Origin of the sequence: Pseudarthrobacter defluvii (genome assembly GCF_030816725.1) — a bacterium.
In the GTDB taxonomy this organism is placed as follows: domain Bacteria; phylum Actinomycetota; class Actinomycetes; order Actinomycetales; family Micrococcaceae; genus Arthrobacter; species Arthrobacter defluvii_A.
In genome coordinates this window covers 3,826,140-4,051,193 of record NZ_JAUSYG010000001.1, presented here as the reverse complement: position 1 = coordinate 4,051,193, position 225,054 = coordinate 3,826,140, and the positions used below count along the sequence as shown (strand labels likewise).

210 protein-coding genes, 1 tRNA gene, 10 pseudogenes and 3 riboswitches (2 of these 224 running past the window's edge) are annotated in these 225,054 nt (G+C 66.3%); of the genes and pseudogenes, 122 read left to right on the top strand and 99 right to left on the bottom strand.

What is annotated here, in order from left to right:
* The 3 genes from QF031_RS18910 to QF031_RS18900 form a co-directional block, all read right to left on the bottom strand.
* Positions 1-1,246, bottom strand: partial view of a sensor histidine kinase gene (locus QF031_RS18910; RefSeq protein ID WP_307431778.1) — the 5' portion only. It extends 461 nt beyond the left edge of the window; the window shows 1,246 of its 1,707 coding nt (coding positions 1-1,246); the start codon lies at positions 1,244-1,246; the stop codon falls past the left edge of the window.
* Between the two features lie 123 nt (positions 1,247-1,369).
* Positions 1,370-2,743, bottom strand: a complete 1,374-nt coding sequence (radA, locus tag QF031_RS18905; protein WP_142131564.1) for a DNA repair protein RadA — start codon at positions 2,741-2,743, stop codon at positions 1,370-1,372.
* A 29-nt stretch (positions 2,744-2,772) separates the two neighbouring features.
* Positions 2,773-3,900, bottom strand: coding sequence for an FUSC family protein (locus QF031_RS18900; RefSeq protein WP_307431775.1), 1,128 nt, complete (start codon positions 3,898-3,900; stop codon positions 2,773-2,775).
* A gap of 248 nt (positions 3,901-4,148) precedes the next feature.
* On the opposite strand from QF031_RS18900, the gene pstS reads away from it, so the two are divergent.
* From pstS to pstB, 4 genes are all read left to right on the top strand, one after another.
* Positions 4,149-5,270, top strand: coding sequence for a phosphate ABC transporter substrate-binding protein PstS (gene pstS, locus QF031_RS18895; protein ID WP_307431774.1), 1,122 nt, complete (start codon positions 4,149-4,151; stop codon positions 5,268-5,270).
* A 103-nt stretch (positions 5,271-5,373) separates the two neighbouring features.
* Complete coding sequence (gene pstC / locus QF031_RS18890) at positions 5,374-6,306, top strand: phosphate ABC transporter permease subunit PstC (RefSeq protein ID WP_307431772.1); 933 nt, start codon at positions 5,374-5,376, stop codon at positions 6,304-6,306.
* Entirely contained in the window at positions 6,307-7,419 is a 1,113-nt protein-coding gene (gene pstA, locus QF031_RS18885) for a phosphate ABC transporter permease PstA (RefSeq protein WP_307431770.1), read from the top strand.
* 91 nt (positions 7,420-7,510) lie between these two features.
* Complete coding sequence (gene pstB, locus QF031_RS18880) at positions 7,511-8,290, top strand: phosphate ABC transporter ATP-binding protein PstB (protein WP_018763202.1); 780 nt, start codon at positions 7,511-7,513, stop codon at positions 8,288-8,290.
* A 452-nt stretch (positions 8,291-8,742) separates the two neighbouring features.
* On the opposite strand, the gene QF031_RS18875 is transcribed toward pstB, so the two are convergent.
* The 4 genes from QF031_RS18875 to QF031_RS18860 all read right to left on the bottom strand — a co-directional run bounded on the left by QF031_RS18875 (position 8,743) and on the right by QF031_RS18860 (position 11,934).
* Positions 8,743-9,150: a hypothetical protein gene (locus tag QF031_RS18875; protein WP_307431767.1), complete on the bottom strand. Its 408-nt coding sequence runs from the start codon at positions 9,148-9,150 to the stop codon at positions 8,743-8,745.
* A 168-nt stretch (positions 9,151-9,318) separates the two neighbouring features.
* Positions 9,319-10,329 carry an inorganic phosphate transporter gene (locus QF031_RS18870; RefSeq protein ID WP_307431765.1) on the bottom strand — a complete coding sequence of 337 codons (1,011 nt, stop codon included), beginning with the start codon at positions 10,327-10,329 and terminating at the stop codon, positions 9,319-9,321.
* A gap of 1 nt (position 10,330) precedes the next feature.
* A complete protein-coding gene (locus tag QF031_RS18865) occupies positions 10,331-10,948 on the bottom strand; it encodes a DUF47 domain-containing protein (RefSeq protein ID WP_307431763.1) in 618 nt (205 codons plus the stop codon).
* Between the two features lie 326 nt (positions 10,949-11,274).
* Positions 11,275-11,934: a hypothetical protein gene (locus QF031_RS18860; RefSeq protein WP_307431761.1), complete on the bottom strand. Its 660-nt coding sequence runs from the start codon at positions 11,932-11,934 to the stop codon at positions 11,275-11,277.
* 210 nt (positions 11,935-12,144) lie between these two features.
* Here QF031_RS18860 and QF031_RS18855 point away from each other — a divergent pair.
* Positions 12,145-12,217, top strand: a tRNA-Lys gene (locus tag QF031_RS18855).
* 233 nt (positions 12,218-12,450) lie between these two features.
* On the opposite strand, the gene QF031_RS18850 is transcribed toward QF031_RS18855, so the two are convergent.
* Positions 12,451-13,056 carry a M23 family metallopeptidase gene (locus QF031_RS18850; RefSeq protein WP_307431758.1) on the bottom strand — a complete coding sequence of 202 codons (606 nt, stop codon included), beginning with the start codon at positions 13,054-13,056 and terminating at the stop codon, positions 12,451-12,453.
* A gap of 32 nt (positions 13,057-13,088) precedes the next feature.
* Positions 13,089-13,430 (bottom strand): YciI family protein, encoded by a 342-nt coding sequence (locus QF031_RS18845; protein ID WP_307431755.1) that lies wholly within the window; start codon positions 13,428-13,430, stop codon positions 13,089-13,091.
* Between the two features lie 148 nt (positions 13,431-13,578).
* Here QF031_RS18845 and QF031_RS18840 point away from each other — a divergent pair, with 148 nt between their 5' ends.
* The 5 genes from QF031_RS18840 to QF031_RS18820 all read left to right on the top strand — a co-directional run bounded on the left by QF031_RS18840 (position 13,579) and on the right by QF031_RS18820 (position 17,960).
* The gene (locus QF031_RS18840) at positions 13,579-14,598 is read left to right on the top strand and encodes a LacI family DNA-binding transcriptional regulator (protein WP_307431752.1); all 1,020 of its coding nucleotides are present in this window, start codon (positions 13,579-13,581) and stop codon (positions 14,596-14,598) included.
* Between the two features lie 151 nt (positions 14,599-14,749).
* Positions 14,750-15,586 (top strand): DUF4397 domain-containing protein, encoded by an 837-nt coding sequence (locus tag QF031_RS18835; RefSeq protein ID WP_307431749.1) that lies wholly within the window; start codon positions 14,750-14,752, stop codon positions 15,584-15,586.
* A gap of 113 nt (positions 15,587-15,699) precedes the next feature.
* A complete protein-coding gene (locus tag QF031_RS18830) occupies positions 15,700-16,473 on the top strand; it encodes a class F sortase (RefSeq protein WP_307431748.1) in 774 nt (257 codons plus the stop codon).
* A gap of 46 nt (positions 16,474-16,519) precedes the next feature.
* On the top strand, positions 16,520-17,134 hold the full coding sequence (locus QF031_RS18825; protein ID WP_307433502.1) for an RNA polymerase sigma factor: 615 nt from the start codon (positions 16,520-16,522) through the stop codon (positions 17,132-17,134).
* Entirely contained in the window at positions 17,121-17,960 is an 840-nt protein-coding gene (locus QF031_RS18820; protein ID WP_307431744.1) for an anti-sigma factor, read from the top strand. The genes QF031_RS18825 and QF031_RS18820 overlap by 14 nt, the downstream gene beginning before the upstream one ends.
* On the opposite strand, the gene QF031_RS18815 is transcribed toward QF031_RS18820, so the two are convergent.
* Positions 17,950-18,423 (bottom strand): hypothetical protein, encoded by a 474-nt coding sequence (locus QF031_RS18815; protein WP_307431741.1) that lies wholly within the window; start codon positions 18,421-18,423, stop codon positions 17,950-17,952. The genes QF031_RS18820 and QF031_RS18815 overlap by 11 nt on opposite strands.
* Positions 18,424-18,515: 92 nt before the next feature.
* Positions 18,516-18,662: an ANTAR domain-containing protein gene (locus tag QF031_RS18810; protein ID WP_307431739.1), complete on the bottom strand. Its 147-nt coding sequence runs from the start codon at positions 18,660-18,662 to the stop codon at positions 18,516-18,518.
* Between the two features lie 1,109 nt (positions 18,663-19,771).
* On the opposite strand from QF031_RS18810, the gene arfA reads away from it, so the two are divergent.
* The 4 genes from arfA to QF031_RS18790 all read left to right on the top strand — a co-directional run bounded on the left by arfA (position 19,772) and on the right by QF031_RS18790 (position 23,610).
* On the top strand, positions 19,772-21,298 hold the full coding sequence (arfA, locus tag QF031_RS18805) for an arabinosylfuranosidase ArfA (protein ID WP_307431736.1): 1,527 nt from the start codon (positions 19,772-19,774) through the stop codon (positions 21,296-21,298).
* Between the two features lie 59 nt (positions 21,299-21,357).
* Positions 21,358-21,945 (top strand): HhH-GPD-type base excision DNA repair protein, encoded by a 588-nt coding sequence (locus QF031_RS18800; protein WP_307431734.1) that lies wholly within the window; start codon positions 21,358-21,360, stop codon positions 21,943-21,945.
* Positions 21,945-22,949: a LacI family DNA-binding transcriptional regulator gene (locus QF031_RS18795; RefSeq protein WP_307431733.1), complete on the top strand. Its 1,005-nt coding sequence runs from the start codon at positions 21,945-21,947 to the stop codon at positions 22,947-22,949. Before QF031_RS18800 ends, QF031_RS18795 begins: the two co-directional genes overlap by 1 nt.
* Positions 22,950-23,052: 103 nt before the next feature.
* A complete protein-coding gene (locus QF031_RS18790) occupies positions 23,053-23,610 on the top strand; it encodes a cysteine hydrolase family protein (RefSeq protein ID WP_307431731.1) in 558 nt (185 codons plus the stop codon).
* Positions 23,611-23,740: 130 nt separating this feature from the next.
* On the opposite strand, the gene QF031_RS18785 is transcribed toward QF031_RS18790, so the two are convergent.
* Positions 23,741-25,672, bottom strand: a complete 1,932-nt coding sequence (locus QF031_RS18785; RefSeq protein WP_307431729.1) for an adenylyl cyclase — start codon at positions 25,670-25,672, stop codon at positions 23,741-23,743.
* Between the two features lie 164 nt (positions 25,673-25,836).
* Between QF031_RS18785 and QF031_RS18780 the strand changes: the two genes are divergently transcribed.
* A complete protein-coding gene (locus QF031_RS18780) occupies positions 25,837-26,889 on the top strand; it encodes a LacI family DNA-binding transcriptional regulator (protein WP_307431726.1) in 1,053 nt (350 codons plus the stop codon).
* Between the two features lie 34 nt (positions 26,890-26,923).
* Here QF031_RS18780 and QF031_RS18775 read toward each other — a convergent pair whose 3' ends face one another.
* The 5 genes from QF031_RS18775 to QF031_RS18755 all read right to left on the bottom strand — a co-directional run bounded on the left by QF031_RS18775 (position 26,924) and on the right by QF031_RS18755 (position 31,561).
* Positions 26,924-27,373, bottom strand: coding sequence for a transferase (locus QF031_RS18775; RefSeq protein ID WP_307431723.1), 450 nt, complete (start codon positions 27,371-27,373; stop codon positions 26,924-26,926).
* A gap of 93 nt (positions 27,374-27,466) precedes the next feature.
* On the bottom strand, positions 27,467-28,126 hold the full coding sequence (locus tag QF031_RS18770) for a GntR family transcriptional regulator (protein ID WP_307433499.1): 660 nt from the start codon (positions 28,124-28,126) through the stop codon (positions 27,467-27,469).
* Between the two features lie 121 nt (positions 28,127-28,247).
* Positions 28,248-29,279 (bottom strand): transketolase family protein, encoded by a 1,032-nt coding sequence (locus QF031_RS18765; RefSeq protein WP_307431720.1) that lies wholly within the window; start codon positions 29,277-29,279, stop codon positions 28,248-28,250.
* Positions 29,276-30,187 carry a transketolase gene (locus QF031_RS18760; protein ID WP_307431716.1) on the bottom strand — a complete coding sequence of 304 codons (912 nt, stop codon included), beginning with the start codon at positions 30,185-30,187 and terminating at the stop codon, positions 29,276-29,278. Before QF031_RS18760 ends, QF031_RS18765 begins: the two co-directional genes overlap by 4 nt.
* Positions 30,188-30,223: 36 nt before the next feature.
* On the bottom strand, positions 30,224-31,561 hold the full coding sequence (locus tag QF031_RS18755) for an MFS transporter (protein ID WP_307431714.1): 1,338 nt from the start codon (positions 31,559-31,561) through the stop codon (positions 30,224-30,226).
* Between the two features lie 185 nt (positions 31,562-31,746).
* Between QF031_RS18755 and QF031_RS18750 the strand changes: the two genes are divergently transcribed.
* From QF031_RS18750 to QF031_RS18735, 4 genes are all read left to right on the top strand, one after another.
* Positions 31,747-32,571, top strand: coding sequence for a sugar phosphate isomerase/epimerase family protein (locus tag QF031_RS18750; RefSeq protein WP_307431711.1), 825 nt, complete (start codon positions 31,747-31,749; stop codon positions 32,569-32,571).
* Positions 32,572-32,731: 160 nt separating this feature from the next.
* Positions 32,732-33,505, top strand: coding sequence for an SDR family NAD(P)-dependent oxidoreductase (locus QF031_RS18745; RefSeq protein WP_307431709.1), 774 nt, complete (start codon positions 32,732-32,734; stop codon positions 33,503-33,505).
* A gap of 33 nt (positions 33,506-33,538) precedes the next feature.
* A complete protein-coding gene (locus tag QF031_RS18740) occupies positions 33,539-33,811 on the top strand; it encodes a hypothetical protein (RefSeq protein WP_307431706.1) in 273 nt (90 codons plus the stop codon).
* The gene (locus QF031_RS18735; RefSeq protein ID WP_307431704.1) at positions 33,808-34,248 is read left to right on the top strand and encodes an SRPBCC family protein; all 441 of its coding nucleotides are present in this window, start codon (positions 33,808-33,810) and stop codon (positions 34,246-34,248) included. The genes QF031_RS18740 and QF031_RS18735 overlap by 4 nt, the downstream gene beginning before the upstream one ends.
* On the opposite strand, the gene QF031_RS18730 is transcribed toward QF031_RS18735, so the two are convergent.
* A complete protein-coding gene (locus QF031_RS18730) occupies positions 34,226-35,782 on the bottom strand; it encodes a carboxylesterase/lipase family protein (protein WP_307431701.1) in 1,557 nt (518 codons plus the stop codon). The two genes, QF031_RS18735 and QF031_RS18730, sit on opposite strands and share 23 nt — an antisense overlap.
* Before the next feature lie 68 nt (positions 35,783-35,850).
* On the opposite strand from QF031_RS18730, the gene QF031_RS18725 reads away from it, so the two are divergent.
* Complete coding sequence (locus QF031_RS18725; protein WP_307431699.1) at positions 35,851-36,636, top strand: GAF and ANTAR domain-containing protein; 786 nt, start codon at positions 35,851-35,853, stop codon at positions 36,634-36,636.
* Here the strand turns inward: QF031_RS18725 and QF031_RS18720 are convergent.
* Positions 36,621-36,926 (bottom strand): hypothetical protein, encoded by a 306-nt coding sequence (locus tag QF031_RS18720; RefSeq protein ID WP_307431697.1) that lies wholly within the window; start codon positions 36,924-36,926, stop codon positions 36,621-36,623. The two genes, QF031_RS18725 and QF031_RS18720, sit on opposite strands and share 16 nt — an antisense overlap.
* Positions 36,927-37,115: 189 nt before the next feature.
* Between QF031_RS18720 and QF031_RS18715 the strand changes: the two genes are divergently transcribed.
* The 3 genes from QF031_RS18715 to QF031_RS18705 all read left to right on the top strand — a co-directional run bounded on the left by QF031_RS18715 (position 37,116) and on the right by QF031_RS18705 (position 38,776).
* Entirely contained in the window at positions 37,116-37,400 is a 285-nt protein-coding gene (locus QF031_RS18715; RefSeq protein ID WP_307431693.1) for a hypothetical protein, read from the top strand.
* 33 nt (positions 37,401-37,433) lie between these two features.
* The gene (locus QF031_RS18710; protein WP_307431691.1) at positions 37,434-37,871 is read left to right on the top strand and encodes a universal stress protein; all 438 of its coding nucleotides are present in this window, start codon (positions 37,434-37,436) and stop codon (positions 37,869-37,871) included.
* A 74-nt stretch (positions 37,872-37,945) separates the two neighbouring features.
* A complete protein-coding gene (locus tag QF031_RS18705) occupies positions 37,946-38,776 on the top strand; it encodes a nucleoside hydrolase (RefSeq protein ID WP_307431690.1) in 831 nt (276 codons plus the stop codon).
* Between the two features lie 64 nt (positions 38,777-38,840).
* On the opposite strand, the gene QF031_RS18700 is transcribed toward QF031_RS18705, so the two are convergent.
* On the bottom strand, positions 38,841-40,100 hold the full coding sequence (locus QF031_RS18700; protein ID WP_307431687.1) for a glycoside hydrolase family 1 protein: 1,260 nt from the start codon (positions 40,098-40,100) through the stop codon (positions 38,841-38,843).
* 219 nt (positions 40,101-40,319) lie between these two features.
* On the opposite strand from QF031_RS18700, the gene QF031_RS18695 reads away from it, so the two are divergent.
* From QF031_RS18695 to QF031_RS18665, 7 genes are all read left to right on the top strand, one after another.
* Positions 40,320-41,876, top strand: a complete 1,557-nt coding sequence (locus QF031_RS18695; RefSeq protein WP_307431685.1) for an ABC transporter substrate-binding protein — start codon at positions 40,320-40,322, stop codon at positions 41,874-41,876.
* 57 nt (positions 41,877-41,933) lie between these two features.
* Positions 41,934-42,887, top strand: a complete 954-nt coding sequence (locus tag QF031_RS18690; protein WP_307431682.1) for an ABC transporter permease — start codon at positions 41,934-41,936, stop codon at positions 42,885-42,887.
* Positions 42,884-44,980 carry a dipeptide/oligopeptide/nickel ABC transporter permease/ATP-binding protein gene (locus QF031_RS18685; RefSeq protein ID WP_307431679.1) on the top strand — a complete coding sequence of 699 codons (2,097 nt, stop codon included), beginning with the start codon at positions 42,884-42,886 and terminating at the stop codon, positions 44,978-44,980. The genes QF031_RS18690 and QF031_RS18685 overlap by 4 nt, the downstream gene beginning before the upstream one ends.
* Positions 44,977-45,984, top strand: a complete 1,008-nt coding sequence (locus tag QF031_RS18680) for an oligopeptide/dipeptide ABC transporter ATP-binding protein (protein WP_307431676.1) — start codon at positions 44,977-44,979, stop codon at positions 45,982-45,984. The genes QF031_RS18685 and QF031_RS18680 overlap by 4 nt, the downstream gene beginning before the upstream one ends.
* Positions 45,985-46,019: 35 nt before the next feature.
* On the top strand, positions 46,020-48,308 hold the full coding sequence (locus QF031_RS18675) for a family 78 glycoside hydrolase catalytic domain (RefSeq protein WP_307431673.1): 2,289 nt from the start codon (positions 46,020-46,022) through the stop codon (positions 48,306-48,308).
* 126 nt (positions 48,309-48,434) lie between these two features.
* Positions 48,435-49,013 (top strand): hemerythrin domain-containing protein, encoded by a 579-nt coding sequence (locus QF031_RS18670; RefSeq protein ID WP_307431670.1) that lies wholly within the window; start codon positions 48,435-48,437, stop codon positions 49,011-49,013.
* 70 nt (positions 49,014-49,083) lie between these two features.
* Entirely contained in the window at positions 49,084-49,548 is a 465-nt protein-coding gene (locus QF031_RS18665; RefSeq protein ID WP_307431668.1) for a phage tail protein, read from the top strand.
* A gap of 251 nt (positions 49,549-49,799) precedes the next feature.
* Here the strand turns inward: QF031_RS18665 and QF031_RS18660 are convergent, their stop codons facing one another.
* On the bottom strand, positions 49,800-50,129 hold the full coding sequence (locus QF031_RS18660; RefSeq protein ID WP_307431666.1) for a CBU_0592 family membrane protein: 330 nt from the start codon (positions 50,127-50,129) through the stop codon (positions 49,800-49,802).
* Between the two features lie 116 nt (positions 50,130-50,245).
* Between QF031_RS18660 and QF031_RS18655 the strand changes: the two genes are divergently transcribed.
* Positions 50,246-51,169: a LysR family transcriptional regulator gene (locus QF031_RS18655; protein ID WP_307431663.1), complete on the top strand. Its 924-nt coding sequence runs from the start codon at positions 50,246-50,248 to the stop codon at positions 51,167-51,169.
* Positions 51,170-51,217: 48 nt separating this feature from the next.
* On the opposite strand, the gene QF031_RS18650 is transcribed toward QF031_RS18655, so the two are convergent.
* Both QF031_RS18650 and QF031_RS18645 read right to left on the bottom strand, forming a co-directional pair.
* On the bottom strand, positions 51,218-51,976 hold the full coding sequence (locus QF031_RS18650) for an SDR family NAD(P)-dependent oxidoreductase (RefSeq protein ID WP_307431660.1): 759 nt from the start codon (positions 51,974-51,976) through the stop codon (positions 51,218-51,220).
* A 140-nt stretch (positions 51,977-52,116) separates the two neighbouring features.
* Positions 52,117-52,948: pseudogene (locus QF031_RS18645) on the bottom strand (IclR family transcriptional regulator).
* Positions 52,949-53,100: 152 nt separating this feature from the next.
* Here QF031_RS18645 and QF031_RS18640 point away from each other — a divergent pair.
* From QF031_RS18640 to QF031_RS18630, 3 genes are read left to right on the top strand one after another with little or no spacing between them, the layout of a single operon-like run.
* Positions 53,101-55,842: an alpha-L-rhamnosidase gene (locus tag QF031_RS18640; RefSeq protein ID WP_307431658.1), complete on the top strand. Its 2,742-nt coding sequence runs from the start codon at positions 53,101-53,103 to the stop codon at positions 55,840-55,842.
* Positions 55,839-56,828, top strand: coding sequence for an alpha/beta hydrolase (locus QF031_RS18635; protein WP_307431655.1), 990 nt, complete (start codon positions 55,839-55,841; stop codon positions 56,826-56,828). The genes QF031_RS18640 and QF031_RS18635 overlap by 4 nt, the downstream gene beginning before the upstream one ends.
* Positions 56,825-57,793: an alpha/beta hydrolase gene (locus QF031_RS18630; protein WP_307431653.1), complete on the top strand. Its 969-nt coding sequence runs from the start codon at positions 56,825-56,827 to the stop codon at positions 57,791-57,793. Before QF031_RS18635 ends, QF031_RS18630 begins: the two co-directional genes overlap by 4 nt.
* A 12-nt stretch (positions 57,794-57,805) precedes the next feature.
* On the opposite strand, the gene QF031_RS18625 is transcribed toward QF031_RS18630, so the two are convergent.
* Positions 57,806-58,552, bottom strand: a complete 747-nt coding sequence (locus QF031_RS18625) for a FadR/GntR family transcriptional regulator (RefSeq protein ID WP_307431650.1) — start codon at positions 58,550-58,552, stop codon at positions 57,806-57,808.
* 137 nt (positions 58,553-58,689) lie between these two features.
* Here QF031_RS18625 and QF031_RS18620 point away from each other — a divergent pair, with 137 nt between their 5' ends.
* From QF031_RS18620 to manD, 7 genes are all read left to right on the top strand, one after another.
* Positions 58,690-59,988, top strand: coding sequence for an ABC transporter substrate-binding protein (locus QF031_RS18620; RefSeq protein ID WP_307431647.1), 1,299 nt, complete (start codon positions 58,690-58,692; stop codon positions 59,986-59,988).
* A gap of 95 nt (positions 59,989-60,083) precedes the next feature.
* Positions 60,084-61,037: a carbohydrate ABC transporter permease gene (locus tag QF031_RS18615; RefSeq protein WP_307431644.1), complete on the top strand. Its 954-nt coding sequence runs from the start codon at positions 60,084-60,086 to the stop codon at positions 61,035-61,037.
* Positions 61,034-61,912, top strand: a complete 879-nt coding sequence (locus tag QF031_RS18610) for a carbohydrate ABC transporter permease (protein WP_307431641.1) — start codon at positions 61,034-61,036, stop codon at positions 61,910-61,912. Before QF031_RS18615 ends, QF031_RS18610 begins: the two co-directional genes overlap by 4 nt.
* Before the next feature lie 10 nt (positions 61,913-61,922).
* The gene (gene dgoD / locus QF031_RS18605; protein WP_307431638.1) at positions 61,923-63,071 is read left to right on the top strand and encodes a galactonate dehydratase; all 1,149 of its coding nucleotides are present in this window, start codon (positions 61,923-61,925) and stop codon (positions 63,069-63,071) included.
* A gap of 5 nt (positions 63,072-63,076) precedes the next feature.
* A complete protein-coding gene (locus QF031_RS18600; RefSeq protein WP_307431635.1) occupies positions 63,077-63,754 on the top strand; it encodes a bifunctional 4-hydroxy-2-oxoglutarate aldolase/2-dehydro-3-deoxy-phosphogluconate aldolase in 678 nt (225 codons plus the stop codon).
* Positions 63,751-64,803, top strand: a complete 1,053-nt coding sequence (locus QF031_RS18595) for a sugar kinase (protein WP_307431633.1) — start codon at positions 63,751-63,753, stop codon at positions 64,801-64,803. Before QF031_RS18600 ends, QF031_RS18595 begins: the two co-directional genes overlap by 4 nt.
* Before the next feature lie 51 nt (positions 64,804-64,854).
* Positions 64,855-66,084: a D-mannonate dehydratase ManD gene (gene manD / locus QF031_RS18590; protein WP_307431630.1), complete on the top strand. Its 1,230-nt coding sequence runs from the start codon at positions 64,855-64,857 to the stop codon at positions 66,082-66,084.
* 275 nt (positions 66,085-66,359) lie between these two features.
* On the opposite strand, the gene QF031_RS18585 is transcribed toward manD, so the two are convergent.
* The 5 genes from QF031_RS18585 to QF031_RS18570 all read right to left on the bottom strand — a co-directional run bounded on the left by QF031_RS18585 (position 66,360) and on the right by QF031_RS18570 (position 69,220).
* A complete protein-coding gene (locus QF031_RS18585) occupies positions 66,360-66,764 on the bottom strand; it encodes a hypothetical protein (RefSeq protein WP_307431627.1) in 405 nt (134 codons plus the stop codon).
* Between the two features lie 208 nt (positions 66,765-66,972).
* Positions 66,973-67,293 (bottom strand): GNAT family N-acetyltransferase, encoded by a 321-nt coding sequence (locus QF031_RS21505; protein WP_370874537.1) that lies wholly within the window; start codon positions 67,291-67,293, stop codon positions 66,973-66,975.
* A 181-nt stretch (positions 67,294-67,474) separates the two neighbouring features.
* A complete protein-coding gene (locus QF031_RS18580; RefSeq protein ID WP_307431625.1) occupies positions 67,475-67,951 on the bottom strand; it encodes an AAA family ATPase in 477 nt (158 codons plus the stop codon).
* A 110-nt stretch (positions 67,952-68,061) separates the two neighbouring features.
* A complete protein-coding gene (locus tag QF031_RS18575) occupies positions 68,062-68,436 on the bottom strand; it encodes a VOC family protein (protein ID WP_307431621.1) in 375 nt (124 codons plus the stop codon).
* A 43-nt stretch (positions 68,437-68,479) separates the two neighbouring features.
* Complete coding sequence (locus tag QF031_RS18570) at positions 68,480-69,220, bottom strand: helix-turn-helix transcriptional regulator (RefSeq protein ID WP_307431616.1); 741 nt, start codon at positions 69,218-69,220, stop codon at positions 68,480-68,482.
* Between the two features lie 111 nt (positions 69,221-69,331).
* On the opposite strand from QF031_RS18570, the gene QF031_RS18565 reads away from it, so the two are divergent.
* The 5 genes from QF031_RS18565 (at position 69,332) to QF031_RS18545 (ending at position 72,511) form a co-directional block, all read left to right on the top strand.
* Positions 69,332-69,604, top strand: a complete 273-nt coding sequence (locus QF031_RS18565) for a DNA gyrase subunit A (RefSeq protein ID WP_307431613.1) — start codon at positions 69,332-69,334, stop codon at positions 69,602-69,604.
* A gap of 453 nt (positions 69,605-70,057) precedes the next feature.
* Positions 70,058-70,693 carry an NAD(P)-dependent oxidoreductase gene (locus QF031_RS18560; protein WP_307431610.1) on the top strand — a complete coding sequence of 212 codons (636 nt, stop codon included), beginning with the start codon at positions 70,058-70,060 and terminating at the stop codon, positions 70,691-70,693.
* A gap of 145 nt (positions 70,694-70,838) precedes the next feature.
* The gene (locus tag QF031_RS18555; RefSeq protein ID WP_307431607.1) at positions 70,839-71,282 is read left to right on the top strand and encodes an SRPBCC family protein; all 444 of its coding nucleotides are present in this window, start codon (positions 70,839-70,841) and stop codon (positions 71,280-71,282) included.
* A gap of 90 nt (positions 71,283-71,372) precedes the next feature.
* Positions 71,373-72,044, top strand: a complete 672-nt coding sequence (locus tag QF031_RS18550) for a hypothetical protein (protein WP_307431604.1) — start codon at positions 71,373-71,375, stop codon at positions 72,042-72,044.
* Positions 72,045-72,346: 302 nt separating this feature from the next.
* Positions 72,347-72,511 (top strand): hypothetical protein, encoded by a 165-nt coding sequence (locus QF031_RS18545; protein WP_307433496.1) that lies wholly within the window; start codon positions 72,347-72,349, stop codon positions 72,509-72,511.
* Positions 72,512-72,520: 9 nt separating this feature from the next.
* Here the strand turns inward: QF031_RS18545 and QF031_RS18540 are convergent, their stop codons facing one another.
* Positions 72,521-73,417, bottom strand: coding sequence for an NAD-dependent epimerase/dehydratase family protein (locus tag QF031_RS18540; RefSeq protein WP_307431600.1), 897 nt, complete (start codon positions 73,415-73,417; stop codon positions 72,521-72,523).
* A gap of 1,736 nt (positions 73,418-75,153) precedes the next feature.
* Here QF031_RS18540 and QF031_RS18535 point away from each other — a divergent pair.
* Entirely contained in the window at positions 75,154-75,477 is a 324-nt protein-coding gene (locus QF031_RS18535) for a PASTA domain-containing protein (RefSeq protein WP_307431597.1), read from the top strand.
* A gap of 325 nt (positions 75,478-75,802) precedes the next feature.
* A complete protein-coding gene (locus QF031_RS18530; RefSeq protein ID WP_307431594.1) occupies positions 75,803-76,240 on the top strand; it encodes a HEAT repeat domain-containing protein in 438 nt (145 codons plus the stop codon).
* A 114-nt stretch (positions 76,241-76,354) separates the two neighbouring features.
* Here the strand turns inward: QF031_RS18530 and QF031_RS18525 are convergent, their stop codons facing one another.
* The 3 genes from QF031_RS18525 to QF031_RS18515 form a co-directional block, all read right to left on the bottom strand.
* Positions 76,355-76,822, bottom strand: coding sequence for a GNAT family N-acetyltransferase (locus tag QF031_RS18525; protein WP_307431590.1), 468 nt, complete (start codon positions 76,820-76,822; stop codon positions 76,355-76,357).
* A gap of 132 nt (positions 76,823-76,954) precedes the next feature.
* Positions 76,955-77,776, bottom strand: a complete 822-nt coding sequence (locus QF031_RS18520) for a hypothetical protein (RefSeq protein WP_307431587.1) — start codon at positions 77,774-77,776, stop codon at positions 76,955-76,957.
* Between the two features lie 440 nt (positions 77,777-78,216).
* Positions 78,217-79,068, bottom strand: a complete 852-nt coding sequence (locus tag QF031_RS18515) for an SAM-dependent methyltransferase (protein ID WP_307431584.1) — start codon at positions 79,066-79,068, stop codon at positions 78,217-78,219.
* Positions 79,069-79,301: 233 nt separating this feature from the next.
* Between QF031_RS18515 and QF031_RS18510 the strand changes: the two genes are divergently transcribed.
* Positions 79,302-79,640, top strand: coding sequence for a hypothetical protein (locus tag QF031_RS18510; protein ID WP_307427501.1), 339 nt, complete (start codon positions 79,302-79,304; stop codon positions 79,638-79,640).
* Positions 79,641-79,963: 323 nt separating this feature from the next.
* Here QF031_RS18510 and QF031_RS18505 read toward each other — a convergent pair whose 3' ends face one another.
* Positions 79,964-80,407, bottom strand: a complete 444-nt coding sequence (locus QF031_RS18505) for a TetR/AcrR family transcriptional regulator (RefSeq protein WP_307431581.1) — start codon at positions 80,405-80,407, stop codon at positions 79,964-79,966.
* Positions 80,408-80,649: 242 nt separating this feature from the next.
* On the opposite strand from QF031_RS18505, the gene QF031_RS18500 reads away from it, so the two are divergent.
* Both QF031_RS18500 and QF031_RS18495 read left to right on the top strand, forming a co-directional pair.
* The gene (locus QF031_RS18500) at positions 80,650-80,886 is read left to right on the top strand and encodes a hypothetical protein (protein ID WP_307431578.1); all 237 of its coding nucleotides are present in this window, start codon (positions 80,650-80,652) and stop codon (positions 80,884-80,886) included.
* A gap of 293 nt (positions 80,887-81,179) precedes the next feature.
* Complete coding sequence (locus QF031_RS18495) at positions 81,180-81,611, top strand: hypothetical protein (protein ID WP_307431576.1); 432 nt, start codon at positions 81,180-81,182, stop codon at positions 81,609-81,611.
* Between the two features lie 86 nt (positions 81,612-81,697).
* Here the strand turns inward: QF031_RS18495 and QF031_RS18490 are convergent, their stop codons facing one another.
* Entirely contained in the window at positions 81,698-82,165 is a 468-nt protein-coding gene (locus tag QF031_RS18490; RefSeq protein ID WP_307433493.1) for a MarR family winged helix-turn-helix transcriptional regulator, read from the bottom strand.
* 134 nt (positions 82,166-82,299) lie between these two features.
* On the opposite strand from QF031_RS18490, the gene QF031_RS18485 reads away from it, so the two are divergent.
* The 7 genes and pseudogenes from QF031_RS18485 (at position 82,300) to QF031_RS18455 (ending at position 89,989) form a co-directional block, all read left to right on the top strand.
* A complete protein-coding gene (locus QF031_RS18485) occupies positions 82,300-83,238 on the top strand; it encodes an SDR family NAD(P)-dependent oxidoreductase (RefSeq protein ID WP_307431573.1) in 939 nt (312 codons plus the stop codon).
* Between the two features lie 2 nt (positions 83,239-83,240).
* Positions 83,241-84,131, top strand: coding sequence for an amidohydrolase family protein (locus tag QF031_RS18480; protein WP_307431570.1), 891 nt, complete (start codon positions 83,241-83,243; stop codon positions 84,129-84,131).
* 1 nt (position 84,132) lies between these two features.
* Positions 84,133-85,362 (top strand): acyl-CoA dehydrogenase family protein, encoded by a 1,230-nt coding sequence (locus QF031_RS18475; protein ID WP_307431567.1) that lies wholly within the window; start codon positions 84,133-84,135, stop codon positions 85,360-85,362.
* A gap of 53 nt (positions 85,363-85,415) precedes the next feature.
* Entirely contained in the window at positions 85,416-85,871 is a 456-nt protein-coding gene (locus tag QF031_RS18470; RefSeq protein WP_307431564.1) for a MaoC family dehydratase, read from the top strand.
* Positions 85,872-85,978: 107 nt separating this feature from the next.
* Positions 85,979-87,304 carry an MFS transporter gene (locus tag QF031_RS18465; RefSeq protein ID WP_307431559.1) on the top strand — a complete coding sequence of 442 codons (1,326 nt, stop codon included), beginning with the start codon at positions 85,979-85,981 and terminating at the stop codon, positions 87,302-87,304.
* Between the two features lie 7 nt (positions 87,305-87,311).
* Positions 87,312-88,884 (top strand): annotated as a pseudogene (locus tag QF031_RS18460) (acyl-CoA synthetase).
* Positions 88,885-88,993: 109 nt separating this feature from the next.
* Complete coding sequence (locus QF031_RS18455) at positions 88,994-89,989, top strand: bile acid:sodium symporter family protein (protein ID WP_307431556.1); 996 nt, start codon at positions 88,994-88,996, stop codon at positions 89,987-89,989.
* Between the two features lie 48 nt (positions 89,990-90,037).
* Here QF031_RS18455 and QF031_RS18450 read toward each other — a convergent pair whose 3' ends face one another.
* Positions 90,038-90,415: a TipAS antibiotic-recognition domain-containing protein gene (locus QF031_RS18450; RefSeq protein ID WP_307431555.1), complete on the bottom strand. Its 378-nt coding sequence runs from the start codon at positions 90,413-90,415 to the stop codon at positions 90,038-90,040.
* Between the two features lie 162 nt (positions 90,416-90,577).
* On the opposite strand from QF031_RS18450, the gene QF031_RS18445 reads away from it, so the two are divergent.
* Genes QF031_RS18445 through QF031_RS18425 form a run of 5 tightly spaced genes read left to right on the top strand, consistent with a single transcriptional unit; the run spans position 90,578 to position 95,420 of the window.
* Entirely contained in the window at positions 90,578-91,480 is a 903-nt protein-coding gene (locus QF031_RS18445; RefSeq protein ID WP_307431552.1) for an alpha/beta hydrolase, read from the top strand.
* A 57-nt stretch (positions 91,481-91,537) separates the two neighbouring features.
* Entirely contained in the window at positions 91,538-92,419 is an 882-nt protein-coding gene (locus tag QF031_RS18440) for a fumarylacetoacetate hydrolase family protein (RefSeq protein WP_307431549.1), read from the top strand.
* A complete protein-coding gene (locus QF031_RS18435; RefSeq protein ID WP_307431545.1) occupies positions 92,419-94,206 on the top strand; it encodes an FAD-dependent monooxygenase in 1,788 nt (595 codons plus the stop codon). Before QF031_RS18440 ends, QF031_RS18435 begins: the two co-directional genes overlap by 1 nt.
* On the top strand, positions 94,184-94,729 hold the full coding sequence (locus tag QF031_RS18430) for a DUF3500 domain-containing protein (protein WP_307431542.1): 546 nt from the start codon (positions 94,184-94,186) through the stop codon (positions 94,727-94,729). The genes QF031_RS18435 and QF031_RS18430 overlap by 23 nt, the downstream gene beginning before the upstream one ends.
* Complete coding sequence (locus tag QF031_RS18425; protein ID WP_307431539.1) at positions 94,710-95,420, top strand: DUF3500 domain-containing protein; 711 nt, start codon at positions 94,710-94,712, stop codon at positions 95,418-95,420. The genes QF031_RS18430 and QF031_RS18425 overlap by 20 nt, the downstream gene beginning before the upstream one ends.
* A 151-nt stretch (positions 95,421-95,571) precedes the next feature.
* On the opposite strand, the gene QF031_RS18420 is transcribed toward QF031_RS18425, so the two are convergent.
* From QF031_RS18420 to QF031_RS18405, 5 genes and pseudogenes are all read right to left on the bottom strand, one after another.
* On the bottom strand, positions 95,572-96,642 hold the full coding sequence (locus QF031_RS18420) for a quercetin 2,3-dioxygenase (protein WP_307431536.1): 1,071 nt from the start codon (positions 96,640-96,642) through the stop codon (positions 95,572-95,574).
* A 126-nt stretch (positions 96,643-96,768) separates the two neighbouring features.
* Positions 96,769-97,068 (bottom strand): DUF4193 domain-containing protein, encoded by a 300-nt coding sequence (locus tag QF031_RS18415; RefSeq protein ID WP_141158469.1) that lies wholly within the window; start codon positions 97,066-97,068, stop codon positions 96,769-96,771.
* Between the two features lie 73 nt (positions 97,069-97,141).
* Positions 97,142-97,372 carry a glycoside hydrolase family 15 protein gene (locus QF031_RS21500; RefSeq protein ID WP_370874536.1) on the bottom strand — a complete coding sequence of 77 codons (231 nt, stop codon included), beginning with the start codon at positions 97,370-97,372 and terminating at the stop codon, positions 97,142-97,144.
* A gap of 8 nt (positions 97,373-97,380) precedes the next feature.
* Positions 97,381-98,910, bottom strand: a pseudogene (locus tag QF031_RS18410) (glycoside hydrolase family 15 protein); the annotation flags it as partial.
* Positions 98,911-99,032: 122 nt separating this feature from the next.
* Positions 99,033-99,509, bottom strand: a complete 477-nt coding sequence (locus QF031_RS18405; protein ID WP_307431530.1) for a hypothetical protein — start codon at positions 99,507-99,509, stop codon at positions 99,033-99,035.
* A 456-nt stretch (positions 99,510-99,965) separates the two neighbouring features.
* On the opposite strand from QF031_RS18405, the pseudogene QF031_RS18400 reads away from it, so the two are divergent.
* The 3 genes and pseudogenes from QF031_RS18400 to QF031_RS18390 form a co-directional block, all read left to right on the top strand.
* A pseudogene (locus tag QF031_RS18400) lies at positions 99,966-100,479 on the top strand (zinc-binding dehydrogenase); the annotation flags it as partial.
* 173 nt (positions 100,480-100,652) lie between these two features.
* Positions 100,653-101,273, top strand: coding sequence for a TetR/AcrR family transcriptional regulator (locus tag QF031_RS18395; protein WP_307431527.1), 621 nt, complete (start codon positions 100,653-100,655; stop codon positions 101,271-101,273).
* On the top strand, positions 101,270-102,382 hold the full coding sequence (locus QF031_RS18390; RefSeq protein ID WP_307431524.1) for a DMT family transporter: 1,113 nt from the start codon (positions 101,270-101,272) through the stop codon (positions 102,380-102,382). The genes QF031_RS18395 and QF031_RS18390 overlap by 4 nt, the downstream gene beginning before the upstream one ends.
* Here the strand turns inward: QF031_RS18390 and QF031_RS18385 are convergent.
* From QF031_RS18385 to QF031_RS18375, 3 genes and pseudogenes are all read right to left on the bottom strand, one after another.
* Positions 102,293-102,589, bottom strand: a complete 297-nt coding sequence (locus QF031_RS18385) for a DUF3040 domain-containing protein (RefSeq protein WP_307431521.1) — start codon at positions 102,587-102,589, stop codon at positions 102,293-102,295. The two genes, QF031_RS18390 and QF031_RS18385, sit on opposite strands and share 90 nt — an antisense overlap.
* An 81-nt stretch (positions 102,590-102,670) precedes the next feature.
* Positions 102,671-103,195: a DUF488 domain-containing protein gene (locus QF031_RS18380; RefSeq protein WP_307431517.1), complete on the bottom strand. Its 525-nt coding sequence runs from the start codon at positions 103,193-103,195 to the stop codon at positions 102,671-102,673.
* 137 nt (positions 103,196-103,332) lie between these two features.
* Positions 103,333-104,338, bottom strand: a pseudogene (locus QF031_RS18375) (aldo/keto reductase).
* A 491-nt stretch (positions 104,339-104,829) separates the two neighbouring features.
* Between QF031_RS18375 and malQ the strand changes: the two are divergent.
* Positions 104,830-107,046: a 4-alpha-glucanotransferase gene (malQ, locus tag QF031_RS18370; protein WP_307431513.1), complete on the top strand. Its 2,217-nt coding sequence runs from the start codon at positions 104,830-104,832 to the stop codon at positions 107,044-107,046.
* 78 nt (positions 107,047-107,124) lie between these two features.
* Here the strand turns inward: malQ and QF031_RS18365 are convergent, their stop codons facing one another.
* Both QF031_RS18365 and QF031_RS18360 read right to left on the bottom strand, forming a co-directional pair.
* Positions 107,125-110,310, bottom strand: coding sequence for an alpha-amylase family glycosyl hydrolase (locus QF031_RS18365; protein ID WP_307431510.1), 3,186 nt, complete (start codon positions 110,308-110,310; stop codon positions 107,125-107,127).
* Between the two features lie 241 nt (positions 110,311-110,551).
* Positions 110,552-111,613 carry a lactonase family protein gene (locus QF031_RS18360; protein WP_307431506.1) on the bottom strand — a complete coding sequence of 354 codons (1,062 nt, stop codon included), beginning with the start codon at positions 111,611-111,613 and terminating at the stop codon, positions 110,552-110,554.
* A 265-nt stretch (positions 111,614-111,878) separates the two neighbouring features.
* Between QF031_RS18360 and QF031_RS18355 the strand changes: the two genes are divergently transcribed.
* Positions 111,879-112,652 carry a putative protein N(5)-glutamine methyltransferase gene (locus QF031_RS18355; protein ID WP_370874574.1) on the top strand — a complete coding sequence of 258 codons (774 nt, stop codon included), beginning with the start codon at positions 111,879-111,881 and terminating at the stop codon, positions 112,650-112,652.
* A 362-nt stretch (positions 112,653-113,014) separates the two neighbouring features.
* Here QF031_RS18355 and QF031_RS18350 read toward each other — a convergent pair whose 3' ends face one another.
* The 15 genes and pseudogenes from QF031_RS18350 to QF031_RS18280 form a co-directional block, all read right to left on the bottom strand.
* On the bottom strand, positions 113,015-114,925 hold the full coding sequence (locus QF031_RS18350) for an HNH endonuclease signature motif containing protein (protein WP_307431499.1): 1,911 nt from the start codon (positions 114,923-114,925) through the stop codon (positions 113,015-113,017).
* A gap of 196 nt (positions 114,926-115,121) precedes the next feature.
* Positions 115,122-115,553 carry a YtxH domain-containing protein gene (locus tag QF031_RS18345; protein ID WP_307431496.1) on the bottom strand — a complete coding sequence of 144 codons (432 nt, stop codon included), beginning with the start codon at positions 115,551-115,553 and terminating at the stop codon, positions 115,122-115,124.
* Between the two features lie 124 nt (positions 115,554-115,677).
* On the bottom strand, positions 115,678-115,944 hold the full coding sequence (locus tag QF031_RS18340) for a GlsB/YeaQ/YmgE family stress response membrane protein (protein WP_142131436.1): 267 nt from the start codon (positions 115,942-115,944) through the stop codon (positions 115,678-115,680).
* A gap of 131 nt (positions 115,945-116,075) precedes the next feature.
* Entirely contained in the window at positions 116,076-116,909 is an 834-nt protein-coding gene (locus QF031_RS18335; RefSeq protein WP_307431492.1) for an aldo/keto reductase, read from the bottom strand.
* A 36-nt stretch (positions 116,910-116,945) separates the two neighbouring features.
* A pseudogene (locus QF031_RS18330) lies at positions 116,946-118,608 on the bottom strand (rhamnogalacturonan lyase family protein); the annotation flags it as partial.
* An 8-nt stretch (positions 118,609-118,616) separates the two neighbouring features.
* A complete protein-coding gene (locus tag QF031_RS18325; RefSeq protein WP_307425315.1) occupies positions 118,617-119,657 on the bottom strand; it encodes an IS3 family transposase in 1,041 nt (346 codons plus the stop codon).
* The gene (locus QF031_RS18320) at positions 119,621-120,067 is read right to left on the bottom strand and encodes a hypothetical protein (protein WP_285245506.1); all 447 of its coding nucleotides are present in this window, start codon (positions 120,065-120,067) and stop codon (positions 119,621-119,623) included. Before QF031_RS18320 ends, QF031_RS18325 begins: the two co-directional genes overlap by 37 nt.
* Positions 120,068-120,142: 75 nt before the next feature.
* Positions 120,143-121,030, bottom strand: a pseudogene (locus QF031_RS18315) (rhamnogalacturonan lyase family protein); the annotation flags it as partial.
* 247 nt (positions 121,031-121,277) lie between these two features.
* A complete protein-coding gene (locus tag QF031_RS18310) occupies positions 121,278-122,834 on the bottom strand; it encodes a long-chain-fatty-acid--CoA ligase (RefSeq protein ID WP_307433490.1) in 1,557 nt (518 codons plus the stop codon).
* 23 nt (positions 122,835-122,857) lie between these two features.
* Entirely contained in the window at positions 122,858-124,054 is a 1,197-nt protein-coding gene (locus tag QF031_RS18305) for an acetyl-CoA C-acetyltransferase (RefSeq protein ID WP_307431490.1), read from the bottom strand.
* A gap of 44 nt (positions 124,055-124,098) precedes the next feature.
* Positions 124,099-125,355, bottom strand: a complete 1,257-nt coding sequence (locus QF031_RS18300) for an acyl-CoA dehydrogenase family protein (RefSeq protein ID WP_307431487.1) — start codon at positions 125,353-125,355, stop codon at positions 124,099-124,101.
* Positions 125,356-125,480: 125 nt separating this feature from the next.
* Positions 125,481-126,206 carry a TetR/AcrR family transcriptional regulator gene (locus tag QF031_RS18295; protein ID WP_307431484.1) on the bottom strand — a complete coding sequence of 242 codons (726 nt, stop codon included), beginning with the start codon at positions 126,204-126,206 and terminating at the stop codon, positions 125,481-125,483.
* Positions 126,207-126,300: 94 nt separating this feature from the next.
* Complete coding sequence (locus QF031_RS18290) at positions 126,301-127,326, bottom strand: NAD-dependent epimerase/dehydratase family protein (RefSeq protein WP_307431482.1); 1,026 nt, start codon at positions 127,324-127,326, stop codon at positions 126,301-126,303.
* Positions 127,320-128,291 (bottom strand): aldo/keto reductase, encoded by a 972-nt coding sequence (locus tag QF031_RS18285; RefSeq protein WP_307431480.1) that lies wholly within the window; start codon positions 128,289-128,291, stop codon positions 127,320-127,322. The genes QF031_RS18290 and QF031_RS18285 overlap by 7 nt, the downstream gene beginning before the upstream one ends.
* A gap of 49 nt (positions 128,292-128,340) precedes the next feature.
* Complete coding sequence (locus QF031_RS18280) at positions 128,341-129,162, bottom strand: aldo/keto reductase (RefSeq protein ID WP_307431478.1); 822 nt, start codon at positions 129,160-129,162, stop codon at positions 128,341-128,343.
* A gap of 219 nt (positions 129,163-129,381) precedes the next feature.
* On the opposite strand from QF031_RS18280, the gene QF031_RS18275 reads away from it, so the two are divergent.
* The gene (locus QF031_RS18275; RefSeq protein WP_307431476.1) at positions 129,382-130,281 is read left to right on the top strand and encodes a helix-turn-helix domain-containing protein; all 900 of its coding nucleotides are present in this window, start codon (positions 129,382-129,384) and stop codon (positions 130,279-130,281) included.
* 149 nt (positions 130,282-130,430) lie between these two features.
* On the top strand, positions 130,431-130,637 hold the full coding sequence (locus QF031_RS18270; protein WP_043451888.1) for a hypothetical protein: 207 nt from the start codon (positions 130,431-130,433) through the stop codon (positions 130,635-130,637).
* Between the two features lie 70 nt (positions 130,638-130,707).
* On the opposite strand, the gene QF031_RS18265 is transcribed toward QF031_RS18270, so the two are convergent.
* Together QF031_RS18265 and QF031_RS18260 are read right to left on the bottom strand one after the other, a co-directional pair.
* Positions 130,708-130,920: a dodecin gene (locus tag QF031_RS18265; RefSeq protein WP_307431471.1), complete on the bottom strand. Its 213-nt coding sequence runs from the start codon at positions 130,918-130,920 to the stop codon at positions 130,708-130,710.
* A gap of 126 nt (positions 130,921-131,046) precedes the next feature.
* Positions 131,047-131,751 carry a FadR/GntR family transcriptional regulator gene (locus tag QF031_RS18260; protein WP_307431468.1) on the bottom strand — a complete coding sequence of 235 codons (705 nt, stop codon included), beginning with the start codon at positions 131,749-131,751 and terminating at the stop codon, positions 131,047-131,049.
* A gap of 171 nt (positions 131,752-131,922) precedes the next feature.
* Between QF031_RS18260 and QF031_RS18255 the strand changes: the two genes are divergently transcribed.
* The 7 genes from QF031_RS18255 (at position 131,923) to QF031_RS18225 (ending at position 139,796) form a co-directional block, all read left to right on the top strand.
* Positions 131,923-133,419: a four-carbon acid sugar kinase family protein gene (locus QF031_RS18255; RefSeq protein WP_307431465.1), complete on the top strand. Its 1,497-nt coding sequence runs from the start codon at positions 131,923-131,925 to the stop codon at positions 133,417-133,419.
* Between the two features lie 47 nt (positions 133,420-133,466).
* Positions 133,467-134,366 carry an NAD(P)-dependent oxidoreductase gene (locus QF031_RS18250; RefSeq protein ID WP_307431459.1) on the top strand — a complete coding sequence of 300 codons (900 nt, stop codon included), beginning with the start codon at positions 133,467-133,469 and terminating at the stop codon, positions 134,364-134,366.
* 186 nt (positions 134,367-134,552) lie between these two features.
* Positions 134,553-136,019 carry a GntP family transporter gene (locus QF031_RS18245; RefSeq protein WP_307431456.1) on the top strand — a complete coding sequence of 489 codons (1,467 nt, stop codon included), beginning with the start codon at positions 134,553-134,555 and terminating at the stop codon, positions 136,017-136,019.
* The gene (locus QF031_RS18240) at positions 136,019-136,882 is read left to right on the top strand and encodes a class II fructose-bisphosphate aldolase (RefSeq protein WP_307431453.1); all 864 of its coding nucleotides are present in this window, start codon (positions 136,019-136,021) and stop codon (positions 136,880-136,882) included. The genes QF031_RS18245 and QF031_RS18240 overlap by 1 nt, the downstream gene beginning before the upstream one ends.
* Before the next feature lie 224 nt (positions 136,883-137,106).
* Positions 137,107-138,414, top strand: a complete 1,308-nt coding sequence (locus tag QF031_RS18235; protein WP_307431449.1) for an acyltransferase family protein — start codon at positions 137,107-137,109, stop codon at positions 138,412-138,414.
* A 15-nt stretch (positions 138,415-138,429) separates the two neighbouring features.
* Complete coding sequence (locus QF031_RS18230) at positions 138,430-138,759, top strand: GNAT family N-acetyltransferase (RefSeq protein ID WP_307431446.1); 330 nt, start codon at positions 138,430-138,432, stop codon at positions 138,757-138,759.
* Between the two features lie 71 nt (positions 138,760-138,830).
* Positions 138,831-139,796, top strand: a complete 966-nt coding sequence (locus QF031_RS18225) for an NAD(P)/FAD-dependent oxidoreductase (protein ID WP_307431443.1) — start codon at positions 138,831-138,833, stop codon at positions 139,794-139,796.
* Between the two features lie 114 nt (positions 139,797-139,910).
* Here the strand turns inward: QF031_RS18225 and QF031_RS18220 are convergent, their stop codons facing one another.
* Positions 139,911-140,234, bottom strand: a complete 324-nt coding sequence (locus QF031_RS18220; RefSeq protein ID WP_307431440.1) for a hypothetical protein — start codon at positions 140,232-140,234, stop codon at positions 139,911-139,913.
* Between the two features lie 167 nt (positions 140,235-140,401).
* On the opposite strand from QF031_RS18220, the gene QF031_RS18215 reads away from it, so the two are divergent.
* The gene (locus QF031_RS18215) at positions 140,402-141,175 is read left to right on the top strand and encodes an SDR family NAD(P)-dependent oxidoreductase (RefSeq protein ID WP_307431438.1); all 774 of its coding nucleotides are present in this window, start codon (positions 140,402-140,404) and stop codon (positions 141,173-141,175) included.
* On the opposite strand, the gene QF031_RS18210 is transcribed toward QF031_RS18215, so the two are convergent.
* The gene (locus QF031_RS18210) at positions 141,143-142,279 is read right to left on the bottom strand and encodes an FUSC family protein (protein WP_307431435.1); all 1,137 of its coding nucleotides are present in this window, start codon (positions 142,277-142,279) and stop codon (positions 141,143-141,145) included. The genes QF031_RS18215 and QF031_RS18210 overlap by 33 nt on opposite strands.
* Positions 142,280-142,486: 207 nt before the next feature.
* Positions 142,487-144,076, bottom strand: a complete 1,590-nt coding sequence (locus QF031_RS18205) for an MFS transporter (RefSeq protein ID WP_307431431.1) — start codon at positions 144,074-144,076, stop codon at positions 142,487-142,489.
* A 435-nt stretch (positions 144,077-144,511) separates the two neighbouring features.
* Between QF031_RS18205 and QF031_RS18200 the strand changes: the two genes are divergently transcribed.
* Entirely contained in the window at positions 144,512-144,769 is a 258-nt protein-coding gene (locus QF031_RS18200; protein ID WP_307431429.1) for a hypothetical protein, read from the top strand.
* Between the two features lie 150 nt (positions 144,770-144,919).
* On the opposite strand, the gene QF031_RS18195 is transcribed toward QF031_RS18200, so the two are convergent.
* Entirely contained in the window at positions 144,920-147,451 is a 2,532-nt protein-coding gene (locus tag QF031_RS18195) for an ATP-dependent DNA ligase (protein ID WP_307431426.1), read from the bottom strand.
* Positions 147,452-147,491: 40 nt separating this feature from the next.
* Here QF031_RS18195 and ku point away from each other — a divergent pair, with 40 nt between their 5' ends.
* From ku to QF031_RS18180, 3 genes are all read left to right on the top strand, one after another.
* Positions 147,492-148,595 carry a non-homologous end joining protein Ku gene (gene ku, locus QF031_RS18190; RefSeq protein WP_307431422.1) on the top strand — a complete coding sequence of 368 codons (1,104 nt, stop codon included), beginning with the start codon at positions 147,492-147,494 and terminating at the stop codon, positions 148,593-148,595.
* Between the two features lie 163 nt (positions 148,596-148,758).
* A complete protein-coding gene (locus QF031_RS18185; RefSeq protein ID WP_307431418.1) occupies positions 148,759-149,601 on the top strand; it encodes a class I SAM-dependent methyltransferase in 843 nt (280 codons plus the stop codon).
* Positions 149,602-149,604: 3 nt separating this feature from the next.
* Positions 149,605-150,036 (top strand): SRPBCC domain-containing protein, encoded by a 432-nt coding sequence (locus QF031_RS18180; protein WP_307431414.1) that lies wholly within the window; start codon positions 149,605-149,607, stop codon positions 150,034-150,036.
* A gap of 118 nt (positions 150,037-150,154) precedes the next feature.
* Here QF031_RS18180 and QF031_RS18175 read toward each other — a convergent pair whose 3' ends face one another.
* From QF031_RS18175 to QF031_RS18155, 5 genes and pseudogenes are all read right to left on the bottom strand, one after another.
* Positions 150,155-150,433: an HPr family phosphocarrier protein gene (locus QF031_RS18175; protein WP_015935750.1), complete on the bottom strand. Its 279-nt coding sequence runs from the start codon at positions 150,431-150,433 to the stop codon at positions 150,155-150,157.
* Between the two features lie 65 nt (positions 150,434-150,498).
* Positions 150,499-152,584: pseudogene (locus tag QF031_RS18170) on the bottom strand (PTS fructose transporter subunit IIABC).
* Positions 152,585-152,586: 2 nt separating this feature from the next.
* A complete protein-coding gene (locus tag QF031_RS18165; RefSeq protein WP_307431410.1) occupies positions 152,587-153,609 on the bottom strand; it encodes a 1-phosphofructokinase family hexose kinase in 1,023 nt (340 codons plus the stop codon).
* Positions 153,606-154,412, bottom strand: a complete 807-nt coding sequence (locus tag QF031_RS18160; RefSeq protein ID WP_307431406.1) for a DeoR/GlpR family DNA-binding transcription regulator — start codon at positions 154,410-154,412, stop codon at positions 153,606-153,608. Before QF031_RS18160 ends, QF031_RS18165 begins: the two co-directional genes overlap by 4 nt.
* A 310-nt stretch (positions 154,413-154,722) precedes the next feature.
* Positions 154,723-154,980, bottom strand: coding sequence for a DUF6458 family protein (locus tag QF031_RS18155; RefSeq protein WP_307431403.1), 258 nt, complete (start codon positions 154,978-154,980; stop codon positions 154,723-154,725).
* Between the two features lie 172 nt (positions 154,981-155,152).
* Here QF031_RS18155 and QF031_RS18150 point away from each other — a divergent pair, with 172 nt between their 5' ends.
* The 3 genes from QF031_RS18150 to QF031_RS18140 all read left to right on the top strand — a co-directional run bounded on the left by QF031_RS18150 (position 155,153) and on the right by QF031_RS18140 (position 159,201).
* Positions 155,153-155,770 carry an alpha/beta hydrolase gene (locus QF031_RS18150; protein ID WP_307431400.1) on the top strand — a complete coding sequence of 206 codons (618 nt, stop codon included), beginning with the start codon at positions 155,153-155,155 and terminating at the stop codon, positions 155,768-155,770.
* A gap of 199 nt (positions 155,771-155,969) precedes the next feature.
* Positions 155,970-156,707 carry an HAD family hydrolase gene (locus tag QF031_RS18145; protein ID WP_307431397.1) on the top strand — a complete coding sequence of 246 codons (738 nt, stop codon included), beginning with the start codon at positions 155,970-155,972 and terminating at the stop codon, positions 156,705-156,707.
* A gap of 148 nt (positions 156,708-156,855) precedes the next feature.
* Positions 156,856-159,201 carry a glycoside hydrolase family 65 protein gene (locus QF031_RS18140; protein WP_307431394.1) on the top strand — a complete coding sequence of 782 codons (2,346 nt, stop codon included), beginning with the start codon at positions 156,856-156,858 and terminating at the stop codon, positions 159,199-159,201.
* A 10-nt stretch (positions 159,202-159,211) separates the two neighbouring features.
* Here the strand turns inward: QF031_RS18140 and lipA are convergent, their stop codons facing one another.
* The 6 genes from lipA to gcvP all read right to left on the bottom strand — a co-directional run bounded on the left by lipA (position 159,212) and on the right by gcvP (position 167,936).
* Positions 159,212-160,225 carry a lipoyl synthase gene (gene lipA, locus QF031_RS18135; protein ID WP_307431391.1) on the bottom strand — a complete coding sequence of 338 codons (1,014 nt, stop codon included), beginning with the start codon at positions 160,223-160,225 and terminating at the stop codon, positions 159,212-159,214.
* 43 nt (positions 160,226-160,268) lie between these two features.
* Positions 160,269-161,711: an L-serine ammonia-lyase gene (locus QF031_RS18130; protein ID WP_307431388.1), complete on the bottom strand. Its 1,443-nt coding sequence runs from the start codon at positions 161,709-161,711 to the stop codon at positions 160,269-160,271.
* A gap of 317 nt (positions 161,712-162,028) precedes the next feature.
* Positions 162,029-163,351, bottom strand: coding sequence for a serine hydroxymethyltransferase (gene glyA / locus QF031_RS18125; protein WP_307431386.1), 1,323 nt, complete (start codon positions 163,349-163,351; stop codon positions 162,029-162,031).
* Complete coding sequence (gcvH, locus tag QF031_RS18120) at positions 163,348-163,731, bottom strand: glycine cleavage system protein GcvH (protein WP_307431384.1); 384 nt, start codon at positions 163,729-163,731, stop codon at positions 163,348-163,350. Before gcvH ends, glyA begins: the two co-directional genes overlap by 4 nt.
* Positions 163,732-163,940: 209 nt before the next feature.
* The gene (gene gcvT, locus QF031_RS18115; RefSeq protein WP_307431382.1) at positions 163,941-165,074 is read right to left on the bottom strand and encodes a glycine cleavage system aminomethyltransferase GcvT; all 1,134 of its coding nucleotides are present in this window, start codon (positions 165,072-165,074) and stop codon (positions 163,941-163,943) included.
* A gap of 9 nt (positions 165,075-165,083) precedes the next feature.
* On the bottom strand, positions 165,084-167,936 hold the full coding sequence (gcvP, locus tag QF031_RS18110) for an aminomethyl-transferring glycine dehydrogenase (protein ID WP_307431379.1): 2,853 nt from the start codon (positions 167,934-167,936) through the stop codon (positions 165,084-165,086).
* A gap of 158 nt (positions 167,937-168,094) precedes the next feature.
* Positions 168,095-168,195: riboswitch (glycine riboswitch) on the bottom strand.
* 291 nt (positions 168,196-168,486) lie between these two features.
* A riboswitch (glycine riboswitch) is annotated at positions 168,487-168,584 on the top strand.
* A riboswitch (glycine riboswitch) is annotated at positions 168,585-168,679 on the top strand.
* 52 nt (positions 168,680-168,731) lie between these two features.
* On the opposite strand from gcvP, the gene cycA reads away from it, so the two are divergent.
* The 4 genes from cycA to QF031_RS18090 all read left to right on the top strand — a co-directional run bounded on the left by cycA (position 168,732) and on the right by QF031_RS18090 (position 172,900).
* Entirely contained in the window at positions 168,732-170,261 is a 1,530-nt protein-coding gene (gene cycA, locus QF031_RS18105; RefSeq protein ID WP_307431377.1) for a D-serine/D-alanine/glycine transporter, read from the top strand.
* Positions 170,258-171,184 carry a formyltetrahydrofolate deformylase gene (gene purU, locus QF031_RS18100; RefSeq protein WP_307431374.1) on the top strand — a complete coding sequence of 309 codons (927 nt, stop codon included), beginning with the start codon at positions 170,258-170,260 and terminating at the stop codon, positions 171,182-171,184. Before cycA ends, purU begins: the two co-directional genes overlap by 4 nt.
* Before the next feature lie 173 nt (positions 171,185-171,357).
* Entirely contained in the window at positions 171,358-172,167 is an 810-nt protein-coding gene (locus QF031_RS18095; RefSeq protein ID WP_307433487.1) for a hypothetical protein, read from the top strand.
* Positions 172,151-172,900, top strand: coding sequence for a LamB/YcsF family protein (locus QF031_RS18090; protein ID WP_307431372.1), 750 nt, complete (start codon positions 172,151-172,153; stop codon positions 172,898-172,900). Before QF031_RS18095 ends, QF031_RS18090 begins: the two co-directional genes overlap by 17 nt.
* A 182-nt stretch (positions 172,901-173,082) precedes the next feature.
* Here QF031_RS18090 and QF031_RS18085 read toward each other — a convergent pair whose 3' ends face one another.
* Together QF031_RS18085 and QF031_RS18080 are read right to left on the bottom strand one after the other, a co-directional pair.
* Positions 173,083-174,768 carry an HNH endonuclease signature motif containing protein gene (locus QF031_RS18085; protein WP_307431369.1) on the bottom strand — a complete coding sequence of 562 codons (1,686 nt, stop codon included), beginning with the start codon at positions 174,766-174,768 and terminating at the stop codon, positions 173,083-173,085.
* Positions 174,769-175,028: 260 nt separating this feature from the next.
* On the bottom strand, positions 175,029-176,390 hold the full coding sequence (locus tag QF031_RS18080; RefSeq protein ID WP_307431366.1) for a DUF445 domain-containing protein: 1,362 nt from the start codon (positions 176,388-176,390) through the stop codon (positions 175,029-175,031).
* Positions 176,391-176,439: 49 nt separating this feature from the next.
* On the opposite strand from QF031_RS18080, the gene QF031_RS18075 reads away from it, so the two are divergent.
* The 5 genes from QF031_RS18075 (at position 176,440) to QF031_RS18055 (ending at position 180,627) form a co-directional block, all read left to right on the top strand.
* Entirely contained in the window at positions 176,440-177,339 is a 900-nt protein-coding gene (locus tag QF031_RS18075) for a glycerophosphodiester phosphodiesterase (protein ID WP_307431362.1), read from the top strand.
* 8 nt (positions 177,340-177,347) lie between these two features.
* A complete protein-coding gene (locus tag QF031_RS18070; RefSeq protein ID WP_307431359.1) occupies positions 177,348-178,772 on the top strand; it encodes a CoA transferase in 1,425 nt (474 codons plus the stop codon).
* A gap of 213 nt (positions 178,773-178,985) precedes the next feature.
* Complete coding sequence (locus QF031_RS18065; protein WP_307433485.1) at positions 178,986-179,510, top strand: DoxX family protein; 525 nt, start codon at positions 178,986-178,988, stop codon at positions 179,508-179,510.
* Positions 179,507-180,319 carry an AzlC family ABC transporter permease gene (locus QF031_RS18060; protein WP_307431356.1) on the top strand — a complete coding sequence of 271 codons (813 nt, stop codon included), beginning with the start codon at positions 179,507-179,509 and terminating at the stop codon, positions 180,317-180,319. The genes QF031_RS18065 and QF031_RS18060 overlap by 4 nt, the downstream gene beginning before the upstream one ends.
* Positions 180,316-180,627 (top strand): AzlD domain-containing protein, encoded by a 312-nt coding sequence (locus QF031_RS18055; RefSeq protein ID WP_307431353.1) that lies wholly within the window; start codon positions 180,316-180,318, stop codon positions 180,625-180,627. The genes QF031_RS18060 and QF031_RS18055 overlap by 4 nt, the downstream gene beginning before the upstream one ends.
* 262 nt (positions 180,628-180,889) lie before the next feature.
* On the opposite strand, the gene QF031_RS18050 is transcribed toward QF031_RS18055, so the two are convergent.
* The 3 genes from QF031_RS18050 to QF031_RS18040 form a co-directional block, all read right to left on the bottom strand.
* The gene (locus QF031_RS18050; protein WP_307431351.1) at positions 180,890-181,549 is read right to left on the bottom strand and encodes a hypothetical protein; all 660 of its coding nucleotides are present in this window, start codon (positions 181,547-181,549) and stop codon (positions 180,890-180,892) included.
* Positions 181,550-181,710: 161 nt separating this feature from the next.
* Positions 181,711-181,935 (bottom strand): hypothetical protein, encoded by a 225-nt coding sequence (locus tag QF031_RS18045; RefSeq protein WP_307431348.1) that lies wholly within the window; start codon positions 181,933-181,935, stop codon positions 181,711-181,713.
* A 227-nt stretch (positions 181,936-182,162) separates the two neighbouring features.
* A complete protein-coding gene (locus tag QF031_RS18040) occupies positions 182,163-182,786 on the bottom strand; it encodes a TetR/AcrR family transcriptional regulator (RefSeq protein WP_307431345.1) in 624 nt (207 codons plus the stop codon).
* Between the two features lie 124 nt (positions 182,787-182,910).
* Between QF031_RS18040 and QF031_RS18035 the strand changes: the two genes are divergently transcribed.
* The 5 genes from QF031_RS18035 (at position 182,911) to QF031_RS18015 (ending at position 187,292) form a co-directional block, all read left to right on the top strand.
* Positions 182,911-183,234: a thiamine-binding protein gene (locus QF031_RS18035; RefSeq protein ID WP_307431341.1), complete on the top strand. Its 324-nt coding sequence runs from the start codon at positions 182,911-182,913 to the stop codon at positions 183,232-183,234.
* A 60-nt stretch (positions 183,235-183,294) separates the two neighbouring features.
* Positions 183,295-183,987, top strand: coding sequence for an O-methyltransferase (locus QF031_RS18030; protein WP_307431338.1), 693 nt, complete (start codon positions 183,295-183,297; stop codon positions 183,985-183,987).
* A gap of 79 nt (positions 183,988-184,066) precedes the next feature.
* Positions 184,067-185,128: a hypothetical protein gene (locus QF031_RS18025; RefSeq protein WP_370874573.1), complete on the top strand. Its 1,062-nt coding sequence runs from the start codon at positions 184,067-184,069 to the stop codon at positions 185,126-185,128.
* A complete protein-coding gene (locus QF031_RS18020) occupies positions 185,122-186,501 on the top strand; it encodes a PIG-L family deacetylase (RefSeq protein WP_307431332.1) in 1,380 nt (459 codons plus the stop codon). Before QF031_RS18025 ends, QF031_RS18020 begins: the two co-directional genes overlap by 7 nt.
* Complete coding sequence (locus QF031_RS18015; protein WP_307431329.1) at positions 186,498-187,292, top strand: glycosyltransferase; 795 nt, start codon at positions 186,498-186,500, stop codon at positions 187,290-187,292. Before QF031_RS18020 ends, QF031_RS18015 begins: the two co-directional genes overlap by 4 nt.
* A 159-nt stretch (positions 187,293-187,451) precedes the next feature.
* On the opposite strand, the gene QF031_RS18010 is transcribed toward QF031_RS18015, so the two are convergent.
* The 6 genes from QF031_RS18010 to QF031_RS17990 form a co-directional block, all read right to left on the bottom strand.
* Positions 187,452-187,709 carry a hypothetical protein gene (locus QF031_RS18010; protein ID WP_307431326.1) on the bottom strand — a complete coding sequence of 86 codons (258 nt, stop codon included), beginning with the start codon at positions 187,707-187,709 and terminating at the stop codon, positions 187,452-187,454.
* 320 nt (positions 187,710-188,029) lie between these two features.
* Positions 188,030-189,259: a YihY/virulence factor BrkB family protein gene (locus QF031_RS18005; protein WP_307431324.1), complete on the bottom strand. Its 1,230-nt coding sequence runs from the start codon at positions 189,257-189,259 to the stop codon at positions 188,030-188,032.
* Positions 189,260-189,363: 104 nt separating this feature from the next.
* On the bottom strand, positions 189,364-190,038 hold the full coding sequence (locus QF031_RS18000; protein ID WP_307431320.1) for a DUF3618 domain-containing protein: 675 nt from the start codon (positions 190,036-190,038) through the stop codon (positions 189,364-189,366).
* Positions 190,035-190,466: a phage holin family protein gene (locus tag QF031_RS17995; protein WP_307431317.1), complete on the bottom strand. Its 432-nt coding sequence runs from the start codon at positions 190,464-190,466 to the stop codon at positions 190,035-190,037. The genes QF031_RS18000 and QF031_RS17995 overlap by 4 nt, the downstream gene beginning before the upstream one ends.
* Positions 190,466-190,597: a hypothetical protein gene (locus QF031_RS21495; RefSeq protein WP_370874535.1), complete on the bottom strand. Its 132-nt coding sequence runs from the start codon at positions 190,595-190,597 to the stop codon at positions 190,466-190,468. Before QF031_RS21495 ends, QF031_RS17995 begins: the two co-directional genes overlap by 1 nt.
* Before the next feature lie 4 nt (positions 190,598-190,601).
* Positions 190,602-191,450, bottom strand: a complete 849-nt coding sequence (locus QF031_RS17990; protein WP_370874534.1) for a hypothetical protein — start codon at positions 191,448-191,450, stop codon at positions 190,602-190,604.
* A gap of 188 nt (positions 191,451-191,638) precedes the next feature.
* Between QF031_RS17990 and QF031_RS17985 the strand changes: the two genes are divergently transcribed.
* Positions 191,639-192,268 (top strand): hypothetical protein, encoded by a 630-nt coding sequence (locus tag QF031_RS17985; protein ID WP_307431314.1) that lies wholly within the window; start codon positions 191,639-191,641, stop codon positions 192,266-192,268.
* A gap of 34 nt (positions 192,269-192,302) precedes the next feature.
* Here the strand turns inward: QF031_RS17985 and QF031_RS17980 are convergent, their stop codons facing one another.
* Complete coding sequence (locus tag QF031_RS17980) at positions 192,303-193,343, bottom strand: NAD-dependent epimerase/dehydratase family protein (protein WP_307431312.1); 1,041 nt, start codon at positions 193,341-193,343, stop codon at positions 192,303-192,305.
* Positions 193,344-193,491: 148 nt separating this feature from the next.
* On the opposite strand from QF031_RS17980, the gene QF031_RS17975 reads away from it, so the two are divergent.
* From QF031_RS17975 to QF031_RS17925, 11 genes are all read left to right on the top strand, one after another.
* Positions 193,492-194,343, top strand: coding sequence for a sigma-70 family RNA polymerase sigma factor (locus QF031_RS17975; RefSeq protein ID WP_370874532.1), 852 nt, complete (start codon positions 193,492-193,494; stop codon positions 194,341-194,343).
* A 319-nt stretch (positions 194,344-194,662) separates the two neighbouring features.
* Complete coding sequence (locus tag QF031_RS17970) at positions 194,663-195,199, top strand: D-glycero-alpha-D-manno-heptose-1,7-bisphosphate 7-phosphatase (protein WP_307431309.1); 537 nt, start codon at positions 194,663-194,665, stop codon at positions 195,197-195,199.
* A complete protein-coding gene (locus QF031_RS17965; RefSeq protein ID WP_307431307.1) occupies positions 195,199-196,287 on the top strand; it encodes a glycosyltransferase family 9 protein in 1,089 nt (362 codons plus the stop codon). Before QF031_RS17970 ends, QF031_RS17965 begins: the two co-directional genes overlap by 1 nt.
* Positions 196,284-197,318 (top strand): glycosyltransferase, encoded by a 1,035-nt coding sequence (locus QF031_RS17960; RefSeq protein WP_307431304.1) that lies wholly within the window; start codon positions 196,284-196,286, stop codon positions 197,316-197,318. Before QF031_RS17965 ends, QF031_RS17960 begins: the two co-directional genes overlap by 4 nt.
* Positions 197,315-198,592 carry a glycosyltransferase gene (locus QF031_RS17955; RefSeq protein WP_307431301.1) on the top strand — a complete coding sequence of 426 codons (1,278 nt, stop codon included), beginning with the start codon at positions 197,315-197,317 and terminating at the stop codon, positions 198,590-198,592. The genes QF031_RS17960 and QF031_RS17955 overlap by 4 nt, the downstream gene beginning before the upstream one ends.
* The gene (locus tag QF031_RS17950) at positions 198,589-199,311 is read left to right on the top strand and encodes a D-sedoheptulose-7-phosphate isomerase (protein ID WP_307431298.1); all 723 of its coding nucleotides are present in this window, start codon (positions 198,589-198,591) and stop codon (positions 199,309-199,311) included. Before QF031_RS17955 ends, QF031_RS17950 begins: the two co-directional genes overlap by 4 nt.
* Positions 199,308-200,711: a PfkB family carbohydrate kinase gene (locus QF031_RS17945; protein WP_307431294.1), complete on the top strand. Its 1,404-nt coding sequence runs from the start codon at positions 199,308-199,310 to the stop codon at positions 200,709-200,711. Before QF031_RS17950 ends, QF031_RS17945 begins: the two co-directional genes overlap by 4 nt.
* A 44-nt stretch (positions 200,712-200,755) precedes the next feature.
* On the top strand, positions 200,756-201,472 hold the full coding sequence (locus tag QF031_RS17940; protein ID WP_307431292.1) for an SDR family oxidoreductase: 717 nt from the start codon (positions 200,756-200,758) through the stop codon (positions 201,470-201,472).
* 83 nt (positions 201,473-201,555) lie between these two features.
* The gene (locus tag QF031_RS17935) at positions 201,556-203,007 is read left to right on the top strand and encodes an aldehyde dehydrogenase family protein (RefSeq protein ID WP_307431289.1); all 1,452 of its coding nucleotides are present in this window, start codon (positions 201,556-201,558) and stop codon (positions 203,005-203,007) included.
* On the top strand, positions 203,004-204,539 hold the full coding sequence (gene rfaE2, locus QF031_RS17930) for a D-glycero-beta-D-manno-heptose 1-phosphate adenylyltransferase (RefSeq protein WP_307431286.1): 1,536 nt from the start codon (positions 203,004-203,006) through the stop codon (positions 204,537-204,539). Before QF031_RS17935 ends, rfaE2 begins: the two co-directional genes overlap by 4 nt.
* 47 nt (positions 204,540-204,586) lie before the next feature.
* Entirely contained in the window at positions 204,587-205,531 is a 945-nt protein-coding gene (locus QF031_RS17925) for a spermidine synthase (protein ID WP_307431284.1), read from the top strand.
* 49 nt (positions 205,532-205,580) lie between these two features.
* Here QF031_RS17925 and QF031_RS17920 read toward each other — a convergent pair whose 3' ends face one another.
* Entirely contained in the window at positions 205,581-206,477 is an 897-nt protein-coding gene (locus QF031_RS17920) for a LysR family transcriptional regulator (RefSeq protein ID WP_307431281.1), read from the bottom strand.
* A 127-nt stretch (positions 206,478-206,604) separates the two neighbouring features.
* Between QF031_RS17920 and QF031_RS17915 the strand changes: the two genes are divergently transcribed.
* Positions 206,605-207,984: an MFS transporter gene (locus QF031_RS17915; protein ID WP_307431277.1), complete on the top strand. Its 1,380-nt coding sequence runs from the start codon at positions 206,605-206,607 to the stop codon at positions 207,982-207,984.
* Between the two features lie 57 nt (positions 207,985-208,041).
* Positions 208,042-208,791 (top strand): 3-hydroxybutyrate dehydrogenase, encoded by a 750-nt coding sequence (locus tag QF031_RS17910; RefSeq protein ID WP_307431274.1) that lies wholly within the window; start codon positions 208,042-208,044, stop codon positions 208,789-208,791.
* A gap of 4 nt (positions 208,792-208,795) precedes the next feature.
* Here QF031_RS17910 and QF031_RS17905 read toward each other — a convergent pair whose 3' ends face one another.
* The gene (locus tag QF031_RS17905) at positions 208,796-209,059 is read right to left on the bottom strand and encodes a hypothetical protein (RefSeq protein WP_307431271.1); all 264 of its coding nucleotides are present in this window, start codon (positions 209,057-209,059) and stop codon (positions 208,796-208,798) included.
* Between the two features lie 192 nt (positions 209,060-209,251).
* Positions 209,252-209,464, bottom strand: a pseudogene (locus QF031_RS17900) (winged helix-turn-helix transcriptional regulator); the annotation flags it as partial.
* A gap of 70 nt (positions 209,465-209,534) precedes the next feature.
* On the opposite strand from QF031_RS17900, the gene QF031_RS17895 reads away from it, so the two are divergent.
* Positions 209,535-210,398, top strand: coding sequence for an SDR family oxidoreductase (locus QF031_RS17895; protein ID WP_307431268.1), 864 nt, complete (start codon positions 209,535-209,537; stop codon positions 210,396-210,398).
* Positions 210,399-210,476: 78 nt separating this feature from the next.
* On the opposite strand, the pseudogene QF031_RS17890 reads toward QF031_RS17895, so the two are convergent.
* Positions 210,477-211,966, bottom strand: a pseudogene (locus QF031_RS17890) (amino acid permease).
* A 240-nt stretch (positions 211,967-212,206) separates the two neighbouring features.
* Between QF031_RS17890 and QF031_RS17885 the strand changes: the two are divergent.
* The 5 genes from QF031_RS17885 to QF031_RS17865 all read left to right on the top strand — a co-directional run bounded on the left by QF031_RS17885 (position 212,207) and on the right by QF031_RS17865 (position 218,165).
* Positions 212,207-213,181, top strand: a complete 975-nt coding sequence (locus QF031_RS17885) for an NAD(P)-dependent alcohol dehydrogenase (protein ID WP_307431266.1) — start codon at positions 212,207-212,209, stop codon at positions 213,179-213,181.
* Positions 213,182-213,343: 162 nt separating this feature from the next.
* Positions 213,344-214,171, top strand: a complete 828-nt coding sequence (locus QF031_RS17880) for an IclR family transcriptional regulator (RefSeq protein WP_307431263.1) — start codon at positions 213,344-213,346, stop codon at positions 214,169-214,171.
* Between the two features lie 140 nt (positions 214,172-214,311).
* Positions 214,312-216,066, top strand: a complete 1,755-nt coding sequence (gene hutU / locus QF031_RS17875; protein ID WP_307431260.1) for a urocanate hydratase — start codon at positions 214,312-214,314, stop codon at positions 216,064-216,066.
* A gap of 98 nt (positions 216,067-216,164) precedes the next feature.
* A complete protein-coding gene (hutH, locus tag QF031_RS17870; RefSeq protein WP_307431257.1) occupies positions 216,165-217,757 on the top strand; it encodes a histidine ammonia-lyase in 1,593 nt (530 codons plus the stop codon).
* 162 nt (positions 217,758-217,919) lie between these two features.
* Positions 217,920-218,165, top strand: coding sequence for a hypothetical protein (locus tag QF031_RS17865; RefSeq protein ID WP_307431253.1), 246 nt, complete (start codon positions 217,920-217,922; stop codon positions 218,163-218,165).
* Positions 218,166-218,241: 76 nt separating this feature from the next.
* On the opposite strand, the gene QF031_RS17860 is transcribed toward QF031_RS17865, so the two are convergent.
* Positions 218,242-218,499 carry a hypothetical protein gene (locus QF031_RS17860; protein ID WP_307431250.1) on the bottom strand — a complete coding sequence of 86 codons (258 nt, stop codon included), beginning with the start codon at positions 218,497-218,499 and terminating at the stop codon, positions 218,242-218,244.
* Between the two features lie 204 nt (positions 218,500-218,703).
* Between QF031_RS17860 and QF031_RS17855 the strand changes: the two genes are divergently transcribed.
* Positions 218,704-219,585, top strand: coding sequence for a fumarylacetoacetate hydrolase family protein (locus tag QF031_RS17855; RefSeq protein ID WP_307431247.1), 882 nt, complete (start codon positions 218,704-218,706; stop codon positions 219,583-219,585).
* Here QF031_RS17855 and QF031_RS17850 read toward each other — a convergent pair.
* Genes QF031_RS17850 through QF031_RS17835 form a run of 4 tightly spaced genes read right to left on the bottom strand, consistent with a single transcriptional unit; the run spans position 219,582 to position 223,074 of the window.
* Positions 219,582-219,974 carry a universal stress protein gene (locus QF031_RS17850; protein WP_307431244.1) on the bottom strand — a complete coding sequence of 131 codons (393 nt, stop codon included), beginning with the start codon at positions 219,972-219,974 and terminating at the stop codon, positions 219,582-219,584. The two genes, QF031_RS17855 and QF031_RS17850, sit on opposite strands and share 4 nt — an antisense overlap.
* Before the next feature lie 50 nt (positions 219,975-220,024).
* The gene (locus tag QF031_RS17845; RefSeq protein WP_307431241.1) at positions 220,025-221,563 is read right to left on the bottom strand and encodes a tripartite tricarboxylate transporter permease; all 1,539 of its coding nucleotides are present in this window, start codon (positions 221,561-221,563) and stop codon (positions 220,025-220,027) included.
* Positions 221,564-222,067 carry a tripartite tricarboxylate transporter TctB family protein gene (locus QF031_RS17840; protein ID WP_307431238.1) on the bottom strand — a complete coding sequence of 168 codons (504 nt, stop codon included), beginning with the start codon at positions 222,065-222,067 and terminating at the stop codon, positions 221,564-221,566.
* Positions 222,064-223,074, bottom strand: coding sequence for a Bug family tripartite tricarboxylate transporter substrate binding protein (locus QF031_RS17835; protein ID WP_307431234.1), 1,011 nt, complete (start codon positions 223,072-223,074; stop codon positions 222,064-222,066). Before QF031_RS17835 ends, QF031_RS17840 begins: the two co-directional genes overlap by 4 nt.
* Before the next feature lie 308 nt (positions 223,075-223,382).
* Here QF031_RS17835 and QF031_RS17830 point away from each other — a divergent pair, with 308 nt between their 5' ends.
* Both QF031_RS17830 and QF031_RS17825 read left to right on the top strand, forming a co-directional pair.
* Positions 223,383-224,963: a sensor histidine kinase gene (locus QF031_RS17830; RefSeq protein ID WP_307433482.1), complete on the top strand. Its 1,581-nt coding sequence runs from the start codon at positions 223,383-223,385 to the stop codon at positions 224,961-224,963.
* Positions 224,960-225,054: the start of a response regulator gene (locus tag QF031_RS17825; protein WP_307431230.1), read on the top strand. 571 nt of this gene lie beyond the right edge of the window; 95 of the gene's 666 nt are visible here — the first part of the coding sequence; the start codon lies at positions 224,960-224,962; the stop codon falls past the right edge of the window. Before QF031_RS17830 ends, QF031_RS17825 begins: the two co-directional genes overlap by 4 nt.

Here is a 225,054-nt window from a genome sequence, read left to right as displayed (position 1 = left end):
GCTCCACCCGCTCGGAGGCCACGGCGATGAGGTCGTTGACCAGGTTCAGGAGGTGCTCTGCATTCCGGCGCACCACCAGGAGCTCTTCCTTGATCTCCTCGTGCCCGGGTTCGTCCAGGACCAGCTCCAGGTAGCCGAGGATGGATGTGAGCGGGGTCCGCAGTTCGTGCGAGACGGTGGCTACAAAGTTGTCTTTGGCGGCAAGGGCACCGATCAGGCTGGTTACGTCCACAAATGTGATGACGGCACCGCCCTCCTGCCCGCCGGCGGGAGGGAACGAGTGCGAACTTACGGAGTAGGCACGCTGGCGGTCAGCAGGACCTGCCCAGTACAGCTCATCCGTGAACGCTTCTCCTGCGGCGGCGCGGGCTGCAGGAAGCTGGCCTTGTGCCACAGGGGTGGAGCGGTCCGCCGCCGTTAGCAGCCCCGGGCCGCCGGCAGGATCGCTCACATTCGCTGGCTGGATGACGGGCCAGAGGATGGGGTCCGCCTGCATGGCCCTGTTTGCCAGCACGGTGTTCCCTTTGGCGTCCACCACCCAAACACCCACCCCCACGGCCTTGAGTACAGCGTCGAGGAGGCTCTGCCGGCGCAGGCTCTCGCCCAGGGTGCGGGCAAGGTCGTGTTCATTTTCTACCAGCCTGGTGCGGTGCAGGCGGATGGTGGTGGCAACCACGTGTGACGTCACCGCAATAACGGACATGACCAGGGGGAGGATGAGCGTACGGATCATCGACCCTCCTGCAGGGGGCGATCCCTGAACGGCGGAAGGAACCACGGCGCTGAGGATGGTTCCTGCAATGGCCAGGACGGGCATGTACGGACGCACCTGCGCCGAAAGCCAGATGACAGGGAACACCAGCATCATGCTCAGGACATTGAAGGATGGGCCTCCGGCCTCGCGGGTGAACCCGATGGCGACGCAGTCCAGCATCGGGATCACTGCGAACGCCGCCGCCGGGAGGCGGGCCCACGGTATGGCTGCGGAAGCGGCGGCGATGGCGAGGTGAAACAGCAGCGCGGCCTGGAACAGGTTGCTGGCCAGTGTTTCCGGGCTGAAGATGGCCGCGGCAATGACGACGAGCAAGATGGTCAGCGTGACCGGCAGCTGGCTTGCAGCAACACGCTTGCGCGCGCTGAGCCCTCCGAACAGCCCGTCGAGCCGGTCGGACACGACCGGATGCACCGGCGCCTTGCGTGCACGGGCTGTGTCCTCGGCGATTCCCTGCCGTTCCCGGATTACCAAGCTTCCCCCAGCGAAAAAATACCAACCTCCGTCTGCGAGAAGGTTCCGCAAACCACAGTACCCGCCAGGGGTCTCGGCTCCGGCCAGGCCCGGGCGACGGCGGCCCCACGATAGTGCTGGCCGTCAGCCAATCAAAAGGCTGAGTGCCTCCGTCAGGTGTTCCACTTCACGCACCGAGAATCCCGGGGGTACAGGGCCAGGCCCGGTGTGGCTGGCAGGAACCACGGCGTGGGTGAACCCCAGCCGGTGAGCCTCCTGGATGCGCTGGTTGATGCCCGGTACAGGCCGGACCTCACCGGCCAGGCCCACCTCGCCGAAGGCGATAAGCCGGATGGGCAGGGGCTTGCGGGCCTTGGCCGAAGCCACTGCAAGGGCAACAGCGAGGTCTGTTGCGGGCTCGCTGAGCTTCACGCCGCCAACGGTGGCGACGTACGAGTCGTCCTTGTGCAGCAACGTTCCGGCGCGCTGCTGCAGCACGGCCAGGAGCATGGACACCCGTGAACTGTCCAGACCGCTGGTGGCCCGGCGGGGCTGCGAGTTGGGGCTCTCGGCAAGCAGCGACTGCACCTCTGCCAGGAGGGGGCGGCGTCCCTCCATGGTGACAGTGATGCAGGTACCGGAGACCGGATCCTTGGTCCGGCTGACAAAAAGTCCGCTGGGATCGGCCAGGCCCTCGATGCCGTTCTCATTGAGGTCGAAGCAGCCCACGTCATCGGTGGGCCCGTACCGGTTCTTTACTGCCCGAAGCAGCCGCAGCCGTGAATGCCGCTCGCCCTCAAACTGGCACACGACGTCCACCAGGTGCTCCAGCAGCCGCGGCCCGGCAATGGAACCGTCCTTGGTCACGTGCCCCACCAGCAGGGTTGTCATATTGCGCCGCTTGGCTGCCGCGATAATGGACGCAGCCACTTCGCGCACCTGGGACACGCCTCCGGCGCTGCCGTCCACGTCTGCGCTGCTGAGGGTCTGCACGGAGTCCACGATCAGCAGCCGTGGCTCGATCTTCTCCACCTGCCCCAGCGCCTGGCCGAGGTCCGTTTCTGCTGACAGATACAGCGATTCGGCGACGGCGTCGATCCGCTCCGCGCGCAGCTTCACCTGCGCAGCCGATTCTTCCCCGGTGACGTAGAGGACGTCCTGGGCAGTCCGTGCGAACTTGGCGGCAACGTCCAGCAGCAGGGTGGACTTGCCCACCCCCGGCTCGCCGGCCAGCAGGATGACGGCGCCGGGAACCAGTCCGCCGCCCAGAACCCGGTCCAGCTCGTCCACCCCCGTTGGCAGGAACGCTGCCGTGGTGGCGTCGACGTCCGCAATCCGCCGCGCCGGCTCCACGACTGTTGTGGCCGCGGTGGTCCGTGCCACCGCGGTGCCGGTTTCTTCAACGGTGCCCCAAGCCTGGCACTCGCCGCAGCGTCCCACCCATTTCACCGTGGTCCAGCCGCATTCGGCGCACTTGTATGCGGGCGCCTTGGAGGCGCGGGAAGTCTTTGTTGCCATGGCTTCAACCCTAGTGGCGGCCACTGACACTACAGCGCGGGCAGGACGTCCCTGGCTTCGCGTGCGTCCATCCCGGTGGCTTCCAGCAGGTCCACCATCAGCGGCCGGTAGAGCATCACCACGGTTTCGCCTTCCAGCCGCTGCACCTCAAGCAGCTTCGGATGCAGGCGGAGGGCCACCTCGCTCAGGTCCCTGCGGGCCGTGCGCAGGTGGGCGCGGCGGACGCCGTCGTGCGTCTCCGCCAACCCCAGCGACAGCTCGTCAATCGCCGCAGCGGTCTCCTGCAGCACCTCCGCAATGCTGTCCGTCGCCTCGTCGGAGAGTGCCGCGTTGTTGATGGCACTGGTGAGCCGGCGCGCAAAAACCCGGCTGTTCCGCAGCGCCAGGTCGATGAAGTCGAGCGACTGTTTCAGCTGCTCCAGCTCGTCCCGGTGCCGTCGGTAAGCGGGCGCGAGGGTTGCCACCTCGCCGGACGCCCGCAGCGATTGGCGCATGGCGTCCACAAGCGGCTGGCAGTTCCGGCCCCGGATAAGGGCGTGCCACGCCTGGCTCGAATCGCTGTTAATCATCGCGCCGGCACATTCCCGCAGCACCTCGGCCAGTTCATGCAGCAGCTTCTGGACGTCCCTGCGCGGCTCCCGCCGGGGATCCTTGGGGATCAAAATAGTCACGAGCAGGGCGCAGACGCCGCCCACCACGGCGTCGATGCTGCGGGTGAACGGGCCGCCGGCCGGCGCCGGCAGCAGCACCACCAGCACCGACTGCAGCGCAAGCTGGGTGGTGAAGATGACGCCGCTGTCCAGGAAGCGGGCCAGCAGGATCGAGAAAAGAAGGACGACGCCGGCCTGCCAGATTCCGCTGCCCAGCCAGTGCAGGAGCATATCGCCAACGGCGATGCCGAGGGTGCAGCCGACCCCCACCTCCACCACCCGCCGCAAGCGCGGTTCCCGTGAGAAACCCAATGCGATCAGGGAAGACGTGGCGGCGAACAGCGGCCCGGTATGGCCCAGCACGTACTCGGCGAAGGCATAGGCGCCGACCGCGCACAGGGTCATTTGGACGGCGGGAACCAGTGAATTCCGGCTCCGGATCAGGCCGGTCCGGATGCGCCCGCGCAGGAAGCGCCTGCCTGCTGAGAGTCCTGCTGCGGGAGCCATGCCCTCCAGTCTATTTAGTGCGCCGCCCGATTGCCTGCGGCGCACTAGGAGCCCGCATGTGATCCGCGCAATGGTGACCCGGCAGTTGTCAGCCAATATCCCGCCGTCGTTAATCCTCCGTTCACTTTGGACAGCCCATCCCGTTACCTGCGGCCCATAACTTTTTTGAAGGTACACAACGTACGCATCGCGCAGCAGGGTCTCCGTCCCTGTCCCGCACCTGAATAACCCTGGAAGGGGTACATCTAGTGAAGGCACTCCGCTTCGGCCGCCACGCGGCTATCGCTGTTATCGCAGCCGGCGCACTCGCGCTCAGCGCCTGCGGTTCAGACAACGCCACTGGCACCGCTCCTGCCGGCAACCAGTCCGCCGGAGGAACCAAGGTCACCGGCACCCTGACCGGCATCGGCTCCTCGGCGCAGGGCGCCGCAATGGACGCCTGGAAGACCAACTTCGCTTCGGCCAACTCAGGCGCGAGCGTGCAGTACTCCCCGGACGGCTCCGGCGCAGGCCGCAAGGCACTCCTGGACGGCTCCGCCCAGTTCGCCGGCTCGGACGCCTACCTGAAGGATGACGAATACGCATCCTCCAAGTCCGTCTGCGGCCCCGACGGCGCCATCAACGTCCCGGTCTACATCTCCCCGATCGCCGTGGCCTTCAACGTTCCCGGCGTCACGGACCTGAAGCTGGATGCCGCCACCGTGGCCAAGATCTTCCGCGGCCAGATCGCCAAGTGGAATGATCCCGCCATCGCGGCTCTTAACGAAGGTGTCTCGCTGCCCGACCTGAAGGTCACCCCGGTGAACCGTTCCGATGACTCCGGAACCACGCAGAACTTCACCGATTACCTGGCCGCCGCGGCACCGGAGGTCTGGACCGACAAGGCCGCCGGCGTGTGGCCCGCCAGCCTCCAGGGTGAGAACGCCAAGGGCACTTCCGGCGTGGTCAAGACCGTCACGGACACCCCTGGGGCCGTGACCTACGCTGACGACTCCGCCGTGAGCGGCAAGCTCGGTGTGGCCCAGATCAAGGTGGGCGACTCCTTCACCAAGATTTCCGCCGACGCTGCCGCCAAGGCCGTTGACGCAGGCAAGCCGGTTGAAGGCCGCGCCGCCAACGATCTCTCCATCAAGCTGGACCGCAAGACCACCATCGCCGGCGCCTACCCGATCGTCCTGGTGTCCTTCCACGTCCTTTGCACCACCTACGACAAGCAGGAGACCGTTGACCTGGTCAAGGCCTTCGAGCACTACGTAGTTTCCGCAGAGGGCCAGAAGGCCGCAGCCGAGTCGGCAAAGTCGGCCCCGCTGTCCTCGGACCTCGCAGCCAAGGCCGCCAAGGCCATCGACTCGATCAAGGTCAAGTCCTAGCCAACGCTGCAAAACGGGGTTCCCCGCCTGCCGGAAGGCAGTGCGGGGAACTTGGCTTTGCATCCTGCTTCCTCAATCCAGCAACGAATCGAAGGGCCGTCGAATGACCGCCACCTCCCTGACCAGTACCCAAGGCGCCGGGCGCGCCGGAGACAAGGTCTTTTCCGGCGCCACGCTGGCAGCCGGGTGCCTGATCCTCGCCGTCCTTTTTGGCGTCGCGCTCTTCCTGGTAGTCCAGGCAATCCCCGCGTTGACCGCCCCCGCGGACAAGATCCAGGGCGGCCAGGGCTTCTTCGCCTACATCTGGCCCATCGTGATCGGCACCCTCATCGCCGCCGCCATCGCGCTGGTGATCGCCACCCCCATCGCCATCGGGGTGGCGCTGTTCATTTCCCACTTCGCGCCCCGCCGCCTGGCCTCCGGACTCGGCTACGTGGTGGACCTGCTGGCCGCCATCCCCTCCGTGGTCTACGGTGCCTGGGGCGCGGCCTTCCTGGCCAAGGAGATCTCGCCGGCCTACGGCTGGCTGGCGGCCAACATGGGCTGGCTCCCCATCTTCCAGGGCCCTGCCTCCACCACCGGCAAGACCATCCTCACCGCGGGCATCGTCCTGTCGGTCATGGTCCTGCCGATCATCACCTCGCTGTCCCGCGAGATCTTCCTGCAGACCCCCAAGCTGCATGAGGAGGCTGCGCTGGCCCTCGGCGCCACCCGCTGGGAAATGATCAAGATGGCCGTACTGCCGTTCGCCCGCCCGGGGATTATCAGCGCGGTCATGCTGGGCCTGGGCCGCGCACTGGGCGAGACCATGGCCGTTGCCCTGGTGCTCTCCTCCGGCGCCCTGACTGCCAGCCTGATCCAGTCCGGAAACCAGACCATCGCTGCCGAGATCGCCCTGAACTTCCCCGAAGCGAGCGGCATCAAGGTCAGCACCCTGATCGCTGCGGGCCTGGTGCTGTTCATCATCACCCTGGCCGTGAACATGATCGCGCGCTGGGTCATCACCCGGCACAAAGAATTCTCGGGAGCCAACTAAATGACCGCCACGCTTACCCCCGTCCGCAGCAAGCGGTCGGCGCTCACCAAGGGCCAACTGCCCAAGTACGCTCCCTATGCCGTGCTGGGTGGGGCCCTGATCGTCGGCGCCGCCATCCTGGCCCTGATCGGCTTCAACCCGTTCGGCTGGGCCCTGGTCTCCGCGGTCCTGTTCGCCATTGGCCTGGTCTCGTGGAGCGCTGCCGTGGAAGGCGCACGCAAGGCCAAGGACAAGCTGGCTACCTGCCTCGTGGTTGGCTCCTTCCTGGTGGCGCTGCTGCCCCTGGTTTCCGTGATTTGGACCGTCCTGGTCAACGGCATCCCCGGGCTCATCGACCCCGGGTTCCTCACCACCTCCATGAACGGCGTCACGGGCGCCTTCGACAACAAGGCCGTGGAAACAGGCGCCCCCGTGGTGGGCGGCATCTACCACGCCCTCCTGGGCACCGTGCAGATCACCCTGCTGGCCACCATCATCTCCGTTCCCGTGGGCCTGCTCACCGCCATTTACCTGGTGGAATACGGCAACGACGGCCGCCTCGCCAAGGCCATCACGTTCTTCGTGGACGTCATGACCGGAATCCCCTCCATCGTGGCCGGCCTGTTCGCCGCCGCGTTCTTCTTCGTGGTGGTGGGCCCGGGCACCAAGACCGGCGCGGTGGCCGCCGTCGCGCTTTCGGTGCTGATGATCCCGGTGGTGGTCCGCTCCAGCGAGGAAATGCTCAAGATCGTCCCCAACGAACTCCGCGAGGCGGCGTACGCCCTGGGCGTGCGCAAGTGGCGGACCATCCTCAAGGTGGTTATTCCGACGGCGATCTCCGGCATCGCGTCCGGCGTCACCTTGGCGATCGCCCGGGTCATCGGTGAGACGGCACCCATCCTGGTCACCGCCGGCTTTGCCACCAGCATCAACTCCAACGTGTTCGGCGGCTGGATGGCCTCGCTGCCCACGTTCATCTACACCCAGATCCTCAACCCCACCTCGCCCTCCAACCCGGACCCGTCCTCGCAGCGGGCGTGGGGTGCGGCGCTGGTGCTGATCATCCTGGTGATGGTCCTGAACCTGGCGGCACGCCTGATCGCCAGGATCTTCGCCCCCAAAGCAGGCCGGTAACCGGGGGGCCGGCAGCCTGTCCGGCCCCGCCTTCCGCCCCTCCACGGCGGATCCTAGACTTCAACCCAAACCCAGCAAGTGAAGGAACACCATGTCTAAGCGCATCGACGTCAAGGACCTGAACGTGTACTACGGCGACTTCCTCGCCGTGGAGGACGTCAGCATCAACATCGAGGCCAAGTCCGTCACCGCGTTCATCGGCCCCTCCGGCTGCGGAAAGTCGACCTTCCTCCGCACCCTGAACCGCATGCACGAAGTGATTCCCGGCGCCCGCGTCGAGGGTGAGGTCCTGCTCGACGGCGACAACCTGTACGGCCCCGGCGTGGACCCCGTGACCGTGCGCTCGCAGATCGGCATGGTCTTCCAGCGGCCCAACCCGTTCCCCACCATGTCCATCCGGGACAACGTTCTGGCGGGCGTGAAGCTGAACAACAAGAAGATTTCCAAGGGCGAGGCCGACGTCCTGGTGGAGCGCTCGCTCAAGGGCGCCAACCTGTGGAACGAGGTCAAGGACCGGCTGGAGAAGCCCGGCTCCGGCCTCTCCGGCGGCCAGCAGCAGCGGCTGTGCATTGCCCGCGCCATCGCCGTGGAGCCGCAGGTGATCCTTATGGACGAGCCCTGCTCCGCCCTGGACCCCATCTCCACCCTGGCCATCGAGGACCTCATCAACGAGCTCAAGGACCAGTACACCGTGGTGATCGTGACCCACAACATGCAGCAGGCGGCGCGCGTCTCGGACAAGACCGCCTTCTTCAACATCGCGGGCACCGGCAAGCCCGGCAAGCTGATTGAGTACGGCGACACCCACACCATCTTCAGCAACCCGGTGCAGAAGGCCACCGAGGACTACGTCTCCGGACGCTTCGGGTAAGCCGGTGCGGGACCCCTCGCGGCAGATCCGCTCGGCGGAGGCCCCCTGGCTCCGGAACTTGGCCCGGCCCTCGGACTCGCGGCGGCTGCGGGCCTGGAAGAAGGCGATGTCCTCTCAGAGGTCTGGCGCACCAGCTCGCACGCCGAAAGCATGCAGTGGGAACTGGACAACGCCCAGGAAGCCCTGCGGCAGGCTGTCCGCAACGCCTCCGCCGCCGGAATCGGGGCACAATGAGCTCCGCACGGCAGCGAACCTGACGCCGGACGAACTCACAGCCGTCCTGGTGGCCGCCCCTGGCACTCCCGCCGCCCTCCAGCTCTAGGCAACTTCAGAGCTGCCCGTGCCGCAGTGCACACCGATGGCCGGCTTCGGTGTGCACGGACTGTCCCTGTGCACCGAGGTTGCCCGTCACTGAGCAGGGTGGCCCGCCGGCCCATGCGGCGGAGTTACGGTCACTCCGGGACCTCCAACTGGAACCCGCAGTGGCACCGCAGGACCCGGGTGGGCAGGGAAACGGCATTGAGCCCGCTGCCAGTCCTGCTGCTGCGGTAGCACAGCCGTTCCACCTCGAGTTCGGCCTCCTCCATGGGAAAGCCGCAGTGGATGTAGTCGTCCCCGAAGAGGACAACCTTGGCCATCCACCGGACTTGGTTCAGCGCAGCCGCGACGTCAGTGGCGTAGGCGGTGTGTTCCTGGAACAGGTTGCAGTCGTCGCAGGTGTAGGAGACCGTGACCAGGTCCCCGCCCGCCGCGCCGATGGCCGTAATGGCATGGATGGTCAGCTGGTGCTCGGTTCCGCAGGACTCGCACTGGGGCTGCCGGGGCTGTGGCAGGGGGCGCCGGGAATTCGAGAAAGACATAACGCCTGCTCATTTCCGCATGGTGCATCCAGGCCGCCGTGTTGCTGCAGCGGTGCTCATCCGCAACCCTGCACACGGCGCGGACGCCGGTCCCCGGCACCATTGACCGGGGGCGCACTTCCGAATTTACTTCACGGCGGAATCCCTGTACAGGGGAGCTGAGCCCGCCTAAACGGAAATGGGCGAGAGTGCGAGCGCGAGCACGAAGGCCAGGGCGCAGGTGGCAAGGGGGGTCAGGGCCCAGAACCACAGGATCCGGATGACCAGCTTCCGGTTCGTCACGGAAAAGTGCTGGTTTTCCCCGGCTCCCAGCGCCCCGGCCGTCACCGTGTGGGTGGTGGACAGCGGCCAGTGCAGCCCGATGGCGCCCACAAAGAGCATCAGCGCGCTGAAGGTCTGCGCCACGGAGCCGCGCAGGGGATCGATCCTGGTGATCTTGTAGCCGATGGTGTGCGAGACCCGCCACCCGCCAAAGAGCGTACCGGCAGTCATCATGACGGCGGAGAGCGCTGCCACCCAGGTGGGGATCCCGCCGTCGGAATAGCCTCCCGCCAGGAGGGCCAGCAGGAGCACGGCGCTGACGCGCTGCCCGTCCTGCAGGCCGTGGCCGAACGCCACCGCACCCGCGGCGACGGCCTGGCCCCGGCGGAAGCGCTGGTTCACCACGTTGGGCTGCGTGTAGCGGGCCACCCAGGTGGCCGGATACACCAGGAGGAAGGAGCCGCTGTAGGCCACCAGCGGTGACAGCACCAGCGGCAGGACCACCTGGAACAGCAGCGACTGGTCCACACCGGCAACACCCGGGCCGCCGATGGCAAGGCTGGCAAGGCCCGCCCCGGCCAGTCCGCCCACCAGGGCGTGGGTGGACGACGCCGGAATGCCGCGCCACCACATCAGCAGCCCCCAGGCGCAGGCACTGGCCAGCCCGGCCGCCAGGATGGTGAGTCCGTCAGTGCCCGCCGGAAGGTTGATCCATGTCCGGCTCACGGCGACGGCGAGCAGGGCGCTGAGGAGGGCGCCGACAAAGTTGAAGAACGCGGCAAGGAGCACGCCGACGCTGGGGGTAAGCGCACGGTTCCGCACCGCCAGCGCCACGGAGGTGGAGGCGTCCCGGAACCCGTTCAGGAAGGCAAACGCCGCGGCCAGCAAAACCACCGCGCCGAAGATGACACCCGCCACTTCAGGACTCCTTGACGATGATGCTGCCTACCTGGGTGGCCACCCGCCGCATGTCCTTGGTGACCTCCACCAGCTGGTTGGCGATGTCCCGGTTGCGGGAGTACTGCGCCCACTTCATGTCCGCGATCATGTCCGCCACCCAGACGCGGTGGGTCCGCTCCGCCCGTTTGGCGAGGCGCAGGATTTCGATCCAGTAGTCCTCGAGGTCATCCAGGTCATTGAGCCTGCGCATCGCATCCACCGTCAGCTCGGCCTGCCGGCTGATGATCTCCAGCTGGTCGGCGGCACGCTTGGGCAAACGGTCCAGCTTGTACAGGGCCACCAGCTCCGCGGCGGCGTCCATCTTCTCCATGGCCTCGTTGAGGTACCGGGACAGTGCGTACATGTCTTCCCGGGGGAGGGGGTTCACAAAGCTGCTGCGCATGTGGGTCAGCAGCGCGAAGTGCAGTTCGGCGGACTTGGCCTCGATGTTGTGCATGTCCTCAACGAGCTTGCCGTGCTCGTCCGCAGGTACGCCGAGGATCTCGGCCAGGGTGGCGCTGGCCTGGACGATCTGTTGTGCCATCTGCGAGAGCAGCTTCAGCCCGGCGGGCTCCTGGGGAAAAAGGCGCAGCTTCACGTGTTTACCGGTCTCCGGGGAGTTATCAAGGCGGGGGTTGCTGCCGTGTGACTTGACCCCGGCGGGCAACTGTCCACTACTCTACCGGCCCGTAACTGCACCCCCAGAACCGGCCACATGGAGGAGGGCAGAAAAATGGTGCCGAACCGGATACGCCTCTCGGCGGTAGGCCGCTCTAGGCGGCTAATTGTTGAAGCCCGGGGGTTTCGCGGCTCGGCACCGGTTTCAGTCTTCTACTTACCCGGGCCCAAGTCAATCTTGACAGCAGGGACTTGCTTTGCCCCGGAGAGCGGGGGGACCAGCGGGGTGGGCAAACGAAAAGAGGGTTAGTCCAACTCGCCCAGGCGCCAGGCATTTGCAGCGTGTTCAAGGTCCTCGGCGGTCTTGACCAACTGGTGGGAGTTGCGGGTGAGCTTGCTGGCGTGTGCCTCGTTGGCGTGCTCCGCGCCGTCGGCGAGGGTGGCCTGGCCGAGTGCCACCACGCGGCAGAACGCGGCGGACCGTTCCAGCGCGACGTCGAAATCGCCGTCGAACGCGCCGGAGAGGATGGCGTCCGCCATGGCGCGCATTTCATCAGCACCCGGGGGCTCGGCCGCGCCGGCCACCACGTTGGAGACCTGGGCGGTGTCCCTGCCCGCGCGGAAGTAGACGGAGATGCGTTCGGGGTCCTGGACGGTGGCGGCGCGCAAGGCGTAAAGGCGCCACAGCGCCCCGGGAAGGGAGCGGGCCGGGCTCTCGGCCCACATCTCGGCGATGGCGTCCAGGCCCTGTTCGTCGGCGAGCTTCACCAAGCGTTCGGTAATCACAGGATCATCGCTGTCACGGCCGTGGCGGACCAGGGCCTGGGCGGCAAGGTGCGCGGCCTCGGACACGCGGGCAGGATCCGCACCGCCCGCGAAGGGCTCGAAATCCATCGGCGCGAAGGGCTTGGGCTTGTGGTGCCGGTTGCTGCCGCCGTACGGACTGGTTCCTGCTTGCTCGCTCATGCCCCCACGCTACTCCTGTGCCGCGGCGGAAATCGAGCGCCTTTGCGTTCGTCCCGGCCCGGCGGAAACGGTCCCCACCCTATGGAGAAAGCGGCCGACGGCGGCGTCCGGACCACGTGCCAAAGACGCCGGAACCATGGGTTAGAGTATTAACGTCCAGAAATGGATTGGGCCGGACAGGTGGACACAACGTGTTCGACTGGCCGGCAGGGGCCTTTAGCTCAGTTGGTAGAGCATCGGACTTTTAATCCGTGGGTCGTGGGTTCGAGCCCCACAGGGCCCACCCTTTCGCAGGTCAGACGCTTGTATCGTCTGGCCTGCTGCCGTTTCGGGGCGTGTCGGATTGGAAAAGTAGCATCTTATCTACTACTTTTAGGGAAGCACGAACGCACCTCCCCCAGAGTGCGCAGCAGCTAAAGAAAGACCCTCGCGGATCGAGTCAAGGACGTGAGGGCCTTTCGCTTTAACGCAGGAATCCTCCCGCGCCCCGCCTGCAACGGGCTTGCGGGCGCCCTGTCAGGCAGTCACAACTGTCCCGCTCCGCGGCAGTCCGCCTGGGAACGAGATGGGAACGGCGGAAGCCCGTTCGGGGTCCGCGGAGTCCATCGCCTGGATGTGCAGATGCGGTTCGGTGCTGTTGCCGGAGTTGCCGCACAGGCCTACAACATCGCCGGGGCGTACCAGCTGGCCCGGATGGACGCTGACGCTCCCGCGCTTGAGGTGGCACAGGGCGACGAACACGCCTTCGCTCCCGATGACCACGTGGTTGCCGGCCAGGCCCACCCAGCCTTCCCGTGCCCGCCCGGCCTGGGTGGCGGCATAGCCGATTGACGGGAAGCCGCGGAAAGCCGCATGGTCGGTCTCGCCGTCGTGGGCGACCTGGACCAGCCCGGACACCGGCGCCCTGACAGCCCTGCCGAACCCCGCGAAGTGTTCCGGCGGCTCGGGCCGGAACAGTGCGGCCAGGGTGATCCGGGCAGACCGCCCGTCTCCGTCCACCGGCGTGAAGTCGATCGCGTAGCTGCTGCCAAAAAGCCGCGTCCCGTGGCTGGGAACCCGGTCTGCGGGCGAGTTCTGAACCAGCCAGGGGCCCGTGAACGGGTACTCCAGCTGCACTGTCACTCCAGGTCCACCACGCGGGCCGGGTGCGGTGTTCAGCTGGCGGGGTCGTACTGGAAAGCCCGCACTTCCTGGGCGCAGCGGCAGGCCGCGGCGATTTTCGCGGCCCAGTGCAGCGCCGCATCGTAGCTGGGCAACTCCAGCACGGTGTAACCGCCTTCGATCTGCGCCGTCTGCGGGTAGGTTCCCTCCGTGACGGTTCCGCCGCCATCCACCATGACCGGCGGGACGCTCTCATCGATGCCGCCGCCGAAAACCCAGACGCCGGCGTCCTTTGCCTCCTGGACTACGGCATGCGCCGCATCGGCAACTTCCTGCAGGCCGCCGTCAGGGATGTCCATGACGCCGCTGGGAAACGAGATCAGGTACTTGGTCACTGGGCCGGCTCCTTCTGTGCAGACGCGGATCACCCTCATCCTTCCCACTGCGCCGGAGCCGCGCAAGCATCCATCCGCGATCGAACAGCAAAAATTTGCCCGCCGAAACACAGGCGGACGCAGGGGCCGCAACAGGCACAATAGGCACATGGCAAAAACCAGCAAGGGCCGGATGCCGCGCCTGGAAGACGTGGCCAAGGTGGCCGGCGTCTCCCACCAGACCGTCTCCCGGGTGGTGAACAACCACCCCAACGTCAGCAAGGCGACGCGGGAAAAAGTGGAGGCGGCCATCGCGGAACTGGGCTACCGCCGCAACACGGCGGCCCGGAGCCTGGTCACGCGGCGCTCGCAGACCATCGGCGTGCTGGCCAGCGAGCTCTCCCAGTACGGGCCGGCCAACACCCTGGTGGGGGTTGAACATGCCGCCCGCAACGCAGGCTATTTTGTTAGCATCGCCGCCCTGCGGGAAGTCAGCAGGGATGCCATCTCCGACGCCGTGGGCCACTTCATGGACCAGGCGGTGGACGGGATCGCGGTGCTGGTGCCGCATTCGGACACCCTCGCGGTGCTGGAACAGATGAATCTTCCCGTGCCCGTGGTGGCTGTGGGCTCCGCCGGCAGTGCTTCGGTGAGCGGGGCAATGGTGGACCAGCGCGCAGGGGCCAGGCTCGCCGTCGAACATCTCATCAGGGAAGGCCACCGGCAAATCGGGCACATAGCGGGCCCGCCGGACTGGACCGACGGCGCCGAACGTGCGGAGGGCTGGCGGGCTGCGCTCCGGGAGGCCGGGCTGGACGAGTCCCTGCTGGTGGAAGGGGACTGGAGCGCCGGCAGCGGCTACGCAATCGGACGGAAGCTGGCGGCCGGGCGCACCGCGACGGCCATCTTCGTGGGGAATGACCAGATGGCCCTTGGCCTGCTGCGTGCCTTCACGGAGGCGGGGGTGAAAGTGCCCGACGACGTCTCCGTGGTGGGTTTCGACGACCAGCCGGAGGCGGGGTACTTCACGCCCCCGCTGACCACCGTCCGCCAGGACTTCGAAGAGCTGGGCCGCCGCTGCATGGACATTATGCTCGAGGAAATCGAGTCGGGCGCCCCGGTGAGCTCCACCGTGGTTCCGCCGGAGCTCGTCCTGCGCGCCAGCACGGCCGCTCCGGCCTCCGCGTAAGGCCCCGGGCGGCCGCAAAAGGGCAGCCTGGAACTGCAGCAAAACCCGGATTAAAGAATCTCCATGAATCTGCATCCAAAACCCGGACTCCGCCGGTAGTAGGGGTGTCAGCAAAAAACGCCCGGCAACCGGGCCGTTCAAGGAGATGGACATGCGCAACACAATCTTCACCGCAGGTGCCGGTGCAGCAGCCATTGCAGCCGCAATCGCTCTGGCCGGTCCCGCCAACGCAGCAGACGGGGACGCCCAGCTTTCCGTGCTGCACGGGGTCCCCGGCCTGACCGTGGACGTCTGGGTCAACGGCGACCGCACACTTGACGATTTCACCCCGGGAACCCTTGCCGGTCCGCTGGCCCTTCCGGCCGGCACCTATGAGATTGCCATCACCGCAGCCGACGCCGCCGACGCGTCCGCCCCCGCCATTGGTCCCGTCAGCGTCAACCTGGCCGCCAACGGAAACTACACCGCCGCGGCCCACCTCGGCGCGGACGGCAAGCCCACGGCCAGCCTGTTCACCAACGACGTGTCCCAGATCCCGGCTGGCAAGGGCAAACTGACCGTCCGCCATGCCGCCGCCGCACCCGCCGTCGATGTCCTGGCCGGCGGTACCGCCGTCGTCACCAACCTGGCCAACCCGAACGAGCAGACCCTGACGCTCGATCCCGGGACCGTCCCGGCCGCAGTCGCCGCTGCCGGCACCACAACCCCCGTAATCGGCCCAGCCGATGTGGCGGTGGCCGAAGGGACCCACACCATCGTCTACGCCTGGGGCAGCCTGGCGGACCAGAACCTGAAGCTTGCCGTGCAGACCATCGAGGGCCTGCACTCGGCTCCGGCATCGGTGCCTGGCGCCCTCAACGGTTCCGCGGATGAAGACGGCGCGGGCTCCGCTGTTGTCACTGCCGGGCTTGGCCTGGCAGCCCTTGCCGTACTGGCCGGGGCGGTGGGTGTAACCCGCACGGTCCGCGCCCGCCGGGCAGAGCTTTAACGGTTCCGTCAGGACCGGCAAGCGCAGGGCCCGGCCGCGTACCCGCGGACGGGCCCCTGTGCCGGTTCCGTCAGTTGTTTGGTCCACGTAGGTTGCCAGGAAGGGCGGCGGGGATGAAGGCAAGCACGACGCCGGCAGGCGGGTACCGCCACCGGCATTCCTTGAGCGGCGCGGCGGCGCTGGTGGCCGGTGTGCTGGTTCTTTCCGGCTGCGGCTCCGCCAACCCCGCCGATTCCGGGCAGGCGACGGCTCCGGTCGGGGCCACCAGTTTGCCGGCTCCATCGAACGCCGCACCGCCGCAGGCCGCCACCCCGGCCGGAGCTGCCGCGTCCAGCCCAGCAAGCGTGTCACCGCCTGTTGCGTCGTCTGCTGGTGCCCCGTCTGCTGGTGCGCCGCCAGGGGCTGTCCCGGTTCGGCCGGCAACCCTGCCGCCCACTGCCGTGGCGCCGGCGCCCACCTCGCTCACCGTGGCCGGCACGGCCATCGACATGCCGGTGGTGCCCGGGGGAGTGTCGGCCGGGGGAGCGATGGAGATTCCTGATGCGTTCGACCGCGCCGCCTGGTACAAGTTCGGCCCGGCCCCCGGGGCAGCCGGAGGCACAGCCGTCATTGCGGGACACATCGACACTACATCGGACCGCGCGCCGTTCTCAGCGCTGAAGTCACTCGCGGCAGGGACTGTCATCCGCGTGGGACGCGAAGGTGCCCCTGCCCTCACCTACCGGGTGGTGGGTGTGGAACTGATGGCGAAGGACAAGTTCGACGGCACCTCGCTGTTCCGCCGGTCGGGACCGCACGAACTCAAGCTGGTCACGTGTGGAGGCAGATGGCTGGACGAGCGGATGGACTACAGCGACAATGTGATTGTCACCGCAGTCCCTGCGTGAGACCAGGTCCGGAATGAACCAGTTCCTGCAGGGCCGGTGGCCCGCCATGTATCTCGTCGCCGAAGCCGGGAGGGAGCCGCCTGTGACGCTTTCCGGGCACGCCTCCCACGGATGGGATGACCAGCTGACCGCGGCCTTCCAGTCCGGCGATGAGCATGCGCTGGCAGCGGCCTACCGCGAGTTCGCGCCCCTGGTGCACACATTGGCCCTCCGGTCCTTGGCGGACCGCGCTGCGGCGGACGACGTGACCCAGGAAGTCTTCATCCGGGTATGGCGCTCGCGGAGTACCTTCAACCCGCAGGTGGCCCGGCTCCCGGCATGGATCGTGGGGATCACCCGCAACGCCATTGCGGATGCCCAGCAGTCCTCGGCCCGTGAAGCGCGCAAGGCATATGCTGCTGCCGGAGCCGGCATGGCCGGGGATCCGGGGCCGGGAGCGGAGGCCGCGGAAACCCTGGCGGACCGACTGCTGCTGGACGGTGAACTGGAGAGGCTGGGCGAGCCCCAGGGTTCCATCATGAAGCTTGCCTTCTACGAGGACCTGACGCACGAACAGATCTCGCGGAAACTGGACCTGCCGCTTGGTACCGTCAAGAGCCACATCCGCCGCAGCCTGACCCACCTGAGAAGCAGATTGGAGGTAGACCATGCCGCATCTTGATCCGGAACAGTTGAGCCTCCTTGCCCTGTACGACGACTGGGAGGACCCGGCAGGCCGGGAACACCTCCTGGCCTGCCCCGAATGCGCCGCCGACTACGCTGCCCTGCGCCGCACGGTGGACGCGGTGAGGACAACGCCGGACACCAGCCGCCTGTCCGTCCCCGGGCCCCAGGTCTGGGCCGGAATCCATCGGGAACTTGGCCTGGCCGAGTCTGTGCGGGAGGACCCCCTCGCGTCGGAAGCGCCGAAGGAAGGCGCGGCCGGGGACGGCGCCTCAACTAAAGTCGCCGCAACTCCTGCGGCCACGCCGGCACCCGGGGACGTGCCGCCGTCGAACGTTGTCCCCCTGGGTGCGCCCAGGAACGGCGCCCGGACGAAGGGCGCCCGGCGCAAGGCCGTCTGGTGGCAGCACCCGGGGACGTGGCTGGCAACAGCGGCAGCCGCTGCCCTGGTGGTTTTCGGCGTTGTCTCAGTGATGGACCGCCCGCCCCAGCCGCAGGAACTGGCCGCGACGGAGCTGGCCCCGTTGCCGAAGCATTCAGCTGCGGGAACGGCCAAAGTGGTGGCGGCCGCGGATGGTTCCCGCAGCCTGGAGGTCAGCCTGGACAAGGATGAAGCCAAGGGCTACCAGGAGGTGTGGCTGATCGCCCCGGACCTTTCCAAGCTGGTCAGCCTCGGCGTCATGAACTCCACCTCGGGAACGTTCCAGGTGCCCGCCGGCCTGGACCTTTCCCAATACCCGGTGGTGGATGTGTCGGACGAGCCCATGGACGGCAATCCCGCCCATTCCAGCGTGAGCATCGCCAGGGGAACCTTTACGTCCTGATCCGTGCCCGGGCCCACGCGGAGATCCTGCCCGATTGAGCGACGGCGGCAGCGGCAACCAGAGCAGCACCGGCATGCAGGTACAGCATCAGGTGGAGGGAGTGCGCGGCAGGCGTACCGCCCGACGACGGCGCGTCCGGAGTGGTCCCGGCGCCATGGTCATGGCCCGGCAACGGGACGGCGGTGGCGGTTGAGAATGCGCTGAGGGCGAGGTGCAGGATTTGCTGCGCGACGGCGGAGGCCGCCAGGACAGCCCAGCCCGGCCGTTGCGGGGGTGCAAGCCGCTCCAGGAGTACGGCGCCAAGGCCCAGCAGCGCTGCCAGCGCAACCACGATGACGACGGCCGGCGACTGTCCTCCACCTGCAACATGCGCTGCCAGCCCCAGCAAGGTAGCGAATGGTCCTGCCAGCCAGGCAAGGGCACTGGTGCGGGTGCGCGGAACGGCTGACTGCGTGCTCTCCATCCGCCTGCCTCCCGCGCTCCTGGTCCTCATTGTTCCCTACCCATTCGGGGGCGGGTGAACCGAGCTGCGGGCTGGCTGGTGTTCGGGGGAGACTAGCGTCCGAAGTGCGAGTGCGGCGCGCCTTCCGGCAAGCGTTCCAAGATGTCTTCGGCCACCTTGCGCACCTTGATGTTCCGGTGGCTTGATGCCTTGGCGAGGATGGAAAACGCCTCCTGGTAGGAGCACCTGTTCTGGGCCATGATCACTCCGCAGGCCACATTGATGGAGGTGCGGGCGGCTGTCCAGCGCCGAGCGGAGGTCGGTGGCCAGCGAGCGGGCGGTGTGCAGGTTGATGGCCATCTGCAGGCTCTTGGTCGCCAAGGTGGCGAAGGTGCGTGCTTCGGCGATGACCTGGAGCGGGAAGGCCTTTGCGTCCTGCGCGAAGAAAGCAAGCGCCGCGCTTGACTGGCCAAGTTCCGTGTTGCCGGGGATCCCATCGTCTGCCGGGACGTCAGCGTCCATACGGAGCCGTACTGCAAGGGCGCTGCCGAACCCGGCTGACTGCAGCTGGCCAGAGTACTGGCGCCAGCGGAAATCCCCATTTCTCTGGAGCACCGCCACGGGGTGGCCGCCGGACATCACGTCGGTCACCGGCCCCTCGGCCGTGTCGAGTTCCCAGCCCAGCAGGCGGACCACTTCCCCTGAGGTTCCGGTGATGGCCGGGCTCCGCTTGGGCTGTCGCAGCACCAGGCCGCAGCCAACATCAAAGCCGGCGGTCCTGACCACGTGCGCGGCTGATGCTGCCACCAGCAGGTCCAGGGAATCGGCCAGGGTCTGTGCGCCGTTGACCAGGTCCAGCAAAAGGCCTGGATTCGTGGGGCTGGCATCGTGACCGGCACCCGGCAGGGGTGCGCGGCCCGTTCGGGCACCCGAAGGGGCAAGAGGGCCGGCGACGGCTGGGGGAGAGCCCTTGGTCTCGAAGGACTCCTCGTCGCCGGCCCCGCCTATTACCCGTGTCCTAGGGACCGGGAAGCCTGGGCCTGTGTGTCGTGCGCGCATTGCTGGTCCCACACCCCCCTAGTGAGCCAAGTACCGAGAACCAGAACAGGTCTTGTCTCTGGTAAAGAAACCTAATTGCCCGCCAGCCCCGGTGAACGCGTAGCTGGTACCTGTCTTTTCGATTAGGTAGTACTTGGAGGACCTGCGGCCGGACGTCATTCGATGGTTGCCGCAGGTCAAAAGGCCGTCCAGTCCCTGGCGCCCACCCGGAGGTATGCCAGTCGCTGCGGAAAAAACCCCTTGACTCGGGAAGGGTGACCCCCAAGAATATCTTCTATAACGTTGTAAAAACCAAACTGAGGATACCTTCGTGACCCAGCCAGAACCCGCTGCAGCAAAAATCACCATTGACCCCTCGTTCGCCGTGGGGCCCGTCCGCCGTCGTACGTTCGGAGCTTTCGTTGAGCACCTGGGCCGGTGCGTGTATACCGGCATCTTCGAGCCGGACCACCCGGACGCGGACGAGGACGGGTTCCGCAAGGACGTCCTGGCGCTGACCCGCGAACTGGGGGTCTCCACCGTCCGCTACCCGGGCGGCAACTTCGTCTCCGGCTACCGCTGGGAGGACGGGGTGGGCCCGGCGGACCAGCGGCCCGTGCGGCTGGACCTGGCCTGGCATTCCACCGACCCCAACAAGGTGGGCGTGGACGAGTTCGCCAAGTGGTCGGCCAAGGCCGGGGTGGAACCCATGATGGCCGTCAACCTGGGCACCCGCGGCGTCCAGGAGGCGCTGGACCTGCTGGAGTACTGCAACATCGACGGCGGCACCGCCCTTTCCGAGCAGCGCCGGGCCAACGGTGCGGCCGACGGCTACGGCATCAAGATGTGGTGCCTGGGCAACGAGATGGACGGTCCGTGGCAGATCGGCCACAAGAACGCCCTGGAGTACGGCCGGCTCGCCGCCGACACTGCCCGTGGCATGCGCATGGTGGAGCCGGACCTTGAGCTGGTGGCCTGCGGCAGCTCCGGGCCCACCATGTCCACGTTCGGTGAGTGGGAGCGCGTGGTCCTGTCCGAAACCTACGAATTGGTGGACCTGATCTCCGCGCACCAGTACTTCGAGGACTTCGGCGACCTGCAGGAACACCTTGCTGCCGGCCACAAGATGGAAGCCTTCATCCGCGACATCGTGAGCCACATCGACCACGTGAAGTCGGTGAAGAAGTCCACCAAGCAGGTGAACATCTCTTTCGATGAGTGGAACGTGTGGCACATGAGCCGGGACGAATCCAAGGTACCCACCGGCAAGGACTGGCCGGTGGCGCCGGTCCTGCTGGAGGACACCTACACGGTGGCGGACGCCGTGGTGGTGGGCGACCTCCTGGTCACGCTGCTCAGGAACACGGACCGCGTCCACTCGGCCAGCCTGGCGCAGCTGGTGAACGTCATCGCGCCCATCATGACTGAGCCCGGCGGGCGGTCCTGGAAGCAGACCACCTTCCACCCCTTCGCCCTGACCTCCCGGCATGCGTCCGGCACGGTGCTGCAGCTCGCCGTCGAGTCCCCGCTGGTCAGCGGCGGCAAGACCGAGGGCTTCGCTGCCCTGTCCGCCGTCGCCACGTATGACGCGGACAAGGGCGAGGCCGTGGTGTTTGCGGTCAACCGCTCGGCCGACTCGGCGCTTACCCTGGACGCCGCGGTGGCCGGCCTGGGCAGCGTCCGCGTGGTCGAGGCGGTGACCTACGCCAACAAGGACCCGTATTGGCAGGCCAGCGCGGACGATTCCACCTCCGTCCTCCCGTCGGAGAACGGAACAGTAAAGGTCGACGGCGGCCGGCTGACCGCCGAGCTTCCGGCAGTGTCCTGGTCCATGATCCGGCTGGCCGTCGAGGCCTGATCCAACCGGCTGGAAGGGCGGGGGCGACCTTGTGACGACGGCGGCCCGCAGATGGGAGGATGGACGGCATGGAACTGCACATCACGGGGGATCCCGCTGCGGACAAGTTGTTGAGTGAGGACGCCTTCGCCCTGCTGACCGGCATGTTGCTGGACCAGCAGGTCACCATGGAATCAGCCTTTGCCGGTCCGGAAAAGATCCGGACCAGGATCGGGTCGCTGGAGCCAGGAGCCATTGCCGCCCATGATCCCGCCGCGTTCGTGGAGATGTTCAAGGAGCGCCCCGCCGTCCACCGCTTCCCCGGTTCCATGGCCGCGCGCGTGCAGGCGCTCGCTGCCGCAGTCCAAAGCGAGTGGGACGGCGACGCTGCGGCCATCTGGACCAAAGGTTCGCCGGACGGCGCCGAGGTGCTGCGCAGGCTCAAGGCACTGCCCGGCTTCGGGGAACAGAAGGCCAGGATCTTCCTGGCCCTGCTCGGCAAGCAGCGCGGCCTCGAAGCGCCGGGGTGGCGCGAAGCCGCAGGCCACTACGGCGAGGACGGCAGCTACCTGTCGGTGGCGGACATCGTGGACCCGGAGTCCCTGGCCAAGGTCCGCGCCAGCAAGCAGGCCGCCAAGGCCGCGGCGAAGGCAGGAAAAGAACGTTAATGGCCGTCACCATGAATGACGTTGCGAGGGCTGCGGGTGTTTCCCTCAAGACGGTTTCCAACGTCCTGAATGACTACGAGTTCATCCGCCCGGCCACCAAGCAGCGCGTGCAGGATGCCATCGCGGAGCTGGGCTACGAGGCCAACCTCACCGCCCGCAGCCTCCGGTCCGGGAAGACCTCCATGCTGGGCCTGGTCCTGTCCGACCTCTCCGCGCCCTACTACGCAGAGCTGGCGTCCAAGCTGATGAAGGCCGCCTCCCGCCACGGCTACAGGGTGATGGTGGAACAGTCCGACGCTGAGGCTTCCGTTGAACTCGGCGCCCTGCAGGGGACCTTCCGCCAACTCACCGACGGTCTGCTGTTCACGCCCCTTGTGGTGGACGCGGACGCCATTGCCGAGCGCGCCGGCACGAAGCCCCTGGTGATGCTTGGCGAGCACATCATGGACCCGCGCTTCGACCTGGTCACCATGAAGAACGAGGAAGCAGCAGCCGCGCTCACCCGGCACCTGCTGGCGTCCGGCCGCCGTCGTATTGCCGTGGTCGGGGCGAACACCGGGGAGTCCGCCGGGACGGCAGGCCTGCGCCTGAACGGCTACCGGAAGGCGCTGGGCGAGGCAGGGGTTCCGTACGACGCCGCGCTGGTCGCCCCTGCCGAGTGGCGCCGCGACACAGGTGCTGCCGCCGTCGCCGGGCTCCTGGACGGGGGAGTGGAATTCGACGCGGTCTTCGGACTCAACGACGTCCTGGCGCTCGGTGCCATGCACGAACTGCTGATCCGCGGGGTGAAGGTTCCGCAGGACGTGGCGGTGGCCGGCTTTGATGACATTGACGAAGCCCGCTTCGCTTCACCGTCCCTGACCACCGTCTCGCCGGGGATGGACGAGATCGCGGAGCGGTCCATCAGCCTGCTGCTGGACCGGATCGCCGGCCGTGAGACGTCCGAACACGGCGTTCATGTTGAGGCCGGCTTCGAACTCGAAGTCCGGGAGTCCGCGCCCTAGCCGAGCTGCCGCTTTTTTTCGTCACCGGCCCCGGACCCGGGTTTCGCCCGCGCTGCCGGCGGGTACCTTTCAGAGAAACCGGCTCAACGAGGAAAGGTGCCACATGATTGCCCTCCTGGTCATCGACATGCAGAACGCATTCTTCGAGACACCCGAACTGGCAGCCCAGCAGGAACGGGTGGTCAGCGAATGCAACAGGCTGCTGGAAGGGTTCAAGGCAGCCGGACACAATGCCCTCCTGGTGGGCACTGAACACGAGCGGGACAAGTCCACCTGGACCCTCAGCATGCTCGATGACGACCAGGGCTTCATTTTCCGCGGCAGCGAGCAGGCCCAGTCGGTACCGGGCCTCATGACCGAGGACCTGCCCCAGTTGAACAAGACCAGGGACAGCGGCTTTGTGGGCACCAATTTGCTGGCCCGGCTGCGGAACTGGGGCGCCGACGAGGTGGTTCTCGCCGGCGTTTCCACCCACAACTGCATCGCCCAGACCGCTGCCGACGCTTTCGCGCATAACATCCGGGTCACCTACGCCAAGGACGCCATGGCCTCCGAATCCGACCAGGACGCCGCCGACATGCTTCGCATCCTCTCCGCCACCTACCGCCAGCCCATCCAGTCCAGCGACGAGATCCTCGCCCGCCTCAGCGAGGCAAAGTAGCCGCTGAGTCTCCCCTGCTTTAGGGAAGGACGACGGCGTGTCCCGGCCAATCGCCGTCGTGCCCCTGGGCGCGGTGCCAGCCCCGACGGCCGGCACCGCGCCTTCTGCTTTTGCTGGCTAATAACCAGGTTTAGCCGAAGTCAGCTACGTAACTCGGCACGCCGACGGCGTCCGTGGACACCGGTGCTCCGGTGTTGTTGACAACGTGGTCCAGTGTTCCGGCACCGAGGTTCACCGTCAGCAGGCTGTGCAGCTTCACGCCGGGCGTCACCGGGACCTCGAAGCCGCGGGTGGCGTGGATGGTGGGGTCCACGTTGTTGTACACATAGCTGCCGCCGCCCCAGAGTTCATGGGTTTTGACGGAGTCCGAGACCTTGTACCCGGCCCAGCCGAGGACCCCGTCGTGCTGCCACGCAGACTGGTTGGGGGCGTCGTAAGGCAGTTCGTTCTGGAAGAAGACGGTCTTGCCGTCTTCACCGTTCCAGATGACGTTGTACTCCTGGTAGTGCTCCACGAACAGGCCCGTGGCAGTGACGTTGTCGCCGTTGACGACCACGCCGTTCCTGCCGGTGTTGCTGGTCCAGCCCACGCCGTTGCCGTGGTCCGCGCGCCAGGCCCAGATGTGGTCCAGGAGGACATTGTCGCTGTTGACTTCCAGGCTGACCGAGGCCTTGCCTATGTGGGGCCCGCCGATGCGGAAGAAGACGTCATGGAGCGTGGTGGGGTTGGCCGGATCGCTGTGCACGGCCGAGTTGCCCGGCCCACCCCCTGCGCCCGGGATCGTCCTGCCGATCCGCATCAGGGCGGGAGAATTTACCTCGCCCGCGTCCATGGTGACGGCGGCGATGTCCACGCCGGGGACGTCCGCCACGGTCAGGGGAACTGATCCGTTGACGGCCGTCAGTGTTGCCATTCCAAGTCCAAGGACCACCGTTCCGGCCCGCTTGACCTCGATGCTCCGGTCAACGTCGTAGACCCCGGGGGTAAGGAGCAGGTTCTTTCCACGGGCCAGCTGGCTGTTGATGGTCTGCACTGAATCGCCGGGCCTTGCGATGTAGAAGTCGGCCAACGGTATGCTGCTGCCCGCAGTGGGACCGTTTTCCCACGTGGTGCCCGCAGAGTCCTGGCGGACGGCGGGTACGAACACGCTGTACCCGCCGGCCGGATCCACCGTCAGGTAGGGCTTCTCCCGGCTGATGGGAGTCTTGTCCAGGGTGGTGTACGGCGGGTCCGGGAAGGAGTCTGCGGGCGCACCGTCTACGCCGGAGAAGACCTGGTTCCACACTCCGTTGGACCAGCTTCCGATGCTGCTGTTTCGCACCAGGTACTGCTGCTGCGACCCATTGATGACGGCGCCCGTCTTGGAGTCCGCGATGAAGCCGCCGCTGGCGTATTGCGGGCCGGCGGTGCAGTAGTCCATCAGGGAGAGGTTGCCGCCGGTGATGTTGACCCTGCGCATCGGCGAGGCCTGGGAGGCCGCCCAGAAGTTGGCGGAGCTGCGGCAGCCTTCGAGACCCGTGACATTGATGGTGAGGTTGGACAGCGAGCGCCAGAAGTTGTTCAGGGCGATGCAGTTGTCCGCGGTGAGGCACCGGTTGTAGACGTCCACGTGCCCGTTGATGGTGACATCCGTGGGAGCAGCGCCTAACCCGGCCACCTCAGTGGAGTAGCCCACCTGGACGATGAGCGGCTCTTCGGGAGTGCCGTAAGTTCCCGGCTTGAACAGCAGTGAGTAACGCTTTGAACCCATTTCATCGTCCACCTGTTGGGCGGCGATCGCATCAACCGTGGCCTGGATCTGCGCCACCGGCATGCCGGGGTCGAAGACGTACGTATTGGGTCCGAACGGGTTCTGCGGTGTCTGTGCCGGGGGCGTTGGCGACGCCGGTGCCTGCTGTGCTGGTGCCGTGGACGGGGCTGACGGCGCGGCCTGTGCCGGAGCGGTCCCGCCGGCGGCGAAAAGTCCAACGAGAAGGGCGGTGGCGGCGGCAACGGTGCCTGGACGATGCCGGCGCTGGGCCGGGAATGGTCTGGGTGCGTCAGGGCGTAAGGCTAGCGGCATTGCTGGTCCTGTCATTCGATAATGGACGACTCCGTCAGCTGCGGTGGGCAACCATGGATCCGGTAGTGAGAGCGCTCCCACCGGTGAAGAGTAGCACCGCCCTTCAGCGCCAGCAAGGGTTGCGCAAGCGTCCGCATACCCATGGGTGTCGTAATGTCGGTGGAGTGAACCAGAAGATCACCCGGCCTGCGGCAGTCAGGGAGGGACGGCCGAATCCGACCCTGGAGGACCTCGCGTCAGCTGCCGGGGTGTCACGCTCCACGGCTTCCCGTGCTATCAACGGCGGATCGAAGGTGAGCGCGCAGGCCCAGGCCGCCGTCGACGCCGCCATTGTGGCACTGGGCTACACCCCCAACCGTGCTGCTCGGAGCCTGGTCACCCGGCGGACGGGATCAGTGGCCCTTGTCATCCCCGAACCCGACGCCCGGGTGATGATGGACCCGTACTTCGCGGCCGTCATCACGGGGGTGAACCAATCCCTCCGGGACACCGATCTGCAGCTGGTCCTCTTGATGTCCCGGGCGGGGGACGATTCTTCCCGGACGCTCCGCTACCTGCGCGGCGGCCACGTGGACGGCGCCATCGTCGTGTCCCATCACCGTGCCGATGACTGGGTGGAAAGCCTGGCTTCCACCGGGCTGCCTACCGTCTTCATCGGCAGGCCGTGGGACGGGAAGTCCGGGCTTCCGTTTGTGGACCTGGACAACTTCGAGGGCGGCAGGCTGGCGGCCCGCCACCTTGCCGGCATCGGCCGTACCCGCCTCGGAACTGTTGCCGGCCCCAGCGACATGACGGCCGCCGTCGACCGGCTGGAAGGCTGGATGCAGGGGCTCAAGGAGGCCGGCCTGCAGCCCGGGCCCGTCGTTTACGGGGACTTCACGACGGCGGGCGGCGCGGACGCAGCGAGGAGCCTTTTGGCCCGGGCGCCGGAGCTGGACGGAGTTTTCGCTGCCTCGGACCTCATGGCGCTCGGCGTGGTGGACCTGGTGCGGGGCATGAAGCGGCGTGTGCCGGAGGACGTTGCGGTTGTGGGCTTCGACAACCACGCCATCCTCAGTGCGGACGGACTCGGCCTTACAACGGTTGCCCACCCAGTAGCGGAAATGGCCGCAGCAGCAGGACGCCTTTTGGTCAACGCCATTGAAAATCAGGGGCAGCAACTGGAACCGGTCATTTATCCGGCGGAACTGGTGGTGCGCGGGAGCACCTCCGGTTGACTGCCAGGCTCCCCGGGTGCGTTCAGGGACGGAGTCAGGCGGCCATTCCGCCCTTCGTCTTCCGGTGTTGCCGGTGCCTTGCCGGGGCCAGCCGTGTATGCGCTCCGGCGAGGACCTCACTGCCATCGGGTACGGTGCTGTCGGAATCCAGGTGGACGCCATGCTCCACCAGGACGCTGGAGCCGATCCGCGAATGGCTGCCAATGTGCACGCGGTTGCCGATAACTGTGCCCCGTCCGATGCGCACGCCGTCGCCAATCACGGTGCGGTCGCCAATCACCGCGCCCCTGTCGATCCAGGTTCCGTGTCCAATCCGGCAGCCTGAGCCCACCTGTGCCCCGTGCTCCACATAGGTCATGGGGCCTATCCGGGCGCTGTCCGCCACGCTGGCCCCCGGAGCTATGAGGCCGCCGCCGTTGTCATGGCGGCTGTACCGGGTGACCTTCCCGGCGTCGTCCTCGACTGACACAAACTTTGCGGTCATTCCATCCCTCGATACCACCGCGGTTATTTACCGCGCAGTAGGTTAACGGCCGGAAGGGCGCCGGGATTCCCGAACAGGACCCAGAAAAGGAGGTTAAGCCACCAGGTTGGCGGCGGCGGAATCCATGTGTTCCAGGATGGTCTTTCGGGCCAATGTGGCGTCACCGGTGTCGATGGCGGCCACGATGTCCTTGTGGCGGTCCACGCTCATGTTGCTGACCCCCTTCTCCTGGCCGGCGAACATGATGGACATCCGGATGGAGCCCTCCAATGATTCCCAGGAGTGGAGGAGTGTCTCGTTTCCGGTGAGCCGGCAGAGCGTCCGGTGGAACTCAAGATCCGATTCAATGCGTTCCTTGAGGGTGCCCTTGGTGGTTTCGGTCATCGCGTCGATGGCGCTGTGCAGCGAGTCGGTGACGTGCTGCCGGTCAGGAAGTTCGCAGAGGGTCCGCGCGGCCAGTGATTCCAGGGCGGCCCGGACGGCGAAGATGTCCCGGATTTCCTTTTCGTCCAGATGGCGGACGGAGAGCCGGCCGCGGGGTCCGGCGGACAGGAGGCCTTCCTGCTCCAGCTGGCGGAGGGCCTCGCGGAGGGTGCCGCGGCTGATCTGCAGCATCTCGGACAGTTCGGTTTCCACCAGGTGCCGGCCGGGTTCCAGCTCACCGCTGGTGATGGCGGTCCTCAGCGCCGAGAGCGCCTGCTCGCGCAGGCTTTTCTTTTCCAGTCCCAGCAGCGGGGCGGTCAGTCCGGCCATGGCTTCTGTCCTCAATGTCATAAGTCGACTGTTTACAGTCGGTAGTGGTTTCGATAGTACGACAGAAAGCGCGGCACTGGCCGGGACCGGTGCCGCGCTTTCCGGATTTGTCCTGCTGCCCTTAACCGAGTTCGGCGAGGACCTTGGCCACGATGCGGTCCACCGAAAGGCCGTAGCGGTCGTGCAGGGTGGGAAGTGCGCCGGCGTCGAGGAACTGGTCCGGCAGTCCGATGGGCACCACGCGCTTGCCTACTCCGGCGGTGACGACGGCGGAGGCAACAGTTTCGAACAGGCCGCCCACCATGGAGTGGTTCTCCAGGGTGACGGCCAACCGGTCGGTGTTGACCTCCTTGAGGACGGTCCCGGCGTCGAACGGCTTGATGGTAGGGGTGTGCACGACGGCGACGTCCACGTTGTGTGCAGCCAGGGCCTTGGCTGCCTGCAGGGCGCGCATGGTCATCAGGCCGGAGGAAATGAACACCACGTCGTTGCCGCCGCGAAGCACCTTTGCCTTGCCGAGCTCGAAGGTGTAGTCGTACTCGTCCAAAACCGTGGGCACGTTGCCGCGCAGCAGCCGCAGGTAGGTGGGACCTTCGGAGGCTGCGAGCTGCGGGACGGCCTGCTCGATGTCCACTGAGTCGCAGGGGTCCACGATGGTCAGGTTGGGCATGCCGCGGAAGATCGCCATGTCCTCGGTGGCCTGGTGGCTGGGACCGTACCCGGTGGTAAGGCCGGGCAGGCCGCCCACGATGTTGACGTTCAGGTTCGGTTCCGCAGCGTCGAGGCACAGGAAGTCATAGGCGCGGCGGGCCGCGAACACGGAGTAGGTGGACGCGAACGGAACCAGGCCGGACTCGGCCAGGCCGGCGGCGGCGCCGAACAGCAGCTGCTCCGCCATGCCCATCTGGAAGAACCGCTCCGGGAAGGCCTTGGCGAAGATGTGCATGTCCGTGTACTTGCCCAGGTCCGCGGTCAGGCCCACGATCTTGTCGTTCTCCTGTGCGGCCTTGACCAGGGCATGCCCGAACGGTGCGTTGGCGGTCTTCTGGCCCGGGTCGGCGAAGGAGGCGATCATCGCCGAGGTCTTCAGCTTCGGCTTGGCGGCTGCGGTGGTGGCTGCAGGTGCCGAAGCGGCCTTGGTGGTGGTGCTCATGCTGAAGCCTTTCCTTGGTAACCGGCGGTGAGCTGTTCGCGGCAGATCTGCCATTCGTGTTCTTCGATGCGCATGAAGTGCGCCTTTTCGCGGTTTTCCAGCAGCGGCACGCCGCGGCCCACCTTCGTGTCGCACAGGATCACGGAGGGACGCCCGACGGCGCCGGCCTGGGCAGCTGCGTTGTCGAACGCTTCGAGCAGCGCGCCGACGTCGTTGCCGTCCACCCGCTGGGTGTACCAGCCGAAGGATTCCCACTTCTCCGTGACCGGCTCGGTGCGCAGGACCGTTTCCGTCTTGCCGTCGGCCTGGAGGGCGTTGATGTCCACCATGGCCGTCAGGTTGCCCAGCTGGTGGTGGTGTGCACCCATGGCGGCTTCCCAGGTGGAGCCTTCGTCCAGCTCGCCGTCGGAGAGGAAGTTGAACACCCGGGCGGAAGAGCCCTGGTAGCGCAGGCCCAGGGCCATGCCGACGGCGATGGTCAAACCGTGCCCCAGGGAGCCGCCGGAGATTTCCATCCCCGGGGTGTACGTTGACATCCCGGACATCGGCAGCCGGGAATCGTCCGAGCCGTAGGTCTCCAGTTCCTCCACCGGGACGATGCCGGCTTCGGCGAGGGCCGCGTAGTGGCCGATGGCGTAGTGGCCGGTGGAGAGCAGGAACCGGTCGCGGGCTTCCCAGTGCGGGTCCTCGGCGCGGAAGCGGAGCTGGTCACCGTAGACCGTGGCGAGCATGTCCGCAGCGCCCAGGGCCTGGCCCACGTAGCCCTGGCCCTGCACCTCACCCATGTTCAGGGCGTGGTGCCGGATCCGGTACGCGGCGGCGCTGATCTGGTCCACCCGCTCCGGGGTCACTGCGGTCTGCAGTGTTTGTCCCTGCGGGGCGGCGTCCTGGACGGTATCTGTAGGCATTGCTTGCTCCGTGGTCGTTTCGTGCGTGGTGGTCATTCAGGCGTTGACGGTGTTGGGGGTGCTTTTGGTGGCTTCCTCAGCCAGTTCGCGTTCGCGCTTGCCCCAGGTTTCCCGGGTGGCGACGGCGGCCCAGAGACCGATCAGGGCATAGCCGCCGAAGAGCAGTGCCGGGCCCATCCAGCCGAAGCTGACGAACAGCAGGGTGGTGATGAACGGGGTGAAGCCGGACACCATGGCCGAGATTTGGTACGCCAGGCTGGCGCCGGAGGCGCGGGTCTTGGCCTGGAAGAGTTCCGGGAACCAGGCGCCCTGGGCACCGGCCAGGGAGTTCTGGCATACCGCGTAGGAGATCACGATGGTGAGGATGATGGCGATGAACAGGCCGGTGTTGACCAGCAGGAACATCGGAATGGCGAACAGTGCGGCGAAAGCGGTGGACCAGACGTACAGCGGGCGGCGGCCGATGCGGTCCGTCAGTGCGGCCCAGGCCTGGGTGGCGAAGATGCCGATGGCCGAAGCGATGCAGAGGGCGATCAGGGTCTGGCTCTTGTCCGCCAGGTGCTGGCTGTTGAGGTAGGAAATCATGTAGGTGATGGACACTGCGTAGCCTGCGGTCTCGGCGATGCGGAGGCCGATGCCCTTGACGATGTTGCGCCAGTCGGTCTTGATGACCTCAACGATGGGGGCCTTGACGATGGCGCCGCTGTCCTTTACCTCATCGAACACCGGGGACTCGGGGACCTTGGAGCGGATGACCAGGCCCACGATGACCAGCAGGATGCTTGCCAGGAACGGGATGCGCCAGGCCAGTTCGTTGCCGAGCTGGACGCTGAACAGGAAGGTCAGGTTGGCCAGCAGCAGGCCCACGGGGAAGCCGGCCTGGACGATGCCGGTGTACTTGCCCTTGGCCTTCCAGGGTGCGTGCTCATAGCTCATCAGGATCGCGCCTCCCCATTCCGCGCCGAAGGCAAGGCCCTGGACGATGCGGACAAACACGAGGAGTGCGGGAGCGAGTAGGCCGACCGCAGCGTACGTGGGGAGCAGGCCGATGGCGAAGGTGGCCAGACCCATCAGGATGAGAGAGGCGACAAGGACGGGCTTGCGGCCCACCTTGTCACCGAGGTGGCCGCCGATGATGCCGCCCAGCGGGCGGGCTGCGAAGCCAACGCCAAGGGTGGCGAAGGAAGCGAGCGTGCCGGTGACGGGATCTGTTCCGGGGAAGAATGCTGTGCCGAAATACAGTGCGGCAGCGGTGCCGAAGCCGATGAAGTCATACGTCTCGATTACGGCCCCCACGCCGGATCCGATGGCAACTCGCCTTGCGTCCTTGGTGCCGTGGACCGGACCGCGCATGGTCAGAGCATCTTTGCTCATGGTGGTTCCCTTTCGAAAAGCGGCTGGAGGAGATCCGCCGCTGTCGACTGTTAACAATTAATGGCTCCAGTGTGACCCACATCATCCCCACTGTCAACAGTCAACTGTGAGAGTTGACTGTTGACAGTTAACGCCGCTACTGTGGTGCCCATCACTAAAGCTCGGCACGAACCAGAGGATCAACGATGTTCCATTCCAGACTCGGGTGTTCATCCATCAGCTTCCGGCACGAGGACCTGGGCGGGGCCCTGCACACCATGAAGGAACTGGGCTTCGAAGAGATAGATCTGGGGGCCCTCCCCGGCGTTTGCGATCACGTTCCCTATGAACTCGACACGGCCGCGGTGGAGGCTGTCTCCGCCGAGGTCAACGCGTCCGGACTGCGGGTCCGCTCGGTCAACGGCGACGTCGGGGACCTCAATAAAGTGCTCGACGCCGACGGGCACGCAGCGCGGGAGCGCCACCTTGACGCGCTGCTCAGCCTCACCGCCAACATCGGCGCGAAGGCCCTCGTCCTTCCCTGCGGCGCACTGGACCACACCCCGGTCCGGAGCGTCGAAGAGGATCTGGACCTCGTTGCCGCCCAGCTCATTGGTGCCGGACAGCGGGCGGCGGAGTTCGGCGTCGAACTCTGGACAGAATCCCTGCACTTCTTGCGGTTCTGCTGGAACCTGGAACGCGCGGGACTCCTGGCCGACCGCCTTGCCGGTTCCGGCGTCGGGATCGTCATGGACTTCAGCCACATTGTGGCTGCCGGGGAGGATATCCAGGCCTACCTGGACCGGCACACCGGCCGGATCAGCCACGTCCACCTGCGCGATGCCGTGCCGGGGAACATCAACCTCAGCGTCGGCAACGGGGACGCCGACTTCGCCGGCGGCCTCAAGCGGCTCGCCGCAGACGGCTACACCGGCCACTTCTCGCTCGAACTGGAAACCCGGGACGTCACCAACGACGAACGCCCGGCCGCCGCCGCCAAGGCAGCAAGCTTCATCACCGACCTCATCTGAGCCCCACCTGCGTAGATGCCGTTGGGGACCCCATAACGACAACTACGTGGGCCCCTGCCGGCGAGGGCCCCGACCTGAGCTTGCGAAGGTTGGGAGCCGGTAGGGAGCAATCGATCCACCCAAACAAGCGATCCACCAAAACAATTCAAGGAGCACCACCATGACCACCATCCAGCGCACCGCCGTCCTAACCGGAGCAACCTCCGAGCGGGGCATCGGCATCACCGCCGCCCGCCGCTACGCACGTGAAGGGTGGGGCATCGTCATCCTGGACCTCGACGGCGAGAAGTCCGCCAAGGTCGCTGCCGAGATTGGCAACGAATTCAACGTCCCCGCCTTCGGCCACGAGATCGACGTTGCCAACGAAGCCTCAGTCACGGCAACCCAGGCCGCCGTCGCCGCCGAAGTTGCCGCCGGCAACCTGCCGCCCGTTGGCGCCCTGGCCAACATCGCCGGCATCACCTCGCCCATCCCGTTCCTGGAGACCACGCTCGAGCTGTGGCACAAGGTCATGGACGTCAACGCCACCGGCACCTATCTGGTGACCAAGGCCTTCCTGCCGGACATGATCGAAAACGGCTGGGGCCGGATCGTGAACATGTCCTCCGTCTCGGCGCAGCGTGGCGGCGGCGTCTTCGGCAAGGTCCCCTACTCCGCGGCGAAGGCGGCAATCCTTGGCTTCACCAAGGCGCTGGCCCGCGAACTGGGCGCCACGGGTGTCACCGTCAACGCCATCACCCCCGGCGCCGTGGACACCAACATCCGCGTGGGCAGCACCGAGGAGCAGGAAGCGGCCATCAACGCGGGCATCCCGCTGGGCCGCAACGCCACTACTGAGGAAGTGGCTTCCGTGATCACCTTCCTGTCCTCGGAAGACTCGGCCTACCTCACCGGCACCACCATCGACATCAACGGTGGCAGCCACATCCACTGACAGCTCCGCGAACCCGGAGCACCAGGGAGTGCCATGAAGCCTTATCCTCACTATGCCTGGGCCCAGCTGATTGGCGTGCCGGTAGAAATCAGGCGTGATTCTGACGTTGTACGCTCCGGCGTGGTGGATGACGCCATGCCGGAGCCCGCCGCCTTGTGGCTCGCGGCTGACTCCGGCGGCGGCCGGGAACTGTTCACCGCCGCCGAGGGGTACCAGGTGTGGATCCTGCCGCAGCCACTGGATGGCAGGCTCTGCTACAAGATGGCAGCCGACCAGTTGCAGGGTGCTCCTACACTGGGACGATGATCACAGTCACCGGAAGTGTGGAAACCAACCTGCCCGCGGAGAAGGCCTTTGCCTTCATGAGTGAGTTTGAGAACACCAGCAAGTGGGACCCCAACACCCCCGTCATGGACAAGCTCACCCCGGGGCCGGTGGCTGTGGGGCACAAGTACCATGCCGAGTCCGAGTTCCGGGGAAAGCGCCAGACCCTGGTTTATGAGGTCATCGAGCTGACCGCCAACCACATCAAGCTGCGCGGCGAGAACAAGACGGTCACGGCCTTCGACTCAATCGACGTCAGCCCCAACGGGACGGGCTCGGTGGTGAAGTACACGGCCGAGTTCAGCATCAACGGGCCGGCCAAGATCATCCAGCCGCTCCTGAAGCCTGCCTTCAACTCCCTGCGGGACCCGGCGCTCAACGGGATCCGGGACACGCTTAACTCGCTGGCAGCATCCTGACCCCTTCAAAGAACTCCCTGATCCCATGCCGGGGGTCGGCCTCAAGGCGGGGCCCGTCGTCGAGCACCATGGTGGTGCCCTCCTGCCCGTACCCGGCCCAGGAAAGCCCCTCCGCGCCTGGATTTCCCGTGCGCGCGAAGGACGCCCAGGCTCCGCTCATGGCGTCGCTGAGTGGCTTGGGCGCTTTGCCGCGGGTGAGGAAGGCTGCTTCGGGAATGTCCAGGTGCCTGAAGACGAAAGGGATATCCAGGGCGTGGCAGGCGCCGAGCCTGCCGCCCATAGCGGGGCTGCGCCACGTGAACAGGTAGGCGAACGTGCTACCCGCCACGCCGTTGCGTTCAGCCAGCCGGCGCAAAGCCAGGAGCCTGTTGCTGGGTTGGCGGTAGACGGAATCGGCAATGGCGGACTCCAGCAGTTCCTTGCCTGACGGCGGGCGGTTCAATACCTGGGCAAGGGCCTCCGCATAACCCGGTGCCGCGGCAGCCGGAATCCCCGCCCCGGCCAGCACGGCGGCCGCGCGGTCCGGGTAGTCCGGATCATTTGCTGCAGGCGGGCGCATCTCGACGGCGAAGGAGCCCTCGTTGAGGTTGGTGCCGACCAGCAGGTCTACCCCTCTGCTGAGCCCGTTGCGGATACTGTCCAGTGGCGGCTCCGGCAGCGACGGCGTGCCCACCGTGGGCTGGAACGGCAGGGGAACCGCAAAGGATTCGGCAGCAACGCGCCGCTCCACGGCGGCCTGGGCCTCGAGCAGCCGCTCCACCGGGAGGGCCGGCAGCGCCTGGGCGGAGGAGGCGTCGAGGCCGCACAGCTCCAGGAACAGTGAACTGATGCGGGCGGACTCCTCCGGCCGGCGGTACCGTTCCGCGGTGCCGCTTTGCATGATGGCGCGACGGAACAGCCCTTCCGACGCCGGCATGCCCAGCAGGGTTCCGATCGCTGCGGCGCCTGCGGACTCGCCAAAGACGGTGACGTTTGCGGGGTCGCCGCCGAAGGAGCCGATGTTCCGGCGGATCCAGCGGAGCGCCTCCAGTTGGTCCAGCAGGGCAACGTTGGACGAGTCCTCGTACCCGGTACCCAGCAGGTCGGCCAGGTGGAGGAAGCCCAGGGCGCCCAAGCGGTAGTTGATGGACACCAGCACCACGCCCCCCGCGGCGGCCAGCCGGGCGCCGTCGTACATCGCGTCACTGTTGGCGCCCAGAAGGTAGGCGCCGCCGTGGATCCAAACCATTACCGGCCTGGCCGGGCCATCCGTCCCCGGTGTCCAGATGTTCAGGTTGAGGCAGCCGTCCTCGTCCCAGCTGCGCGGCTTGGCCTCCGGGGGCGCGGCGGACTCAGGGTTCTGGGGTGCAGCGGCGCCGGGTACGGTGCAGTCCAGCACTCCCTGCCACGGCTCCACCGGGACCGGCGGCCGGAAGCGGTTGGCACCCGACGGCGGCCCGGCATACGGGATGCCAAGGAACCGGTGGATAGGGGTCCCGTCAATGTCCAGGGCGGTGCCCCGGACGGATCCGACGGGGGTGGAGAGGCGCGTCATGGTTGACAGGTTACGGCGTCGGCGCAGGTAGGCTGGCATCACCGTCCGGCAGTGGGCGGCCACGAACTGTGGCTATAACTACTGTCCGGGAGGTAAAACCCGTGCTCAATGCCGGCGTCCCTGAAGGTGAGAACTTCGCAGACGTTGCACTGCATCTCCAGGAGTCGTTCCTGCAAAACCCCGAAGTTGAGGCATTCCTTCGGAACCTGGCGGAATATGCCGCATCCAGGCTCGGCTCTCCGGATCACGAATGCACCTGCGAAATTATGATACTGCGGCCCAAGAAACCCGTGGCCAGTGCCAGCAGCAACGCCGGCGCACCACTGATTACCCTGCTGGAGTCCGAGCAGGGCGACGGCCCGGGGCTGGCGGCCATGCGGACTGGCGGTACTGTGCTGGTGGCAGACCTGCGGCGGGAGCAGCGGTGGCCCGGGTACGTCCGGGCGGTCCGGAGGCAGGGATTCCTTTCGGTACTGAGCATTCCGGCAGCGCTGGAGGAGGACGCCCGGGGCGTTGTGACCTTCTACTGCTCCCAGCCGCTTGAAGCGGCCCATGACGGGATTCATGCTGCCGAGGCCTTTGTGCGGCGGGCATCCAAGGGCCTGAAACTCGCCCTGCGCATGCTCAAGCTGGAGGAGACCAAGGAGGGCATGAGCGCTGCCATGCAGACCCGCACCGTAGTCGACCTGGCCACGGGGGCCATCATGGCGCAGAACCGCTGCAGCCAGGCCGCCGCCTTCAAGCTGCTGCGGAACGCATCCAGCACCAGGAACATGAAACTCCGGGAAGTTGCCGCCGCTGTAATCACGTCAGTGGCAGGGGCCGCGGATACCTTCACCTACTTCGACGAGTAGGGGTCCTTCCGTTCCGGATCATGCCGCTCCGGCCGCAGCAGGAACAGGGCGGAGCCACTGAACGGAGCCCGCAGCGGCAGGCCCTCGGCAACGCAGTGCTCGTTCACTGCCTGCGCCAGCGCGTCGCGCTCCTTGGGGGAAAGGGTGGCCTCGCCTGCACAGTATTCCCTGATGAGCTGCTCGGAGGCATCCCCGCCCAGTCCAACAAACTCCAGCCACAGTTGCGCCAGATCCAGCCGGTGCTCCTTGATGACGGCACCTGTCAGCGCCTGTTGGTCCTCCGCTTCCATTGTCCCGTCCTAGCCTTTGGTTACACTTCTACGATTGGACTTCGGAACCGGCAGGCGGGCGGATGGGCGAATCAGGAAATATTTTGGCGCCACCGCCGCCCGCCGTGGGACTTTTGCCCCTAGGCAGTCATTCGCGAAAGCAGTCAACTTGAGTGTCTGGAGCAGGGACGACAACAGGAGGCAAGGACCATGGGCGCATGTGATGTCTGCGGCGGCAGCGAAGGCCGTATGTTCACCGTCAGCATGGGAAACCAGACCGGGACGTTCGACAGTTTCGAATGCGCCATCCACCTGATGGCTCCCGCCTGCGAGCACTGCGGCTGCCGGATCCTGGGCCACCCCGTTGAGAGCGAAGCCGGCATCTACTGCTGCCTCCACTGCGCCAGGGAAGCGGGAAATCCGCACCAGGCCGCCAAACCTGAGCATTCCACTGTGGCCGTCCCGGCGCAGGGTACGACGACGGACCAGGGTTAGCCCCGACGGCCCCAGGTGAGGTAAAGGAGAGTCGTGGCCGGTAACGGAAGCTTTCGAATCGTCGTGGGGGTGGACGGCTCCGACCAATCCAGGGCGGCGATGGACTGGGCCATCGAGGAGTCCAAGCTGCGCAAGGGGGAGGTGCAAGCGGTGACCGCCCGGAGCTTTCCCTACGTCAGCGACGCCATGGGCACCGCCTGGGACTACGAAATCTTCCAGAAGGACGCCCAGGCCATCCTCGAAGCCGAACTGGAACGCGTCAAGGACCAAGGGGTGACTGTCACCGGTCGCATTGTGGAAGGTAACCCCGCGTCTGCTCTCATCGATGCTTCCAAGGACGCCGACCTCGTGGCCCTCGGTTCACGCGGCCACGGCGGGTTCACTGGAATGCTGCTCGGCTCCGTGTCCCATCAAACCATCCACCACGCGCACTGCCCGGTGCTGGTGATCCGCGAACCTGCCACGGATTAGCCGCCGGCGCTCCTTCCCTTTCGGTCATTGGAAGTGCCGTCCTGCGGTTCTGCCGGTGCTGGGATGCTTGCCGGATGGACATGATTCGCATTGATCCGCGCTGCCGCGTTGTGATCGACAACGACTGGGCGGGCGACCCGGACGGGCTGGTTGCCCTGGCGCACCACGCGCTGTCGCCCGCCAACACGATCGTGGCGGTCACGAGCTCGCTGACCAACCCGATGTTCGGGCCGCCGGAGGGCATGGCACAACGAGGGGCAGAGTTGGCCGGCGAACTGCTGGGCGTCCTCAAGCTTCCGGAGTTGGCGGTGGTCCACGCCGGCCCCAACGCTCCCTTCACGGGTCAACCCCGGGGCAATCCTGCTGCGCGGGCGATTGTTGACGCAGCTGCCGCCGGGGGAGACCTTCCCCTGATCCTTGTATGCGCCGGCCCGCTCACCAACGTGGCCGACGCACTCCTGCTGGATCCCGACGTCGCTCGCTCCCTCACCCTGGCCTGGGTGGGCGGAGCCGCCCAGAACGAGGAGGAGTACAACTACTTCACGGATCCCGCCGCAGCGGACTTTGTGCTGGGCAACCGGGACCTTGCCGTGTGGCAGTTCCCGGCGGAGGCGTACCGGCGGGTTGTTGCCCCGGTGGCCGAACTTGACCACACGTTCAGGAACGCAGGCCCGGCCGGAACGTGGCTCTGGGAGCATTTCAACAACCTGGACGTGCCGGATTTCGTGAAGTTCGGGCCGCTGTGGTGCCTGGGCGACAGCGCACCCCTGGTGGTCACCGGCCTCGACGATGTCACGTCCACCTACGTCGAAACATCCGCAGAGCCCCAGCGGCGCACGTACACGTCGGTGGACACCAGGCTCATCATGGCCGACTTCGCCGCGAAGCTTCGCCTGCTTCAGTAGGCAACAACAATGGCCCGGACCGTCAAAGCTGGTCCGGGCCATTCACTGGGTGGTCGGCTGGGGGTCAGGCGGGCTGCGGGGCCCCGGCCTCGCTGTGCTGCCGGGCGAAGCTGCCCAGCCAGCGCGCGCTCTCCTTCGGCGTCCGCTCCTGGGTGGAACGGTCGACGGCGATCAGCCCGAACTTGGGCCGGTAACCGAAGATCCACTCGAAGTTGTCGAACGCGGACCAGGCGATGTAACCCCGCACGTCGATGCCGTCGGCAAGGCAGGAGGCAACGCCGTCGACCGCCGTCTTCAAGTAGTCAAGCCGCTGCTTGTCATCCTCGGTGGCCAGGCCGTTCTCGGTGACGATCACCGGGATACCGGCAACGCGCCACGCTTCGCGGATAGTTGCCTCCAGGCCCTGGGGGTAGATCTCCTCGCCCATCTGGTTGGTGGGCGCCCCCTCCGGGGCAGGCGCGTGGCCGTCCGGGCCGTACACGGTGCGGCCGTACGTCTGGATGCCCACGAAGTCGTCACCGCGGGAAGCCTCCAGGAACCGCTCGTTGACGTTGCGGCGCACGCGGTCGGCCGTCTCCTCGCCGCCGGGGATGGCCTGGATATCCGAGTTCGCCAGGGTCCAGCCCACCTGCAGGTCCGGCCGGTGTGCCTTGATCGCCGCCGTGCCGGCGCGGTGTGCGGCCAGCTTGACGTTGAACCCCGCCTCGGTGGAGCAGAACTGGAACGGCGCCACGGTGCTGGCGTCAACGCCGAGGCGCTCGGCAGCTGCGGCCCACATGGGGACTTTGCCCCGGTTTTCCGGTGCTTCGCCGCCGATGCCGAAGGATTCCAGCAGCCACGGAAGGTTGGGCTCGTTCAGGGTGCACGCGGCGCCGATGAGGCCGCCCAGGTGTGCCATCACGCGGTCGCAGTACCGGGCGAAGAGCTCGGGCGTGCGGCCGCTTTCCCAGCCGCCTGAGCGCAGCAGCCAGAGCGGTGATGCGAAGTGGTGGAAGGTGACCATCGGCGTCAGGCCGTGCTCCAGGCAGGTTTCCAGCACCCGCTTGTAGTGGTCCAGCTCAGCCACCGAGAAGTGGCCCTCTTCCGGCTCGATCCGTGCCCACTCCAGGGAGAAGCGGTACGTGCTGAAACCGAGCCCGGCGATCAGCGTGATGTCCTCCCGGTACCGGTGGTAGTGGTCCACGGCGTCCCCTGAGGGCTCGGCGAAGATGGTGCCGGGAAGATGTTCCAGGAACCAGATATCGCTGTTGACGTTGTTGCCTTCCACCTGGTGGCCTGCGGTGGCCACGCCCCAAAGGAAGTCCTGCGGAAACGGGTTGGTCATAGGGGTTCCTTTCATGATGGACGCGCACAACGCGTCCCAGACCTCGCTGCCTGCATCCATCCTGACGAGGTCCATGACCGCCGCCACAATACTTTTTCAATGAATGACATTGTCATGTTTGGTAGCGCTGCTCCCCACGGATTCTTGAAGGGAGCCGGACAGCTCCGGTCCCTCAAATTTCCTCCGTTTGTCACCGTCAAGAATGCGAAGGCGCACCAGATGAAACTTATGACCACCACCGGGCGCGGCAGCGCTGCCGTCCTGACCGGTGCCCTGCTGATCGGTTCCCTTGCTGCCTGCGGCGGCGGGTCCAGCCAGGCCGCAGCCAAGGCCGATACCAGCAGCCTTACGTTGGCAATCGACAGCGACTCGGCCTCCTTCGGCTATGATCCCCTGCGTGTTTCTGCGGCACAGCGGCAGTTCTTCGAAGGCCTCTACGACAGCCTCATGACGCTTCAGCCGGACGGTTCCACAGGCCCCGGCCTGGCCAAGGAGTTCAGCTATAACGCCGACAACACCGTCCTGACGCTGACCCTCAAGGACGATGTCACGTTCACCGACGGGTCCAAACTCGACGCCGCCCTGGTCAAAACCAACCTGGACCGCCGCTCCGATCCCGCCCTGAGCGCCTACTCCGCCGTAGCCAAGGGCGGCGCACAGGAAATCACCTCCGTGGATGTGGTCAGCCCCACCCAGGTGGCCCTGACCTTCGCCAAGCCGCAGCCCGGGTTCGAGAAGAACCTGGCCTCCACCACGGGCATGATCGTGGGCAAGAACGGTGTCACGGACACGGCCAGCCTCGGGGCAACCCCGGACGGTTCCGGCCCCTACACCCTGGACCCCTCCACCGTGAAGGGCAACAAGTACGTCCTGGTGAAGAACGACAAGAGCGCGGACGCCTCCGAATACGCCTACAAGAAGGTGGTCTTCAGCGTTGTCATGGACCCCCAGGCCCGGGCCAACGCCCTGGTCTCCGGCCAGGCGGACGTCGCCATGCTGACCTCGAACACTGTTGACTTCGCCAAGTCCAAGGGCGTCGGGGTCACCCAGATCGGCGGCACCGTCAACACCATGATCTCCTTCGACAAGACCGGCAAGACCGCCCCGGCGTTCGGCCAGGAAAAGGTCCGCCAGGCCATCCAGTACGCCATCAACCGCCAGGCCCTGGTGGACGCGCTGCACAAGGGCGACATCCCCGCGTGGAACGCCCTGCCCAAGGATTCGGCCGGCTTCACCAAGGACCTTGAGACCAAATTCGCGTACAACCCGGACAAGGCCAAGGCCCTGCTGGCAGAGGCGGGCTACCCCAACGGCTTCGAGTTCACCATCATCGCCGGCGCCCAGACCCAGACGGACCTGCAGGCCGTCCAGAAGGACCTCGCCGCCGTCGGCATCACCATGAACGTCAAGATGGCTGCCTCCACCGACGAAGCCTTCGCCGCCGTCGCCACCACGCCGCTGGGCTACGCACCGCTGAACTGGGACAACCCGGTCGGCGTCATGTATGGCGCCATCCTCAACGGCTTTACCAATGTCCAGAAAGCCACCGATGACCAGCTGAGCGCAGCGACCGGCGAGCTGGCCGCAGCGAAGGACGACGCCGCCGTCAAGGCAGCCGCCACCAAGCTGAACACCCGGCTGGTGGAGTCCGGCTGGATGATCCCGCTGTACGAGGCGCTCACCAACCAGGGCTACAACACCAAGAAGGTGTCCCCGGTGAAATTCGCCGGCACCAACGCCTACCCGCTTCTCTCGTCTTACACCCCGGCCAGCTAAAACGCGCACCTTCCCGGCAGGGTTCCAGGAATGGGCCCGCCGGGAAGGGCCTGACCGATGGAGGTCACTATGGCACTATTCATCACCAAGCGCCTGCTGATGGCGCTGGCCACCGTGCTGGTGGTTGCGGTGCTGGCATTCCTGCTGGTCCACGCAATGCCGGGAAGCCCCGGGGCCGTGTCCCTCGGCGCTGGCGCCTCCCAGGACGCGATCGACGAGGTCAACCAGCGGCTGGGCTGGAACGACCCCCTGTTCACCCAGTTCTTCACCTGGCTCGGTTCCGCCGTCCATGGCGACCTGGGCGTTTCGCTGATCGACGGCCGCTCGGTCAGCGCCGACCTTGCCAGCCGCCTGCCTGTCACCGCCTCGCTCGCTGCCGGAGCCACCATCCTCAGCGCGGTCCTTGGCATTGCCCTCGGGGTCACCGCGGCCGTCCGCGGCGGCGTGCTGGACCAGCTCATCGGCGGTTTCGTCGGCCTGCTGGTGGCCCTGCCCGCCTTCTGGGTGGGCATCATCTTCGTGTACCTCTTCGCCGTCCAGTCCTCGGTCTTCCCCGCCACCGGCTACGTGCCGTTCGAGGTTTCACCGCAGGACTGGGCATTGTCCCTGGCGCTGCCGGTGATCACCCTGGCCGTTGGCGGCGCAGCCTTCATCGCCCGCCAGACCAGGGCATCCATGCTGGAAGCGCTGCAGCAGGAGCACATCCGCACGCTGCGCGCCACGGCCACCCCTACCTGGAAAATCCTCTACGTCCACGCCCTGCGCTACGCCAGCCTGCCGATCGTGGCCGGGATCGCCCTGCAGTTCATTGGCCTGTTCGGCGGCTCGGTCATCGCGGAGCAGCTGTTCGCCATGCCCGGCCTGGGGCAGGCCGTCCAGTCCTCCGTCAGCACCCACGATGCCCCCGCCGTGCAGGGCGTGGTGGTGATCGCCACCGTGGTGGTGGTCGCCGTCAACCTGGTGCTGGAACTCGCCACCAAGTTCCTCGACCCGAAGTTGCGTGCCTCATGATCCCCACAGTCGCCCCGGCCCCCGCGGACGCGGACCAGACAGGAAGTACGACGGCGGGAGGAGCCCCCGTGCCCAGCGCCGGCAAGGCGGCACTCGCCAGGTTTTCCAAGCACCGTCTCTTCGCGTCACCGGGAGCCGTAGCAGGCCTCGTGTGGCTGGCGGCGCTTGTCATTGCGTCCCTGACGGCTCCGCTCTGGCTGCCGTTCAAGACCGAGGACCAGGACTTCACCGCCGTCCTCTCCGGTCCCACCGCCGCCCACTGGCTGGGCACGGATGAACTGGGCCGGGACATCCTCAGCCGCATCTTCGCCGCCGCGGCCGGCACCCTGGGAACGTCCCTGCTTACGGTGGTTGTCGGCGTCGGACTCGGCACCATCCTGGCCATGCTCGCCGCCGGCGCGGGCGAACGGACGGAAGGCGTCATCAGCAGGGTCACCGAGATCATGATGTCCCTGCCGGGAACCGTTATCATCCTGGCAGTCATTGGTGCCGTGGGAACCAACATCCCGGTGGTCATGGCCATCCTGGGCATCCTGATGTCCGCCGGGATCTACCGCGTGATCCTGGGCCAGGCCAAATCCCTGCAGTCCCAGCTCTACGTGGACGCGGCCAAAGTGGACGGCATCAGCCCGCTGGGCATCAGCCTCCGCCACGTCCTGCCCGGCCTTGCCAACACCATCGTGGTCCAGGCCGCGCTGATCTTCGCCGTGGGCATGCTCATCCAGGCGGGCCTGGCGTTCATCGGCTTCGGCCCGCCCATCCCGCAGCCGAGCTGGGGCGGCATGATCCAGGGAGCGTCCCAGCACGTCTACGACGCCCCGTGGATGATGGTGCCCACCGGCGCTGTGCTGGCCCTGACGGTCCTTTCGGCCAATGCCATTGGTAACGCCCTGGGCAAGGCGCCCAACGCTGCCGCCCCGCACCTGCCGTCGGCGGCAGCCCGCCGGCAGCGCGCCAAAGCCGTTGCTGCCATCGCAGCCGCTGCTCCCGCCCGCCCGGAGGAGGCGCCGGAACAGGGGATGCTCAGTGTCCGGAACCTCTCGGTCGGCGTCGACAGTGCGGGTACAGGCAACGGCGTCCGGCTGGTCACCGACGTGTCCTTCGACGTCCGGCCCGGCACCGTTCTGGGCCTGGTGGGGGAGTCCGGTTGCGGCAAGACCATGACGGCGCTGTCCCTCCTGGGACTGCTGCCCTCCGGGGTTTCGGTCCCGGGCGGGCAGATCCTCTGGAACGGCAGGAACCTCGCCGCCACCACGGAGAAAGACATGGAAGCTGTCCGGGGCCGGGAGATCGCGCTGATCAGCCAGGAACCCATGCGCGCCCTGGACCCGATGTTCACCATTGGCTACCAGCTCACCGCCACCATCCGCCGGCTCCGGGGCATGGGCAGGGCCGAGGCCGGCGCCGAAGCGCGGAGCCTGCTGGAGAAGGTAGGGATCGTTGATGCTGCGCGGATCCTGAAGACCTACCCGCACCAGATCAGCGGCGGCATGGCCCAGCGCGTGGCCATCGCCCTGGCACTTTCCGGCCAGCCGAGGCTGCTGGTGGCGGATGAACCCACCACCGCACTTGACGTCACAGTGCAGGCCGAAATCCTCTCCCTGCTCCGGACCCTGGTGAAGGACACCGGAATGTCCGTCGTCATGGTCACACACGACCTCGGCGTGGTGGCGGACATCTGCGACCAGGTAGCCGTGATGTACGCCGGGCAGGTGGTGGAGAACGGCAGGACCGCGGCCATCCTGGACAACCCCCGTCACCCTTACACACTTGCTCTGCTGGCAGCGGACCCGCACGCCAACCACGCGGACAGCATGCCCGAACGCCTGGCCACCATCAGCGGCCAGGTGCCGCAGCCCAAGGACTGGCCCACGGGGTGCCGGTTTGCCGCCCGCTGCCAGTTCGCCGGCTCCGCCTGCCTGGAGCCGGTTCCGCTGCTGGCTTCCGGTACGGGCGAGGGCCTGGTTCGCTGCGTCAAGGCGGACCAGCTCGCCGTCGAAGGGATGGACTGGCTGCCCACGGACGTCCCCGCCGCACGGCGGCTGGAAGTCACCCGCACGCAAGACCACATCGTTGAAAAGGATTTGGCATGAGCACCGCTGTCACGGAACGCAGCGACCCCACGTCGCAGCCCGCCGCCACTCCCATGCTCGAGGTCACGGACCTGGTGGTCCGCTACGGCCGGGGGCGCAAGGCAGCCGCCGCACCGGCCGCCGTCGACCATGTCAGCTTCAGCATCGCCCCCGGAGAGACTGTTGGACTGGTGGGGGAGTCCGGCTCCGGAAAATCCACCATCGGCAAGGCCATCCTGGGCCTGCAGAAGGTCTCCGCCGGCGCCATCTCCTACCGGGGCAAGGACATCACCTCCGCTACCGCGGCCCAGCGCAGGGACCTTGGCGGGGAGCTGCGGGCAGTCTTCCAGGATCCCAATTCATCGCTGAACCCGCGGAACACCATAGGCACCTCCCTGGCCGAACCGCTCCGACTGCGCGGCGCCTCCCCGGCCGAGGCCCGGGCCAAGGCAGAGGACATGCTGGAACGCGTCGGCCTGCCCCGTGAGGCCGTGGACCGGTACCCCAGCCAGTTCTCCGGCGGCCAGCGGCAGCGCATCTCGGTGGCACGCGCCCTGATCTGCGACCCCCAACTGGTGGTCTGCGACGAAGCCGTCAGCGCCCTGGACCTGTCCACCCAGGCCCAGGTGCTCAACCTCCTGGCCGACCTCCGCGACGAACGCGGCCTGAGCTACCTGTTCATCGCCCACGACATCGCCGTGGTCCAGTTCCTGGCCCAGCGCGTGGTGGTCCTCTACCGCGGGCAGGTGATGGAAACCGGCCCCGCTGCCGCCGTCACGGAGAATCCGCAGCACCCGTTCACCCAGGCCCTCGTGGCCGCATCACCCGTGCCCCGCCCCGCGGAACAGGCCGCCCGGCGGGAGGCCCGTGAGTCGCTGGGTGTCCGCACCGGCGCAGCCGCCGTCCCCGGGCCCGGCGGCTGCCCGTTCCGGCTCCGCTGCCCGCTGGCCACCGAGCTGTGCGCCACCGAACGGCCCGCGCTGCGACGGGTGGGCACCGCTGACGTTGCCTGCCATTACGCCTAGATACCTTTCACCTCTTCACAAAGGACCACTGACCCATGACTTCGACTCCCTGGCACGCCGCCATGATCACCCCCGAACAGGACTTTGGCGGCGCCCCGCTGCTCAGGAAGGAGTTCATCCTTGAGGAGGGCCACGGGGCAGTGGTGGACGCGGTCCTCAGGGCCACCGCGTTGGGTGTCTACGAGGCGTTCATCAACGGCATCCCCGTAGGCCCGGACGTGCTGAGCCCGGGCTGGAGCTCCTACGAGTGGCGGCTCCGCTACCGCAGCTACGACGTCACCCACCTGGTGGGCCCGTCCACGGTGATCGGAGTAGAGCTCGGCAACGGCTGGTACCGCGGGCGGCTGGCCTGGCACGGCATGTCCAACCTGTACGGCGACGAGCTGGGGTTCTTCGGGCAGCTGGACATCGAGTTCGACGACGGCCACATCCAGACCGTCGCCTCGGACACCTCCTGGCAGTCCGGCCCATCCGCCACCACCTTCAACGACCTCTATGACGGGCAGAACATCGACGCCCGCCGCCTCCAGCCGGGCTGGGCGGAGCCCGGCTTTGCGCCGGGCGCTGACTGGACCGGTGTCCGCGAGCTGGCGTTCGACGCCGACCGGCTGGCTGAGCCGGTGGGCCCACCCGTGGTGCGTGCCGGCGTCGTGCCTCCTGTGGAGATACTTACCTCGCCGGCCGGAAAGACACTGGTGGACTTCGGCCAGAACCTGGTGGGCTGGCTGCGGTTCACGGTGCAGGGCGAGGCGGGGCAGGTGATCACCGTGCGGCACGCCGAGGTGCTGGAGGACGGCGAACTCGGCGTCCGGCCGCTGCGGTCGGCCAAGGCCACCGACACCTTCATCCTCTCCGGCGGGCAGGACGTCTTCGAGCCCACCAAGACCTTCCACGGCTTCCGCTACGCCGAGATTACGGGCTGGCCAGGGACGCTCACGCCTAGTGACCTTGAGGCCGTCGTGGTGCATTCGGACCTGGAGCGCACCGGCACCTTCGAATGCTCCAACGAGCTCGTGAACCAGCTGCACCGCAACATCGTCTGGGGCCTGCGCGGCAACTTCCTGGACCTGCCCACCGACTGCCCGCAGCGGGACGAACGGCTCGGATGGACCGGCGACATTGCCGTGTTCGCCCCCACCGCCGCCTACCTGTACGACGTCAAGGGGTTCCTGCAGGACTGGCTGCTGGACCTCGCGGCGGAGCAGAAGGCACAGGACGGGCTGGTGCCTATCACCGTGCCGGATGCGCTGAAGTACTGCCCGCAGCCGGCGGAATTTCCGTCGCCTGAGTCCTCGGCGCTGTGGAGCGAGGCATCCGTGTGGGTGCCGTGGGCCTTGTGGGAGGCGTATGGGGACCTCAGGGTTTTGCGGAACCAGTACGAATCGATGGCCTCGCACACGCGCCGCGTGGAGGGCCTGCTCTCGCCCGCCGGGCTGTGGGACTCCGGGTTCCAGTTCGGCGACTGGCTGGACCCGGACGCCGCACCCGACCAGCCGTGGGCAGCGAAGGCGGACACCGCCGTCGTGGCCACCGCCTGCATGCACCGCACCGCCCGCCTCACCGCGCAGGCCGCCGGCCTCTTGGGAAAGCACGACGACGAAGCCCACTTCAACGCGCTCGCCGACCGGGTGCGGGACGCCTTCGCCGAGCACTACGTGGCTGCCGACGGCACCATCCGCAGCGACTGCACCACCGTCTACGCCCTGGCCATTGCGTTCGATGTGCTGCAGACCCCGGAGCTGCGCGAGTTCGCCGGGAACCGCCTCGCGGAGCTGGTCCGGGACAACGGCTACCGCGTGTCCACCGGGTTTGCCGGGACGCCGTTCATCACCCACGCGCTCACCGATACCGGCCATGCGGACGAGGCGTACCGGCTGCTGCTGGAGGAAGGCTGCCCGTCCTGGCTCTACCCGGTGACCATGGGCGCCACCACCGTCTGGGAGCGCTGGGACTCCATGCTCCCGGACGGCAGCATCAACCCCGGCGAGATGACCAGCTTCAACCACTACGCCCTGGGCGCCGTGGCGGACTGGATGCACAAGGCCATCGGCGGCATCCGCCCGCTGGAACCGGGCTACGCCCGCGTCCTCATCCAGCCGCGGCCGGGGGAGGGGATCGACTGGGCAAAGACGTCCCTGAAGACCCCGCTCGGCGAGATCCGCGCTGAATGGACGCTCGACGGCGGGGAGTTCCTGCTTGAGGCGACCGTCCCGGACGGGGTGACGGCCGACGTCGTCCTTCCGGACGGCGCACAGCGAACCGTTGGCGGCGGCACGCACTCCTTCAGGGCGCCCGTCACAGTGGCTGTCGCCACCGGCGCCTGAGTGCTTTGGCAGGCGTTCAAAGGGGGCCTTCTTTAGGGCTCTTTCCCATGGATCGCGCTCGGGACACGTGGTAGCTTGGCCGTCTCGCGTCGCTTACCCGAAGCGATGCAGGAGGAGGGCCAGCTCATGAGTGATACCAATTCCGCAGGAACCAACGTGGATGTCGTGGACATCCTGACCAGCGACCACCAGGACATGATTGCGCTGATCGGGCAGATCAAGGCCGCGCCCGGGGAAAGCGAGCGGAGGGATCTGGCGGACACCCTCATTGCGGAGGTCATGCGCCACGCGGTCGCCGAGGAAATGTACGTGTACCCGGCCGTTGAGGACCACGTGCCCGACGGCCATGACGAAGTGGAGCATGACAAGAAGGAGCACGCCGAGATCGTCAAGCTGATGAAGCGGCTGGAGAAATCGGATGCTTCGGACGCCGCCTTCCTGGAGCTGGTGCAGGAGCTTGAGGCACAGCTGAGCCACCATGCAAAGGATGAGGAGTCGGACCAGTTTCCCAAGCTCCGTCTTCACATCCCGCGGGAGAAACTCGTGGACCTCGGGGAGAAGGTGGAGAAGGCGAAGAAGCTGGCCCCCACCCGGCCGCACCCGAGCGCACCGCATGCGGAGCTGTTCCACAAGACCATTGGGCCGGGGGTGGGCATGGTGGACCGGATCCTGGACAAACTGACCGGCAGGCACACGGGCTCGTAGGGCGGCCGCTCGATCGGTTTGCGGCATGGGTCTGGAAGGATGGGCGGAAGAACATTCCCAGGGAGGACTCATGCCGTACACCGTGGATTTCAAAGACGTGTCCACCGTTGGGTTGGAATCGTCACCGGTTGCCGACGCGCTCGCCGGGCTGCGGGCCAACGAGGCGCGCTACTACAAGAACAAGTACGACCACGACTTCACAGTGGTCCCGGCCGACGAGGCGCCGGAAGTTCTCGAATACGTCAACAACATCCTGTCCACGGAGCGGAACCTGGTGATCGCCTCCAGGCCGCTGGAGGTCTCCTCCTTTGAAGTGGACGGGCTGCGGATGGCCTATGTTTTCTACGAGTCCGGGTTGTCCATCAACGTCATGTACGGCGTCGATGAAGGGGCCAAGCGGGCCGTGGGATTCAAGCTTTCGGACGGCATGGACGTGCCGGACGAACTGGCGTCCAGCTTCAAGTTCGCCCGGCAGAAGTCCAAGCTCGCCGGCACCATCCGCGGCTCCTACTTTGTGATCAAGGGCGAATACTGAAGCGATGGGAGTTCGGGCCATGGGCTCCGGTCATGGCCTGGTTCAGGAAGCCCCCAGGCCTGACCCGAGCCATTGGGGTGGCTCAGGTGGCCGGCATGCTGGCGGTATCCGCCAGCCTGTCCAAGGCCCCGGGTCCAGCCTGGAAGAAATGAATCCTGACCGTCGCCCGCTCCCAGGCAGGAAAAGATTGAGGGACCGGTCTGAGGTTACCCAACACTGCGCCCCTGCACCTGCAGACCGGGCTAAACGAGTCAGGCTGCCCGGGGCTGTTCGATGACGGCGAGCTGGCCGGTGTCGGCGACGCCGGGAAGCTGCACCGCTGCAGCCTCGGCAACCGCCGGGTTCCGCGCCGCCCACATGCGGAAGAGCGCAACGGCGGAAATAAGGAACCAGGCGATGTTGGAGACCACTGACGGCCAGGCTCCATGGAAGACGCCGTTGACAATGAAGGCGCAGGAGCCCAGGAGGTTTGCGGTCTGGAATGCACTGCCGGCCTTCAGCCACCCCGTTGAAACGGTCAGGAAAGCACTAAGAATCGCAACCGCACCGGCCCAGCCGGCAATTTCCCACAGCAGTTCCATGCTCTCCTTTCAACGTCGGTGCCACCCGCGTAAGCCGGGTTCACTCGCAATTATTGATCTCCCCTATCTTCAGTTCAATTGCATTCTTCTGAAGGTGTGGTTTAGAACTACTTAACATGGATCTCGACCCGCGCCGGTTGCTGGTGCTTCTAGCGGTAGCCCGGACGGGCGGCGTGCTCGCGGCCGCTGATGAGCTGCGGCTTACGCCGTCAGCTGTGTCCCAGCAGCTCACCAAGTTGGAGCATGAAACCGGCCAGGCCCTGGTTGTGCGGACGCCGAAGGGTTCGGTGCTGACGCCTGCGGGGCTCGCGATTGCGGAAGCCGGCGAAGAGATTGAACGCGCGCTCAGCGTGGCCCGGGCAAGGACGCAGGGCGGGGCGAATGTTGAAGGCCTCGTCCGGGTGGGCGGGTTCACGAGCTTTGTCCGGACCGTGGTGGTCCCGCGACTTCCCGAATGGCGGAACCAGTACCCGCAGCTGCAAATACGCATCGTGGAAGATGACTTTCCCGCCTTGATGCGGCTGTTGCGCCAGCGCCAGCTCGACGCCGTAGTGGTGGAGCTGGACTCGACGGCAGCCGAACAGCTTCCACTGAGCGCCGGGATGATCGAGGAACCGCTGCTGGACGAGCCATGGAAACTGGTGGTTCCTGCCGGGACCCTGCTCAGCACCGGGAACGTCGACCTCAGCCGCCTGCCCCTTCCGTGGCTGGGAGTGGACTCCTCTGCCGCGAACTCCGCCGTGCTCGGGCGGCTCCGTGAGTCGACGGGCGCCCGGATGGAGACTGTGCATCAGTACCAGGACACACTGACCGCCCTGGCGCTCGTCGCTGCCGGCGAAGGCGCAGCAATCCTGCCCACGCTTGCCCTGACCGGCGTGGTCGAGGACGGCGTGGAGGTCCTGGACGTTCCCGGGCTGGGTACGCGGCGCATTGTCCTGCGTCGGTTCGACGGGCGCCGGCGGACCAGTACGCCGGTGGACACAGTTGCGCGCCTTCTGCGTGAATCCGCAGCCGCGTTCGATACCCGGTCTGCGTCATGACCAGCCCCGTGAAGCGCCGATAGGCCTGGCACCCCGACTAGTTCAGCGTCAGACGCTGGTGTAGCCCCCGTCCACCAGGTAGTAGCCGCCGGTGGCGAACGATGCCTCGTCCGAGAGCAGGAAGCACACCATGTGCGCTACCTCCTCCGCGGTGCCCAGCCGGCCCAGGGGATGCTTGGCGATCAGGCCGTTCCGTGCTTCATCATTCAGATTCTTTTTCAGCAGCGGGGTGTCGATGTAGCCGGGGCCGACGGAGTTGATGCGCAGCCCCTGGACACCGTACTCGGCGGCGGCGTTCTTGGTTACGCCCACCACTCCGTGCTTCGCGGCGGTGTACGCACTGCTCAGCGGTGCGGCGACCGTGCCGTGAATGGACGCCATGTTGACGATGGCACTTTCCTGCGCCCCGGCGTCGAGCATTGCGGGAATCTGGTACCGCATGCCGTACAGCACCCCGTTCAGGTTGATGCCGATGACCTTGTCCCAGTCCTCCAGGTCCAACTCGCCGGCAGGAGCCAACTTGCCGCCGACGCCGGCGTTGTTCACGGCATAGTTCAGCTTGCCATACGTCTCCACGGCAAACCGGACAGCCTTTTCGTTGTCCTCCTTGACCGCCGTGTTGCCCTGCAGGGCCACTGCGGTCCCGCCGGCCTGGCCAATCTCGTCGGCCACGCGCCGGGCGGCCTCCAGATCCAGGTCAAGCACCACCACCTTGGCGCCCTTGGCCGCCAATTCCTTTGATGTTGCCTCGCCGATCCCCGAGCCGCCGCCGGTAACCAGCGCAACCCTGTCCGTGAACTGTGCCATGCCTGAATCCTCGATCCTGGGTCCGGCGGTTCCCGTCGGACTCGCTAGTGACTGCCAAGCCCGCGGCGGGCAGGTTTGCCTGCGCGGTCGGTTCCAACATACCGGCCCGGGACGCATCAATCACAGGTCGCCTGCGCAGCCTAGCCCTGCGAATGGGTCCGGATCCCGGGACTCGCCTGCGCCTGGAATCCGAGGTTCCTTGACACCGCCCTGGCTGCCGCCCGCCACTGCAGGTGCCAGAACGTTCGGGGGAGTGGAGCCGTCCGGAACCACGATGGACAGCGACGCCGCCACGGCGCCCTGGGCATCGAAGATCGGTGAGGCCACGGATACGGTCCGGGACGGCAGGCTGCGCCGGATCATCGCAATGCCGGTGCGTCGCACATCGGAAAGTGTCCGGCGCAGCTGCCCTTCCGGCATCGCGGAAACCCCGGGTTCGTTTTCCGGCGGCCGCTTCAGGATGGTCTCCTGGAACTGCTGGTCCGCCCCGGCCAGCAGCACCAGCCCGATGGCCGTGGACCGCAGCGGTGCGCGGCCGCCCACCCGGTAGGCCACCTCGGTGGCGTCCTTGGCGGACAACCGCTCGATCAGCACCGCCTCCTCGTTGTCCCGCACCGCCAGCAGGACGTGGTGCCGGGTGACCTCGAAGAGGTCCTCAAGGTAGGGGAGGGCGATCTCCCGCACGCCGTGCCCGCGCGGGGACAACGACGCCACTTCCCATAGCCGGACCCCCACGACGTACCGGCCGTCGTCGAGCCTCTCGAGAGCGCCCCAGGCCACCAGCCGGGCAATGAGCCGCAGCGCAGTGGGCGCGGGCATGTCCGCGTGACGGGCCAGCTCGGACAGGGTCAGGGCCCGGCGCCGGTCGGAGAAGACGGCAAGCAGGCTGAGGGCGCGGTCGATGACGGGTTCGCCCTGTTTGGGCCGCTTTCCGCGGGTGGGTGGGGTGTCCGTTTCCGGAGTGGCAGTCATGGCAGTGGTTCCTAGCGCCGTTGGCAGTTCTGTGGCTCCCAGTGAGCTGAACCACAATACTATTCCAACCATTGAAAGCTACCTGTGGAGGCAAAGCCCTGGAACGCGAAGCTGGAACTCCCAGCAACCGCGCCTTTCAGGAGTCCCGCCCCATGACCGCCTCCACCCGGCTTCGCGCCGAGCACCTGCCCGAGGCGATGGGCCTGACCATCACGGAGCCGCGTCTCAGCTGGACTCCTCCGGCGGGAACAGTGAGCCAGGCGGCGTACCAAATCAGAGCGACCAACGGCTGGGACACGGGAAAGGTGCCATCTTCCGCCTGCGCCATCCCGTACAGCGGCCCCGCGCTGGAAGCCCGCAGCAGGTTCGAGTGGCGCGTCCGCACCTGGGACACCACGCACGACGGCGCAGAAACAGCCAGCGACTGGTCCCTACCGATGATCATCGAGCTGGGCCTCCTCCGTGCCTCCGACTGGCAAGCACAGTGGATCGGCCCGGATGAGGCCGCGGTTCCGGCACCGGGGGAGCGGCTCGGCTACGCCCTTATTAAGACCTTCACGCTCCACGCCACCCCGGACAAGGCCCGCGCCTACGCCACCGCCCACGGCATCTACGAGCTATTCATCAACGGCCGCCGCGCCAGCGACCAGCAACTCACTCCCGGCTCCGCCAGCTACAACACCACCCTCCAAGTCCAGGCCTACGACATCACCGGCATGCTGCGCGAAGGCACCAACACCATCCGCGCCGTCCTCACCGACGGCTGGTACCGCGGCACCTTCGGATACACACGCGACGCCGACATGTATGGAATGCACACAGCCTTCCGTGCACAGCTCGAGGTGGAGTCCGAAGCGGGAACGCAGGTCATAGGCACCGATGGCACATGGCTGGTATCCGCCACGGAAATCCTCGGCGCCGACCTCATGGGCGGCCAGCGGGTGGACTTCCGGAGGCACGACGGCGGGAGGGCACCTTCTGCCGGCACCGCACCTGCGGCGCGTCCCGCCGTCGTCCGCCCGGGCAGCTTAACGCAGTTGGCTGGCCCCCTTGCCCCGCCCACCAGGGTGACGCAGGAGCTGGCGCCGGTGTCCATCACCCGCCTGCCCAACGGCCATCAGGTGGTGGACTTCGGCCAGAACATCCACGGCTGGGTCCGGCTGGAGAAGCTCGGTGTACCGGGAGAAACCGTCACGCTCGACTACGGCGAAGCACTGGGGCATGACGGAGACGTCACCCGGGACCACCTCCGCCCGCACGACTTCCGCACGCCCGGAGCCTTCCTGGATGCCGGACAGGTGGACACTGTCATCTCCTCAGGAACTCCCGGGGAAGTGTTCGAGCCCCGGCACACCACCCACGGCTTCCAGTATGTGTCCGTCCAGGGCCTTGCGGCGGACCTTCAGCCGGCGGACGTCACCGCGTGCCTGGTGCGGACTGATCTGGAACGGATCGGCAGCTTCAGCTGCAGCGACGACAGGCTCAACAAGCTGCACGGCATCGTGGAGTGGAGTTTCCTGGGCAACTCCTGTGAGGTCCCCACCGACTGCCCCCAGCGCGAAAAGGCGGGGTGGACCGGCGACTGGCAGCTGTTCGTCCCCACCGCCGCATACCTGTACGACGTCACCGGCTTTTCACGTAAGTGGCTGCGGGACGTCCGCGCCGACCAGTGGGACAACGGCGTCGTCGCCAACATCTCTCCGTCGCCCGGCCCCGCGGTAACCTCGGCCGAATTCATGGGCTTCACCAACGGGTCCGCCGGCTGGGGCGACGCGATCGTCATGGTGCCCTGGGAGCTGTATCTTGCCACCGGCGATATATCGATCCTGGCAGAGAACTGGGACGCGATGAAGCGGTGGATGGGCTTTGTCCGGGGTGCCGCGGAAACGCAGCGCCACGCGTCCCGGGCAGCAGCAGACCCCCAGCCGGCGCCGCACGAACAGTATCTGTGGGACACCGGTTTCCACTTCGGTGAGTGGATGGAACCAGGCGGGCCCGAACCGGACCTGTTCGCCGCCCGCACTGCGGACAAGGGCATCATCGCCACGGCCTTCTACCGGCACACCAGCGACTTGATGGCGCGTATTGCCGCGGTCCTGGGGCTGGAGGCGGAGGCTGCCGAACTCGCGGAACTCTCGGCGAACATCCGGAACGCCTGGGAAACGGAATACCTGGACGCCGCCGGGCACGTGACCCACGCCAGCCAGGCCAACTGCGTCCGCTCCCTGGCCTTTGACCTGGTCAGCCCCGAGCACCGCGCCGCCGTCACCGCCCAGCTCGTGGAACTGATCCGCGCCGCCGGCACGCACCTGGGCGCGGGGTTCCTGGCCACGCCCTACCTGCTCCCCGTTCTTGCCGACAACGGCCAACTGGGCCTGGCCTACGAACTGCTGATGCAGGACTCGGAACCGTCATGGCTCGCCATGGTGGACCGCGGCGCCACCACCGTCTGGGAACTCTGGGACGGCATCGACGCCGACGGCGTCCCGCACCAGTCGCTCAACCACTACAGCAAGGGCGCGGTGGTGTCCTTCCTGCACCGTTACACCGCCGGGCTGCGGCAGGCCCCCGGCAGCGCGGGCTGGGAGCGGATCGTCATCGAGCCGCGGCCCGGCGCCGGCCTCACCTCCGCGTCCACCTCCCACCAGGCGCCGCGCGGCCTGATCGAAGTGGCGTGGACATTTTCGGCGGGGACTGCACCTGAGGCGGCAGCGTCTGGGGGCATACCGGACGACGGCGGGCTGACGCTCACCGCCACGATCCCCGCCGGCGCCACCGCGGAGGTGCTGCTGCCGGGCCAGCCGGCCGCCGTCGTCGGGCCCGGACGCCATACTTTCCTTGCCGGAACCGGCGGGGACAGCACCCAACCTGAGCTGATGAGGAGCACACTATGACAGTGGACCGCGCTACCGACGTACTGGATGGTTCCCGCGATGTTTCCCGCCCGGGAGGCCGCGATGTTCCGCCGTTCCCGGTCTTTGACGCGCCCGGGACGCCGGAGCAGGCAGGCGGCGTTTCGGTGGTGCACCGCGAAGTGACGTACGCCCGGGCGATCGGCTTCCGGCCGCTGAAGATGGACATCTGGCTGCCGCGCACGGCATCCGGGCCCACGCCGCTGGTTCTCTGGGTCCACGGCGGCGCATTCCAGCTGGGCGACCGCCGGGAACTGCCGCCCACGTTCGCGCCGGACTCCGTGTTCAAGCTTCTGAATGAGGCCGGCATCGCGTGCGCCACGGCTGACTACCGGCATTCCCTGGAGGCGCCGTTCCCCGCGCAGCTCCATGACCTGAAGGCAGCTGTCCGCTACCTTCGGGAATTCGCCGTGGAGCTCAACATCGACCCGGAGCGGTTCGGGGCCTGGGGCGAATCCGCGGGCGGACACCTGGTGGCACTGCTGGGACTGACCGGGAACCGCCCGGATCTTGAGGGCGGACTTGGTGTGCAGGGGCAATCCAGTGGCGTCAGCGCCGTCGTCGACTTTTACGGCGTCTCCTCGCTGGCGGACCTCCCGCCCATGAAGCAGCTCGACGGCGTTCTTCCGCCCGCGCTGACAGCTGCAGTGCCGGCGGGCATGTCCCTGCAACCGGACCGCATGCTGGTGGGCGGTTCTGACGATCAGGACCTATTGGCTGCAGCCAGTCCCATCAGTTACGTGGGGGCCGACGCCGCGCCGTTCCTGCTGGTGCACGGCGACTCCGATGGCCTGGTCCCGCACTCGCAGACAGACCTGCTGGCCGCCGCGCTCGCCGACGCCGGCGTCGAGCATGACGTGGTGGCCATCGAGGGCGGCGACCACTGTTTCTTCGGGGCGGAGGACCAGATGGACACCATCCTGGCGGCCGCCGTCGGCTACTTCTCACGGAAGCTGGGCACACCATGACACCGATCAAACGTCCGGCCGCCGGCCCGGAGAGCCTCCACCCGGGGAACGGCGCAGAGGCGCTTGACGCAGGCTTCGCAGAATACCTGGCCAGGCCCGAAGGCCCGCAATTCCTCAACCCCGACGCCGTGCGCTCGCCTGGACCGGACGTGCCCATCCGCACGGTGAGAGCGGACGGGCGGCACGGGCCGGTGGGGATCCGGATCTACGGCGAACCCGCCCACGCCGGCAGCCCGGGCCTGGTGTGGCTGCACGGCGGCGGCTTCGTCAGCGGCAGCGTTGACATCCCCGAATCGGACTACCTGGCACGGGTGCTTGCCGCCCAGGGGATGCCGGTGCTGTCTGTGGACTACCGGCTGGCGCGGAACGGCGTCTCCTATCCTGTTCCGCATGATGACGCCCTGGCCGGCTGGTTCTGGGCCCGGAACAACGCTGCATCCATCGGCCTGGATCCGGAGCTGCTGTGCCTGGGCGGTGCCGGTGCCGGCGGCAACCTGGCCGTTGGTGCCGCGCTCTACCTGGTTGACGCCGGCAAGCCACTGCCCGCCAAACTCCTGCTGGCGTACCCCTTCCTGCACGCCGAACTCCCGCCGCCGGCCGGGGGATTGGACGACCAGGTGATGGCGGGGCTGCCGCGGCACCTGCGGTTCACGGTGGAGGACTGCATCCGGCAGGCGGAAAACTACGTGGGCGGCCCGGTGAGCATGGCCCCGTCGTACGCCATGCCCGGCTACGCCGACCCTGCAGGCCTTCCGCCCACCGCACTGCTCGCCTGCGAGTACGACGACGCCCGCGGCTCTGCCGAGCAGTTTGCCTCAGCGCTGGAGCGGGCAGGGGTTCCGGTTTCCTACTTCCTCGCCGAGGGCGGAGTGCACGGCCATTTGAACCACACGGCAGGGCTGCCGGAGGGGCGGCCGGCCCTGGACTTCCTGGCGGGCGAGCTGGCGGCGGCGCAAAGGCCTTAATCGCGGAGGCGGTCAGGGCTGTCCGGAACTTTCTTCCTGGTGGCTGCTGGACCAGATGTCGCCCATTTCCTCGGTGGACTGCTCCACGATCCTGCTCATGGCCGCGTGCGCCGCGGCCGCCTGGCCCCGCTGGATTGCGCTGGCCACGTCCACATGCATTTGCAGTGCTTCATGGTCCGGAAGGTGGGGCATCAGGCCGTGCTGGGTCCGGCCCGCCAGCACCTCCGCCACGAGTTTATGCAGCTGCGAAAACATGAGGTTGCCGGAGGCGTCGAGGACCGCTGCATGGAACTCGATATCCAGTCGCAGGAAATCGTCCTGGTCTCCCCGCTGCCCGGCGGCCCACAGCCTGGCAGCCATGGAGACAAGGTCGCTGGCCTGGTCCAGTGAGGCGCGTTCGGCGGCCAACCGGGCGGCCTGCGGCTCAATGGCGCCGCGCAGCTCGTTAAGGGCCTGCAACTGCTCCAGCCGCTTGGCCGACGCCAGCCGCCACCGGATCACTTGGGGGTCATAGAGGTTCCAGCTGGCCTCAGGCTGCACCACTGTCCCGAGCCGCCGCCGGGATTCGAGCATCCCCATGGAGGACAGGACGCGGGTGGCCTCTCGGATGACGGAGCGGGACACCTTGTGCTGCGCTTCCAGCTCATCCAGACGCAGGATCGTATTCGGTGCCAGTGTGCCTTCCGCGATGGCGAGGCCCAGGTTCTCGACCAGCGATGAATGCAGGTCCGGGGACAACGCCGCCTTTGGGATGGTCATGAATAAATCATATGGGGGCAGCGCAAGGTCTTGTATATGTCTGCGTTATTTGTTTATGCTCGCTAAACAGAGCAGACGTAAAGAGGCGTGTGCAACCCGGCCCGGTTAGTCCGCGGCCTTGAACAAAGGGAGTCGTAATGAAGCGGCGTTCAATTGTGAAGTACGCGGCAGTGGCCGCGGCAATGTCGCTGGGGCTGACGGCCTGCAGCGGCGGCGGAGGCGGCAGCGACCAGGCGAAGGAGTCCGGGATCGTCCGCGTCACCCTTGCCAACCACGTCTGGACCGAAGGCATCAAGGCCGCCATCCCCGAGTTTGAGAAGTCCAGCGGACTCAAGGTCGAACTCACCCAGTTGGGCGAGGACCAACTCTCCGACCAGTACAACGTCAAGCTCAACGCAGGCAGCGATGAGGTCGACGTCATGATGTACCGTCCGCTGCAGGAAGGCAAAGCCTTCGCCAAGAACGGCTACCTGGCGGACCTCACCAGCAAGGTGTCCTCCGACTCCAGCTGGGACTGGAAGGACTACCAGGAAGGCCCCGTCAAGGCCACCACTGCCGACGGCAAAGTGGTTGGCGTGCCGATCATCACCGAACGCGAAGTCCTCTACTACCGCAAGGACCTGCTGCAGGCCGCAGGGCTCCAGGTCCCCAAGACCATGGAAGAGCTTGAAGCCGCAGCCAAGGCCATCAAGGCTTCTTCGCCTGACACTGCAGGCTTCGTTGCCCGCACCGGCAAGTCCACGGCCGTCACGCAGTTCTCCAGCTTCCTGTACAGCTTCGGCGGTGACTTCATCGACTCCAGCGGCAAGGCCTCCATCAACACTGACGCAGCAAAGAAGGCCTACGCCTACTACGGCGGCCTGATCCGCAACTACGGACCGGCCAACGTCAGCACCGACATGAGCTGGCCGGAAGCCATGGCCATCTTCACCCAGGGCGGCGCCGCCTTCTACACCGAGGCTGACTCCCTCTACAAGAACGCCACAGACCCGGCAAAGTCCAAGGTCGCGGACAAGGTAGGTTTTGCGGCGTTGCCCGCCGGCCCCGCCGGAAGCAAGCCCTACAACATCCCCTCCTGGGCCCTGGGCGTCAACCAGAACTCCAGCAACCAGGACAACGCCTGGAAGTTCATCCAGTGGGCCACCAGCAAGGAACGCACCCTGGCAGCCCAGAAGGCGGGCGTCCCCGGACCCCGGGCCTCTGTCTGGTCCAACCCGGAAGGAACCTCCACTTACCCGAAGGACCTTGCTGACGCCATTGCCGCCAGCGCCAAGAACGGCGTCGGACACGACCGTCCCGAAGTGATTACGGTCGGCAAGGCCCGTGAAATCGTGGGCGGGCCCATTGTTGCCAGCATCACCGGCGCGGACACTGCCGCCGCGGCCAATGAGGCCCAGACTGCTTTCCAGACCTTCCTGGACAGCGAAAAGAAGTAACGCCTGCGGCGCCCCCCTGCCGCAACAGCCCGCCGGGACGGTCCCAACACCGTCCCGGCGCGGCCCCACTTCACCCCCAACTTTTTAGGTGAACCATGTCTGTACTGAACCCTCCCCGCAGCGCCGGCACGCGCAATGCCAGCGGCCGTAAGGGCACAGGCCGGAGCTTCTCCGCCTGGGCCAACCGGCACCGCAAATGGCTGTTCGCAGCACCGGCGATGGTCTTCGTCGGCGTCCTCATCGTCTTCCCGCTGGCCTGGACCCTCTACCTGAGCCTCACCGACTCCCAGGGCTCCGTCCGGGCAGCCACCGATTTCATCGGCCTCAAAAACTACCTCACCGTCCTGACGGACATGGAACGGTTCTGGCCCGCCGTGGGCCGCACGCTTGCCTTCACCGGCGTCGCGCTGGCCTTCGAAGTGGTCCTCGGCATGGGCATAGCGCTGCTCCTGTGGCGGCCCTTCCGGGGCGAAAAGTGGGTCCGGGTGGCCATCCTGCTGCCGCTGGTGGCCACGCCCGTAGCCGTCGGCATGATGTGGCGTCTCATCTTCGATCCCAACATCGGCTTCGCCAACCAGCTCCTGGGCGCGATCGGCATTCCGCCCCAGCCGTGGCTCTCCGGGCAGGACACCGCGCTGGGGACCACCATCTTCATGGACGTGTGGCAGTGGACCCCGATGGTGGTGCTGATCCTGCTCGCCGGACTGACCTCACTGTCCGACGAGCCGGACGAAGCTGCCCGTGTGGACGGCGCCAACGCCTTCCAGCGGTTCTTCTACATCACCCTGCCCCTCATGATGCCCACTGTAATCGTGGCGATCCTCCTGCGGGGCATCGACGCCCTGAAGACCTTCGACATCCTGTACGCCACCAAGGGCAAGGGCGGCGGTTCATTCCATGAAGTGGAGACGCTGAACGTGTACGCGTACGGGCTGAGCTTCGACTACAACCAGTACGGACTCTCCTCAGCCGTCCTGATCCTGTTCTTCATGATCATCATCGGCATCATGTGGCTGCTGACCATGCGCAAGAAAGCGGTAAGCAAATGACCGTCGTGACAGACTCCACCACTCCCGCCGCCGCCAAGCCGGCCCCGCGGCGGCGGAAGCCGCTTGCCACCCGCGCCTACAAGGTGTTCCGGGTTGTGGCCCTGATCGTTGTGGTGCTGTTCCTGCTGGCTCCGCTGTTCTGGATGCTGCTGGCGTCACTCAAGACCAACGTGGACATCTATGACACGGCCAAGGCAGTGGTGTTCTCGCCCACCTTCGAGAACTACGCCAACGTGCTCCAGCGCAACAACTACTTCGTGTTCATTTTCAACAGCTTCTGGGTGGCCTTTGTCTCCACGGCACTGTCGATCGTCCTCGGCGTCCCCGCGGCATACGCGATGAGCCGCTTCACCATGCACCGCTCCGCCCTCGTGGTCCTGATGGCACGCGTCATTCCGGGTGTGTCACTTCTGGTGCCCTGGTACTACGTCTTCTCCAACCTGCGGATGGTGGGCAGCTTCGAAGTGCTGATCCTCAGCCACATGTTCGTCGCCCTGCCCCTGATCGTCTACATCATGATGAGCTACTTCGACTCGCTGCCCCTCGAACTGGAGGAGTCGGCCGAGGTGGACGGGCTCACCCCCATTGGCGCGTTCCGCCGGATCACGCTGCCCTTGTCCGTGGCAGGCATCGCCACCGCCGGCATCCTGTCGTTCATTTTCTCGTGGAACAACTTCATGTTCGCGCTGGTGCTCTCCGGCGCCAAGACCAAGACCCTGCCGGTGGCCATCTTCGACTTCGTCTCCTACGCCAGCATCGACTGGGGCGGGCTGATGGCGGCTGCCACTGTCGTCACCATCCCCATCATGATCATTGCGCTCTTCACGCAGAAGTACATCGTCTCCGGCCTGACCGCCGGCGCCACCAAGGGTTAGGAACCACCGCGTGACCGTCATCAGCCGGATCGAAACCTTCCTCGTTCCACCCCGCTGGCTCTTCGTCCGGATCGAAACCGACAGCGGCATCGTTGGGTGGGGCGAGGCCACCTGCGAGGGCCGCAGCGAAACGGTGCGCACCGCCGTCGGGCAACTCTCGGAACTGCTCCTCGGCAGGGACGCCCTCCGGATCGAAGACCACTGGCAGGTGATGACCAAGGGGTCCTTCTACCGGGGCGGCCCCATCCTGGCCAGCGCCGTCTCCGGCCTGGACCAGGCATTGTGGGACATCGCCGGCAAGCACTTCAACACCCCCGTGCACCAGCTCCTGGGCGGCCACGTCCGGGACCGGATCCGGATGTATGGCTGGGTGGGCGGCGATGAGCCGAACGAGGTGGCGGACCAGATCAGCGCGCAGCTGGACGTGGGGCTCACCGCCGTCAAGATGAATGCCAGCGGGCGGATGAGCCCGGTGGCCTCGGTTGCAGAGATCGACGGCGTCATCCGCCGTGTCGCCGCGGCCCGCCAGGTTTTGGGCGACCAACGGGACGTCGCGGTCGACTTCCATGGCCGTTTCAGCCTGGCCAACGCCAAACGCGTGGCCCCGTTGCTGGAACCGTTTCGGCCCTTCTTCCTCGAAGAGCCCGTCGTCCCGGAAAACACCCACCTGCTCCGCGAATTCACCTCCTCCACCACCACCCCGGTGTCCACGGGGGAGCGGCTCTACAACCGGCAGGAATTCCTCCCGGCCCTGCAGGCAGGCATCGCGGTGGCGCAGCCGGACCTGTCGCACGCCGGCGGGATCACCGAGGTCCGCAAGATCGCTGCACTGGCCGAAGTCTATGAAGTCCAGCTGGCGCCGCACTGTCCGCTGGGACCCCTGGCGCTGGCCGCCTGCCTGCAGGTGGGTTTTGCCACGCCCAACTTCCTCATCCAGGAACAAAGCATCGGCATCCACTACAACCAGGGCGCCGAAGTGCTCGATTACGTGGTGGACAAGACGCCCTTCAAGTTCGTCAACGGCCACATTGAGCGGCTCACCGGGCCCGGGCTGGGCGTCGAAATCGACGAGGCCGTGGTACGGGCAGCCGACAAGCGCGGCCACGCCTGGCGCGGACCGGTGTGGCGCCACCCCGACGGATCCTTCGCAGAATGGTAAACCCTATGACCTCCGAAAATTCAGCAGTTACCTCCGCCGGCCTGCTGGCCGGTATCCGGCAGGCGCGGCTTGTCGGCATTGTCCGCGGGAACGACGGCGGTGCTGCCGCCAAGGCCGCGCTGGCCGCCATGGAGGAGGGCTTCCAGTACGTGGAGATCGCCCTCACCACGCCCAACGCCCTGGAGGCTATCCGTGAGGTCCGCGCGGCTGCACCGGCCGGCTGCTTTGTGGGGGCGGGCACCGTCCTCAGCCAGGCCGACGTCGAACACGTCAGCGCAGCCGGCGGCCAGTTCATCGTCACCCCCTCGCTGGCGCCCTCGATCAGCGAGGCGGCCGGCGCCGGAATTCCCGTCCTGGCCGGAGCCCTGACGCCCAGCGAAGCGTACGAAGCGATGGCACGCGGCGCCACTGCCATCAAGCTGTTCCCGGCCTCGATTGGGGGACCCCGCTACCTGAAGGCTGTCCGGGATCCCTTCCCGGACATTCCGTTCATCGCCGTGGGCGGGGTGGGACTCGGTGAGGCCACCGGTTACTGGGAAGCCGGCGCCATCGCCGTCGGACTGGGCGGCCCCCTGTTCGGCAGCGCGGCCTCCGGTGGCGACCTGGCGGAGATGCGGGAGCGTGCCCGCGGGTTCCGGGCCCTCGCCGCTGAGTTCGCAGCCCGGACCGGAACGCAGGCATGACCGTTGATACTGGGCCTGGTCCGGACGGGGACAACCCGGCCGCGCACCCGGTGGGCCTGCTGACCTTCGGCGAGTCGATGGTCTCCCTGCGCTCCACCGGCCCCTTGGCGAACGGCGGAATCTTGAACATGCAGGTGGCCGGGGCGGAATCGAACGTCGCCATCGGCGTCGCGCGCCTTGGCCATACTTCCGCTTGGGCAGGATCTGTGGGCGCGGATCCGCACGGCGAGTTCATCGTGAAGCAGTTGCGCGGCGAGGGCGTCCGGCTGCACCACAGCGTGCATCCGGAGCGGAGCACAGGCGTGATGTTCCTGGAGCAGCGCACCGCCGACCTTAGCCGGGCTTTCTATTACCGCGCCGGTTCGGCGGGGGCCACCATTTCACGTGACGACGTTGCCGCGGCTCTGGATGAAGGCGCCCGGATCCTGCACCTGAGCGGCATCACGCCTGCACTCAGTGCCGAAGCGCGGGAAGCGGTGGAGTATGCGGCGGCACGCGCGGCCAGTGAAGGCGTGGTGGTCTCCCTCGACGTGAACTACCGCAGCAAGCTCTGGTCCCGTGACGAGGCGAGGGAAGTGCTTGGCCCCCTGGCCCGGCACGCCACCATCGTCATTGCGTCCGACGACGAGCTGGACCTGATTGCCCCGCCCGGGGCTGGGAGCGGGGCAGCGGGGGAGTCAGACAGTGCCGCCGTGGGTGACGAAGCCTCGGCCGGCGGCGAGGCCTGTGCCGCGGCACGGCTGCTGGACGCCGGAGTCCGCGAAGTGGTGGTGAAGCGCGGCGCAGCAGGCGCGGCCGTCTACACCTCGGAAGGCGTTATGGAAGCCGCCGCCATCGCCGTCACTTGCGTCGACACCGTTGGGGCAGGAGATGCGTTCACCGCCGGCTACCTCTCGGCCCTGCTCGACGGCGCGGATATCGCCGCCCGCCTTCACCGCGGCATCCTGGCCGGCGCCTTCGCCGTCAGCACCCGCGGCGACTGGGAAGGCCTGCCCCGTCCCGACGAACTGGCCCTGCTCGACGCCGCCCGGGGCAGCACGCTGCGCTGACCCTCCGCCCTCAATCCTTTCCCTACCAACCAGCCGACCCGAAAGCCCGCCATGAAAATCATTGCCGCCGACGTTTTTGTCACCAGTCCGTCCCGGAACTTTGTGACGCTCCGTATTACTACGGAGGATGGTGTGACGGGTATTGGTGATGCGACGTTGAACGGTCGTGAGTTGGCGGTCGCGGCGTATTTGCGCGAGCATGTGGCGCAGTTGCTGATCGGGAAGGATCCGCAGCGGATTGAGGATACGTGGCAGTTCCTGTACCGGTCTTCTTATTGGCGGCGGGGTCCGGTGACGATGGCGGCGATCGCTGCGGTGGATATGGCGTTGTGGGATATTAAGGGCAAGCTGGCGGGGATGCCGGTCTACCAGTTGCTGGGGGGTGCGTCGCGGAACGGGTTGCGGGCGTACGGGCACGCTTCGGGTGCGGATATTCCGTCGTTGTTTGATTCGGTGCGTGAGCATCTGGAGCTTGGGTATAAGTCGATCCGGATCCAGACGGCGGTGCCGGGGATCAAGGCTGTTTATGGGGTGGCGGCGCAGGCGCAGGCGTCGGGGGAGCGGTATGACTACGAGCCGGCCGGGCGCGGTGCGTTCCCGGTGGAGGAGGACTGGGATACCCGGGCGTATCTGCGGCACTTGCCGGGGGTGTTTGAGGCGGTGCGGAATGAGTTCGGGCCGGAGATCCCGTTGCTGCATGACGGGCATCACCGGATGACGCCGATCCAGGCGGCGAAGCTGGGTAAGGCGCTGGAGCCGTATGACTTGTTTTGGTTGGAGGACTGCACGCCGGCGGAGAACCAGGAGGGGTTGCGGCTGGTGCGGCAGCACACCATGACGCCCCTGGCGATCGGTGAGGTGTTCAATACGGTGTGGGATTACCAGACGCTGATCAAGGAGCAGCTGATCGATTATGTCCGGGCCGCGTCCACGCATTTTGGCGGGATTTCCCCGTTGAAGAAGGTGATGGATTTCGCCGCGCAGTACCAGATCAAGTCCGGTTTCCATGGGCCGACGGATATTTCCCCGGTGGGGTTCGCGGCGCAGCTGCATGTGGGGTTGGCGATCCACAACTACGGGATCCAGGAGTACATGCAGCACTCGGTCAAGACCAACGAGGTCTTCGAGCAGTCCATGACCTTTGTGGACGGATACCTGCACCCGGGCGACAAGCCGGGCATCGGCGTCGAATTCAACGAAGAAGCCGCCGCAGCGTACCCGTACCAGCAGGCCTACCTGCCCTACAACCGCCTGGTCGACGGCACCGTCCACGACTGGTAAATACCCCACCACTGGCAACCAAGCCACCCCGGCCGATCTTGCTGCTGTTGACGAGTTCCATATCCGTGGGCGTAGGGCAACTCTGGAAATCATGGAGGCGCTCGCCCTCACTGCCGGCGCCCCTGTGCTTGACCTCGGCAGCGGATTGGGCGGGCCCGCACGGACGCTCGCCGAGGTGACCGGCTATCCGCTACTGGGAACGGCTCCGCTCGGCGGCCAGGCCGCCTGTAGATGGCTCCGACGTCGCCACCCACGCTAAAAGCTCAGGGCCGCCCTTAGACACTGGGCTGCCCGGAAACTCTTCCGCGGGTAGCAATCAAGTCAGCAACAAGGGCACCAATCAGGGCCAAAACCACGGGTGACTTCGCCCCTTCGACCGCAATATAAGTCATTAACGGATAGTGCTCATCAGGGTTGAGGCGCGGCCCGGATGCCATCGGGATGGCGAGCAGGACCACCAACACCAATGTGCCAAGTGTCGTGAGACGGGCGACGGTACCGCGCCCGGCCACCCGATAAACCAGAACTGCTGCCGCGACGAGAGCGACTAGAAGCACCGGCCACACGTACCGCAGCCAGTCACCCTCGACGCTGACGAACCTCTCGTTGAAACCCAAGTAGCCGTGGGCTTCTACCAACTGCAACTGCATGGTGATGTAACCGGCCAGGAGGACGACCACTACGGGCCCTGCAACAGCAATGAGGATGGATGCCGCCGATCGAGGACTGGATGCCCTGCTCGTTCTGTCCGGACTGGCTACTTGTCCATGATGAGTCCCAATTCTTCGTCCTCAGACTCTAGGCCTTAAGGCGAGGACCGGACAGGGACGGAGCCAAACCATTATCAGCCCTGGCCGCGCCGAAAGGGACTGCCCGTATAACGATCCCTTACCGGCACGCCTGAAAGAGGACCAATTCCGATCGCCCTTCGTCGGCCGTTACTCCCCGGATCTGCGCGAAGCGGCCAATGGCCTGAAAACCCAGTGTTTCGTGCATTCTGATGGACGCAGTGTTGTGTTCGTTCGCGAAGTAGTAGACGGTTGAAGACCGAGACCACATCCACTCCATCCGCACGCGGGTAAGAGCAGAACCGATACCCCGCCGGCGGAAATTCGGATTGATGATTACACCTCCTAGATAGTGACCCGCAGGGGGCTCCGCCCTCCGGTTCACTATGAAAATGTGTCTTAGCTGCGCCGACGATCTCATCTTGCGCGATTGCTACCAACACGATGCGAACGCTTGTTGGGGCAACCGTTTCCGGCGCCCACCGTGCTCGGCCGCTAACGTCACAGATCTCGTCAACATGCCGAAGGTCATCCAGGGTGGCCTCCCGTATCTGCATGCCTAGAGCATACTGACGAGCCCAGATGGGACTTAGAGTGCCCCTTTAGGGATCCCCTTCCGGGCGGGAAACCTGATCGGACTCCGTGATAAGACGCTCAACCCAATCCGCCAGTTCCGGGACAAGTCGTCGGCCATCGAGTTCGAGGGTCGCCCCGTTGCGAAGCAGCGGTTCGACGTCGAGGACGTATTTGCGGATCGCGGACTGATCGGCCTCTGAGCTGCCGTAGGTATTGTTCGTACGAACCGAGACTCGCTCGATGAGGACTTCTACCGGCGCGCTCAGGAGAACGACGGCGGAGAAGCGGTCATAGAAGCGACCTTGATTCTCAACAGTCCCCGAGTCAACTAGGGAGGAATGAGACGCGAGCAGTGTTGACATGCGCGGTTCATCCCAGGTTCCGTCAGGAAGCACCCAGCCGTCATAGTCGGTGTCGATGGTTCGGTAGCCCCGTCTGGACAACTCCTGCAACACAGTCGTCTTTCCCGACCCTGACATGCCGGTAATCAGAATTCGAGGCATGAGAGCCAGCGTATCCGGCGCCAAGATGTACGTAATGCCGATCCTCTACCGGGCAGGCGTTGTGATTTCGCAGCAGACTCGATCTGCAGAGGTCGAAGAGGTGATAGGGATCAGTTGGCCGGACGCGAAAACAGGTTGACGAGGTTTCCATCAGGATCGCGGAACAGCGTCGACCGGTTTCCCCACGGCATGGTGGTCGGTTCGAGCACGATGTCCTCGAGGGCAGGACGGAGTCGAGCAAAATCAGCGTCAACGTCCGTCACGAGGAACTCGATGATGAGACTGTCGTTGCTGCCGGGCCTAGGAGCGTGGTCGCCAAGCATCGTCACGGTCGCTGTGCTCCCGATCGCGATGACTGCCGTCCCGGTACGGATCTCTGCGAACACGGGTGCTGGCCTCGCGGCGGTCGTGCCCGTGACTGTCTCGTAGAAACGGGCGAGCCGCTCTACGTCGTGGGTGATGATGCGGATTGATGCGAAGTCCATGGTTGCTCCAGTCTGTCGGGCCATTTGCCTCGATCCGGCCAGTTTAAATTGACGTCCCGACACCGTAGTGTCGGTGTTTAGCGACTTCTCCGCCCGGGCTGATCGCGTGGAGAACCCCGTGGACGATGCCGAGGTCCTCTGGATGCAGTGGCCGCCTTGGAGGTTTTTCTCCGGTCGGTTCAGCCGTCGTGATGCGATCGCCACGGAACGCGCGAACGCCGTTTCGGAGGCGGCACCAGGCAATTAGGTACCAGTTGCGGCCCTTGCCGACGTAGGCCATAGGTTCGACGTCTCGTGAGGTCATGATGGTGTTCCGGTCGGCGTAGGCGATGCGAAGCACCTGCCCGGAGCGGAGCGCTTTCGCGAATTCGTCGGGCACTACTGCCGTGCGATCCTCGTCGAGGAGATGGATACGCGTCGCGAGTCCCGCAGTCTCTCTAAGACTTCGATCTTCCATGACGGCAGCGACCTTCCGCAGCGCGGAACTCGCCGCGTCCCCGAACGGAGACGTCGCCAGCATCCCGAGCGCGATCGTCACCGCGAGAGCTTCGTCGACGGTGAACCCGAGAGGCGCCAGGGTGTGCGCCTGATCTAGACAGTAGCCTCCGGAACGGCCAGGTTCTGCCCAAATAGGGACACCACTCTGTTGCAGCGCCGACAAGTCCCGCTCGATGGTGCGGGCGCTGACATCAAATTTCTCGGCAAGCCAACGGGCACTCCTTGGGCGCGGTGCCACAGCTCGCAGTTCCTCAACGAGTGCATAGAGCCGGTCTGTTCGCGTCACGTCTCGATCCTAATTCCCAGGATGCCGAACCTCCGGTTACAGCGTCCGGAAGACGATCCTCAAACTGGACGAAAAATCCTCCGAGCCTTTCTGGCATGCAAGAATCACGGCATGGATGAGGATGAGCGGCATACGAGGGACGAACTAGCAACACTTGAGGCTCTTTTGGGGGCAATGGATCGGCGCGATGAGGTGTTCCAGGTAGTTGACGATTCAGAGAACGTGGATGAAGCAATCCGTCGCGTGGGTGAGCTGTTGGGCATCGGATCCGTGAGCAGCCGGGCCGTCATCGACCTCCAGGTGAGAAGGTTCACCCAAGGCCAGCGTCGTGCCATGGCTTCCCGTGCAGGAGAACTTAGATCAATGTTGCTTGACGGGCGCTGAAATGCCCGGTGAAGGATCGGTTATCGGGCGCTGCTGACCGCCGTAGAGGTCATGGGGCCTGGGCGGTCACCGAAACTTGCCCAAGCCACAATTACTGCAACCACGATAATCACCAGCACTAGAGCAGCGATAGAGTTCCGCGAGGCTTCATACACGCAGACTAACCGGCGTTGCAGCATAGTGGGCGTGGTTTAGGCAGAATCCGGCAGCGTCCGGTGAAGGATCCTTACCGGACAGGGCGGCTTCCCTCAGTCGTTGCGTTGGCGATCGTCGGATTCCCCCGCGCAGGCCCGGCGCCAACCCGTCTACTCGGCTCCGCGAGCTTGATCTCACCGGTGCAAGGACTCCTTCCGCGGGGACTTTCGACACTTCTGAATGCCAGAGGCATCCGCCAGACTGAAACAGGACCGACGTCCTCTGCGAGGCGCACGTCGGAGCGTAAGGGGTAATGCCATGCAAATCACTGTCTTCGGTGCCACTGGAGCGACCGGTCGGTTGCTAGTACAGCAAGCCCTGGACGAAGGCGCGGACGTCGTCGTCTACTCCAGACACCCGGACCGGCTTCAATTGACCAATGACAAGCTGAGGGTGGTCGAAGGGGATCTCTCGGATGCGGGAGCAATCGAACGCGCCGTGGAGGGATCCGACGGCGTCGTGAGCCTGCTAAGACAGGGAGTGCCCGTAAAGGGCAAGCCTATTGCCGCCGGCACCCACAACATTCTCAACGCGATGCAGAAGGCCGGGGTGCACCGGATCGTGGCGGTCGCCACGGCAAGTGCCGCCGACCCCGCAGACAAGCCTCCGCTGCGCTCAAAGGCAGCCATCGGATTCGCCAGGTTGTTCATGCGCCCGGCCTACGATGACGTTGTCGCCACCGCCCAGGAGATTCGTAAGTCCGACCGAGACTGGACCATAGTGCGCCCGCCGCTCCTGCGCGACGGACGCAAGACAGGCCAAGTGGTGGCAGGCTACCTCGGAGACGGCGTTACCGGGAACTACCTCTCGCGTGCGAATGCGGCCGACTTCATGCTCAAACAGCTGCACGGCGATACATATCTCCGGAAGGCTCCGATCGTCGCCGACGCCTAGGTCATCCCGTGCAACCCAGCCGGTCCTTGTATCCCGACGGTGCGCAGATCATCCTGGCCGGCTCGGCACGCCGCCCGAGGGGGACCGAGCACCGACCGCTCCTTCACCCGGCGGCCCCAGAGAAATCGAGAACGCGGAGAACGGCATGACAACGATCACTGGCTCAATCCTCATCCGACGCCCGATCGAGCAGGTCTTCGACTTCGTCGCAGACGAGCGCAACGAGCCCGTCTACAACCCGCAGATGCACAGCGTCGAGAAGACCACCCCTGGCCCGATCCGCGTCGGCACCGTATGGCACGTCGTGATGGAATCGGGGAAGCGAAGCACCCCATTCGAGCTGGAGGTCACCGAGTACGTGCGGCCGAGGCGCCTCGGATCCATGACCCGCATGACCAGCGCAGACATCGACGGAGCCCTCACCTTCGTCCCCGACGCCAGCGGAACCTTGATGAGCTGGTCCTGGGACCTCCGGCCCAAGGGAATGCTGAGGCTCGCGGCCCCATTCTTCGCCCTAATCGGACGCAGGCAGGAGCAACGGAACTGGTCCAGCCTCAAGGCGCACCTTGAAACCCACCAAGCGCCATGACGCGCCCAAGCGCACCATAACCCCCTTGACGGGGGTTCCGAAGGTTCCGGAGGAACGTGCCGCCGGACGCGTGGACGAAGGGATCTCCTCATGAGCGCCACATCGGCGCAGCCGCCCGGCGAGGGCGCTGGAGGTGGGGCTGGACCTCGGCTGCTCCTGGACCAGTTCATGCCGGCATACGACCTCTCCATCGTGCACGCCGACATCTTCCGGGCACCCCCTGCCGAATGTTACGAGGCGGCCCTCGAGATGGACCTCTTCCAAGCCCCGCTGGCCCGGGCCTTGCTCGGCCTGCGGGCATTGCCGCAGCGTGCGGCAGGGACCCTGTGGGGACGCGCGAGAACGACCGTCCCCGCAGCATCCCGCGGCATGTTCCGGCTCAAGGAAATGGTCGGTCTGGGCTGGGTCCTGCTCGGCGAAACCCCGGGCGTCGAGATGGTTCTGGGCCAGGTGAGTCGACCCTGGAAATCGGGCGCTGCCTCCGCCGATGCACCAGCCACCCGCGGGCAGTTCACCGGCTTCGGCCAGCCGGGCTACGCCAAGATTGCCACCGGCCTGAGGATCGATCCCTACGGGACCGGCTCCTCGATCCTGACGATTAAGACGCGTGTCGCCATCACGGACGAGACGAGCCTGCGCCGGTTCCGCCGCTACTGGGCACTCATCGGCCCATTCAGCTTTTTCATACGCCGAATGGCGCTGCGCCAGCTCGCCGACGAACTCCGACGAGCCAACCGGCAAGACCACCGTGGAGCGGCATAGTGAGACCGCGCCATGCACCCCACTTAGGCGGCCACGACGAACCCGGGCCTGTGGGACTTTCGGAACTTCTGACGCCGAGGATGCTGGCCCACCCTTCTTGTGTGCCGGCGGGGACGGGTACCGGGCGAACGAGGTATTTGACGTGGAGAAAGAGCTTCCGATAAGAGGCAGGCTCGGCAGGCAACCATTGCCTCCCTGATCACTGCGGCCGTCATCGTGGCATCTGCCGCCGGGCTGGCGGCCGGGGCGGGCGGGCCGTGCGTCACCCACGGCGCTGCTGATGTGTTCCGGCGGCTTGTTCTATCTGGCCTACGCCTATTTCCCGTATCTGGCGGGGGCACCGTTCACCGGGGGAAATAGGCCCGTGGGCCAACTACGCGTTCGGCGAGAAGACGTATTTGGCGCTGAGTCTTGCGGCGAAATCTCTGCTGCCGTGGCAGGTCTTCCTGGTCTCGCTCATCGAATGAATAAGTGCACTAACGAAGGATTCGGGCTGAGAGAGACTCCGCCGCTGCGACAACGTGGTCAAGGTGGTCGTCGGAAATCAGCCAGGGGTTGGGGTCTATTGGTTGGGCGTGCCGATTGAATAGTGTCCCCGATCTGTCTTCCAAGGCGGGATGGACCAGGAGGGGCACAACTTTTTCGGCGTAGGCCTCCGCGCTCTGGAAGAGCACACCTACGAGGGTTTGCTGTGCTCGTAGTTTCAAGGTCGCTTGTCCGAGGGCACCGGCCATGATGTTGGTCTTGATGATGCCGGGATTCATACCGAACACGTTGATGTCCGGAAAACGAGCGGCAGCATGGTGGACCAGAGCCTCGTTGAACACGACGGTGTTGCCGTGGGCTGTCTGCCAGCGGTAGTTTCGGCTCGATTGAATATCTGTGAGATCCAGCGCGCGTTCGCCCCCGGGAAACCCCCAGACAAAAAGGCGCGGCTTTTGCCGACGCGAAGGCCTTCCCCCGCCCAGCCGTGGCGCCAGTTCCTTGGCAACGACCCACCGGCTCATAGCGCTCGTGGCCAGATCTTTCTCTACTCCTTCCGGTGTCACTTCGCGGGTCCGTCCCGCAAAGATCCCGTGGGTGAGCAGGACTGCGTCGAAGGTTTCGGCCGGCAAATTACGGGCCACCTGGCGGGAGCTGTTCAAGGACGACAGGTCTGCCGGGATAAATGACCTCCTGGGGTGAGGAGGGTCCTTGAGCGTCCTTCCCACGACGGTGACCTCGGCCCCTTTGCGCAGCAGGGACTGGGTGATGGCCCGGCCGAGACCGCCGGTACCGCCAAAAATCACTACGCGAAGACCCTCGTAATCGGTCTGGGCAGAAGACAGCGTTCCGGGTTTCCAGTCCTCTCGCACCGTTCCGAAAGAAGACATCTGTAACTCCATTCTTGGCCGAAAGATACGGCCTACGCCATCACTTCGAGGCCATCGGGCCACCGCCGTGCGGGCCGTAGCGGATTGGTGAGGCTGCCCCCGGAGCCGCCGTTACAGCGGCTTGAGCCAGTGTGGACAGACGGGGAGGACCGCGTGCTCCACATCATTTGCTCAGCTTCTCACGAACGTGCGGTTGAGGATCCCCTTACGGCTGAACTCATGCGACAAATAGCGTCGCCAGAACGCCGCTGTCATTTTCCGAAGTCGTTTGCACAAAATGTCCACAGTCGTCTGCACAGCCACTGCATGTCCGGAAGAGGATCCTTTACCGGACGGCGAACGCACTCCTTGATCCACAATCCAGCGGCCTTGATTAGCTCGAGAACAAGAGGCGGCACAGCGTCCGCGATCTATCTCGATATGCTCTTGCTTGAATCTGAACCACGAGCTTTTTGGGGGAAGCCATGGTTGCTATGGCGGGGACTGTCCGAAGAGGAGCACTTGCCGGCGCTGGAGTTGCAGCTGCGTCTCTTCTTAGCATGATGCTCTTAGGCGTCTACATGTCGAATTACTTGGGTCTCAACCTACTTCTTGCGCTGATACTCCTTTTTGTGGCAGCTTGCGGAGCGGCCGTTGGGGCATTCGTTGGCTGGGCAACCTGGCAGATCTATTCACGACCAATGAACTGGGCTGGGGGCCGCCCGGCTCTATTCGTTGTCACGCTGTGCGGTGTTTACGGACTGTGGAACTGGACCTATGGCCTTGCTCAGCTCAGCAACGTGCCGGGAATGGCAATGTGCTTCTTTTGGAGCGTTACAGCAGCGTCCCTGTCGTTCCTAGAGGGGCGCCGGATAGCCCGATCATCGCAGGCAAGAGCAAGTTGAAAAGTTGCTTTGGCGAAGCCAGTGTTTGGTAGTGCCCGGTAGAGGATCCTTCAACGGACGCCCTCTAAGTGGTGCTCTGTAAGCGACAGGGCGCGGCGCATAGCGCTGGTCTCGTTGGTGAAGCTATTCACCACAGTGAGATGCTGGTCCCGCGATCTCCGGACGTATGGACGGTCAATGATGCGCCCATCCGAGGACTCCGATGTTACGGTGGCGCTCTCGAACACTATTGGGGGAAATCATGTTTGCTGCTGGTCGAAATGGTGCAAAGGCATGAAGGTCTTTTTGTTGTCCGATTCTTGCACCACAGGCTGGCTTCACTGGGGCCATGGCGAACTCTGGCTAACTCCGTCGCACCTAGTACGGATTGGTAGGCCCGAACTGACTCGGCGCGCGGCAGGATGGGGCGGAACAAGAGGCAGCGCCCCGTCGGCATCCGGGGCGGCGGGGACAAATGCGCACGAGGCCCATGTGTGGTCCACCACTACCGCACGGCCCGGCCCAGGGGCGGAAGTTGAGGTCAGCTCAGAGCAGTGGGAGCAGGAGGTAACGGCTGAGCCAGGCCGTACCCTGGTGTTGAATCTTGAAGAAGTTGTGACGGTCCAGTTCAGACAAGGCATCACGGCCTCGCGTTTGGGAGTTGGAATGGCCGATGGCACCAGACACAAGCTGCTCTGGCTACCGAACCCTCACTCCAAGTCCGTGCTGGCGGAGACTCTCGGTTCAAGGCTTGCTTTCAGTTAGATCTCGGTCGTCCGTAAACCGATCCCTACCGGGACGCACCGAACACCGGCGCTAATCTGGTGAATAGACGGTTATGTTTGCCGTACCAGCTGTTCGGGCGCAAAGGAGATGCCGGGGGTGGTCGAACGTCAGATGCTAAATGTTCCGGATTTGGTCGGGCAGCCCGTACATATCGCACAAGAGATTGCGGCGAACCTTGGGTTCGGTCTCGCGGCTGGGGATCCTGATGGTCCAGGTCTGCGCTCGCGCACGTGGCCGGGGCTATTCTGGGTGACCTCCCAAGATCCTCCTGCAGGATCGGTCCTTGAGCGGGGGAGCCAAATTCAGATTACTTTCGTTCAGGACGGTCAAGCCCGAAGCGACGTGCCGGAGCAGACGGGCGGGCCGACCCCCTCATTGCCAACTCATGCGGAGGGCGCCACCGACTCGTGAGTTGTCCGGTGAGGGATCGGTCAGCGGGCGGTGGTGAACGCCGTGGAGCTCATGAGGCTTGGGCGGCCACCGAAACTTGCCCAAGCCACAATTATGGCAACCACGATTACTACCAGGACGAGAGCAGCAATGAGAATTCCGCGGGGTTTCATACCCGCAGCCTAAACGGCAATGCACCATATTGGGCGCGAGTCGCTTACGGCGTCCCGCAGGACCCTGACGCTTGTCCCGTAGGTCGATCGCTCAACGGACGCTCCGGTATGACCGCCTCTCGAGCGAAAGCTTGACATGATTTACTGTCGACCTCGACTGGTAACCTCTGCGCATGACGAGCAGATCTCAGTGGGGCATATCCCCGGGTGAGAGCGTGAAACGCGAATGCGCCGCCCGAGGAACTAAGGCAGTAATTGCCGGGTGCGTCGCGCTTCTTCGGGGTTCAGAGGCGGACGCGCAACTGATCTATGCCCTGGGTGGCCCGCCCGCTCGATGGGCGGTTACCGGCGGCGAGAGCGGGCCGGACTACTGGCTTCGGGTGTGGGCGGCACGCGGTTTGCTGTACGCATACGACGCCTCGGCGGAACCGGCGATCATAGAAGCGCTGGGCGACGAACAGTGGCGGGTGCGGGAGGCGGCAGCGAAGGTCTGCGCTCGTCACCGGATCGACTCAGCTCTCCCGCTGCTGGCAAATCTGGCCGGTGATTCCCAGCTAAGGGTGAGGCGCGCCGCAGAAAGAGCTGTAATTAGAATCACGGACGGCAACTGACCCGCGCACCGCCACATCAGACAAGACGAGGTCCGTAAAGGGATCCTCTACCGGGCGGATCGAGTCTCATCGGGCAGAATCCTGGGTTAGCTCCCGTGATCTCGGTCGCGCCCGTCAAAGAATGAGTTTCATCCGGGGAGCAGACGTCAAAACGAACCCCTCCTTGTCGTAGAGGCCCTGTCCCACCTCCGTTGAACTGAGGTCCACCCGATCTGCATCGATCGACCTGGCCCATTCGATTACGTCGCGGACCAGAAAGGTTCCGTACCCGCAGCCACGGTGCTCGGGAAGAGTGATTACATTCGCGAGCCGGACGGTTCGCCCGTGGACACACATGGGATTGGGAACGCCCAGTTCAAGTGTGCCGATTGCGGTTGCGACGAGTTCGCCACCGATGTCGACGACCGGGAACCGAGCAGTGCTGGAGTCGCCGACGTGGCGGGCGAACCACTCTTGAGCGTGGCTCCTCCACGGCTCGTCGGCGGCAGTCGCGGCCTCATCAAAGAGCAGCGCCCACAGCCGTAAGAGTTGTGGGCCGTCACGGGCGGTTGCGATTCGGAGGGAACGACGCGAACTGTTCATTGAAGAGAATTCTAAGTGCCCGACAGACGGGCTTGCCTATATCCGGTTCCGCCCCGATGAGTGCGCCCCCGCGTGTCATCAACGTGAAGGTGCACCTCTAGTCGCGCTCTATTGTGACGAACCGGTATAGCGTTACGACGCGAAGCGACGAGACTCGCAGGCCTCTGTGTTTGAGGTTGTTTCGACATTGGTCCGTTTAGCCATCGGCTTACGGACGAGGTTCCCTCTGGGGGGCGGCGTCAAGCTTGGTGTTGCTGTGTTTGGAATGGAACCGTTAGGTCCGGGGCGTGAATTGGACTTGGATGTGCTTGAGTCAGTGCGTGGAAGCACTGCGGTCACCACGCCGCGGCCTGCCAGTTGGGCTCCTATACCGTAGACGAACGGGTCCGTATCGATCTCTGCGCCGGGCACGTCGACTCCGTTGATGACGGTCCTGGCCTGGCTGTTGACCATCCGGCCGGTTACTGTGGGTGCGTGCTGGTCCCAGGGGTTGCTGCCCGGCCAGAGCTCTTGCCGATATTGGTTCATGAGGATGTGGTTGACATGGTCAGCCAGTAGGCTTCGAACCGAAGAACGCTCGGATGGATCGCGGTGCCAGGTGGTTCGCACGGCCTCCTCAAGTTGCGGGTAACGCAGTCGCTCCACGTACTTGATCAGCCAAGGGGGCCGAGGCCATGGCGGAACTTCCTCGATCGATCTGCGTGTCTTCTCGTCGAGGTCAGCAAGGTTTACCGGGTCTGAGCGGTCATCCGGGTTTCGCCAGAGCGTATAGGTGATGCTCGCCGTCATCTCGTTGTACCCACGATCATCTTGGCCATAGGTCACACCAACGCTGTCGGTGTCCTCCAACGATGGTTGAGGCGCGAGCCCCATCACCTGAATGGGCATCAGCTTCAGGCGCTCGGCCCATCCGGCCCGCGGGTCAGGAGCGTCTGAGGGGAGAATTCCGGCCACTCGCATACCTCGACTATGAACCACACGAGGGTGCCTGTAAATGCAATTGGGTTTCGGTCCCCAAATGTCCAGGCGAAGATTCCCTAAACGCGACGATGGGGAAACCGCCTGCTTGTGCTCCACCGCTTCGCTTTCAGGAATTTGCTTTGTCCGACGCCTGAGTTCGCCCCAGGCTCTGCTTGCGTGATAGGCGCAAAAGGTAGCGAGAACAAATCCACCTGTAGAACACACATCAAGTGCGACTTTTCGTGCAACCTGGTCAGCTCGAACGCGAGGTCGCGTAGTCGCAGTCCCTCCTAGACAGCGCCCGCTGACCGATCCCTCAGCGGGCGAATTTCGGTCGTCGTGACCGAATGTGCCCTTTGACCGGACGATCAATGGAGATTCGCCGCGCCCGTGCTTTCGACAGAGTTTTCCAGCGGGATCATCGGATCGGACCACTAGCCAGGCTTGCCGAATACGCCCTGGATGAACACCGTGCGCCCGGCGTCGATGTTGCGCCCGGAGTTACTCATCTTGACGGCTGCCTGTTCTCCCAGCACGAGATGCATTCCAAGCGGAGGAGGGGCGCCGGAGCCGTTCGCACCCGACGCTTGCGCCTTCGCCTGCTGTGCCTTGCGCGCCGCCACGACGTCGGCGGTAATGTCGCGCCAGGTGCGCTCGAGGAGACCTGCACCGCGGATCAACCCGCGGAGGGATTCCGCATCGGCCAGGTGGCTCTGGTTGGGGCGGCTCGCCCATGGGACCGGAAGCTCGATCGGCTCACCGTTCCCCGCGCAGATTTTCTGGCAGACGAACAGCCCGCCCGGCCTGAGTACCCGGGCGATTCCGGAATACAGGCGGCGCTTGTCCCGGATGTTCATCTGCATTTGTATCGTCCACACCACGTCGAAGCTGGACGCGGCGAACGGAAGCTCCAGGGCATCACCCGCCTGAAAGCGGGTGCGATCGGACAACCGCGTCATCCGAGAAAGGGCGCTGGCCACCCCGCAGAATTCAGGCGAGAGGTCGATGCCTGTCACGTCGCAACCCAAAGTTGCGGCGAGGTAACGCGCCGGGCCGCCCAACCCGCTGCCCACGTCGAGCACTCGCGATCCTGGCGGAATCTTTGCAAGCTCCACCAATGCGCGCGTGGCCGAACGTCCCGCGGAGTGAAACTCGTCGGCCGGCGCGAGATCTTCGTGCGTGACCGAGTCCAGGTCCTTGCCGAGAGCTTGCAACCCCGCCACGATTCGCGGCAGAAGTCCGCCCGGCTCGTAGTGGCGAAGCATTTCCTCGTGCGAGTCGCCCATGGACGCAATCTTGAGCGGATTTCGGGGAGCCGTCAAGTAAGCGCTTGCTCCCACCACCCCGTCACCTGCCCTCCTCCGGCAGGAGGGAGGGTCTGGCCTGTGCCCTCACGAGGTCTCCACTCGACGCAGAACGGCATCGCAGACCCCCTGACCAGCAAACGATGTCTGTCCTCCTAAACGACATCGGAAGGGTCGCGGTCGTGCAATTCTCCCTTCGTCCCAAGGGTCCGTGGGTGGCTGACAACCTGGATCAGCGGATAGCTCGCCTCCCCGCAATCGCTTACGGCTTCGTCGTCCGCTGGACCGTTCCCAAGGTGCGATCCATGGCGCAATTCCTACTGGTGCTGTCAGGCGTCTTGCTCGGCACCGCAGCAACGCTTCTTATCGAATTTCTCCTGCCCGGCCGTGCGGCAGAGAAGGCAGAAGCGGCGACGGATGCGTCGCGAGAAATTCAAGAGACGTCGCTAGAACTTCTTCGCGAGACTCAACTCCTGCTCGCCCACGCGCAGGCCGAGTTGCGTCAACGACCCGGGTGGCGACGGCGGCCGAAAGGTTCAAGGCAATACAAATAGGAACCTTATCTACCTCGACCCTGTCGTCTCGCGGAGGCCAACATCGCCGCTCAGCGATCACAGCGAGCCACCAGCGTTCGTAAGCCGGTCCTCTATCGGGACAACCCGGTGCTGACCTGCGCTTTAATGGAGCTGCAGTTCACGGTGTCCCGTATACCCCGCCCGAATTATTGCGCGGTGAAGGTGCCATATACGCTACGCGGAATGGTGACGGTAAAGGCGAGCTCAAACCTCAACGACTCGGAAGCTGGGACTTGAGAGATTTGGGAACTGGCCGGGGCACTTGGTTGCTTTCTACGTGGAGGTCCACCAGTAGATAGGGCTCACGGGGCGGTGGAGGCCGTGGTTGCTTCAACGATGGTCTTGGCCGTGGCATACCCGTCAGCGATCACCTTGTCAGGATCCGCTGCCCTGAGCATCATCCCCAGCACGCCGGTCAGGATCAGGGCCAGGCGTTCAGCCAGAGCGCGTGCCTCACCTGTACCGACAACGGGGATGGCGAGCTGGTGAAGACGCGTAATGAGCAGTTCCGTGTCACTGCGCAGAGCTTCATCGAGTAGCTGACTCGGGTGGGGCGACTCTGCCGCCACACTGAGGAAGGCGCACCAGCGGGGAGTTGCAGGCCCGGACCGATACCGGGCCAGGGCAGGGAAAACCGCGAGTAGTTTGTCCTCCGCTGTTGCGGCATTACTGACTTCCCGTTGCCAGTCTTGGTCCCAGCGCGTCAGGCGACGCCGCAAGGCCTCGACGATGAGACCTTCCTTCAATGAAACGCTCGTTACAGACCAGACGGTCAGCAGCCACGCTCATGTTCGCGGTGTCTGCCGTTGCGCTGATTGCCGCCACTTACGGTCTGGCCCGATTCGGGTACGGGCTCTTCCTTCCCTCCTTCTCTTAGTCCTTCGCGCTGACCTCGACCATCGCCGGTCTCCTCTCATCCGGCGCGTCGATCACGTACTGCGTCTCAGCTGCCCTCGGCTTCCGGTGCGCGCCCGGTCACCCCCGTTTCATGGTCATTCTCGCGGGCTCGACCGCAACCCTTGGAAGTGTCGGCATCGCCGCCGCTCAGGAAGCGATCTTCTTCGCGCTCGCTGTCCTGGTGGCAGGAATGGGGGCGGGATTCGCATCACCTGCGCTGGTGGAACTCGTCCAACGCAATACGGCAACGGCCAGGGGAGCCCAACTTCAGTCGATCGTGAATTCGGGCACCGGTTTCGGGGTCGTCGCCGCCGGCGGTCTGCCTTAGTGCTGGGCCCATGGTGGCGCGCAGCGTGGATCCTCATTGCCGTCCTCACTTTCACCGCCATGATTGGCGTCCTGCGCTCCGACACCTCGCACGCCAAAGGGCTTAGTAATACTGCGCTTCACAGCGAAAGGCCAGCAGGTACCGGAGTACGCAGTGCTCGGGGTCTGAGTTGGCCAATCGTTTCAGCTTTCGTCTTGGGGATCGGAAGCGCAGCCCTCTGGGCACATGGACGCTCACTCCTCCAAGACGACGGCGGAATACCAGTCGAAACATCCGCGACAGTATGGATGGCCTTGGGTGCCGGCAGCTCCGCCGCGCTCCTCCTGGCACCCTGGCTCGCCCAGCACTCCGTCAGGACCACCTGGTGCATAACCGTAGGTGCGACCTCGGCCGCAACAGTGGCATTCGCCCTGGTCCCGACCAGCCCGCCGATCAGCCTCGCTGCGGCAGGACTTTTCGGCCTCGCCTACACAGCAGCAACCTCAGTGCTCATTATCTGGGCCTCACTCGCGGCGGCGAACAGCGCTGCAGGGACCTCAATCCTCTTCATCAGCCTCGTTCTAGGCCAGGCCCTCGGATCAACGGTCATCGGTGCCCTCATTGAAACAACCAACTTCGTCGTCGCCTTCATCACCGCCGGAGCCCTCTGCCTCATCAGTGCTCTCGGAGCTGCAACCCAGCGGACAAGTCCGGTCGGCCGGCAGGAAGACATCCCGGTGCCCTGAGACACCCAAGGCGGGACTGAGGTGGTGCCGTTCGGGCTTGCTGGGAAGGCCGTTCCCCGGGTGCCAGTAGCCCGAAAGGCAGCCGCCTACTCCGCCGCGCCCCACAGCGCCTTGCGCAGCAGCCGCTTCAACTCCTGCGACTCCTCGTCGGAAAGGCCGGCCAGCTGCTCGATTTCAGCTACGTCCAGGGCCGCGCGGGCTTTGGTGTGCATCTTCCGCCCCTCGGCGGTGGACACGATGATCTTGGCTCGCCGGTCCTGCTTGCCCTGCGCCCGCTCCACCAGCCCGCGGTGCTCCAGGTCGTCCACCAGCGTGACTACCTGGCTAGGGTCCAGGCTGAGGAAATCCGCCAGTTCCCGCTGCGTGGGCTCCAGCCCGCTGCACGCCAGCGTCAGAACGGAGAAGGACCGCTCGCGGAGCCCGAAGTCGGCCAGTGCCTTGTTGTTCAGTACCGAGCCGGCGGCATGCAGCTTGGCGAGCAGCAGGCCCACATCGCTGCCGATCCGGGCTGCCGCAAGGCGGGGGGTCTGAACTTTGGTGCCCAAGGTGGCCATCACAACTCCGGTACTGGTAAAAAACAATCGTTGACTTTTTCAATGATTCGTAATTTCATTGATTCCAACAAGGATCTCACACCGCAGTGGGACCACCCCAACGGCTTCGGCCGGCGCATGCGAAGGAGCAGGCCATGAGCTTGAACGGCAAGGTTGCAATCGTCACCGGGAGCGGGCAGGGCCTCGGCCTCGCCTACGCAAGGGAACTGGCCCGCCAGGGTGCCGCCGTCGTCATTAACGACGTGAACGCCGACACCGCTGCGCAGGCTGTGGCACAGATCGAAAAGGACGGCGGCCGGGCCACCGCCGTGGTGGTTCCGGTGGGAAGCACGGACGCCGCCAAGGCCCTGGTGGCCGGAGCCGTAGACGCGTTCGGCCGGCTGGACATCCTGGTCACCAACGCGGGAATCCTGCGGGACAAGAGCATCCTAAAGATGACGGACGAGGACTTCGATGTGGTGATCAACGTCCACCTCAAGGGCACCTTCACCTGCGTCCGCGAGGCCTACGCCTACTTCAAGGAAAACAATGTCGCCGGCCGCATCATCACCATCGGCTCGCCCACGGGCCAGCGCGGCAACTTCGGCCAGACCAACTACGCCGCCGCCAAGGCCGGGATCGTGGGCATGGTCCGCACCTGGGCGCTGGAAATGAAAAAGGCCGGCGTGACGGTCAACAGCGTCATCCCGGTTGCCGCCACGGCCATGACCAAGACCGTGCCCTACTTCCAGAAGGCAGTGGAGGCGGAGGAGCGCGGTGAGGCCATGCCGTCCTTCTTCCGCCACGACCTGGGCTTTGGAACGGCCGACGACGTCTCCGGGCTGGTTGCCTTCCTCGCCTCCGACGAGGCAGCCAACATCACCGGCCAGGCCATCGGCGCCGGCGGTGACCGCCTGCAGGTCTGGACCCACCCGGAAGCTGCCACCACCGAGTACCGCGAGGGCGGCTGGAGTTATGAGGCGCTGCGGGACAAGGCCGGCCAGCTGTTCAACCAGGACACCCTTCAAAGCTACGGCGAACAATTCCTGCCCCTGCCCGCCGAACTGCAGCCCGAACCGGCGCAGGCCCGCTGATCATGCCTGACCGTTACGAACTGGGCATCGACCCCGCGAAACTCGACGCCGTCGACATGCACGTCCACCTCGAAGTGGACAGCTGCGGCCACGGCTCGCTGCCGGAGGAACTGACTGAGGCATCGGCCAAGTACTTCAAGGCCGAGGACCGCACCCCCTCCCTGGACCGCATCGCCGAGGTATACCGCGAACTGAACATGGCCGCCGTCGTCTTCACCGTGGACGCCCGCACCCAGCTCAAGCACGAACCCAACAGCATCCCGGAACTCATCGCCGGCGCCGCCCGGAACAATGACGTCCTGATCCCGTTCGGCAGCGTGGACCCGCGCACCGGTGAGGACGCCATCGCCGGCGCCAAGCACCAGGCCATCGAGCTCGGCGCGCGCGGCTTCAAGTTCCACCCGTCCCTGCAGGGCTTCGACCCCTCCAATGAGCGCTTCTACCCGCTCTGGGAAACCCTCCAGGAACTGGGCCTGCCGGCCATCTTCCACACCGGCCAGAACGGCATGGGCGCGGGTCTGCCCGGCGGGTACGGCATCAAGCTCGCCTACTCCAACCCGTTGCTGCTGGACGCGGTGGCCGCGGATTTCCCGGGCCTGCAGATCATCATGGCCCACCCTTCGGTGCCGTGGCAGGATGAGGCGAACTCGATCGCCACGCACAAGGCGAACGTCTTCATCGATCTCTCCGGCTGGTCGCCCAAGTACTTCCCGGAATCCCTGGTCAAGGCCTCCAACTCCTACCTCCAGGACAAGGTGTTGTTCGGCACCGACTTCCCGCTGATCACCCCGCAAAAGTGGCTCGGCGCCTTCGCGGACCTCCCGCTGAAGGACGAGGTCCGGCCCAAGATCCTCAAGGACAACGCGGTCCGCCTCCTCGGGCTGGGGGTTTGAGATGGGCACGTTGACGACGGCGGAGGCCGCCCTGGCTGCCCGGCTCTACGAGGCAGCGGACTGGTATGACGCCGAGTCCCTCCTCACGCCCGAAGAGCGCCAGGTCCTGTCCCGGCTGCGGTCCTTCCTCGATTCTGAAGCCAGGCCGCTTCTGGCCGAGTACTGGGAACGCGGCGAGTTTCCGGAGCAGCTCGCCCGGCCGCTGATCGACCTGGACCTCATGGAACCAGCCGAACTCACTGGCGCCGCGGGTGCAGAACGCAGCCCGGCCCGCGGCATCTACCAGGGCTTCCGGATCTTCGAGCTTGCCCGCACGGACGCGTCCCTGGCCACCTGGTACACCGCCCAAGCGGGCCTGTTCCGCACCGCCATCCGGGTGGGTGCCTCGCAGGAACAACAGGCCGAATGGATGCGCAAGGTTATCGACTTCTCGATGAAGGGCGTGTTCTCGCTGACCGAACCCGAGTCCGGATCGGACATCGCCGGCGGCCTGTCCACGACGGCCAGGCGGCAGCCCGACGGCAGCTGGATCCTGGACGGTGCCAAGCGCTGGATCGGCGGCGCCGCCACCGCTGACGTCCTGGCCGTGTTCGCCCGGGACACCGCGGACGGGCAGGTCAAGGCCTTCCTCGTGGACCGGACAGCCGACGGCGTCAGCCTGGAGAAAATCCACGGCAAGATCTCGCTGCGGATGATGCAGAACGCCCACATCACCCTCACCGGTGTCAGCGTCCCCGAGGCCATGCGCCTGCACAACGTGAACTCCTTCCGGGATGTGGCGGCAATGCTCCGGGCTATGCGCTCGGACGTGGCCTGGATCGCCACCGGCATCGCCGCCGGCGCCTTCGAGGCCGCCCTCGCCTATGTCAATGAACGCCGGCAGTTCGGCCGCACCCTGGGCTCCTTCCAGCTGGTCCAGGAGAAACTGGCCCGCATGCTGGGCAATGTCACCGCCAGCCTGTCCCTGGTGGTCAGGCTCACCGAACAGCAGGCAAAAGGCATCTACCGCGACCAGGACTCCGCCCTGGCCAAGATGCAAACGTCCCTGTTCATGCGCGACACCGTAGCCCTGGCCCGCGAAGTGGTGGGCGGCAACGGCATCACCCTGGCAACCGACGTGGCGCGTTTCCATGCCGACGCCGAGGCCGTGTACTCCTACGAAGGCACCCACGACATCAACGCCCTCATCATTGGCCGCGCCCTCACCGGCGAAAGCGCCTTCACCCGCTAAACCCCGCGACACCTACACAGCACCGCAACCACACACCAGCCCAGGAGGCAATGATGCCCAATCTCGTCGTCGATTTCGACACCCTGCTCGCCCTGTCCGGCAAGGACCTCGGCACCACCGACTACCGCCAGATCACCCAGGACCAGATCAACCAGTTCGCGGACGCCACGGACGACCAGCAGTGGATCCACACCGACCCCGAACGCGCCAAGGACGGTCCGTTCGGCGCACCCATCGCCCACGGTTTCCTCACCCTGTCCCTGATCATCCCGTTTTGGGGCGAACTGTTCGACGTCGAAGGCGTCACCACCAAGGTCAACTACGGCCTGGACAAGGTCCGCTTCACCTCTCCCGTGAAGGTGGGCTCCAAGGTCCGGATGCAGGCCACCATCGCCGACGTCACGGAAGTCAAGGGCGGCGCCCAGATCAAGGTCAACGCCACCATCGAGATCGAAGGGCAGGAGCGTCCGGCCGTCGTGGCCGAATTCCTCGCCCGCTTCTACAAGTAAGCCGCACCTAGAAGGAACAACAGTTCCAAACCCCAGGCGGCGCGCCCCGGCGCCGCCGCCTCAGGCAACCCCAAAAACCCCACATTCCTCCGTCCTTAGGAACAGCCATGTCCGGACACACCACGCTCGCACCTGCGGGCACGGCCGCCAAGCGCAAGGAAGCGCGCACGGTCATCCTGTCCAGCTATCTGGGCAGCACCATCGAGTTCTACGACTTCCTGCTCTACGCCACGGCCGCAGCAGTGGCCTTCCCCAAGGTCTTCTTCGCCGGCACGGATGAATGGGTGGGCGTCGTCGCCGCCTACGCCACCTTTGCCGCCGGATACGTGGCCAGGCCGCTGGGCGGCATCATCTTCGGCCACTTCGGTGACAAGCTGGGCCGCAAGGGGATGCTGATCATCTCCATGGCCATGATGGGCATCGCCTCCACCCTCATCGGCCTGGTTCCGGGCGCCGGCGTGATCGGTCCGTGGGGCGCCGTCATCCTGGTGCTCCTGCGGGTCTGCCAGGGCATCGCCGTCGGCGGTGAATGGGGCGGGGCCGCGCTCATGGCGCTGGAGCACTCGGACCCCAAGCGGCGCGGCTTCGCGGCATCGTTCGTCAACGCCGGTGCCCCCACCGGCGCAGTGCTGGGCACCCTGGTGATGGGCGCTTTCTCGGCCCTGCCGCAGGATGCCTTCCTGGCCTGGGGTTGGCGCGTGCCGTTCCTGCTGTCCTTCGTGCTCCTGATCGTGGGCATGTTCGTCCGCCTCCGGGTTTCCGAAAGCCCCATCTTCGCCGAGGCAGTGGCCAAGGAAGAGGCACAGGGTGCCAAGCGCAAAATCCCGCTGCTGGACGTACTCCGCCGGCCCAAGGCACTGATCATGATCATGTTCGCCGGGGCCGCCGGGTTCGGCCTGCAGGTGGTGCTGCCAACCTTCTCAGTGACCTACGCCGTGTCCAAGGGCGCACCCCAGCAGGGCGTGCTCTACGCGTTCGCTGGCGCCTCGGCCATCTCCATCGTCTTCGTTCTCCTGGGCGGCCGCCTGTCCGACCGGTTCGGCCGCCGCCCGGTGATGATCGCCGGCCTGGCACTGTTCATCGCCTACCTCTTCCCGATGTTCGGCATGCTCGGCTCGGGCAATGTTGCCATGGTGTTCGTGGCTTTCACGGTGGCGCTGATTTTGCACTCCTCCCTCTACGGGCCGCTGGCAGCGTTCGTGTCCGAACAATTCGGCACCACCTCCCGCTACACCGGTGCCGCCGTGGGCTACCAGCTGGCCACGCTCATCGGCGCCGGCTTCACCCCGGGCATCATCGCCGGCCTCTACAAGGACTCCGGCCAGAACATCCTCCCGGTGGTGGTGTTCCTGTCCGTCATGGCGTTGGTCTCGATTGTCTTCATCGCCCTGACGCGGGAATCTAAGAACAACGACCTCACCACGGTCCGTTAGGAGAACCATGGACAACAACGGAGTTGGCTCCTGGCTGCAGCGCCGCCGCCGGAAGTCGGGCACCAAGACGGCCCTGCTGTCAGCAGCGGGCACGCTGAGCTACGAAGAGCTCGCCGAACGGACCGACCGCCTGTCCAACGCGCTCCGCGAGCGGGGAGTGGCCAAGGGGGACCGGGTGGCCTATCTGGGGGAGAACCATCCCTCCTTCGTGGAGACGTTCTTCGCCTGCGGCCTCCTGGGCGCCATCTTCGTGCCGCTGAACACCCGGCTCGCCCCGCCCGAGCTGCAGTTCCAGCTTCAGGATTCCGGAGCCCGGCTCCTGGTCAACGCCAGAGTCCTGGAGGCCTCCGCCTCCGCCGCAGTGCAAGGCACCGGGGTGACGCACCGCCTGGTCATAGCGGCCGACGACGGGACGGAACCTTCCGCCCCCACGTCACCCGCCGCCGTCGGACGTTCCGCCCCCGGTAGCTGCATCGTGGAACCCTACGGGGAGGCGCTGCAGGCAGCAGCGCCGGACCACCTGGACGTGGCGGTGGGGCACGACGACGCCGCAATGATCCTGTACACGTCGGGGACCACGGGCAAGCCCAAGGGTGCCCTGCTGACCCACGGGAACATCACGTGGAACTGCATCAACACCATCGTGGACATGGACCTGAACCGCAACGACGTGGCGCTGATGATCTCGCCGCTGTTCCATGTCGCATCACTGGACATGGGGCTGCTGCCGATGCTGCTCAAGGGCGCCACCGTGGTGCTGGAGGCCAAATTCGATCCCGCCCGGGTCCTGGACCTGGTCCGGGAGCACAGCGTGACCACCCTCAACGGGGTGCCCACCACGTTCCAGCTGCTCTGCGAAGACCCAGGCTGGTCAACCGCGGACCTCAGCTCCCTGGACAAGCTCACCTGCGGGGGCTCCGCCATTCCGCGCCGGGTCCTGGACGCGTACGAGGACCGCGGCATCGGCTTCACCAGCTGCTACGGCATGACCGAAACGGCTCCCGGCGTCACCATGCTCCCCGTGGACCGGTCCAGGGAGAAAGCCGGTTCGGCGGGCCTGCCGCACTTCTTCACCGACGTCCGGATCGCCGATCCCATGGGTGGCGCGGTGGCTCCGGGCGAGGTGGGGGAAATCCAGATCTCCGGCCCCAACGTCATCAAGGAGTACTGGAACCGGCCGGAGGCGACAGCTGCCAGCTACGCGGACGGGTCCTGGTTCCGCTCGGGCGACATGGGCTACCGGGACCAGGAAGGCTTCCTGTTCGTCTCGGACCGGCTCAAGGACATGATCATCTCCGGCGGTGAAAACATCTACCCGGCGGAGGTGAGCGGTCATCTCCGAGCACGGCGCCGTGGGCAGCGTGGCCGTCATCGGCGTCCCGGATGACAAGTGGGGCGAGGTCCCCCAGGCGATTGTCACGCTGCGCGAGGGCGAATCATTGACCGCGGAGCAGCTGCGGAGCTTCCTTGACGGGCGGCTGGCCCGCTACAAGATCCCCAAGTCGCTGGTGGTGGTGGAGGACATGCCCCGAACTGCCAGCGGGAAAATCCGCAAGATGGAGCTCCGTAAGCAGCTCTGACGGAGGACTTCCCCACGGTCCAGCTTGCGGGGACCTGGGGGTTCTGCCGTTGTTACCGTTCACGGTCATCAATTGGCGGGATCCTATAGGACAGTGCCACCATGATTGGATGCTTGAGGCAACTAAACCCCAGAAGTCCCCGGACGGGACACCCGTCAACCCCGCGCTCGAGGCGGAAAGCAGGATTGCCCGCATCGCCGTGACGGTGTTCCCCATCCTGGTGGTCGTTGCCGGCATCCTCGGGTTCCTGCTTCCCGGAGCCTTCAAACCCATGGCCCCCAGCGTCCCCTACCTGCTGGGCATCATCATGTTCTGCATGGGCCTGACCCTGACCCCGCCGGACTTCGCCGCCGTGGCCAAACGGCCGTGGGCGGTGGCCCTGGGGATCGTTGCCCACTACATCATCATGCCCGGGGCCGGCTGGCTGATCGCGGGGGCCTTGAACCTCCCGCCGGAACTGGCTGTCGGCGTGATCCTGGTGGGCTGCGCACCCTCCGGCACGGCCTCCAACGTCATGGCCTTCCTGGCCAAGGGCGATGTTGCCCTCTCCGTGGCGGTGGCCTCAGTCTCCACCCTGATCGCCCCGATCGTCACCCCGCTGCTGGTCCTGTTCCTGGCCGGTTCGTACCTGCAGATCGACGCCGCCGGCATGGTCCTGGACATCGTCAAGACCGTGCTGCTGCCGGTGGTGGCCGGCCTCCTTGCCCGGCTGTTCCTCAAGAAGCTCGTCGCGAAGGTGCTGCCCGCGCTGCCGTGGGCGTCCGCCGTCGTGATTTCGCTGATCGTGGCCATCGTGGTGGCCGGCAGCGCCAACAAGATCATTGAGGCCGGGGCCATTGTGTTCCTCGCCGTGGTGCTGCACAACGGGTTCGGGCTGGGCCTTGGCTACCTTGCCGGCAAGCTGGGCCGCCTGGACGACAAAGCACGCCGCGCCCTCGCCTTCGAGGTAGGGATGCAGAACTCGGGCCTGGCCGCCACCCTGGCCACCGCCCATTTCACCCCGCTGGCCGCGCTCCCGTCCGCCGTCTTCTCCCTCTGGCACAACATTTCCGGCGCCATCGTGGCCGCGTGGCTGGCCCGGCGGCCCCTGCAGGACAAGCGCTAAACGTACGGCTGCCGGCTGAGAGGGAGCGCCTGCTGAGGGGAAACGGTCTCAGCCGGCGTTCCCTCCGGCCGGGGCGTCCTGGGCGGCGCCGCGGGCCTCCTGCAGGTGTGCCATCAGTGCCTGCAGCTGGTCAGCGGTCCAGGGCAGCGCCTGGCTCAGTTCGGCGCTGTTCTCGCTCCACAAGGTGCGGGCGGCCGCCTTGGTGCCCTCGCTGCTGTGGAAACGGGAGCCCAGCTCGTCCCAGCGGCGCATCAGGTCCCGCGCTTCCGGGCGGGCGGCGGGGACACCGCCGTCCACCTGGCGCAGGCCCTCCTCCACCAGGACCACCCACTCGTTCCGTGATTCCTCCATGGCCTCCTGTCCCAGCTGGGCACGCCGCGCATCGAGCTCCCGGCGCTGGTCCTCAGTGAAGTAGTTCTCAAACATAGGACAAAGTCCTCGCCGGAAGCTGTGCTCGCCGAACCAGTTTCATTCAGTGAAACCAGCAGCGCATCCGGTCCCGTCCATGACCCAAAGTTGAGTGCATGGACGCGGACCGCATGACGTGCCGCGCAGAGACCAGTACGGCAAAGAAACGGCGCGGCACACATGGAGTCAACGACGACGGCACTGCAGATCCTCCGGGGGGTCGAGTTCGCCAGGGTACAGAACGCGGAGCCACTGCTGCTGGACCTCTACCTTCCCGCGGAGGACGCCGAAGGTCCGGAGCAGGGGAGCAGGCCTGCCGTCATCCACTTCCATGGAGGCGGCTGGCGAACGGGGGAGAGGTCGTCCCTGGGACCCGTGGTGGACGGCTTCGGCCTCACCCCCATCGAGCGGCTTGTTCATGCCGGCTTTGTGGTGGCCTCCGCCGACTACCGGCTCACGGGCGTGGCCACCTTCCCGGCCCAACTGCTGGACGCCAAGGCAGCAGTCCGCTGGCTCCGGACCCACGCTGCCGACTACGGCGTGGACCCGCAGCGGATTTTCGCGTGGGGAGACTCAGCCGGCGGACACCTCGCCTCCCTCCTGGGCCTGACGGCTGGAGCAGCGGATTTTGCAGGCCCAGTCGGCGGTCAGGGCAGTGAGGTCGACGACCAGGTTGCCGGCGTCGTGGCCTGGTACCCGCCCACGGACCTGCTCCGCATGGGCGAACAGGCCCGGCCGGACGCCGTGGTGCGCGCAGATGATCCCGGTTCCCGCGAATCCCTGCTGATCGGCGCGCAGCCGGCGGACGCACCGGACAAGGCCAGGGCCGCGAGCCCCCTCACCTACGTACACGCGGACGCGCCGCCCTTCCTCCTCATCCACGGAACAGCGGACCGCTTCGTCCCCGTGGCCCAGTCCACCGGCCTCGCCGAAGCGCTGGAAGGCGCCGGAGCCGCCGTCGAACTTCTCCTGCTGGAGGACGCGGACCACATGTGGGCCACACCTGACGGCAGCAGCGCCGCCGCGGAGCAGGCAACCGCTGCCACCATCGACTTCTTCCGCCGCCAAGCGGATCAGCACTGATTTTCCACCACTTGTCCGGGACAACAGGCGCCCGGGAACAGACCTGAAAGGCCTTCCATGCAGTTCATCGGCATCACCCACAACGGCGAACCCTGGGCCGCGGCGCTCGCCGGCTCCCGCGTCCTCCCGCTCGCCTCCGTCACCGAATTCTGGGCTGACGCCGAAGGCTGGCAGGATAAGGCCGCAACGCTGGTTGCCGGCGCAGCGGAGCAGGAAGCGTTCGACGCCGGTGCCTGGCTGGAGCGGGGCAGCGTCACCGAGGTGCCGCTCGTCCCGGCTTCGGCGCGCGTCATTTGCGTGGGGCTGAACTACAAGGCGCACGTTGCCGAGGGCAGCTTCAAGGACCAGGAACTGCCGCCATACCCCACCCTGTTTGCCCGCTGGACGGCGTCGCTGTCCGTGGGCAACGTTCCCGTCCCGGTTCCGGAAGGCGAGGCCGGCCTGGACTGGGAAGGCGAGGTGGCCGCCTACATCGGCAGGCGGGTCGAATCGGTTGATGAGGACGGCGCTGCTGACACCATTTTTGGCTACTCCACCTTCAACGACCTCACCTCGCGGAAGGCCCAGAAACTCACCTCGCAGTGGACCCTGGGCAAGAACGGCGATTTCAGCGGCCCGCTGGGTCCTCTGGTCAGCCGCGATGAGGTGGGCGACCTCCGGGACGGGCTGCAGGTCCGCACTCGCGTGAACGGCATTGAAGCCCAGAACGGCAACACCCGCGACATGATTTTCTCCGTCCCGGCCATCATCGCGCTCATCAGCCAGACCTTTACGCTGCACCCGGGCGACGTCATCGCCACGGGCACCCCGGAAGGCGTGGGGTACGCCCGCACCCCGCAGTGGCTGCTGCAGCCCGGCGACACCGTTGAGGTGGAGATCGAGAAGCTCGGCATCCTGACTACACCCGTAGGTGATATTTCGCTCCGGAGCCGTGCCTGATGACCACGTTCCCTTCCACCACCGCCGCGGACATTCCTGAAAAGGCGCGGGTCCTGATTGCCGGGGGCGGCCCCAGCGGACTGTTCCTGGCCCTGGACCTGGCGTCCCGCGGCGTCCCCAGCACCGTCATCGAACCCCGGACCACCGTTGACCCCACCCGGCCGCGCGCGAAGACCACCAATGCCCGCACCATGACGCACCTGCGCCGCCTGGGCCTTGCCGACGCACTGCGTAAAGCCGCACCGCTCCCGGTCGGCTACGCGCAGGACGTCATCTTCTGCACGGGCCTCACCGGGCCGGCGGCGCACGAACTGCGCCGGTTCCGCAACGCCTTCCAGCTGGTACCGGGCCGCTACGGTCCGCAACCCGAGTGCGGCCAGCAGGTCCCCCAGCCCGTCCTCGAGGAGGTGCTCCGGGACGCTGTCGCGGCCAATCCGCTGGTGACCTTCGTGACCGGCTGGACCGCCACTGAGGTCGGTTGCACTGAAGGTGAGGCAGCCGCGGCGCCGTACGCCGTCGTCGTCGTTGATTCCTTCGGGGCCTCCCGCACCATCGCCGCGGAGTACGTCATCGGGGCCGACGGCGGGTCCTCCGCCGTGCGCCGCAGCCTGGGCCTGCGACTGGAGGGCGGGTCCGCGGCGCTGTCCAACATCAGCATCCTGTTCCGTTCGGAGTCTTTGGCGTCGGCTATCTCTTTGGACCCAGCGGTGCAGTACTGGGTGGTGGGTTCGGAGACGTCCGGCATGGTGGGGCCGATGGACCTTGACGGCACGTGGTGGGCGATCATCCAGGGCGTTGACCCCGCCGCCACTGTCACCCCTGACGATGCTGGTTTGATGGTCCGCTCGCTGATCGGCGCTACGGATGACCACGACGGTATTGACGTCAGCGTTGTGGCCACCGACCCCTGGACCGCGCGCATGCTGCTCGCCCCGGAATACAGCCGCGGCAACGTCTTCCTGGTGGGCGACGCCGCCCACCTCAACCCGCCGTGGGGCGGCCATGGCTTCAACACCTGCATCGGCGACGCCGCCAACCTGGCCTGGAAGCTCGCCGCCACCATCAACGGCTGGGCCGGGCCGGGACTCCTTGCGAGCTACGGGGCGGAACGCCGGCCGGTGGCAGCCCGCACCATCCGCGACGCCGCAGCGAACGGCAAGGCGCTTGCCTACCACTTCGCAGATCCGGACCTGGTGGCGGCCGGCCCTGCCGGGGAAGCCGCCCGGCAGACGGCACATGCGGCCCTGGCGGTGAAGCAGAGCGAGTTCGATTCCCTGGGCCTGGTGCTCGGCTACGCCTACGAAGGCTCGCCCGTGGTGGTGCCGGACGGGTTGCCGGTGCCGGACGAGGACCCCATCCTTTACGTTCCGTCCGCTGCCCCGGGTGCCCTGCTGCCGCACGCCTGGCTGGCAGACTCCTTCTCCCTGTACAGCGCCCTGGGGGCCGGCTTCAGCCTGCTGGTCGACGCCGGGTCGCTGGCAGGGGTGCCGGCCGGCGAGGCGTTCGCCCCGGTCCTCGCGGCAGCTGCCCGGCAGGGCATTCCGGTGACCGTCACCGCCGTCGGGCCAACCGAGGACGGGACACCCCTTTCGCAGCTATGGGGCGCCGGCGCCGTGCTGGTCCGCCCGGACCAGCACGTGGCCTGGCGGGGTGACTCGGCGACGGAGGCGGCAGCGGCCCTGTCCGTGGCTGTTGGTTGGGCGTCTGGCTTCCACACCGAAATTCCTGAAGAAACCGCACCTTCCATCGAGACCAGGAGCACCCGTGTCGACGCCGTCCTTCCGTGATTTCCTGTACGCCCCCGGCCACCCACGCGTGGCGGACATCCGGGGGCTCGATGCCCGGGAGTATGCCGAAGCAGCCAAGACTGACGCCTTTGCGGGGCCAATGATCGAGGGCTGGCGGAAGCTGTATCCGCAGCCGTTCACCGGCATCACGAACGACGGCGTCCGCCGGGAGGGCCTGTACAAGCTCGCACCGGCGCGGCCCGGGGAGGAAGCGCCCACGGCGGCGATGGCCGCCGCGGCCCGCAAGCTCCTGGGTGCTGTGGATGGCGGCCAGGCAAGGAAGCTTCGCTACCGCGTGGACGCACCGGAGTGGCAAAGCTGGGCCAACCCCGAGTTTCTGCAGCACGACACAGGCCTCCGCCTGGATGAACTGGAGCCGCCCGTCCGGGATGCAGTTCTGGGCGTGGTGGAGGCGTCGCTGAGCGCCGCCGGTTTTGAGCTGGTGCGGAACCTGATGCGGATCAACGGCTTCCTGGGCGACCTGGTGGAGCTGCCCGCTGCTCATGAACGAATTCAGCTATAACTTCGCGCTTTACGGCGACCCGTCCGAGACCGATCCGTGGGGGTGGCAGCTCTTTGGCCACCACGCGGCACTGAACTGCCTGGTGGCGGGCACGCAGCTGGTGATCTCACCGGTGTTCATGGGCGCCGAACCGGACATGATCGACGCCGGCCCGCACCGGGGCGTGAAGGTGTTCAAGGAGCGCATCGCCCTGGCGCGGCAGTTGATGGCGGCGCTGCCTGTTGACTTGGGGGCACGCGCTGTCGTGTTCGCGTCAATGGTGGATCCGGCGATGCCGGAAGGCCGGCTCCATCCCGGCGATGAGCGCCACTTGGGCGGCTGCTTCCAGGACAACAGGGTGATCCCGTACGAGGGCATCCGGGTGGCCGACTTGCCCGCCGGTGCCCGGGATCTGCTGGACGCGGTGGTGGACGACTTCATTGCCTACCTGCCCGACGGGCCACGTGCCGCCCGCCGCCGGGAAATCCAGGAGCACTATGAGGAAACCTTCATCAGCTGGATTGGTGGCTGGGAAGGGGAGGAAGCGTTCTATTTCCGGCTGCAGAGCCCCGTGGTCATCCTGGAACTGGACCACCACACCGGAGTGTTCCTCAGCAACGACCAGCCGGCCCCGTTCCACATGCACACCGTGGTCCGCACCCCCAATGGCAACGACTACGGCCGCGAACTCGTCAAGCAAGCCACCCCCTGACCCACCACCATCCATCCACCCACCATCGATTGCTGAGAAAACGCCGTTTTGGGGCGTCAGAACGACATTTACTCAGCACTCGATGGTCCTTGAACCACGGAAGGCCCGGATTTCCTTTCGGAAGTCCGGGCCTTCGTTGCGTGGGTGCCGGCTACGGGATGTCCAGCGCGGCGCGGCGCTGCGGCGGCGGGCCCACCACCGTGAGGTCCATCTCCGCCTGGGCGCGGCCGAAGCCTTCCATGTCCATGTAGGGCTCGCCGCCCTCGGTGTACATGTAGTCCTCCGTGGGTTCGTTGAAGTACTCGAAGAACCCGTTGAACACGGACGGGGTCAGGAACCCCACCATCTGGGTGTTGTGCGCATCCAGCGCGAAGGAGTGGATGGTCCCGGCGGGGGCGTGCACAAAGTCACCCTTGGTCAGGAGCATCTCGCGGCCATTGGCGTACAGCCACATCCGGCCCTCGGTGCACAAGAAGTTCTCCGTGTGCTCCGAATGGAAGTGCAGCGGGATGTAGGGGGTCTTGGCGCCCTTGGTGTGCACGGCGAAGTAGTTGGAGCCGGTGTTGGCGGGCCGGGACAGGTAGGTGAACATGGTCTGGTAGCTGACCATGCGCTCACCCTCGCCGGCACTCAGGAAGTACGGGCTTTGTGAAGGCGGCAGGCCGGCGTCGTGCTTGAATGAAGGCGCCACGCGCTCAAGGTCAGGGAAGGTGATGCCGAACTCGGCACCCACCTCGGCCTGCTCCCGCAGGCTGGCCACGTGCCCGGGGCGGACGGGCGGGACGTGCGAATCGATGGGCGTGCCCACCCGCTCGTAGTACTTTTCGCCGCCGCCGGGCGTCATCCAGTTCAGGAAGCGGGTGTAGTGGCTGGCCATGCGGTAGGCGTGCGGGGTGTTCGGCGGGATGACCACCGAGTCGCCCGGCGTGAGGATCCTGCTCTCGCCGGGAAGCCAGACGTGCAGGATCCCGTCGAAGACGTAGAGCGTCTTGTGCTCGATGCTGTGGCTGACAAAGGGGGATTCGGCCCCCATGCCGCCGGAAATATAGGCAGCGCTGAAGATGCCGCCCGTATCGGCGGCGCGGGCGATGACCGTGACTAACTGGCCGTTGATTTCGTAGCGTGCGCCTTCGCCCGACGCCATGTAATACGGGACTGCCTCTCCGGGCAGCGCGTTGGCCACCGGGAGCTGCTTGTTCATTTCCTCAACGCTGAGGGACATGGTTTCCTTCTTTCCAGTCGGCCGGCCCTTGCCGGAGCGTGACCTACATCATGGCCGTCCATTGCTCCGGCCACGAGCCCTGATTTCAATGGTTGAAACCGAACCTGGCCGGCCGTCGTCCCCCTGCTAGCCCTCACATTCCTTGCAGTACTTCTTGCCGTCCTTCTCACGCGCCAACTGGCTGCGGTGGTGGACCAGGAAGCAGGACATACAAGTGAATTCGTCTGCCTGCACCGGAACCACCTGGATGAGGAGTTCCTCGTTGGAGAGGTCCGCGCCGGGCAGTTCAAAGCTGTCCGCGAGGTCCGTCTCGTCCATGTCGGGAGCAGCCTCCCGGCGTCCGGACTTGTCGGACTTCAGCTCCTCCAGTGCGACGTTCGGCTCTTCCTCGGGAGCCACCCGCGGAGCGTCGTAGTCAACTGACATGTGGTGTGTTCTCCTGTCCAGCTGATGATGTCCAGATTGTTCTGAACAGATCGACAACGCAGGGCGGGGGCAACTAATTCCCGTGCCCGGTCGGTTTGCTGTCCCTCAAAGCGAGCGCGGCCTGGACCATTGCGGCATGGGTGAGGGCCTGGGGGTAGTTGCCGAGAAACGCACCGGTGGCCGGGTCCAGCTCCTCGCTGAAAAGCCCCAGCGGAGACGCGAGGTCCAGCAGCGAGCGGAATGTTTCCTCTGCTTTTGTGCCCCTGCCGTCAGGGCCAGCGCCTGTACCAACCAGAACGAGCACGGCAGGAAGGCACCTTCGCCGCCCTCCAGTCCGTCCTGCCCGGGCGGATACCTGTACAGGAGGGGCCCGCCCGCGCCCAGGTCGGTCCGGACCGCATCAACGGTCCGGCGGACAATCCCTGCCGCAGGGTCTTCCAGCCCAATCAGCGGAAGGACCAACAGGGCCGCGTCCAGGTCCGCCGACCCGTAGGTCCGGGTGTAGATTCCCCGCACAGGGTCGATGCCTCTGCTCCGGATTTCCGCCCTGAGGCGCTCAAGAGAGGACTCCCAACGGCGGCGCTGCCTGTGGCCCAGATGGTGGGTGGAGCCGATCCGGAGCGCCCTGTCCAGGGCCAGCCACGCCATGAGTTTGGAGTGGACGTGGTGGGCAGCGTCATCGCGGATCTCCCAGATCCCCGCGTCCGGTGCCGGCCAGGAGTCGGCCACCATGTCCGCAAACCCCCGCATGGCCCGCCACGTCTCCGAATACAGCCGGTGGCCGCCCTGCACCAGCACCCAGGCTGCGTCCAGCACCCAGCCGTAACCGTCGAGCTGATGCTGCCCTGCCGCACCGTTGCCGGTCCGCACCGGCGTGCTCCCCGAGTAGCCGGGCCAGCCCTGCAGCTCGCGCTCGCGGGGGACCGCCCGGCCGGACAGCGTGAGCAGCGCCGGAAGCCGGGGCCGCTGCAGCCGGCTCGCGTGCAGCAGCCAGCCAAAAAAGTTCAAGGCCACATCTGTCTTGCCCGCGTGCAGGAAGGCTGCCACACCGATACTGGCGTCCCGCGGCCAGGCGAACCGGTAGTCCCAGTTCCGGATCCCGCCCGGATTCTCCGGCAGCGACGTGGTGGGCGCGGCTACCGGTGCGCCCGACGGTGAGTAGGTAAGCAGCCGCAGGGTAAGCAGGCTCCGCAGGACCTGTTCACGGAACGGGATGCTGCTGTCCACCTCCTCTGACCAGGCTTCCCACTTTTGCTCGTCACCCAGGACCAGGTTCCAGGCCGCCTCGGGATCCACGTGGATCAGGGGCTCGCCGTAGGCAACGGCCAGGACCAGGGTCACCGGGTGCCCGGGTTTCACCACCAGCGTCTGTTCCTCGCCGTCGGGGAGCGGGCAGCCCTCGCTGGAGCCCAACGACACGGCTAGCGGACCCCATTCGCACACCAGGTCCCGTGCCCGCCTGCTGATCCGCGGCACCCGGTGGGTTTCACCCAGGCGGGGAGTAAAACGCACGACGGCGGCTACCGGGGCTGAGTGCGCGGTGAGCCGCCGCACCAGGAGCGTGGTGGGCAGCAGGGCACCCGATACTTCGGCCACCATCGCTTCGGTCAATGTCAGCAGGCCGCCGTCGGAGGACCAGGTTGTTTCCAGCGTTGCTGTGTGCCCGCGGTAACGGCGGCTCAGCAGTTGTGCGGCTCCGGCCGGCCCGGCAAGGAACTGCCCTGCCTCCCTTCCGCCCAGCAGGGCGCCGAACACAGGCTCGCCGTCGAACGCCGGAGCGCACATCCAGTCCAGCGACCCCTGTGAGGACACCAGCGCGGCCGTGCGGGTATCACCGATCATGCTGTAGTCGGCGATGGGGGAGGGTTGCCAGGGTGAGGCCGGGGAGGGCCCGACGGCGGGCTGCGGGTTTGCCGTATGTGCTGCGGTTGCCGCCGGCGGGCGCTTCCGCTCGAATGCAATGCTCATAGCGCCCTCAGCAAAAGTCCCAGGACAGCGCCGTACGCGACGTGCGCCACGATGGCCACGGCGGGCGTCTGAATCCCGTAGTTCAACCCGAGCAGCCCCGGCGGCTCAAGCACGGCCGTTGTGGCCAGGCCGGCGCGGGTGGAGGCCATCCTGGGGTGCAGGCCGGGCAGCAGCGGAAGGATGACCGTCAGCGCTACCGCCACGTGCAGCAGGCCCAGCAGTGCGCCGGTCCACCACGTCGCCCTGCCCAGAAGGGCGAACACCGCGGCGTATCCGAGGGCGAAGACCTGCCCCACGCCAAGGTGGATGAAGAAGCCGGCAACGCGGGCGCGGTCCGGATCGGGAGTCACCAGAGTGCCCAGCACCAGCGGCAGGTCCAGCCGCGTCAGCCCGGCCATCTGGGCCGCAATCATGATGATGGTCAGCACCGTGGTGGCCAGGAGCCCGAAAAGTCCCCATCCCTGCCAGTCCATCTCACGCCGCCCAACCTGTGGGCAGCAAGGCCAGGGTTATGTTCAAGGGGTAGTTGGAATACAGCATCGGAGCCTCGTTCTAAAAAAGTATATCTTGAATTTAGAAGCGAAAGGCGCGCGATGTCAAGAGTGCCGGCTGCTTGCCTCGGCTGGCTTGGTCACGACGGGCGTGGCCAGCTGCGGAGACGGCAGCCGCACATCCTGCGCCTCCGGATTCCGCTCTTGGCGGTTCCCTCCTCGCACCTTCCGTTCCGCGTCGGCAAGGATGGTTACGCCGCAATGCAGAACGTCCCAGCCTCGGAGTGATTGGTCCCTAAACTCTTGGGGATACGAGGCACTTGCCGAGGCGGCCCATCGGCGAAGCCCGTCCAGGGGGTCCGTTCTGATGAGGCCGGTAAGACTGAACAACGACGTAAGGGAAGCAGTCACGACATGACAGGGCTTTTTGATCTCACGGGCCGTGTTGCCCTGGTCATCGGCTCCGGCCCCATCGGGGCCCTCGCCGTCGCCGTCCTCAAGCGGGCAGGGGCCGCCAGGATCACCGCCGTCGACCTCCACCCCAAGCCGCTGGAAATCGCCAAGGCAGTCGGCGCTGACCAAGTCATCAACGCCGCCGACACTGAAGCCATCGCCGCCGTGGAGGCCGACGTGGTGATCAAATCCTCCGGCAGCCACCATGGTCTGGCCTCCGCCGTCCAGGGCGCCGGTGCGCGGCGGCACCATGGTGATGGTGGGGCTGCTGCCCATCGGCAAGCAACCGGTGCCCATCTCCCTGGCCATCACCCGCGAACTGGACCTCAAAGGCTCCTTCCGCTTCAACGACGAAATCGATCAGGTGATCACCGCCCTCGCCGATGGCTCCCTGCACATCGAGCCCGTCATCACCCACCAGTTCCCGCTGGCGGATGCCCTGCACGCCTTCGAAGTGGCCAAGGATTCCACCAGCTCCGGCAAGGTGCTCCTCAGCTTCGGCGAGGGGGCTGAAGGAACCGGAGCCGAACGAACCGCACGCTGGGAGGGACGTCTCCGAGCCGCTGGAGATCCTCGTGGAACCACAGGCCCGGCAGGTTGAGCAGCCGGGAACTTTTCCCGTCCCGTATTGGTAGGTAGACTGGTCTACCTACTACTACTTGGGGAGTGGCGATGTCCGCTGCAGGCGTTCCAGCAAGCGTTCCAATTGGTGTTTCCACGCCAGCCCGACGCCCTGCCCGCCAGCTGCTGCTTGAGGCGGCCGCGCGCCTTTTCTACGCCAACGGTGTCGCCGCCACCGGAATTGACACCATCACTGCTGAGGCGGGCGTGGCCAAGAAGAGCCTCTACAACAACTTCAGTTCCAAGGCCGAGCTGGTGGCTGCCTACCTGGAGGCCCGGCACGAGGAATGGCTTGGGCTCTACCGCAGGCGGTTGGAAAAGGCGGCTACCCCGCGCGAACGGGTTCTCGCAGTTTTCGACGCCTATCTGGACCATGCCAACTTTGCCTACCAGCACGGGTTCCGGGGCTGCGGGCTGCTGAACGCCGCCGCTGAGCTGCCAGCCGGCGATCCCGGAAGGGAGGCAGTGCGCCGCCACAAGGAAGAGGTGCAGCAACTTCTTGCCACCCACGTGGCCGCACTGCTGCCGCGGCAGGAGCAAAGGGCGCCACGAATTGCCGCGCACCTGTCGTTCCTGCTCGAAGGTGCCATGGCCAGGGCCGGCCTGGAGGGGAACGATGCCCCGCTGCAGGAGGCAAGGCTCATCGCCGGGCAACTGCTGGACGCCCTGTGAGCGGCGCGCAACACCACCCGGGCGCACAACACAACCCGAAGGCCCAATTCTGGGGTGCCCTTGCCGTGGTGGCGGCATCGATCCTTTGGGGAACCACCGGTACGGCTGCCACGTTCGCCCCTGCCGTGAGCCCGCTGGCCATCGGTGCGGTCGCAATGGGGCTGGGCGGCCTGCTGCAGGCCCTCTACGCAACCCGGCACATCGCGGTCCAGTCAGGCGCGCTGCTCCAACGGTGGCGGCTGGTGTCACTTGGCGCCGCGGCGGTAGCCGTCTACCCTTTGGCCTTCTACAGCTCGATGCATTTGTCCGGCGTGGCCGTGGGAACGGTTGTCTCCATCGGCTCGGCCCCGGTAGCGGCGGCCCTGATCGAACGCTTCGCTGACCGGAAGCCCTTGAGCCGGCAATGGATCCTTGGCGCACTGCTGGGTGTGGGCGGGGCGGCACTGTTGTCCCTTGCCGGCCACGCCCCGGCAGGAGCCGAGTCCGCAGGAACAGCCTCCACAGGAAGCATGGCGGCGGCTTCCGGGCCGGGCGCGGATCAATGGATGTCGACGGCGGGGATCCTCCTTGGGCTGCTGGCCGGCACCACCTATGCCCTGTATTCCTGGGCGGCGCACCGGCTGACCAGCAACGGACTCACCACCAGGGCCGCCATGGGTGCGGTGTTCGGGCTGGGCGGACTCCTCCTGATGCCGGTCCTTGCTGTGACCGGCGGCCCGCTGCTGGAATCCTGGGGCAACGCAGGCGTTGGGGCGTACATGGCAGCGGTCCCGATGTTCGCCGGGTATCTCCTGTTCGGCTGGGGCCTGGCCCGGGTCGGGGCGAGCACGGCAACGAGCATTTCCCTGCTGGAAACCGTGGTGGCTGCAGTCCTGGCGGTGCTCGTAGTGGGCGAGCGGCTCCCGGCACTTGGCTGGCTTGGCGCCGCCGTCGTCCTGGCCAGCCTGTTCATCCTCACGCCGCGGCCGAAAAGGCCCCGGCAGCGCCCGGAATCGAGGCTCCGCGCGACGTCGCAGCCCTTACCCGGTGGGCTGCCTCCCGGCGCTCCGGGCCAACACAGTGGAGCCCAGCAGCAGGCAGGCGCCCAGCCCCAGCAGCAGAACCCCTAGCACCACCGCGCCCGGCGCCGGAAGCCCCACGCCAGCAACAATGAGCACCACGCCGATCAGCGCCACTGCCATCCCCGGGAGCAGGCCTGCCGGGAAACGCCGGGCCGGATAACCGGACAGCAGCTCCATGGCCAGGTGGGGATCGTCCGCGATCAGTCCGAGTTCCAGCTCTTTGAGCAGGCGTCGTTCCTCATTGGACATTGGCATGGCAGGCCCCTGTTTTCCCTGGGCGGCGGTATCGGTATTGACCGTAGGAGCCTTCTACCGGTTAGTCAATAGCGCAGGCCGTCACTCGGCGGCGTCATAGCGCAGCTCATCGCCCAGCACCCGCACGCCCTTGGTGGGAGCGTGGGGAACCGCCTTGCCCGGTGGCATCAGGTGTTCGACGGGCAGGCCGGCCAGCAGGAGGCAATGGTCGGCGATGAGCCGGCGGTGGCAGCGCCACCAAACGGTTTCGCTGCACATGATCGCGGTCCGCGCCGCCTGGGAGCCGGCAACGAGCTCTGCAGCGGCGGCCAGGAACTCCTCGGTACGCATATAACCGGCATAGGCGCGGAACGAATCATTGCGGAGGGCCGTATCCGGAGAATCCGGAAGCAGCTTCCGGAACCCGCCCAGCCGTTTCTCCCAGCGGTAACCGATACCCGCGTCGGGCAGCCATTCCGCCATCAGGTCCTTGCCGAAATGCGGATGCTTGCGGCTGCCCGGCCCAATCCGGACGTCCACCAGCGACGTTACCCCCGCGTTCAGCAGCAGCGCCGCGAAGTCCTCCTGGGAGGCGGTGCCGTGACCTATCGTGAACAGGGTTTCCATCCCAGCCATCATAGGCAGGCGGATGAGGCGGGCTTAGGCAAGGTACGACGGCGGACCGCGGCTTCCTGGGGCCGGCCGCCTGGGCGCCGCCGCACCTTGGTGCCCCGCACTTTGGATCCGGCCCCCCGGAAAGCCGGCTACCGCCGTCGTAATTCCGCGAACTCGATGGACGGGACGATGGCGCCCGCGTCCCGTTCCACGAAGTTGGTGCCCGGCGGCACCAGATCGTCGATGGCATCCAGGACTGGCTCGCCCAGCCGGACGTCCGCCGCGCGCAGGTAGGCGTGGAGGTGTTCCTCGCTGCGCGGCCCAATGATCACGCTGCTGATGGCGGGGTGAGTCAGGGCAAAGCCCACGGCCAGGTCCACCAGTGACAACTCCAGCTTGTCGGCCAGCCGGGCCAACGGATCCGCGGCAAGCAGCTTCCGCTCGCTGGACGGCCCCGAGATGTCATACCGGCCCGGCAGGGGGTGGACGCGCGTGGGCGGTGTGCCTGATTCAAGGAGGAAGCTGCCCGACAGCCAGCCGCCTGCCAGGGGGCCGTACGCAAGCACTCCCAGGCCGTACTGCTGGGCGATGGGCAGGACGTCCCGCTCGTTGCCGCGGACCAGCATGGAGTACGGAACCTGGTTGCCCAGCGGCGGGATCAGGTGGTTGGTGGTGGCCAGCCACTGCGCCTCCACCAGCTGCGCCGGAGTGAACACCGAGGTGCCGTAGTACAGGATCTTGCCCTGGCAGATCAGGTCATTGAGCGTGGTGATGGTTTCCAGGACGTCGGTGTTGTAGTCAGGCCTGTGCGCCTGGTACAGGTCAATCCGGTCCGTCTGGAGCCGGCGGAGGCTGCCCTCCACGGCCTGTGTGATCCAGCGCCGGGAGTTGCCGGAGTGTGCCGGGTTGGGGCTCATCTGGCCGTGGAATTTGGCGGCCAGGAAGACGTCGTCCCGGCGGACGTGGAGGGCCCGGCCCACCACCTGCTCGGACTCGCGCCGTGATCCCGGCGTCCAGCGCGGCATGGATGATGCGGATGCTTTCATCCGCGCCGGTGGGGGCGCCGGTTCCTTCGCCGAAGTTCATGGTGCCAAGGGTGAGGGGACTGATGGGGGTTCCCGACCGTCCGAACACCCGCAGTTCGGTCAGGCTCATCTGCGGTCTCCTCCATCTGGTTGCCGTGTGCCTTGGATCGTCATGAGGTTACCCAGGTTCGGCAGGCCGCTCCGGATTTCCGCCTCAGTCCTTCGCTTTTCGTCGCATGGAGTAACCGGGGCCGCGCGAATGACGTTTTGTGGCGCCCAAAGAACGGCGAACAGCGCCCATATTGGGGCATGGCCACCTCTGCAAGTGGTGACGAGTTCGTCCAGCTGGTGTTTGCGCCAAGCGTGGCCCACCAACCGGAACCAGAAGCTGCGGGACCTGGCCGGGGAGATCCTCGGCCGCATCAGCGACGGCACAGTGACAACCCACTTCGATCCGTAAGCCTGTTGAGTCCTCCCGACCCGCCTGTCTGCCGTCCGGTTTCGCCTGCGCGCCGCCCTGCAATAATCTGAACCAACGGTTGTGCTTGGGGGTGTCAGCGCCCGGGTACAGCAACACCAGCACTGTATGTTCCGGGACCATCACAGACGAGGCGGACACCCATGACGGATTCAGACCAGCAGCAAGCACAACGGCCGGCTTTGCCCGCAGACCCTCCCGCTGCTGCCCCTGATCCCGTTGATCCGCACCTTCTGCAGCAGCTGGCTGATGCCCATGGCGTCGGTACGTCCTTCCAGGGTTGGGACGGCCTTCCGCACTCCGTCGCCGAATCAACACTGATCAAGGTGCTCGCAGCCCTCGGCATTGACGCCCACACCAACCAGCACATCGAAGCCGCCCTGGCGGAGGCGGAACTGGCTCCTTGGCGGCGGATGCTGCCGCCCGCCGTCGTCATCAAGCAGGGTGAACCCGCCCAGGTGCCCGTCCATGTCCGGGACGGCGCGACCGCGCGGCTGGCCATCACCCTCGAAGGGGGTGCCGGGTCACGGGATGCAGCCCAGCAGGATTTGTGGGTGCAGCCGCGGGAGGTCGACGGCGTCTCCAGGGGACGTGCCACATTCCTCCTTCCCGAGGACCTGCCGCTGGGCTGGCACACACTGCACGCGGAGTCCGAAGGTGCCACGGCAACCGCAACTTTGGTGGTGACCCCGCCGCGGCTGGCCACGGCACGGTCCCTGGAGGAGCGCCGGGGCTGGGGGCTCGCCACCCAGCTGTATTCGGTCCGCTCCAAGCGGTCGTGGGGCATCGGTGACTTTGCCGATTTGGCAGACCTGGCGGCCATCAGCGGTGACCGGGGCGCCGACTACGTCCTGGTCAACCCGCTCCATGCCGCGGAGCCGGTTCCGCCGGTCCAGCCCTCGCCCTACTCGCCCTCCACCCGCCGGTTCTTCAACCCGCTGTACATCCGCATTGAAGCCATTCCGGAGCTGGCATACCTGCGGCCGCGGAAACGTGCGGCGCTGGAAAAGCTCCACGAGGAGGCCGCCCGCCTGAACAAGGAAGGCGCGCGGCTGGACCGGGACGCTGTATTCGCGGCGAAGCTGCAGGCGCTGGAGATGCTCTACCACACGCGCCGTTCCCCCGCCCGTCAGGCCGCCTTCGATGAATTCTGCCGCCTGTCCGGGAAGGGTCTGGAGGACTTCGCCCTCTGGTCAGCCATCCGCGAGGACCTTGCACCGGGCGATCCGCTTTGGAAGGACCCGGCGTACGCCATTGGGACACCGGAGGCGGAGGCGCTCCGGGAGAAGCTGGCGGACCGGATCGGGTTCCACCGCTGGCTGCAATGGATCTGCGACGAGCAGCTGGAAAACGCCCAGCGCACAGCCCTGCGGTCCGGAATGCGGCTCGGCGTGGTGCACGACCTCGCCGTCGGCGTGGACCACAGCAGTGCCGACGCCTGGACACTTCGCGGCGTGCTGGCCCCCAACATCAGCGTGGGCGCCCCGCCGGACATGTACAACCAGCAGGGCCAGGACTGGGGCCAGCCGCCATGGCATCCCGCCCGGCTCGCAGAAGCCGGCTATCAGCCGTTCCGCAACATGCTGGCCAACGTGCTCCGGCACGCGGGCGGCATCCGGGTGGACCACATCCTGGGCCTGTTCCGGCTGTGGTGGATCCCTATGGGGAACGCTCCGGGGGACGGGGCCTACGTGCGCTACGACCACGAGGCCCTGATCGGCATCCTTGCCCTCGAGGCGCACCGGGCCGGCGCCGTGGTCATCGGTGAGGACCTGGGCACCTTCGAGCCGTGGGTGCGGGATTACCTCGCGGCGCGCGGCATCCTGGGCACGTCCATCCTCTGGTTTGAGTACGACGGTGATTCGCCCCTTGCGCCGGAAAAGTACCGTACGCAGGCGCTCGCCAGCGTGAACACCCACGACCTCCCGCCCACCGCCGGTTACCTTGCCGGGGACCACGTGGGGCTGCGGAGCAGGCTGGGGCTGCTGGAGCGGTCCGAGCAGGAAGAACGCGCCGAGCACAACGCATCCCTTGAGAAGATGTTTGCCCTGTTGCGGGAGCGCGGTTATCTGTCCGAGGGCGGTGCCGCGCCCGGGCAGGCAACTGAGGAACACACCATCGAGGCGCTGCACCTCCTGCTGGCCCAGGCGCCGTCGGTACTGCTCGGCGTGGCACTGGTGGACGCGGTGGGCGAGCGGCGGGTCCAGAACCAGCCCGGCACCACGGAGGAGCTGTATCCCAACTGGCAGGTTCCACTCGGCGGCCCCGACGGCAGGCCCGTCTACCTTGACGACCTTCCCGCCAACAAGCGGTTCAATTCCCTGCTCGCGGCGGTGGAGGGAGCCCTGCACCGCCAGTAAGCGCACGCAAACGCCAATGTGGCCCCCGCCGCTCCGGGGAGCGGCGGGGGCCACATGCTTTGGGCCGGTTGTTCAGGCCTAGCCGGCCATGATCACGTGCGTGAAGTGGTCGTACCGGAAGGTGGCCGGTCCGCCGTCGTGCTCGAAGACAATGTTGGCGCCCGGGGATGCCCCGCCGGCCCCGTAGCTCACATCCCATGACTTATTCAGCGCGGCCTTGAACTCGTAGCTTCCCGCCGGCAGGTCCGGAACGGTCAGCTTCCAGACGAGGTCCGCCGGGTCCAGCACCAGCTGCGCCTGGTCACACGCTGGCTCCCAGTCCGAGGCGCAGCCCAGTTCGCTGTCCATGCTGCCGGCGGCAGCCACGGCGGACGGTTGCTGGGACGCGTACCCGGCGCTGAGCAGGTGCGTGCTGTTGTCGTAGCGGAAGGTGACCCGGCCGCCGGGGTGGTCCAGCACGATGTTCTGCCCGTTGAACTGGCCGTCCGCGCCGTAGTTCTCGTCCCAGCCGCCGTTGAGCGCGGCCTTGTACTCATATTTCCCCGCAGGCAGGTCCACGGTCAGCCGCCAGACCCGGTCCGCCGGGTCCAGCACCATCTTTGCCTGCGGACAGGCCGGGTCCCACTGCGCGGTGCAGCCCATGGCCTGGTTCAGTGATCCGGCCACCGTGACCGAATCGGGCTGCGGCGCCTGGCCTACCGTGACGGTCCTGGTGCCGCTGGTGACGCTGAAGTCCGTGCCGGCCATGACGGCCCGGTACTGGACCTTGGTGCCGTCAGCCAGCGTGGAGACATCATCCGTTGCCGAGTACACCGGCGACGACGAGTCCCTGCCCACCGCCGTCCAGTCTCCGCCGTTCACGCTGCGTTCAAAGGACACCACGTAGCTGGCCTTCTCCGGATCAGCGGTGGCGCTAAGTTCCACCTTTCCTTCTACGCTGCTGCCTTCGGCCGGCTTCTGCAGGGTCAGGACGGGCGCCGGGACGCTGGCTTGACGGCTCTGGCTGGTGGCGGTGTGCCCGCCGTTGTCCAGTACGGTGGCGCGGTACTCCAGCGGCGTTCCGGCGTCCAGCGCCGCCACGTCGTGGAACACCTGGTACGGCGCGGTGTCGTCGGTGCCGATCGGCTGCCATTGCCCACCTGCGGTCCTTGCTTCGAAGGTGACCTCGTAGAACGAAGCACCGTCGACGTCAGCCGTCACGTTGATGCGCCCGTTGTCCGCAGGTGGCGCTGCGGGCTGCTGGAGGACGACGGCGGGAGCCGCCTTGGAGTGCGGGATGCGGCCTGAGGATTCATAGACGACGGCGGAGAGCGGCGGCACGGTCACCGTTAGCTTGGCGTCTCCCGACGTCTTCACCTCATCGGTGCCTTCGCCGTAGATGCGGGTGTAGCTGCGCTTGGCGATGTAGGTGGGAATTTCCGCCGTCTGGGGCTGCGCGCTGTTATTCAGGGCCACTACGTATTCGCGCTGGTCCTGGGCGTCGGTGCGGGAGAAGGCGTAGATGCCCGGACCATCCGACGCGTAGCGGTGCTGGTGGGCGCCGTTCCGCAGTGCCGGGTGCTCCTTGGTGAGGGCGGACAGCTCGCGGATTTTGGCGTATAGCGGGTGGTCCGGATTGAAGTTGTCCGTGGCGTGGGTGGCGTTGGTGCCCAGCAGGTCGTCGTCAAGGTATTCCGGCACCTCGCTGGCGAAGAGGGTCTGGCGTGCGTCCTGGTCACCGCCGGGGCCGGTGAAGCCCTGTTCGTCGCCGTAGTAGACCACGGGGTTGCCGCGGGAGAAGTACATCAGCTCGTGGGCCAGTTCGTCCCGGGCCACCTTCTCGGCGTCGCTTGCGGCGGGATTGTCCTGTGCGATGAAGCTGCCGATGCGGCCCATGTCGTGGTTGCCCAGGAAGGTGGGCAGCTCGTAGACGTTGGAGTCTGCGTCGGTGTACCAGTCGTCACCGGCGAAGAAGGTCTGCAGCGCCTTGGCGTCCTGGCTCTTGGAGGCGAAGTTGCGGGCGGCGTCCTGGAAGGGGAAGTCCAGGACTGCCTGCATTTTGTTGCGGGTGGTGAACTGCGAGGTGAAGCTCTTGGTGGTGTCGAAGACCTCGCCGAACATGAAGAACTCGTCCTTGCCGTGCTCCTTGGCATAGCTGAGGACGTTGGGGCCGAACTCCTGCCAGAACTCGTTGTTGACGTGCTTCATGGTGTCGATGCGGAAGCCGTCCACCCCGAAGTCGCCGATCCAGGACTTGTAGATGTCCTCCATGCCGTGCACTACTTTGGGGTTCTCGGTGAACAGGTCATCAAGGCCGAAGAAGTCCCCGTACATGGAGTCCTCGCCGGTAAAGGTGGTGTCGCCGCGGTTGTGGTACAGCGTGGGGTCGTTCAGCCAGGCCGGGACCTTCAGGTTTTCTTCGCCCGGTGCCAGGAGGGGTTTGTAGGGGAACGAGGTGTTCATGTCCAGCTTGGGGAAGGTTCCGGTACCGGCGTAGTCACGGTCGTCGAACGCCTCGCCGGAGGCCGTCTTGTAGGGGACGGCGTCCTTGGACACGTAGCCCTTGCGGTCGCCTTCCTGGTAGCCGATGACGTCCGCCGTGTGGTTGGTGATGATGTCGAAGTACACCTTCATGCCGCGGGCGTGGGCTTCGTCAATCAGGCCCTTGAGTTCGGCGTTGGTGCCAAGGTGTGGATCGATCTGGGTGAAGTCGGTGACCCAATAGCCGTGGTAGCCGGCAGACTTGTCCTCAGGCTGGACTGCTTTGTTCTTGAAGCTGGGGGTCAGCCAGATGGACGTGGTGCCCAGGCCCTGGATGTAGTCAATCTTGCTGCGCAGGCCGGCCAGGTCCCCGCCGTTGTAGAAGCCCTTCTTGGTGGGATCGAAGCCGGAAACCATCGGATCTGGGCCAAGCCCGCCCTGGTCGTTGGCGGTGCTGCCGTTGCTGAACCGGTCGGCCATGACGAAGTAGAAGTTCTCGTCAGTCACCGGGCCGCGGAGCGCATGAGGTGAGGTTACGGACTTATTGCCCGTGGAGCCGGGGGTGTTGGGCCCGGGGCCTTCCGAACCGGGCGCGCCATGGGCCGGGAGGACTGAAACGGAGAGGGCGACTGCGGCTGCCAGGAGGGCGGCCGCCGATCGGAAGGCGACGGCGCGGCCGGGGGCCGGCCGGAAGGCGACGGCGCGGCCGGGGGCCGGCCAGCCGGATGCGGGGTGCGTTCCTGCCGGCGGCATGGCTGGCAGGTGGGCGCGTGGGGGCGCGCCGGGAGGGGTGCGGAATAACAAGGGTGAGACCTTCCTGGGAAGCAGCGCTGCTGTACAGGCTTGCCGTTGACATGGGGATGCGGCAGGAGGGTTCGAAGAACAGCTAGCTGACCTGTGAACCAAGTCACAACTGTAAGCGCTTGCACTGGATTACTCCAGTGTTTAGGGAAGTGTCCGCGTTAGAGCTTGTTCGTGCCTGGGCGGAAGGGTCCGGTGGCTAAGGTGGCAGGCCCCGGTGGCTAGGGTGGCAGGCTCCGGTGGCTCAGGTGGCGGGCACCAGGGCGGTGGGTGACGGGGTGGTCAGGTTATGCAGCACCGGACCCGGCAGGCCGGTGACAGGGTCCAGATCAAAGGTGGCGATGTTGTCGGACCGTTCGTGGGCCACGTACAGCCAGTCTCCCCGGACCATATGGTGCCGAGGCCAGTTCCCACCGCTGTCAAAGTCCTTCACGGGAATCAGCTCGGTGCCGCCGCCCGCCACTTCCAGGACGCTGATGATGTTGGAGCCCCTGACGCCAGCGTAGGCAAAGTTCCCTTGGGGGCCCAGGCAGATTTCTGCGCCGGAGTCGCCCTCCTGGCTGCCGCCTGCGGTTGCGGGTCCCCGGAAGATCAGCTCGTACGTGCCGGCATCGGGGCGGACCACGAAGACCTCCACGGAGTACTCGGACACGATGAAGACGTTGCCGCTGGGGTGCTCCACCATGTGCCGGGGACCACTGCCATATGGGAGGACCACCTCGTGGTCCGCCACCAGGCCGGTGCCGGGCTCGTAGTTCCAGATGCGGAGGCTGTCGTGGCCCAGATCCGTGGTCATGACGCGGCCGTCAGCCAGCGTCAGGCTGGCGTGGGCACGGCTTTGCCGCGGGCTGCCAGGTGAAAGGCTGGCGTGCGGGTCAACCGACGGTGCGGCGGGGAACCGCCCGGCCATGCCGCCGTCGGCATCCAGCTCGTAAAGGAGGACCTGCCCGTCACCCCAGCAGGTTGCGGTGACAAAGCGGCCGCCCGGGTCGACGGCAACGTGGCAGGTGGCTTCGCCTGCCGGTTGGGCATCTCCTTGCACCTCCAGGCGAAACTCTCCCAAGCGCCGGTATGCCTGGACCTTCTTGCGCTGCTCGGCCGCCGCATACACCACCGGCAGCGTTGGGTGGACGGCCACGAACGACGGCGACTGTGCCTCGATTGCCGTGCCCAGCCAGTCGAGGCTTCCGTCCTGATGCGGGCGGACCGCGCCGATGCCTTCCGCCCGGCCCCCTCCGTCGGGAGTGTACGAACCAATCCAAATGATGCTGCTGGCTGCGTTGTTATTGGCTTCGCCCGTGGTCATGGTCCCATCCTGCCAACAGTTGGCCCTATTCCCGTATAGCAGGCCGCCGATTAGCATGGGATATCCGTCAATGGCAGAGCGAGGTGGGAGCCGTTATGGCTGTATCAGTTGCGACTGTTCGCTCACGCCGCCGTTCGGAGTGCTGGGCTTAGCCGGCGTGGAGGTACCCGTCGGCTACCCGGAAGGCGCTGCTCTGCCTGCCCCTGGAACATGGGCTGTTCATGGCCGGTCCCCGACGCCGGGCTACGACCAGATCGTCTCCCTGTTGCGGTCTGTAGGCTGTGTTTTCGCCGAAGAGGAAGCCGCGCTCTTACTTGCTGACGCCGCCAACACCCCGGACCTTTCCCGGAATATTCAGTGCCGCATGGAGGGGGTCCCTCTGGAACACATCCTGGGCTGGGCGGAGTTTGCAGGGGGCCGCGTTGTGGTTGAGCCGGGCGTTTTCGTGCCACGGCGCCGCACGGAGCTGTTGGTCAATGAGGCCCTGGTCCTGTTGCGGAACGATCCGCTGCCGGCGCCCTCGGTTGTGGTGGACCTCTGCTGCGGATCCGGTGCCGTGGGAGCCGCCATCCTTCGCCATGCCCCGCAGGTGGAACTGCATGCCGCCGATATCGAACCTTCAGCCGTCCGTTGTGCGCGGCGGAACCTCGAACCATTGGGCGGCCACGTGCATGCGGGCGACTTGTTCGAAGCTCTCCCGACCGTGCTGCGCGGACGGATCCAGGTGCTCGCCGTCAACGCTCCGTACGTGCCCACTGAAGCTATCCGCACTATGCCAGCGGAGGCGCGGGTGTATGAACCTGCCGTTTCGCTGGATGGCGGTTCCGATGGCCTGGACTTTCACCGGCGGATATCCGTTGAGGGCATCCAGTGGCTGGCTCCCGACGGTTATGTGATTATCGAGACCAGCCAGCGGCAGGCGGACAGCACCTCCGGGATTCTGGCCGCAGCCGGATTCGCCGTCCGGACGGTCCGCTCGGAGGAACTGGATGGGACTGTGGTCGTCGCGCGACTCGTGGCGGGGACCGTGGGCCGGTAGTACGTGGCGGGAGTGTTGCACGCGTCGGCGCCGGCCACAGATGCCATCCCCGGGGTTTGTCGGTAGCCGCGCCTGAAACGGTGCCTGTTGCCGCGCGTGAAGCGACGCGTGCTCTCTTTCCTGAACCGCGCTGCCTGCCGCGCCCGGAGCGACGCGTGCTGTCTTCCTGCTGCCGTGCCTGCTGTCAGGCGTGAAGGGACGCGTGCTGTTTTCCTGAAACCGCGCCTGCTGCCGCGCCCGGAGCCACGCCTGCTGCCATTCCTGAAACTGCCGCGTCAGCTAACCCTGCTTGACCACCAATGCACCTCAGCGGAAGGCCGAAGCAATTACCCAAAGCAAGGTTTGCTGCCAACCAGCCCTCATCACTCCCTCGGGTGGGGTGGTGGGGGTTGGTTGAAGTAGTGGTTTTGTTGGGGTGTTTGGGTTGGGTCGATGTGGGGTGGGGGTATGAAGGTGGGTGTGTTGTGGGTGGTGGTGATTTTCCATTGTTCTTTGTGGATGAGGTGGTGGTGGTGGCTGCAGAGCAGGACGCCGTTGTTGGTGGTGGTTGGTCCGCCGTGTGACCAGTAGGTGATGTGGTGGGCTTCGCACCAGGGGGCGGGGATGGTGCAGTTGGGGAAGGCGCAGCCTTGGTCGCGGGCGGTGAGGGCGGTGCGTTGGGCTGGGGTGAAGAGTCTGGTTTTGCGGCCGAGGTCGAGGATTTCGCCGTTTGTGCCGAGCAGGGCGGGGATGATGTCGGCGTCGCAGGCGATTTTGCGGATGGTGGTGGCGGCGACGGGCCCGGTGAAGGCGAAGGTCCCTGTCCCGGCCCGTGGCCCGGTCCCGGTGCCCGTGGGTGTCACTGTCCTGGTTTCCGCGGTGTGGTCTTGTCCTGTGGGTGTGGGGGTGTTGGTTGGGAAGAGGTCGTGGTAGTTGATGGTGGCGATGATTTGGGGTCGGTTGCCGCCGGTGGTGGGCAGGGTGTTGGTGGCGAGGGCGGTTTTGGCGGCGGTGATGATGCCGTCGAGTTGTTTTTGGGCGCGGGTGCGCCGGTCCAGGTCCGGCAGGGCGGTGTGCCCGGTCGCGCTGTGGTCTGTTGGCGTGTCCGCCGCGTGGTCCTCTGTTGTGTCGGCGGCTGTCCCTGCGCTCTCTCCCATGCCCGTGCCGGTGTTTGTGTTGGTGGTGGTGGTGCGGGGGTTGGTGGCGGTGTTCATGACGGTGAGGAGGTGTTCGTATTGGTCGGTGGTGGCGAAGATTTCGACGCGGTGCAGGCCGTGGCGGGGTTTGCGGATGAAGGCGCCTTGGGTGTGGCGGAGGGCTTCTTCGGTGGGTTCGGTGCCGTCGGCGTCGATGGTGTCGGTCCAGCGTTGGGCCAGGCGGGTGAGGAAGTCGGGGTCGGTGGTGGCGGCGGCCTTGGTGAGGTGGCGTTCGATGGTCTCGAGGGTGTCGGTGGTGGTGTGGTGTTGGAGCCGGTCCAGGGTGGCGGTGATGATGGTCGCGGCGTGCGAGGACACCGCAGGCCCCTGAACGGCCACGGCGGTGGGCCCTGGCTCGGTGCTCACCGCCTCGCCGGCTTCTGGCTCGGCGGTGCCCAGCTCGGTGCCGGGTTCGTTGGTGGGGGTGAGGGCGGTCGCCAGGTGTGGCCGGGGTGGTGGGAGTGGTTCGCCGGTGAGGCTGGTGGCGGGCAGGACCTGGTGGGCGAGGGTGAGGCGGCGGCGGGCTTCGCGGATGGGGATTTGCAGGCGCAGGCGGAGGAACTCTGCGGTGTTCCGGCATCCGTCATCGGCCGGGGACACCACGATGCTGCGACCGTGCCGGGAGGGTGGGCCGGGCCAGTTGGCGTCGGTCTCGCTGACTCCTGCCCCGGTGGTGTTCAGGGTTTCGACACCGTTGGCATCCCACCCGGTGACCCAGCCGGGGTTTCGCGCCGCTGCCAGGCTTGCACGGCCTGCCCGGGTCTTTGCCGCGGCGGCGTCGCTGATGGCCTGGGTGCGGGTCCGGTCCACGGCTCCCGCGCCCGCGAGTTGCAGGTATTCCACGCTTCGGGCCAGCCCCTCGGCCCGGGCGGCAAAATTGGCGGCCTCTTCATAGGTGGCCGTTGCAAGAATTCCCGGGGCGGCCAGGGCAGCGGCTGCCAGCTGTGAGGCCAGCCCGTCCAGTATGTCTTGCTGACCGGGTCCGGAGACTGGTGGTTGTGACGGGACCTCACTGGGGACGGGGTGAAGGTGGGCCGGGCGCGGCAGCCAGCTGCCGGCGTCGTACGCCTCCCCAAACTGCTCCCCGATGGCCTCCATAACCCAACTCTGCCAGCCACCACTGACATTAAAGAGCCCCGAAAACCCCTATGTGGAAAACCCGAAACAGCGGCTTAAAACACTGCCGGCCGCCGCGTCCCCCAAGGATCGCGACGGCCGGCAAGGCGATTCAGTTGTAGCACAAAGCCGAAAGACTCCCGTGTCACGCGGCACGGGCCGCGTAATGGACCAGGAATCAGGCCTTGGCGCCGTTCCCATCAGAAGTACCAAGGTTGGTGGTCTCCGGGTGGGTGCTGTGTGCGGGGATATGGTCCTCGCCCAGTCCACTGGCCGTTGCAGGGGTGCCGGCGCCGGCACCGGCAGAAGTTCCGGCAGACGTACCGGTGCTGGACGCGGAAGACTCTCCGCCACCGGAGCCACCCTCACGGTGAATTGCAGAACCAAGCACTGTCCCTGCCCTGCGAGCGGCTTCGCCAAGCTGGTCCGCCACTGAGGGCGCCTTTTCCTTGATGGCCTCCGTAGCTACGGAAACTTTGTCCTGGACCGGCTTGCTGTCCCAGACGCCGGCCGCGCGGGCCTTTAGCTTGTCGTAAGCAGCACGGCCTGACCGCGAGCCGAGGACATAGCCCACGGCAACGCCCACACCCAAAAGAAGCTTGTTTTTCACGATGAACTCCTGCTCTGCGAGAAGGTTGTCAGTGTCGGCGGGGGAGCGGAGTGCCCCCGCCGGAGAAAGTGAAAGCCGGCCTGGGGATGGTATCCCCAGGCCGGCTTCCTGGCGTGCACGGTTATTAGCCGCGCGCACCGCGCTTAGTGACCATGCCGTAGATCGCAAGAACGATCAGCGAGCCAACAATCGCCAGCAGCCAGGTCTGCAGTGAGAAGAACTCCTGCAGGCCGCCGCCGAACAGGGCGCCGCCGATCCAGCCACCGAGCAGAGCGCCTACGACGCCCAGCACCATGGTGATGATCCAGCCGCCACCCTGCCGTCCCGGGAGGATTGCCTTGGCAATCGCGCCGGCGATAAGTCCGAGAATCAGAAATGCAATAAATCCCATTTGTCGCTCTCTTCCTAAGTAAAGGAGGCCCCCATGTTCGGGAGGCACTTCGTCCTTCTGGCTCAATAGTAATCATGCTTACTATCTTTTTGCCAACCCCATTTTTTGAAAAAAGTGCTGTTCAGGCGAGTTTAGTGCCCCGTTAGGTCCGAGTTATTGCCTGCGCCGGGACCCTCGTCGAGGACCGAAAGTTCCGCTAGATCCTGCGGGTCCAGGGCGAAATCGAAGACGTCCAGGTTCTCGGCCATCCGCTCCGGGGAAGCGGTCTTGGGAATCGTTACCAATCCGTTTTGTATATGCCACCGGAGGACCAGTTGGCCCTGTGTTTTCCCGTGCTTTTCCGCCAGTTGGGAAAGGACGGGAGCGCCGAGCAGGCCAGCTCCGGAACCCCCAAGCGGACTGTAGGACTCGGTAACGATGCCGTGCCGGGTATGGAATTCCCGCTCCGCACTCCGGGTAATGGCGGGACTGAGCTGGACCTGGTTCACCGCCGGCACCACATCGGTCTCGGCCATCAGCCGCTCAAGATGCGCGGGCTTGAAGTTGGACACGCCGATCGACCGTACTTTCCCCTCGGCCTGCAGCCGTTCAAACGTCTGCCACGTAGAGACATACTGGTCCCTGCCCGGAAGCGGCCAGTGGATCAGCAACAGATCCACGTAGTCCAGCCCCAAGCGTTTCAGCGACCCCTCCAGGCCCGCCACGGCACGGTCGTGGCCCTGGAATTCGCCGTCCAGCTTTGTGGTGATGAACAACTCGCTGCGGTCCACGCCACTGGCACGGATGCCATTGCCGACCCCGCGTTCATTGCCGTACTTCACAGCGGTGTCAACGTGCCGGTACCCGGCTTCCAGGGCCTGAACGACGGCGTTGGCCACCTGTTCGTCGTCCAGCGGCCAGGTGCCAAGCCCCAGTTGTGGAATCCTGTTCCCGTCATTGAGTTCGATGAGCGGTGCAAGTGTCATGCCATCAGTCTCCCCTCTATCGGCCGATACGGCCCATCAGCGCCCGGCATTCGAGAAGGCCCGGAGGATTTTGCCGGCGTTGTATTCCAACGACACCCGGGCCGTACTTGATACCGTATCCGGCTTCTTCTGCTGAGCAAGGAAGTCCACGAACCGCTGCACCGCTTGGCCGGCCTTGGCCGGGTCGCCGTCGTGGACCGCTTTTGCCGCCTGCTGGAGGCTGGCGCCGAGCTGGCCCGCCACCGGACCCGAAACGTCCCCCGAGTCCACCAGGTCCGCGAGAATGTCCTGCAAGGCCTTGATGCTGCCCGGCAGCCACGCAGCGCGCAGCGGGACATTCCCGAATTCCATGTCGGAGGCAAAGTAGAAGTCCGTGTAGGCCGGCTGGTTGTAGGCGGTGTTCTGGCGCGCAACCTCGGCCCGGTACTGCGGATCGTGCATCAGGGTGTAGAGCTTGTGGTTGGTCACCTCGGTGCTCAGGTAGATCCGAAGGGCGGAGCTGTCTGCCGTGCGGACCACCATCTCCTCCCGCCAGTCGCCCATGATGTCTGCCACGAGACTGGGAGTGCCCTTGGTACCGTTGTTGGTCCGGGTGCCGTCAGCCGTCAGCAGCCGCCCGCGTTTCCAGTCATCGATGGCCGGAGCCGTTGATGAGCTGCGTGGTCATGTCCGCGGCCCATTTGATGCTCATGTTGGTACCCGGCGCGCTGCTGGACAGCTTCCGGCCGTCCGCCGACTGCATGCCGATGGCCCAGTTCTCAATCCCGGGGACGGACGGATCCACATCCCCGATCATGCCGCGGCCAGTGTCCTTGCCGGAGTAGGCGCCGAACAACACCTCTCCGGTGGCTGCGTCCCGCATGGCGTAGCCGTAGGGTGCGTATGCCGCTCCTTCATGGACGGTGAAGATTTCCTTGCCCGGCCGGTTGGGGTCGATGTCGGTGACATGCATGGCATCGCCGTGGCCCAGCCGCGCTTCTTCGCCGGGAGCCGCACTGCCCGTGGGCAGGGTGTCGACGGACGTGTACAAAACCGAGCCGTCGTCGTCGAGCGTTGCCGATCCGTAGACGATCTCCTGCTTCCCGTCGCCGTCCACGTCTGAGGCACTCAGCGAGTGGAAGCCCTGCGTGGTGAGCTTGCCGTACGTGGGGTCCGTGCCGTCGCGGCCATGCGGGGAGTCGTTGAACGGGTTGGTCATGGGCGTCCAGCCGGAGTCCACGTTCCAGACCGGCGAGAGGTTTGTCCCGTCCCAGGTGTAGGTGGCCAGGGTGGTGCGGGTGTAGTACCCACGGGCAAAGACGGCCGCCGGCTTCCTGCCGTCCAGGTAGGCGACGCCGGCCAGGAACCGGTCCACCCGGTTGCCCGGTTCAATGCGTGCCATGGCATAGTCGCCCCACATCAGGCCATCGTCCGTCCGGCCGGAGGTGTAGGCCACGGTCTTCAATTCCTTGCCCGTGGCGCCCTCAAACACCGTCAGGTACTCGGGCCCGGACACGATGAAGCCTTCAAACGCGCGCAGGTTGTTGCGGGCGCTGCGTGAGGGGGCGTAGACGTCCATGAAGTAGTCGGTGAGCTTTTCGGCGTCTGCCTGGGACAGCGGGTACTTGTACTGCGGTGCAATGCCGAAGGCTTCCTCCAGCGTGGCAGGCCAATGGCCCGCCTTGACCTCGGGGTACTCCGTCCAGCCCTGGAAGGTTTCGGTACATATCAAGCTGTCTGTGACAGCGGGGTGGTTTTGTGGTTGATGCCGGCCTGAGAGGGCACGGCTGGTGCGGCAGGTTTGTTGCGGTATCTCTGCGGATGGCGTGCATAGATCGCGTCGAGGGTGGCTTGCCGTTGTAGGCGTGCTTGGTTCCCGCGCCCTTTGTGGACGAGGTCCGGGGTGTAGTAGTTCAAACCGCTGTGGCGGTGGTTGGCGTTGTAGTTGGCGAAGAAAGCCGCCATGTAGTCCCGGGCGTGCTGGATGTCGCGGAAGCGGCGCGGAAAGTCCAGGTCGTATTTCACGGTCTTGAACAGTGATTCGGAGTAGGGATTGTCGTCCGAGACTCTTGGCCGGGAGTAGGACAGGGTGATGCCCAGGGACTGGGCCAGCTGAAGGGTACTGCCAGCCCTCATGGGTGCCCCGTTATCGGCATGAAGCACCTCGGGGCGCTGCCGGTTCACGGTGACCGCGTCGTTGATCAGTGCCGCGGCCAGGGACGCGGTTTCGGTGTGTTCGACCCGGTGCCCAACGACCTTGCGGGAGAATACGTCCAACATCGTGTAGAGCCGGTAGGTGTGTTTCCCCGGGCCGTGGAGCATCGTGATGTCCCAGCTCCACAGCTGGTTCGGGGCGGTGGCGTGCACGACCGGTTTGGCTCGTTTGGGACCGGTTGCCGTGCGTTGTTCGCGGCGGTCGCCGTTCTGTCCGTGCCGGGCCACGATGCGATGGGCGGCGGCGATGGAGAAGAAGCAGTGCCCGGCATCGAGCATCCGGTAGTAGGCCTGGGTAACGGAAAGGTTGGCGTATTCCCGGGAGTTCAACAGCTCCATGAACGCCTCGGCTTCGGCGTCGCTGATCCGGTTCGGGTAGGCCCGGTCGACATGGGGCACCAGGATCCCGGGCGGCCTGGGCGGGCTCAAGTGCCGGTACCAGGCCGTGCGGTGAATGCCCACCAGGGCGCAGGCCTTCACCGCTGACCAGCCGGCCGTGATCAGTTTCCCGGCAAAGGTCAGGGCGATGTCTTTCCAGATTTTGGCGTCAGCCACTCGGGCCGCTGCGGCTCCGGTTCTTCGAGTTTCGGATCCGTCGCCGCCGCGCTCTTGGCCATCGCGTCCAAGAGCGCCGAAGCTTTTCCCAGAATGTCCACGGCAGCCTCGGACCGTGCCAGTTTGGCCTTGAGGATTTCGTTTTCTTTCAAGACCCGTTTGAGCAACTGCTTATCGCCTGCGTTCAATCGCTGGTCCTCCTTTACCGTGTCGGATCTGGACCTCAGCTGACCGGCTTCCCTCTGCCGGCACCAGGTGTTGATGGTGCCTTCGGTGACGCCGGCCGCCCGGATGAATGCGGCCTTAGAGCCCCACTCCAAGCATTTGTCGTACTCATCCAGAATCGCGTGCTTCTGGTCGGTCGTGAAGTGCTTCCGATTCGTGACACGGACAGGCATAACGAAATCCATGATGGACCTTCCCCGTCCTGAGCGCCGGCCGCAACGACAGCGAAACTGTCACACAACAGCCTGACACACAGGGGTTTTGACCATGTGCTGGTAGTAGTCCGCGGAGCTCATGCGGTAATCATCGGCATTGGAGTAGCCGGCGTTGATGTCGGACTGGAGGAGTGAGATGAAGGAGCTGACCGCCACGCTGCCGTCCGCGTTGAAGCTGGTGCTCTTGGTGCCCGGGGCCGTCTTCATCATCATCTCAGCCCGGCCGTCGCCGTCGAAGTCGTTCATCAGAAGCTGCGTGTAATGGGCTCCGGAACGGATGTTGACGCCCAGATCGATGCGGCTGAGGAGGGTGCCGTCCGTCTTATAGGTGTCAACGTAGGTGTTGCCCGTGTAGCCAACCTGCGAGACGTCCTTGGAGTTGTTCGGATCCCATTTGACGATGAACTCGTACTGCCCGTCGCCGTCCACGTCCCCCACGGAGGTGTCATTGGCGGTGTAGGTGTAGGCCTGGCCCGCAGGGGTGACGCCGTCGGCCGGTTTCTTAAGCGGGATGTCCCTGAAGTTGCTGCCCCATGGGGTGGAGGAGGCGCTGTGGTCCACTTCAACGCCGTCGACGACGGCCCGCACCTGGTACGCCGACGCTGCGGTCCCCGAACGGTCCAGGAAGTTGGTGCTGTCCGTAACGGTGGCCAGTTTTTGGCCGTCCCGGTACACGTTGAAGTCCGTACCGGTGAGCCCGGTGGCGCTGGAACCGGTAGCCTCATGGCCCAGCAGGCGCCAGCTGAGGAACACGCCCTCGGAGGTGCCGGCGGCCACCAGGCCGCGGTCCAGATGGTCCAGCTGGATGCCCAGGTTCCCGGGTTTGGGGGAGGGGCCGACGGCGGAGGCCGGGGCGGCGAGGCAGCCAAGCGTGAGTGCCAGGCCTGCTGCGCCTACAGAGAGCAGGCGTACGGGAAGGGTGCGGGGATTCATCGGTGAATCCTTTCAAATTTGAGACCGGAAAACGCTTCCCCAGCAATCTAGCCGTGGGGGAGGGGGTAGGGGAAGCCTTGTTTTCCTGCCGTCGAAAGGGTATTTGGAACGTTGTAGAACTCGGAGGGCCTGCTGCAGGTGCAGCAGGCCCTCCGATCGGTTACCCAACTTCGGAATCCGCCCAATGTCCCTTAGGCAGTCCGCCAGGGGTGCGGTCCTATGCCCCGCGGGGATAGCACTAACCCGCCTAGGCCCGGTCCTCCGCCAATTTCCGCTTCAGGATCTTTCCGCTGGGCCCCAGCGGCAGCTCGGACAGGATCCGGACCACCCTGGGGTACTTGTAGGCCGCGAGCTGCGCGCTGGCGAACTCCACCAGCTCCGCTTCGGTCACGCTGGCTCCGGCGTCCAGCACGATGGCGGCCTCAATTTCCTGCCCGTGGACCTCATCCGGAATCCCGTACACGGCGGCACTGACGACGGCGGGGTGGGTCAGCAGGATTTCCTCCACTTCCCGCGGGTAGACGTTGTAGCCGTTGCGGATGATCATGTCTTTCTTGCGGTCCACGATGGTGAGGTAGCCGTCGTCGTCCTTTGTCCCGAGATCGCCGCTGCGGAACCAGCCGTCCACCACGGCCTCCGCCGTTGCCTCCGGCCGGTTCAGGTAACCCTTCATCAGCAGGTGGCCGCGGATGACAAGCTCGCCGAGCTCCCCGTTGGGCAGCAGTTCGATGCTCTCCATCACCTCGGGCCGGGCGATTTCAATATCCGCGCCCCAGATCGGAACGCCGATGGTGCCCGGCCGCGGCGCAGTCCCCACGTGGTTGAAGGCAGCAACGGGCGAGGTCTCCGTCAGTCCGTAGCCTTCGTGGATCTCCACACCGAACACGTCGCGGAACTTGTCCAGCACGGCCAGGGGAAGGGCCGCGCCGCCGGAGATGCCGTAGCGCAGGGCTGCCGGCCGGTCCGGGACGGTCTTGGCGGCCTCGAGAAGCGCCACGTACATGGTGGGCACCCCAAGGAAGATGTTGACGTTGTGCTCCGCAAGCAGCTTCAGGGCATCCGGGCCGGTGAAGCGCGGCATCAGGACAATGGTGGCGCCGGCGCGCAGCCCCGTGTTAAGGACCACAGTCTGGCCAAAGGTGTGGAAGAGCGGAAGTCCGCCGAACAGCACGTCTCCGGGCCGGAAGTCCATCACGCTGGTCAGCAGGACGCTGGTCTGCTCCACCAGGGCGAAGTGGGTGCCCAGTGCGCCTTTCGGTTTCCCGGTGGTGCCCGAGGTGTAAAGGATGGTGGCCGTGTCCGAGGGGCGGCACGGTTCGTACGTCCGGATGGGTTCCGCGCCTGCAGCTTCCGCTTCGAGCCGGGGGAACGCGCCGTCGTCGGGAGCCATCACCGTGAGCACGTCGACTTCGCTGGCCGTGGCACCTGCGGCGCCCTCCCCGAGCAGTGGAGCAGCGCAGATCAGCAGCCTGGCACCGCTGTCCTGTAGGACGTACTCGATTTCGCGGGCCTTGAGCAGGGCATGCACCGGAACAACAATGGCACCGAGCGACAGGATGGCGTAGTACGCCCGGGCGAAGTCCGGAACGTTGGGGATCAGGACGGCGACGGCGTCTCCCGGACCGATCCCGCGGGCCCGGAGCGCCCCGGCGTAGGCGCGGGTCTGGCGCCAGAGGTCGCCGTAGCTGACCCGGTCCTCCCCGACAACGAGGGCGATGCTGTCAGGAGTCCTTTTGGCTGATTCAGCCAGGATGGCTGCCACCGAGATAGTGGCAAAGCCGTCAGCGGGGTTGGTGTTGGTCATGGCCTGCTTCTTCGTTGGGATGGTCATGCTGTGAGGATCAGGGCGTCACCCTGGCCGCCGCCCCCGCAGAGGGCCACGACGCCGGTGCCTCCGCCGCGGCGTTTCAGGGCCAGCGCCTGGTGCAGCACCAGGCGTGCGCCCGAGGCGCCGACGGGGTGGCCCAGCGCGATGGCACCGCCTTCGGCGTTCACGGCGTCGGTCTCAATGCCGAGGTCGTTTGCGGACTGGATGAGGACGGACGCGAATGCTTCATTGATTTCCACCAGGTCCAGCTCCTGGATGGTGAGCCCCTGGACCTTGAGCGCACGCTCGATGGCCCGGGCCGGCTGGGAATGCAGCGATCCGTCGGGGCCGGCGGTCTGGCCGTGGGCGCCGATTTCGGCAATCCACTCCAGGCCTGCGGCTTCCGCTGCCGCCTTGTTGGCGATGACCAACGCGGCGGCGCCATCGGACAGGGGCGACGACGAACCCGCAGTGATGGTGGCCGTATCCGCCTTGGAAAACGCCGGGCGGAGCTGTGCCAGGGATTCCGCCGTGGTTTCCGGCCGGATGCCTTCGTCGTGCTCAAGGGTTACCGCAGGCCCTTTGCGCTGCGGCACCTGGATCGGCGCGATCTCCTCGGCCAGCACGCCGGAAGTCCGGGCTGCGTCGGCGCGCTGGTGGGAACGGGCTGCCACGGCGTCCTGCTCTTCACGGGTGATGCCGCGTTCGGTGTTGCCGGCGTCGGTGGCCTCACCCATCAGCTTGCCGCTTACCGGATCCTGCAGCCCGTCATGGTTCAGGGAGTCCAGCATGGGGGCGTCGCCAATGACGACGCCGGCGCGGAGTCCGGGCACCAAATGCGGGGCGTTGGTCATCGATTCCTGCCCCGCGGCGACGATGAAATCGGCTTCCCCGGTGCGGATCATCCGGGCAGCGTCGATGACGGCGGTGAGTCCGGACAGGCACAGCTTGTTGATGGTGATGGTGGGGACGTCCCAGCCGATGCCGGCGGCCAGGCTGGCCTGCCGCGCCGGTCCCTGGCCGGCCCCGGCCTGGATGACCTGCCCCACGATGACGGCGCCGATCTGCTCGGGTGCAACGCCGGTGCGTTCCAGGGCGGCACGGATGGCGTGGGCGCCGAGTTCACTGGAGGAGAAGGGCGACAGGCCGCCGCGGAACCTGCCGAATGGGGTGCGGGCGCCGCCCAGGATGACGGGGATGTTGGCGTTCTGGTTCACGAACGGTCCTTCCGGGAGGTGGTGGGGGAGTTTGGCGGCGGAGGCTAGGCGAAGGCGGAGATACCGGTGATGCCGCGGCCGATGATGAGGGCCTGCATGGTCTCGGTGCCTTCGTAGGTGTGGATGGCCTCGATGTCGGCCAGGTGCCGGGCAACGCGGTTTTCCAGCAGGATGCCGTTGCCGCCCAGCAGGTCCCTCGCATTGGAGGCGATGCCGCGTGCGGTGCGGGTGCAGGTGTACTTCACCAGCGAAGCCTGCTCCGGCGTGAGCATTCCGGCTTCATCCAATCGCGTCATCTGCACCACCATCAGCTGCATGGTGGCCAGTTCGCTGAGCATTCGCGCCAGCCGCTCCTGCACGATCTGGGAGGCGGCCAGGGGCCGGCCGAACTGCTTGCGCTGCTTGGCGTACTGGACCGCCGTTTCGTAGCAGGCGGTGGCGTGCCCGACGGCGGACCAGGCAACGCCCAGTCGGGTCGCCAGCAGGACACGGGCTGTGTCCTTGAAGGTGCGGGCGCCCGGCAGGACGTTCTCCGCCGGGACGAAGACGTCCTCCAGCCGGATGTGGGCCTGCCAGATGGCGCGGAGGGCCAGCTTGCCTTCGATTTTGGTGGCGGTGTAGCCGGGGGAATCCTGCGGAACCAGGTAGCCGTGGACCTGGCCGTCCCCGCCCCGGGCCCACACGATGCTGAGGCCGCCGACGGAGCCGTTGCCGATCCACTTCTTTTCGCCGTTGAGCAGGAAGCCGCCGTCCGTGGGGGTGGCCGTGGTTTCCAGGGCCACCGAGTCCGAGCCGTGGGTTGGCTCGGTGAGGGCGAAAGCCGCGTATTCCGTGCCGCTGGCGATTGCAGGCAGCCAGCGCTCCTTCTGTGCCTCGGATCCACACTCCGCCACGGACCGCAGGGCCAGGCCGCCCTGGACGGCGATCATGGTGGCGACGGAACCATCGCCCCTGCTGATCTCCATGTTCACCAGGCCGGCGGCCATGCTGCTCATGGGCGCGTAGCCCTCTACCGGAACGCCATCCCGCAGCAGGTCCAGTTCGCCCAGGCGCCGGAGCAGGTGCAGCGGGTACTCGCCGCGTTCCCAGTAGCCGTCAATGACCGGGAGGACCTCATCCTGCACGAAGCTGCGGGCCCGGTCCCAGTACGCACGGTCCTCGTCGCCGATGCCCGCCAGGACGGATGCAGGGTCCGTTCCCAGGGCCTCGGTGAGGAAGTAGTCCGGCTCCACAGTGCCGGCAGGAAAGCCGGGGGAGCTCTCGGTGCGCTGGGGCAGGCGGGCGGGGGACGTCGTCGTCATTATTCTGCATCCTCTTGAATCAGCGGCGGCAGGGCTGCCGGAACAGTGTGGCTCGCGCCACAGGAGTCAAGAATGCACTGAAACTGAGTTCCACGTCAAGAAACTGCGTTCCAAGAGGGATGTGCCTAGGGGAGGGCGTCCCTGACTGCCCGGGCGATGGCTTCCTTGTCGGCGGCACCGGGAAGGACAGTCACGACGACGGTCGGCGAGGGTTGGGCGGCGGCGGTGGCGCCGATGAGTGCAGGCCGGAACGTTTCCGACAGGGCCTGGAGTTCAGCGGCCAGGGCCTTAGCCCTCTTCCGGTCTGCTGCCTCGGCCTGCCCCGACGGGGGCGGGGTACGCAGCCACTGACGGAGGAAGGCGTTGTGCACGGCCACGACGGCTGCGGCGAAGGCGACAGCCTTGTACTCGTGCCGGCCGTTCCCGGGCAGCCTTTCATTCAGGAACTGCAGGAACGCCCGTTCGTACCGGTGGGAGGTGACCAGCTCCCGGTCACGGAGGGCCGGGACTGCCTGCAGCAGCGCGTGCCGGGCCCGGGACGTTGCTGGGTTTTGCAGGTGGTGGTCGAAGACCAGCATCGCGGCGTCCGCAACCGCAGCTAGCGGCTCGAGCCTGGATCCGGCGAGCCGGTCATTCACTTGGCGCAGGATCCGCTCGTGGTCCGCGAAGACAACGTCCTCCTTTGACCCGAATCTTCGGAAAAACGTGCTCCGGCTCATGCCTGATGCTTCAGCGAGTTCCTCGACCGACGTCGCATCGTAGCCCTGCTTCGCCAGGAGGCCGATGGCTGCCGCAACGGGTCCGTCCGCAGGATGCCCGTCGGCGGGCTGGTTGGAAGGCGGCGAAGTCATGGGCCGAAATGTAGCACAGCCGTCCACCACGAAATTGGCCTGCCGCCGGAGGGCGGCAGGCCAATTGGCGGCGGTGGCCAGGGCTGGCCGGGGCTCAGGCTCCCTGGCGGGCCCAGGCGGTGAGCTTGTCGGATAGCTGCATGTAGGCGTCGTTCACCTGCTGCAGTTCCGGGTGGCCGTCGTACCACTCGATAATCTCCCTGGCGCCGTCCGCGAACGGAATGGTGGCCGTGTAGTCCGGGACCAGGGATTTGATCTTGGTGTTGTCAAAGACCACCGAGTGGGACCGGTCGCCCAGGAGGTTGGAACCCAGTTCCTGGTCATGGGTGGCGATGGTTTCGGACGCCACATGAACCAGCTCGGGTTCCTTGACGCCCGCAGACCGGGCGAAGAGCCGGTAGATCTGGTTCCAGGGCAGGTATTCGTCCGAGGTGATGGTGTAGCTCTCGCCCACCGCCTGCGGCCTTCCCAGCAGTCCGACGAACGCCTTGGCGAAGTCCCTGCTGTGCGTCAGCGTCCACAGCGAGGTGCCGTCGCCGTGGACCATGACCGGCAGGCCATTGCGCATCCTGTGGATGTCCGTCCAGCCGCCCACCATCGCGATTTTGGTGCGGTCGTAGGTGTGCGACGGCCGGATCACCGTGAGGGGAAAATCGTCCTCCCGGTACGCCCGGAACAGCAACTCCTCGCAGGCGATCTTGTCCCTGGAGTACTGCCAGAAGGGGTTCTTCAACGGCGTGGACTCGCGGATGGGAAGCCTGGTGGGCGGCTTCTGGTAGGCGGAAGCGGAGCTGATGAAGACGTACTGCCCGGTCCGCTCCCGGAACAACTCCATGCTGGTTTGCGCCTGGTCCGGAGTGTAGGAGATAAAGTCTGCGACGGCGTCGAACTCCCTCCCGCCCAGCACCTCCCGGACGGCCGCCGCATCACGGACGTCGGCATGCAGCACTTCCGTGCCCTCCGGGACGGGCCGGGTGGACTGGCCCCGGTTAAGGATGGTCAGGCGGTGGCCCAGCGCGACGGCGCGTTCTGCCGCCGCCGCGCTGATGACACCGGTGCCGCCGATGAAAAGGATGCTCCTCGGCGCCACCGTATCCGCAGCCTCCAACGGGGTCACCACGCGTAGTCTTCCGGTGCAGTGCGGTGCCCCGGGAAGATGTCGTCCAGCCGCTTGAGCGCGTCCTCGTCGAGTGACACGTCCAGGGCCCGGATGGCGGCGTCCAGTTGTTCCTGTGTCCTGGGCCCGACGATCGGCGCGGTTACCGCGGGCTGGTGCAGGAGCCAGGCCAGGGCGACGTCGCCGGGTTCGTGCCCAAGCTCGTCCGCGAAGTCCTCGTACTGGCGGATCTGGTCCTGGTGCTTCTTCAGCGTTTCGGCGGCACGTCCTTCGGTGCGCCGCACGCCTTCGCGTTCCTTCTTCAGCACGCCGCCCAGCAGCCCGCCCTGCAGCGGCGACCAGGGGATGAGTCCCAGGCCGTACTGCTGCGCGGCCGGAATGACTTCCAGCTCCACCTGGCGCATGAACAGGTTGTAGATGGACTGCTCGCTGACCAGGCCCGTGTAGTTCCGCCGGCGCGCGGCCTCCTGGGCCTGCGCGATGTGCCAGCCGGCAAAGTTGCTGCTGCCCGAGTACAGGATCTTGCCCTGCTGCACGGCCACTTCGATGGCCTGCCAGATCTCGTCCCACGGGGTGTCGCGGTCGACGTGGTGGAACTGGTACACGTCGATGTAGTCCGTCTGGAGGCGCTTGAGGCTCGCATCCAGTGCCCGGCGGATGTTCAGTGCCGACAGCTTGGACTCGTTCGGCCGGTCCGTCATGGTGCCGTAGAGCTTGGTGGCCAGGACCGTGTGCTCCCGGCGCTCGCCGCCCTTGGCAAACCAGCGTCCAATGATTTCCTCGGTCCAGCCCCGGTGGTCCGCGCCGCCGTACACGTTGGCCGTATCGAAGAAGTTGATGCCGGCCTCGTGGGCGGAATCCATGATGCTGTGGGCATCCGACTCCTCCGTCTGCGGTCCAAAATTCATGGTGCCCAGGCAGAGGCGGGAGACTTTCAGGCCGGAGCGGCCCAGATGGGTGTACTGCATGGAAAATCCTTTCGGTGGTTGGCCTGCAGGCTGGGGAAGCCTGCGGACCCTACATCTGGGTAAAGGAGGCGACGGCAGGATCGGAACCGATGCGGGCGCCGGACTCGAGCGCCGTGATGGCGGCCAGCTCGTCCTGGGACAGCGTCAGGGACGAAGCCGCGAAGTTCTCGCGGATACGGCCCGGGTTCGCTGACTTGGGAATGACGATGTTTCCGTTGGCGAGGTGCCAGGCAAGCACTACCTGGGCGGTGGTGGCATTGTGCGCAGCGGCGATTTCGGTGACGGCGTTTCCGTTCAGGTCCCCGCCCTGGCCCAGCGGGCTGTAGGCCTCGACGGCAATGCCCAGGCCGCGGCACTTGGCCGCCAGGTCAGCCTGCTGGTAGCTGGGGTGCAGTTCGATCTGGTTGACGGCGGGCACGGTTTCCGCGGACTCCAGCAGGGTGTCCAGGTGGTCGGCGAGGAAGTTGGAGACGCCAATGGCGCGGATTTCCTTGTTCTCGTACAGCCGCTCCATCTCCTTCCACGCTTGCACGAAGAGCCCCTGCGAGGGAACGGGCCAGTGGATGAGGTAGAGGTCGATGTAGTCAAGGCCAAGGGCCTTGCGGCTGTTCTGGAATGCTTCCTGCGCCCGGCCTTGCTCACCGTTGCGGAGCTTGGTGGTGACAAAGATGTCCTCCCGTGCGATGCCGGTGGCGGCAAGTGCGGCTCCCACTCCTGCCTCGTTGCGGTAGGCGGCGGCGGTGTCGATGTGGCGGTAGCCCGCTTCCAGGGCGTCCTCCACGGTCCGCTGGGTTTCTTCCGGCGGGACCTGGAAAACGCCGAAGCCAAGCTGGGGGATGGTGACGCCATTGTTGAGTGTCAGCTCTGACATGGGTGTGCTCCTTCTCTGGGAGGTGTTGCGGGAAGATGAAGTGCTGGAAAGCGGTGCCGGCTGCTCGACAACTCAGAAAGCGGTTTCCACCGGCTCACTCCTGAGCCTATGCACTTTTACCCATCCAGTCAGCAGCCAAAGCTGTTTCTGTTTTTCCTAGGACTGCCAGTCCTACCTTCGTTGTAGAGCAGGGCACCCATCGCAGGCACAATGGTCTGCATGGGTCAAAGCGCCGAGTTCGGAAAATTCCTCAAAGCCATGCGGTCCCGGTTGAGTCCGGACGTGGCCGGCACCGGTCCCAGCACGGGCGCCCGCAGGGTTCCGGGTTTAAGGCGGGAGGAAGTCGCCCGGCTGGCCGGGGTCAGCACCGACTACTACGTCCGGTTGGAGCAAGGCCGCAACATCCATCCGTCCCGTACGGTGCTGGACGCCGTTGCCCGGGCACTGCGCCTGGACAGCAGCGAGCACGCGCACATGCTGGACCTGCTGGAGAACTGCGCCAGTGCTCCCCGTGAACCCGGTGCCGGCGCAGCACAGGGCGTCCGGCCCGCACTGCGCCAGCTGCTCGAGGCAGTCGGGGACGTGCCCGCGCTGGTGTTGGGCCGGCGCAATGACGTCCTGGCCGGCAACAGGATGGCATTCCTGCTGTTCGCCGACTTTCCGGCACTGCCGCCAGCGGAGCGAAACCTCACCAGGTGGACCATCCTGGACCCCGCAGCCCGGGAGCTGTTCAGGGATTGGAAGACGGTGGCTGCTGAAGCGGCAGGATCGCTCCGCCTGGACGTGGGCCGGCACCCGAATGATCCCCAGGCCAATCACCTGGTGGGTGAGCTGGCGGTCCACAGCGAACACTTCCGCCAGTGGTGGGCCGGGCACCGGGTGGCCACCCGCGCAGCCGGCACCGTCCGGCTTCACCACCCCGCGGTGGGGGACCTGGAACTGAACTTTGAAAACCTTGTCCTGCCGGAGGACCCCGACCAGACGCTGCGCGTGTATTCCGCCCGGCCGGGATCGCCGTCGTCGGACGCCCTGGCCCTGTTGGGCAGCCTGGGCGCGAGGCCTGCGGTTGACGCGGAGCGGGACGCAACCGCCGTGGCAGACGGTGGCCAACCGGGCTGACCTGCCGGCCGTGGTGTGAGCCACTGTACATTCGTCCAGCAGGAGGAGGGGAATCTGGCCAGCTGCCCATTGGTCCGGCGCCTTGCCTTTCCTAGGGTGGGAGTACCAGCTTCCCCGCCCGTTTTTGTCACCCCAGGATGGTCTCAACGATGAAACGCATCGCCCTACTGAAGGAACGCCAGGCTTCCGCCGGCACCGCCTCCACCGCCACCGGTTCGCACTGCCCTGCCTCCGGTCTTTGGAGCCCGGACCTGGATCCCCATACGGTCCTGTCCTTCTTCGAGGGCCATGTGTTCCCCGCGTTCGACGGCGTACCCACAGTCTGGCGGCGGCGGAGCCCGGGCACGGCGAACTAAGGCGCCTTCTTTAAGCAAAAGGGACCCGCAGCCAGCGCTAACGCGCCGGCTGCGGGTCCTGTTTTTTGGCTTACTGCTCTTCCAGGCGGAAACCGATTTTGATGGTGACCTGCCAGTCCGCGACCTTCCCGTCCTCAAGGTGGCCGCGGACTTCCTTGACCTCGAACCAGTCGAGGTTCCGAAGCGTCTGCGAGGCCTTGGCAATGCCGTTGCGGACGGCGTCATCCACGCCTTGGGTGGAGGTGCCGACAATTTCAGAAATGCTGTACGTGTGGTTGGACAACTTCGCTCCTCGTGATCGTCGATGCTCCCGATTGCGGGCCGTCCCTGAAGACTAGTAGGACTGCTGGAGCGTTGAACAGGGGCCATGGCAATTAGGGCCACCACCCGGCCCAAAAACCCGGGGGCGCTACTTCGCTTCCAGCACCAGGTGCCTGAGGTCGTCCAGGGTCTGCTGCATATGGGCGTCCATGGCCTCGCGGGACCGGACCGCGTCGCCGGACTGCAGCGCTTCGGCGATGTTCTGGTGGTGGCCGATGGCGTGCTCCTGGATGTCAGGAACGGCGGAGGTCTCGGTCCTGCGCTTCTCAAGGACCCGATGCAGCGGCTCGAACAGGACCGAAACGAAGACATTGCCGGAGGCGCCCAGGATGACGTCGTGGAAGGCGAGGTCCGCCTCCACAAAGGCCGCGACATCGTTGATGCTGTGGGCGGACTTCATCGCCGAGATGTAGTTGAACAGGGCGGTGATGTCCTCTTCGCTGATGCGCCCTGCGGCAAGCTCGCAGGCTCCCGTTTCAAGCATGCGGCGGAGTTCGATGAGCTGGATGGAGGCATCGGCGTCGTTCTTGCCCTCGGATGCTGCACGCAAGACTGCTTCCAGCGAGGCCCAGCGGCTGAGGGGGTTGACGAATGTTCCCCGGCCGCGCTCCACGCTCAGGATGCGCTGGGCCTGCAGCGTCTTCATCGCTTCGCGGACGGTCATGCGGCTGACCTCATGGCGGGCACTGAGTTCGTGCTCGCCGGGAACGGTTGAGCCGGGCGGAAACTCGCCTTCGATGATGCGGTCCAGCAGCTCGTCGGCCACCACGCCTACCAGCGACTTCCTTGCCATGTTGCCCCCGATTCCTGCTTCCGGCTTCCGCGGCGGATATGTCAGACAAGTGTACTTGCGCGTCCGTATGCCGTGTGCCACACTAGCACTCAGTTGAAAGATGTCAGACATCTTACAGTTACCTTTACATCTGGATCCGGGAACCTGGATCGCTACACAACGGAGTGCACTGTGACGCTTGAAGCAGACGTTCTGGCCGCCTACCCGGCAGACCTCGAGATCCCGGCCGGGCTGGTTGCCGACAAGCTGGCCGTTTCCAACGCGGAGGTTCCCCGCGTCCTGGTAGTGCTCGACGACGACCCCACCGGCACGCAGTCTGTGGCAGACCTGCCCGTACTCACCCGGTGGGAAGTCCAGGACCTCGCCTGGGCCTTTGCGCATATTGCACAGAGCGCAGCCAAGCCCGCCGTGTACGTCCTGACCAACACCCGCAGCCTTGACCCCGCAGAAGCGGCAGCACGCAATGAGGAAGTAGTCCGCAACGCGCTGGCCGCCGCGGCCGATGCAGGCATCCGCGTGGGCTTCGTCAGCCGCAGCGATTCGACCCTCCGTGGCCACTTCCCCCTGGAACCGGACGTCATCGCAGCCACGGTTGCCGAGGTTAGCGGGGAGAAGACCGATGGCGTTGTCCTGGTCCCCGCCTTCCCCGATGCCGGCAGGCTCACCATTGGCGGCATTCACTACATGCGCGGCACCGGTGACGCCAAGGGAACCCTGGTCCCCGTGTCCGACACCGAGTTCGCCAAGGACGCCTCCTTCGGCTTCAGCACCTCCGTCATGGCCGACTATGTCGCGGAAAAGTCGCAGGGCAGGTTCCCCGCAGACTCCGTCATCGTCCTGGACCTGAACATCATCCGCGCCGGCGCCTCCGCGCAGGACCCGGCCATCTCCGCCAAGGCCATCGCCGACGCCATCGAACCGGCCACCGACTCCACCCCCATCGTGGCCGACATCGTCTCCGAGAACGACTTCCGCGCCCTGGCCCTGGGCCTGGAAGAAGCCGAACGCCGCGGCAAGAAGCTCCTGTACCGCGTCGGCCCGCCGTTCGTCCGCGGCCGCATCGGCCAGGAAGTCCGCACCGCCCTGACCGCAGAAGAGGCCTACGCCGGGAACACCCCATCAGAGGCCGGCGGCCTCATCGTGGTGGGATCACACGTCGGCCTCACCACCCGCCAGCTCAATGTCCTCACCGCAGAGCACCGCTCCGCACGCATCATCGAGATCGACGTCGAAAAGCTCCTCGGTGCGGAAGCGGACGCCAAGGCGCACCTGGACCAGACCGTGGATGCCGTCGTTGAAGCGCTCCGCGCCGGGGACGTCATCGTCCACACCAGCCGGCTGCTCATCAAGACCGACGACCCCGCCGAAAGCCTGCGGATCGCGCGCACGGTCTCCGCCGCCGTCGTGGACGTGGTCAACCGCACCTTGAAGACCTTCCCGCCCCGGTTCGTCATCGCCAAGGGCGGCATCACGTCCTCGGACGTGGCGGCCCACGGCCTGGAGATCCGGCACGCGATCGTCCGCGGCCCCATGTTGCCGGGCATCGTCAGCCTCTGGGAACCGGTGGACGGCCCCGCCAAGGGGATCCCGTACATCGTCTTCGCCGGCAACGTGGGCGACGACGAGTCCCTGGCCCAGGTCACCCGCAAACTCAGCACCAAATTCTGAATCCCCGCCGGCTCCCAGCCCCCGCAAGAATTCAACGGAGAAACACCATGACCAGCAACTACACCGTCACCGTCCTGGGCCTCGGCGCCATGGGCCTGCCCATGGCCACCCGACTCGCCTCCCAGCTGACCGTCCACGGCTTCGACATCGCCGAGGCCCGCCTGGAGCTCGCCCGCGAAGCCGGCATCGCCACGTTCAGCTCGGCCCGGGAAGCCGCCAAGGGCGCCAACGCCGTGCTCCTGGCCGTCCGCAACGGTGAGCAGCTCAACGACGTCCTCTTCGGCGAAAACGGAGTGGCGTCCGTGCTGGAACCGGGTTCCGTCGTGATCCTCGGCAGCACCGTGGGCACCGACGCGATCCCCGCCACCGTGGCCAAGCTGGCCGAATACGGTGTGGACCTGGTGGACGCCCCTCTGTCCGGCGGCCCCAAGCGGGCCGGCGAAGGCGACCTGCTGATCGTCGTCGGCGCTTCCCCCGAGGCCCGCGAAAAGGCGGCCCCCGCCCTGGACCTGCTGGCCTCCACCCTCACCGTGGTGGGCGACAACCCCGGCGACGGCCAGGCCCTGAAAACCGTCAACCAGCTCCTGTGCGGCGTCCACATCGCGGCCGCCGCCGAGGCCCTGGCCCTCGCAGACGCGCTGGGCCTGGACCAGGCCAAGACCCTCGCCGCCCTGGAAGCAGGCGCCGCGGGTTCCTTCATGCTCTCCAACCGCGGCCCCCGCATCCTCGAGGCCTACAACGAGGAAGGTGCCGAGGTCCTGTCCCGCCTGGACATCTTCGTCAAGGACATGGGCATCGTGGGCAAGGCCGCCCGCGCAGCCGGCCTGGCAGCCCCCGTTGCCGCCGCCGCGGAGCAGCTCTACCTCCTGGGCCAGGCCCAGGGCCTCGCCGCCGCCGATGACTCCGCCGTCATCAAGGTGGTCGCGCCGGCAAAGCGCACCAGGTAGCCAAGCGCACCTGATAAGCCACCCTCCTGCCCTTGCGGCAAAAAGGTACGACGACGGCGGTCCCCCCTCCGCCGTCGTCGTACCCCCCCAGCGTTGCCGGCGCAGTCCCGCAACGTTTATCCCCACCCCGCCATTCCCTGATGCCGCCCTGCCCCGGAACCGGCATGCCAAAGGAGACACCTCCCCGTGAACCACCTGATTAACCCGCTGATACAGCGGGCGGCCGACGCCCCGGCCATCAAGCCCGCCGTTGAGCTGGGCACCCCGGTACTGCTCACCATCGCAGCGGTGGGCATCGCCATCCTGCTGGTGATGATCATCCGCTTCAAGATCCAGGCCTTCGTGGCCCTGCTCACCGTCAGCATCCTGGTGGCCGTGGCAGCCACCATCCCGCTGCAGGACATCTTCACCGTGGTCTCCAGCGGCGTGGGCAGCACCATGGGCAAGGTTGCCATCCTGATCGCCCTCGGCGCCGTGCTGGGCCGCATGATCGAGGTGTCCGGCGGCGTCCAGTCGCTCGCGGACCACTTCACCCGCAAGCTCGGGGCCCGCCGCGTGGCCGTCGCGCTCACCGCCGTCGGCTTCCTGGTGGCCATTCCCGTCTTCTTCGAGGTGGGCATCATCGTGCTGGTGCCCATCGTGTACGCCTTCGCCAAGATCGCGAAGGTCCACCCGGTGAAGTTCGGCCTGCCCATGGCCGGCATCATGCTTTCCATCCACGTGGCAGTCCCGCCGCACCCGGGCATCGTGGCCGGTGCGGGCGTGCTCGGTGCGGACATCGGACTCATCGCCCTCATCTCGCTGCTGATCTGCGTGCCGCTGGGCTTCCTGTCCTACTGGGTGGCGTCCATCATGAACCGCAAGGACTACGAGCTGCTGCCCGCCGTGAAGACGCAGGTGGAGGAGTTCGGCTCCAAGTCACTGGTCAAGGTGGGCCACGACGGCCCGGGTGCCGCCGCCATTGCACCGCCGCGGCCGGGCCTGATCATCTTCCTGATCGCTGCGCCCATCGTGCAGATCCTGCTCGGTACGGTCGGCACGCTCATCATCCCCAAGTCCGATCCGCTCTACGGCCTGGCCGCCTTTATCGGCAACCCGTTCCTGGCCCTGCTGGTGGCCGTGGCGCTGTCCTTCTTCCTGCTGGCGGTCCGCCGCGGCTGGTCCTTCAAGGAAACCGGCGAAATCTTCGAAGGCTCGCTGCCGCCCATCGCCTCCATCCTGATGGTGGTGGCCGCCGGCGGGGTGTTCGGCAACGTCCTTCAGGTCTCCGGCATCGGCGGCGCGCTCTCCAAGACCCTGGACACCCTGGGCGTGCCGCTGCTGCTGCTCGGCTTCATTATCTCGCTCGCCTTGCGCGCAGCCCAGGGCTCAGCCACCGTGGCCATCGTGACCACCACAGGCCTGCTGTCCGCAGCGGTCAGCGGCGGCGGCTACAGCCCCGCGCAGATCGCCGTGATCGTGATCGCCATCGGCTTCGGCGCCCTGGGCCTGTCCCATGTGACCGACGCCGGCTTCTGGGTGGTGGTGCGCTACTACGGCCTCACTGTGTCTGACGGACTGAAGACCTGGACCGTCCTGACCACCATCCTGGGTGTGGCCGGCTTCCTGCTGACCTTTGTCGCCTGGGTCCTGGTGGGAGGACTGGGCGCCTGATGCATACCCGACTGGACCACCTGGTCACCTCTGCCCTCCAGCAGGGCTCCGCCGTGCCGGCCTTAACCTGCTACGACTTCACCACGGCGCTGGCCGTGGTGGGCGCCGCGGAGGAATCCGGCAGGGGCGTGATCCTGCTGGTGGCGCCCAAGACCGCCGCCACCGCCAACGGGCTCCGGCTCATCACCGCGCTGCGCGGCCTGGCCGATGCCGCCGCCGTGCCGGTCGCGGTGCAGCTTGACCACGCCTCCGACCTCCAGGTGATGGCCGACGCCGTCGAGGCAGGGGCGGATTCCGTCCTCGCCGACGGTTCGTCCCTTCCTTACGAGGACAACATTGCGCTGGTCCAGGCAGCCCGTGCCCTGCTGGGCGCCGAGGTGGTCCTCGAAGCCGAACTCGGAGGCCTGGCAGGGGACGAGGACCGTGCCTTCTCAGCCGACCAGCCAACCAGCCAGTCCGGCGTCGACGTCGCCGGCCTGACGGACTCCGCACAGGTGGAGGACTTCGTGTCCCGCACCGGTGCGGAGCTGCTGGCCGTCGCAGTGGGCAACGTCCATGGCAAGTACAAGGGCGAGCCGAAGCTGCGCTGGGACGTGCTGCAGGACATCGCGGCGCGGATCCACATTCCGCTGGTGCTGCACGGCGCTTCCGGCATCCCCGCCGAAGAACTGGTCAAAGCCGCCGCCATGAATGTTGGCAAGGTCAACTTCAACACGGAGCTGCGGACCGGCGTGCTGGCAACCCTCCAGGACCAGCTTCCCGCGCACCGCGCGGACGGCGAGAACCTGCAGGGCCTGCTGGCTTTGTGGAACCAGTCGGCGAAGGGCTTCGCCGCCACCACGCTGTCCACCCTGGCGCGGTAGCGGCAATCCTCCATGGACGGAAGGCCAGGATCAAGCAGCCGGTCCTGGCCTCATTCCGTTAACGGCAGGCAGGGACCGCCGCGCTCCCACGCCGCCGCCCGCCGTCGTGCCCGTATTGCTGCCGGTCCTGCAAGAGCGGCAGAAGGGGCGTTAGGTCCTTAAGTCCGCGGCGGCAACGGGGGCACAATAGTGCCGTGGGCAGCGTCGAGTCGTTGTAGGTCCCCGTGCGCAGCGCCGGCAGCCGGGGATCAGGATCCGGGCCGGACACGGAGAACCGTGATCCGGCCATCGACCTTGTCCGTTTCATCTGCCTGGCTCTGGTGCTGGTGGGCCACGCCCTGATGGTAAGTCCGGTCCTGCACCCGGACGGTACCGTCACCACGGAGAACACCCTCGCCGAGCAGGACTGGTTCGAACCCATCATCTGGGTCTTCATGGTCATGCCCCTGTTCTTCGTCACCGGCGGCGTGACCGGTCTGCAGTCCTGGCGCCGGCTCAGGGCGGGCGGCGGCACGGCGGCGCAGTTCGTCCGCGCCCGGCTCCTGCGCCTGCTCCGCCCGGCCACCGCCCTGCTCGCATCCATGGTGACGGGCCTTTCCGTGGCCGCTGTGCTCGGCGTGGACCAGCAGGTGGTCCAGCTGATGGCTGCAGGGGCAGCCATGCCACTGTGGTTCCTGGCCGCCTACCTCGCGGCGCAACTGAACATTCCGGTCCTGGCGGCGCTGCATTCCCGGGCGCCCTGGCTGGCCCTTGGCCTGCTCACCGGACTGGTGGTTGCCGTGGATTGTCTTCGGGGTGCGCTGCCTGGCCTTGCCAACGCAAACCTGGTCTTCGTATGGTGCGCCGTCCAGCAGTTGGGATTCCTGGCCGCCGACGGCTACTTTTCCCGCCTCTCACGTTCCGGGCTGTTGGGCCTGGCTGTAGCGGCACACCTGCTGCTGGGACTCGTGACCGGGCTGGGGCTGTACCGGGGAAACATGCTGGTTAACCTCAACCCGCCCAACCTGACACTGGTGATCCTGGCCGTCCCGCAGTTGGCCGTGATGGAACTGGCGCGGCCGGTCCTGGCCCCACTGGCCGGGGTGCCGTGGATCGGCAGGCTGCTGATGCTGGCCGGGGCGAGGTCCCTGACGGTGTACCTGTGGCACCTGCCGCTGCTGGTGGCCATGTCCGGGCTGCTGCTCCTGGCGCCCATCCCCGATCCGGGCTCAGGCACCGCTGCATGGTGGTGGTCGCGTCCGCTGGTGGTCCTTGCGCTGGTCCTCCTGCTCCTGCCGGTGGCGGCAGCCTTTGGCCACCTGGAGGAACGGACGACGGCGATGCACGCCTTCCGCTGCCGGCCCGCCGCGGCGTGGGCCGCCGTCGTGGTGGTCTTCATCCCCGTTGCGGACGCCGCCCTGAACGGGCTGTCCCTGGGACTGCTGGCGGCCGGCACTGTCTGTTTCTTCGTGGCTACCCTTTTGCTGGGTGGGGTTCCGCCAAGTGTCGGGCGGAAGAGGGGGAGAAGGGGCATTGCCAGCGGGGTGAAGTAGTGCCAGTGTCGAACCATGACCGAGAACACCGCGTCGGCAGAGGACAAGTTCACCGCCAATGTCTCGCTGCGCCGCAACGATGGGCAGCACCGGTACGAACTCCTGGTGGATGGCAGGCTTGCGGTGCAGGCTTTCTTCAACGACCTTCCCGGGCACATCGATTTCACCCACACCGAGACCGAAGAGGACTTTGAAAGCCGGGGGCTGGGGAAAGTCCTGGCGCACTTTGCCTTGGACGATGTGGTGGCCACCGGAAAGCGCATCATCCCGCACTGCCCGTTCATTTCCGGCTACCTCCGGAAGCACGAAGGCTACGAGCAATTTGTCGACTGGCCGGAGGACTGAGGGCGCTCGCGCCGGGGCGTTTGGTTAGCGCCCTTCGTTATTCCCCGGGTTGCCCCGGGTACGCCTTCAAGATGGCGGAAAACCAGGGCGAAGTAGTGGATGTGGCAGTGATCGGCGGGGGACCGGCGGGGTTGAGCGCCGGGGTTGCCTTGGCGCGGGCACTTCGTTCGGTAGTGGTGATCGACGCCGGTGAACAGCGGAACCTTCGGGCGGACGGGGTCCACGGCTTCCTCAGCCGGGAGGGGATGAGCCCGCGGGACCTCCTTGCCGCCGGGCGGGAGGAGCTGGTGCGGTATGGCGGGACGACGGCCTCCGGCTTCGTCCGGTCCGCCAGCCGCGGCGAAGACGGGTTCATCGTAACCATGGAAGACGGTTCCACCCGGACTGCCCGCCGCCTCCTGATCGCCTCCGGCATCGTGGATGAGCTGCCGGATCTTCCCGGCGTCGCAGACCGCTGGGGCCGGGACGTGTTGTACTGCCCCTATTGCCACGGATGGGAAATCCGCAACCAAAGGATAGGTGTCCTGGCCGCCGACTCCCACTCCGTCCTGCAGGCCCTGACGTTCCGGCAGTGGAGTTCCGACGTGGCCATCCTGCTCAATGACGCCCTGGAACTTAGCGAAGGCCAGGAGGAACAGCTGGCAGCGCTTTCCGTCCAGGTGATGGAGGGAAAGGTCCGGGCACTTGATGTCCGCGACGACCGGCTGGTCGGCGCCACCCTGGAGTCGGGCGCCACCGTGGCCCTGGACGTACTGGCGGTCAGCCCCGCCACCATGAGCAAGGCCAACATGCTCCAGCGCCTGGGACTGGAGCCGGCCGCACTCCAGGAAGGACCAGGGACGCGCCTTGAGACGGATGAGAGTGGCCGGACGTCCTGCCCCGGCGTGTGGGCTGCGGGCAACGCCACCGATGTTTCCGCGCAGGTCATGACGGCGGCCGCCGCCGGCCTCCGCGCGGCAGAGGCCATCAATGCGGACCTGGTCCTGGCGGACGCGCGCCGCGCGGTGGAGGCAGCCCGGGTTCCTGCCGGGCAGTAGCTCCCGGGGTCTTGCCCAACTGGGGGATGGGTGACCGCGGGGCGTTGGCACAGCCGACGAGGCCCCCGCAGACTGTGCAGCCGGCGGGGGCCTCGAGGCCAAGCGGGGGAACGGTCAGCTGGCGAGAGCCTGGTCGCCGACCGTCATGGCAGCCTGGGGGTCGTCGATGGTGAAGCCGCAGGCGCAACGGTAGGTGACCACGCTCTCCGGCACGGACCCCGGCCGCAGGGCGACGACGGAGTTCCCGTCAACGTAAACGGGCTGCCGGACCGGCAGTTCCCCGTAGTCCACCCGCTGCATCGGCGTGCGGCAATGCATACGCGAGTTCAGGGTCAACAGCAGGCCTGCGTCCACAGGTACGGTGGAGGTCAAGACATTTCCAGCTGCTTCATTGCGCTCCCCAAGCGCCGACAGCTGGTCTTCCATTGCGATGGTCATTATGTTCTTCCTTGGGCTTCTTTCACGGAGCCGCCAACGTTGGCGACCCCGCCGCGAACTGCTTGCGGAGATTCATTTATCACCGTAAGCAAAGCATGCTTACTAAATGTTGCACAAGTTGCGCTTGGGAAAGTCCGGGTCAGCTTCGCCGGCGTTAGGCTTGCACGATGACGCCATCCAGCTCCCGAACAACAGCACTCGTCACCGGGGCCAGCGCAGGGCTCGGCCACGAATTCGCCATGCAGCTCGCCGCCCAGGGACACGATCTGGTCCTGGTGGCGCGCAACGCGTCCCGGCTTGCAGAAACAGCGGAGGACTTCCGGCGGCGGTACGGAATCACGGCTGAGGTGCTTCCCGCTGACCTGACGGTCGTCGACGACGTGGCCGCCGTCGTCGAACGCCTCGAGGACGCCACACGGCCGGTGGGGATCCTGGTGAACAACGCCGGGATCGGCCTGCTGCACAACTTTGAGGACAATGATGCGTCGGAGGAGAAGAAGCACCTGAAGCTGCACGTGGAGACGGCCATGCTGCTCACCCACGCAGCGTTGAAAGGAATGCTGGAGCGCGGGGAGGGGAGGATCATCAACGTGGCCAGCGTGGCCGCGTTCCTGCCCCGGGGCACGTATTCGGCGGCGAAGGCCTGGCTGGTGAGTTTCAGCCGGTGGGCTAACCTGGCCTACCGCAAGCGTGGCATCAAGGTCACGGCGGTCTGCCCCGGCTTCACCCACACCGAGTTCCATGACCGGATGGGGATGGACAAATCGGTGGCGCCGTCCTGGACGTGGCTTCGCGCCGGGAGGGTGGTCAGTGAAGGCCTGGCAGACAACGAGCGCGGCAGGGCGGTCTCCATCCCGTCCAAGCGCTACAAGGTGGTGGCCGCACTTGCCAAGGTGGCTCCGGCGCAGCTAATGGCCGGGCCGGCGCGGAAGCCGAAGTAGGGACGCAAAGCGGTCCGTAAGCCCGGCACGGGTACTCCGGGGCCGGGAGCCCGGCCGGCGCACCGTCACCACCACCAGGATCCCCAGCAGTGCGCCCACCAGTGTCTCAACAGCCCGCTCGGCGATCAGGACCTGCGGCTCGATGGGCGAGGCCAGCTGGGTCATCAGCAGTATGACCGGAGTGAACCAGACCATCGCCAGGCCGTAGTGCCGGGTCATGAACAACTCGGTGGCGAACTGCAGCAGGATTACCAGCAGGGCCAGCACAGCGGCATGATGTGCAGGCTGCTGGAGTGCGGGGTACAGGCCTGTGAGGGCCCAGGGCTCGGGCAGGAGGACGACGGCGGTGACCGCCAGTCCCAGGAACGTCCCCACGATGCGGTGGACGCCCCGCCGGACGCTGCTGGGCAGGTCTGCGCCGGCGAGCGGTACTGCCGCCGCGGCCATGGCCCAGTGCGGGTGGCCCGTGCCACTGAGGACGCCCACGGTCCCGGCAGCGCCAACCGCCAGGACATACCTCGCCGCATGGATGGCCAGCTCACGGCGCCTTGCCGCTGAGAGGCGCGGCACCTGCCTGGCAGCCCCCCGTTCCCAGGCCCGGTGGCGTACCCAGCCGCTGAAACCAATCGTGATGGAGAACGCTGATGATCCTGCCGCGATGAGCATGGCCACGTACCAGGGGACCACGGCGGGAACCGAAGCGCACGCGCCAAGGGCAAGGATTCCGAAGAAGGGTCCGTTCGGTTTCAGGCGTACGCGGTCCGAATAGACGGAGCCGACTCCTGCCAGTGTGGCTTCCACAGCAACCAGCCACCAGGAGTGGATGTGGTTGATGGACAGCGCTACTCCCACGGCCACCCCGCTCAGGAGCACCAGCGCGCCTTGTCCCTGGTGGCGGAGCCGCAGCTGGTGGGGTTCGGACCGGCCGTACATGCCGGTCAGCGCCCCGAACACGGCGTAGATCATAAGGTCCGTGCGGCCCGCCACGAGAAGGAGCAGCGAGGGCACGGCGACGCTGAGTGCTACGCGGAGGGCGGCAAGGTGGTCTCCGTTGGCGGGTTCGAGCCGGTGGAGTGCGCGCACCTGCTCCTTTACGCGCTTCATGGTTCGACCTGTCCTGTTTTTGGTGGTGTACTGCAGCCCGAAGGCCCTTGTGAACGTACCACCGCGCCGCGGGCACCGTCATATGTGGTCAGTCATAAGGGGACATCAGGCGGGCACGCAAAGGCCCGCCCCGCGTGGTTCCCCCAAGGAACCACGCGGGACGGGCCTGTGAGCGTGGGCTACAAGGTGCCCGGGCGGCCGGTGGGACTACGCTCCGGCCGGGACCCCGCGGTGTGCCTGGGGATCGCTGCCGTCGTGGGTGTCGAACGGCAGTTCGTCCAGGTTAATCAGCGGGTTCTCGTCCTGGGTTGCCACCAGTTCCTTTGCCTCCGCCTGCGAGTCAACGCTCGGCATTGATCCGGGGAGCGGACGGTTGGCCGATTCCTTCAGGAAGTAGATGGCAATGGCGCCCACCAGGGAGGTGGCCATCAGGTAGTAGGCAGGCATCATGTCATTGCCGGTTGCGCTGATCAGCGCGGCCACGATGAAGGGCGTGGTGCCGCCGAAGATGGCCACGGCGAAGTTGTACGCAATGCCCATGGCGCCGTAACGGCTGGACGTGGGGAACTGGGCCGGCAGGGCAGAGGCGAGGTTGGCCACGTAGAACGTCACGGGGAAGGCAACCAGGGCCAGCCCGGCGAGGGTGGACCAGATTTGTCCGATGCCGATCAGCATGAAGGCGGGGATAGCCAGGACGATGGTGCTCACGGCGCCGATCCAGAGCACGGGGCGGCGGCCGATCCGGTCGGACAGCTTGCCGGTGAGCGGGATGCAGAGGCTCATGATCACCAGCACGGGAATCGTCAGCAGGGTGCCGTGCACCTCGTCGTAGCCCTTGGATTCGGTCAGGTACGTGGGCATGTAGGACGTCAGTGCGTAACCGGCGGTGTTGGCGGCGGCCACCACAACCATGGCCACGATGATGGGACGCCAGTAGGCCTTGATGATCCCTACGGGTCCCTTGGCCTGGGAGGTTTCACCCTGGGACGCGTTCTTGGCGTGCTCCTCCTGGGCGTCAAGGGTGGCCTGGAACTGAGGCGATTCCTCGATCTTGCTCCGGAAGTAGACGGCGATGATGCCCAGCGGACCGGCAACCAGGAACGGGATGCGCCATCCCCAGTCCTCCATGGTGTCCTGGCCCAGGGTCAGCTGCAGGACGGAGACCAGGGCCGCGCCGATGGCGAAGCCCAGGTAGCTGCCCAGATCCAGGAAGCTGGCGAAGAAGCCGCGGCGCTTGTCGGCGGCGTATTCGCTGACGAACGTGGTGGCACCGGCGTACTCGCCGCCGGTGGAGAAGCCCTGGATGACCTTGAGGAGAACCAGCAGGGCAGCCGCCCACAGGCCGATCTGGGCGTACCCGGGCAGGAGGCCGACGGCGAACGTACTGGCCGCCATGATCATCAGCGTGGTGGCGAGAATCTTCTGCCGGCCCATCTTGTCGCCCAGCCAGCCAAAGATCACGCCGCCCAGCGGACGGGCGATGAAGGTGGCGGCAAAGGTTCCCAGCAGGAACAGCGTCTGCGTGGTGGGATCCGATTCGGGGAGGAACACCGGTCCCATGGTGGTGATGAGATAGCCGAAGACGCCTACGTCGTACCATTCCATGGTGTTGCCCACGATGGTGCCGCCGAGTGCTTTCTTGAGCATGGGCTGGTCAACCACGTTGACATCGGATACTTTGAGCCGGCGCCGTGGCAGCAGCCTGGTTTTCTTGGCAGCCGTGGGGGCTGCCGGGTCGGTTCCGCGGGCGTTTTGGGCGCCTGCTGAAGAGTCGGTCCTGCTTCGGTCTGTGGGCATTTGGGCAACTCCTGTGGAGGTCATTTGCTTGCGACTTGTAGCTGCCCCGCTCCGGGCAGGCCTTCAATTTTACGGGAAATCGGTACCGTTGGCTTGCCGGATGGCCTAGGATTCGCCCGTTTACAGCCTCGATCGGGCTCAATCGTGGAAATTTTTCCGCCGCTTTTCCCGCGTGATTACTGGGAAGCAGGCTGATGGTCCGGATTGTTACCGAACTTTTTTGTTTTTGGTTGCAGGTGGCCCCGTTTTGGGGGCTGTTTAGGCCTGGAAAGCAGCCACCGGCGCCGTCCGGGGAGGGGGTTCACAGGATCCTCAGACGTGCCTATGGTAGAGCGATGAACACACTTCTTTCCGGGCAGTAACCTGCGTGCGCCCGGGCGCTTTTTGATGGCGTTCCGTTTCAAGGAAGAACGAGGGAAGAAGGGAAGAATCAAAATGGGTGACGAGTCCAATCAGTTCCACATCAAGCCGGAGGTCGCGGACCATCTCGCTGCAGCAATGGATGCTCCTGTGGCACCCGGCCCCGCAGCAGCCGGCGGCCTCCCCCTGGCACAGCAAAGCGGGTGGCCGGACGGCTTGGGGAAGCGGCGGCACCCCAAGGACCAGGCTGCCGGTCACGGCCGCGCGGGCCATGAGGCAGCCGTGACGGCGGTCCACCGTACAGGCCGGCCGCAGATGCCGCACTCCTCATAGCCCAGGGAGATTGGTGCGCTCGACGGCGACCCGCGCCTCCGGCATCGACAGCGGGATTACTTGGCGCCCACCGAATTTGGTGGGCGCCAAGTACTCCGTGCGTCATTGGCGGGCTGGCGCGTCGAAACCGCAACGCCCGCTCAAACCGTGTCACCCTTCCCGAACCACGTCCGACGGGTCCTTGTCCACGCGCCATCCCCGCCACCGCGGATGCCGCAGCCTGCCGGGTCCCGTCCACTCGCTGTAGGTCACCTCGCCCACCAGTTCCGGCGCCACCCAGTGCGCGTCTGCAGCATCCGGGCGGGGGACTTCGTGGAACGGTGAGCTCTTCCGGCCGAGGCGTTCCACCGTCTGCCGCAGTTCCGTCAGTTCACGGGTGCTGAAGCCGGAGCCGACGCGGCCCACGTACTGCAGCTTGTCGCCGTCGGGAATCCCCACCAGCAGTGATCCCACGGTTTCCTGGCGGCCTCCCTTTCCTGGACGCCAGCCGCCCACCACCACTTCCTGGGTCTGCTCGGTCTTGAGCTTGATCCAGGTCCGTGTCCGCTGGCCGCTGACGTAGCGGCTGTCGGTCCGCTTGGCCATCACGCCTTCAAGGCCAAGCTCATGTGCGCTCTCCATGAGGAGTTCAACGGGCTCCTCCAGCACCATGGACAGGTCCACCGGGCAGTCGGACCGCTCAAAAAACCCCTCCAGCCGCTGCCGCCGTTTGCTCAACGGCAGCCGCCGGAGGTCCTTGCCGCCGTCGAAGAGAAGGTCGAACAGCATCAGCTGGACCGGGATCGCGGTCCGGGCTTTGGCGACGTCGCCGGCCCGGGTGAGCTTCATCCGGCCCTGGAGCAGGCCAAAGTCAGGCCGTCCCCCAGGGCCGACGGCGATGATTTCGCCGTCCGCTACGAACGGCTGCTCCGGCCAGCAACTCCGGTCCGTGAACTCGGGGTAGGTGCGGCTGACGTCATTGCCGTTGCGCGAGAAGATCCGGACCTTGTCCCTGTCCGCCACCAGGAGGGCACGGACGCCATCCCACTTGAGCTCGTATTGCCACGTGCTGCCCTGCAGGTCGGCGGTGGTCCCGGACGCCGCCATCATGGGCTGGTATTCCAAGGGGTCTGCCACGGTGCCGCTGGCAGGCTGTGCCGGCACTTGAGGCGTGGCCTCCTGCCCGGGCGTCCCACCGCCGTCGTCTTCTTCCTGCTCTTCCGGCTGCTCTGCTTGTGCCGCCGGAGCCCCATGCCGCCGTCGTCCGCCTGCATGTTCCTGGTCCATGAGGTGGATGAGCCACTGCCCTTCCGCGTCCTTGCCCTGGCCCCGGCCGGTGTGGATCAAGGCGATCTTCCTGGTGCCGCCCAGCCCGCCGCCCTCGGACCCGGTCAGGGTGACGATTACTTCCCTGCCGTTGATCCACTTGTGCAGTTCGTAGGTGCCGGTGTCCCAAATAGTCATGACACCCGCGCCGTACTGCCCCTTGGGGATGGTCCCGTGGAAGGTGAGGTAGTCCATGGGATGGTCCTCGGTCTGGACAGCCAGGTGGTTGTTGCCGCCGGACTCGGGGACGCCCTTGGGAAGCGCCCAGGACGCCAGTACCCCCTCGTGCTCCAGCCGGAGGTCCCAGTGCAGCCGGCTGGCGTGGTGTTCCTGGATGACGAAACTGTTGCCGCCGGAGGGAAGGCCGGCGAACGGCTCGGGCGTTGCCCCGGGGTCCCGCATGGCGCGGTACTTGCCGAGCCGGGCATCGCTGTCGTGCCCTTCGTCCTGGGCGGCGGCGTCTCCAGCGCCGGCTTGGCCGCCACCCGCAGCCTTGACGACGGCGGCGAACGGGTCCTTTCCGTCCCGCACCCTCTGCAGTACCTCCTGGTAGTCAAGGTGCTTCAGGTTGGGAGCCTCGATTTCCTGCCACGTCCGGGGCGCGGCCACGAGGGGCGTGGGCCGGCCGCGCAGCGAGTAAGGCACCACGGTGGTTTTCGCGGCGTTGTTCTGGCTCCAGTCCACCAGCACCTTGCCGCGGCGCAGCGACTTCTTCATGTCGCTGACCGCGAGGTCCGGGTGGTCGGCCTCAAGCGCCCGGGCCAGCTCCCGTGCGAAAGCGGAGATCTGCTCCGAGGTCTGGGTCCCGTCCAGTGCCGCGTAAAGGTGGATGCCCTTGCTGCCGCTGGTCACCGGGACCGGATCCAGGCCCACGTCCTGCAGGATGGCGCGGGCCAGGAGGGCCACTTCGCGGCATTCCGGCAGCCCGGCGCCGTCGCCCGGGTCCAGGTCAAGCACCAGCCGGTCCGGGTTCAATTGGTTGCCGTGCGAGTCCACCCGCCACTGCGGCACGTGGACTTCCAGCGAGTTGATCTGGCCGAACCACGTCAGGGTGGCGGCATCGTTGACCAGCGGGTAGTAGATGGTCCGGTCCTTGTGCGTAATCGCGGCCCGCGGCAGCCAGCCGGGAGCTGAGTCCTCCAGGTCCTTTTGGAAAAACACTTCACCCGGCTTCTCCACCGTGCCCACTCCGTTAACCCACCGCTTCCGGGTGGCCGGCCGGTTGGCCGCCGCCGGGATCAGGACGTGGGCCACCGCAGCGTAATAGGCAAGCACATCCGCCTTGGTGGTGCCCGTCTCCGGATAGATGATTTTCTCCAGGTTGGTGAGCGTCAATTCCCGCCCCGCAACCCGGACACGCTCCCTGCTACCTGCCACAGGGCTTCACCTCCGGCCCGCTCTGATGTTGACTGTAGGAATGAGAGCCATCTGGAAAGGTGCCATCGCGTTCGGCCTGGTCAACGTGCCCGTGAAGGTCTACAGCGCCACTGAGGATCATGACATCAGTCTGCACCAGGTTCACAATGCCGACGGCGGCAGGATCCGCTACCAGCGCCGGTGCGAGATCTGCGGCGAGGTGGTGGACTACTCGGACATCGAGAAGGCGTTCGATGAAGACGGCCGGACCGTGGTGCTGTCCAAGGATGAGCTCAAGTCCATTCCGGCGGAGAACAGCCACGAGATCGAGGTGGTGCAGTTCGTCCCGTCAGAGCAGCTTGAACCCATGATGTTCGAGAAGAGCTATTACCTGGAACCGGATTCCAAGTCGCCCAAGGCCTATGTCCTGCTGCGCCGGGCGCTGGAGGATACGGACCGGGTGGCCATCGTCCAGTTCGCGCTGCGGGAGAAGACCCGGCTGGGTGCGCTGCGGATCAAGGACGACGTGCTGGTGCTGCAGTCGCTCCTCTGGCCTGACGAAGTACGTGAGGCGAACTTCCCGTCCCTGGAGGCCGATGTCAGGATCTCCGCGCAGGAACGTGACATGTCAGCGGCATTGGTGGAGTCCATGGCGGCGGACTTCGAGCCCGAGTCCTTCACCGACGAGTACCAGGTGCAGCTGCGCCAGCTGATCGACGCCAAGCTGGAACAGGGCGAATCGCTGGACACGGAGGAGACGTTCGGCGTGGAGGCCGGCGAGGGCGGCAAGGGCGAAGTCATCGACCTCATGGAGGCCCTGAAGCGGAGCCTGGACAGGAAGCGCGGCGGCGGGGAGGCCGCCACGGCCAGCGGAGATTCCGACGACGAAGCGGACACCGGGGACGAGGAGGCCGAGCCTGCCAAACCCGCCCGCAAGTCCACTGGCGCCAGGTCGTCCAGCGCCGGGGCGGCCTCGAAGACCGCCGCGAAGACTGGTACGGACGATGCCAAGCCTGCTGCCAAATCCACTGCCTCCAAGACCACCGCAGCTAAATCGACCACCGCCAAATCCACTGCCTCCAAGACCACCGCATCCAAGTCCACCGGAACGAAGACCGCAGCCAAGCCGGCCGCCAAGACCACCAGGGCGCGCAAGCCGGCCTGACCAGCAGACAGGCCTCACCAGCGGGAGCCCTGCTGGAGTGTCCGCCTGCACTCCTGCCTTTACAGCGGCCTTCATCGCGTCCACAATGAGTCGCATCACAGCCTCCGCTGTGCCAACAGCGTGCTGTCAGCCATTTGGACCGGACACGTAGAGGGGCACGCGCATGAGCCAGCAGACCGATGCAGTGGAGGCGGACCGGGAGCTTAAAAAGAAGCACCGGGCCATGTGGGCGTCGGGGGACTACCCGGCCCTCGCGGACGAGATGCTCCTTGAGCTGGGCGCCGTCCTGGTGGAGGCCAGTGGCATCAGGCCGCGCCAACGGGTCCTCGATGTAGCGGCAGGAACCGGCAACGCCGCCATCCCGGCGGCCATGATGGGCGCCAAAGTGGTGGCCAGCGACCTTACCCCCGAGCTTTTCGAGGCCGGGCGGCGGGAAGCGGCGAACCGCGGCGTCACCCTTGACTGGCAGGAAGCCGACGCCGAGGCCCTGCCTTTCGGCGATGCCGAGTTTGACGCGGTGATGTCCTGCATCGGCGTGATGTTTGCGCCCCACCAACAGGCTGCTGCTGACGAGTTGCTCCGGGTATGCAAGCCGGGAGGCTCCATTGGGCTGCTGTGCTGGACGCCGGAAGGGTTCGTCGGCCAGATGTTTGCCGCAATGAAGCCTTTCGCTCCGCCGCCCCCGCCTGGCGCGCAGCCTTCGCCGCTGTGGGGGAGCGAGGACCACGTCCGCGGGCTGCTGGGGGACAGGATCACGGATGTCCGTGTCCGCAAGCAGAACCTTGCCGTCAAGAGCTTCCACCAGCCCGCGGACTTCGTCAGGTACTTCAAGTCGCACTACGGCCCCATGCTCTCCGTTTACAAGTCCCTCGCGCAGGACCAGGACAGGGCTAAAGCACTCGACAAGGCCCTCACCGACCTTGCTGACTCCTTCGGCGACGCCCACGGCGACGTCCCGTTCCAGATGGAGTGGGAGTACATGCTCTTTACGGCAAAGAAGGCCTGAACCATGACGAAAAACCACGTGGCAACTTCTGTGACCACCGTCGACGCTCCTCCCAAGCGCGTGTGGGAGGTGATTACCGACCCTGCCGCGGTGAAGGAGTTCATGTTTGGAACCACGCTGGACACCGACTGGAGCGTTGGCAGCCCCATCACCTGGCGGGGCGAGTGGGACGGGAAGGCGTACCAGGACAAGGGGCAAATCCTGGCGGTTGAACCGGGGCGGAAACTGGTGCACACGCATTTCAGTCCCCTCACGGGCCAGGAGGACAAACCGGAGAACTACCACACGCTCGAATGGACACTCGAGGACCAGGGCGGCACCACCCTGCTGTCGCTGGCCCAGGACAACAACCCCACCGAGGAAGCTGCCGCGCACTCGAAAGGCATGTGGGACAAGCTCCTGGCGGACGTGAAGGCACTCGCCGAGCGCGGCTGACTGCTGCGCGCCCTTCCGGGCCTACGGTTAAAACCAAACGGCCGCCGTCGGGCGTTCCCTCAGCTGAGGAAGGCCCGACGGCGGCCGCCGGCGTTATGCCTGTGAGGCAGCGTGGCTGCTACTCGGCGTCGTGGTCCGTTTCCAGGATCTGCACCAGGCGTTCCAGCGCGTCGTCCGCGCCGGCACCTTCGGCGCGGAGGACCACAACGTCACCGTGCGAAGCGCCCAGGCTCATCAGGGACAGGATGCTGGCAGCGTCCATCGCTTCGTCGGCCGGCTCGCCTTCACGGGCGATAGTGATGTCCAGGTCGAACTCTCCGGCTGCCTCGGCAAAGATAGCGGCGGGACGGGCGTGCAGGCCCACGCGGCTGGCAACGGTTGCGGTGCGTTCTGGCATTTTTGCTCCTTTGTCTTTCGGCGTGCTGACGGTTCAGCGCCGGGAAGGTCTGTGGCTAAACCGGGTCAGACGGTCACGGGAACCGGTTCAACCGTATCAACGGTCTTCTTGACTGCCCAGCGCTTCAGTGCGATGACCGCCAGTGCGCTGACGACGGCTCCGGCGATGATCGAGACGACGAACATCAACACGTTGCCGATGGCGAAGAACACGAAGATACCGCCGTGGGGCGCCTGGGAGGTCACGTTGAAGGCCATGGTGAGTGCGCCGGTGAGTGCGCCGCCCACCATGCTCGCGGGGATGACGCGCAGGGGATCAGCTGCTGCGAACGGAATGGCGCCTTCGGAGATGAAGGACGCGCCCAGCAGCCAGGCAGCCTTGCCGTTTTCGCGTTCTGCCAGGCTGAACAGCTTCTTGTCCAGGACCGTGGCCAGGGCCATGGCCAGCGGCGGGACCATGCCCGCTGCCATCACGGTGGCCATGATCTGCCACGGGGCCTGGTTGGTTGCGCTGCCGGCGCTGAGGCCGGCGACGGCGAAGGCGTACGCCACCTTGTTGACCGGGCCGCCGAGGTCGAAGCACATCATGAGGCCAAGGATGATTCCCAGGACGACGGCGGAAGCACCGGTCATGCCGGACAGCCAGCTGTTGAGCGCCGCGGTGAGTCCGGCGATGGGTCCGCCGAGGACCAGGAACATCAAGCCGGACGCAACGATCGAAGCGAGCAGCGGAATGATCACCACGGGCATCAGGCCACGCAGCCAGCGGGGCACCTGCCAGGTTCCGATCAGGTGGGCGATGTAACCGGCCAGCAGGCCACCCACGATGCCGCCGAGGAAGCCGGCACCCATGAATCCGGACACTGCACCGGCCACGAAGCCGGGGGCGATGCCGGGCCGGTCAGCGATGGCGTAGGCAATGTAGCCTGCCAGCGCAGGAACCAGGAAGCCCATGGACAGTGCGCCGATCTTGAACGCCACGGCACCCAGGTAGATGGCCAGACCGCCCTCGGGCAGGTTGCCGAAGTTGTTCTGCACCACCACCTTGTCAGCGACGCCGGTGATGTCGTAGCCGCCCAGGAGGAAGCCCAGCGCGATCAGCAGGCCGCCGCCGGCAACGAACGGAATCATGTAGCTGACACCGGTGAGCAGGGCCTTCTTGAGCTTCTGGCCGATGTGCTCACCCTTTTCCTCAGCCTCGTGCTCGGCCTGCTCCTCGGCCCCGAAGTGCGCCACGCGGTGGGCGTTGGGGTTGTCTGCCGCGGCAAGCGCCTCCTGCACCATCTTGGCGGGTTCGTCGATGCCCCGCTTGACGGGTGCGTTGATGACGGGCTTGCCGGCGAAGCGTTCCTTGCCGCGGACGTCCACGTCCACGGCGAAGATCACGGCGTCCGCTGCTGCGATAACGGCCGGGTCCAGCGGCTTGGCGCCGGAGGAGCCCTGGGTTTCCACCTGCAGGTCAACACCGGCTTCCTGGGCCGCAGCCACCAGCGAATCAGCTGCCATGTAGGTGTGTGCGATGCCCGTGGGGCACGCGGTGACGGCCACGAGGCGCTTGGGACGTGCGGCCGTTGAACCCGCAGCGGTGCCGCCGGCACTGGCGCCCGCGGAGACTGAAGAACCTGCGGCACCGGCTGCACCCACCCCGGCGCCGACCGGAACTGCATCAACCGGAGCCGCTGCGGCATGTGCGGCGGGCTTGTCCGCCAGGGCGCCGTCCACGAGCTCCACGATTTCGGCCTGGGAGGAGGCGTTGCGGAGGGGCTGCCGTGAAGTCCTTTTTGATCAGGGACCGTGCCAGCTTGGAGAGAAGCTTCAGGTGTTCCTGGTCGGCCCCGTCCGGAGCGGCGATGAAGAACACCAGGTCAGCCGGGCCGTCCTTGGCGCCGAAGTCCACCTTCGGGTCAAGGCGTGCCATGGCCAGAGTGGGTACCGTTACTGCGGCCGAGCGGCAGTGCGGGATGGCGATGCCGCCGGGAATGCCGGTGGCGGTCTTCTGCTCGCGGGCGAAGGCGTCCGCGAAGAGGCCTTCAACTTCTGATGCGCGTCCGGTGGCAGCTACCTTGCTTGCCAGATGCCGGATCACCGTCTCGGGGGCGTTGCCCAGGTTCTGGTCGAGCTCGACCAGGTCCGTGGTGATGAGCTGGGTCACTGTCAATCCTTTCGAAGGGCCGTGATGGTTACGGCATCCGGGGTGGTTTGGTTTACTGCCGGAACGGTGGAACCCGGCAGCGAGGCAGCGGCGGCGCCATGGGCCACCGCCTGACGAAGGCAGTCGGCAGGGGCGGCACCCCGGCCATGGGCAAGCAGGTAGCCGGCAAGTGCGGAGTCACCCGCACCCACCGTGCTGACCGCGGCGACCGGCGGGTGCGTGGCCAGCCACGCGCCGTCGGCCGTTACAAGGACAGCTCCCTTGGAACCGAGAGTTGCCAGCACAGCACCCACACCGGAACGCACGACGGCGGCTGCGGCAGCGGCAGCAGCCGCCGGATCCGCTTCCAGTTCGTCACCGGAGGCCGGGGTGAAACCGGCGGCTGCAGCCAGTTCCGCCAGTTCTTCGGCGTTGGGCTTGAGGAGGTCCGGTTTCCCGGAACCCGTGGTTGCTCCGCCGGTGCCTGTGCCGTCGTCGGATGTTCCGGCGTCGGTGAGGGCAGCGGCGAGGGGCGCCCCGGAGGAGTCGACGGCGACCAGCGGCGCAGTGCCGTTGCCCGCCTCCCGGATCCGCCGGGCCACCGCGGCGTAGAAGTTGTCCGGGAATCCGGGCGGCAGCGAACCGGCCAGGACCACCCAGCTGGCGCCCCGGGAGCTTTCCAGCAGCAGCTTGATGAGGGCTTCCTGCTGGTCTGCCGCGAGGACCGGACCGGGTTCGTTGATCTTGGTGGTCACGCCGCCGGGCTCGGTGAGCGCCACGTTGGTGCGCAGCGGTTCATCGATGGGGAGGGAGGTGAAGGGCACGCCGCTTTCACGCAGCCCCGCCAGGACGGGATCGCTGTCCGCACCTGGCAGGACGGCGAGGGATTCGAGCCCGGAGGCCACCAGGGCGCGGGAAACGTTGACGCCCTTGCCGCCGGATTCCTGGCGGACGGAGACGGCGCGCTGCACTTCGCCGCGGGCCAGGGGGCCGGGGAGGGCGACGGTGCGGTCCAGGCTGGGATTGGCCGTGAAGGTGACGATCATGCGATCACCACGTCGACGCCGGCCTCTTCAAGTGCGGCTGCGAGTTCAGGTCCGGGTTCACTGTCTGTGATCAAGGTGTCCAGATCTTTCAGGGAGGCGAACTGGACCAGGGTTTCCGTGTCCAGCTTGGAGGAGTCGGCCAGCACCACAATGCGGCGTGCCGACTGGACGAAGGCTGCCTTGACGGCCGCTTCTTCAGGATCGGGAGTGCTGACGCCAAAGGAGGCATGGATGCCGTTGGTGCCGATGAACGCGATGTCCGGTCGGATCCGGGCGGCCGCGTTCACCGTTGCCTGTCCCACGGCCACCTGGGTGAGTCCGCGGACCCGGCCGCCCAGGATCTGCAGGGCAACGCCGGGGACGTTGGAGAGCTTGCTGGCGATGGGCACGGCGTGGGTGATGACCACCAGTTCGTGCTGCGGTCCGGTTCCGTCGGAAGGTTCGACGGCGGTGCGCCGCGCCAGCAGGTCTGCCAGCACCTCGGTGGTGGTGCCGCCGTCCATGAGGACGCTGGCGGGAGAGTTCCGGGGGATCAGGGCCAGGGCGGCCTGGGCGATCCGGACCTTTTGGTCCGGCCGCTGGATGGCCCGTTCGGTGACGCTTTCCTCGGTGGTGCTGAAGCGGTCTGCCGCCACTGCGCCACCGTGGACCCGGCGGACGGTGCCGGCGTTCTCCAGGGCGGCGAGGTCGCGGCGGACTGTTTCCGTGGTGATGCTGAAGCGCTCAGCCAGCAGGGTCACACTGACCCGGCCGTTGCCGGCCACAAGCTCGGCAATCTTCTGCTGGCGCTCCTCGGCGAACACGTACCCTCCGTTGCGTAGGTTGCTGCGGTTGTTCTTCTCAGCTTTGCGTGACTGGCATCACATCAATGTTGAGTTACTTGACTTTATCTTTGCTTCTGTTGGTTTGTCAATGGAAACCAACATTAAACAAGGTTCTTTATCTGGGAAGGCTTGGAGTTTTTGGCCAGCCAGCGGGACCCTCTGGCCGTCCACGTCCTCGTGCCCTGCCCGGAAACCTTGGTAGCCGGGCGCGAAAAAGCCGGGCCGGACGTCTTGCGTCCAGCCCGGCTCTTCGGTTTCGTTGGGCGTTCCGAATGCCCGTTGCCGGTGCTTAGATCCCGCCGTCGCGGCTTTCGTGGCGGGTGATGCGCTCGCCGGCGTTGGGATCGATCACCGAGCGAGACTCGCTGACCCGCCGGCTTCGGCCTGGGTTTGCGAGGATGAGCGAGGCTATCAGCCCGATCACGCCCACGGCCATCAGGATGTAGCCCACCAACTGCTGGTCCACGAATGGAATCAGCCCGGGCGCCACTGCCCAGGCAAGGATGGCGCCGAGGGCGATGAGGAAGATTGACGAGCCGATTCTCATGACTTGCTCCTTTTGGCCGCGTCCTGCGCGGCCCTGGTAGGGCATTACGGAAGGGTGGTGCGTCACTGCCAAAAGCTAAGCCTGCTGTCATTCAAGCGTCACGCTACCTCCCGCTGATTCCGGATTCAACGACCCGGCCGTGGCGGCGTGCATGTCTCGTTAGGCTGTTCCGGTGGAAACAGTTGTGTGGTCCAAGCCCGAAGACCAGCGCGCCGGCACGCCGTTGCTGGTGATGATGCACGGTTACGGCACGGACGAGTCGCGGATGGTGCGCCTTTTTGACTACCTGCCCCAGGAGTTCACCTTCGCCGCGCTGCGGGCACCCATGCCCATCGGCGACCACTGGGGCTGGTTCCTGCTGGATTACTTCCTGGCAAATGATTTCGCCGACGTCCTTTCCGCCGCCAATTCGGTGCGGGCGTGGATCAGCTCGGTCCGGGATCAGCACAGCAGCGTCACCCTGATGGGCTATTCCCAGGGCATGGCCATGGCCACCACGCTCCTGCGGCTGCATCCTGACGACTACAAGGCCGTTGTGGGACTGTCCGGCTTCGTGCTCAAGAATGAACTCCTCTCGGTGATGGACTCCTTCGAGGCCAAACCGCCCTTTTTCTGGGGGCGGGACAAGGCGGATCTGGTCATCAATGAGGACGCCGTCGCCTACAGCGGTGAGTGGCTGGAAACGAACACGCTGTTGACGGCCCGGACCTACCCTGGGATGGGGCATGCCATGTCCAAGACCGAGATGGTGGACGTCACCGCTTTCCTGCGCCACTACGTTCTGGGCTGACTGTGTATCCGCTGGCGTGAAGGGTAAGAAAAAACAGTTGCCAGCGGAATTTGCAAGCGCTTACACTCATCTACGGCCATGATCGGTCCTGCAGTGGGCGGACAAGGATGAGATGCTGCGCGCCTATGCGGCAGCGGAACCTCCTTCAGGCTGCCCGGCGGGGCCGATGTCCGCAAACCGAGAGGACACCGCACTGCCGATGACACACGAAACTGCAGCTGATACTGCCGCCTGGACCGGCGCCGCAGCAATCCTGTTTGACCTGGACGGGGTGCTGACGCCTACAGCCACCGTGCATGAGCGGGCCTGGCAGGAACTGTTCGATGGTTACCTGGCCGCACAGCCCGGCGTCTCCCAATACAGCGAAAGCGACTATTTCGACCATATTGACGGCAAGCCGCGTTTCGACGGCGTCCGCGACTTCCTGGCCTCCCGCGGGATCACCCTGCCGGAAGGCCCGCTGGACGACGACCCCGCCCACGAAACCGTGCAGGGTCTCGGTAACCGGAAGAACGCGATCTTCAATGACATCGTGAGCGCCGGCGTCGAACCGTTCGAAGGCTCGGTCCGCTTCCTCCAAGCCGCGCTCGACCGCGGACTCAAGGTCGCCGTCGTCTCCTCCTCCCGCAACGCCCCCGCCGTACTGAAGGCCGCCGGACTCAACCGGCACTTCGCCGTCGTGGTGGACGGGGTGGTGGCTGCGGAGCAGGGCCTGCCCGGCAAGCCGAACCCGGCCACCTACGAGTACGCCGCCAAACTGCTGGACCTGTCCAGCTCCGAGTGCGTGGTGGTGGAGGACGCGGTGTCCGGGGTGCAGGCCGGGCAGGCGGGATCCTTTTATTCCGTTGTTGGCGTGGACCGTGGCGCCGGGCGGCAAACGCTCCTGGACGCCGGCGCCACCCTGGTAGTCAATGACCTTCAGGAACTTATCCCCTGACCCCCGGAACCTGTGTTGCCTTCCCCGGGCAACCCGGCTGCTTCCCTGCGACCCCCACGCTGCAGCACCAATCTGAATACCCAACTTCCCCCAAAATAACTTCGTGCCGGCCAGCCGGCGGCACAGCACGGCCAAAAGGACCCCGACCATGGCACTGATCACCGCGGACCGCGAGCGGTTCCCCGACACCCCTTGGCAGCTTGTTGAGACGCGCTATGAAACTGACGGCGCGGGAACGCTTGAGACCCTGTTTGCCTTGGGGAACGGGCACCTGGGCATCCGGGGTGCACACTGGGCAGCGGCGGACGCCGAGCTGCCGGGCAGCTTCATTAACGGGCTGCACGAAATCTGGGACATCAAGCATGCCGAGAACGCGTTCGGCTTCGCCCGCACCGGGCAGCGCATCCTCTACATTCCGGACGCGAACAACTTCACTGTGGTGGTGGACGGGGAAAGCCTCAGCCTGGCCGAATCCGAGGTCCTGGACTACCGGCGGAGCGTCGATTTCTGCACCGGAATCTACGAATGCCGGATCACCTGGCAGTGCCGGTCCGGGGCAACGGTGACCACCACGGAACGGCGGGCCGTGGGCTTCGCGTCGCGTGGCAGCCTTGGTATTTCGCTCGAGGTGGCCACGGACCGGCAGGTTTCCCTGGACGTCACCTCCTCGGTGATCAACCGCCAGGACCAGCCGGTGGAGGACCACTCCGTGCATGATCCCCGCCGTGCGGGCCGGCACGCCGGGCGGGTGCTGCTGCCCGTGCGGCTCGACGGCGGCGACGGCTCGCTGCGCCTGTCCTGGGAGGCGGCCGAATCCAAGCAGCGGGTGGGCATCGCGGTGGACCACTGGACCTCCCCGGGGCACCAGCCCTTCGAGACATTGGTGGACCAGGACGACAGCAGCGTCCGGTACGTCCTGGCAGTGGATGCCCATGAACCGTTCCGGCTGGAAAAAAGCGTCAGCTACGCGGCCGGCCGCACCATCCAGGACCCTGACGTGGACGCAGCCGCGGTGGCGGAAAAGGCGCTCCGGCCGGTGAGTGGCATCTTCGCCGAGAGCGAGGAACACTTCCGCAGCTACTGGGCCACCTCCGACATCGTGGTGGACGGCGGCCTGCCCGGGCTTCAGCAGGCCATCCGGTGGAACCTGTTCCAGCTGGCGCAGGCCACCGCTCGCGCCGATGTTGCCGGCATCCCCGCCAAGGGAGTGACGGGTTCGGGCTACGAGGGGCACTACTTCTGGGACCAGGAGGTGTACCTGCTGCCGTACCTTACCTACACCAATCCAGACGGCGCCCGGCAGGTCCTGGAGTTCCGGCACGGCATGCTCCCCGAGGCCAAGATCCGGGCCAAGGAGCTGAGCGTCGACGGTGCCCTGTTTCCGTGGCGCACCATCAACGGACTCGAGGCCAGCGCCTACTACGCCGCGGGCACCGCCCAGTTCCACATCGCTGCGGCGATTGCCTTCGCCACCAACAGGTACCTCTGGGCTACCGCCGATACCGGATTCCGGGACGGCATGGGCGCCGAGCTGCTGATCGAGACTGCCCGGATGTGGATGTCGCTGGGCTTTTTCGGCAAGGACGGGCAGTTCCATATCCACGGCGTCACCGGCCCTGACGAGTACACCGCTGTGGTGAACGACAACCTGTACACGAACGTGATGGCCCGCTTCAACCTCCGCGCGGCCGCAGCGCTTGCGCACGCCGAAATCACCCACGAGGAGCGCCAGCTGTGGGAGGCGGCGGCCAAGCGGATGCAGTTGCCGTTCGACGACCGGATGCAGGTGCATTCCCAGGACAACGACTTCATGACCCTGGAGGCCTGGGACTGGACCACCCCCCGGTCCAAGTACCCCCTTCTCCTGCACTTCCACCCACTGGTGATCTACCGGCACCAAGTCGTTAAGCAGGCGGACACGGTCCTGGCCATGTTCCTGCAGTGGCAGGACTTCACGGCCCAGGAAAAGCAGCGTGCCTTCGACTTTTATGATCCGCTCACCACCGGCGACTCCACCCTGTCCGCCTGTGTGCAGGGGATCATGGCTGCCGAGGTGGGCTACTCGAGGGAAGCACTGGAGCACTTCACCAACGCCGCGTTCATCGATTTGGACGACACCCACTGCAACACCATCGACGGCGTCCACATCGCCTCCGCCGGCGGAGTGTGGAGTTCGCTCGTGTGCGGGTTCGCGGGGATGCGGGACCAGGGCCCTGTGCCTTACTTCGATCCCCGGCTGCCGGCGGAGTGGGAGGCACTGGTCTTCCACCTGAAGATCCGTGGGCGCCTGCTGCTGGTCCGGCTTGCAGCAGGCTCCGTCACGCTGACCGTGCAGGAGGGCGCGCCACTGGAGGTGGACGTCCGGGGCCAGCTCATCACGGTGGGCGCCGAACCGGTGCAGGTGGCGCTGGAACCGGTCCCGGAGCCGGAGCCCACGGTGTTCCCGAGCGGACTGCCGACGGCGAGCATCCCGGTGGTGCGCGGCAACAGCTGACGTTGGGCTGCTAGCCCGCCAGGAGGGTGGCGGCTTCCTGGCGGGTGGTGCCGGAGTCCTGGATGCCTTCTGCGATGTGGGCGAGTTCGGCGGGGATGTCTCGGCCTTTTTTGCGCATGGCGGTGGCCCAGAGGCGGCCGGCGCGGTAGGAGGAGCGGACCAGGGGCCCGGACATGACGCCGAGGAACCCGATTTCTTCGGCTTCGTGCTGGAGGTCGACGAATTCCTGGGGTTTGACCCAGCGGTCCACGGGCAGGTGTCGCTCGGACGGGCGCAGGTATTGGGTGATGGTGATCAGGTCGCAGCCGGCCTGGTGGAGGTCGCGGAGGGCTTCGGAGATTTCGTCGCGGGTTTCGCCCATGCCCAGGATGAGGTTGGATTTGGTGACCATGCCGTGTTTGCGGCCCTGCGTGATGACGTCCAGGGAGCGGTCGTAGCGGAACGCGGGGCGGATCCTTTTGAAGATCCTTGGCACGGTTTCGACGTTGTGCGCGAAGACCTCGGGCTTGGAGTCGCAGATCGCGGCGATGTGGTCGGGGTTGCCGGAGAAGTCGGGGATGAGCAGTTCGACGCCGGTGCCGGGGTTCAGTTCGTGGATCTTGCGGACGGTTTCGGCGTAGAGCCAGACGCCTTCGTCTTCGAGGTCGTCGCGGGCCACACCGGTGACGGTGGCGTAGCGCAGCTGCATGGATTGGACGGAGCGGGCCACCTTGGTGGGTTCGAACCGGTCCAGGGGTGAGGGTTTACCGGTGTCGATCTGGCAGAAGTCGCAGCGGCGGGTGCATTCGGAGCCGCCGATCAGGAAGGTGGCTTCCTTGTCTTCCCAGCATTCGAAGATGTTCGGGCAGCCGGCCTCTTCACAGACGGTGTGCAGGCCTTCCTTTTTCACCAGGTTCTTCAGGCCCACGAACTCCGGGCCCATCTGGACCTTGGCCTTGATCCACTCCGGCTTGCGCTCCACCGGGACCGCAGCATTGCGCTGCTCGATCCGCAGCATCTTCCGGCCTTCAGGTGCCAATGTCATTGATGTTTCCTTTGTTCTTGTTCGGGAGTTCTGTTTGCCGGTGTCAGCATTCGACGACGTTGACGGCGAGGCCGCCCATGGCGGTTTCCTTGTACTTGTCACTCATGTCTTTGCCGGTTTCGCGCATGGTGATGATGACTTCGTCCAGGGAGACGCGGTGGGTGCCGTCGCCCCAGAGCGCCATTTTCGCGGCGTTGATCGCTTTCGCGGCGGCGATCGCGTTCCGTTCGATGCAAGGGACCTGGACCAGCCCGCCGATCGGGTCACAGGTCAGGCCCAGGTTGTGTTCCATCGCGATCTCGGCGGCGTTTTCCACCTGGGCGGGGGTGCCGCCCATGACCTCGGCGAGCCCGGCGGCGGCCATTGAGGACGCGGACCCCACCTCGCCCTGGCAGCCGACCTCGGCCCCGGAGATCGAGGCCTGTTCCTTGTAGAGCACCCCGACGGCGCCGGCGGCGAGCAGGAACCGCACCACCACGCCGTCCCGGTCGGCCTGGGTGGCCTGGTCCATGCCGGGGGCGAAATGCAGCGCGTAGAACAGCACCGCGGGGATGATCCCGGCCGCCCCGTTCGTCGGGGCGGTGACCACCCGCCCGCCGGAAGCGTTCTCCTCGTTCACCGCCAGCGCCACCAAATTAACCCACTCCTGCCAATACCGCGGGTCGTAAAAGTCCTGGCCACCGTCCTGGTCCTCGTTGTCCCGGTCCCCGGGCCGGGCGGTCTCCTTCTTCAGCCGCTCGTACCAGTCCGGGGCGCGGCGGCGGACCTTCAACCCGCCCGGCAGCACCCCCTCACGCTTGAGCGAGGCCTGCACGCAGTTCTCCATCACCGACCAGATGTGCAGCAGACCCTCCCGGATCCCCTCCTCGTCCCGGGAAGCCTTTTCGTTGACCAGCATCACGTCCGCGATGCCCAGCCCGGTGACCGCGCAGTGCTCCAGCAGTTCCGCCGCGGTCCGGAACGGCAGCGGCAGCTCCTGTTTGGAGGCGTCCAGTTCCTGCTGCGCGGCGTCCTCCTCACCCTCCCGGACGATGAACCCGCCACCGACCGAGAAGAACGTCGCCGCGTGCAGCACCGCCCCGTTGACGTCGGTGACCGTGAAGGTCATCCCGTTCGTATGCCGAGGCAGCACGGTCAACGGACGCAGCACCATGTCCTTCACCCCGTACGGCAGCGGCACAGCACCTGCCAGGTTCAGGACCCCGGTCTCCGCGATCGAGGCCAGCCGCTCCTCCACCTCCGCCGGCAGGATCAACTCCGGATGGAACCCCTCCAACCCCAACAACACCGCGGTCATCGTCCCATGCCCATGCCCCGTCGCCGCCAGAGACCCATACAAATCCACCCGCAACGAAGCCACCTCTGCCAGCTTCCCCGAGCCCTTCAACTCCTCCGCAAAAACAGCAGCAGCCCGCATCGGCCCCACCGTATGCGAACTCGAGGGACCAATCCCGATCGAAAACAGATCAAAAACGCCAACAGCCATGCGATTGGTTCCTAACTAAAACGGGTGGTTGGGGTGGAGCGGGCAGGACATCCTCTGCGTGCTCGGTCGCGTAGACGCCCGCTGAGCGGACGTGACGCTCCCTTAGACGCACGCTGCCGGATGCCCCGCCCACTCCGCGGGCACGTCACCAAGGCGACTTCCCCGTGAGGGGCCGGAGGAGCCGGACTTTTCGAAAGCCTGCTCCCCACCGTCTCCCTAGCCTCGCAAGCTCGGCCAGGGAACCCTGACGGCGTGGGCCCAAGCACGCGTGAAAATGTCCGGTCCGCCGGTCCCGAAGGTGACGACGGCCGAAAAACTCAGGCGAGGGGCGCGATGCCCGGGTAGAGGGGGTGAGCCTTTGCCAGGGCGTCGACGCGGTGACGCAGGCCGGAAAGGTCCGCGTCGGCGTCGGCAATTAATGCCTCGGCGATGATATCTGCAACCTCGCGGAAGGCGTCCTCGCCGAAGCCGCGGGTGGCCAGGGCAGGGGTGCCAATGCGCAGACCGGAGGTGACCATGGGCGGGCGGGGGTCGAAGGGCACGGCGTTGCGGTTGACGGTGATGTCAATCGCCGCGAGCCGGTCCTCGGCCTGCTGTCCGTCGAGTTCGCAGTTGCGCAGGTCAACGAGGACCAGGTGCACGTCGGTGCCGCCGGAGATCACGTTGATGCCCTTGGCGGTGACGTCCGGCTGGACCAGGCGCTCGGCCAGGATGCGGGAGCCAGCGAGGACGCGCTCCTGCCGTTCCTTGAACTCAGCCGAGGCGGCAATCTTGAATGCCACTGCCTTGCCGGCGATGACGTGTTCCAGCGGGCCGCCCTGCTGGCCTGGGAACACAGCCGAGTTGATCTTCTTGGCGATGTCGGCGTCGTTCGAGAGGATGATGCCGCCGCGCGGACCGGCGAGGGTCTTGTGCGTGGTGGAGGTGGTGACGTGTGCGTGCGGCACCGGGCTGGGGTGCAGGCCTGCCGCCACCAGTCCGGCGAAGTGCGCCATGTCCACCATCAGGTACGCCCCCACGGAATCGGCGATCCGGCGGAACTCCGCGAAGTCCAGCTGCCGCGCGTAGGCTGACCAGCCGGCAACGATCAGCTGCGGCTTCGTTTCCAGCGCCAGGCGCTCCACCTCTGCCATGTCGATGGTGTGGGTGTCTTCGCGGACCTGGTACGGGACCACGTTGTAAAGCTTGCCGGAGAAGTTGATCTTCATGCCGTGCGTCAGGTGCCCGCCGTGCGCGAGGTTGAGGCCCATGATGGTGTCGCCCGGTTTGATCAGCGCGTGCATCACCGAGGCGTTGGCCTGCGCACCGGAGTGGGGTTGTACGTTTGCGTACTCGGCGCCGAACAATGCCTTCACCCGGTCGATGGCCAGCTGCTCGACGACGTCCACGTGCTCGCAGCCACCGTAGTAGCGCTTGCCCGGGTAGCCCTCGGCGTACTTATTGGTCAGCACCGAGCCCTGGGCCTGCATGACGGCCACGGCGGTGTGGTTCTCCGATGCGATCATCTCCAGGCCGTCGCGCTGGCGGCCCAGTTCGTCGTCGATCTTTGCGGCGACCTCCGGGTCCAGGACCGAAAGGTCGGCGTCCAGGCTGGGGGAAACCACCTGCTGGAAGGCCACGGTGCCGGTTGCCGCGCTCACAGTTCGCCGCCGTTTGCTGCAGCGTATTCCTCGGCCGACATCAGGGGGCCTTCCTCGGTGACGGCCACCTTGAAGAGCCAGCCAGCGCCGTAGGGGTCGCTGTTGATCAGGGCGGGGTCGGTCACCACGCCGTCATTGATCTCGATGACCTCACCGGTGACCGGCGCATAAAGGTCGGATACTGACTTGGTGGACTCCACCTCGCCGCACGTCTCGCCGGCCGTAACGGTCGCACCAACCTCCGGCAGGTCCACGTACACAATGTCGCCGAGGGCATCGGCGGCCACAGCGGAAATCCCGATCCCCGCAGGGCCAGATCCGTCAACAGCGACCCACTCGTGCTCGGCGGAGTACTTCAGTTCAGCTACAACTTTGCTCATGATTTTCCTTAGGTTTTGATGATGAAAAGTGATGGCGCGTTGGCCCAAAATGTGCGAAAGGTGAGCGGGCGTTCGGCCCCTGCGGGACCGGCGTCCGGAAGTGGGCGTCCAAGGGAGCGTCACGTCCGCCCAGCGGGCGTCTTCGCGACCGAGCCCGCGGAGGATGCCGGTCCTGCTGGGCAGAAGCAACCACCGCGAGGCACCCGGAGCTACTTTTGCCGGCGGTAGAACGGGAGGGGTACTACTTCGAAGCGTTCGGGCTTGCCGCGGAGGTCTACGTCCAGGATTGTGCCGGGTTCGGCGAACTCGACGTCGACATAGGTCATGGCGACGGGGTATCCCAAGGTGGGGGAGGGCTGGCCGGAGGTCACTTCACCAACAAGGATGCCGTCTTTGAGGACGGGGTAGTGGCCCCGGGCTGCGCGGCGGCCCGTTCCCTTGAGGCCCACGAGCTTCTGGCCAATCGTGGAACCGACGCCGGCTGCCTTGAGGGCGGCCAGGGCTTCCTTGCCCACGAAGTCGCCTTCCTTGGACAGGGCGACGACGGGTCCCAGGCCCGCGGCGTAGGGGTTCCCCTGCCGGAAGAGTTCGTTGCCGTAGAGCGGCATTCCGGCCTCGAGGCGGAGCGAATCGCGGCAGGCGAGGCCGGCGGGGACGAGGCCTGAGCCTTCACCGGCGGCGAGTAGCGCTTCCCACAGGGCCGGAGCTTCCAGGTTGCCCACATAGATTTCGAAGCCGTCCTCGCCGGTGTAGCCGGTGCGGGCCACCAGCAGGTTCCGGATGGCTCCGCCGAAGCTGATGCCCACTTCCACGGCGGCGTAGTACTTCAGTTCAATCACCAGGGCGTGCTGTTCTGCGGGAACCAGCTGCAGCAGGATCGCCTCGGCTGCGGGGCCTTGGACCGCGATGAGGGAGGTCTCGGCGGAGGCGTCCTGCACGGTCATGTCAAAGTTCGCGGCGCGCTCCTGCAGGGCCTCGGCCACCACCTTGGCGTTGCCCGCGTTCGGGACCACCAGGAACGTGTCGTCAGCCCTGCGGTAGGTGATGAGGTCATCGATGATCCCGCCGTCGGCGTCGCAGATCAGTGAGTACTTGGCCTTTCCGACGGCCACCGTGGACAGCTTGCCGGCCAGGGCATAGTCGAGGAACGCCGCAGCGTCCGGCCCGGTGACCCACACTTCGCCCATGTGGGAGAGGTCGAACAGGCCTGCGGCCTTGCGCACGGCGTGGTGTTCGGCGAGCTCGGACTCGTACTTGAGCGGCATCTGCCAGCCGCCGAAGTCGGTGAACGAAGCCCCGGCTTTCTTGTGCTGCTCGTAGAGAGCGGTGTAGTTCTCAGTCATCGCGGGTCCTTAGTTTTCGAAGTCTTCGAGGGGAGGGCAGGAGCAGATCAGGTTGCGGTCGCCTGCTGCGCCGTCAATCCGCCCCACCGGAGGGAAGTACTTGTCCTGCCGAAGCGAGGCCACCGGGAAGACTGCCTGCTCGCGGGGGTAGGCGCGGTCCCAGTCGGAGCTGACGACGGCGGCGGCGGTGTGGGGTGCGTTGCGCACCGGGGATGCCTCCAGGGAGAAGTCCCCCGCTGCCACCTGCTGGATCTCGGAGTGGATGGTGATCATGGCTTCGATGAAGCGGTCGATCTCGGCCAGGTCCTCGGACTCGGTGGGCTCCACCATCAGCGTCCCCGCGACGGGGAAGGACAGGGTGGGGGCGTGGAAGCCGAAGTCGATCAACCGCTTGGCCACGTCCTCGGCCGTGACCCCCGTCTTGGCAGTCAGTTCACGCAGGTCCAGAATGCACTCGTGCGCCACCAGGCCGCTCTCACCCGTGTAGAGGACCGGGAAGAACTCATTCAGCCGGGAGGCCACGTAGTTGGCGGCCAGCAGGGCCGACTTGGTGGCTTCGGTCAGCCCCTCGCCGCCCATCAGCTTCACGTAGGCCCAGGAAATGGGCAGGACCCCGGCCGAACCGAAACGCGAGGCCGAGATGGCAACGCCGTGCCCGTCCTCGTGGGCTGCCTTGTTGGCGTCCCCGGGCATGAACGGTGCGAGGTGGGCCTTCGCTGCGACGGGTCCCACACCGGGTCCGCCGCCGCCGTGCGGGATGCAGAAGGTCTTGTGCAGGTTCAGGTGGGACACGTCGCCACCGAACTGGCCCGGCTGGGCAAGGCCGACGAGGGCGTTGAGGTTGGCGCCGTCCACGTACACCTGGCCGCCGGCCGCATGGATGGCGTCGCACACTTCGCGGACGTCGCCGTCGTACACGCCGTGGGTGGACGGGTAAGTGATCATGATGCAGGACAGGGCGTCCTTGTTGGCTTCGATCTTGGCTGTCAGGTCGCCGTGGTCGATGGTGCCGTCGGAGGCGGTGGCCACCACCACCACCTTCATGCCGGCCAGCACCGCTGAGGCGGCGTTCGTGCCGTGGGCCGAGGCCGGGATGAGGCAGACGTTGCGCTGCTGGTCGCCCCGGGAGTGGTGGTAGCCGCGGATCGCCAGCAAGCCGGCCAGCTCGCCCTGGGAGCCGGCGTTGGGCTGGATGGACACCTGGTCGTACCCGGTGATCGCGGTCAGGTCAGCCTCGAGGCCGGTGATGAGTTCACGCCAGCCTTCAGTCTGGGAGTCCGGGGCGAAGGGATGGATCGAGGCGAACTCCGGCCAGGAGATGGCCTCCATCTCGGCGGTGGCGTTCAGCTTCATGGTGCACGAGCCCAGCGGGATCATGGTGCGGTCCAGTGCCAGGTCCCGGTCGGAGAGCTTGCGGATGTAGCGCAGCAGCTGGGTTTCGGACCGGTGCGTGTTGAACACCGGGTGCTCCAGGTAGCCGGAGGTGCGCAGGACCGCTTCGGGCAGTTCGAAGCCCTTCGCGTCCCCCACGGGACCGGCGCCAAAGGCGACGGCGACGGCGGACAGCGTGGCCGCCGTCGTCGTCTCATCAATGGAGACACCCACACTGTCCTGGTCAATAAACCGCAGGTTGATGCCGCGGGCCTCCGCAGCATTGATGACCTTGGCGGCCTTGCCCGGGACGCGCACCGTCAGGGTGTCGAAGAAGGAGTCGGTGACCAGTTCGCGGCCCATGGATATGAGGGCGCTGGCCAGGACCCTGGCCTTGTTGTGGACGCCCTCCGCGATGGCCTTCAGTCCGTCCGGGCCGTGGTACACCGCGTAGAAGGAGGACACGATGGCCAGCAAGGCCTGGGCGGTGCAGATGTTGGACGTGGCCTTTTCACGGCGGATGTGCTGCTCGCGGGTCTGCAAAGCCAGACGGTAGGCGGGTGCGCCCGCGTTGTCCTTGGAAACGCCCACGATCCTGCCCGGGAGGGTGCGTTCCATGCCCTTCTGCACAGCCATGTAGGCGGCGTGAGGGCCGCCGAAGAACAGCGGCACGCCGAAGCGCTGGGTGGAACCGACGGCGATGTCGGCGCCCTGCTCGCCCGGAGGCGTGATGAGCGTGAGGGCCAGCAGGTCAGCCGCGACTGTCACCAGCGCGCCGCGCTCCTTGGCTGCGGCAATGACGCCGGACTGGTCCCAGACCCGGCCGGAAACACCTGGCTGCTGCAGGACAACACCGTTGATCGCACCCTCCGGGAGTCCCTTGGAGAGGTCGGCGACTTCCACCTCGAAGCCCAGGGCCTCGGCGCGGCCCTTGACGATGGCGATGGTCTGGGGAAGGCAGTCGGCGTCGAGGACAGTCCTGCCGTCCTTGGCACCTGCGTTCTTGTTCGCGCGGCGCATCAGCAGCACGGCCTCGGCCACAGCGGTGGCCTCGTCCAGCAGTGAAGCATTGACCACAGGAAGTGCCGTGAGGTCCTGCACCATGGTCTGGAAGTTCAGCAGCGCCTCGAGCCGGCCCTGCGAGATCTCCGGCTGGTACGGCGTGTAGGCGGTGTACCAGGCGGGGGACTCCAGGATGTTGCGGCGGATCACCGGCGGAGTCACGGTGTCGTAGTAGCCCTGGCCGATCATCTGGACAGCAGTCTTGTTCCGGCCTGCGATGCGGCGCAGCTCGGCGAGGACTTCAACCTCGCTCAGGGCGTCGGTCAATTTCAGTGCGGTTTCCTGCCGGATGGAGGCCGGGACGGCCACGTCCACCAGGCCGTCCACGCTGTCGTAGCCCACGGCCTTGAGCATGGTGTCGACGTCGGCTTGGCGGCGGGCGCCGATATGGCGGTCAACAAACGATGTTGGTAGCGATTGAATCGTCATGAGGAACTCCAGTTCTGGCCGGCCAAGAGTGGCACGGCGTGGGATGGGTTCCTCCCCGCTCTGTATTGGACCTGAGAGATTCCGCGTTGCCTGCTCTTGCAGGTGCCGCTTGCACCGTCGGTGAACCAAGCGCCTGCCCGGTTGCTTTCCAGAGTCGCCTCGCCGTGACGGTACATGGGCCTGAGAGATTCCTGGGGAGGATTTGCTCCTACGGCGCCTGCCCGGTGTTTCGCCGGGAGGACTCTCCCGTCACAGCTCGAAAGGCTTATTCAAATGTGGGTGATTCGGCTCACAAGGTATCGGGATAAACGGCGGGTGGCAAATCGGGGGCCTCCTGCCTGCGCCCGAATTGCGGAAGATGACGCCGTCCTGCCCCGCTTGTGTCAGGAAGGGTTTGACATTGGATCGTGACGGACACCACACTGAACCCCGGGATCGGCGCTCCCAGTGGCTGGCTCAGCGTATCCGGAGCGGTTCGACTGCCGGCGCCCTTCCCATTGCAAGACCGCTGTGGCCCTCAGGGGCTGCGGCTTCCAACTGAACATGCCTTCGACCTGCGGCGGGAGAGCCCTGCCGGTACATTTAGCAGGCGCCGTAGGAGCAAACCCTCCCCAGGAAACTCTCAGGCCCACGTACCGCCGCGGACAGGCAACTCTGGAAAGCAGTCAGGCACGTCCTGGCTCACCGACGGTGCAAGCGGCTTGGGCTGCGGAAACTCTCAGGTCCCTTACAGAGCGGGGAGGAACCAAATCTTTTGCGGCACCCAAAAATGCCGCTTTATCGATGGAGTTCCTCATGGCGATTCATCCCCCCACGTCCAACGGCGAACCCGCGCGCAACGGTGCGAGCGCGGCAGTACGCAGCGAGCCTCCCCACCTGGAGCGGCAGCTCACCAACCGCCACATCCAGCTCATTGCCATCGGCGGTGCGATTGGCACCGGCCTCTTCATGGGCTCCGGCAAGACCATTTCCGCGGCCGGCCCGTCAGTGATCTTCGTGTACATGATCATCGGGTTCATGCTCTTCTTCGTCATGCGCGCCATGGGCGAGTTGCTGTTGAGCAACCTGAACTACAAATCCTTCAGCGATTTCGCCGCCGACCTCCTGGGTCCGTGGGCGGGCTTCTTCACCGGCTGGACCTATTGGTTCTGCTGGGTGATCACCGGCATTGCGGATGTCATTGCCATCGCCGGCTACTCCAAGGAACTCTGGCCGGGACTGCCGCTCTGGATCCCCGGGCTTGCCACCGTGGCCATCCTGCTCCTGCTGAACCTCGCCACCGTCAAGGCCTTCGGTGAGACCGAATTCTGGTTTGCCCTCATCAAGATCGTCGCCATCGCTGCGCTGATCATCGTGGGCCTCTTCATGATCTTCACCGGCTTCCAGTCCGACGCCGGTACGGCCAGCTTCACCAACCTGTGGAGCCACGGCGGGTTCTTCCCCAATGAATTCATGGGCTTTGTGGCTGGATTCCAGATTGCCGTGTTCGCCTTCGTGGGCATCGAACTGGTGGGCACCACCGCCGCCGAAGCCAAGAACCCCGAGCGGACCCTGCCCAAGGCCATCAACGCCATTCCCGTCCGCGTGCTGCTCTTCTACGTCGGTGCGCTGGTCATCCTGATGGCAGTCACTCCGTGGACCCAGTTCGCGGCAGGCCACAGCCCCTTCATCGGCATGTTCTCCCTGGCCGGCCTCGGCGCTGCGGCCACCGTGGTCAACCTGGTGGTACTCACCTCGGCCATGTCCTCCGCCAACTCCGGCATCTACTCCACCTCGCGCATGGTGTTCGGCCTGGCCCAGGAGGGCGATGCCCCGGGTATCTTCAGCCGCCTGTCCACGAGGAAGGTGCCCAGCAACGCACTGTTCCTGTCCTGCGTCCTGCTGCTCTCCGGCGTCGTCCTCATGTACGCCGGCCAGGACGTTGGCAAGGCCTTTGAAATGGTGACCACCGTGTCCGCCGTCTGCTTCATCTTCGTCTGGTCGATAATCCTTGCCAGCTACATCTCCTTCCGGCGCCGCCGCCCGCAGTTGCACGAGGCGTCGAAGTTCAAGATGCCCGGCGGCATCCCCGTGGTGTGGGTGGTGTACGCGTTCTTCGCGTTCGTTCTCTGGGCCCTGACCACCCAGCCGGACACGTTGATCGCTTTGCTGGTGACGCCCCTCTGGTTCGTCGTCCTGGGCGTGGCGTGGGCCTTCCTGCGGCGCCGGCCCGCACACCTTGCCCGCTTCGAGGTCTTCCGTGCCGAGCTCCGCAATGACGCGGTGGCCGCCGGGCGAAGCACTGCGGAGGTGTCCGCCGAAGAGGTAGTGCAGGCCAGGAAATGACGGCCGGCGGGTCCGCAGCGGTCGCACCGGCCGGCCTGGCTGCCGGGCAGCGCACCCGTGGGGATGATGCCCTCGCCACGGAGTTCATCCTCACGTTCAAGTGCCGGGACTCGCTGGGCATTGTCCAGGCGGTGGCGGCGTTCCTGCTGGCGCAGGAGTGCTACATCGTGGACATCAAGCAGTTCGGCGACAAGGCATCGGGCGAGTTCTTCATGCGGGTGCATTTCACCTCGCAGGAAGAGTACGACGCCGGGTTGCTGCGTGAGCGGTTCGGTTCCGTCGCAGGGGAGTGGGGGATGCAGTGGCGGCTTGAGCCGCACGGCCGCCGGCAGCGGATCCTGGTGATGGTGTCCAAGTTCGACCACTGCCTGAATGATCTCCTGCTCCGCGCCCGTGACGGCGACCTTCCCGTGGAAATCGCCGCCGTTGTCTCCAACCATCCGGACGCAGCCGGGCTCGCCGCATGGCACGGTGTTCCGTTCCACCGGATCCCGGTCACGCCGGAAACAAAGGCCGAAGCCGAGGCCCGGCTGATGGACCTGGTGGACGGTTACGGTGTGGAGCTGGTGGTGCTGGCCCGCTACATCCAGGTGCTCAGCGACGACCTGACCCGGAAGCTGGACGGCCGGGCCATCAACATCCACCACTCGTTCCTGCCCAGCTTCAAGGGTGCCAAGCCGTACCACCAGGCCTATGCCCGCGGCGTGAAGACCGTGGGCGCCACCGCGCACTACGTCAACGCAGAACTGGACGAGGGGCCGATCATTTCCCAGCAGGTTATCGAGGTGGACCACACCTACGAGCCGGCGGACCTGGTGCGGGTTGGCAAGGACGCCGAGTGCCGGGCCCTCACCAATGCTGTGCGCTGGCACGCCGAAGGCAGGGTCATCCTGTCCGGCAGCCGCACCGTGGTCCTGCGCTGAACGCTTCTCTTCTGCTGTGGCGGAACCGGTGCGGTCCTGCCACAGCAGAAGAGGATCCGGGATTGGATCAACCACTGCCGCGCCGGAAGTTAAGCATGCTTAGTGTTTACCCGCATAGGATGGAGGGAGCACGGCAGCCTACCCGCTGCAGGTCGATTTGAATGAAGGTGACCATGGCCCGGCGCAGCAACCCCGCAGTACGCATCGCACAGGAAACCGCCCACAACGCAATGTTCGACGCCGACGGCAAGCCCAAGCCAGGCGTCCACAACATGCTCCTGAAGGCGGTGCAGATCCAGCGGCCCTTGGTGGTTGCCTACATTCGGCGGCTTCAAAAGAAGCACCCGCGCGCCACCGCCGCGCAGCTGGCGGATATCGCAGAGCGGGACTATCTGCGTGCTGTTGCCGGTGGGGGCGCCCTGGTGGGCGCTACCGCCGTCGTCCCTGGTGTTGGAACTGTGGCGTCGCTGGGGCTGTCCGCCGCCGCCACCGTGGGCTTCCTGGAAGCAACGGCGCTCTACGCGACATCGCTGGCTGAACTTCACGGCATCCGCCTGACCAACCCGGAAAAGGCCGGCACCATGGTCATGGCGATCATGCTCGGCGAGGAGGGCACCTCGCTGCTGGGAACGCTCAGCGGACAGGCGTCCGGCAGCGGCAACAGCCCCGCCAACACGTGGGGCAACGTCCTCTCCAAATCGATGGTGGGGCCGGGCTTCGGCAGTGTCCGCAAGCGGATCCAGCATGCCTTCCTCAAGAACCTGCTCAAGCGTCAGGGTACCGCCCTGTTCGGCAGGGCCCTCCCGTTCGGCATAGGGGCCGTGGTGGGTGGAGCCGGTAACCTCGTGATGGGCCGTGCGGTGGCCAAGAACGCCCGGGAGGCGTTCGGGCCGATGCCGGAGACCATTCCCGGGGAGCTGACCGCAGCTGCCGGGCCGGATAACCTGACGCTGGAAGGCAACATACTTGGATCTCAACGCTGACGTAGGCCAATCATTCGGCTCCTGGACGCCAGGAGGCGACCCGGCCATGCTCCAGCTGATCACCAGCGCCAACGTGGCCTGCGGCCTGCATGCGGGCGATCCCGTCACCATGCTCGACAGCTGCCGCGCAGCCTACGAGCTCGATGTCACGGTGGGGGCGCACATCGGCTACCGCGATCTGGCCGGTTACGGACAGCGCGCGCTTGGGATGAGCTTCGATGAGCTGTTCGGTGACGTGCTGTACCAGCTGGGGGCCCTCGACGGGGTTGCCCATGCGGTGGGTGCCTCGGTGGACTACGTGAGGCCCCATGGTGCGCTGTACGACGCGCTCATTCACGACGCCGAGCAGGCCTCGGCCGTTGTCGCGGCAGTCAATGCATACGATCCGGGCCTTCCCATCCTCGGCTTCCCCGGCTCTGAGCTCTTGAAGCAGGCCAAGGAGGCCGGGCACCCGGTGTTCATCGAGGGCTTTCCCGATCGTGCCTATTTCCGTGATGGCAGCCTCGTGCCGCTCACCGACGAGAATGCGTTTTTGCAGGACATGGACGCAGTGGTTGAACGCGCCGTCCGCCTGGCTACTCAAAGCGAAGTGGTGGCGGTGGATGGAACCGTGGTTCCTGTCCGGGCAGACTCCCTGCGTCTGCAGGGCGGCAGCCCCGGCGCAGTGGAGCTGGCGGCCCGGGTGCGTGCAGGCCTTGAGGCCGCCGGCGTGGAGTTGGCGGCCTTCGCATAGCCGGCGTGGGGTTGGCGGCCTTCGCATAAAGGGCTTGTTGCGGAACTGCCCCGCCTGTCCGAACCCTCCGTCGGTCGGGAGTCCCAAGAATTAAGCGGTAGTCCGGTCGGTGGGCGTGCCCTTTTCGTTCGGCGAAACCCTCCCGTTGGCCAGCGCCGTTCGACGGCTGCGCAGTGCCTACGTCATCCGGATGGTACGGGTATGGCCGGCATTGCTAGCAGTTCTACCCAGCGTGGATCTGACGCGCATGGTCCCGTCGGGTCGATCACGTACTCGCTGGTGGGTTCTTCCGGTGGTGGGTCGGGCCAGGCTGGCATGTCTGCGAGCAGTTGCTGCCACTGCCCGTCCTCATCCTCCGATTCCGTGGCCCTTAGGCGGGCCGCGGTACCGGATGGGCCGGCTGCGTTTGGTGGCACGCTGGCGTCAGGGGCAGTAGTACCCGGTGAAGCCGCCGCCTCATTGGCACCCGCAACAGGACCCACTGGAAGGATGCGTGGTGGCCAGTGGGTTGGTTCCGGGTCGGGTTGTTCGGGTTTGTAGTGGCGGCCGGTTGGTGAGGTCCAGCCGGGCGGGTCTTTCTGGGTGGCTGGGTCTGGTGTCCATTGGTTGTGGTGTTTGAGTCTGTGGTGCTTGGGGCACAGTTGCGCCAGGTTGCTGATCCCTGTGGTTCCTCCGTGTTCCCAGGCGGTGAGGTGGTCGGTTTCGTTGTCAGGGGTCTTGTTGGTGCAGCCGGGGAAGGTGCATTTGCCGTCACGCATCCTGATCCAGCGTTTGATGGTTTCGGTGAGCCGGTAGTTCTTCCGCCCGATTTCCAGTGGCGCCCCGTCCCGGGGATCAACAAGCACCCGGTAGAACGAGTCCGCCCCGTCCGCGACGAGTTTCCGGGCCATGGCCGCCGGGATCGGTCCGAAACCATCCAGGATCGCGGGCTCGTCGGTGACGCCGAAGAGGGCGAACACGGGAACCATCACCAGGACGTCGGCCCGCGGGGTGGGGACTTCGCCGAGTTCAGTGGAGCTGCCGGCGCCGAGGAGCAGGGATGCTGCGATGTCGGGGCGGAGTTGGGTGAGGGTGCGGGGCTCATCGGGTCCCTGCAGCCCGCGGGCGGTGGCGCGGTTCCAGATGGCGCACGCGGTATCGCCGGGAAGGTAGAGCGAGACCCAGGCCATGCCGTCCTTGTCCGGGGTGTATTCCATCCGCCGGTCCGCCACGCCCTTGGCATGCCGCTTCTCCAGGGTTTCCGGGTGGTGGCGTTCCCGCCAGGCACGGACCTTGGCCCGGAACCGGGACGGCACCAGCTCACCGGGTGCCGCACCCCGGGCCGGGCTGGGGGCGTCGGGGTCGAAGAAATGCGCCACCAACCCGGCCGCCCCCGCAGGGTCAAGGCCCTCGGACTCGTCCGCAACAACGCGGGCGTGCTGCCACGACATCGCCCCGGCGGACAGGGCCTCGAACACCCGCGGCAGGGAGCAGACCCGCCGGGACTGGTCCACGAAAGCCCCGGCCGCGGCGGAGCTGATGGTCAGGACCCCGGCGACCTCCTCAACGACGGACATTTCGGTGTAGGTGCGGTCCTGCACCGAGGCGTCCGGCGGGGTCATGGCCTGCTGGAACTGCAAGGCTTCGGTGACGTCCCGTGCCTTCACCGCCGCGAGCTGTGCCTCTAATCGGGAGATAACCTCCAGCCGTTCCAGCCGGATCTCGTACCGCCGCTCCAGCACATCAACACCGGAACCAACACCTGCCCCTGCAACGAGGAAGGAGTCCTCACGGTCCAGCGAGTCAAGGACAGCAAGGGCATCAAGGACAGCAACGCAGGCGTGAACACCCTCCGAAGCCACCACCCCAACACCGCTGCCGATTTCCATAAGAGAATCATCCAACGGGGGTCTGACAATCAAAGCCTGACTGGCGCCAGGGATACCAGGAACCCCGGCGCCAGGCGTAGCAGACCGGGTTCGCAGCCCTAGCCGCCCGCGAACGGAGGCAGCACGCCCAGCCAAGATGCCGCCGTCGTACGCATTGTCGCTGCGGAGGTTCCCTTTCGCACCCCTAATGTCCGGTGCGAAAAGGAACTTGCGCAGCGCCCGGACCGCATCCGCCCGCGAGAAAGACAGCCGCGGCAGGACTAGCCGAACAGCAGCTGCGCCACCGTGAAGATTGCAAGGCCGGCCAGGGACCCCACCACCGTGCCGTTGATGCGGATGAACTGCAGGTCCTTGCCCACCTGGAGTTCGATCTTCTGTGAGGTTTCCTCGGCATCCCAGCGAGCCACCGTGTCCGTAATGACCCCGGCGATGTCCGAGCGGTACGTCCGCACCAGGTAACCCGCCGCGTCACCAATCCAGGCGTTGACCTTCCCCGCCAGTTCGGGGTCGTCCACCAGGCGCGACCCGAAGTCACGCACCGCAGCCTTGAACTTGATGGTGAGCTCGCTGTCAGGATCGTCCACAGCGCCCAGCAGCGCGTTCTTCACGGTGCCCCAGGTCCGGGACGCGAGTTCGCGCACCTCGGGATCGCCCAGGACCTGCGCCTTGATGTCCTCTGCGCGTGCAATCATCGCGGGGTCATGCTGCAGGTCCTGCGCCAGGTCGTTGAGGTACTTGTCGATCGACTGCCGCACCTGGTGCCGGGGGTCGGCCTGCACGGCCCGGACAAACTTCAGGATCTCGAGATACACCTTGTCGCCCACCAGCCCGTCCACGAACTGCGGAACCCAGGTGGGGGAACGGTCGGACACCAGGTGGGTCACGGTGTCGTGGTTCTCGTCCACCCAGTCCGCCGCGCGGTCCACCAGCAGGTCCACCAGGGTGTGGTGGTGCCCGTCATGGAAGATCCGCTCTGCGAGCCGGCCGACGGGAGGTCCCCACGGCGGAGCCAGCAGGTGCTTGCGCACCATGCCCTCGATGACGGCCTGGACGTCGTCGTCGTTCAAAACCCTGAACGCGCCGCGGATCGCTGCTGCGCCCTCCTTCGCCACCCGGTCGGCACCGCCGGGCGCAGAAAGCCACTGCCCCGCCCGGCGGGCGATGTTGACGCTGGCCAGCTTGTCCTGGACCACCTGTTCGGACAGGAAGTTGGTTTCAACGAACTCGCCCAGGGAGGCGCCGATCTGGTCCTTTCGCCGGGGAATGATGGCGGTGTGCGGGATCTTGATGCCCATGGGGTACTTGAACAGGGCCGTCACCGCGAACCAGTCCGCCAGCGCACCCACCATTCCGCCTTCGGCTGCCGCACGCACGTACTGCAGCCACGGATAGTCCTTCTGCAGGGCGAACGCGAAGACAAAAATCACCGCCATGGCAATGAGCAGACTCAGTGCCAGCAGCTTCATCTTCCGCAGCGCTGCCGCTTTTTCGGCGTCCCCGGCATCAAGCTGGCTGCGTACGACGGCGCCTGCCGCCGGAGTGCCGGGCCCCACCTTCGGCGCTGCTTCGGCGGGTGCTTCCTGCGTGGTTGGCCCGGTAGTTGCCTCAGAGTTCACCTGCATGTGCCAAGCCTAGCCCCGAAGGCGGGGGCGGGTCGGCTACCGTGTGACCATGACAACTGACGAGTCCGTGCCGCAGCGGCCGCTGGTCTTTGCCCACCGCGGTTCAAGCGGCGCCTTTGCCGAACACACCCGCGCCGCCTACCTGCAGGCCTTGGCCGACGGGGCCGACGGGGTGGAGTGCGACGTCCACCTGACCCGGGACCAGCACCTGGTCCTGCTCCACGACGCCAACCTGGACCGCACGTCGGACGGGACAGGGCCGGTGGCGGAACGCACCCTGGAGGAGCTGCGCCAGCTGGACTTCTCGTCCTGGAAGGGAGTCCGCATCCCCGAAACGTACGGGGCGCGCTCGGAACAGCTCCTCACCCTTCCGGAACTGCTGGACATCCTCCGCGGAGCTGGGCGCCCCGTGAAACTCGCCATCGAGCTCAAGCATCCAAGCCCCTACCAGCTCAAACTCGAGGACCGGGTGCTGGAGGCGCTCCGCAACGAGGGCTGGGACCCGCAAAGTTCCACCGTGGACAACGTGGCCGTGACCTTCATGAGTTTCAGCCCGGATTCGATCCGCCACCTGCTTCTTTCCATCCCGCCGCAGTACATCTGCCAGCTGGTGGACGACCTCACCATCCACGAGATCCGGGGTGGACTGGGGGTTGGACCGCTCGCCGGCGGCGCCATCGCCAACCTGATGAAGGCAACGCAGCTGGAGGGCGAACGGATCCTGGACGACCGGGATGTGGGGATGGCCGGTCCCGGCATCGACTACGTCCGTGAACGTCCGGGCACCGTCCGCCGCTGGCTGGACTCGGGCCGCCGCTTCCGGGTGTGGACAGTGGACTCACCCGAGGACGTGGCGCTCTGCCAGGACCTGGGCATCCATGAGATCACCACCAACGTGCCGGCCCGTGTCCTTGACCAGCTCCGGCTTGCCTCGCCGCAGGGAAAGTAGGGCCTGACGTGGACGCCGCGGGCACCTATTCCCCGCGCCGCTGGTGGGCAGGACCGCTCGACGTCGAGGGGCTCGCGCTGCATTCGGTGGAAGCCGTGGCAGCTGCCCTGAACCTGTATGCCGGCACGCCTGGCCGTTTCACCACCACGGCTGCCCTCACCGCGGCCGCCTTCGACTCCTTCGGCCACCTGCGCATTGCGGGCCGCAAGCCGGAGGGCTTCGCGGCCCTCTCGGGCTTCCGCCGCACCCGCGACGGCTGGATCCGGCTCCACGCGAACTACCCCCACCATGAGCAGCGGCTGCTGCAGGCCCTGGATGCCACCTCCGCGGAAGGGGCGGAGCGGCAACTCCGCTCTATGGCTGCTCTGGAGGCCGAGACCGCCATCCAAAGCCTGGGAGGCATCGCCGCGGCAGTCAGGACACGCAGCCAGTGGCTCGATTCGGACATGGGACGGGCGGCGGAATCCGGTCCCTGGATCGCCTTCGACTTTGCCGACGGTGCCACGGCCGGTTTGGGGTTGGAGGAGTCTGCGGTGGCAACAGCTACGGCATATGGGACGGGAGTCAGGGAAGGCTTGCCCCTGGATCACCTGCCCCTCGGCGGACTGCGCATGCTGGACCTGACCCGGGTGATTGCAGGCCCCGTTGCCACCCGCTTGCTCGCGGCGCTTGGCGCAGACGTCCTGCGAATTGACCCGCCCGCCTTCCCCGAAATCGAAGACCAATTCGTGGACACGGCATTCGGCAAGCGAAGTGCCGAAGCGGACCTCGCGCTCCCAGGCAGCCAGCAGGAGTTGCGGCGGCTCCTGGCGGCCGCCGACGTGGTGGTCACTGGTTACCGTCACGGGGCCCTGGATCGCTTTGGGCTCAACCCCCGGGAACTGCTGGCCACGCACCCCGGACTGGCAGTGGTCACCCTCAACAGTTGGGGACGCTTGGGGCCGTGGAGCGCTCTGCGCGGGTTCGACAGCATCGTCCAGGCGGCATGCGGAATCGCGGACCTTTACGGCAAGGAGAACGACGACGGCGAATGGCGCCCGGGTGCCCTGCCTGTCCAAGCGCTGGACCACGCCACAGGCTACGGCGTCGCTGCCGCTGCCATCCGGATTCTGGCCCGACGCCGTGAGACGGGGACCGGGGGCGCGGCGTACCTGTCCCTCGCCCGAACCGCCGAGGAACTCTTCTCGCTGGGCAATAACACGGAACTGGTCAATAACACGGAAAAGGGTAATAACACCGAGAACAGCAGAGACACGGAGAGGGGCAAGGACACGGCGAGTCCTTCAGAGCTGCCCGGCCCCGGCTACCGGTTCATGGACAGCGCGTACGGCCTGCTCCGCTACGTTGGCCCTCCGCTGATGAATGCGGGCCAGCCTTTGGACTACCTCTCCCCGCCACCGCCGTACGGAGGCTCGCCGCTCGTCTGGGCGTGACAGCTGCATGGTGGGTTTTTGGTAGTCACAGCCCCGCGGCAGGCGCCGGTTTCTGGCCGCCGCATTGGCTGTGGTTGAGTGGGTTCCATGTCTTTTCCCTGGCCCGGACCCGCTGTTCAGGGCCTGTCTCTGCAGGGCCTGGCCATCCAGCGCCCGTCCGTCCATCGCCTGTGCGTTCAGCCTCCAGCCATCCGGAGCCTGTCCGCCGCTGCCATGGGAGCCCTCCTGCTGATAAGTGCAGGCAAGCATTTCCGGGATCCCGGCTTCTACCGGGACGTAGTTCCGGGCTATCTGTGCCGCCAGGATCCTTCGCCGGGCACCGATCAAAGTAACCGGGACCAGCCCAACACCGACCAACGCGGCACCGATCAGGGCAACGTGGACCGTAGCGGTATGGACCGTAGCAGTGTGGACCAAGGCGCCGCGGCCCAGCACCCGCTGGCCGTCCTGTCCCGGGACGAGTGGATTGCGGTGAGCGGCCTGCTGGAGTTGGCTGCCGCCGTCGGAATCCTGCTCCCGCCCACCCGGAAGCTGACGGCCACCGCCCTGACTGCCATGTTCACCGCGTTCCTGGCAGGACATGTGGACGCCCTGGTGCGCGCGTACGGCCCGGCCGGCTCATCCCGCCGCAGAAAGATCCACACCGTGCGGTTGCCGCTTCAGGTGCCCCTCATCCTGTGGGCCTGGAGCCTGCGGAAACCCGCCCTGCCTGCGAATCGACGCGGAGGGCGGGCGTGAAGCTGCTGGCCTCTCCGGCGGTCAGGGTGGGTATTTCCATCAGCATCGCCACCGGCCTGTACGGGATCTCCTTCGGAGCGCTCGCGGTGACGTCAGGGCTCAACTTCTGGCAGGCCATGGCCCTGAGCCTGCTCCTTTTCAGCGGCGGCTCGCAGTTTGCCTTCATCGGAGTTGTGGCCGGTGGCGGTTCGGGCATCGCGGCCATGGGCGCCGCGACCCTCCTGGGCATGCGCAACGGCATCTACGGGATGCAGTTGAACGCGCTGCTGCGGCCCACCGGCTGGCGAAAGTACGTCGGGGCGCAGCTGACCATCGATGAATCCACAGCCACCAGTACCGGCCAGACGGACCCTGCCGAGCAGCGCCGCGGTTTCTGGACAGCAGGAATCGGCGTCTACGTGCTGTGGAACCTCTTCACCGCTGTTGGTGCGCTCGCCGGCAGCGCGTTGGGCGATCCGAAACAGTGGGGGCTTGATGGTGCTGCCGTCGCAGCCTTCCTTGCGTTGCTCTGGCCACGGCTCAAGGGCCGGGAGCCGATCGCCATCGCGGCCGTGTGCGCCGTCGCTACAGTGGTGGCCGTTCCCTTTGTGCCGCCGGGCGTACCCATCCTCGTCGCGGCCGTGGTGGCGGCGCTCGTGGGGTGGTTCAGCCATGGCCGCCGTGACGAAGGCCTGGAGCCCGACGTCGAGCCCTACGGAACCCACCACCCCGGCGCTCACCACGAGGCAGCCAGCACTCATAACGACGCGGCCGGCGCCGGCCCGGGAATGCCGCCTCCGGAACGCACGGATCCGGAGGCGGGCGCATGAGCTTGTGGATTTGGCTCCTTATTGCCTGCCTGCTTGCCTACGCCTGGAAAATCGTAGGGTACTTCGTCCCCGCGAAATTCCTCGAGGATCCACGTACATCACGCATAGCAGGCACCATGACCATCGGACTGCTCGCGTCACTTACCGTGGTGAACGCGGTGGTGTCGGGCCAGGGCCTCGCCGCCGACGCGAGGCTGGGTGCGCTTGCCGTAGCCGCGATCGCCCTGGTGCTCCGGGCGCCGTTCCTGGTGGTGGTCATCGCCGGAGCCGGGACCGCCGCCCTTCTGCGGGTCCTGGGCTGGAGTTAGCGGGGCGCCAACCGCACATGATGGTGATGCAGATCACTTCCGTGGCGGGGTGCCGGTTGTACTATGGGATCGGCTTATGCAGTTGGCCATGGCATTCCAATGAACGGCGACCATGGAAAATCAGCTGCATCCTGCAGGCGGCATAGCGGGCAGACCCCGGCACAAGAATGCCCGACGGCGGGCCGGCCTGCCTGCCAGACGCTTCTTTAGGCGCTTTTCCAGCCTTTCGGACGTGCCGGAAGAGGACCTGGAACTGCTCGCCCTAAGCCTGCGCGACGCATTCGACCTGGATCCGGCGTCGTCCGTTCCGGCGCTGCGGGGCCTGGTGCATCAGGAAATCCGCAGGCGGGAAGAGGCGGGCAGCGCCTAGCGCCGACGCATTCCTGGTGCCATGTGTGGTGCACTGGAAGAGAGGCAGCCCACATCCAGGCGGCCACCAAGGAGGAATCGAGATGGACGAACAGTCACGGCCGGTTGAGCCGCAGGACGGCCAGGGCACCGAGGACACCAGCAGGAACGCCAGGGAAGACAGGAGCGCCAGGGAAGATCCTGGTGCAGGGGTTCCGGCGCGGCAGAGCAGACAGGAAAGCACCGCGCCGCCTACCTTGATCCCCATGGATCGGAGTCGACCCGGGAGTTGCGGGACACCGCAAGGCGGCGCCGGGATGCCGAAGAAAAGCTCCAACAGCACCTCATGGAAGCGAAGGACCACGTTCCCAACGAGTTCCACGAGCACCCCGGGCATGAACACGCCGGACATGAACATCCAGATCAGGAGCGCGCTGGCCAGGAGCGCGGCGGCCAGGAACCCGCTGGCCAGGAACGCGGCGGTCAGGAGCACACTCGGATGCATCGCCAGGGCGCCGGCCAGCCCGAAGACGGCAGGACCGTGGAAGGGGACGAGGGCAGGGGATAGCCCCAAGGGCGCTGCGGGCCGGGCACTGCGGCAAGGGCGCTGCGGGGCGGGCACTGCGGCAAGGGCGCTGCGGGGTGGCGGCCAGCACTGAAGACCAGCGGGGCGGGCCGGGGTTCGGCTGTGCGGGTCGACGCACGCCCGTGGGCAGGTGCGGATGCAGCAGTTCCCTAGGCCACCCCGTGTGCGGCGCCGTCAGGCGAGACGGCCCGGCGGCTGCTTTCCTCCACGCCCATCTCGTACCAAACCTGTGCGCCAAAGTCAGGATCACGGGTGTCAAGGTTCTGGTACAAGGCGTCGAGCAGTTCGACCAGTTCCCCGGTTGTCAGCTCAGGGAGGACTTCCTCCGGGCCGCGGGGATCAGTGAGGTAGTGGAGAAGCTCTGAACGGTTCATTGCAGCACAGCCGTCGTACGGCCAATAGGCACGAAGTGCATGGGTCGCTCCCGCTGGAAGTACCTGAGGCTGGCTGCCTAACCCCAACTGGAATTCTATTGCACCTTCTCCCTGCTAACAATGAAATCGGCAACAGCGGGGCCGTGCCTGCCTGGGGAAGTGCATGCCAGGGATTGGGCCACCGCGGACCCTGCCCACAGCGGAGTGGGCGCGCTAGGAAGTGGGCGCTAGGAAGCGGGCGCGGCGGCCGGGACCGGCACCAGCACGGGAAGCGGGCGCGACGGGCGGGCCGTGCGGATGGCGTCTTCGACAAGCGCCAGCGGCCGGCGCCAGGCGTCCGAGCCGGGCTCCATGGTGTCTACCACCCCGATCAGCATGGCGAGCAGCCGGAACATGTCCGTCATGGAGATATCCGTGCGCAGGCTGCCCTGACCCTGTCCGCGCACCAGCAGGACGCTCATGGACTCCATGAGTGAACCCGTGATTCCGGTGAGTAGCTCACGCCGCCCTGCCACAGCGCACAACAGGTTCGCATCGTCACTGGCGGCTGCCATGAGTGCTTCGAGGACGCGGAGCAACCCGGCGGCTGCATCAATGTCGGCCAGGGCTCCGTCCATGACCGGGTCTACGGTGAGGCGGAGTTGCCGGTTGAGCGCCGCAAGCACCAGCTCCTCCTTGTCCGCGAAGTTGCGGAACAGGGTAGCCGGGCCAACACCGGCCGTGGTGGCGATGGTCTGGAGCGGCACTTCCGGGCCAAACTCACGAAAGCACCGGCGCGCCGCCGTGATGATCTTGTCCACATTCCGCGCTGCGTCTGCGCGGAGGGGCTTGCGGGCGACTGCGAGGCTCATGCCCAAAAGGGTAGCAACGGAGCCTGCGGCCAACACGGTTACTCCGGGGTAGGCGCTTATGTGACGGGGAACATGTCCCCAGTCTCCCGCGCTGCTGCCCAAAACAGCGTGGGAGACTGGGGGCATGTTGCTTGCATTTTCTGTTGCTCCTTCAGGCATTCCCAGTGAAGGCTCCCGGCCTGGCGATGCCTCAGTGCACGACGCCGTCGCCGCCGCGGTGAAGATTGTCCGGGAGTCCGGGCTCCCCAACCAGACGGATTCCATGTTCACCACCATTGAGGGCGAGTGGGACGAAGTGTTCGACGTCGTAAAACGTGCCACCGAGGCAGTGGCACGCTACGGAAGCCGCGTCTCGCTGGTGATCAAGGCAGACATCAGGCCCGGATACAGCGGTGAGTTGACGGCGAAGGTGGACCGCCTGGAGCACGCCCTGGCACAGAAACCTTAAGACTGTCCGGAGGGGCCAAAGTATCTGGACCCCCGGGACGGTGCGTGCCAAAATGTGGCAATGTTCGAGCACAAACCCCGGCCGGAATGGATTGCCACTGAGGAGTTCCTGTCCAATACGGTGGTGCATCCGGACGCTGCGGTGCAGCAGGCCATCAGCGCTGCCGCGGAAGCTGGAATGCCGCCCATCGAAGTGGCGCCGAACTCCGGGAAGCTCCTGAAGCTCCTGGTCCAGCTGTCCGGTGCGCACCGGATCCTGGAGATCGGGACGCTCGCGGGCTACAGCACCATTTGGATGGGTCGGGGACTTCCGCGCAGCGGCACATTGGTCACTTGCGAGTACCTGCCCCAGCATGCGGAGGTGGCGTGGGCGAACATTGATGCCGCCGGGCTTGGTGAAAGGGTGGAAATCCGGCTCGGCCCTGCGCTGGATACCCTTGCTGCCCTCGAGGAAGAGGAGAGGGAGCCGTTCGACTTCATCTTCATCGACGCGGACAAGCAGAACAACAGCCGTTACCTTGATTGGGCGGTAAGACTTGGCAAGCCCGGTGCCGTCGTCGTCCTGGACAACACCATCTGGGAAGGAGCTGTCCTGGACCCGGACATCGACCCCGTTAACGCGCCCGGAATCATCGATGCCCTCAAGCTGCTTGGTGCCCATCCACGACTTGATGCCACCGTCATCCAGACCGTCGGCTCCAAAGGCTGGGACGGGTTCGCCCTGGCGCGCATCCTTCCGCAGAACAGTAAGTAAGCTGTGGAGATGCGTCCGGTGCCCCACCGGACATCTTCGATGGAGGACGTACTTGCACGCGGCACCTACTCCTGTGTTCATGGGCTCCACCCCTGCAGACCTCTCCCGATATGTTCCGCTCCTCGATTCGGTGGCTGCTTCAATCGGTGACGTTCCTGCCCTGCTGGCGCTTGCTGTCGAGGCAGGACAGACCTGGCCTCGGCCCGGTGAAGGAAGCACCGCTGTGCTGTGGGAGCTTCTGGCCTCTGTGGCGGCCACTGATGTGGCCGCAGCCCGGGTGCTGGAGCCGCACCTCGACGCCGTCGCCATTCTTGCCCAGTCCCGGCACGCATTTCCGGATGACCGGTCCATACCTGACGACGCCACGCAAGGTACGTGGGGCGTATTCGCCGCAGAGGCGCCGGGCGCCCGGCTTGAAGCGCGATCCGGGGATGCGGGCGCTGTACTCGACGGGTCCAAGCCATGGTGTTCCCTTGCCGGCCGCCTGGACTTCGCCATCGTCACCGCGCACACGGACGACGGCGGCAGGGCGGCTTTCGCGGTCAGCCTTCGCCAGGCAGGCGTGGCATGTGAGGAACCAGAGTGGATCGCGCGCGGGCTCCGGGAGATTCCCAGTGGAAGTGTCCGTTTCGACCAGGTTCCGGCCACTCCCGTGGGCGGGACCGGTTGGTACCACAGGCGGCAGGGCTTTGCCTGGGGCGGCATGGCCGTGGCGGCGTGCTGGCTGGGCGGCGCCGTGGGTGTGGCCAGGGATTTCCGCGCCGGGTTGCTTGCGGGAGCGGAGGGAGGACGGGAGCCGGACCAGGTGGCACTCGCCGCGCTCGGAGAGGTGGACCGGACCCTTACGGCAGCCCTGCAATTCCTGGCACGCACCGCGGCGGGCATTGACGACGGCACCCTCGGTGGCGGGGCAGGCCAAAGTACCTGGAGCGAGGCCAAGCGCGTCCGCGGAACTGTTGCAGCCGCCGTCGAACGCGTCCTTCATCTGGTGGCCTCCAACCGCGGTCCGGGGCCGCTCGCCTTCGACGAACCGTACGCCAAGAGGACGGCTGACCTGGCACTTTACGTCCGGCAGCATCATGGCGCACGCGATGATGCCCAACTGGGCCGGCTTGCGCTCAAGGGGGACTGCCCATGGTGACCTTTTCGCATACAGATCAGGGGACCGCCGAGGAAGCGTGGGCCGCAAGCGGACTGGCTGCGGCGCCGGAACTGCCGCTGGATCCGGCCGAACTGGCGGGCATGCGCTTCGTGGTCCTGGCAGCGCATCCTGACGACGAAACGCTGGGGGCCGGCGGGCTCATGGCCTCACTTGCGGCGCTGGGAGCGGCGGTCGAAGTCGTGCTCTGCACAGCGGGGGAAGGGTCGCACCCGGATTCGCCCACCACCAAGCCGGAACAGTTGGCCCATACCCGACTCACTGAGTTCGCAGCCGCCCTGGCCGCCTTGGGACTGGAGGGCCGCTGGACGTTCATCGGGCTGCCGGACCGCGGACTCGGAAGGCACACCGAAGCCATCGCCCGGGCTGTCCGCGAGGCCGCCCGGCGGCTTCCCGGCGATCCGGCGCGGCTTGCCATCGTGGCACCGTACCGCGGTGACGGGCACGGTGACCATGACGCGCTTGGCGCAGCAGCAGCCGACGTGGCGCGGCAGGACGGCCATGCACTGCTGGAATACCCCATCTGGTTTTGGCACTGGGCCACGCCCCGGAACCGGGAATGGCAGCGGTGGCTCCGTTTCCATTTGGATGAACCTGCCCGCGGAGCCAAGAAGCAGGCCATGGCGGAGCACGCAACACAGGTGCAGCCATTGTCTGCTCTTCCCGGCGACGAAGCACTGCTGAGCGGGCTGTTCCTGCAACACTTCTCACGCGGCTATGAGATGTTCGCCTGGACAGCCGCGCCCATTTCATCCGGGCGGCCGCACTCCAGCAGTGACGCCGAACTGGTCTTTGACGGCGTCCATGACGGTTCCGAGGATCCCTGGAATTACAGCAGAAGCTGGTACGAGCGGCGCAAACGCGCACTCACCCTTGCAGCCCTGCCGGCGGAATCCTATGAACGCGGCCTGGAAGTGGGCTGCTCCATCGGGACGTTGACGGCGGAACTGGCTACGCGGTGCCGCAACCTTCTGGCGGTGGACGCGAGCGGAACCGCCGTGCGGCGGGCCAGCCAACGGCTGGAGAACAGGGCCGGGGTCCAGGTGGAGCAGCGCGTCCTGCCGGGAGCCTGGCCCCAGGGAACCTTTGACCTGCTGGTGGTTTCCGAAGTGGGCTACTATTTCGCGGTTAAGGAGCTGGCGCAGTTATGGGACCGGGTGGAAACGTCCCTGGAACCCGGCGGAATCCTTCTCCTGTGCCATTGGCGGCATCCCATCAACGGGTGGGAGCTGGATGGGGACACTGTCCACGCGCTCGCCAGACAACGACTGGGGTGGCGGACCGCAGGGCTGTACCAGGAACGCGACTTCGTGCTGGAAGTCCTCATTGCCCCCGACAATGCGGTGACGATATGACGCCGACCGCTGTTGGGGGAGAGGCTCCGAGGCACCCGGCAACCCACGGCAACAACAGAATCCAGCAGATTGCCGTTGTCATTCCCGTATACAACGAGGAGCAGCACCTGGAACGTGCGCTCACCGCAGTCCAAAGTGCGGCCGACCGGGCGGAGCGGGAACTTCCCGGTGTGGCGGTGCAGGTGGTGGTGGTCCTGGATAGCTGCACCGACCGGTCCGCGGCGATAGCTGCGGCAGTCGCCGGGGAGGACGTGCGGTTTGTGGTCCTGCCGGCGAGCTTCCGAAGTGTGGGAAAGAGCAGGCAGGCCGGGGTCGGTACGGCCTTGGGGAACGTAAGAAGTTCTTCCACCGGCGACGGGTTGGCGGGCATGTCCCTGCGCGGGGTTTGGCTCGCCAACACAGATGCCGATTCCTGCGTGCCTCCACACTGGCTGGTGCGGCAACTGGAACTGGCTGCACTCGGTTTCGATGTTGTCCTTGGCACGGTGCAGCCGGACCCCCATGGCATGCACCACGAGCTGTTGGCCCGCTGGCATGCGCGGCACGCCGGCACCGAGGATCACTCCCATGTGTACGGCGCCAACCTTGGAGTCCGTGCCTCTTCCTACCTCGCTGCAGGTGGCTTCCCCGGCGTCGATTTCGATGAAGACCAGGCGCTGGTCAACAGGCTTCGAAGCAGCGGCGCGGGCATTGCGGCCACCGACACCACACGGGTCCTCACATCAGGACGGACTGTGGGGCGGGCGCCGCGGGGCTTCGCCGCATACCTCCTGGCGCTGGCCAGGCCATAGGCGCCGGGCACGGCCGGGCAGGACGAGGATGCAGGAAGGGCTGCTGCCTGCGGCAGCAGCCCTTCTTGCTGGAGGGATGCTTCTTTCCAACAGCCCTTCGGCCTTACGGGTTTTTGACTCCCTAGCAGGCTTGGTGCCTGCCGGCTGGCTAAGCGGTCTTTAGACCAAGTCCGGTGCGCTGGCCACTATGTAATCCGCCGCAGCCGGTCCGGTCATTGAAAGGTTGTTGTTGTCCGGATCGATTCCAGCATCCTGCATGGCCTCCCACAGGGCGGCCGGCGGCTGAAGCTTTGCCTTGTGCAGGAGGCACCAACTCGTGTAAAGGCCATACAGCTCGTCGCGTCCGAGGCCCAGTCCGGGCTCCCTGTCCGCGACAACTGCTTCGGCAAGAAAATTTTCAAAATGGGTAGCGGGCATGTCCACTCATAAGGGTTCGACCTTGATCCCGCCGTCTGCTTCAGCGGCCCCGCCGGTCCCGGAAGGATCCGGGCGAGGTATTCAAAAATTATTGCAGTTCAGCGCGCTTTGTCCAGTTACAGCCTGGACGCGGAAAGTTTGAGGGGGCCGACGGCGACTGGGGGGACTGGCCTCGGTCTCAGAAGAGGCCATCTCACCGCCGACCCCGCATTGCCCCGGATTCCATGCACCCGGGAAACCAAACAGGACCTACAAGATGAATTTTCCTCCATCTCGAAGGTCCTGCCTAGTCCCCCTGCGCGGCGGGTGTGCCTGCCTGGTTAAGCGCTCCCGCGGCTCCGGTTCCCGTCATCGGGTTCTCCGTTGCCGGCGCGGTGCTGCACTTTTTCACGGATCCGGTCGCGGTGGCTTTCCCCGGGGCGGGGTCCGTTCTGCCCGTCGCCGCTGTGCTGACCGTCCTGGTTGTCACCGGAACCGTCCTGGCCGCCTTCCGAACTGTACTTCTCCCGGAGTTCCCGGCCGTGCTTGATATCTTCGTCGATCTGCTTCTGCAGTTTTTCGCTCTTCTTGGTGTCCCGCGGCGGCAGCTGGATGGTTTCCTCGGCCTTGATGCCGGCCTGGAGTTCACGCGCACGCTCCACCTCAGCGTCGAACTCGGCGCCGAAAAGAAGCGACATGTTCAGGATCCAGAGCCACAGCAGCATGATGATCACACTGCCCAGCGCGCCGTAGGTCTTGTTGTAGTTGCCGAAGTTACCCACGTAGAAGCCGAAGCCCAGTGAAGCGATCAGGAACACGACCAAGGCGATCGCGGAACCCATGCTCATCCAGCGGAACTTGGGCTGCTTGACGTTGGGGGTGCCGTAGTAAAGGACGGCGATGATGGCGATGATCAGGATGACCATGACCGGCCATTTGGCGATGTTCCAGACCATGAGGAAGGGACCGCTCAGCCCGATAAGGCCTCCCACTGCCTCGGACACCGGCCCGCTGAGGACCAGCATGCCGGCCAGCAGTGCCACGATAACCACGGCAAGGAGGGTGATGGCGAGCATGGTGCTGCGCAACTTCACGAAGGCACGGCCCTCATCCACCTCATAGATCCGGTTCATAGCCCGGCCGAAACCGCCCACATAACCTGACGCTGACCACAGGGCGGTGAGGAGACCGATGACCAGGGTGAACCCGGCCGCCGGCGCGCTGGTCAGTTCCGATATGGGGCCGCTGATGGTGTTAACAGTTTCTGCGGGAGCGAAGCCACGCACGATCTCCAGCAAGGCATTGGTGGTCTTTTGCGGATCACCAAAAAGCCCAAGCAGTGAAACCAGGGCCAGCAGGGCGGGGAACAGCGAGAGAACCGCGTAATAGGTCAGGCCTGCTGCCAGGTCCGGGCACTGGTCCTTGCTGAACTCCCGGAGGGTCTTCTTGGCGATGTATTTCCAGGACGGTTTCTCCAAGTCCCTGGGGCTGTCAGGTTTCCGTGTGTCGTTCGGATCCGGAGCCTGGCCCGCCTTGGCGGTGCTGGTCTCGGAATCGTCGTGAGTGGCCATGGGGGTCCTCTCAATCAGGGGGCGAAGCCAACAGGCCGGACCGCGGGAGCGGTGCCGGCCTGTTGGACAGGGCTGTTGCCTTTGCGGTTCTCTGACCGGCCGGACTAGGTGTTTTGGACGTTGTCTTTGGCGTCGGTGGCGCGGTCTTTGACGTCGGTGGCGGCTTGTTGGCCTTCGGTCTTGACGTTTTGGGCGGCGTCGGTGGCGGTGGCCTTGACGTTTTCCACGGCTTCCTGGGCGGGTTCCTTGAGGTCCTGGGCCATGGTTTTGGCGGCATCGGTGACCTGGGTTGCCAGGGGCTGGGCGGCGGTTTTGAGTTGGTCCGCGGCTTCGCGTTCTTTGTCGCTGGCCGGGATCAGGGAGGAGATCAGCATGCCGGCGCCGAAGGCGATTAGCCCTGCGGCCAGCGGGTTGCCGGCGGTCTTGGCTTTGACCTGGTCCGGGGCGTGGGAGACGGCCTGGCCGGCGTCGGAGAGTTTCGCGGAGACGGTGTCTGATGCCTGGTGCAGGCTGTCCCCGGCGGTGTTCATGGCGTTGGTGGTGTGCCCGGCGCCGGTGGAGGTGGTGTCGTGGACTTTGGTGGTGGCGGTGTCTGCTGCTCCCATGATTTTCTCCTTCACCCCGGTCACGGCGTTCTTGACGGTGCCGGTGACTTTGTCGGTTTGGCGGTGGACGATGTTGGACGGGGTGACCTTGTCGGCCACGGCGTCCACGTTGGTGCCCAGGCGTGCCCGGGTGGCTTCTATGTCTGCGCGGATGACGTCAGGGTTGTCGCTCATCGGTTTACCTCACCTGGTTTTAGGGTTGGGGGTATTTCTGAGAGGGTTTCCCCGGTTTGGGGCAGGCCCTTGATCTGCTTGAGTTCCTTGCGGCCGATGGAGGCCAGGACGGCGGCGATGATCGCCCAGATCACGGCGACGATCAGCGCGGACCAGCCCAGCGGCATGATGGCGCCCAGGGCCCACATCAGGGCCAGGGACAGGAAGAGCAGGACGAAGTGTCCGCCCACCCCGGCGCCGGCGAGCATGCCGGCGCCCTTGCCTGCCCGGGAGGTGGACTGCTTGAGTTCGGCCTTGGCCAGCTCCACTTCCTGGCGCATCAGGGTGGACAGGTCCCGGGTCACGTCCCCGAGCAGCTCGCCCAGGGACGCGTTGTCCGCTTTCACATGCGCCGCGCTGGGCGGCGACTCCGGAATCTGGCTACTCATCACAGACCACCCGTCTGGCCGCCCCGGGTGCGGTCCTGGGTGAGGGGATCGTTTGCCATGGGATCGTCGGCGAGGGCGCGGTCACGGAGCGGGTCGTCCGAGAGATGGTTTCCTGACCAGGGCTCTTCCACGAGCTCAGGGCTGTCCAGGCCGCTGGCCGGACCTACTGCCTCCGGATAGCTGCTGCCCGGTGCGCCGCCGTCGTAGCCGGCCGTTGTGGTGGCCGGGGCGGGGCAGCTGGACCGGCGGGGGCGGAACCGTCCCGCCCGCAACGGGGTACGACTGGTTGTACTGGTCGCCGTAGGCGGCGCCGGAGTACTGGCCGGACACGCCCGCTGCACCGGTGCCGGCAGTGGATGTTTCGGGTGCGCCTGCGGTGAGGCCGCGGGTGAGGCGTCCTGCGAGGACGCCGGCGCCTGCGGCGAGGAGGAGGAATGTTCCGGGCCGGTTGCGGGCGAACCGCTGGACCTCGTTCAGGAGGTCACCCGGCTCCCGGTTTTCCAGCCAGGTGGCCATCGAGGAAGTGCGTTCTGCCGCCTGGCGGACCAAGTCGCCGGCCATGCCCTGCTGGTCCGGGGCGCTGGCCATGCTGTGCAGCTGGGTGGAGATGTTGCGGATGCCTTCCGCGGCCTTCTGCTGCTGGGTGCCTGCCTGGCTGGTAAGGCCGGACTTTGCCTGGTGCAGCAGGTCCTGCGCGTTGGCCTTCGCCTCATGCGCCACATTCGCGGCCTCGCTCTTGGCAGTCTCGGTCACATTCTGCGCCGATCCTTTCGCAGTGCGGGCTACGTCCGCGGCCTCTTCCTTGGCCGCATCCTTGCGTGATGAACCAGAGGAGTCACCGGCCTGGGCATAGCCGGACTGGCTGTCACCGGCGAGGGGAGCGGCGGTGGATGGGAAGGTGGCGGGCTCCCGCTCGCCCGGAATTCCTGTACTGGCCGGAGGAGCCGTGTAAGCGGGATCCTCGGACCATTGGTTCTCTGTCATCTTCGCTCTCTCTTTCCAAGAAGGCCGGTTGTTGATTAAGAACCAGCAATACTGGCCGTAAAATGATAAGCATGGTTACTAATAAAAGGTAAGTACCCTTGCTAAGCGAGTTATAACCGTTCCAAAAATGTCAGCCGGAATGGCGAGGGCCTGCCCGGTCACAACGAAGTGGAAAGTGGTGGGAAAAAATGGATACAGCTCCATGGGTGTGGGTGGTAGTTGCCGTTGTCGTAGTGGTGCTGATCGTGGTGCTGCTTCTGGCCGGGGGAAGGCGCCGGAAAGCGATGCAGCAGAAGCGCGACCAGGAACACCGGGAAAAGGCCGCCGAGATCCGGCGTGAAGCCGAGAACATGGAAATCGACGCCCGCGAACGGGAAGCCAAAGCCATCCGGGCGCGCGCAGATGCCGAGCAGGCCAAGGTTGATGCAGCACGGCTGCAAAAGGAAGCGGAACAGCGCAACCAGGAAGCAGAATCCCTGCGCGGCGACGTTGCCAGCCATGCACGCAAGGCGGATGAGATCGACCCCGACGCCGGACGGAACGGGGAGCGGCGCCATGACGCCCGTTCCGGGCACGACGCAGGGTACGCGGACGGTGGGCGCCTGGATGCCGGCCGTGCGGACACCGGGCACTCCGAGGCCGGATATTCCGACGCCGGGCACCCTGGCGCCGGGATTGGCCATGGCGCGCACCACGAGGCTTCCGCCGCCGGCGCCGATGTAGATCCTGAGGCCGGGTCAGGGCGGAGGCGCCAACCTGACAGCGGTGACAGCTCCACCGGGCACGGTGAACGGGGCGAGGGAAACCCGCGCATCTGAACCGGGCGGCCTGCGGAGAATCAGTCGCCGGCTTCTAGGGCCGGCGCGGCCTGAGGACGGGGGAAGGGTTGACTCCTTCCCCCGTTCCCATGCCTGCGAGGAGTTCCTTGACGGCGTCCACGGAGGACACGGTTGGCTCCCATCCCAGGATCCGCCGGGCGCGGCCGGTGTCCATGATGGGCGCGCCGGCAGCCATCTCAACCCACCCGGAGTCGGTCGGTTGGATTCTTGCCCTCCAGGTCAGGTCCACTACGGCGTGGAGCAGCCGCATGGGTATGGGCAGGATTCTTTTTGCGCCAAGAATGCGGGCCAGCTCCTGGGGATTCAGTACAGGCTCGGCGGCGATGTTGAAGGCGCCGCTGGCGCGCTGGTCCACCACCCGCCAATACGCGTCTGCAACGTCGTCTGCGTGGACTGCCTGGAAGATGAGGTTGTCTGGAACCGGCAGCAGCGGAATCCACGGTTTGCGGGGGACGAGCCGCGGAAAGGCATGACCCAGGAAGTACCGGCCGATCTCACTTCCGGCGTGGCCCTGGAAAATGAGCCCCGGCCGCAGCCTCGCCACCGCAATGCCTGGCTGGGCGGCAGCGAACTCATCAAGCAGCTTCTCCTGCTCTGCTTTGTGCCGGCTGTAGTGGGAGCCGGCCATTCCGGTTGCAGGCCAGGTCTCATCCCTGCGCCGGTCCTTGTCCGCTTTGGTGTAGGCGCCTACGGAAGAAGCGCAAACAACCTGCTTTACGCCCACCCCCGCGGCAGCTTGGAGCACATTCTTCGTGCCGGTGACATTCGTGCGGTGCAGGAGGTCCAGATTACGGTTCGGCTGGATCTGCCACGCCAGGTGGACTACCGCATCGACGCCTGTGAGGGCCTTCTCCAGCCGCGGCCCGTCCTGTTCCAGGCCAACGTCCAAGGTGTGCCACTGCACACCCACATAGGGCGCCACGGAAGTGTCGGGCAGCCTGCGGCTGATACCCACAAGCTCAAGGCTGCCGGGCTTCCGTGCCAACTGGTCCTGCAGCTTGCGCAGCAGTGCTGTTCCGGCGTTTCCGCTGGCTCCCGTAATGGCGATGCGCATGGCAAACACTCCTTGGCGGGTTGGTCCGATCTTTGCCTACAAGCCGAGCCTACAGCGGAGAAGGATTGTTTTATAAGCAACCTTATGATTTGCTGCTTCTAAGTCTTGCCGCAGGCTTTCGGAACCAGACCGAGGGAAACCAACACTCATGCCCGAATCCTTTGCCGCACTTGTCGCGGATGCTGCGCCTGTCCACCAACAACAGCCGGAACCGCCGCAACAACAAGCTCCTCCTGCCACCTCCGGACGGTTGCGGGAGGCGTTCGAAAACGACCTGGTCCTCCGGTACCTGGACCTCGCCGAAGCCCTTGCTGCCCGTTTTGAAGCGCGGGGAAGGGAGCGGGCGGACTTGAACCAGGTGGCGTATCTGGGCCTCGTGAAAGCAGCGCGGGGATTTGACCAGGCCAAGGGTGAGAGCTTCCCCGCCTACGCCGCTCCCACCATCACCGGCGAACTCAAGAGGTACCTTCGGGACCGGACATGGGTTGTCCGCCCGCCGCGCCATATTCAGGACCTGCGGACCCGGCTGTTCAGGGCCGAGCCTGAATTGACCCAGTTGTTGGGCCGGAGCCCCAGTGTGGCGGAACTGGCCTGTGAGCTGGACACTGATCCGGCCGACGTGCAGGAAGCAATTTCGGCGTCGAGCAGCATGCACCCTGATTCCCTTGACGCCGTGAACCCGAACTCGGACGCTCCTTCCATCGGCGAGGTGCTGGCCTGCCCGGAAACCCCACTGGAGCGGCTTGAGGAACTCGCCTGCCTGCGGGACGCCATGCAGGACCTGGACGATTCCGACCGCGAGCTTTTGTACCGCCGCTACTTCTGCGAGGAAACGCAGGTGCAGCTGGGGAAGCGCCCTGGGGATGTCGCAGATGCAGGTATCGCGCCGCCTGGCAAAGGTGCTGGTGGAACTGCAGCGGCGCCTGGAGGCGAGCGCCCAGTTTGGACGGCCCGAGGATGCGGCCGGCAAGGCAACAGCATCCAGCGTGGGGGAGGCTGACCGTATGGGCAGCCCGGTGGCGTCGTTCCGCCAGTCCAGGAGCGCCAGGCACCAGAGCATTGCCCGCACGGTAGCAGGCCGTCGCCTTGGCGGCGCGAGGACCAGGTAGCTGCCGTCCCCGCACACGGCTGGACCGCTTCTGACGACGCCGGAACGCGGCTCCGGAGGCACCGGAACGGTCCGCCTGGAAAACTGGAAGAAGCCCTAGCGGCAACCAATTCCTATCTTGCCTGTTCAACCCCGCCTGAGAACCGGCTTCTGCAGCCGAAAATGCCTGCGGTCCTGTTTAGGAGCAGCAGCAGGAGGGAACAGATTGGTTATGGAAAGCTCTGAATCCTCCAAGCTCCGGGCTGTCCTGTTCGACCGGGACGGGACCCTGGTGGTCGACGTGCCCTACAACGGGGACCCCGGCAAAGTACAGCCCATCGACGGTGCCAAGGCGGTGTTGGACAGCCTGCGGGCGGACGGCATCGCCACCGGCGTGATCAGCAACCAGTCGGGCATTGCCCGCGGCCTGATTACGGCCGAAGACGTGGCAAAGGTCAATGCACGGGTGGAAGAACTGCTGGGACCATTCGATGTGTGGGAGGTTTGTCCGCACGGCGAGCAGGACGGCTGCGAATGCCGCAAACCTGCTCCCGGCATGGTGCACAGTGCCTGCCGCAAACTGGGGATCACCGAATCCCAGGCAGCCCTGATCGGGGACATAGGGGCGGACGTGGGGGCCGCCGAAGCGGCCGGAGCCACGGGAGTCCTGGTTCCCACCCCCGTGACGCGCGCAGAAGAGGTGGCTGCCGCGCGGCTCGTCGCCTCTGATCTTGCGTCCGCCGTCGGTCTGCTGCAGGGGACGGCCTGATGGGGCGCGTCCTGGTGGCCCGGCTGGACAGCATGGGCGATGTCCTGCTGGCCGGTCCTGCCGTCCGCGCAGTGGCAAACGGGCGGGCCCAGTATGGGGGCAGCACCAACCATGTGGTGATGCTGTGCGGCCGGCAGGGTGAAGCTGCGGCCGCCATGCTCCCGGGGGCAGCGGAGGTCTACAGCTGGGACAGCCCCTGGATCATGAACCCGGCACCCAGGATGACGGGGCCGCACGCTGACAGGCTGATCGAGTACGTCCGCAATTCCCGGATCACCGAAGCCGTCATCCTTACGTCCTTCCACCAGTCGCCGCTGCCGCTGGCGCTTTTGCTGCGGCTGGCCGGCGTGGAGCGCATCACAGGGGCCTCGACCGACTATGCAGGCTCCCTGCTGGACGTGCGGCTCAAGCCCGGCGAGGACTTTCCCGAAGACCAGCCAGAGGCGGAACGGGCGCTGGGCATTGCCGAAGCGGCAGGTTTCCGGCTCCCGCCGGGCGACGACGGGAAACTGCACGTCAACTCCGTCCCCGATGTGTCGGACCTGGTAGGTGACGAGCCATACGTCGTGGTCCACCCGGGAGCCGCCGTCCCGGCCAGGGCATGGCCCCCGTTGCACCACGCGGCCGCCGTCGAACTCCTCCAAGGTGCCGGGTACCGGGTGGTGGTGACCGGCGGACCCGACGAAAAGTCGCTGACCGCCACGGTGGCTGGACCCTCGGCCCTGGACCTGGGCGGGCGCACCGATCTTTCAACCATGGCAGGCGTCATGGCAGGCGCTGATGCCGTGGTCAGCGGCAACACCGGCCCGGCCCATCTGGCTGCAGCGGTGGGCACCCCGGTGGCCTGCCTGTTTTCCCCCGTGGTTCCGGCGATCCGCTGGGCGCCCTACGGTGTGCCCCTGGAATTGCTGGGGGACCAGAACGCGCCCTGCCGCATGTCCCGCGCCCGGGTCTGCCCGGTCCCCGGCCATCCCTGCCTCGACTCGGTCTCGCCGGAAGAAGTGGTGGGGGCCGTGGACCGCCTGATCAGCGGAGTGAGCTCCTTCAGCACCCACGTGAGTACCCGTAGAAAGGCCCGCAACAGATGAGAATCCTGCTCTGGCATGTCCACGGTTCCTGGACGGACGCGTTTGTCCGCGGCCGGCATGAGTACCTGCTTCCCGTCCTGCCCGAAGGTGGAGCCTGGGGACTCGGCCGCGCCGACAGGGACTGGCCGGAATCCGTGCGGGAGGTGGATCTGGCGACGCTCGATGCCGACGCCGTGGACGCCGTCGTACTCCAGCGCCCCGAAGAGATCGACGAAGTGGCCCGGACCTTGGGCCGGATGCCCGGCGTGGACCTGCCTGCAGTGTTCGTGGAGCACAACACGCCCAAGGGCAACTTCCCGAACATCAGCCATCCGCTCGCTGACCAAAACAGCATCCCCGTTGTGCACGTAACCCACTTCAACCGGCTGGCCTGGGACAACGGCTCCGCTCCCACGATCGTGATCGAGCACGGCATCCCCGACCCCGGCCGGCTCTACACGGGGGAGCTGCCCGAACTGGGCGTCGTGATCAACGAGCCTGTCCGGCGCGGCAGGGTCACGGGAACCGACCTGCTGCCCGCCTTCGCTTCCGTGGCGCCGCTGCAGGTGTTCGGCATGAAAACGGACGGCCTGGCGGCAGCCACCGGCATCGACGCGGCGCAGCTAAGCGCCAGGGGCGATCTGAAAACCCTGGAACTGCACCGCGAACTCGCCCGCTGCCGGGTCTACGTGCACCCGATGCGCTGGACATCGCTTGGGCTGTCCCTTCTGGAAGCCATGCACTTGGGCATGCCGGTGGTGGTGCTCGCAGCCACTGAGGCCCCCCGGGCCGTGCCGCAGGAGGCCGGCATTGTTTCGGCGGACGTTGACGAACTGCTCCGCTGTGCGGCCAAGCTGGTCGCCAATCCGGATGAGGCCCGACGGCGGGGGGTCGCCGCCCGGGAGGCGGCGCTGGAGCGTTACGGCCTGGGCAAGTTCCAGGACCGCTGGGATGAGCTGCTGGCGGACCTGCGGACCCGGCCCAGGCACACCGACAACGAACGTCCGGACGAGCGGATCCTCGTTCCGGCACGGGAGAGGAAGACCCCATGAAGATCGCCATGATTTCCGAGCACGCCAGTCCGTTGGCGGCGCTGGGCGGGGTGGATGCCGGCGGGCAGAACGTGCATGTTGCCGCGCTGTCAGAAGCCCTTGCCAAGCGGGGCCACCATGTCACCGTCTACACCCGCCGGGACGCAACGGAGCTCCCCGAAAGGGTCCGGGTGGGACGCCGCCTTGAGGTGGTCCACGTGGATGCGGGTCCCGCCCGGCACGTACCCAAGGACGAACTGCTGCCCTACATGGGCCAACTCGCCGACGGCGTGGCCAATGACTGGGGTCAGCGGCCACCGGACGTGGTGCACGGCCACTTCTGGATGTCCGGTCTGGCTGCCCTCGACGCAGCCCGCCGGCCGGACACCGGATACCGGGTGCCGATGCTGCAAACATTCCACGCGCTGGGAACCGTCAAACGGAGGCACCAGGGCGCTGAGGACACCAGCCCGGAGGCGCGCCGCTGGCTCGAACCCGGTGTGGGGCGCTCAGCGGACCGGATCATTGCCACCTGCTCGGATGAGGTTTTCGAGCTCAAGGCCATGGGCATCGCCACTGGCAAGATCTCCATTGCGCCCTGCGGCGTGGACCTGGGCTTCTTCTCGCCGGAGGGGCCGGCTGCTGCACGAAAGCGCCGCTACCGGATCCTGTCGGTGGGGCGGCTGGTTCCGCGGAAAGGCGTGGACCTTGTGATTCGCGCCCTCCCGTACCTCAAGGCCGCGGGCTTCGACGACGTCGAACTCCTGATCGTGGGCGGCGGCGGCGACTCGAACCTGATGCACGCCGATCCTGAGATCCGCCGCCTGCTGGACCTCGCCGCCGACCTCGGCGTGTCCGAACAGGTGACGCTGCAGGGCCAGGTGTCGCGGGCCGAAATGCCCGGCATCTTCCGCAGCGCTGACGCCGTGGTGTGCGCACCCTGGTACGAGCCCTTCGGCATCGTGCCGCTTGAGGCCATGGCCTGCGGAGTGCCCGTGGTGGCCGCAGCCGTGGGAGGGCTCCGGGACACCGTGGTGGACCACGCCACTGGGCTGCACGTGCCGCCCCGGGACCCCGAAGCCATTGCGTCGGCACTGTCACTGCTGCTGGAAAACCCCAGCCTCAGGGCACAACTCGGGCAGGCGGGAGAACGGCGCGCCCGCACCAGGTACTCCTGGGACCGAGTGGCCGCGGAAACGGAAAAGGCCTACCAGCTCGCCGTGGCCAGTGTGAAAACAAGCGCCCCCGCGGGCGCACAGGCCGGGATCATACCGATGGAAGGAGCCGCACTGTGACTGCCGAATCGTCCCTGCGCGAATCAAACCTGCGTGAAGCGGACCTGCGCACCCTGATCACGCCCCCGGCACTGCCTGCAGTGCTCCCCGGCGCCACGTTCGTCGACCCCGCCAGCGCCGACGCCGTCCGCGCCCACCTGGACAACGTGGTCCCGGCCTTGGAATCCCTGCGCAGCCAGTCCGGCCGGCTCGCCGCCTGGGGAGTGGAGCTGGCCGTGCGCCTGCTCCGCGGCCAGCGGCTGCTGGCGGCAGGAAACGGCGGTTCCGCCGCGGAAGCCCAGCACCTGACCGCCGAACTGGTGGGCCGGTTCGACACGGAGCGGGTACCCTTCTCCGCAATCTCACTGCACGCGGAGTCGTCCGCCGTCACGGCGATCGCCAACGACTATGGGTTTGACGACGTCTTTGCCCGGCAGGTGCGCGCGCATGGCCGCTCCGGCGACGTGCTGATGCTGCTGTCCACCAGCGGCAAGAGCCCCAACCTGCTGCGTGCTGCGGAAGCGGCCTCCCGCCTCAACGTGACCACCTGGGCCCTCACCGGCTCCGGCCCCAATCCACTGTCGGAGGCCTGCGACGAGGCGGTCATGATCGACGCCCTGAACGCCAACGCGCAGGAAGGCCACCTGATTGCGCTGCATGCGGTATGCCGCGCCTTCGACCTTGAGGTGGCCCGGCACACCCCGTCCATGGCCGCCACGGTGCAAGGACGCCGGCCATGAGGATCGTCGTAGTGGGCGACGTGATGCTCGACGTCGATCTTTCCGGTGAGGCAACACGGCTCAGCCCTGACGCTCCCGTTCCCGTGGTGGACGTTTCGGGTGTCCGCCGCCGCGCAGGCGGCGCGGGCCTGGTATCGCGGATGCTGGCGCAGGACGGCTGGCCGGTCACTTTGGTGACGGTCCTGGGGGATGACGACGCCGGCAACCAGCTGCGTGGGCACCTCGCCGGGGTGCGGCTCGTGGCGGGGACCAGCGGCTACCCCTCGCCGGTCAAGACCCGCGTCCGTGCAGGTTCCCATCCGGTGGTCCGCTTCGACCAGGGCTGCGAAAAGACCCCCGTCCCCGACGTCACCCCGGCCATGCTCCGTGCCGTGGAGAAAGCCGGCGTGGTGATCGTTGCCGACTACGGCAGGGGACTGGCAGCCAACCCTCAGCTGCGAAACCTGCTCGCCCGGCTTGCCGCCGACGTGCCCATCATCTGGGATCCGCACCCCGCCGGCCCTGACCCTGTCCCCGGCGTCGCGGTCGTGACCCCCAACATCTCCGAAGCCACCCGGGCAGCGCAGTCCGGCGGCGGAAGCGTTCCCACGTCCGCGGACCCCGCCGCGGCCGTCGGGGAGGTCCTGCTGGAGCGCTGGCGCAGCCAAGCCGTCCTGGTGACCAAGGGCGAGGAGGGGGCCGTCCTGCTGCGGCAGGGGGAGACCCCCCACGCCGTTCCCGCGCCAAGGGTGGAGGCCGGCGACCCCTGCGGTGCCGGCGACCGCCTGGCCGCCAGCCTTGCGGTGCACCTCCTGGCCGGCCGCGACCTGCCGGAAGCAGCCGGCCTGGCAGTCCATGACGCCGCCGACTTCCTGGCGGCGGGCGGAGTTTCAGCGCTGCCGGACACCGGCGAGACCGATGCCGCGGCTGGAACTCCACGCCCTGCGCCTGTGCCGGCACGGCGGACCACCGAACCGCTGTTGCTGGCCCGCTCGGTGCGTGAAAACGGCGGAAGGGTAGTGGCCACCGGTGGCTGTTTCGACCTGATCCACGCGGGCCACATCCGTTCCCTCAGCGCCGCCCGGGAACTGGGCGATTGCCTCATCGTGTGCCTGAACTCCGATGACTCGGTCCGGCGGCTCAAGGGTCCGGAGCGGCCCATCATCGGCCAGCACGACAGGGCGGAACTGCTCCTGGCCATGGAGTGCGTGGACGCGGTGATGGTCTTTGACGAGGACACTCCCGAAGCGGCGCTGGACCGGCTCCGCCCCGACATCTGGGTGAAGGGCGGCGACTACAAGGGCGCCCGCCTGCCCGAGGCGGACCTGGTGGAAAGCTGGGGCGGACGCTGCCTCACTGTCCCCTTCCATCCCGCCCGCTCCACTACCGGCCTGGCGGATGCCCTCGCCAAGGTCAGCTGAACCTGCTTACTGATCGACTTGTTTTCCCCATTGAAAGGAACACCATGACTGCAGAACCAACTGCAACTGCCTCCACCACGCCCGGCCGCGTCCTGGTCACGGGAGGTGCCTCCGGACTGGGGGCCGCCGTCGTCGAAGCCGTCCTCCGTTCAGGAGGCACCCCGGTGGTCCTGGACCGCGACATCAGCAGCGTCTCCGGCGTGAAGGCGTTCGAAGTGGATGTGGCGGACCGCGCCGCCGTGGAACAGGCGGTACGTGAAGCCGCAGAGACGCTTGGGGGCCTGGACGCCGTGGTTACCGCGGCCGGGATCGATCGTTGCGGCAAGCTCGCCGACGTCGAAGCCACCGAGTGGGAAAAGGTCATCGGGGTCAACCTGATGGGCACCGTCTCCACAGTGCGTGCGGCCCTGCCGTACCTGAAGGAAACCCACGGCCGCGTGGTGACCGTGGCCTCCACCCTGGGCAAGCGCGCCGTGGCCGACGCCACCGCCTACTGTGCTTCCAAGTTTGGCGTGGTGGGCTTCAGCCACGCACTGGCCGCGGAAACCGGCGGCCAGATCGGGGTCACCACCATGATCCCCGGCGGCATGAAGACCCGGTTCTTCGATGACCGCACCGAACAGTACAAGCCGCAGGACGATTCCCGGCTCAACGACCCCGCCAACACCGCGCAGGCCATTCTCTTCGCCCTCAACCAGCCCACCGGCTGCGAGGTCCGCGAAATGCTGATCTGCCACGAAGAAGAAGGCTCCTGGCCCTAAGCCGGGGACCGGCCACCACACCTTGGCGGCACGGCAGGACCACCAACACCGACATACCAGCAGCGAAAGGCGGGAGGAACACCATGCCCACCACAGCCACCGAAACAACCGCAGGCAATGAAACAGTCGAGGGCGCCGGCATCACCATCGAGGACCCGCGAACCGGTGAGATGCTCTGGACGGTGCCCGCGGCGGGACCGGACGCAGTAAACGATGCCGTGAACGTGGCCCGCCGGGCTGCGCCAGGCTGGGCAGCAACCGCTCCCGCCGAACGTGGCACCGCCCTCCGCGCCGCCGCCAAGGCGCTCGAGGCTGCCGCCCAGGAACTCGCCGGACTGAACGCCAGCGAGACGGGACGGCCGGAAGCGGAGGCGCTGGCAGGCATTGCGGCCGGCGTTTCCACCCTGGAGCAATATGCCGAGCTGGGCCCGGTCCAGCGCGGCCACAGCCTCCGCGGCAGCCGGCTCGCCACCGACTACACCATCGCTGAACCGCGCGGAGTGGCGGTCCTGCTGACCCCGTGGAACGACCCCGTAGCCGTGGCCTGCGGACTGATCGGCGCCGCACTGGTCACCGGCAACGCTGTGATCCACAAGCCCAGCGAACGCTGCCCCCGCCTGGGGGAGGCGCTGGGCGAGGTCCTGGCGCCGGCCTTCCCAGCGGGCGTCTTCCTGACCCTCTCCGGAGGTGCAGAAGTTGGGGCGGCCCTGTCCCAGGCCGAGGTGGACGTAATCGCCCACGTCGGTTCCAGCGCATCCGGTGCCCGGATAGCCCAGGCGGGAGCCCTCACCGGCGCACATGTCATCAGGGAAAACGGCGGCAACGACCCGCTGCTGGTGGACCGCGATGTGGATCCCGTCTGGGCGGCTGAGCAGGCCGCGATCGGCGCGTTCAGCAACAGCGGGCAGATCTGCACCTCCGTGGAACGGATCTATGTCCACCGCGATATCGCCGAAGAATTCTGCCATGCCTTGGAGGCCGAGGCAGCACTCCGGAACGTCAACGGCACAGTGGCGCCGCTGGTGGACCGGCGGATGCGCGATGCCGTCCATGCACATGTTGCCGGCGCCCTGGCGCAGGGCGCCCGGGCGGTTGAAGGCGGGTCGGTGCCGGATGGGCCGGGCTCGTTCTACCCCGCCACCGTCCTGCTCGGTTGCACCGACGGAATGCAGGTGGTGACCGAGGAAACGTTCGGCCCGGTGGCCCCGGTGCAGGTGGTGGACACATTCGACGACGGCCTGCGCCTGGCCTGCAGCGGCAAATACGGGCTGGCCGCCACCGTCCTGAGCAGCAACATCGGACACATCCAGCAGGCCGTGGCCGCGCTGCCCGTGGGAACCGTGAAGGTCAATGCCGTGTTTGGCGGCGCCCCCGGAGGTGCAGCGCAGCCCCGCGGCGAGAGCGGTGCGGGGTTCGGCTACGGGCCCGAGCTGCTGGACGAGTTTACCCAGGTCAAGGTGGTGCACATTGAAGCGCCTCCGGCGGCCTTGGCTTCCGGACCGGGCTTCAGCCCCGATGAACAGGACCTGCCGTGAGTGGGTCCCCGGAACCTGTCGATCTCTCCACCCAGCGGGCGCTGTCCGACTGGCTGCCGGGCCGGCTGGCCGCGGAACAGCCGTCAATCCTGGTGATCGGTGACGTGATGCTCGATGGCTGGTGGAGCGGCAGCATTGAGCGTCTGTGCCGGGAAGCCCCGGCGCCGGTGGTGGATATCCAATCCCGCGAATCCGTTCCGGGCGGAGCGGCCAACACCGCCATGAACCTGGCCGCGCTCGGAGCCAAGGTTTCCGTTGCGGGGATCATCGGCGCCGACGACGCGGGCGAGGACCTCCGTGGGCAGCTTGCCGCCGCAGGCATCGATGTCCAGCACCTGCACACGCACCAGGACATGGTCACCACCACCAAGATCCGGATCAGCAGCGGGGGGCAGGTGATGCTGCGCCTCGACGACTCAGCCAAGGCTGTCCCCGCAGACGCCCTCGCTGCGCTCGCCGCCTCGGTCCGCGCCGCCGTCGAACGCCAGGATGCCGTCCTGGTGTGTGACTACGGAACCGGTGTGGTGGCTGACCCCGTCCGCACGGCACTGGCCGATGCCGTGGGCGGCGGGGCTGCCGGAACCAACCGCCCGCTGGTGGTTGTTGACGCGCACGACCCCCGGCTATGGGCCGCCCTGAAACCCGACCTGGTCACCCCGAACGCGCTGGAAGCCGCGCGGTTGCTGGACCGGAAGCTGCCGGAAGGCCAGGAACGGGTTGAAGTGGTGGGCGCGGAGTCCGCGGCCCTGCTGGAGGGCACCGGCGCGCGGGCGGTGGTGGTCACCCTGGACCGGGACGGCACCGTGCTGTTGACGCCCGACGGCGTGCGGCACCGGACGTGGGCACGGCCCGCAGCGGAGAAACAGGCATCAGGGGCGGGCGACACGTTTGTTGCGGCCCTGACGCTGGCGCGGGCGGCCGGGCTGCCGCTGACCGCCAGCCTGGACCTGGCCCAGTCGGCGGCCGACGTGGTGGTCCATCAGCCCGGGACGTCCGTATGCAGCACGGCGCAGCTAAGCCGCTACCTGGAGGCCTTTGCCGACACGGCGCTCAGCGCGGACGAGCTGGAACGGCAGATGGAGCTGCACCGGGCCCAGGGCCAGCGGATCGTGCTGACCAACGGCTGTTTCGATGTGCTGCACAGCGGCCACACCCGGTACCTGAACCAGGCAAAGCAGTTGGGTGACGTCCTGGTGGTGGCTCTGAACAGCGATGACTCCGTGCGCCGGCTGAAGGGTGCCGGCCGGCCCATCAACAACATGGCGGACCGCGCGGCGGTGGTGGCCGCGCTTAGCTGCGTCGACTACGTGACGGTGTTTGATACGCCCACGGCCACACCGCTGATCCGGCGGCTCCGGCCAGAGGTGTATGCCAAGGGCGGGGACTACACGCCCGAAATGTTGGAGGAGACGCCGGCCGTGGAGGAGTACGGCGGCCGCATTGCGATCCTGGACTACGTGGCCGAGCGGTCCACCACGGCCGTGGTGAACAGGATCCGGGACGGCAAGGGGGCACCGAGCCCGGTCAACTAGGGCCTGTGCATCTAATGTTGAGGCATGACTGAAGCGGGGCACGGGTAATGGGCAAACGCGGAAGGTCAGGAGGCCGGAGCCGGCCCGTGCCGGGCGTGGTGGAGGTAGCGAATGGTTCCGCGGTGGGCGGTCCCGTGGAAGGCGTCTACTACATTGACACCGGCGACTGCGAGCTGATCGCGGACCAGGACAACTCCACCGGGTGGCTCCTGAAGATCAACGGCGTGATGAGCTCCCACATCGATCTTGCCGACCCGCTGTTCCTGGACTTCGAGTACATGCGGTGGATGGCGGCGCTCATTGAGTCCCGCTGGCCGCCGTCGTCCTCCACTGGTTCCCCTGATGGACGCGGCCAGAAGCTCCGCGGCTTGCAGGAGCACAAGCTGCGCGGGCTGCACCTGGGCGGCGGCGCCTGCTCCATGGCGCGGTACTTTGCCGCCGCATACCCGGACGCACGGCAGGTGGTGGTGGAACTGGACGGGAAGCTGGCCGAGTACGTGCGCGGCTGGTTCGACCTTCCCAAGGCGCCCTTGCTGCGGATCCGCGTGGGGGAGGCCCGCGCCGTGACGGAGACGCTCACCGCACACACCCGTGACTTCATCATTCGTGATGTCTTCGCAGGCGCGCACACCCCGCGGCCGCTCACCACTGCGGAGTTCACCGCCCACGCCAAGCGTGTCCTGGCGCCCGGCGGCCTGTATGTGGCCAACTCGGGCGACGCCCCGGACCTCAAGAATGCAAGGGAGGACGCCGCCACCATCGCGGCGGCCTTCAAGCACACCGCCATCATCGCCGACCCCGCCATGCTCAAGGGCAGGCGCTACGGGAACATGGTCATGGCCGGCAGCGACGTGCCCTTCGGTGACGACCCGCAGCTGCGCCGCCGGCTCCTCGGTGGTGCGGTCCCGGCGCACCTCTGGGATGACGCCCAGGTCCGGGCATTCGCCGCCGGCACCCCGGTCCGCCACGACTTGCCATCGATTGCTCCGTAACTGCCGTTTTCGGCCTCCAAAACGGCAGATACGGAGCAGTCGATGAGGACTAACCCTTGCCCAGGAGCGCCGCGCGGTGCTCTGCCATACGGTCCTGGAGGGCGTGCACGACGGCGGCCACCGCGGGGCGGCGCATCGAGTCAGGGCGCAGGACCATCCAGTAGGGGAGCAGTTCTCCGATCTTGTCGGGCAGCAGCCGGACCAGGTCGTCGTGGAGGTCGGCCATGAAGCAGGGCAGGAAGCCCACGCCGGCACCGGCCCGGGTGGCCTCGACGTGGACGAACACGTTGGTTGAGGTGAGGCCGTCGCGCATGGCGGGAACCAGCCGCCGGGGCGCGTCGAGGTCGTCCACCTGCAGCATCGAATCCACGAAGTAGACCAGCGGGTGCTGGTTGAGTTCGGCCACGGTAACCGGCATCCCGTGCTCGGCCAGGTAGGCGCGGGAGGCGTACATGCCCAGGCGGTATTCGCCCAGCCGGACGGCCTGGGCGCGGTGCACCTGGGGTTCACCCACCACCACCTCGATGTCCAGCCCGGACCGCTGCTGCAGCGCGCGGCGGGTCATGGTCACCACTTCCACGCTCAGGCCCGGGTGGTCCCGGCGCAGCCGCGCCACGGCAGGAGCGGCTATGTAGGCGCTGAAGCCATCCGTCGCGGTCATGCGTACGACGCCGGCGATGGGGTCGGGTGCCTGGCCGGCGGGCCCCAGCGTGCCCAGCACCGCCTCCACCTGTTCCGCCGCACGCACCGCCTGTTCGCCAAGTTCCGTCAGCTCCCAGCCTCCGGCGGCGCGGCTCAGGACCCGGCCGCCGAGCGCCTTCTCCAGCCCGGCGATCCTGCGCGAGACTGTGGTGTGGTTCAGGCCCAAAGCCTGGGCCGCCGTCGTAAATTTTGCCGAGCGGGACACCGCGAGGAGGACCAGCAGGTCATCGGGGTTCGCATTCATATCTGCAATTGTGCACATGCCGACTGCCTCTTTGGCCATTGAAGTGCCTCACTTGTGCAGGAATACTCAGCTGGGTCACCTGTGCTGGAGATCACAGCGCGTGTCAATGTGGACACTAGGAGAAACAATGAGCGTAGAGCAGCGCCCGGCCAACGACGCCGGGCATGCACCCGAAGGATCAGGACTGAAGAGGATTGTTGCCGCCTCCATGGTGGGCACCGTTGTGGAATGGTACGAGTTCTTCCTCTACGCCACCGCTGCCACCCTGGTCTTCGGCAAGTACTTCTTTCCGTCCACGGGCAATGACCTGGACGGAATCATCCAGGCCTTCCTCACCTACGCCGTGGGCTTCATCGCCCGTCCCCTGGGCGGCATCGTGTTCGGCCAGGTCGGTGACAAGCTGGGCCGCAAGCCCACCCTGCAGCTCACCATCGTGATCATCGGCATCTCCACATTCCTGATGGGCTGCCTGCCCGGCTTCGCCGACATCGGATACCTGGCTCCGGCACTGCTGGTGGCCCTGCGCTTCATCCAGGGCTTCGCGCTGGGCGGCGAATGGGGCGGTGCTGTCCTCCTGGTGGCCGAACACAGCCCCAACAAGACCCGCGCCTTCTGGTCCAGCTGGCCCCAGGCCGCCGTCCCGGTGGGCAACCTGCTGGCCACCCTGGTGCTGTACATCATGTCCACCACCCTCAGCAGCGAGGCGTTCCTGGGCTGGGGCTGGCGCGTGGCGTTCTGGCTCTCGGCCGTGATCGTGTTCGTGGGCTACTACATCCGCACCAACGTCAGTGAGTCACCGATCTTCCTCGAAGCCAAGGAACTGGTGGAGAAGGAACAGGCCGTCAGCTACGGCGTCTTCGAGGTCCTGCGCAAGTACCCCAAGGGCATCTTCCAGGCCATGGGGCTGCGGTTCGCGGAAAACATCATGTACTACCTGGTGGTCAGCTTCGCGATCGTCTATCTGAAGAGCGTGCACAAGTACGACACCTCCTCGCTGCTGCTGGCGCTGCTGATCGCCCACGTCATCCACTTCGCGATCATCCCGCAGTACGGCCGCCTGGCAGATCGGATCGGACGCAAGCCCGTCTACCTGGCCGGCACTGTCCTGGGCGCCACCTGGCCGTTCTTCGCGTTTCCGATGTTTGATACCCGGAACGCAGTCGTCATCGTCCTCGCCGTGACCATCGGCCTGTGCCTGCACGGCCTGATGTACGCAGGGCAGCCGGCCATCATGGCCGAGATGTTCCCCACCCGCATGCGGTACTCCGGTGCCTCCCTCGGCTCGCAGGTCACGTCCATCTTCGCGGGCTCGCTGGCGCCGCTGCTGGCCACCCAGTGGCTGAAGGACACCGGATCCTGGGTGCCCACCGCCATCTACCTGGTGGTTGCGTGTGCAATTACCGCCGTGGCCGTGCTGAGTCTGAAGGAAACCAAGGGCATTGCGCTGGAGGACGTGGACAAGGAAGATGCTGCCCGTGAGGGCCTGTTGACCGCAGGGCGCCGCTGAGCCGCCTGTTGGGCTGATGTAGCCGTTGGATCTTTTGGCGCACGAAGGAGAACTGAAATGGACAACACGTTGAATGGACGCAGGGCGCTGGTCACCGGCGGTGCAAGCGGAATAGGTGCGGCCTGCGCACGGGCACTCGCCGCCCGGGGTGCGAAAGTGGTGGTGGCCGACGTCGACTCCGCCGCCGCGGAGGCTCTCGCCGACGAGGTGGGCGGCAGCGCATGGGGCGTTGACCTGCTGGACGTGGATTCCCTGGCCACCCTGAGCCTGGACTGCGACATTCTGGTCAACAATGCCGGGATCCAGCGCATCAACCCCATCCAGGAGTTCGATCCCGCGGACTTCCGCAGGCTCATTACCCTGATGCTGGAGGCGCCGTTCCTGCTGATCCGGGCTGCGCTGCCGCACATGTATGCCAACAAGTTCGGCCGCATCATCAACGTCTCCTCGGTGCACGGTCTCCGTGCTTCCCCGTTCAAGAGCGCGTATGTGTCTGCCAAGCACGGCCTGGAAGGGCTGAGCAAGGTGACGGCGCTGGAGGGCGGACCGCACGGCGTCACCTCCAACTGCATCAACCCCGGGTACGTGCGCACGCCGCTGGTGGAGAAGCAGCTTGCGGACCAGGCCCAGGTGCACGGCATCCCCGAATCGGAGGTGCTGGCTAAGGTGATGCTCACCGAATCGGCCATCAAGCGCCTGGTGGAACCGGACGAGGTGGCGTCCCTGGTGGCCTGGTTGGCATCGGACGACGCCGGCATGGTCACCGGCGCCAGCTACACCATGGACGGCGGCTGGTCCGCCCGGTAGCACGTCAGTCCAGGGGCCTGACCAGCCGGTGGTCGAAAAAGAAGACGCCGTGGGGCGTCTTGACCCCCACGGATCGGCGGTCCTGCCACACGACGACCCCTTCGCGCCTGCCGCTGAAGGGGTCGTCGCCTATGACCGTGTCGCCCACGCGGTAAGGGCAGCGGGGGCTGAAGACCGCCACCGTCCGTCCCCAGGCCCCGGCAAAGACAGTGCCGAGGCTGACGGGCCGGCCCATATCGGAAAGATCGTGTGTGTAGTCCTCGGCCACGTGACCAACTCCTTCAGGCAGCGGCCTGCCGCCTGCTAACGGTGCTGGTTGGCGGAACGCTCCCAGCGGAGGATGGTCCTCCCATTCCGGCCGCCACCGTACGCCTACGCTAAGCGCTATTCACATCAGTAACACCAGTAACAGGTACTCGAGTTTTGGGAGGGGTACTACTTACCCGGCCCAGCCCCGCGTGCTCACCAGGCCGTCGCGTTCCAGGGTCTTCAGCGTCTGTGCCAGCACCTTCTCGCTGATGCCTTCGGCGCGCCGTCGAAGGTCACTCCACCGCTGTTCGCCCTCGGACAGCGCGAGCAGGATCAGGACGCCCCACGTGCTGGTGATGTGGTCCAGTACGGTGCGGCTGGGGCGCCCTGCCGGGAACACGCCGTCGGCAAAAGCAAGGGGCAGGGAAGGGAAGTTCTCTCCCCGCGCGTTGGTTGTGCCCTTTGACAGAGCAGAAATCCCGAAAGGAATCATTGTGAGCATCGTTGTTACAGGCGCCACCGGCCAGCTGGGGCGGCACGTTGTTGAAGCCCTCCTGGAGCGGGGAGTGCCTGCCGGCGAAATCGTCGCAGCCGGACGTTCCATTGGGAAGCTGGCAGATTTCGCGGAACGCGGGGTGCGCGTGCAGCCCATGGACTACGCGGATGCGGGCTCAGTGGCAGCTGCGCTCAAGGGTGCCAACCGGGTGCTGCTGATCTCCGGCAGTGAAGTGGGGCGGCGTGTGGAACAGCACCGCACGGTTATTGATGCCGCCAAGACCGAAGGCGTGGAGCTGCTGGCCTACACCAGCATCGCCAACGCGGACACCACAGCCATGTTGCTGGCCGACGAGCACAAGGCCACCGAGGCGCTGCTGCGCGAGTCCGGCGTTCCCTTCGTGCTGCTGCGCAATGGCTGGTACTTGGAAAACTACACCGAGCAGCTGCCCGGCACCCTCGCCCAGGGCGCCGTCGCGGGCAGCGCCGGGGAGGGCAAGGTCAGTGGAGCGGCGCGGGCCGATTACGCCCATGCCGCTGCGGCGGTGCTGGTAGCCGATGGCCAGGCAGGCAAGGTCTACGAGCTGGGCGGCGACGACGCCTTCACGATGGCTGACCTGGCATCGGAGATCAGTGCCGCCACCGGCAAAACCATCACCTACAACGACCTGCCCGCGCAGGACTACGTTGGCCTGCTCACGGGCGTAGGCGTGCCCGAGGCCTTTGCGCAGATCCTTGCGGACTCGGACCTGGGCATCGCACGCGGCGATCTGCTGGTCAGCAGCGGCGACCTGCGCCGGCTGATCGGGCGCCCGACGACGTCACTCGGCCAGGCGGTCCGGACCGCCGCTGCTTCCGCGTAGGCAGCAGAACGGCAAGGTGCCCGGCCCCTTTGGGGGACCGGGCACCTTTTCGCTTATAACTTGTACGCGAGGCGCAGCTTATTCGCTGCTCCGGGCCGTCCCGACCACCGGCAGCGGTGACGTTTCGTCCTCGAGGTGGGCCCGGCGTCGTCCGTCACCTTTGACGCACAGCCTGTAGGCCAGGACCAGCAGCCCCACCCACGCCGCGCCAACGTAGAGCGCGATCCGGGTGTCCTCGAAGGCATCAGCACGGCGATCACCAGCACCATGAACGCGATGGTGAGGACAGAGGCGGCGGGCCACCACGGTGAAGGGAATTCCGACGCCGGCAGGCCCTCGCGTGCGATTTCCCGCTTCATTGCCACATGGGAGGCCAGGATCATGACCCACACCCAGACGGTGGCGAAGGTGGCAATCGAGGCAATCACCAGGAACACGTCCTCCGGAATGACCGCGTTCAGGACCACGCCGACCAGGAGGATGCCCGCCATCATCACCACGGTCATCCAGGGCACGCCATGGCGGGACACCTTGCCGAAGACGGCGGGCCCGTGGCCCTGGTTGGAAAGCCCGAAGAGGATGCGGCCCGCGCCGAAGATATCGCTGTTGATGGCAGAAAGTGCAGCCGTGATGACCACTGCGTTCAGGATGTGCGGTGCAGCCGGGATGCCCAGGCTGCTGAAGATCTGCACGAACGGGCTGCCGCTGGTGCCAACCTGGTCCCATGGGAAGAGGCTCATCAGGACGCCCAGGGTGAGGACGTAGAACAGCAGCACGCGCACAGGGACGGTGTTGACGGCCTTGGGGATGACCTTCTTGGGATCTGCTGCCTCGCCGGCCGTGATGCCCAGCGTCTCGATCCCGCCGAAGGCGAACATCACCACAGCAAAGGATGCCAGCAGGCCTTCGAAGCCTTTCGGGAACAGGCCGCCGTGCTCCACCAGGTTGCCCAGTCCGGGCGCCACGGTGGAATCGGCGGCCTGGAAACCGAACACAATAAGGGCCGCCCCGCCCGCGATCATCGCGATGATGGCCGCGACCTTGATCAGCGAGAACCAGAACTCGAGCTCGCCGAAGACTTTGACGCTGAGCAGGTTCAGGGCGGCCAGGAAGCAAATGACGGCAAGGATCCAAATCCAGCGGTCCACCTGTGGGAACCAGAAGCCCATATAGATGCTGAATGCCGTGACGTCGGCGATGGCTACGATGGCCATCTCGAAGACGTAGGTCCAGCCGGTCACGAAACCGGCCAGGGGACCGAGATAGCGGCTTGCGTACTGGCTGAAGGAGCCGGACACCGGATGGCGGACCGCCATCTCGCCCAACGCGCGCATCACCATGAACACGGCGGCGCCGCCGATGATGTACGCCAGCAGGACGGCGGGTCCTGCCTTTTGGATCGCGGAGGCGGAGCCGTAGAAGAGGCCCGTGCCGATGGCCGAGCCCAGGGCCATGAAGCGGATGTGCCGCACGTTCAGGCCCCTGTTGAGGACGTGTCCGACGACGGCCGTTGGGTTGTGCTGTTCCGCCGCGGTTTCGTTCCGGGTTGGGGTTGGAGCTGGTTGCATGCAAATACCTTCTCGTCATTGGGAGGGGAGCCGCTAACCAGCAGACCATTTTCGGGCGCACCGTGATCAGGCTCACGGCGGGTTGGTGTCTTTCATTCCAGACGAACAGCTTCTTTCCCGACCGCCCCGCACACCCCTTGACTCGACTCCGGCTATTCCATACCGTGAGGGGCCGCCGGTAACCGGGCGGACGCACTGCTTCACGTTGTGCCCCCGTACCAGCAAGCCCGAAGGAGATCGATGGTGAAAGCAATCGTGCAGGACGTCTATGGATCGGCAGACGTGCTGGAGCTGCGGGACATCGCCCGGCCGGAGCCCGGCGCCCGGGAGGTGCTGATCCGGGTGCGGGCAGCGGGCGTGGACAAGGGCGTTTGGCACCTGATGACCGGGCTGCCGTATCTGGTCCGGCTTTTCGGTTACGGCCTGAGGAAGCCGAAAGTTCCCGTCCGCGGCCGGGAAGTGGCCGGCGTGGTGGAAGCGGTGGGGCCCGGGGTGACCCGTTTTTCTCCTGGGGACGAGGTGTTCGGGACCTGCGAGGGATCCTTTGCCGAGTATGTCTGCGCCAAAGAGGACAAGGTGGCCCGCAAGCCCTCTGCCCTCTCCTTTGAAGAAGCGGCGGCTTCGCCAATTTCCGGCGTCACCGCCCTGCAGGCTGTCCGCGACGCCAGCCAGGTCACCGTCGGCCAGAAGGTACTCATCCTTGGCGCGGGCGGGGGTGTGGGCTCCTTTGCAGTCCAGCTGGCCAAGGCCTTCGGAGCAGAGGTGACAGGCGTGTGCAGCACCGCCAAGGTTGAACTGGTGCGATCCCTCGGGGCGGATGCCGTTGTTGACTACACCAAGACGTATATCGCGGGCGCCGGAAAGGTATACGACCTTATCCTGGACGCGGCCGGCAACCGCCCGCTGTCTTTCCTGCGCCGCCTGCTCGTACGCAAGGGCACCCTGGTGATCATTGGCGGCGAAGGGGGCGGCAAGTTGACCGGCGGATTTGAGCGGTCCCTTGCTGCCCCGGTGGTCTCCCTGTTTTCCGGCCGGAAGTTCAAGGGGCTTGTGGCAAAGGAAACGCACCTGGACCTGGAGGCTCTTGCATCGCTGATGGAAGCTGGCAGCGTCAAGCCCGCGGTGGATAAAGTCTTTCCCCTTGCGGAAGCGCCGGCCGCCATCCGGTACCTCCATGAGGGGCGGGCACGCGGCAAAGTTGTGCTCACCATCTGAATTTGGCCAGGTTATCCACCCTGAGGCACGCAGGCAGGATGGTGGTAGGCGTCTGGTATTGCAGACAACAGGCGCATTGGTAGGAACTTCGAAAGCCGGGGGAGGGCGCAAGCTTAAGTACGGGATACCGGACATAGCTACCCAGAAAGAACCTTCAATGCCATGAGCACTGCACTAAGCACGGACAGCCAGGCGCCGCGGGCCGCCGCCAAGGCGTCGTCAAAGGTTCCTGCCGCCGAGAACACGCTGCGCATCCTCAAGCTGCTGGCTTCGCGGCGTGGCCCCATGGCGGCATCCCAGATCGCGTCCAGCCTTGACCTGCCCAGGTCCAGTGTCTACCACCTGCTGGGGGTGATGGAGGCCAATGGCTTCGTCCTCCATCTCCACGAGGAGCAGCGGTACGGGCTGGGCATCAGTGCGTTCGAACTCAGTTCGGCGTACTCCCGGCAGGAGCCGCTGTCACGGCTGGGACGCCCCCTCCTGGCCGGTTTGGTGGATACCATCGGCGAGAGCGCGCACCTTGCCGTCCTGCACGGCCGCGACGTCCTGTACATCGTGGAGGAGCGGGCAAAGAACCGGCCGTCCCTGGTGACGGACGTCGGCGTCCGGCTTCCCAGCCACCTCACCGCCAGCGGCCGGGCCATCCTGGCAGCATTGCCCAAATCGCAGGTGCGCGCCCTGTACCCGAACGCGGCGGCCTTCACCGCCCGGCACGAGGTGGAGGGCGCCATCATGAAGTATTCCGCGCTGTCCTCGCACCTCGACCAGGTAAGGCAGCGTGGATATGCCACCGAACACGGCGAGGTGACGCCCGGTTTCGGCTCCATTGCCGCCGCGGTCACCGACCATTTGGGCTGGCCCACCGCCGCCGTCGCAGTCACCTTCCTGGAGGACAAACTGCCCCATGACCAGTGGCCGGTGCTGGCCGCCCGCGTGCAGAAAGTGGCCGACGAACTCTCTCTCCGAATCCACGGCCGCCCGGTCAAATAAGGCTGGCTGAAAAGATGCCGGCGGCTTGTCTGGGACTCCGGACAGCACCCTCTTGAAAGCCCTGTGATGCCCCTTCTCCAGGCGTTTTAGTTGTTACAGAACTTCTTCGAAATCTCAGACACCAAGAAAAGGAGCCCATCATGGCACCCGCCGATTTCACCACAGGGGCCCGCCCGATCAAAGCAGCCCGCGGCACCGAGCTCACCGCCAAGTCCTGGCAGACCGAAGCGCCGCTGCGCATGTTGATGAACAACCTGGACCCGGAGGTCGCCGAACGCCCGGATGACCTGGTGGTTTACGGTGGCACCGGCCGGGCCGTCCGCTCCTGGGCCGCGTTCGATGCCATCACCCGCACGCTGGAGACCATGGAAAAGGACGAAACCCTCCTTGTCCAGTCAGGCAAGCCGGTGGGCGTGTTCCGCACCAACGAATGGGCGCCCCGCGTGCTGCTGGCCAACTCCAACCTGGTCGGTGACTGGGCCACGTGGCCGGAATTCCGCCGCCTGGAGGCCGAGGGCCTGATGATGTACGGCCAGATGACTGCCGGTTCCTGGATCTACATCGGCACCCAGGGCATCCTGCAGGGCACCTTCGAGACCTTCGCCGCGATCGCCCGGAAGCTGACCGGCGATGAGAATGGCACTCTTGCCGGCACGCTGACCCTCACCGGCGGCTGCGGCGGCATGGGCGGCGCGCAGCCCCTCGCCGTCACCCTGAACGAGGGCGTCTGCCTGATCGTCGACGTCGACGAGTCCCGCCTCCGGCGCCGCGCCGGCAAGCGCTACCTGGACGAAGTGGAAACCAACCTCGACGCCGCCATCGCCAAGGTGCTCAAGGCCAAGGAAGAGCGCCGCGGCTGGTCCGTGGGCTACGTCGGCAACGCCGCCGAGGTCTTCCCGGAGATCCTGCGCCGGCACAAGGCAGGCGAGCTCACCGTGGACATCGTCACCGACCAGACCTCGGCACACGATCCGCTCAGCTACCTTCCCGAGGGCATCTCCGTCGACGAGTGGCACCGCGAAGCTGAAGCGGATCCGGAAGGGTTCACCAAGAAAGCGCAGGCCTCCATGGCACGGCACGTGCAGGCCATGGTGGAATTCCAGGACGCCGGCGCCGAAGTCTTCGACTACGGCAACTCCATCCGTGACGAAGCCCGCAAGGGCGGCTACAACCGCGCCTTCGAGTTCCCCGGCTTCGTCCCCGCCTACATCCGCCCGCTCTTCTGCGAAGGCCTGGGCCCGTTCCGCTGGGTGGCCCTCTCCGGCGACCCCGAGGACATCCGCGTCACAGACGAAGCCATCAAGGAGCTGTTCCCCGAGAACAAGCACCTGCACCGCTGGATCGACGCAGCCCAGGAAAGGGTGGAATTCGAAGGCCTGCCGGCCCGCATCTGCTGGCTGGGCTACGGCGAACGCGCCAAAGCCGGCCTTCTGTTCAACCAGCTCGTCAAGGAAGGCAAGGTCAAGGCCCCCATCGTCATCGGCCGCGACCACCTGGACTCCGGCTCGGTGGCCTCCCCGTACCGCGAAACCGAGGCCATGAAGGACGGCTCGGACGCCATCGCCGACTGGCCCATGCTCAACGCCCTCCTCAACACCGCTTCCGGCGCCACTTGGGTATCCCTGCACCACGGCGGCGGCGTGGGCATCGGCCGCTCCATCCACGCCGGCCAGGTCTCCGTCGCCGACGGCACCGACCTCGCCGCTGAAAAGCTCCAACGCCTCCTCACCAACGACCCCGGCATGGGCGTCATCCGCCATGCCGACGCCGGCTACGAGCGCGCCCTCGACGTCGCCAAGGAACGCGGCGTCCGCATCCCCATGCTCCCCACGGACTCCCTAACCTCGCAAGCTCGGCCAGGGAACCCTGTCCGCGTGGGCCCAGAAAATCGCTGACCCGGCCAAACCCCGCATCGATTGCTCCGTAAGTGCCGTTATGACCCCTCAAAAGGGCCCTTACGGAGCAGTCGATGGAACCTCTTTTAGGAATTTCAATGACAGCCATTACGCACCAACCGCTCACCGTCACCCTCGGCCCGGCGGGCGTCACGCCCGAGGATGTGCTCGCCGTCGCCCGCCACGACGATAAGGTGGCCATCGCGCCCGAAACCCTGGAAACCGTGGCCAAGGTCCGCGCCCACATCGACAATCTCGCCGCCAGCGACATCCCCGCCTACGGCATCTCCACCGGCTTCGGCGCGCTGGCCAACCGGCACATCCCCAACGAGCTGCGCACCCAGCTGCAGAAGTCCCTGATCCGCAGCCATGCGGCAGGCATGGGCCCGGCCGTGGAGCGCGAGGTAGTCCGCGGCATCATGTTCCTGCGCGCCAAGACCCTGGCCTCCGGCCGCACCGGCGTCCGCACCGTGGTCCTGCAGACCATGGTGGACGTCCTCAACGCCGGGATCACCCCCGTGGTCCGTGAATTCGGCTCGCTGGGCTGCTCCGGTGACCTGGCCCCCCTCTCGCACTGCGCGCTGGTGCTGATGGGCGAAGGCGAAGCAGAAGGGCCCGACGGCGCCACATACGGCGGGCGCGGAGAGCGGCCTGTCGCTGAGCTGCTGGCGGAACACGGCATCGAGCCGGTCATCCTCGCCGAAAAGGAAGGACTGGCGCTGGTCAACGGCACCGAGGGCATGCTGGGCATGCTCCTCATGGCCATCGCGGACCTTCGCCGGCTGCTCACGACGGCGGACATCACCGCCGCGCTCAGCGTCGAGGCACTGCTGGGCACCGACCAGGTGTTCCTGCCCGAGCTTCACGCCGCCTTGCGCCCGCACCCCGGCCAGGCGGCCAGCGCTGACAATATGCTGCGCGTGCTCTCCGATTCGCCGATCGTCGCCTCGCACAAGGTGGGGGACTCGCGCGTCCAGGACGCCTACTCGCTGCGCTGCGCCCCGCAGGTGGCCGGTGCCGTCCGTGACACCGTGGACCACGCCGAGTTGGTGGCCACCCGGGAACTGGCGGCAGCCATCGATAACCCGGTGGTTCTTCCGGACGGTCGCGTCAGCTCGAACGGCAACTTCCATGGCGCTCCCGTGGCGTACGTCCTGGACTACCTGGCTATCGCCGTCGCCGACCTGTCCTCCATCGCCGAGCGCCGGACCGACCGGATGCTCGATCCCGCCCGGTCGCACGGGCTGCCCGCCTTCCTCGCCGCGGACCCCGGCGTCGACTCCGGCCTGATGATCGCCCAGTACACCCAGGCCGGCCTGGTGTCGGACAACAAGCGGCTGGCGGTGCCGGCGTCCGTGGACTCGATTCCGAGCTCCGCCATGCAGGAGGACCACGTGTCCATGGGCTGGCACGCGGCCCGGAAGCTGCGCAAGGCAGTGGAGAACCTCCGCCGGGTCCTGGCCATTGAACTGGTGACGTCAGCCCGGGCACTGGACATCCGGACCCAGCTGTCCGGCGGGGTCCTGACTCCCGGACCTGCGGGTGCCGCGGTGGTAACGGCGCTGCGGAGTGTTGTTGAGGGTCCGGGAACGGACCGGTTCCTGTCTCCGGAACTGGAAGCGGCTGACCGGCTCGTTGCCTCAGGTGAGGTGCTCCGCGCGGCCGAATTCGCCGTCGGGCCCCTCGCCTGAACCCGAAGGATCTTCAGGACCTGCTGCGCTTCCGATCCGAAGTGCGGAATATCCGGCGCCACGGCCCATTGTGGCGCCGGAGTGTAGTAGAACTGAAGGTGTAGCGAAAGTCACATCAAAGAGGCTGTGGCAGCAGAACAATACAAAGGGGTAGAAGTTCAAATGAAAGCACGTGGGGCAGTCCTGTCGAGGCGCAATGCCCAGTCCGCCGCGGTGTCCAACTGGAAGTCGCTCCAGGCCGGGGACCGCGTCGAGATCATCAAGCATGCGCATGTGGTGGCAGCGGGGGAAGTGGAAGAGGTGTCCCAGAGCGGCAATGTCATCTGGCTGGTTCCGGCGGGCCCATCCGGTCCGGCGGAGAAGCTGCTTTTCCTGAAGTCCGATGGAGTCGAGGTTCGCCGCGCCTAGCAGTCCGGCCGGCAGCGACCAGCAACAAAAAATCCCCGCACGCCATGACGGTGTGCGGGGATTTTTTCGGTTATGGTCAGGCGGCGAAGGACTCGTAGGTCTCGCCGAAGGGCACTGATTCGTCCAGGGCCACGGTGTAGCGTCCCGGGTGCAGCCTGGTAACCAGGATGCCGCAGGCGGCGTCATGTGCTGCTACTTCAATCAGTTCGGCTACCGCCTCTTCCAGTCCGGCGTGGACCTCGCTGGCGCTGGAGAACTCCAGGCTGATGGACCGCGGCGCGGGTCCTTCGGGCGTCTGGGCGGCGGGGACGCGCTCCAAGGTAGCTGTAGTCATGTACTGAACTTTCTGTGTTTCGTGCCAGGATGGCTCCAACATTCTACCTTCTGCTCCCCTTATATGTCAGATGACTGTCCTTTGGAAGCCCCGATCAAGCGGTCACAAAGCGTTTCGTTCCCGGCCGCGCAGCGAAATCAAGGACCATGGAGGCGGGGCCCAGAGGGCCCGAAACCTGTCGATAAAGCTTGAGGAGAATTCAGGATGAAGATCATGCGCCTGGGCGAATCCGGCAGCGAACAGCCTGCCGTGCTGGTTCCCTCCGCGGACGGGGCGGACCGCTATTTTAGCCTGCTGCCCCTTACCCGCGAGGTGGACGGGGCGTTCCTTGCTGCCGGTGGACTGGACAAGGCCCGGAAGGCCCTTGAGGCGGGGGAGCTGCCGGTCCTGGATGGTGCTGTTTCGCTCCGCATTGGTGCGCCCATCGCCCGCCCGGGCTCGGTGGTGGGCATCGGGATGAACTACGCCGCGCACGCGGCGGAATCGGGGGCAGAGCCGCCCGCCATCCCCGTGGTCTTCCTCAAGCCGAGCAACACCGTCACCGGCCCCTGCGACCCGGCCCCGCTGCCGCCGCGCTCCACCCGCTACGACTGGGAGGTGGAGCTGGGAGTTGTGATCGGCAAGGAGGCCAGCTATCTCGGTTCCACGGATGACGCCGCTGCCTGCATTGCCGGCTACGTCACCGCCAATGACTTTTCCGAACGGGAGTACCAGCTGCCCGGAGCTGCCGTCCAGTGGACCAAGGGAAAATCCCTTCCCGGGTCAACGCCCCTGGGTCCGTGGCTGGTCCCTGCAGAGGAGGCCGACGGCGGCAACCTGCGGCTGCGCAGCTGGGTGAACGGTGAGCCCCGGCAGGATTCGACGTCCGCCGAACTCATCTTCGACGCCGCCACCCTGGTCCACCACTGCAGCCAGTACATGCGGCTGGAACCGGGTGATGTGATCCTCACCGGAACGCCGCAGGGAGTGGCCTTAAGCGGCCGTTTCCCCTACCTCCAGCCGGGCGACGTGGTGGAGGTAGAGGTGGAGGGCCTGGGCCGCCAGCGCCAGGAGTTGTTCCGGACGCCGGCGGCCGCTACGGTTTAGCCCGCCTTGACGGCCAGGACCGGGCAGTCCGCCTCGAGCAGGATGCGCTGGGACGTGCTGCCCATGATCAGCTTGCCCACCGGCGTGCGGCGCCGCAGGCCGATCACGATGAGGTCGGCTTTGTGCTCCTCGGCGGCGTCCAGCACCTCGGCCGCGGCATCGTGACCGCGCACAGGCCGCTTGATCAGGTACTGGATGCCCTGGGTGGCCAGCCGCTGCTCAATGTCCTGGATCTCGCCTTCGGGGGCGAAGCGGTTGTCCACCGTTGCCTCGCCCTTGGAGGAGTTGATCAGCACCAGCGTGCTGTTGTTCTTCCGGGCCTCGGTGATGGCCTGCGTCAAGGCAGCTTCGCCTTCAGGGGTGGGGACGTATCCCACAACGACGGTCATGGTTGCTCCTGGTTCTGCTGAGAGTGGGTAGATGGCATTGGTGCGGCTGCTTAGTCACTGTAATCGGCTGCACCAGAGTTGGCGGGAAGCAGCGGCCGGCGCTCCGGCCGGTTGCGGCGGATCAGCTTGTAGGCAAAGGGCCAGACAAGGATGAGGGCAATGATGACATAGATGCCGACGGCGATCGGCTCACCCAGGAGCCCTGCCGGATCGCCCGCGCTCAGCTGCAGGGTCTTGCGGAGCTGCCCTTCAATCCGCGGGCCCAGGATCACGCCGAGGATCAGCGGCAGCACGGGAAGCCCGAAGCGCCGCATCATGAACCCGAGTGCGCCCAGGATCAGCAGGATCACCAGGTCGAACGCCTGCAGGTTCACCGAGTAGGCGCCCAGGGTGGCGAAGAACAGGATGCCGGCGTACAGGTACGGGCGGGGCAGCTGCAGCAGCTTGGCCCACAGCGGTGCCAGCGGCAGGTTGATGATCAGGAGCAGCAGGTTGCCGATGAACAAGCTGGCGATCAGGGCCCACACCAAGGGCCCCTGGCTTTCGAAGAGCTGTGGACCCGGCTGGATCCCGTAGCTGGTGAAAGCGGCGAGCATAACGGCTGCGGTGGCATTCGTGGGCAGGCCCAGCGCCAGCATGGGGGTCAGGGTACCGGCGGCCGCAGCGTTGTTGGCTGCTTCCGGTCCGGCCACGCCCTCGATGGCACCCTTGCCGAACTCTTCCGGGTGCTTGCTGAGGCGTTTTTCCGTCACGTAGGACAGGAACGTGGGGATCTCGGCGCCACCGGCCGGCAGGGCACCGAACGGGAAGCCGAAGGCGGTACCGCGCAGCCACGGCTTCCAGGAGCGCTTCCAGTCGGACTTGCCCATCCAGGGCTGGCCCACCGGGATGGCGTGCAGGGGAGTGCGGCGCAGGTGTGCCGCCACCCAGAGTGCCTCGCCCACGGCGAAGATGGCAACGGCCACCACCACGATGTCCAGGCCGTCCGCCAGGAGCGGCTGGCCGAACGTCAGGCGGCGCTGACCGGTGACGGAATCCATCCCCACCAGGCCGATGGCCAGGCCGAGGCCCAGGGAGGCGAAACCGCGCAGCCGCGACGAGCCGAGCACGGCCGTGACGGCCAGCAGTGCCAGCACCATGATGGCGAAGTAGCTGGGTGCGCCCAGGCTGACGGCAAACTTCACCACGATCGGTGCGCAGACGGCCAGCAGCGCCGTGCCAATGGTGCCGGCAACGAACGAGCCGATTGCCGCCGTCGCAAGCGCCTGCGCCGCCCGGCCCGCCTTGGCCATCTTGTTGCCTTCGATGGCGGTGACCACTGAGGACGATTCACCGGGGGTGTTGAGCAGGATCGAGGTGGTGGAGCCGCCGTACATTCCGCCGTAGTAGATGCCGGCGAACATGATGAAGGCGCTGGTGGGTTCCAGCGCGTATGTGACGGGAAGCAGCAGGGCGACGGTCATGGCCGGGCCCAGGCCGGGGAGGACGCCGACGGCGGTGCCCAGGATGACGCCGATCACGGCGTACAGGAAATTCATGGGGGTGAGGGCGGTGGCGAAACCGTCCATCAGGGAGGACCAGACGTCCATTTAGAGGATTCCTTCCAGGAGGCCGGCCGGCAGTGCGATGCCCAGGCCGAGGTAGAAGCCGTAGAAGGTCAACAGGGACAGGGCCACGGAGATCAATCCATCCCGGACAAAGTGGCGGCTGCCCAGGGCCAGGACGCTGCCCCAGAACAGGACCGTTCCGGAGATCACCCAGCCAGCCCAGTCGATGAGCAGGATGTTCAGGATGAAGGCACCCGCCAGCGGCAGGACGGTCTTCCAGTCGGCGGGGTGCGCCAGGTCGACGTCCTCGCCGCCCTCGGCCTCACCCTTGCCCCCGCGCAGGACGTTGATGGCCAGCAGGACGGCGCAGACCACCAGCATTCCGGCCACGATGAACGGGACGGTCTTGGGCCCAACCGGATCAGACTTCGAATACGGGGTTACCAGGCCGTTGGCGTCAAGGAAGACCAGGACGCCGGCCGCCCCGAGCAGGAGTGCGACTCCCAGCTCGGAGCGGCCTTTGAGACCTGTGGTCAGGGATGTCACGCCAACCCAAGCTTGGTGAGGACGTCCGCCACCCGCTTGTCCTGCTCGGTGAGGAAGGTCTTGAACTGGTCGCCTGTGATGAAGGCATCGGTCCAGCTGTGGGTCTTCAGCGCTTCCTTCCAGCCCTCAGTGCCGTGCATCTTCTCCAGGGCTGCGATCAGTGCCGCCTTGTCCTTGTCGCTGATCCCCGGAGGGGCCACGACGCCGCGCCAGTTGGTGAACACCAGGTCGATGTTGGATTCCTTGAGCGTGGGTGCGTCCACACCGTCAAGGCGCTTTTCACCGCTGGTGGCCAGGACGCGGACCTCGCCGGATTCGATCTGCTTCAGGTACTCGCCGGCGCCGGAGGCGGCGAAGCCGAGCTTGTTGCCAAGGATTGCGGGCAGGAGGTCGCCGCCGCCGTCGTAGGAGACGAAGTTGACCTTGGTGGCGTCGATGCCCACAGCGCCTGCCAGCTGCATGGGCAGCAGGTGGTCCGGGCCGCCGGGGGAGGAGCCGCCGCCGACGGAGATGGAGCCGGGATCGGCCTTCCAGGCCTTCACCAGGTCATCGATGGTCTTGTAGGGCGAATCCTTGCTGACCATGATGGCGCCGGGTTCTTCGATGAGGCGGGCCAGCGGGGTGGTGTCCGTCAGCTTGGACTCGGACTTGTTGGTGTAGCTGGCACCCACCACGCCCAGGCCCATCAGCATGGCTAGGTCGCCGTTGCCTTTTTCGTTGACGATCCGGGCCAGGCCCACGGTGCCGCCTGCGCCGGCCAGGTTGAAGACCTCGGTGTTGGTGGAGATCTTCTCGTCGTCGAGGACCTTTGCGGCGGCACGTGCGGTGGTGTCATAGCCGCCGCCGGGCGTGTTGGGGACCATGATCTGCAGACCGGTGATGGGTCCGGCGGCGGCGCCGGAGCTTTCCGAACCGGTGGAGCTCTTGCCGGTGGCCCCGCAACCGGTGGCCATCAGGGCGATGCCGGCAGCAACGGCGGCAACTCGCAATGCGCGGATCTGGCGCATGTTGTTCCTCTTCTCTCAAGACAAATCTGATCAGCATCGGTTCATTTGCAGACCGATGCCTTGTGGTTTCGATGCTAGGGGCGGCCGTGACCGTGATCACTCTTGTGTACGCAGAGAAAGTTATGTTCATTGCGTTCACGTTTCCGGATCCCCACAGCGGCCCTGCCGTGGGCTTTGGGATATAGTTCCCCGTATCACCCCAGGCCCTGCGCCCGTGCTTCTGCGCGCACTCCGCCCGCCGGCAGGCCGCGCCGGAGAACCTCCCGTACCGCACCACCAGGAAGACCATTGTGACTCGACGACGAGGAATGTCCCTTGCGGGGCAGTACCTTCTGCTGCAGTTGCTCATTGTCCTGGCGGTCCTGGTGGGCGTCGTGGCCATCTCGGTTGCCCAGTCCGCTGCCGCGTTCGAACGGATCGAGGGCCGGCGGGCCCTGTCGGCCGCGGAAGCCCTTGGCGGCAATCCCGTAGTGCGTGAGCTCCTTCCGGAGACAGACCCGCGCGGCGGGGCAGTATTGCCTGCGGTGGCGGAGTCCGTCCGCATCGTCTCGGGTTCATCCCGCGTGGCACTGGCAAAAATCGACCGGACCGTGGTGGCGTCCTCGGATCCCAGCCTGCTGGGTGAACCGCTGGAGCTCGGCGCCAGCAGGGTGATGGAAGGCCGCGCCTGGACGGGAGTGGTGGGCGGGACCCCTGCCCCGCTCCTGTCGGCTCACGTCCCCGTCCTGGATGACACCGGGCGCATGATCGGGATCGCCTCCATCAGCCGCAACTATCCAACGGTGCTCGAACGGCTGGGCGACGCCGTGCCCAACCTCCTGACCTACCTGGGGGTGGCGAGTGTCCTGGGCATCGCCGGCTCGTTGCTGCTCTCGCGGCGGGTCAAGCGGCAGACCCTGGGCATGGAGCCAAGGGAAATCACCAGCCTGGTGGAAAACCGCGAGGCCATGGTGCACGGTCTTAAAGAGGGCGTCGTGGCGCTGGACCTGCACGAGCGGATCACGGTGGCCAACCACAGCGCCCGCGCCCTGCTCGGCCTCCCGCCCGACTGTGTGGGCAAGCGCGTGGCTGCCCTCGCCGTCGAACCTGCCCTGAAGGAAGTCCTCACCCGCGAGCAGCCCGGACCGGACCGGCTGGTGCTGGTGGGTGACCGGCTGGTGGTGATGAACCGGGTGCCGTTCGAGTCCCGCGGCCGGGTGATCGGCTCCGTCACCACCCTTCGTGACCGCACGGAGCTCTCCGAGCTGGAACACGAGCTGGGAACCACCCGCACCGCCACGGACACCCTCCGTGCACAGGCGCATGAGTTCGCCAACCAGCTGCACGTGATCTCCGGCCTGATCCAGATCGGCGAGTACGATTCCGTGGTCCAGTTCGTCAACGGTGCCACCGTGGACCGTACCCGGCTCAATGATGAGGTGACCGGCCGGATCAAGGACCCGGCGCTCGCGGCCCTGCTGATCGCCAAGTCCAGCCTTGCCACCGAGCGTGGTGCGGCCCTGCAGTTGGACCCGGACTCGGTGCTGGAGAAGGTCGATGACGGGTTGTCCCGCGACCTCACCACGGTGGTGGGCAACCTGGTGGACAACGCGTTCGACGCCGTCACTGGGCTTCCACAGGCAGCCGTCAGGGTATTGGTGGAGGGCAAGGCAGGGAAAGACGTGGTGGTGACCGTGCGGGACAACGGACCTGGCGTTCCCGGCGGCGCCACGGACCACATCTTCCGCCAGGGGTTCAGCACCAAGGAACCGGGACCGGCCGGCAGCCGCGGCTTCGGCCTGGCGCTGTCCCGGGTGGTCTGCCGCCGCACGGGCGGAAACCTGACGGTTTCCAACGATAATGGGGCTGTCTTTACTGCTGTGCTGAAACGAGGAAACACCCGGCCATGATCAAGGTCCTGATCGTCGATGATGACTTCATGGTGGCCAAGGTGCACGCCGGCTTCATCCAGCGCACGCCCGGCTTCTCGGTGGTGGGCGC

Excerpts from the sequence above, each read along its gene's own strand:
- radA (WP_142131564.1), bottom strand. The coding sequence starts at position 2,743 with ATGGCAACAAAGACTTCCCGCGCCTCCAAGGCGCCCGCATACAAGTGC.
- QF031_RS18900 (WP_307431775.1), bottom strand. The coding sequence starts at position 3,900 with ATGGCTCCCGCAGCAGGACTCTCAGCAGGCAGGCGCTTCCTGCGCGGG.
- pstC (WP_307431772.1), top strand. The coding sequence starts at position 5,374 with ATGACCGCCACCTCCCTGACCAGTACCCAAGGCGCCGGGCGCGCCGGA.
- pstA (WP_307431770.1), top strand. The coding sequence starts at position 6,307 with ATGACCGCCACGCTTACCCCCGTCCGCAGCAAGCGGTCGGCGCTCACC.
- pstB (WP_018763202.1), top strand. The coding sequence starts at position 7,511 with ATGTCTAAGCGCATCGACGTCAAGGACCTGAACGTGTACTACGGCGAC.
- QF031_RS18875 (WP_307431767.1), bottom strand. The coding sequence starts at position 9,150 with ATGTCTTTCTCGAATTCCCGGCGCCCCCTGCCACAGCCCCGGCAGCCC.
- QF031_RS18860 (WP_307431761.1), bottom strand. The coding sequence starts at position 11,934 with ATGAGCGAGCAAGCAGGAACCAGTCCGTACGGCGGCAGCAACCGGCAC.
- QF031_RS18840 (WP_307431752.1), top strand. The coding sequence starts at position 13,579 with ATGGCAAAAACCAGCAAGGGCCGGATGCCGCGCCTGGAAGACGTGGCC.
- QF031_RS18835 (WP_307431749.1), top strand. The coding sequence starts at position 14,750 with ATGCGCAACACAATCTTCACCGCAGGTGCCGGTGCAGCAGCCATTGCA.
- QF031_RS18830 (WP_307431748.1), top strand. The coding sequence starts at position 15,700 with ATGAAGGCAAGCACGACGCCGGCAGGCGGGTACCGCCACCGGCATTCC.
- QF031_RS18825 (WP_307433502.1), top strand. The coding sequence starts at position 16,520 with ATGTATCTCGTCGCCGAAGCCGGGAGGGAGCCGCCTGTGACGCTTTCC.
- QF031_RS18820 (WP_307431744.1), top strand. The coding sequence starts at position 17,121 with ATGCCGCATCTTGATCCGGAACAGTTGAGCCTCCTTGCCCTGTACGAC.
- QF031_RS18815 (WP_307431741.1), bottom strand. The coding sequence starts at position 18,423 with ATGGAGAGCACGCAGTCAGCCGTTCCGCGCACCCGCACCAGTGCCCTT.
- QF031_RS18810 (WP_307431739.1), bottom strand. The coding sequence starts at position 18,662 with ATGGCCCAGAACAGGTGCTCCTACCAGGAGGCGTTTTCCATCCTCGCC.
- QF031_RS18800 (WP_307431734.1), top strand. The coding sequence starts at position 21,358 with ATGGACGGCATGGAACTGCACATCACGGGGGATCCCGCTGCGGACAAG.
- QF031_RS18795 (WP_307431733.1), top strand. The coding sequence starts at position 21,945 with ATGGCCGTCACCATGAATGACGTTGCGAGGGCTGCGGGTGTTTCCCTC.
- QF031_RS18790 (WP_307431731.1), top strand. The coding sequence starts at position 23,053 with ATGATTGCCCTCCTGGTCATCGACATGCAGAACGCATTCTTCGAGACA.
- QF031_RS18785 (WP_307431729.1), bottom strand. The coding sequence starts at position 25,672 with ATGCCGCTAGCCTTACGCCCTGACGCACCCAGACCATTCCCGGCCCAG.
- QF031_RS18775 (WP_307431723.1), bottom strand. The coding sequence starts at position 27,373 with ATGACCGCAAAGTTTGTGTCAGTCGAGGACGACGCCGGGAAGGTCACC.
- QF031_RS18770 (WP_307433499.1), bottom strand. The coding sequence starts at position 28,126 with ATGGCCGGACTGACCGCCCCGCTGCTGGGACTGGAAAAGAAAAGCCTG.
- QF031_RS18765 (WP_307431720.1), bottom strand. The coding sequence starts at position 29,279 with ATGAGCACCACCACCAAGGCCGCTTCGGCACCTGCAGCCACCACCGCA.
- QF031_RS18760 (WP_307431716.1), bottom strand. The coding sequence starts at position 30,187 with ATGCCTACAGATACCGTCCAGGACGCCGCCCCGCAGGGACAAACACTG.
- QF031_RS18755 (WP_307431714.1), bottom strand. The coding sequence starts at position 31,561 with ATGAGCAAAGATGCTCTGACCATGCGCGGTCCGGTCCACGGCACCAAG.
- QF031_RS18750 (WP_307431711.1), top strand. The coding sequence starts at position 31,747 with ATGTTCCATTCCAGACTCGGGTGTTCATCCATCAGCTTCCGGCACGAG.
- QF031_RS18745 (WP_307431709.1), top strand. The coding sequence starts at position 32,732 with ATGACCACCATCCAGCGCACCGCCGTCCTAACCGGAGCAACCTCCGAG.
- QF031_RS18740 (WP_307431706.1), top strand. The coding sequence starts at position 33,539 with ATGAAGCCTTATCCTCACTATGCCTGGGCCCAGCTGATTGGCGTGCCG.
- QF031_RS18735 (WP_307431704.1), top strand. The coding sequence starts at position 33,808 with ATGATCACAGTCACCGGAAGTGTGGAAACCAACCTGCCCGCGGAGAAG.
- QF031_RS18730 (WP_307431701.1), bottom strand. The coding sequence starts at position 35,782 with ATGACGCGCCTCTCCACCCCCGTCGGATCCGTCCGGGGCACCGCCCTG.
- QF031_RS18720 (WP_307431697.1), bottom strand. The coding sequence starts at position 36,926 with ATGGAAGCGGAGGACCAACAGGCGCTGACAGGTGCCGTCATCAAGGAG.
- QF031_RS18715 (WP_307431693.1), top strand. The coding sequence starts at position 37,116 with ATGGGCGCATGTGATGTCTGCGGCGGCAGCGAAGGCCGTATGTTCACC.
- QF031_RS18705 (WP_307431690.1), top strand. The coding sequence starts at position 37,946 with ATGGACATGATTCGCATTGATCCGCGCTGCCGCGTTGTGATCGACAAC.
- QF031_RS18700 (WP_307431687.1), bottom strand. The coding sequence starts at position 40,100 with ATGACCAACCCGTTTCCGCAGGACTTCCTTTGGGGCGTGGCCACCGCA.
- QF031_RS18695 (WP_307431685.1), top strand. The coding sequence starts at position 40,320 with ATGAAACTTATGACCACCACCGGGCGCGGCAGCGCTGCCGTCCTGACC.
- QF031_RS18690 (WP_307431682.1), top strand. The coding sequence starts at position 41,934 with ATGGAGGTCACTATGGCACTATTCATCACCAAGCGCCTGCTGATGGCG.
- QF031_RS18685 (WP_307431679.1), top strand. The coding sequence starts at position 42,884 with ATGATCCCCACAGTCGCCCCGGCCCCCGCGGACGCGGACCAGACAGGA.
- QF031_RS18680 (WP_307431676.1), top strand. The coding sequence starts at position 44,977 with ATGAGCACCGCTGTCACGGAACGCAGCGACCCCACGTCGCAGCCCGCC.
- QF031_RS18675 (WP_307431673.1), top strand. The coding sequence starts at position 46,020 with ATGACTTCGACTCCCTGGCACGCCGCCATGATCACCCCCGAACAGGAC.
- QF031_RS18670 (WP_307431670.1), top strand. The coding sequence starts at position 48,435 with ATGAGTGATACCAATTCCGCAGGAACCAACGTGGATGTCGTGGACATC.
- QF031_RS18665 (WP_307431668.1), top strand. The coding sequence starts at position 49,084 with ATGCCGTACACCGTGGATTTCAAAGACGTGTCCACCGTTGGGTTGGAA.
- QF031_RS18660 (WP_307431666.1), bottom strand. The coding sequence starts at position 50,129 with ATGGAACTGCTGTGGGAAATTGCCGGCTGGGCCGGTGCGGTTGCGATT.
- QF031_RS18655 (WP_307431663.1), top strand. The coding sequence starts at position 50,246 with ATGGATCTCGACCCGCGCCGGTTGCTGGTGCTTCTAGCGGTAGCCCGG.
- QF031_RS18650 (WP_307431660.1), bottom strand. The coding sequence starts at position 51,976 with ATGGCACAGTTCACGGACAGGGTTGCGCTGGTTACCGGCGGCGGCTCG.
- QF031_RS18640 (WP_307431658.1), top strand. The coding sequence starts at position 53,101 with ATGACCGCCTCCACCCGGCTTCGCGCCGAGCACCTGCCCGAGGCGATG.
- QF031_RS18635 (WP_307431655.1), top strand. The coding sequence starts at position 55,839 with ATGACAGTGGACCGCGCTACCGACGTACTGGATGGTTCCCGCGATGTT.
- QF031_RS18630 (WP_307431653.1), top strand. The coding sequence starts at position 56,825 with ATGACACCGATCAAACGTCCGGCCGCCGGCCCGGAGAGCCTCCACCCG.
- QF031_RS18625 (WP_307431650.1), bottom strand. The coding sequence starts at position 58,552 with ATGACCATCCCAAAGGCGGCGTTGTCCCCGGACCTGCATTCATCGCTG.
- QF031_RS18620 (WP_307431647.1), top strand. The coding sequence starts at position 58,690 with ATGAAGCGGCGTTCAATTGTGAAGTACGCGGCAGTGGCCGCGGCAATG.
- QF031_RS18615 (WP_307431644.1), top strand. The coding sequence starts at position 60,084 with ATGTCTGTACTGAACCCTCCCCGCAGCGCCGGCACGCGCAATGCCAGC.
- QF031_RS18610 (WP_307431641.1), top strand. The coding sequence starts at position 61,034 with ATGACCGTCGTGACAGACTCCACCACTCCCGCCGCCGCCAAGCCGGCC.
- QF031_RS18600 (WP_307431635.1), top strand. The coding sequence starts at position 63,077 with ATGACCTCCGAAAATTCAGCAGTTACCTCCGCCGGCCTGCTGGCCGGT.
- QF031_RS18595 (WP_307431633.1), top strand. The coding sequence starts at position 63,751 with ATGACCGTTGATACTGGGCCTGGTCCGGACGGGGACAACCCGGCCGCG.
- manD (WP_307431630.1), top strand. The coding sequence starts at position 64,855 with ATGAAAATCATTGCCGCCGACGTTTTTGTCACCAGTCCGTCCCGGAAC.
- QF031_RS21505 (WP_370874537.1), bottom strand. The coding sequence starts at position 67,293 with ATGAGATCGTCGGCGCAGCTAAGACACATTTTCATAGTGAACCGGAGG.
- QF031_RS18580 (WP_307431625.1), bottom strand. The coding sequence starts at position 67,951 with ATGCCTCGAATTCTGATTACCGGCATGTCAGGGTCGGGAAAGACGACT.
- QF031_RS18575 (WP_307431621.1), bottom strand. The coding sequence starts at position 68,436 with ATGGACTTCGCATCAATCCGCATCATCACCCACGACGTAGAGCGGCTC.
- QF031_RS18565 (WP_307431613.1), top strand. The coding sequence starts at position 69,332 with ATGGATGAGGATGAGCGGCATACGAGGGACGAACTAGCAACACTTGAG.
- QF031_RS18560 (WP_307431610.1), top strand. The coding sequence starts at position 70,058 with ATGCAAATCACTGTCTTCGGTGCCACTGGAGCGACCGGTCGGTTGCTA.
- QF031_RS18555 (WP_307431607.1), top strand. The coding sequence starts at position 70,839 with ATGACAACGATCACTGGCTCAATCCTCATCCGACGCCCGATCGAGCAG.
- QF031_RS18550 (WP_307431604.1), top strand. The coding sequence starts at position 71,373 with ATGAGCGCCACATCGGCGCAGCCGCCCGGCGAGGGCGCTGGAGGTGGG.
- QF031_RS18540 (WP_307431600.1), bottom strand. The coding sequence starts at position 73,417 with ATGTCTTCTTTCGGAACGGTGCGAGAGGACTGGAAACCCGGAACGCTG.
- QF031_RS18535 (WP_307431597.1), top strand. The coding sequence starts at position 75,154 with ATGCCGGGGGTGGTCGAACGTCAGATGCTAAATGTTCCGGATTTGGTC.
- QF031_RS18530 (WP_307431594.1), top strand. The coding sequence starts at position 75,803 with ATGACGAGCAGATCTCAGTGGGGCATATCCCCGGGTGAGAGCGTGAAA.
- QF031_RS18525 (WP_307431590.1), bottom strand. The coding sequence starts at position 76,822 with ATGAACAGTTCGCGTCGTTCCCTCCGAATCGCAACCGCCCGTGACGGC.
- QF031_RS18515 (WP_307431584.1), bottom strand. The coding sequence starts at position 79,068 with ATGGGCGACTCGCACGAGGAAATGCTTCGCCACTACGAGCCGGGCGGA.
- QF031_RS18500 (WP_307431578.1), top strand. The coding sequence starts at position 80,650 with ATGGTCATTCTCGCGGGCTCGACCGCAACCCTTGGAAGTGTCGGCATC.
- QF031_RS18490 (WP_307433493.1), bottom strand. The coding sequence starts at position 82,165 with ATGGCCACCTTGGGCACCAAAGTTCAGACCCCCCGCCTTGCGGCAGCC.
- QF031_RS18485 (WP_307431573.1), top strand. The coding sequence starts at position 82,300 with ATGAGCTTGAACGGCAAGGTTGCAATCGTCACCGGGAGCGGGCAGGGC.
- QF031_RS18480 (WP_307431570.1), top strand. The coding sequence starts at position 83,241 with ATGCCTGACCGTTACGAACTGGGCATCGACCCCGCGAAACTCGACGCC.
- QF031_RS18475 (WP_307431567.1), top strand. The coding sequence starts at position 84,133 with ATGGGCACGTTGACGACGGCGGAGGCCGCCCTGGCTGCCCGGCTCTAC.
- QF031_RS18470 (WP_307431564.1), top strand. The coding sequence starts at position 85,416 with ATGCCCAATCTCGTCGTCGATTTCGACACCCTGCTCGCCCTGTCCGGC.
- QF031_RS18465 (WP_307431559.1), top strand. The coding sequence starts at position 85,979 with ATGTCCGGACACACCACGCTCGCACCTGCGGGCACGGCCGCCAAGCGC.
- QF031_RS18455 (WP_307431556.1), top strand. The coding sequence starts at position 88,994 with ATGCTTGAGGCAACTAAACCCCAGAAGTCCCCGGACGGGACACCCGTC.
- QF031_RS18450 (WP_307431555.1), bottom strand. The coding sequence starts at position 90,415 with ATGTTTGAGAACTACTTCACTGAGGACCAGCGCCGGGAGCTCGATGCG.
- QF031_RS18445 (WP_307431552.1), top strand. The coding sequence starts at position 90,578 with ATGGAGTCAACGACGACGGCACTGCAGATCCTCCGGGGGGTCGAGTTC.
- QF031_RS18440 (WP_307431549.1), top strand. The coding sequence starts at position 91,538 with ATGCAGTTCATCGGCATCACCCACAACGGCGAACCCTGGGCCGCGGCG.
- QF031_RS18435 (WP_307431545.1), top strand. The coding sequence starts at position 92,419 with ATGACCACGTTCCCTTCCACCACCGCCGCGGACATTCCTGAAAAGGCG.
- QF031_RS18425 (WP_307431539.1), top strand. The coding sequence starts at position 94,710 with ATGAACGAATTCAGCTATAACTTCGCGCTTTACGGCGACCCGTCCGAG.
- QF031_RS18420 (WP_307431536.1), bottom strand. The coding sequence starts at position 96,642 with ATGTCCCTCAGCGTTGAGGAAATGAACAAGCAGCTCCCGGTGGCCAAC.
- QF031_RS18415 (WP_141158469.1), bottom strand. The coding sequence starts at position 97,068 with ATGTCAGTTGACTACGACGCTCCGCGGGTGGCTCCCGAGGAAGAGCCG.
- QF031_RS18405 (WP_307431530.1), bottom strand. The coding sequence starts at position 99,509 with ATGGACTGGCAGGGATGGGGACTTTTCGGGCTCCTGGCCACCACGGTG.
- QF031_RS18395 (WP_307431527.1), top strand. The coding sequence starts at position 100,653 with ATGTCCGCTGCAGGCGTTCCAGCAAGCGTTCCAATTGGTGTTTCCACG.
- QF031_RS18385 (WP_307431521.1), bottom strand. The coding sequence starts at position 102,589 with ATGCCAATGTCCAATGAGGAACGACGCCTGCTCAAAGAGCTGGAACTC.
- QF031_RS18380 (WP_307431517.1), bottom strand. The coding sequence starts at position 103,195 with ATGGAAACCCTGTTCACGATAGGTCACGGCACCGCCTCCCAGGAGGAC.
- malQ (WP_307431513.1), top strand. The coding sequence starts at position 104,830 with ATGACGGATTCAGACCAGCAGCAAGCACAACGGCCGGCTTTGCCCGCA.
- QF031_RS18360 (WP_307431506.1), bottom strand. The coding sequence starts at position 111,613 with ATGACCACGGGCGAAGCCAATAACAACGCAGCCAGCAGCATCATTTGG.
- QF031_RS18350 (WP_307431499.1), bottom strand. The coding sequence starts at position 114,925 with ATGGAGGCCATCGGGGAGCAGTTTGGGGAGGCGTACGACGCCGGCAGC.
- QF031_RS18340 (WP_142131436.1), bottom strand. The coding sequence starts at position 115,944 with ATGGGATTTATTGCATTTCTGATTCTCGGACTTATCGCCGGCGCGATT.
- QF031_RS18335 (WP_307431492.1), bottom strand. The coding sequence starts at position 116,909 with ATGACACTTGCACCGCTCATCGAACTCAATGACGGGAACAGGATTCCA.
- QF031_RS18320 (WP_285245506.1), bottom strand. The coding sequence starts at position 120,067 with ATGGATTTCGTTATGCCTGTCCGTGTCACGAATCGGAAGCACTTCACG.
- QF031_RS18310 (WP_307433490.1), bottom strand. The coding sequence starts at position 122,834 with ATGACCAACACCAACCCCGCTGACGGCTTTGCCACTATCTCGGTGGCA.
- QF031_RS18300 (WP_307431487.1), bottom strand. The coding sequence starts at position 125,355 with ATGACGACGACGTCCCCCGCCCGCCTGCCCCAGCGCACCGAGAGCTCC.
- QF031_RS18295 (WP_307431484.1), bottom strand. The coding sequence starts at position 126,206 with ATGACTTCGCCGCCTTCCAACCAGCCCGCCGACGGGCATCCTGCGGAC.
- QF031_RS18285 (WP_307431480.1), bottom strand. The coding sequence starts at position 128,291 with ATGCAGTACACCCATCTGGGCCGCTCCGGCCTGAAAGTCTCCCGCCTC.
- QF031_RS18280 (WP_307431478.1), bottom strand. The coding sequence starts at position 129,162 with ATGTCAGAGCTGACACTCAACAATGGCGTCACCATCCCCCAGCTTGGC.
- QF031_RS18275 (WP_307431476.1), top strand. The coding sequence starts at position 129,382 with ATGGGTCAAAGCGCCGAGTTCGGAAAATTCCTCAAAGCCATGCGGTCC.
- QF031_RS18270 (WP_043451888.1), top strand. The coding sequence starts at position 130,431 with ATGAAACGCATCGCCCTACTGAAGGAACGCCAGGCTTCCGCCGGCACC.
- QF031_RS18260 (WP_307431468.1), bottom strand. The coding sequence starts at position 131,751 with ATGGCAAGGAAGTCGCTGGTAGGCGTGGTGGCCGACGAGCTGCTGGAC.
- QF031_RS18250 (WP_307431459.1), top strand. The coding sequence starts at position 133,467 with ATGACCAGCAACTACACCGTCACCGTCCTGGGCCTCGGCGCCATGGGC.
- QF031_RS18240 (WP_307431453.1), top strand. The coding sequence starts at position 136,019 with ATGCATACCCGACTGGACCACCTGGTCACCTCTGCCCTCCAGCAGGGC.
- QF031_RS18230 (WP_307431446.1), top strand. The coding sequence starts at position 138,430 with ATGACCGAGAACACCGCGTCGGCAGAGGACAAGTTCACCGCCAATGTC.
- QF031_RS18225 (WP_307431443.1), top strand. The coding sequence starts at position 138,831 with ATGGCGGAAAACCAGGGCGAAGTAGTGGATGTGGCAGTGATCGGCGGG.
- QF031_RS18220 (WP_307431440.1), bottom strand. The coding sequence starts at position 140,234 with ATGACCATCGCAATGGAAGACCAGCTGTCGGCGCTTGGGGAGCGCAAT.
- QF031_RS18215 (WP_307431438.1), top strand. The coding sequence starts at position 140,402 with ATGACGCCATCCAGCTCCCGAACAACAGCACTCGTCACCGGGGCCAGC.
- QF031_RS18210 (WP_307431435.1), bottom strand. The coding sequence starts at position 142,279 with ATGAAGCGCGTAAAGGAGCAGGTGCGCGCACTCCACCGGCTCGAACCC.
- QF031_RS18205 (WP_307431431.1), bottom strand. The coding sequence starts at position 144,076 with ATGCCCACAGACCGAAGCAGGACCGACTCTTCAGCAGGCGCCCAAAAC.
- QF031_RS18200 (WP_307431429.1), top strand. The coding sequence starts at position 144,512 with ATGGGTGACGAGTCCAATCAGTTCCACATCAAGCCGGAGGTCGCGGAC.
- ku (WP_307431422.1), top strand. The coding sequence starts at position 147,492 with ATGAGAGCCATCTGGAAAGGTGCCATCGCGTTCGGCCTGGTCAACGTG.
- QF031_RS18185 (WP_307431418.1), top strand. The coding sequence starts at position 148,759 with ATGAGCCAGCAGACCGATGCAGTGGAGGCGGACCGGGAGCTTAAAAAG.
- QF031_RS18180 (WP_307431414.1), top strand. The coding sequence starts at position 149,605 with ATGACGAAAAACCACGTGGCAACTTCTGTGACCACCGTCGACGCTCCT.
- QF031_RS18175 (WP_015935750.1), bottom strand. The coding sequence starts at position 150,433 with ATGCCAGAACGCACCGCAACCGTTGCCAGCCGCGTGGGCCTGCACGCC.
- QF031_RS18165 (WP_307431410.1), bottom strand. The coding sequence starts at position 153,609 with ATGATCGTCACCTTCACGGCCAATCCCAGCCTGGACCGCACCGTCGCC.
- QF031_RS18155 (WP_307431403.1), bottom strand. The coding sequence starts at position 154,980 with ATGAGAATCGGCTCGTCAATCTTCCTCATCGCCCTCGGCGCCATCCTT.
- QF031_RS18145 (WP_307431397.1), top strand. The coding sequence starts at position 155,970 with ATGACACACGAAACTGCAGCTGATACTGCCGCCTGGACCGGCGCCGCA.
- QF031_RS18140 (WP_307431394.1), top strand. The coding sequence starts at position 156,856 with ATGGCACTGATCACCGCGGACCGCGAGCGGTTCCCCGACACCCCTTGG.
- lipA (WP_307431391.1), bottom strand. The coding sequence starts at position 160,225 with ATGACATTGGCACCTGAAGGCCGGAAGATGCTGCGGATCGAGCAGCGC.
- QF031_RS18130 (WP_307431388.1), bottom strand. The coding sequence starts at position 161,711 with ATGGCTGTTGGCGTTTTTGATCTGTTTTCGATCGGGATTGGTCCCTCG.
- gcvH (WP_307431384.1), bottom strand. The coding sequence starts at position 163,731 with ATGAGCAAAGTTGTAGCTGAACTGAAGTACTCCGCCGAGCACGAGTGG.
- gcvT (WP_307431382.1), bottom strand. The coding sequence starts at position 165,074 with ATGACTGAGAACTACACCGCTCTCTACGAGCAGCACAAGAAAGCCGGG.
- gcvP (WP_307431379.1), bottom strand. The coding sequence starts at position 167,936 with ATGACGATTCAATCGCTACCAACATCGTTTGTTGACCGCCATATCGGC.
- cycA (WP_307431377.1), top strand. The coding sequence starts at position 168,732 with ATGGCGATTCATCCCCCCACGTCCAACGGCGAACCCGCGCGCAACGGT.
- purU (WP_307431374.1), top strand. The coding sequence starts at position 170,258 with ATGACGGCCGGCGGGTCCGCAGCGGTCGCACCGGCCGGCCTGGCTGCC.
- QF031_RS18095 (WP_307433487.1), top strand. The coding sequence starts at position 171,358 with ATGGCCCGGCGCAGCAACCCCGCAGTACGCATCGCACAGGAAACCGCC.
- QF031_RS18085 (WP_307431369.1), bottom strand. The coding sequence starts at position 174,768 with ATGGAAATCGGCAGCGGTGTTGGGGTGGTGGCTTCGGAGGGTGTTCAC.
- QF031_RS18080 (WP_307431366.1), bottom strand. The coding sequence starts at position 176,390 with ATGCAGGTGAACTCTGAGGCAACTACCGGGCCAACCACGCAGGAAGCA.
- QF031_RS18075 (WP_307431362.1), top strand. The coding sequence starts at position 176,440 with ATGACAACTGACGAGTCCGTGCCGCAGCGGCCGCTGGTCTTTGCCCAC.
- QF031_RS18065 (WP_307433485.1), top strand. The coding sequence starts at position 178,986 with ATGGGAGCCCTCCTGCTGATAAGTGCAGGCAAGCATTTCCGGGATCCC.
- QF031_RS18055 (WP_307431353.1), top strand. The coding sequence starts at position 180,316 with ATGAGCTTGTGGATTTGGCTCCTTATTGCCTGCCTGCTTGCCTACGCC.
- QF031_RS18045 (WP_307431348.1), bottom strand. The coding sequence starts at position 181,935 with ATGAACCGTTCAGAGCTTCTCCACTACCTCACTGATCCCCGCGGCCCG.
- QF031_RS18040 (WP_307431345.1), bottom strand. The coding sequence starts at position 182,786 with ATGAGCCTCGCAGTCGCCCGCAAGCCCCTCCGCGCAGACGCAGCGCGG.
- QF031_RS18035 (WP_307431341.1), top strand. The coding sequence starts at position 182,911 with ATGTTGCTTGCATTTTCTGTTGCTCCTTCAGGCATTCCCAGTGAAGGC.
- QF031_RS18030 (WP_307431338.1), top strand. The coding sequence starts at position 183,295 with ATGTTCGAGCACAAACCCCGGCCGGAATGGATTGCCACTGAGGAGTTC.
- QF031_RS18025 (WP_370874573.1), top strand. The coding sequence starts at position 184,067 with ATGGGCTCCACCCCTGCAGACCTCTCCCGATATGTTCCGCTCCTCGAT.
- QF031_RS18020 (WP_307431332.1), top strand. The coding sequence starts at position 185,122 with ATGGTGACCTTTTCGCATACAGATCAGGGGACCGCCGAGGAAGCGTGG.
- QF031_RS18015 (WP_307431329.1), top strand. The coding sequence starts at position 186,498 with ATGACGCCGACCGCTGTTGGGGGAGAGGCTCCGAGGCACCCGGCAACC.
- QF031_RS18010 (WP_307431326.1), bottom strand. The coding sequence starts at position 187,709 with ATGCCCGCTACCCATTTTGAAAATTTTCTTGCCGAAGCAGTTGTCGCG.
- QF031_RS18005 (WP_307431324.1), bottom strand. The coding sequence starts at position 189,259 with ATGGCCACTCACGACGATTCCGAGACCAGCACCGCCAAGGCGGGCCAG.
- QF031_RS18000 (WP_307431320.1), bottom strand. The coding sequence starts at position 190,038 with ATGAGCGACAACCCTGACGTCATCCGCGCAGACATAGAAGCCACCCGG.
- QF031_RS17995 (WP_307431317.1), bottom strand. The coding sequence starts at position 190,466 with ATGAGTAGCCAGATTCCGGAGTCGCCGCCCAGCGCGGCGCATGTGAAA.
- QF031_RS17990 (WP_370874534.1), bottom strand. The coding sequence starts at position 191,450 with ATGACAGAGAACCAATGGTCCGAGGATCCCGCTTACACGGCTCCTCCG.
- QF031_RS17985 (WP_307431314.1), top strand. The coding sequence starts at position 191,639 with ATGGATACAGCTCCATGGGTGTGGGTGGTAGTTGCCGTTGTCGTAGTG.
- QF031_RS17980 (WP_307431312.1), bottom strand. The coding sequence starts at position 193,343 with ATGCGCATCGCCATTACGGGAGCCAGCGGAAACGCCGGAACAGCACTG.
- QF031_RS17975 (WP_370874532.1), top strand. The coding sequence starts at position 193,492 with ATGCCCGAATCCTTTGCCGCACTTGTCGCGGATGCTGCGCCTGTCCAC.
- QF031_RS17970 (WP_307431309.1), top strand. The coding sequence starts at position 194,663 with ATGGAAAGCTCTGAATCCTCCAAGCTCCGGGCTGTCCTGTTCGACCGG.
- QF031_RS17965 (WP_307431307.1), top strand. The coding sequence starts at position 195,199 with ATGGGGCGCGTCCTGGTGGCCCGGCTGGACAGCATGGGCGATGTCCTG.
- QF031_RS17960 (WP_307431304.1), top strand. The coding sequence starts at position 196,284 with ATGAGAATCCTGCTCTGGCATGTCCACGGTTCCTGGACGGACGCGTTT.
- QF031_RS17955 (WP_307431301.1), top strand. The coding sequence starts at position 197,315 with ATGAAGATCGCCATGATTTCCGAGCACGCCAGTCCGTTGGCGGCGCTG.
- QF031_RS17945 (WP_307431294.1), top strand. The coding sequence starts at position 199,308 with ATGAGGATCGTCGTAGTGGGCGACGTGATGCTCGACGTCGATCTTTCC.
- QF031_RS17940 (WP_307431292.1), top strand. The coding sequence starts at position 200,756 with ATGACTGCAGAACCAACTGCAACTGCCTCCACCACGCCCGGCCGCGTC.
- QF031_RS17935 (WP_307431289.1), top strand. The coding sequence starts at position 201,556 with ATGCCCACCACAGCCACCGAAACAACCGCAGGCAATGAAACAGTCGAG.
- QF031_RS17925 (WP_307431284.1), top strand. The coding sequence starts at position 204,587 with ATGGGCAAACGCGGAAGGTCAGGAGGCCGGAGCCGGCCCGTGCCGGGC.
- QF031_RS17920 (WP_307431281.1), bottom strand. The coding sequence starts at position 206,477 with ATGAATGCGAACCCCGATGACCTGCTGGTCCTCCTCGCGGTGTCCCGC.
- QF031_RS17915 (WP_307431277.1), top strand. The coding sequence starts at position 206,605 with ATGAGCGTAGAGCAGCGCCCGGCCAACGACGCCGGGCATGCACCCGAA.
- QF031_RS17910 (WP_307431274.1), top strand. The coding sequence starts at position 208,042 with ATGGACAACACGTTGAATGGACGCAGGGCGCTGGTCACCGGCGGTGCA.
- QF031_RS17885 (WP_307431266.1), top strand. The coding sequence starts at position 212,207 with ATGGTGAAAGCAATCGTGCAGGACGTCTATGGATCGGCAGACGTGCTG.
- QF031_RS17880 (WP_307431263.1), top strand. The coding sequence starts at position 213,344 with ATGAGCACTGCACTAAGCACGGACAGCCAGGCGCCGCGGGCCGCCGCC.
- hutU (WP_307431260.1), top strand. The coding sequence starts at position 214,312 with ATGGCACCCGCCGATTTCACCACAGGGGCCCGCCCGATCAAAGCAGCC.
- hutH (WP_307431257.1), top strand. The coding sequence starts at position 216,165 with ATGACAGCCATTACGCACCAACCGCTCACCGTCACCCTCGGCCCGGCG.
- QF031_RS17865 (WP_307431253.1), top strand. The coding sequence starts at position 217,920 with ATGAAAGCACGTGGGGCAGTCCTGTCGAGGCGCAATGCCCAGTCCGCC.
- QF031_RS17860 (WP_307431250.1), bottom strand. The coding sequence starts at position 218,499 with ATGACTACAGCTACCTTGGAGCGCGTCCCCGCCGCCCAGACGCCCGAA.
- QF031_RS17855 (WP_307431247.1), top strand. The coding sequence starts at position 218,704 with ATGAAGATCATGCGCCTGGGCGAATCCGGCAGCGAACAGCCTGCCGTG.
- QF031_RS17850 (WP_307431244.1), bottom strand. The coding sequence starts at position 219,974 with ATGACCGTCGTTGTGGGATACGTCCCCACCCCTGAAGGCGAAGCTGCC.
- QF031_RS17845 (WP_307431241.1), bottom strand. The coding sequence starts at position 221,563 with ATGGACGTCTGGTCCTCCCTGATGGACGGTTTCGCCACCGCCCTCACC.
- QF031_RS17835 (WP_307431234.1), bottom strand. The coding sequence starts at position 223,074 with ATGCGCCAGATCCGCGCATTGCGAGTTGCCGCCGTTGCTGCCGGCATC.
- QF031_RS17830 (WP_307433482.1), top strand. The coding sequence starts at position 223,383 with ATGTCCCTTGCGGGGCAGTACCTTCTGCTGCAGTTGCTCATTGTCCTG.